This is a genomic window from Nonomuraea polychroma (assembly GCF_004011505.1).
Taxonomy (GTDB): Bacteria; Actinomycetota; Actinomycetes; order Streptosporangiales; family Streptosporangiaceae; genus Nonomuraea; species Nonomuraea polychroma.
In genome coordinates this window covers 7,008,127-7,237,517 of record NZ_SAUN01000001.1, presented here as the reverse complement: position 1 = coordinate 7,237,517, position 229,391 = coordinate 7,008,127, and the positions used below count along the sequence as shown (strand labels likewise).

Here is a 229,391-nt window from a genome sequence, read left to right as displayed (position 1 = left end):
CACGCCGGATCTTGACCGACGCCTCCTCCAGGGACAGCGCCAGCACGGCCGTGGCGGCCAGCTCCTTGCGCGACGGCGGCCTGGCGTAGTCCCACTGGCCCGGCGCGAGCTGCTCGGTCAGCGCCCGCAGCCCGGTCAGCCGCTCCTCCGGGTCCGTCACCAGCCTGGGCCGGCCGTAGATGACCGCCGAGCGGTAGTTGACGGAGTGGTGGAAGACCGAGCGCGCCAGCACGATGCCGTCCAGATGCGTGACCGTGACGCACACCTCGCCGTCGCCGGCCGCGCGCAGCGTCGTGGCGCCCGTGGAGCCGTGCAGGTAGAGGGTCTCGCCGACACGGCCGTAGCCTGTGGGCACGACCATCGGGTGGCCGTTCACGACGACGCCCAGGTGGCAGATCAGGCCGGTGTCGAGGATCTCGTACAGGTCGTTCCTGTCGGTGCTGCCGCGCTCCTTGGAGCGGCCCAGCATGGTGCGAGGAGTGGTGGAGAGCATGATTCGACCGTAGCCGCGAAGTGGACCTATCCTGTAGGGCCACTATCGACCCCTTCATAGGGACCACTTCCGTGCGTACCTCTGTTGACCTGCCCGTTTCCCTGTCGCGAGACGCGGCCGAGCCGCTGACTGCGCAGCTGGCCGACTGGCTGCGGCGCGCCATGCTGGACGGCGCGCTGGCGCCCGGTGAGCGGCTGCCGTCCACCCGGGCCCTGGCGGCCCAGCTGGAGGTGAGCAGGACCGTGGTCACGGAGGCGTACCAGCAGCTGTACGCCGAGGGCTGGCTGGACGGGCGGCACGGCTCGGGCACCTTCGTGGCGGACATGGAGGCGCCCACGCGGCCTCGTGAGAGGGCATACGTGCCCACGCCGCCGCCCGCGCCCCCGGCCGCGCAGATCATCCTCACGGCCGGCGAGCCCTGGGTGCGCGACTACGACCGGGCGGCGTGGAAGCGGGCCTGGCGCAAGGCCGCCGACCTGCCGCCCCGTGCCGCGCCCGACCCGCACGGCCTGCCGCGCCTCAGAGAGCTGCTCGCCGACCACCTGCGCCGGGCCAGGGGCATCGCCGTCGGCCCGGAGAACATCCTGGTCACCAGAGGCACCGGCAACGGCCTCGACCTGTGCGCGCTCGCCCTGCTCGGGGCCGGCGCCCGTGCCGGCGTGGAGGACCCGGGCTATCACGTGGCGCGGACCGTGTTCGCGGCCCGCGGGGCCGAGGTCGTCCCCTGCCCGGTGGACGAGGACGGTGTGATCGTGGACGGGCTGCCCGGCGACCTGCGGGTGCTCTACACGACGCCGGCCCACCAATACCCGCTGGGCGGGCGGCTGCCGATCCCGCGCAGGGAACGTCTGCTGGCGTGGGCAAGGAGCACGGGTGCGACGATCGTCGAGGACGACTACGACGCCGAGTTCCGCTACGACGTCGCCCCGCTGCCCGCGCTCTACGGCCTCGACCCCTCGCGGGTGGTGCTGCTGGGCACGCTGTCCAAGACCCTCGCGCCCGACGTCGGCGTCGGCTGGCTGGTCGGCGACCCCGAGCTGGTCACCAGGATCGCCGACCTGCGCCGCGCCGTGGCCGACCGCACCAGCGGACCCGTCCAGCAGGCCGTGGCCACCCTGCTGGAGCGCGGCGACCTCGACAGGCACCTGCGGCGCATGCGCCTGGAGTACGCCCGCCGCCGCGCCGTGGTCGTCGAGCTCCTCGCCCCCGTCTGCCGGCTGCACGGCGACACGGCCGGGATGCACGTGCTGGCGGAGCTTCCCGCGGAGGTGGTGCCCACCGTGGTCGAGCGGGCCAGGGAACGCGGCGTGCTGCTCGACTCCACCGAACGCCACCACCACGGGCGGGAGCGGCTGCACGGCCTGGTGATCGGCTACGGCTCCGCGTCGCTCGCCGACGTCCGCCGAGCCTGCCGCATCCTGGCCGACCTGATCAAGAACGCCTCCGGCTGATCCCGCCGCCCGGGAGCGCGGCGCTGGGCGGGTCAGGGAAGCGGCGGAGGCGGCTCCAGACGGCGGAGGACGGGCAGGGCACGGGTGGCGTACACCGGGTCGACGGGCAGCACGTGCCGGGCCCACCAGCGGGCGGGGACCGGGTCCGGTGACGGCTCGGTGAAGCCCGGGGCGTAGTCGTCATACGGCGGGTCGTACAGGTAACCCGTGGCGACCCCGTGCCGCTCCAGCTCGGCGATGGCCGCGTCCCTGTCGCGAACCAGCAGCGGGACCCGGAACAGCGGCTGATCGAGGTTGTCGCGCACGGCCGGTGCCACGGTGGGCAGCTCGGCCAGCCGGGCCACGCCCGCCAGCCGCCGTCCCCGATCGGCCGGGACCTTGGCCAGGCGCCGGGACTGGTACCAGCGGGCCAGGCGGCCCCGGCGCGCCCGGTAGTGGTGCAGATCGGCGCGGACCCAGGGGTCGAAGGGCGGCAGCGAAGGGGCTTCCTTGAGCGCCAGCTCCAGCCCGTCAGGGTCGAGCGCGATGCGGTAGCCCTCGCGTTCCTCCTGCATGCCGAGCAGGCGCATGAGCGTGAGCGCCGGGCGTACCAGATCCAGCTTGAGCGCCGCCTGGCGGGCCATGGAGGTGGCCACGCCGATCAGGTCCGCTCGCCACGACCCCGGGGCGAGCAGCTCGTCGCGGGCGCGTTCGAGTGCCCGCAGGTCGGACTCCCGCTCCACGGCGAGCACGCCGCCCGAGCCCGCGGCCGGGTGTTTGGAGAGGCTGAAGACCCCCGCCTGGCCGAACGTCCCCAGCGGTCGCCCGCCGATGGTCGTCTCCATGGCGTGCGCCACGTCCTCGATGAGAATCTTCCCGGCGAAGGCCTCGGCGCGGTCGGGCAGTCCGTAGAGATTGGTCGTGAGCACGGCGTCCACCGCGGCGAGATCGACCCGGTCGGCGTCGATGTTGCCGTCCCGCGGCGACAGCGGCGCGATCACCGGCCGCAGGCCGGCCGCGAGCACGAGGAAGAGGATCTCGTCGGCCGAGATGGGTGACATGAGCAGCCGCTGCCCTGGCGTGCACCAGTGGCGTAGTGCCAGGTAGAGGCCGAGGCGGTTGGAGGGCAGTGGCAGGCAGTGACGGGCCGTGCGCTCTGAGATAAGTTTCACCGCTGTACGACAGTACGCAAGCGCCCGTAGGTTTTCAACGCCTTGTCCGCGGTCTTGAGCAGAATCGGGTTGGCCATCACGGTGGCCCGGGTCTTGCGCACCGGCACCCGCATCATCCAGTGCACGCCCGCCGCCGGGCTCGCCGTGGCCACCCGTCCCTCGGCCACCTCCAGCTCGCCGTTCTTGAGCTTGTCCTTGTACTCCTTGTCGCCGCGGCCCATGTCGATCATCTGGATCCCGTCCGCGGCGGCCTGCTCGGCCATCGCCAGGTGGTGGATGAGGCCGGGGGAGTATTTGGCGAATTGCGTGTCGTAGGCGGGGAACCAGCCGGCGAGGGTCGTCCGGGTGCGCACCCCGAAATGCCCGGCCACGGGCTGGTCGTCCACGTAGATCATGTCGAGCACCCCGGCGAAGCTCTCCGATCGGGTCGCGAGCAGCCTCTCGACGAGCTCGACGATCCAGCGGTGCGCGAACCTGTCGGTACGTCCGGTGCGCCGGTATTGGTCGGTCTTCCAGCCGAGCAACGTGCGGAGCGGCCCCACATCGGTGATCGCGAAGTCGTGGCGCAACGTGCCGGCGTCCCGCTGGAGCTTGCGGGACTTGGCCAGGGTGGTCTTGTATGTCTTGCCGGAATGTTCCTTCAGCGTCGCGGTGTACCGCTCGTACCCGTCGCGCAAGTCGATGATCGGCGACGGGTAGCGCTCATGCCGATCGTTCAGCAGCGGCTGTCCGGACACCAGGTGGTCGAACTCGTAGACCGCCAGCCCGCAATCCTTGATCAGCCGACGCACGTCGATCTCGAGGTCCTTGGCGTGGACCAGGCCCTGGGCGTCGGTCAGCCCCGCGGCGACCGGTTTGCCGATGCCCAGTGGATGCCGTTCAAAGGGGAAGAATCCCACGATTTCCGGACCGTCGTAAAGCACGGCGACGCGGACCACATCTCGTAGTTCGCCCACGGTGACAGTGAATTCCGGGGACAGGAACGGGTTGTCGAAGGCGGGGTCGGACTCCTGAAGAGCCCGCCAACGACTCAGCTCTGTATTCCCCAGTTCGCGGGGGAGGGCAACGGTGACGCGCATGAGCTCCTACTGACGACATGCCTCGTTCATCACTGGGGCAGGCATGTATGGCCAGCCTAAGGGGTGTTTCTGGTGCTCAACGACGTGGCTGCGAATTCTTACAGAATTCTCAGCTGGCGTCCAGAAGCCGAGTGGCGTTCTAATGTGTGTCCATGACCGTACCTGGCATCGACCGGCCCCGCCTGGTCCAGTGGATGGGCCGGAACGTGCCCGACGCGGGCGAGCCCCTGGCCGTCTCCCTGATCTCCGGCGGCCGGTCGAACCTGACCTATTTGGTCGAGGCCCGCGAGCGCACGCTGGTGCTGCGCCGGCCGCCGCTCGGTCACGTGCTGCCCACCGCCCACGACATGCGGCGCGAGTGGCGCGTCATCTCCGCGCTCGCGCCGACCCCTGTGCCGGTGCCCGAGCCGGTCGCGTTCTGCGCCGACGAGGACGTGATCGGGGCGCCGTTCTATCTCATGGGGTACGTGGACGGCACCGCCGTACGGACCAGGGAGCAGCTCGGCGACCCGGCGCCCTCCCGGGCGAGGCAGCTGTCGGAGCGGCTGGCCGACGTGCTGGCCGCCATTCACGCCGTGGACTACCGCGAGGTGGGGCTGGGCGACTTCGGCAGGCCGGAGGGGTACATGGTCCGGCAGCTCGACCGGTGGTGCCAGCAGTGGGAGCGGTCGAAGACAGCCGACCTGCCGGAGTACGACCGGCTGGTGGACCGGCTGCGCAAGCGGCTGCCCGCCGAGTCGGCCGCGAGCTCCGGCACGCTCGTGCACGGCGACTACCGGCTGGACAACACGCTGATCCGGCCGGGCGATCTGGAGATCATGGCCGTGGTCGACTGGGAGATGTCGACGCTCGGGGACCCGCTGGCCGATCTGGGGCTGACGTTGACGTACTGGCACGATCGCGGGGACGAGGAGCGGGCCAGGATCCCCGTGGCGGGGGACGTGACGGTGGCGCCCGGCTTCATGAACGCCGCCGAGTTCGCCGGCCACTACGCGAAGGCGTCCGGACGCGACATTTCAGATCTCGGGTTCTATGTGGCCTTCGGTAACTTCAAGCTGGCGGTCATCGTGGAGGGTATCCACGCGCGGTTCCGGCAAGGTAAGACCGTGGGAGAGGGATTCGACGCGATCGGCTCCGCCGTGCCGACGCTGATCTCCCGCGCACACCGCATGCTCGACCACGCTTGACCCGGACAGGCTCTGCCGCGGCGGAACGCCGCAGAGGAAGCCCTGAGATCGCTGACCGCACCCCACGAGGAGCGAGCGCCATGAGCACAGTTGCACTGATCACCGGAGCGGCGAGCGGCATCGGGGCCGCCACGGCGCGGCGCCTGTCGGCGGGCGGCGTCAGGTGCGTCCTCGTCGACCTCGACGGCGCGGGCGTCGAGCGGCTGGCCAAAGAGCTGGACGGCACGTGGCTGGCCGCCGACGTCAGCCGCGAGGAGGCCTCACTCGAGGCGGTGGCGCTGGCCGAGCAGCGGTTCGGGCGGCTGGACCTGGTGCACCTCAACGCCGGGATCTCCGGCAGGGTGGACGTGACGGCGTTCGACGTGGAGCGCTACCGCCAGGTGATGGGGGTCAACGTCGACGGCGTGGTCTTCGGCGTACGCGCCGCCGTGCCGCTCCTGCTGCGCTCCGGCGGCGGCGCCATCGTGGTCACCTCGTCGCTGGCCGGTCTCGTGGGCTACGTCGGCGACCCGATCTACACCATGACCAAGCACGCCGTCGTCGGCCTGGTCAGGGCGCTGGCCGAGCCGCTGGCGGCGCAGAACATCCGCATCAGCGCCGTCTGCCCGGGCTTCACGGACACGCCGCTGGTGGCCGAGGCGCGAGAGATGTTCGTGAACGCCGGGTTCCCGCTGCTCACGGCCGAGAACGTGGCCGCCGCGGTCGAGTCCGCCTTCTACACCGACGTTCCTGGCACGCTTCTGATCGTCCAGCCCGGCAGGCAGCCGGTCCCGTACCGCTATGCCGGGGTCCCCGGTCCGGCCGGCGGGCAGCGCCCACCACGCGGCGATTAGCGGAGGGAGAGACGCGGACGGGCGCAGCCAACCGTAACTCTCTTGCAAGTAGGACGATTACCGTAATCAGGGCTGGGCCATGCTGTGTGCTCTGCCCTGATGACGTCCGCGACCTGTGAGGAGCGTTTCAGTGATTCCGACCGACGGCCGACACGCGCGCCGACGATCGCCATGGCCGATCGCCCTGGGAGCAGGAATCCTGGCGGTCGTCCTAGTGGCGGGCATCATGGTCTACGCGGCCACCCGATCCAAGCCCCGCACCGGGTTCGCCGGCGCCGAGGTCGCCACGAAGGTGCCCACCTCGGCCCCGCCGGAGCTCGACCAGCCGCCGGCGCTGGAGACCTGGCCGCGCTGGGGCATCACGCACACCCAGTACAGCGCGGACAACGAGCCGCAGGGGATCGTGGAAGAGGCCAGGGGTGTGCTCGGCCGGGTCCCGATGTTGCAGAACCAGCACATCATGGGCTGGGGCGTCGGCAATCCCGAGCCGAGCCCGGGGCAGTTCAACTTCCGTGATCTCGACCGGCGGCTGAAGTTCATGGCGTCCTCGCGGGCGGTGCCGGTGATCACGCTGTGCTGCGCGCCCGACTGGATGAAGGGCGGGCAGGCCGGGCGTACGGACTGGAGCAAGAACCACACGGTCGCGCCCGAGCCCGAGCACTTCGACGACTTCGCCAAGCTGGCCGTGCGGGTGGCCAAGCAGTATCCGACCGTCAAGCACTACATGGTGTGGAACGAGTTCAAGGGCTTCTGGGACCCGGCCACCAACCGGTGGGACGCCAGGGGCTACACCGAGCTCTACAACAAGGTCTACACGGCGCTGAAGAAGGTCAACAAGGACATCCAGGTCGGGGGCCCGTACATCCCGATCGAGAGCAACGCCCGCTCCCCGCAGTCCTCCGAGCTGAGCGGCCCCTGGGGCACGATCGACCAGCGCGCCCTGGACGCGATCGAATACTGGATCGACCACAAGAAGGGCGCGGACTTCATCGTCGTCGACGGCGCCTCCATGACCAACGACAAGGGAAACGTCCCCGACGACTTCGCCGCCCAGGCCAAGTTCAGCGCGATCACCAACTGGCTCCGCGGCAAGAGCGGCGACCTGCCGGTGTGGTGGGCCGAGTGGTACGTGGAGCCGGAGAACGCGGGCTGGTCGGAGGAGAAGCGGACGGCGGTCCAGGCGACGGCGCTGATCGAGTTCGCCAAGAGCGGCGTGACCACGGCCCTGTACTGGAACCCGCAGCAGAAGGACAAGGGCGAGTGCGCCGGCTGCCTGTGGGCCCCGAAGGTCGGCGGTGAAATGCCCATGGCCGGCCTGCTGAGCGGCTTCACGAAGTGGTTCCCGACGGGCGTGCAGCTGGCCGACGTACAGTCGTCGGACAAGCGGGTGAGGGTCCTCGGCCAGGAACGCCAGATCGTGATGGTGAACACCGCGGACGAGGAAGTGACGGCGACGGTGGACGGCAAACAGGTCACCCTGGCGCCCTACGAGATCAGGTGGACGGGCAGGGGCGGCGCGTAGGCCCCCGCCCGCACCCACCCCTTGCCCGATTACGTGGTTGCCTGACGGGGGCCCACCCCAAAGGTCCTCGCCAATCGCTCGGGCGTCCTTTCTAAAAGCACCCACCCGTTGCCCGATTACCAAGTGGGCTGGCTGGAGCCCACCCCGAAGGGGCCTCGCTTCGCTCGGCCTCTCGCGCATTCCGATTCACTGGCCGCCGAGCTGTATTAGGTGGTCTACCGGGGATCATGCTCGGAAGGAACCGCAGCTCCTCTGCAGTTCTATCGACACTCGTGGACGAGGAAGGAGCTGAAGCCCATTCTTGGTGAAGGTCATTGGTTGAGGGCGGTCCTGTCCCAAGGGGCCTGTAGTCGATGGTGGAGCGAGCGGCCTGCAGCTCATGGCTTGGGCATACAGATTTTTGTATATTGGTGCCGTGAGCGAGCCATGGTCCATCGAGGTTGAGCCGGAGGTGCGCCAGTGGTTGGAGCTGTTGTCGGATGCTCACTATGACAAGGTTGAGCGCGCCGCTGACATGCTCGCAGAGCAGCCGACCACTCTGGGCGAGCCCTACTCCAGGCACCTGGGCGGCAAGGTACGGGAGTTGCGGTGCAACTTGGAGGGCAGTGCGGTACGACTCACGTACTGGCTCGCGTCCGGGAGACGAATCGTGTTCTTAACGGTTTTTTCGTAAGACACGCATGCGAGAAGGTACTGAGATCGAGCGGGCAAAGCAAGTTCAGAAAGTGTGCGAAGCCGAGCATGCGGTGGCGGGTCACACCTATGTCCGGGAGGTGACAGAAGGTTGAACCATTCACAGTGGAAGACGCGGCGTACTCGTGCTTTGCTCGGCGAGGAGGTCGAGGTGTCCGAGGCGTACGTGGAAGCAGGGTATGCGTTCGCGCTCGGACAGGCCGTCTACGACCGGCGGACCGCTTTGGGCCTCTCGCAGGCGGAGCTTGCGCGGCGTGCGGGCATGACTCAGCCGCAGATCTCCAACATTGAGAGCGGTGGGACGGTGCCTACTCTCGCCCTGCTCGCGCGGCTCACCAGGGCGCTTGATGCGTCGCTGAACATCGCCTTGGACGACGATCGCTCAAGCTTCTCGTTCACCCCGCACGCTGCCGCCTAGTCTGGCTCGGGCGGTCGCGGAGCGAATCGAGGCCCCGGGTGGCCCCAATCGATGGGGTCCATCGGTCCTCTGCTGGCTGCGCCAGAGCGGGGGCGATGATGGCGGCATTGGCGGCCACCCCCCCGGTGCCTTTCGCGCGCGGCGCTGGACTCGCTCCACGATGATTGGTCCTGTTCCAGCTTGTCGAGGGCTTGGTGTCATGTGCTCATGACGGCAGTGGCTGTGTCGTCGGCAGGCCGAAATGCGGCAGGCAGGCCTCCAAACCGTGGATCTTCACCGGCACCGGGCTGGTGAAATCGTCCCGGTCCAGGCGCAGGCGCTGCTGGACCGCTCGCTGCCCCCGTATCTGCTGGACGATCATCCCATCTGGCTGGTAGCCGAGCTTGCGGGAGACGGCGAGTGACGCTGGGTTGTCCAGGAAGGCGCTGGAGACCGCCGTCTGGGCGCCGAGCCCGGCGAAGGCCAGGTGGAGTACGGCGGCGCGCATCTCGGTGCCGAGCCCCTTGCCCTGGTGAGCACGGCCCAGCCACGAGCCCGTGCGCACCTCCCGCGTGACGGAGAAGTCGGTGGCGGCCAGGTCCTGGGCGCCGATCACGCGGCCTTCATGGACGACGACGAAGTTGCAGAACCAGTTGTCGGGCTGGCAGCGCGCCATGACTCCGAGATGGAAGCGGATGACGTTGCCCGGGAGCTGGGCGGCGGGGGCATCGGTCCACGGCGCCCCGAACGGCATGCGGCCGGGATCGTGCACTCCTTCCAGCGCCCGGTCGGCGAGCTCGTCGAGGTCGTCCAGGGAGGGGATCCGCAGTTCGAGGTGGGGTGTGGTCAGGCGCAGGTTAAAGAGAGGCCAGTGGCGCATGTCGGCCTATTGTTCAGGGCCACGCCGACAAGGTCACCTCAATTACGCGCGACGGCCTGGTCTGCGTCAGCACGTCAGGCACCCGGTCTGCGACAGTACGTGAGGTATCGCAGCAACCACTCCACCGGCCCGTACCGATGCCCCTTGAGCCACCACCGGCTGTAGAGCACCTGGGCCGTGAAGATGCCGAGAGCGATCACGACCTCCACCGGCGGGCTGACCCGGTCCACCAACGCCAGCCCGTACCCCGTGAAGATCAACGCGCAGATGAGCGACTGCGCCAAGTAGTTGGACAACGCCATCCGGCCGGGCGCGGCCAGGGCGCGCCCGAGCCGCGGCACATGAGGCAGTAGCCGCAGGAACGTGGCCCCGTACGCGGCCGCCAGCAAAGGAGCCGTCACCAGGTCCACCGCCTCGCCCCAGAACTTGTGGACGGTGCCGTTCCAGGCCGCCAGGGTATAGAAGCACGCGCCCGCCAGCCCGACCGTGAAGCCCGTCCACTGGAGCCTGCGGAGCGTCCTCGTGTGGGCGGACAGGTCGCGAAGTGCGCCCAGCTTGCCGATGGCGAGACCGACCAGGCAGGCGGCCAGCACCGCCGGACCCTGGAAGAGCACGCGGAGCATGATGATCGAGGACAGTTTGCGGACGTGTTCGGCGACGATCTCCCAGAAGCCGCTGCCGAGGGCCGCGTCCGATCGGGTGGCCTCAGCGGCCCCGCCCGCGACCGTGCCCGACATGTCGTGTCCCGCCATGGCCATCAGGGCCAGCAGCACGAAGCCGAGGGCCAGGAGGGCGGTCAGGCCGGCGGCCAGCAGGATCGCGGCACGGGGCGTGATCCGGCGCAGCACCAGCAGCGCCACGCCCACGGCCGCGTACGTCGTCAGGATGTCCCCGGGGAACAACAACACGGCGTGCGCCAGCCCGAGCAGGAACAACCCGGCCAGCCGGCGCAGGAACATCGGGACGAACGGCCGGTCCAGCCGGGCGGCCGAGTCGAGCTGAAGCGTGAAGCTGTAGCCGAACAGGAAGGAGAACAGCAGGTAGAACTTGTTCTCCAGCAGCAGCGTCACGGTCCACCGCACGCCCCAGTCCAGCGGCGAGTCGAACGCGGGCTCCGCCAGCCCGGCCATCCGGTAGCCGGAGGCCAGGAAGGCGATGTTGACCACGAGGATGCCCAGGAGTGAGAAGCCTCTCAGAGCGTCCACAGAAGCGATCCTCGCGGCCGCGGATGGGGGTCGTGCGTCCGGGGTTGCGGAAAGTGTCCTCTGTGTCCTCATCGAGTGACATCATTCCGCACATGCTGAGTGTTTCCTGTGAACTCAGTTATTTTGTGCGATATAGAGGAACCGCTCGACGATCACCGCGAAGGCCACCACGAAGGCCGGAATCGCCAGGTACAGCAGCCGCCTGCGGGCCTTCCTGGCCCGGTTGGGGCCGTTGAGCCGGATGATCTCGTACCCGAAGAATGCGACCCATGTCACACCCAGCGCGCCGATGCCCACCGGCGTCCAGGGAGACGTCGGGTCGCCGCGGCCCGCGTACGGGTTCGGCTCGGGGATCTCCGTGCCGCGGACGAACTTCTTCCACGTGTAGAGCGCCGCGTCCTTGTTCGAGTAGACCCGCTTCAGGTCGGGCGAGGCGTCGAGCGCCGCGCGGAACCGCTCGCCCCAGTCCGCCGGGAACCCCTCGTTGAGCTGCAGGTAGCTCACCTGGCCGCGGCTCACCATGAGGTACGAGTTCCGTGGCGATTCCTGCAGAGTCTTGACCGCGTCCGCGATCTTCGTCGGGTCCTTGTACACGCGGGCCTGCATGTTGAAGCTGACGATCTCCACGTCCCGCTCGCCCCACGGCATGATGGGCGTGACCTCGCGACCGAGCTTCGGGACCAGATAGATCACCCGCGCGCTGGGCTTGTCGTGCTCGTAGACGTAGTGCATGGCGCCGACCTCGCCGGCGGTGACCCGCTCGAACTTCTCGTTGCCGTACCTGGCCAGCAGGAACGCGAACGCGAAGAACACCGCGAAGCAGGCCGCGAGCACGACCGAGATCTTCCTGGTGAGCTGCGGATTGAAGCGCACGTTCCGCTTGCGCAGCGGCACGGTCTCCTCGCGCACGTCCGAGCTGTCGGCCGGCAGGTTCGGGAAGAACGCGTACGCGGCCAGTAGGCAGGCGCCGGGCAGCGCGAACATGTAGATGCGCAGCCCGATCTCGCCGCCGTAGCTCTGCAGGCCGAGCGCCAGCACCGGCACGCACAGCAGGATGAGCGCCGACCGGTCGAACACGCCACGCCGCAGCCGCCGGAACAGGCCCGTCGCGGCCAGGCTGAGGATCACCACGAGGATGCCGAGGCGTGCCTGGAGCACCAGCGCGTGCGCCGGGTCGCTGCCCTCGATCCGGTCGCCGGTGTTGGTGCGGATGTTCTGCAGGATGCGGCCCAGGCCGCCGAAGATCGCGTCGATCTGGCTCGCCCAGAAACCGACCGTCATGTAACTGATCCAGGCCAGCACCACCAGCCCGAGGGCGAACGGCAGCGCCCACGTGAGCGAGGTCCGCTTGAAGATCAGCAACGCGGTCACGACGCCGAGCATCATGAACGGCGTGATCTGGTGCGAGGCCACCGACGCGAAGAACAACGCCAGCAGCATCATGAGCATGAGCAGCTTGTCGGCGCGGTAGGTGCCGGTGTTGGCCAGCTCGCCGGGCGTCATCGCGTCCAGCTTGCCCAGCAGCTTGCGCAGACCCTTGGGCGCGATCGGCTTCGTCCGCGGCTCCACCCGCCCGAACCAGCGCAGCAGGATCGCCACGAACGCCAGATACAGGGCGAACGTGAAGCCCTGCGGCGAGAAGTAGTCCTGACCGATCCACTGCACCAGCACGAACAGCAGCGCCGCGAACCACCGCGCCCGCGTGGTCGCCACGACCTGGCGCAGGATCAGCACGAACGGCAGCAGGTAGAGCAGGTTGGACAGGAGTGGCGTCCACATCAGGATCGGCGTCAGGTCGGTGATGCCCGCGGCCTTCGTCACGAAGGCGAACAACGCGAAGAAGCCCGGCCAGCCCATGCGGGCGTCGATGCTGATGGCGGTCTCGCCGGTTCTGCCGATGAACTCGACGAAACCGGCATGGATGTACGCGGTGGGGAAGCGCGGTTCGGTCGCCACCAAGGCGCCCGCGCCGTGCAGGGCGAACGTGATGGCGGCGATCTGGAACAGCAGCAGGAACTTGCGGTCGGTGCTCTGGGCGACCGTGACGAAGAACGACACGATCATGATGAGGATCGCGATGAACGCCGTCGCCGGGAGCGCCGAGATGAGGCCCAGGCCGTCGATGTCGTTGGGATCCACGCCGCGCAGGGGTCCTGGGGAGACCTTGAGGGCGAGGACGTACATGAGCAGGCCCTCGAGGACCAGCAGGACGGGCAGCCACGTGGGCGCGCTGGCGATCAGCGCGCCGATCCGGCCTCCGGCCGGGCGCGGCTTGGGGGCCGCCTGCTGCGGCATGGCCTGCTGGGGCACGGCCTGCTGGGGCATTGCCTGGTGGGGGAGCGCTTGGCGCGACGGCGTGGTCGCAGGGGCGCCTGGAGGCACCCCTGGCCCGCCCGGACCCTGCGGCGGCACCCCGACAGGCTGCACCAAACCGGCCAGCCCGCTCTTCGCCGCTCCGGCCGGTCTACCACCGGCCGGTCTACCACCGGCGGGTCCGCCACCGGCGGAGCCTCCAGGGGTCGGCCTCCCGGACGGTGCGCCGGCGGCTGGTCCACCGGCGCTCGGAGTGCCAGGCGCTGGGCTCCCCGCCGGCGAGTCGCCGCCGGCCGGTCCCTTGGCCGCAGGTCCGACGGCAGGCGACTTCGCGGTGGGAGCTCCGGCGGGTGTGCTCGGGCCGGACGCGCCTCCGCTCGCTGCGCCCTTCCCAACGGGTGCGCCCTTCGCGTCGGGCGTGCCCTTGGTGTCAGGCGTGCCGTTCGCGTCGGGCGTGCCCTTGTCTGCGGGTGAGCTCGTGGTGGCAGGCGTCGCCTCGCTGCTCTGCGTCCCCTTGGCGGGGGATGTCCCCTTCGTGGGCGAGCCGCCGGACGACGCCTCCTTGGACGCGCTGGTCTTGGCGCCCGCAGCCTCCTGCGAACCGGTGGGCTGCGGCCCGCTGGCCGGTTGCGTGCGCAGGCCGCCCGGGCTGGTAGGCGTGTCGGCCTCGTCACCAGCACGCTCGGCGCCCTCAGCGCCATCCGTTCCCGTGCCCGGCGGTTCGTCGTCAGGCGGTTGGACGGGCATGGAGACGGTCCCGGCGGCTGCCGGGTCGGCTTCCTCCACGGCCGGCGGCCGGCCGATGTGGAGGGACGGCCCGGGAATCCGGAATGTCGTGGTCTGGTCCGCGGCGGACTCGGCCTCGGGCGGAGCAGAGTCCGGAGCAGACTCCGCGGCAGGTTCGGTGGCAGAGTCCGGAGCAGATTCGGTGGCAGAGCTTTCAGCCGTGCCGTCGGCCGCCTCCGTCGGGGCCGTCTCCTTGTCGAACGTCAGCTTCGGGATCACCCCGGTAGCCTCCGGATCGAAGGGCACGTCTGACTCCTCCTTGTCCCCACGCACGTCCGAGGAGCCGGTGATCCCCGTTGTCATGCCATCGCCGTCCCGTTGCCTCACGTTGACCATCATGCGGCCCCGGACGACCCCTGGATGACAGTCGCCTTCCCAGATTCACCGAACTTGAGAATTCTACGAAGATTCCCGAAGATCAACACCGCCACGAGCAGCTCGCTGAAGAGCAACCCGTACCCCACCGCGTTCACTCCCGCGAACGGGAACAAGGCGATGGTGGACACCAGCACGAGCACGGCCAGCCCGATCTGCACGACCGCCAGCGCACGTGCCTTGCTCTGCGCGCGCAGCGCGCTCAGGTACACCTCGATCAGCACCCGCGGCAACACGGCGAGCGCCATCAGCCGCAGCAGCAGCGTGCCCTCTTCGGCGAACTCCGACCCGAAGATCGTCAGGATCAGCGGCGCCCCGAGGATCGCCACCGCGATGATCGGAGTGACGATCATGAACGCCCGCCGCAACGCCCTTCGGCAGTTGGCGGCCAGCTGAGCAGGCTCGAAAGAGCCCTCGACGGTCAGCGACACCGCCATGTTCATGGCCAGCAGCTCGATCATGCTGGCCAGCGTGTGCGCCATCGAGAACCGCCCGAACGTGGCCTCGCCCACCTGCGTGGCGATGACGACCGGCACCAGGTAGACGATCGCCAGGATCGACAACGTCCCGGGGAAGTCCCCGGCCAGGAACCTGCCGACCTCCCGCAGCCGCGGCGGCTCCTGCTCGGCGTCGGCCTGCCGCACGTGCCGGGGCACGACCACACCGAAGATCAGCCAGTTGACCGGGATCAGCGCGAGCGCCGTCGGTATCACCCACGAGACGAAGATCCCGCCTTCGGGCAGCGCGCCCGCCAGCGCCACCAGCAGCCCCATCTTGACCAGGCCGAAGACGAGGTTGTTCATGGGCACGAACGTCGCCCTGCGCAGCCCGGTCAGCACCACGTCCTGCAGCGTGAACACGGCCCACACCACCACGGACGCCAGGAAGAACAGCCCCGGCCCGAAGCCACCCAGCACCTGGTAGGTCTGACCCCACATCGGCAGCGTCAGCAGGAAGCCGAGCGCCGCGACCCCGCCCGTGGCGGCGGCCAGGCCGTATCCGCGCAGGATCAGCTCGGGCGTGCGGCGGCCCGCCACCGGGAGGTAACGGGCGAGCGCCCCCACGAACCCGAGCGCGGTCAGCGAGGCGAACAACCGCATCGCGGTGATCACGGCCTGCCCGCGGCCGAACTCCTCGGGCGAGTAGTAGTGGGCGGCCAGCAGCCAGTAGCCCATGCCGAGCACGCCGGTGACGACGGTGTTGGCCATGAGGGCATAGCCCTGCCGGAAGAGGGGGTTGCGGAGGTCGTGAAGGATCTTTCCCCAGACGCTAGACATTTCCGCGCACCCGCTGCAGCCCGTACCTCGTGCGCCGCACGACCGCGTACCCCTTGGTGAGGATGCGCTCGCGCAGGTAGATGAGAGGTACGGCGGTGCCTTCGACGGCGCGCTTGAACATGTTGATGGTCGTGCCCTTGCCGACCGTCAACCGGGGGATGGCGAGCATGTCGTGCCGGTCCGCGGCGATCGTGTTACTCACGGCGCAAGCAGCGAAATATCCGGCCTTGCGCACTTCTCTCCGGACACGGGCGCTGGAGTAACCATAGGGATACGCCATGGTGGCGACCGGCGCGCCGATCTTCTCCTCCAGCAGGCCCTTGTTCCTGCGCAGCTCCTGCCGCAGGTCCTCGGTGCGGAGCTGGTCGAGCTGGGGGTGGCTGTGGCTGTGGCCGCCGATCTCGATGCCGGTCTGCGCGGCCTCGCGGGCCTGGCCCCAGGACAACATGTCGTCCAGTGGCCGGCCCGCGGCGTCCTTGCCCGCGTCGGAGACCCAGCCGCTGGTCAGGAAGACCGTGGCGGGGAAGCTGTGCTTGTCGAGCAGCGGCAGCGCCTTGCTGTGGAAGTCGGCGTAGCCGTCGTCGAAGGTGACCACGACCGGCTTCTCCGGCACGGCGTGGCCGTCGATCTTGTTGAGCGCCGCCACCAGGTCGCCCAGCGTGAGCGGGGTGAAACCGCTCTCCTTCAGGTAGGCGAGCTGCTCGTCCAGGTCCGAGGGCCGCACCGCATGCGGGCGGGTCTCGTCATTGGGGCTGTCCGTGACGGAGTGGTACATCAGGATCGGAACGCGGATCATGATCGCGCCACCTTAAGCCGTACGGAACCCACCACATAACCCCAGGTCGTCCAGGCCAGCCCGATGACGATCGCGGCCGCCCGGCCGAGCCCGCCCAGGTCGCCGCGGAATGCCTCGCCGACCCCGCGCAGCGCGCCCAGCGGCAGTGTCTTGAGCGCGTGCGCCCGCTCGCTGGCCAGCCCGTCCTGGGTGCCCACCTCCTGCGTCACCAGGGCCTTAGACAGCCCCTCCGCGTAGCACCTCGACCTGAAGTACGCGAACCGCTCGCGCTGCCTGGACACCTTGTGCCCGATCACCGCACGCGGCTCGAACAACATGACCGAGCCCGGCTTGCGCTGGCTCAGCCGGATGCAGAACTCCGTCTCCTCGCAGCCCAGCGGGCGCGACTTGCGTCCCTGCACACTGCGCCCGATGCCGCTGTGGAACCCGCCCACCTCGGCGACCACGTCACGCAGGAACGCCGCGTTGCCGCCCATCACGTTGCGGATGGGCGCGCGCACCGACGGCATGCCGCGGTACGTGCACCCGACCGTCCAGTCGAACTCGTACGGGAACCACCGCGGCCGCACCCCCGACGCCCATACGGGATCGGTACGGCCGCCGACGCCCACCACATCCGGTTCCTGGAAGCCCTCCTCCAAAGCCTCCAGCCACCCGGGGTCGGCGACGGCGTCGTCGTCGAGGAAGGCGACGATCTCACCGTTGGCCGTGGCCACACCGGTGTTCTTGCCGCCGGACAGCCCCTGCTCGTGGCTGTTCTCCACCACGATGGCCTGCGGGTATTCAAGCTTGAGCTTGAGGTGCAGGTCGGGGTTGTGGTCGACCACCAGGATCAGCTCGTGTGCCGGGCGTGTCTGGTTCTCGACCGACTCGACTGCCTGCCTGATGTCCTCCCACCGGTCCTCGGTGTAGACGCAGATGACAACAGACGTGTTCACAACGATCCTTCTTAAGCGACGCCTCGGTCAGCGGCAGGGGTGGCGGTCGGCTCAGGCTGAGCGGGAGCGGGCTGGCGACGCCACTCCTTCAGGATGGTCTTGAGCACGCGGAAGCCATCTCGTACGGCGCGCAGGTTGCTCTCGCCGTGAATGCGGTTGCGCTCGTGGCTCGGCACCTCGTGCACCTTCAGCCCGGCCTTGGCGGCCCGCACGTTCATCAGCGTCTCCACCTCGAAGCCGTCGCAGTCGAGGTTGAGCACGTCCAGGTGGCGGGCCCAGAAAGCGTTGTAGCCGTAGCACAGGTCGGTGTACTTGGTGTTGTACATGATGTTGACGATGCCGGTGAGGACCTTGTTGCCCAGGCGCCGGTTCAGCGTCAGGTCGTCGCTGCCGCCCCCGGAGGCGTAGCGCGACCCCTTGACGAAGTCGGCGCCCGTCACCAGCGCGCCCACGAAGTTGATGATCTCGCGGCCGTCGGTGGAGCCGTCGGCGTCGATCATGACGATGATGTCGCTCGTGCACGCGGCGAAACCGGCGGCCAGGGCGTCGCCCTTGCCCTTGCCCGTCTGCGTGACGATCTTCACGTTGGGCCGCAGCCGCTTGGCAACGGCCACCGTGTCGTCGACGGAGTTGCCGTCGACGAGCACGATCTCGTCGATCCACTGCGGGATCGTGGCGAAGACGTGCGGGAGGTTCTCGGCCTCGTTCATCGCGGGCACGACCACGCTCACCGTCGGTGAAATGGCCAGGTGAGGTGTGACCGGCGTGAAGCTCGTCGGTGGCGGCATCGACCGGAGGGGCGAGGAGTGGACCTTGCCGTTGTGCTTGGTGATCTCGGGACTCATGGCGAGGAATTATCCTTCCGGGGCCCTGCGCTGCCGGCCGGACGAGGCCAGCCCCGGGTGCTGCGGGAATGGCGAAACCGGTGAACGGTGCATTGAAGGGTCCTGTGGAGTGAGGGTGTGGCTGCGGGTTTTGTGGAGCGCTCAGCGTGCTCCGGTCGGTTCCTTGACTACGGCGTTGGATGGCTCCTGCTGCTGCATCGAGGTGCGCACCCGACCGAAGCCCTTGAGGACACGGTCGGCCGCCTTATAAAGAGACGGTCGATCCATGACAATTGTTCGGGCCTTGTTGAAAGGAGTTCGGCCGACCCAGTGGACCGCCGCCGTCGCGGACGGTCGGGAGATACGGCCTTCGGCAACGTACAGGACCCCGCTCTTGAGCCAGTCTTTGTACTCCTTGCCGCCCTTGCCCATGTCCACCATGTGCAGACCGCTCTTCGCGGCGGCCTCGGCCATCTGGAGATGATGCACGATGCCAGGCGAATAGCGGGCGTACTCGGTGTCGTAGGCGGGGAACCACCCTACAAGCGTGGTGGCCGTACGGAGGCCGAAATGTCCGGCGACCGGGACGTCACCGGCATAAAGCATGGTCAGGACACCTGCGAAGTCCGATGAGTTCTCGGCATGCATCATGTCGGTCAATTCGACGATCCACGGCTGGGCGAATCTGTCCACCCGGCCAGTTCTCCGATACTGGTCCGACTTCCAGGCCAGCAGCGTGCGCATCACCTCGGGGTCGGCCGAGGCCCATTCGAAGCGCAGCTCACCCTGCTCGCGGCCGAGCTTGCGTTCCTTGTAACGCACGGTCTTGAGGTTCTTCGGCGAGTTGACCTTGACCTGCTCGATCCAGGCCTCGAAGCCGGAGGTGAAGTCCATGACCGGAGCCGGGCGCACGTCCTGCTCGTAGGGGGCGAACGTCGGCTGCCCGGCCACCAGGTGGTCGAAGTCGAACACGCTGAGCTTGCAGGCCCGCAGCAGGGCCTTCGCGTCCAGCTTCAGTTCGGGGGCCGAGATCAGGCCGTGGCAGGTGGTGAGGAAGCCGCCGAGCGGTTTGCCGATGCCGAAGCTGTGCCGCTCGTACGGGAAGAATCCCTTGATGCCGCTTCCGTCGGAGACGACCGCCACCCTCACGTAGTCGCGCAAGCGGTCCATCGCCACGGCGAACTCGACCGACAGGAACGGGTTGTCCAGACTCGGGTCGGCCTTCTGCAGCTCACGCCATCGGGCGCGCTCGGAGTCCCCGAGCTCTCCCGGCCGAACTACCTGGATGTTCACCTTGCCCTGGCCCCCTGTTCGGTCTGCATGCTCTTCCCCCGGTACAAGACGCGGAGCACGTACATGAAGCCGCCGAGCACGGCGACCGTCGCCACGCCGGCCCGAGGCGACCATGCGCCGAAGAGCAGCATGGCCTCGGCGAGAAGCACGTTCAGTACGAGACTTGCCGCGGCTCCTACGGATAGTGCGGCCAGTGGGTCACGATCACGCAACAGTCCCACGACGGCCGCACCTGGAACCACCAGAAGGAACAAGGAGATCAGGAACGGGCGCAGCGGCGTCTCGATGTCGAAGAGCGCCACTACCGCTCCCGCTATGCAGGCGAGCCCCACCAACCAGGCGAGGGCTCTGCGGTGCTGCCTGAGCATCTCCTGTATCTCTCCTGCTCCTACTGGTAAAAGCGCGGTTGATCGCCAGTTCATGGGACCAATCCGCGCCGGACACGTCAATGCCGACGCTTGGCGACGCGCTCCGGTTTACCGGCAGGCGGAGATTTCTTGTGTGACGTTCAACACACGGTAAAGCGGTCTCCGGACCCGACGCGGCCCCCAAGCACACCAGAATGCCCTATGAGGCCTGGTGTCTTCGAGTGGGGGTCCGATATATCCCTGATTGTCGTCTAAATATGAGTCTACTGTTACGTGGCGTGAGCTTTACCCGTTCATGCTCTCCACTGACGACGTCTCCATCTCGCTAGGGGATGCGGTGGGCTCCGGCGTGGGCGTCGGTTCGTCGGTCGGTGGGTCGGACGCCTGGGGCTCCCGGCCGTCCCAGGACAGCGAGCAGGTCGCGGTGCCGCCGTTCGAGGTGAAGGAGACCCGGCCCGTGCCGGCGTCGTTCGGGTCGATCACGGTCACCCAGATCGTCACCGAGCCGCCGTTCTTGATCGACCCGCTCGCCGGGAACACGTCCAGCCCTTGCGAGCCGGTCGCCACCCAGGACACCGAGGCGTTGCGCGCACTGAGCCCGATCTTGGCCGCGCCGTCGAGCGCCTCCGGGCATGAGACGCCGAGCCGGGCGCCAGGCGCCGCGGGCCTGCGGCGGGTGGCCGTGGGCGCGGCCGCGGGCCTGGTGCTCGGTCGCGAGGCGGCCGGCTGCCCTTCCGGCGTGGGCCTGGCCGACTGGCCGGCGCTGGGGGTCGGCGCCGGCGAAGGAGTCAGGTCGTCCTGGTCGGGCACGGCCTCGGGCGTCGGGCTCTCCTCGGCGGGGAGGGTGGGGGAGGGGGCGAACTGCAGGGCGGTGGTGTTCGACGCCTCCCCGCCGTTGATCACGACCATGGCGCCCGTCGCGGCCAGCACCGCCGCGCCCGCCAGCACCACCGGCGCCAGGCGGCGCGGCCGGCGCCGCCGCGTGCGCCGCTCGGCCGGCACGGGGAACCCGGCCCGGTCGAAGGTGTCCCCGCGGTCCATGATCAGCGTACGGGTCTGGCCGCGCTCCGGGCTGAGGCACGTGTCGATCACCCGGCGGCGCAGGGAGATCGGCGGGAACGCGACCGGCACCATGTCCAGGAGCCGCCCGGCCGAGACCTGCCGGTGCCGTCCTTCGGTGCACACCTCGCAGCCGCCGATGTGCCCCGACAACCGCCGCCGCAGCAGTGGCGTGAGCGGCCCCTCCCACGAGTCGACCATGGCCGACAGGTCCGGGCAATGCGCCCGGCCCGTCCTGGCCAGCACCACGGCCGCCGCGGCGATCTCCAGATGCTCGCGGGCCCGCCCCAGCTTGGCGGCCGCCTGTCGCGAGGTCAGCGCCAGCACCGCGCCGGCCTCGGACGGGGTCAGGCCATGGCGCAGCGACAGCTCCAGGACTTCGCGCTCGGTCCGGCCGAGCTCGCCCAGCGTCTCGTGAACCAGGTCCGCCAATTCGGGATCCGCCTGCTCCTCCAGGTCGGGAAGGTCGTGGGCAGGTGCGTCCCGGTGCGCCAACCTGGCGCGCACCTGAAACCTGGTCAGCGCGTACAGCCAGGCCCGCAGCCGGCCCGGCTCCTTCAGTCGCTCCATGCACCCCTGCGCGGTGACGAGGGCGTCGTGCACGGCGTCCGTCGCCAGGTCCCGCTCTCCGGCCAGGGAGAAGGCGTAGTCGTACAGCCGCTCGGCGTAGGAGTCGAAGAGCTTGGCGGGAGCGTCGGCGTCCGCGCGCCGCAGAGCCTCCACGAGCTCCTGATCATCGGCGCGATCGACGGTCGGCCATCCAGGCACGGATTCCCTCCCCGCAGGTACGACGGGCACTCAAGCCCCACGCGGAGAGGACGCGGCCTGGTTTGTCCAGGTTCGCCGTTCATGCCCATTCGGCATGAACGGCGAATCTCAGCCGTCGCAGTTGGGGGAGCAGAGGCGGCGCTCCATGCCCTGCAGGAAGAAGTCGCGGACCTGCAGGATGTTCTTGGCGATGTACGCCTCGCCCCCGGTCGCCTTGGCCAGCGCGTCCATCTGCTGCTTGCCGGGCGCGGCGTCCGGGCCGAAGGCGATGATGATGATGCTGACCGGGCGCTTGGGGTCGTAGGTGTCCTTCAGGAACTGCAGGATCGCCGGGTTCTTGATCCCGCCGTCGGGGTCGTCATTGCCCGCGCCGTCCGTGAGGATCAAGAGCGTGTTGATCTTGTCCTGCTGGTACGTCTTGGTCATCTCCGTGTACGCGGCCTTGAGCGTGTCGTTCAGCCCCGTGTCGCCCGTGGCCTTGGCCTGGATCGTGCTGAGCTGCTTGACCAGCAGGTCCTTGCGGAGAGCGCCGTTGATGCTCTCGGTGAGCGGCCCGAGGGAGACGATCTCCTTCCAGTCCTTGCCGCGGCCGTCCAGATGCGTGGAGAACGTCCACACACCCAGCTCGGAGTCGGCGGCGAACAGGCCGAGGCCCTCAGTGGCGATCTTGCTGATGGCCTGCATGCGGGTCATGCCCGTGCCCGGCACCGGCAGCGCCATCGTGCCGGAGACGTCGAGCAGGGTGAGCAGGCGTGAGCCCAGGTTCAGCCTGGACCAGGTCTGCACCATCCGTGCCACGGTCGCGCCGTCGGGGGCGGGCAGCGCCTGCGGCGTCTCCGGAGTGAACCCCTTGTCCTTCGTCAGCACGTCGCCCGCCGTGCCGTCCGCGCTGCGGAAGCCGGCGTCACGCAGGATCTTCTTGGCCGCGTCGGTGGACAGCTCCTGCTTGAAGTGGGCCGCCGCCTTCAGCGCGGCCGGGTCCTTGGTGAGGATCGTGACCGGGTAGTCGAGGCTGAGCGTGCCCTCCTTCGGGTAGAGGGCGACCACCGGGGCCTCCGGCTTCTTCGTGTTGTGCGCGTAGATGGCCTGCTCGGAGGCGACGCCTACGGGCACCTTGCTGCCGGACTTCACGGTGAGGCTGGCCAGCAGCGCGCTCGAGTCGGACGCGAGTTGTCCTGACAGCTCCTTCAGCGCGCCCACCAGCGCCTTGTCCTGCCCGGCCTCCTTGGCCGTGCCCGCCGCGGCCACCAGTGCGGCCAGGCCGGCGGAGTTCTTCTGCGGGTCGAGGGCGAGCACGCGCACCTTCTTGCCGGGGCCGTCCACATTCGCCACGTTCGCCGCGGCGATCATGCTCGTCCAGCTCGGCGTGAGAGCGCCGGACAACTTCGACGCCGCCGACTTGGCCGCCGCCAGCACGACGGGGGAGGTCGCGATCGAGCCCTCGGGCTCGGGCAGGTTCTCGCCTGCCGGGGTCCTGCGCATGCTCTCCATGAGCAGGCTGGAGTCCGCCACCCAGAAGTCGGCCGTGACCTTGCCGGCGGCCAGCGCGTTGGCCGTCCTGGCCGCCGCCTCCTTGGCCACCGTCACGTCGACGCACTTGCTGTCGATGGAGTGCATGGCCTTGTTGTAGTTGTTCGCGATCTTGCTGAGCGATGGCTCGATGTCAGGGGTCGCGACGACGCGCAGCGCGAGCTTGCCGCCTGAGCAGTCGTGGTCGCGGTTGAAGATGACGAACGCGGCCACACCGAGGAGCACGGCCAGCGCCACGGCGCCGGCCAACGGCACGAGCACCCGGCCCCGGCTGCTGCGGCGCCGGCGGGTCGGGGGTTCGCCGGCTCGGTATCCGCCGCCGTATCCGCCGCCGTATCCGCCGTCGAGCTCGTCTGTGCGGTGTCGCCCCACGATGTCCTCTTAGGTGTGTTGAGACCTTCCGGAGACCCTAGCGGGAGATGCTCCGCAATACTCCGGGAACGATACTCGGTGCGGTCTGTGGTGCAAAACAGCCCTTTTGGTGCGGCGATTACGCTCTGTGGCGGTAATCGTCAGCAAGTGTGACCAAATTTGTCCGGCAATATACGGCGGTTGGGCTTGGCGATCAATGGCCTGATCAATAAGTGGACGAGTCGCACTCAATGGGAGCAGATGTGGCCGCGCCAGGCCCGCGTGCCCTCCCGTACCGCGACCGCCGCCAGCATCAGCGCCACTGCCGGATCCACCCACCACCAGCCCAGGGTGTTGAGCCACAGTCCGGCCAGGACGCCGGCCGCCATCGCCCCGCAGATCAGGTTCTGCGTGCCTTCGCCCGACGTGGCTGCGGAGACCAGCCGACGGCCGAGCCGCCGCTTGACGATCCCCAGCGCGGGCATGCCGACCAGGCTGCACGTCGTCACCACGATGCCCAGCACGGTCGGCGTCGCCCGGTGGCCCTCGCCCAGATCGTAGGCCACATGCACGACCAGGTAGGGCGCGAGCAACCAGAAGCTCAGCGCGATCGCCTTCCTGGCGGTGCTCTCCGCACCCGGCGACAGTGTGCGCGCCCCGGTGAACCGCCACAGCACGATCAGGCTGGCCGCGGCCTCCACCAGTGCGGACAGAGCCCATCCGATCAGCGCGACCGAGTGTGCGGCCAAGCCCGCCGCCAGGCCGAGCGTGCTCTCCACGCCCAGCCAGACGAGCGTGACCACGGACAGCCTGCGCGCGACGCGGGCCGCGCGCAGCCAGTCGGCTGACGCGGCCGGACGCTCATGAATCCGCTGGTCAGGCACCATGAACCCCCGAACTCCCGGCTATCCGGCCGTCGACAGCGACCTGTTACTTACCCATCACGCAGAGTGATATCGGAAGACGCCCGGCAAAGGATGGTCAATTTCCCCACATAATGAGCGCTGATCGTTGGGGATGATTCGGGAAGTCTTCGGGGGAGGGCAAGGCTGTGCCGTTCACGCCCAGTCACATGGCCGCGGTGGTGCCACTGATCATGTCACCACGGGTACGCAGATTCGCCGATCCATGGGCGTTGGCGATGGGGGCGATGGTCCCGGACCTGCCGATCTTCCTCCCCTTCCTGCCTGACTACACCAACTGGCACTCCTGGCTCGGCGTCGTCACCCTCGACCTGGCCGCGGTGCTGGTGCTGGTGCCGCTGTTCCACTGGGTCTTCAGGGACCCGCTGATCTCCTTACTCCCGCCATCGCTGGCCGGCCGGGCCGCGCTCCTGGCCCCGGACCGGCTCCGGCCGCTTGCCATCGCCGCGGGCGCCGTCCTCGGCGCGGCCACCCATGTCCTGTGGGACTCCTTCACCCACTCCACCGCTCCGGCGGAGTGGGGTCCGTGGTTGTCCGTGTCGGTCTTCGGGGTGATCAGGTTGTTCCGCCTCCTGCAGTACACGTCGTCGGCGATCGGGCTGGCCGTGGTGGTGTGGTGGGCCTGGCGGGAGCTGTCGAGGATGGCGGTGGCGCCCGTGCCGGACCGGTTGCGGATCCCCCCGCGCACGCGCTGGACCGTCCTGGCCGCCGGCGCGGCGGGGGTCGTCGCAGGGGCACTGCTCTGGCCCCTGGTGGACGAGCCCAACCCGGCGTTCGGCCTGCCCAGCCTGATCACCAAGACCGGCGCGGGCACGGTGATCGGCCTCTGCGTGGTCCTCGCGTGCTACGTCGTGGGGTGGCAGGTCAGGCGGCGCATGACGGTGGCCGAAGGCGCCTGAGCACGTCACCGGCTGGCAGTATCGGGAGCGTGCTGGAGTACGTAACCGACGCCGACGACCCGCGCCTGTCCGACTACACCCGCCTGCGGGACGTGGAGCTGCGCAAGAGCCTGGAGGCCGAGCGCGGCCTCTTCCTCGCCGAGGGCGAGAAGGTGATCAGGCGTGCCATCGGCGCCGGCTACCCCATCCGCTCCGTGCTGACCACACCCCGGTGGCTGACCTCGCTGTCCGACGTCCTCGGCGACGCCCTCGTCTACGTGGTGAGCGACGAGATCATGTCGGGCATCGCCGGCTTCCAGGTCCACCGCGGCGCGCTCGCCTCCATGGAGCGACTCCCGCTCCCCTCCGTCGAGACCCTGCTCAAGGGCGGGGCACGGCGGCTGCTGGTGCTGGAGGACCTGGTCGACCACTCGAACGTCGGCGCGATCTTCAGATCGGCTGCCGCGCTGGGGGTGAACGGGATCATCCTGTCGCCCCGGTGCGCGGATCCGCTGTATCGGCGGGCGGTGAAGGTGTCGATGGGCGCGGTGTTCTCGATCCCGTACGCGCGGATGGACGATTGGTTCCAAGGCTTGTCGCGCTTGCGGGAGGCGGGTTTTCAGACGCTGGCCCTGACCCCGGAGCAGACGGCCACCCCGATGGACACGGTCGAGCTGGCGGATCGGGTGGCGCTGTTGCTGGGCGCCGAAGGCGATGGCCTGTCCTCGCACTGGCTGGAGGAGGCCGACGAGGCGGTGTGCATTCCGATGAGCGCGGCGGCGATGGCGGCGGGAGTGGACTCGCTGAACGTGGTGGCCGCGGCGGCCATCGCCTGTCACGGGCTGATGCGCTCCACGCGCGTCGGCTAGCCGGACCTGCCGCGATTCCACCCCTCAACAGGACAGACGGGTTGATAATTCGCATTTTGGACATTAGCGTTCGTGCAGCCCCTTGCTCCCTCCGTAAGGCCTGCCATGTCCATAAGTGCGAAAATCCCACGAGTTTGGGCGATGGTGCTGGCCATCGCCCTGGTCCTGACCACGGCCGGCCAGGCGAACGCCGCGACCGTCGTCGCCAAGCCGCAGCGGCCGAACATCATCTTCTTCCTCGTCGACGACCTGTCGGCCGAGCTGCTCCAGTACATGGACACGGTCAACGGCCTGGCCAAGGACGGCACCACGTTCACCAGCTACTACGTGGCCGACTCGCTCTGCTGTCCGTCCCGGGCCACGATGTTCACCGGCCAGTTCCCGCACAACACCGGCGTGCGCACCAACGAGGGCTGGGACAGAGGCGGTTACCAGGCCTTCGCGCCGCACGAGAGCCGGACGTACGCCGCCGCGCTGCACCAGGCCGGCTACCGCACGGGCTACTTGGGCAAGTACATCAACGAGTACCGGGCGGGCCGCGGCTACAAGGTGCCGGCCGGCTGGGACGAGTGGCACGTGGCGGCGGCCGGCGGCTACACCGAGTACCGATACCAGCTCACCCGCTACATCAAGGAGGAGACGCCCGGCGCCAGGCCGCGCGACCCCTCCGACGGCACCTACCTGGTGGACGAGCTCGGGAAGCGGGCAATCGGCTTCATCGAGCGCTCCCGCCGGTACGCGCCTGACGAGCCGTTCTTCCTCCAGGTCTCGCCCTTCTCGCCGCACGGCAGGGTCGACAGCAAGCCGGGCGACAAGGAGCCGCTTTTCCCGCCCGCGCGGCGTGACCGGCCGAAGACCAAGTGGCCCGCCGGGGAGTTCCCGCACGGGGACTGCGGCGGCCCCGACTGCGCCGGCATCGACGTGACCAAGCTGCCCTCCTTCAACGAGGACACCTCCGACAAGCCCTCCTGGGTGCGGCGCGAGCCGATCGAGCCGAAGCTCGTCGCGCAGCTGCGTAAGGACTTCCGCAACCGGATCCGCATGGTGCAGTCGGTCGACGACATGGTCAAGCGCGTGCTCGCGTCGCTGACCGAGGCCGAGCGGCGGTCCACGTACGTGGTGTTCACCAGCGACAACGGCTACCACCTCGGCCAGCATCGCCTCGTACGCGGCAAGTCCACCGCCTACGACCACGACGTCCGGGTGCCGTTGCTGGTCAAGCGCCCGGAGTCGGGGCGGCAGGGTGATCTCGTGACCGATGCCATCGCCCAGAACGTGGACCTCTTCCCGACCTTCATGGACATGGCCGGGATCGATCCGGCGGTCCGTGACAGCCGGGACGGGCGCAGCCTGCTGCCCTTCATCGAAGGTCGCCCGGTGCGGGACTGGCGGAACGCGGCGTTGATCGAGCACGTCAAGCCTCGCCGGGCCGGTTCCGACCCGGATGCGGACTCTCTCCGGACCGGCAACGCGCAGCCGCCGACGTACGACGCCGTGCGGACGGCGGGCGAGCTCTACGTCGAGTACGAGGGCGACCCGAAACCCGAGTACTACAACACCGTGACCGATCCTCTCCAGGAGACCAACGACCCGGACAACCCCCGGACGGCGGGTCTCGCCAAGGCCCTCGACGCCTTGGTGTCCTGCGGGAAGCCCGGTGCGCCCAGCTGCTGGACCGCCTCGCACCTCCGCTGAGGAGGCTCAGGGCTGGTTGGTGAGCCAGTCGGGGTAGCTGTCGACGTCGCGCGTGACCGGCCGGCTGACGATCGAGCCGCTCCCGCCACTTCCTCGGATGTGCTGTTCGAGGGCGGGAGCGAGCTGGTCCGTCGTGATGAGCGTGAGCCGCCAGGCGCTCGCGGACGGGTGCGGCACCACGTCTATGTCGATGGACGTCGCCAGGCCCGCGCGCAGGAGGTCGTGCGCTACCGCGGCGGCATTTTCCCGGCCTTCGATCGTCGCGCGCACCTCGATGAATTCCGCCATGCCACGTTCCCTCTCAAGGGCCTATCGGATTCGCCGGTAAACGTCTGATCGCTCATGTCGCGGGCGGCGCGCATTGCGTTCCTTCGGATGTTTTCTCCGCATGGCCAGTGAACCGTACCCCATGGGTCCTGTCACGGCACAGAGGGGCCGGCAGGTTCGCCGGCAGTGCGTTTAGCGGCGTGACAGGGGGAACGTGAGCAGTTCTCGTCGTGAGGAGATGTCGAGATGCAGCCCGTGGAGAAAGCCGTATCTCTGGGGATGAGCATGGCCAGCGCGGCGCTGGCGGCCGCGTTGTTCAAGCGGGTGTGGAAGCTGGCCTCGGGGCAGGATGACGCGCCGGACGCCGATGACCTGGAGCGCGGGTGGACGGAGATCCTGGTCGCCGCCACCGTGCAGGGCGCGATCTTCGGTCTGGTCAAGGCCACCGTCCATCGCGCCGGTGCGCAGACCTTCCAGCGCAGGGGGCGGCGAAAGGGTTAGCGCCCAGGCGGCGGGGCGGTGGAGGAGCGGACGATCAGCTCGTGGGGGAACAGCAGGCGCTCCGCCTCGGACGTGCCCCCTGACAGCAGCAGCCGCCCCGCCGTCTCGCCGATCTCCTGTTTGGCCTGCCTGATCGTCGTGAGCCCGGCCTCCTCGGCCGCGCTGTCGGAGAAGCCCACCACCGACAGCTCGCCGGGCACCTCCAGGCCCAGGTCGGCCGCCGCGTCCAGCACGCCCAGCGCCAGCACGTCGGTGTTGGTCAGGATCGCGGTGGGCCGCGGAGAGCGGCCGAGCAGCGCGTGCCCCGCCTTCCTCCCCGCCTCCCGCGAGTTACGCGCCACCTCGTAGAACGGCACTCCCGGCCAGTCCAGCCCGGCCTCCTCGCACGCGCTCTGATAGCCGCCGCGCCGCCGCCGCATGGCCTCGAACACCGCACCTTGCTGCCGCGCCACGTCGGCCCAGCCGGTGTAACCGTCCTCGTTCAGGCCCACCATGGCCACACCGACCCGCCGGTGTCCGAGCTCCAGCACGTGCCGCGCGGCCGCGGCCCCTGCCGCGGGCTCGTCGATGCCGAGGAACGGGTGTCCGGGCACGTAGGGCTCGTCCACGATCACGACCGGCAACTTTCTGGCCAGCACCTCCGTCAGTGCCGGATGCCCGTCCGGCAGCGACACCACGCAGAAGGAGTCCACCACCGCATCGCGCACGGTCTCGCTGCGCCGGTCGCCGTGCGGCAGCGGCAGGATGAGCAACCCCACGCCCGCGTCCTCGGCGGCCGTGGCCAGCCCCTGGAAGAACCCGATCGCGTACGGGTCGGCGAACGCGTACGCCAGCGTCTCGCTGAAGATCAGCCCGAGCGCCCCCGCCCGCCCGAGACGCAGTGACCGTGCCGTCGGGTTGGGCCCCGCGTAACCGAGCTCGTCGGCCACCTCCAGGATGCGCCGGCGCAGCTCGTCGCTGAGCTGATCCGGGCGGGAGAAGGCGTAGGACACGGTGGCCCGGGACACGCCGAGCCGGTCGGCGATCGTCTGGAGCGTGACCCTGGCCATCGTCCAACCGTACCGAAGGACCTTGCTGATCTGTTCTTAATCAATTAAGGTCTTAATTGATTAAGGAGGAAGCTCATGGACGCCATGCAAGTCCTCGCGCACCGGACGGCGATGGGATACCGGGAGTCGCTGGGCGAAGCGCTGCCGGGCGCGCCGCGAAGGCCGTCTCAGGACCGGAGTCGCGTTCGCGTGCGGCTGGCGCATTCGCTCAGATGGACGGCCGACCGCCTCGATCCGGCATGCCGCACGGCATGATGCTGCAGAATGTGACGGACCGATTACTTAGAGGAGGGGTCCGTGAACCTGGCCTGGATCATCGCCGTCGCAGCCGCGGCCGGCCCGCTGAGCGCCGATGCGGCGCACTCGCTGAGTCCGCCGTGGGCGGGTGGTCCCCGAAGTCCCGGCGCGGCCTCGCCGGCCGCTCTGGTCTGCGCCGTCTCCACACCGCCCGGCCGGCCGCTGGCCTTCGACCCGTGGGTGGGGCTCACGCCCCGGCACGTCGCGGTCCGGGGTCACCTCCAGCTCACCGGCTGCACGTCGCCGGACGGCTCGGCGCCCGGCCTGCGCTCCGGCTGGGTCGCCCTGCGGGCCACGGCGGAGCTCTCGTGCACGAGCGCGCACCGCGTCCGCGGCCGCGCCGTCATCACGTGGTTCGGCTGGGACGGCCGCCCCGTGGGCACCTCGACGCTCCGCAGCCGGGGCGATCACCTCGCCACCCAGCGTCCGGCCGACACCCTCCTCGCTGGTGCCGTCACGTCGGGACCGCTCAAGGGTGAGCAGACCCGCGGCGACATCACACCCGGCACGAGCCTGCTCAGCTGCGCCACGCAGGGCATGCAACGCCTGCCCGGCGCGGGCCACCTGACCCTCGGCTAGCTTCGCCGGCCTCAGCCCCCTCCAGCCGGGTCTCCGCCCTCTCCCCAGGACCCCGTCCTCTCTCCAACGGGGCCGACCCGTGTCCGCGTATGCCGCTTCGTCGCAGCCCGGCCGCCATGGATCACCCGACACCGGCGCCACCGCCACCCACGCCCCTCGAAGGGACCGCCGCGCCCTACGTCGCTTCATCCCTCGAAGGGGCCGCCGCGCCCTACGTCGCTTCATCCCTCGAAGGGGCCGCCGCGCCCTACGTCGCTTCATCCCTCGAAGGGGCCGCCGCGACCCACGTCCCTTTACCCCCTCGAAGGGACCGCCGCTCCCACGTCCCTTTACCCCTCGAAGGGACCGTCACCGAAGTGCGGCGGTGACGGAGTGAACACGCCGGTCGGTAACGTGCGGACACGAGCTAGCCGGCGGCGATCTGCTCCCCGGCGTAGTCCAGGAGTTGCTCGGCCGTGCTGAAGCGGCGTTCGTTCGCATCGTCCAGCAACACGCCCACCACCTGCCGGCCGCTGCGTTCGCCCGCGAACAACAGGCAGTACCCGGCCGCGTTCGTGTACCCGGTCTTCACCCCCAGCACCCCGTCCGCCCGCGACAGCAGCTTGTTGGAGTTGCGCCACGTGTGCGCCGGGTGCAGCGAGGTCTTGGCCACCGTGTGCACCTGCTTGCCGACCACGGTCCTGAACGTGCTGCTCGCCAGCGCGTGCTGCGCCAGCTTGGCCTGGTCGACCGCCGTCGAGTAGCCGCCGTTGCTGGGCGTGGGCATGCCGTCGGCGTTGGTGTAGCGGGTGTCGGTCAGGCCGAGAGCGCGGGCGGTGTCGTTCATCTTGGCGACGAAGGCCGTCTTGCCCGGGCCGTAGCGGCGGGCCAGGGCGTTGGCCGCGTCGGCGCCCGAGGGCAGCATGAGCCCGTACAGCAGGTCCCTGACCGTGAGGGTCTCGCCCTTCTTCAGCCCCGCCGTGGCGGCGCCGCCGCGGGCGGCGTACCTCACGTCGGTCGCGCTGATCGTGATCGTGTCGCTCAGCCGCGCCTCGCGGAGCACCACGTACGCGGTCATGACCTTGACGAGGCTGGCCACCGGGACGCGCCGTGTCTCCCGCTTGCCGAAGTGGATCGTTCCGGTCGAGTCGACGACGTACGCCGACGCGGCGTGCACCGGGGGCGCCTCGGCCGCGGCGGCGGGGGAGGACACCCCCAGAACCACCGCGAGCACGGCAGAGCTGATCAATCCCGCAATACGCATGCCAAACATGTTGGCAGGAGATCAACAGTTCGTTTGCGAAGTAGCGCCATAAAGCCGCATCAGCGCGGGGTAAACGAAGGTTAGATCGAACGAGGGGAGGCGGCCACCGTGGCGGGGAGGTTCGTCATCAGCGAGGACGGGCAGGGCGGCTTCCGCTTCGCGCTCGTCGCGAACAACGGGCAGACGCTGGCGGTCGGTGAGGGCTATCCGACCAAGGTCGCCTGCGTGAACGGCATCGAGACGGTACGCAGGAACGCCGTGGACGCCGTCATCGAGGACCCCAGTGGACAGGAACTATGACACCAGGAGCTGCTCGTCCGCGGTGCGCTGCTTCCTCCTGCGCCGCCGCACCATGAGCAAGGCAAGGCCCGCGACGGCCAGCACGGCGACGATGGCCGCCGTGAGGGGCGAACGCGCGGCCAGCTCCAGCCAGCCCCACACGATCGCGGTCATGCCGAACCACCACATGGGCGCCCAGGTCAGGCAGCCCAGCGCGCTGGCGACGACGTACCAGGGATAGGACACCCGCAACGCGCCCGCCACCCACGGAAGCGTGTGCCGCAGCATGGGCACCCAGAAGCACCCGTAGACGGCCAGCGCGCCCCACTTCTCGACGACGTGCTCGATCTTGGCGATCCGCTCGCGGCCCAGCTTGACCCCGATACGCGACTCGTACAGCTTCTCGCCCAGCTTGCGCCCGACCCAGTAGTAGACCTGGAACGCCCCGAACAGGGCGAGGATCAGGATGGCGCCCACCAGCCAGTAAGGCAGGCCCAGCCAGAACGGCTTGGCGAAGTCGTCCATTGGCCCGCCCTCCTGATGCCTTAGGTCAGCCTTACCTTAGTTCAAGGTGCAAGTGATTGCCATACCGGGTTGCAAGCCCTCCGTGAAAGGTGCAACCAGCCGACAACCAGCACTCAACCACCCAACTCCACTCTAGGGGTGAGCCAAAGAGGAGTGTTGACGATGTCGACGACGAGAAACGCGGCCGTCCTGGCCAGTGGCACCGCGAACACGGCCAAGCTGTTCGTGGCCGCCCTTGCTTTCACCAGCGCGTACGTCGGCTTCTCCGCCTACAGTAGCGCCAGCTCCACCCCCGAACCCGCCACGACCGTCACCCTGTCGGCCCAGGAAGTGCCCATCACGGAGCAACTGCCCGCCCAGGCCGGCAAAGTGACCGTGAGCGTCCTGGCCGACGGCGGCGCCGGGTGCGTCAAGTCCTACGTCGCCCGCAGCTTGGTGGTCAACCCCGACCCCGCCCACGGCGTGGCGTACGGCTGGCGGCTGGCCCGCTGGAGCCCCGCCACCAAGAGCTGGCGCACCTACTTCGTCGACTACGACGGCTTCGCGAGCGCCGCCCAGACCGTCGAATGGCGCCCCCGGATCACCCGCAACCCCGGCTGGTATCGAGTCGAGCTGGCCGTCGAGGGCGCCAAGAACATCACGAGCGACCGTTTCCAGGTGAGCTGCTAACCGATCGCCGCGCGGCTTCCACCCAGCGCGGCACGCCCACCCGCTCGGCCACCTCCAGGGCCTTCGTGTAGTGGTCGCGTGCCGCGTCGGGTTGTCCCAGGCGGATGGCCAGGTCCCCGAGCGTCAGCGCGACCGGCCACAGCGCCACCACGCCGGTGCCCGCGCCGGCCACCCGGTCGGCGAACGGCTTGAGCTTGTCGTAGCAGTCGACCATCCGCTCCCGGTCGTCCAGCAGCATGCCGGCCAGCGCCCGCCAGGTCATCGCCAGCTCATAGAGGAAGTCCGGGCGCACCGGCGGCCGGGTGGCGGCCACCGCCTTGGCGTCGTTGACGTGCCCGGCCGAGGCCAGGGCCAGCGCGTAGGCGTCGAGCGTCCACTTGGCGCCGCGGTGGTGGGCCTCGGCAAGCAGGTCGACCGTCTCCGCGGCCCGGCCGTCCACCAGGTGCAGGCAGAACGTCGTGATCAACGGCAGGTCCTGGCGGCCTTCGAGCATGCCCGCCCGCGCGGTCATCCTGGCCGCCTCCCGGTAGGCCCGCTCGGCGCCCGCGTAGTCGCCGGTGATCATGAGCCGCATGCCGCCGTACCAGACCACGACCGCGGCCGGGGCCGACAGGTCGTACTGCCTGGCCAGCTGGTCGGCCGCGGCCGCGTGCTCGTCGGCCACCGTGAACTCGCCCCTGGCCGCCGCGCACTCCAGCAGCACCAGGTGCGCCAGCGCCTGCGTGGCCATCTGCCCCGAGCGCTGGGCGACCTCCAGCAGCTCCCTGCCGATGCTCTCCCTCGTGTCCACGGCCGGAATGTCGTACGACTGCCGCAGCCGCCCGCTCAGCGCCGCCGCGATCAGCGCCGGGTCGCCGCTCTGCCGGGCCAGCTCCAGCGCCTCCAGCGACGCCTGCCGCCCGCGCTCCGGCGAGGAGGAGCCCTCCAGCTCCAGCGCCAGCGTGGTCAGCAGGCTGGCCCGCAGCCGCTGCTCGCCCGCCGGCAGCTCGATGAGCGCCCGCTCGGTGACGTCCACGATCTCCCACGCGGTGCGGGTGAAGTCGCGTGCCATGCCCTTGTGCGGCACGGCCAGCGACGCCGCCACCTTCGCGGTGATCTCCAGGTCGCCCAGCGGCAGCGCGGCGTCCATGGCCTGGCGGCGCAGCAACCGCGCGGCGGTCATGTCGCCGCACAACGCCAGCGCCCTGATCTGACGCAGCATGAGCCGCAGGCGCTCCTTGGCGCGTTCCGGCGTCTGCTCGCCCGATTCGTCGTTGCGGGACCGGTCGAACGCGGCGATGGCCTGCTCCCACAACGTGGCCGCCTCGCGGTGGGCGAAGCGCCGCTCGGCCTGCTCGGCCGCGAGGCCCGCGTAGTGGACCGCCTTCTCCGCCGCGTCGGCGAGGTAGTAGTGGTGCGCCAGCGCGGCAACGTCGGACGGCGCGCGCTGCTCGATCACGCCGGCCACGGCCGCGTGCAGCCTGGTGCGGCGCAGCCTGGAGGCGTCGGAGTAGATGGTGTCGCGCACCAGGTCGTGGTCGAACCTGAGCAGCCCCGGACCCGGCTCGGTCACCAGCCCGGCCAGCAGCGCCGCCTCGACCGCCTCGATCACCGCGTCCTCGTCGCCCGCCACGCCGATCAGCACGTCGAGATCGACGTCCCGGCCGATCACCGCGGCCTGCAGCAGGATCTGCTGCTGCCCGGACGGCAGCCGCGAGATGCGCCGCCGCAGCACGTCGCGCACGCCGGACGGCACCTTGGAGAGCACTTCGGTGGCGCTGGCCCGGTCGGCCGCGCCCTCGGCATCCAGCAGGCGCACGGTCTCACGGACGAAGAACGGGTTGCCGCCGGTGCGCTCGACGATCGACTCGACGGCGTCCTCGTCGATCTCGCGGACGCACGTCGCCCTGACCAGCTCGGCCACGGCCTTCGGATCGAGCCCCGACAGACCCACCCGGACCGGTCCGAGCCGGGCCAGCGCGGCCAGCACGTCCGACTGGCGGTCGTCCAGCTCGCTCTCCCTGCACGTCACCACGAGCAGCACCCGGCTGGTCGCCAGCAGGCTCGGCAACGCCCGCAGCAACGCCAGCGTCTGGTCGTCGGCCCAGTGCAGGTCCTCGAGCGTCACCAGCACCGGCGCCCGCCGCGCCACCCCGGCGAGGTAGCCGCCGACCGCGCGGTGCAGCCGGAATCCGCCGGACACCTCGTCCTCGTCGGGATCGGGCACGGCGTCGTCCAGCAGCGGCGCGAGCAGCTGCTGGTATTCGCCCGCGCCGGTCATGCCGACGAGCGTGCGCAGGATCTCCACCCATGCCCACCCCGGCGGGGTGGCACTGGAGTCGGGGCAGGCGCCGGAGGAGGTGATCCAGCCGTCGGCGGCCAGCTTGCCCTCCAGCTGGCGCAGCAGCGTGGTCTTGCCCGCGCCCGCGACCCCGGTCACGATCGCGACCTGGAACCTGCCCGTCCGCGAGGCCGCCGTGGTCAGCCTCGTCAGCTCGGCGTCGCGGCCCACGAACGGCTCCGGCTCCAGCGGCGGCGGCTCGACGGGGGTGGCGGGACGCGGCGGCCAGGTGTCGGTGGTCGCCGGCGCCGGCCTCGAGGGCCGCGCGGGCATGGCCAGCTCGAGCTCCGGCGACTGGGCCAGGATGTCGGACTCCAGCTTGCGCAGCGCCGGTCCCGGGTCGATGCCGAGCTCGTCGGCCAGGATGTTCCTGGCTCTGCGGAGCGCCGCCAGCGCGTCGCCCTGCCGGCCGCACCGGTAGAGCCCGAGCGCCAGCAGCCGCCAGCCCTCCTCGCGCAGCGGATGCTGGGTGGTGAGCGCCTCCAGGTCGGGCACGGTCTCGGCGTGCAGGCCCAGCCGCAGCCCGGTGTCGGCGTGCCGCTCGCGCGAGACCAGGCGCAGCTCGGTCAGCCGGTTGACCTCGGCCTCGGCCCACTGCTGGTCGGCGAAGTCGGAGTAGGGGGTGCCGCGCCACAGGCCCAGCGCCTTCTCCAGGCGACCGCGGGCCGACTGCGGGTCGCCCTCCTCCAGGTGCTCGCCCGCCGCCCGGACGAGCTGCTCGAACCTGAGCGCGTCGACCTGGTCGGCGGCCACGCGCAGCGCGTAGCCGGACGCGACCGTCACCAGTAAGCGGTTGGGCCCGCCGCGCGGGCGGCCGGGCTCCAGCACCCGGCGCAGGCGCGAGATGTAGACCTGCAGGCCCGACTGCGCGCCCTTGGCCGCGTCGTCGTCCCACAGATCGTAAAGAAGCGTGTCAACCGGCACGACCTGACCCCTGGCCACGAGGAGTCGGGCGAGGACGGCCCGCTGCCGCAACCCGCCGAGGTCGAGTTCGTCGTCGTGTTCGTACGCCTCGACTGGCCCCAGAACTCGGAACGCCACCATGTCAGCCGCCACGCTATGCGGGCCTACGAATCACGCACAAGGGGCGTGGTTGATTAGCACGCGATGGGTTTGGGATTGTCACTGGGGGGCCTTCGAGATCGTGGACGGGGACTCCGTGCCGGCGTTCCGGCCGTTGCGCCTGCGCAGCAGCGCCCATGCGCCCAGTGCCAGGCCGCCGAACGGGATCTCGATAGTGTAAGTCCAGAAGCCGAAAAGCAGTGCGGTCGCGGTCGCCGGAGCGGCCGGCACGGCGAAGGCGGTAGTGAGCAGGATCACCACTCCGCTCTCCATGATCCCGGCCCCGCTGGGCGTGATCACGGCGCTGGTGAGCACCCGCGACAGGGCGAAGACCGCGATCGACTGGGCCAGCCCCGGCCAGGCGCCCGTGGCGTGCATGCAGGCCGCCATGATCGCCCACTGGAAGCCGAGGAAGAAGACCATGCCGAGCGACAACCCCGGCCACCGCGTCCTGACGACCCCCGCGGTGTCGGCACGCAACCGGTGGAAGGCCTGGGAGGCGTCGATCCTCAGGCGCAGCAGCCGGGTGAGGCCGTGGAGCGCACTGCCGAGCAGGTCCGCGGCACGCTGCCAGTAGAGCGCGGCGGCCACGACCGCGCACAACACCAAGATGGAGATCGAGCCCGTCCAGCCCGCCTTGGCGACCGTCCCGTTGGGCACCTCGCCCGCGATCAGCAACGCGATGATGCCGACGGCGGGCAGGACGAATCTGAACAACGTGTTCCAGATGCCGCTGACCAGCGTCATGACCACGATCGAACGGTTGGGGAAACCCCAGCCCCTGGTCATCGCGAACGACAGCGCCACCCCCACCGCCCCGCCGAACGGCAGCAGGTTGCTCACCGCGCTGCCGGCCGCGTTGAGCGTCAGGCCCTGCAGGTTGCTGAGCCCGGGCAGCGAGTTGGTCAGCACGAACGTGTAGGACAACAGGCTGAGCAGCCACAGCGCGGTCATCAGCGCGATCTCGCCCGCGGTGAGCGTGCCGAAGACGGCGCCGATCTCCGCCCAGGAGACCGGCTTGCCGGTGAGGGCGCGCACGATCTGCGGCAAATAGACCACGAGCAGCACGGCCAGTCCGAGCGACAGCACGGACAGGGCGATCTGCAGCCACTTGTTCTTCATCGGAGTCCAGTCTGCCGGGTCACGGCGGGCGGTCTCTTCGTCCGGAAGTATTACTTGGGCCACTGCTCGAAAGGATGTCGCAGCCGGGTCCCCTCGGGAAGGCCGCGGCGAACGTACCACTCGGTGCCGAAGACGAAGCGGTAGAGCGGGCGCGGGACCTTCAGCAGGACGGCGAGCGTGCGGTCGCTGTCGCCGCCGCTGGCCTGGGAGGCGTGCGCGGCCATGGAAGCCCGCTTCTGTTTCGTGTATTTCCTGACGTTGACGCGATGGGTGATGGACTCGCCCGGCGAGTACGCGCTCTCGAACGTGCGCACGTCGAACTCGGGCGGGAACGTGTAGAACCGGCTCGCCAGCTTCAGCAGCCGCACCAGCGGATCCCGGTTGACCGTCGCCTCCAGCACGATCTCCGTGCCGGCGATCTGCGCGGCCCGCTTGCCCACCCGGTGGACCTGCACGTGGTCGGGATGCCCGTAGCCGCCGGCCGGGTCGTAGATCGCCAGCAGGTCGGCCCGCTCCTCCTGGAGGATCGCGGCCAGCGCCTTGGCCGCCTCTTCGCTGTCGGCGTCGATGAAGGCGTTGTCGGGCCGCTCGTCCGCGCTGCCGCCCTTGGGGCTCAGCCCCGAGTCGCCGTAGCCGAGGCACTCGACGCGGGCGCAGCCCAGCACCGCGGCCGACGTGTAGAGCTCCTTCATCCTGGTCTCGCCCAGCTCCTCGCCCGGCTCCATCTCGGCCAGGCCGCGCTCGCCCGCGGTGGCCACCACGAGCACCACGCGGTGCCCCTCGGCCGCGAGCATCGCCATGGTGCCTGCCGTCAGCAGGGCCTCGTCGTCGGGGTGGGCATGGAAGAACACAGCGGTACGTGGAGGCACACGCCCAGATTAGTCTGGGAGGGGTGCGGATCTTTCACGTGAGTGACTGTTACCTGCCGCGACTCGGGGGGATCGAGGTCCAGGTGGCCGATCTCGTGCGCATGCAGCGGGCGGCCGGCCACGAGGTGGCGGTGGCCACGGCGACCAAGGGCGAGCCGCTGCCCGGCGTGCGCAGGTTCGTCGCCAGGATGCCGTTCGACCTGCCGGTTCACCCGTTCGGTGTGGGTCATCTCACGCGGTGGATCACCTCGTCGCGTCCGGATGTGGTGCACGTGCACACGGGGGCGGTCTCGCCGTTCGCCTGGATGGGGGTGCGGGCCGCGGTGCGGGCGGGGACGCCGTGCGTGGTGACCGTGCACAGCATGTGGGATCCGGTCACGCGCGGGATCTACCGGCTGCTGCGGCTGGTGTTCGGCTGGCAGCGCTGGGGCCTGGTGGCCACCACGGTCAGCAACGCCGCCGCGGCGCCCATCCGCGCGGTGGCCGGGCCGGGTGTGCCGGTACGCGTGGTCTCCAACGGCCTCGACCTGTCCGGCTGGGCGCCGTCGCGGGCGAGCTCCCCGAGCTCCGTCACGCCGGACGGGCGTGACGGAGCTCGGGAGGTGCACGTCGTGGCGGTGGGCCGGCTCGCGCCACGCAAGCAGCCCGTGCGCCTGCTGAGGCTCCTGAGAGCCGCGCGGGCCGGGGTGCCTGCCCGGATCCCCATGCGGGCCACGATCGTCGGCGACGGGCCCGCTCGCGGGCAGATGGAGCGGTTCGTGGCCAGGCACGGCATGAGCGACTGGGTGTCTCTGCCGGGCCGCCACACCAGGGAGCAGATCGCGAAGGTCCTGGAGTCGGCCGACGTCTTCGTGGCGCCGGCGCCACGCGAGTCGTTCGGCATTGCCGCGCTGGAGGCCCGGGCGGCGGGGGTGCCGGTGGTGGCCAGGGCGCAGAGCGGCGTCGCCGACTTCGTCAAGGACGGCGTCGAGGGGCTGCTCGGGCGCACCCTCGGCGACCTGGCCCGCGCGGTGGCCCGGTTGTGCGTCGATGCCGGCCTGCGCGCGTCCATCGCCGAGCACAATCGGGCCACGCCGCCGGCGGCCGGCTCGTGGCCGACGGTGCTGGAGGGGTTCGACCGCGCCTACGAGCAGGCCCGCGCCCCGCACTAGACCCCGGCGCCCACCGGGGCTCGCACCGCTCGGGTCACCGCCGTGGCGCCCACCGGGGGTCGCGGCCGCCCTCACGCCAGGGCGATCTCGCCCAGCCCGGGGTCCAGGTCGATCGGCTGTCCCGTGGCCCGGGCGAGGTCCCAGGAGTGCATGGCCAGCTCGGTGATCTGCTGCCCGACCGCCCAGTGCGCGGGCACGCGACCAGCGCCCGCACGTCCCAGGACGCGCACGGCGTCGGGTCGCCCGCCTGCTCGGGCTTGATCGCGGCAATCAGGGCGCCGGCCTGCTCCAGCGCACGGGTCATCAGGTCCAGGGGTTCGCGTACGTCGTCATCGAAAGCTCCTCTCGTCTCGTCAACGCGTCGAACGAAAGGAGCGGGAATCGACACTCAGCGGCGCAGGACCACGTAACCGTCGCGCTCGAACACCTTCACGTACCCCTGCCCCTGCAGCTCGTTGACTTTGGCGAGCTGATCCTCGAGCGAGCCGAAGGGGTACTCCCAGCGGAAGGTGTCGGCCACCACCCACGGCGCGCCGCGCGGGGTGGGCGACCACAGCAGCACGGTGGCGCGCGAGGTCAGCGCCGGGCCGACCGAGTTGACGGCCTCGACGGTGACGCCCGAGGGGACCTTGCTCACCGCCTCCGCCGCGGCGGCCGCCTTGAGGTCGCCCTTGTAGAAGGCCGGATGGTAGAGCTGGTCGAAGGCGAACTTGGGGACCAGCGTGAGCGCGACCGCGCAGACAGCCGCGGACCAGGCCAGCTTGAGCGCGGTGTCGTCGGAGCGTTCGTACCACCGCAGCAGCCTGGCCGCCCCGTCCACGCCGGCGCAGAAGAGGATCACCACGGTGAAGGCGTTGTACTGGAAGTCGGCCTGCCACCACTGGACGCGGTCGGACAACATCCGTTCGAGCACGTGCGGCAGCGCCGCCAGCGACAGTGGCGAGAGCAGGCACAACATGAGCGTCGGCCACGCCAGCAGGAACAGCGCGTCGACCTTGGCCTCCTCGCTGAACGGCAGCAACAGGGCGGCGAGCGGATCACGCATGATCCCCAGCACCGCCCCGGGAATGTCGCTCCCGAGGTGCCCGTAGGCCCAGAAGTCCTTGGCGTTGCCGCCGAAGACCGAGGTCACCAGGCCGCGGACCAGCAGCACGGCTCCGATGCCGAACACCGCGCACAGGGCGCCCCGCCATCGCTCGCCCATGACGATCAGGCACAGGCCGAAGCCCGCCACCATGAGGCCCATGTCCTCCTTGACGAGGAGCAGCCCCATCATCGCCAGGAACGCCGGCAGCATGCGCCCGGCGTGGTAACGCTCGATCATGATCGCGGTGAGCAGGGGCACGAACATGACCTCGTGCACGTCGAACACGACCGCCTGCGCCACCGGCCACGACAGCGCGTACGCCACGGAGACCAGATAAGCGGGCACCACGCCCAGCACGCGCCTGGTGTAGCGCCACAGGAACGGGATCGCGGCCGCGAACAGCGCCGCCTGCGCCACGATCAGCGTCTGCGGCCCGTCGTGGATCCAGTACAGCGGCGCGAGCAGCGCGTAGATGGGGGAGAAGTGGTCGGCGAGCTGGACATAGGCCATGCCACGCCCGTGGAACATGCCGAGCACCGGGACGTACGGCGGCCGGAAGGCGGCATAGTTCCGGACCGTCTGGTCCATGATCACCAGGTCGAACGTGCTCGCCCGGAAGGACGCCAGTTTGACCAGCCCGAGCACGGCATAGGCCACCGCGGCGAGGAGCGCGATCGCGCCCACCCGCAGGCGGTGACCGGTGAGCCGGACTCTCCATGAGGCGGCAGCGGCGCCTGCCCCCGCGCGCGCCGCAAGCGTGTCACCCGTCACGGGCGACAAGACTAGAACCAATCCATACGAATGTGGCGCGGCCGCCGCACCGACCTGCCCCCCACAGGCGGAGCGGCGACCGCGGGCCCCATTATCAGGAGCAGGCCGCGGTGATCTTCTGCGCGAACCCGTTCATCTTGCCGGTGAACTCCGTGACCCCGTTCAGGTCGCCCTTCTCCATGGTCTGGAAGCCGGCGGCGAGGTCGTTCAGCGCGGCGGCGACGTCGCCGTCGTACTTGCCGGCGAGCTCCTTGGTCTTGTCCGCCGCCGTCTTGGAGGCCTCCCCGACGGCCTTGGTGTCGGTGGCGTTCTTGGTGACCTCCGAGCTCCAGTCGGTCATGATCTTGGTGGCCTCGTTGGCGGCGGTGTTGCAGTCAACGGCCTGCCCCAGAGCACCACAGCCCGTCGTGGTGAGGACGGCAAGAGTCAGCGTCGCGGCCGCGACGGCCAGGCGACGGCGAGGGGGTGTCATTTCCAGTGCCCTTCGTAGGTTTAGCGAACGAAGGGAACATTATGGGTCCGCACTTAATCCCCACTTGCACCCCAGTAACACCATCGGTATCAAGCCGATGTAAAGCGGGCAGGTCGCCATCAGTGGGCGAACCAGCGCTTGCGCGGATAGCGCACGACGAGCCCGCCGTACTTCGACCTGCCGGTGACGACCACGTGGAGGACGCCGGGGCGGGGGCGGCTCGGCACGGCGCTCTTCGGGTTGCTGTAGTCGCTGTGGAACCCGTCCACGTTCGCGACCCCGCCGTCCGGCAAGATGATCTTGGCGGATCCGTAGGTGAGGTCCAGCTCGACGTCCACGACCGGATGGGTGACGACCGCCTCCGAGAAGTCGAGCTCGACGCTGCCGTACTTGCTCGACACCCGCAGCCGCCGCGGCACCGCCCAGTCGCCGGAGCGTTTGAGGTTGCCGTGCGTGGCTTCCAGCTCGATCACGTCATCGACAGAAGGCTGCTCGTCCGGGAGATCGGTGATCAGGTCGAGCAGGTCGCCGTAGGTCTTCGCGGTCAACGCGAGCTCGAGCCGGTCCTCGAGCTCCAACTGGGTGAGACGGCCCTCGGTGAACGCGTGTTGCAAGCGGAGTGTCGTGCGCTCACGATCGTCGTCGGAGACCCGCATCTGCAATTCCGACATGCCATGAGCATAGATTCGCCACGGTCAGAACGGGAGCGGCCGGCCGGAAGGGGTGCGCAGATCGAGGTAGTGGAGATCGAGGTAGCGCAGCCGGCGTTGGGGACGGGGACGGCGGATGACCTGGACTCTCTTCACACCGTGATACGTACCCAACAGATTGCCATGAAGTCATCATCGTTGGGTAGCGTGAACCCTGATGCTGGCCGAACCATTCTCACACCCTGCGCTCTTCTACCGGAGCGACGGGGAGTACGTGGCTGCGACCACGGCTTTCGTCCGCGAAGGGCTGGCGGCGGGCGAGCCGGTCGCCATCGCGGTCCCGGGCAGGAATCTGGCCATGATCGAGGCCGAGCTGGGCCCCGACGCCGACGCCGTGAAACTGCTCGACATGACCGTCGCCGGGCGCAACCCCGGGCGGATCATCCCGGCCGTCCTGCGTGACTTCGCCGACCGGCACCGCCACGGGCATGTGCGGATCATCGGCGAGCCGATCTGGCCGGGGCGCAGCGAGACGGAATATCCCGCGTGCGCCCAGCACGAGGCGCTGATCAACATGGCGTTCACGGGCCGGCACGTGACGATCCTGTGCCCGTACGACACCGTGGGGCTGGAGCCGGAGGTCATCCGCGAGGCCGCGCGCACCCATCCCGTGCTGCGCGATGTCTCCAGGGAGTGGCACAGCGACGACTACGCGCCCGAGCAGGTGGTCGAGGGGCACAACCGGCCGCTGGAGGAGCCGGAGGAGTTCCTGTCCCTGCGTTTCGACCACACCAACCTGTCGGCCGCGCGTGCCCTGGCCGCCCAGCAGGCCGCCAAGATGGGCTTCACCGGCGACCGGCTCGACGACATCCGGCTGGCCGCGGCCGAGCTGGGCGCCAACAGTCTCGACCACGGCGGCGGCTCCGGCACCATCAGGGCCTGGGCGGAGGACGGCCGGCTGGTGTGCGAGATCAGCGACGCCGGGCACATCACCGACCCGCTGGCCGGGCGCAGGCCGGTCGATCCGCGTCAGTCGGGCTCGCGCGGCCTGCTCATCGTCAACCTGCTCAGCGATCTCGTACGCGTGCACACGCGGGCCGGCGCCACCACCATCCGCGCCTACTTCGACGCGCCCTAACGCTCCACTTCCGCCATGTTCGGGTAACGAGTGCCGCGCACGGCGTCCGCGGGCACGGCCGCGGCGAGCTCGTCGAGCTGCTCCGGCGTCAGCGTGATGTCGGCGGCGGCGGCGTTCTCCTCCAGGTACTTCAGCCGCTTGGTGCCCGGGATCGGCACGATGTCCTCGCTCTGAGCCAGCAGCCAGGCCAGCGAGAGTTGCGCCGCGGTGATGCCGGCCGCCTCGGCGATCCTCGTCACCTCCGCCACGAGCCTGGCGTTGTGCTCGGCGTTCTCACCCTGGTTCCGTGGCATGTGCCGGCGGAAGTCGTCCGCGGGCAGTTCCTCCGAACGCGGCATCGCGCCGGTCAGCAGCCCGCGGCTGATCGGCGAGTACGCCACCAGCGCCGTGCCCAGCTCCCTGGCCGCAGGCAGGATCTCCGCCTCCAGACCCCTGGTGAACAGGGAGTATTCGCTCTGCAGCGCGGCGATCGGGTGGACGGAGGCCGCCTTGCGCAGCGTCTCGGCACTCACCTCCGACAGGCCCAGGTAACGCACCTTGCCCTGCTCGACCAGCTCGGCCATGGCGCCGACCGAGTCCTCGATCGGCACCTCGGGGTTGCGCCTGTGCATGTAGTACAGATCGATGTGCTCCACCCCGAGCCGCCGCAGCGAGGCGTCGCAGGCCGCTCTGATGTACTCCGGGCTGTTCTCGATCGAACGGCTGTCACCCTCGCGCTTGACGCCGAACTTGGTGGCCAGCACCACCTCGTCCCTGCGGTCCTTGATCGCGCGGCCGACCAGGTCCTCGTTGGCGCCCCTGCCGTACATGTCGGCCGTGTCCAGGAAATCGAGGCCCAAATCCAGTGCGCGGTGGATGACCGCGATCGACTCCCCTTCGTCGGCCTGCCCGTAGAACTCCGACATGCCCATGCAACCGAGGCCGAGCGCGGAGACCTGGGGTCCGCCTGTTCCGAGCATTCGCCTTTTCATGCCAGCTCCCTGTAGAGGTCGATCTTGTAGTCCAGCACCTTCAGGTCCTGGGTGAGCTCGGCGATCCTGGCCCTGACACGCTCGCGGTGCAGCTCCAGCATCCGCCGGCGCTCGTCGGCCGTGTGCTCGCCCATGCGCCGCAACTCCGCGTACCGGCACATGTCGGCGATCGGCATGCCGGTGGTGCGCAGCTTGGTGAGGAAGTCCAGCCACCGGAGGTCCTCTTCGGCGTAGTCGCGGTGCCCGCTGTCGTTGCGCCCGACGGAGTGGATGAGCCCTATCCGCTCGTAGTAGCGCAGCGTGTGAGCGCTCAGGCCCGACCGCTGCGCGGCCTCCTGGATCGTCATGTTGTCAGGGTCGCCCTTCGAGCGCGCTCTAAGTCAAATCAAGGGGAGGCCCCGGTACCTACCCTGAGGGGGCAGGCCCTACCCAGGGTCACGTCCGCACAGGTCAGCGAGCCTGGTCCAGGGGTGCCCCGACCTAAGTATTAGGGGATGCTTCAGGGCCGCTTCGGGCCGATCTCCGATACTCGGGAATGCCGCGTTCCACGAGCTTTGAGGCATGAAGGGATTGCTTGTCAGTGGATTCGCGGCCATCGGCATCGGGACCGGCGCCATGCTCACTCTCCACGCGGAGGCCGGCCTCGACCCGTTGCACAGCGTCATCAGCGAGTACGCCTTCCAGGAGTCCGGCTGGCTCCTGCCGGCCTCGCTGACCTTGTTCGCGGTGGGCTCGGCGCTGATCGCGGAGGCCATGCGCCGGACCGGCGTGAACCGCTGGGTCGTGGGGCTGCTGCTGGCCTGGGGTGCGAGCATGTTCCTCATCGGCGCCTTTCCCACCGACCCGCCCGGCCTGCCGCTGTCCCTGTCGGGAGGCATTCACCGGTACGCCGCCTTCGCCGCCTTCCTGGTGATGCCCGTGGCCGGGTTGCTGCTGGTCAAGGCCAGGATCCGGTACGCCAAAGCGATGAAGATCCTGTGTGCGCTGGCGCTCGGCGCGCTCGTGCTGGTCGTCATCCCGTACGTGGTGCGCATGTTCGGCATCCCGCTCACCAACGACGACATCCCGGCCGGGCTGACCCAGCGGGCGGTGGTCGTGACCGAGCTCGGCGTCCTGGCGCTGGCCGGGCTGTCGATGCTCCGGCACTCGCTCGTGGGACGGCCGGCCGTCCGCCAGGCGTGAAAGCCCCAGCCGGGGATAGAGGCCCTGGGAGGTGGCTGAGATGACGATTTTGATCGCGTACGACGGGTCCGACGACGCCAAGGCGGCGATCGCCTTCGCGGGCCAGATCTTGAGAGGCGAGTCCGCCGTCGTGCTGACGGTGTGGGAGCGGCTCGCGACGACCTCGGCGAGGGCGTCGGCCGGGCTCATGATGACCATCGACGGCGACACCGCCGGCGACGAGGCGATCGGCGAGGCGATGCGGAAGCTGGCGCGGCACGGCGCCGACCTGGCCCGGGAGGCCGGGCTGGACGCCGTCCCGCGGTGCGAGGCGGACTCGGTGGCCGTGTGGGCGACGATCGTGGACGTGGCGGACGAGATCGACGCCACCCTCATCGTGACCGGGACCCGAGGCTTGGGCGGGGTGCGCTCGCTCCTGCTCGGCAGCACGTCCGACCGCGTCCTGCACCATACGCACCGGCCGGTCCTGGTGGTCCCCGCCCCGCGCACCAACGCCTGACCGGCGCCGCTGACGGTCATATCGGCTGGCTGGCGCGGCGTGGTGGTGGCTAGGATGGGGGCATGACGATCTCGTTGGTGATGATGGCCCCCTAGGGGGTTTCATCGGCGACGTCTTGTTGAGGCCCTGCGATCCGGGGCCTCACGTCGTGTTCGGGGGCCCCTCGGGAGGCATCCGATGTACATCACGACGACCATCCCCTACGTCAACGCCCGCCCGCACCTCGGGCACGCCCTGGAACTGGTCCAGGGCGACGTGCTGGCCAGACACCATCGGCGGCGCGGCGAACCCGTGCGCTTCCAGACCGGCACCGACGACAACTCGCTGAAGAACGTGCTGGCCGCGGAGGCGGAGGGCGTGCCGGTGCGGGAGTTGGTGGACAGGAACGCGGCCGCGTTCGAGGGGCTGCGCGGTCCGCTGGACCTGTCCTTCGACTCGTTCATCCGGACAAGTAGCCATCCAGGGCACCGTGCCGGGGTCGAGCGAATCTGGCGGGCCGTTCAGCACGACCTCTACCAGCGGCACTACGAAGGGCTCTACTGCGTGGGCTGCGAGCAGTTCTACGCCGAAGGACCCTGCCCCGAAGGGCACCGGGAGCCGCTGCAGCGGGTGTCGGAGGAGAACTGGTTCTTCCGGCTCTCCCGCTACCAGGACGCCCTGAGCGAGCTGATCCGCGGCGGGCGGCTCAGGATCGAGCCGATCGCGCGGCGGAACGAGGTGCTGGCCTTCGTCGAGGCGGGGTTGTCGGACATCAGCGTCTCGCGGTCGGCCGCCCGCGCCCGCGGCTGGGGCATCCCCGTGCCGGGTGATCCCGCCCAGGTCGTCTACGTGTGGTGGGACGCGCTCGCCAACTACATCACCGCGCTGGACGGCGATGGCGACTACGAGCGGTGGTGGGCCGAGGAGCGGCGCAAGGTGCACCTCATGGGCAAGGGCGTGATCAGGTTCCACGCCGTGTACTGGCCCGCGATGTTGTTGTCCGCCGGGCTGCCGCTGCCCACGGAGATCTTCGTGCACGACTACCTCACGGTGGCCGGGCAGAAGATCAGCAAGTCGTCGGGCGGCGCGGTCGATCCCGTGGCGCTCGTGGACACGTACGGCGTGGACGCCGTGCGGTGGTGGCTGCTGCGCGAGGTGCCGCGCGTGGGCGACGCCGACTTCACCGAGGAACGCCTGATCGCCAGGGCCGACGAAGACCTGGCCAACGGGCTGGGGAACCTCGTCAACCGGGTCGCCACCATGGTCTGCCGCTTCCTTGACGGCCACGTGCCCGAACCCGCCGAGAACCTGGCCGACGTATCCGGCACGGTGCACCAGGCGCTGGATGACTACGACTTCCGGCGCGCGGCCGCAGCCGTGTGGACGATCGTCGAGGAGGCCAACCGGTACGTCGAACGCACCCGCCCCTGGCAACAGGAGCGGGCCGGGCAAGAGGCGTCGCTGGGCACGCTCGTGCACGCCTGCCGGGCGCTGGCCGGACACCTGGAGCCGTTCCTGCCCACGGCGGCGGCCCGGGTGGCCGCGGCGGTGAGCGGCGCGCGCCTGGCCCGGCCCAAGCCCCTCTACCCCAGAGTCGCTGGTTGACGGCGGTCGTGCGGCAGCCTAGGTTGGCGCACACCGACCAGCCGGTATGGAGGCTTTCATGCCCACCGTCAACACCGTCCGCGGCCCGGTGGACGTCGACGACCTCGGTCAGACCCTGATGCACGAGCACATCTTCTTCATGGCCACCGAGCACCTGGACAACTACGGCAGGGGCGCCTGGTGGGACGAGGAATACCGGGTGGCGGACGCGATCGCCAAGCTCAACGCCGTGACCGCGAAGGGCGTGCGGACACTCGTCGACCCGACGGTGTGGGGCCTCGGCAGGTACATCCCGCGTATCCAGCGCATCGCGGAGCACGTGCCGGGCCTGAACATCATCGTCGCGACCGGCATCTACTCCTTCGAGGAACTGCCGCACCAGTACGAGCACCGCGGCCCCGGCCTGCTCATGGACATACCCGACCCGATGATCGACGACTTCGTCCGCGACCTCACCGACGGCATCGCCGACACCGGGGTGAAGGCGGCGTTCCTGAAGTGCGTGGTCGAGGCAAAAGGCCTGACCCCCGGCGTCGAGCGCATCTGCCGGGCGGTCGCGCAGGCCCACCTGCGCACCGGCGCGCCGATCACCGTCCACACGAACTCCTTCACCCAGAGCGGGCTGATCGCGCTGGACCTGTTCGCCAAGGAAGGAGTGGACCTGACGAAGGTGGTCGTCGGGCACGCGGGCGACAGCAACGACCTCGGCTACCTCATGCGGCTGGCCGACACCGGCGCGACGCTCGGGATGGACAGATTCGGCCTGGACGTCTACAACCCGACCGCGCAGCGCGTGGCCACGATCGCGGCGTTGTGCGAGCGTGGATACGCCGACCGCATGGTGCTCAGCCACGACGCCGCCTGCTTCATGGACTACTTCGGCGGCGCCTGGGACGAGGCCCACGCCACGCTCGCGCCCAACTGGCGCTACGATCACATTCACGACGACGTCTTGGCCGCACTGCTGGACTCGGGTGTGACCGATGAGCAGATTGAGCAGATGCTGGTGTTCAACCCGAAGCGCTACTTCTCGTAAAGTGGTTGGATCGGGAGAGCGACGCGGGTAGGTGGAGCTGGGTGACTTCGGAGCAGGCCTTGTCGATCAGCCTCGGGCTCCAGGGACCCTGCGTCATTGCGCGATTGACGGGGGACTTCGACTTCGGCTCCGCGGCGGAGGTCCGTGACCGGGTCACCAAGGCCCTCGACCTGACCCAGCCCCCGCTTCTCGTCATCGACATGCAGGCCGTCAGCGTGTGCGACTCCTCAGGGCTGTCCGTGCTGGTCTACCTGCACAAGGCCGTCACGGCTTCAGGCGGCCGGCTGCTGCTGTCCGGGCTCAACGGCAGGTGCAAGCACCTGTTCGCGATCACCGCGCTGGACAAGTTCTTCGACATCCGCAGCACAGCCGAGCTGGCCATCGCCGAACTCAACGACGACGGGAATTCGCCGCCGTTTACCGGGTAGTTCCCGGGCATGTCGTCCGAAGAGCCCGATCTGCTCGGCATGTATCTGGAGCAGATCGGAAAGACCCCCTTGCTCTCCGCCGCGGACGAAGTCGACCTCGCCCGGCGGATCGAGGCAGGCCTCTACGCGGGCCATCTGATCGAGCGCGGCGCCGGCACGCCCGAGCTCGAACTCGTCGCACTCGATGGGCAACGCGCCAAGGACCTGCTGATCAGGTCCAACCTCCGGCTGGTGGTGGCCACCGCCAGACGCTACGCCTTCCGGGGGTTGCCGCTGCTCGACGTCATCCAGGAGGGCAATCTGGGGCTGATCAGGGCGGTGGAGAAGTTCGACTACCGGCGGGGATACAAGTTCTCCACGTACGGGATGTGGTGGATCCGCCAGGCCATCGAGCGCGGCATCCACGACAAGAGCCGCATCGTCCGGCTGCCGATCCACGTGGCGGAGGAGCTGTCGCGGCTGATCAGGGTCGAGCGGCAGCTCGCCGCGGAGCTGGGGAGGGAACCGGCCGACGCCGAGCTCGCCGAGGCTGCCGATCGCTCGCCGGAGCAGGTCGCCTCGTTACGTGTGCTCGCGCAGGAGATGGTCAGTCTGGACATCCCGGTCGGCGAGCACGGGGAGGGCCGGATCGGGGACATGATCGCCGACGAGGACGGGGTGCAGGTGCAGGAGGCGACCGAGCGCCGGGCGATGAGCGACGAGCTTTACCAGGTGGTCACGATGCTGCCGCCGCGTGAGGCGTTCATCATCAGCCTCAGGTACGGCCTCAGTGGTCAGCAGGTCCAGACGTACACCGAGATCGGCGAGCAACTGGGCCTGACCAGGGAAAGGATCCGCCAGCTGGAGAAGCAGGCGCTGAAACGGCTCAGGCAGGGAGGGCCGCTGCTGGCGTGGGCCTCGTAACCCCATAAGGCCGATATAAGCGAATAACCGTTTCGTATCGGATCATCGCCCTCAAATGTGGATCAGTCCGTATTCCTGATAGTAGTCGGACCGGTACGAGTCGCTGCCGACAGGGGGGAGCGACCATCTTCTGCACAGGGGGCAGAATGATCAAGAGTCTTGCCGGCACGGTCTTAGTGGCGGCTGCCGCGACCACGCTCATGGCCGCACCGGCCGCCGCGTCCTCCTCATCGTCCGGCGTGGACGCTTCGACGTCGGCCACCGGCGCGCAGCTGATCCGCACCAAGAGCTACTGGGGTCACTGCGAGGAGACCTGCCGGATCAAGGTCCGGATCAAGAACATCTCGGGCAAGCGGCTCTTCAACGTCAAGCTCAACGTGAAGCTGCGCATCAACGGCAGGAAGGCCGGCGCCTGCTACGACTACGTCGGCTCGATCCGGCCGTACGGGGTGGGCTGGGCCAGCTGCACCGTGCGCACGCGCACGCTGGCCAACATGTGGAACGACTTCCTCGACTACCGAGGTCGTTACTACAAGTACGCCAGCACGTACGTGGCCTACAGGTATTACCGCTGAGTGAAGGCGGGCCGGGCCTTCGGCTCGGCCCGCACGGCTCACGCGGTGACGAGGAGCGCTACCCCGATCAGCACGGCGACCGGGACCAGCCACATCACGGCCTCGACAGCGAACTCCTTGTACATCGCGTAAGTCTCCTCTGGAACGCCCTCTCCGGGCACTGCCGACACGTCAATGGGCAGCATAGCCGCCGTCACACGGTGACCGCGCCGTCGGAGGCGGAGCCGACCGTCGCGACGTACTTCGCCAGCACCCCTCGCTCCACCGGCCGTTCGGGCCGCTGCCATGCGGCCCGGCGCTCGGCCAGCTCCGCCTCGGGCACCAGCAGGTCGATCGTCCCGGCAGCGCTGTCGATGACCACCGTGTCCCCGTCCCGCACCAGCGCGATCGGCCCGCCGCGGTACGCCTCCGGCGTCACGTGCCCGATCACCAGGCCGTGCGAGACGCCGCTGAAGCGCCCGTCGGTGACCAGCGCCACGGACGAGCCGAGGCCCCGGCCGACGAGCGGGCCGGTGATCGAGAGCATCTCGCGCATGCCGGGGCCGCCCGCCGGGCCCTCGTACCGGACGACGATCACGTCGCCGGCCACGATCCGGCCCTCCTGGATGGCGTCGTAACAGGAGTCCTCGGAGTCGAACACCCGGGCCGGGCCCTCATGCCGGAAGTCGCTCTTGCCGCCCAGCTTGAGCACGCAGCCGTCGGGCGCCAGCGTGCCGCGCAGGATGGCCAGCGCGCCGTGCCGCTTGAACGGCCGCTCCACGCTCGCCACGACCTCCTGCCCCGGCGTCTCGTGGGCCGCACCGGCGACGTCGACGAGCCTGCGGCCGTCCACCAGCGTGACGTTCTCGCGCAGCAGCCCGGCTGCCAGCAGCCGGCGCGCCACCAGCGACGTGCCCCCTGCCCGCCACAGGTCGAGTGCCGTGTGGTCGCCGCCGCTCGGCTTGAGGCCCGTGATGATCGGGACCTCGCGGCAGACCTCGCCGATCCTGTCGATCTCCAGCGGCAGCCCGGCCTCGCGGGCGATGGCCAGCAGGTGCAGCACCGCGTTGGTCGAGCCGCCCATGGCCGCCACCGACACGATCGCGTTGTGCAGGGCGTCCTCGGTGAGCACGCGGGACGGGCGGGCGTCGCGGGCCAGCGCGTCCATGGCGATCTCGCCCACCCGGTACGCCGCGGCGTTCTTCTCCGCGGCCACCGCCGGGATGTCGCCCACGCCGAACGGCGCGAGCCCCAGGAAGTCGGCGACGCTGCCCATGGTGTTGGCGGTGTACTGGGCGGCGCAGGTGCCCGCGCCCGGGCAGGCGTGCTTGGCCAGGTCGTCCAGCTCGGACTGGTCCAGGCGGCCGACGGCACGCTCGCCCAGCGCCTCCCACATGTCCTGGATCGTCACGTCCCGCCCGCGCCACCGGCCCGGCATCATGCTGCCGCTGTAGAGGATCACGGACGGCACGTCCAGCCGGGCCAGCGCCATGATCGCCGCGGGCACGGTCTTGTCGCAGCCCACGATCGCGACGATGGCGTCGAAACCGTGCGCCCGGCCCATCAGCTCGATCGAGTCCGCGATGACCTCGCGGCTGACCAGCGACGTGCGCATGCCCGGCGTGTGCATGGTGAGGTTGTCGGAGACCGCGATGGTGTTGAACTCCATCGGCATGCCGCCTGCCGCCCGCACCCCCTCGGCCACGTGGGCGGCCAGCTCGCGGTGGGTGAGATTGCAGGGCATGGTGCCGGTCCAGGTGGAGGCGATGCCCACCACCGGGCGGCGCATCTCCTCCTCCGACATTCCCATGGCGTAGAGGTGAGAGCGGGCGGGTGCGCGGTCAGGATCGTCGGCGATGGTGTTTCTGGTTGTCACATGTCCATGATTCCTCACTGCTCCCGTATGCCCCATGGTGAGTCGTACTGCACCAGCAGGTCCAGGAACGGGCGCGGCTCGAACGCCTCGGGACCCAGCACGCCCGTGCCCTTCCAGACCCCGCTCGCCAGCAGTTCCAGCGCGATCACCGGGTTGACGGCGGTCTGCCAGACCACGGCCTGGGAACCGTACTCGCGCATCGACCACTGGTTGTCCACCACGTGGTACAGGTACACCTCGCGCGGCCGGCCGTCCTTGAGTCCCTTCACCCAGGTGCCGGCGCAGGTCTTGCCGTGCATACGGTCGCCGAGCCCGGCCGGGTCGGGCAGGACCGCTGCGACCACGTCGCGCGGCGCCACCCGGGCCGTGCCTTGATCGGTCCTGACGGGGACCGGCTCGGTGCTGTCCACGCCGAGCGCGTGCAGGGTCTTGAGCGTGCCGATGAACTCCTCGCCGAGGCCGTACTTGAAGGTGACCTTCCGCGCCGGGATCCACCGGGGGACGAGCAGCACCTCCTCGTGCTCGACGTTCACGCACTCGACCGGGCCGATGCCTTCGGGGAAGTCGAAGACCTCCGGCTCGCTGAACGGCTCCGTCGTGTACCAGCCGCGGTCCTTTTCATAGATGACCGGCGGGTTCAGGCACTCCTCGATCGTGGTCCAGATGGAGAACGACGGGGCGAACTCGTAGCCGTCGACGGTGAGGTTGGCGCCGTCCCTGATGCCGATCTCCTCGATCTCGTCGAAGAGCTCGTCGGCGGCGTACCTGGCGAACACGTCGGCGAGCCCCGGCTCCACGCCCATGCCGACCAGCGCCAGCCTGCCTTTCCCCGTCCACTCCTTTTCCCTGGCGAACTGCTCGTCGCCCAGCTTGACGCCGACCTCCTCGTACGGGCGCTCCGGGTGCGGCTTCGACATCGACATGGCCATGTCGAGGTAGTCGACGCCGGCGGCCAGCGCCGCCTCGAACAGCGGCAACACGAAACGCGGGTCGGTGGCGTTGAGCAGCACGTCGCACGCGTGTTCATGGAGCAGTGCGGTGACGGCCGCGGCGTCGGCGGCGTCGATCCTGGCGGGGGTGAACCTGGTCGCGTGCTCGCCCAGTGCGGCGACGGCCGCCTTGGCGCGGGGGAGGTCGTAGTCGGCGACCACCATGTGGTCGAAGAACGGGCGGCGAGCGGCGATCCGCGTGATGGCGGTTCCCACCCCGCCGGCTCCTACGAGAAGGATACGCATGACAATAATCCTTTTATCCGCTTTATCCGCTTTTGAGTGGCTGTGTCCTTCATCCAACTCGACTACGCTCATCAACGTCAATGGCGTTGGCATAAGGAGGGCTTCGATGCCGAAACGGGTGGTGCCCGAGGCGGGCCGGCGGCGGCGCCGCCCCACCAAACAGGGCCAGGTCCTCACCCACCAGCTCATCGTCGAGACCGCGCTGCGCATGTTGCGTGAGCACGGCGCGGCCGGCCTGACCGCCCGGCGCCTCGGTCTCGCCCTGGGCGCCGATGCCAGCACCGTCTACCGCTACTTCCGCGGCATGGACGACCTCATCCTGGCCATCGCCGACGAGCTGATCGCCCACGCCATGGCCGGCTGGCGGTCCACCGGCGACTGGCGATCCGACCTCCGCGAGCTCGGGCTGCGCATCCATCACGCCTACCTGGCCCACCCCCAGGCCGCAGTCCTGACCGCCAGTCGCGTCACGGGACTCCCGAACGAGGTGGCGGCAGACGAGACGATCCTCGGCGTCCTGCGCGGCGCGGGCTTCCCGGACGCCGACGCGGTGCGCATCTACCACGCCTTCATCGACCAGAGCCTGGCCTTCTCCATCCTCGACGCCGCCACGCTGGCCCTGCCCGCGGCCGCGCGGGAGGCCGACGAGGAGGTGTGGCGGGACACGTACGCCCGCCTGCCCGCCGCCACCCACCCCAACATCGCCGCCACGGCACCGCTGCTGGTGGCCCGCATGAACAACAGCGTCTACCCGACGGCCCTCGACATGCTCCTGTCCAGCGCGGCAGCCCAGCTCACCAGGTGATGCGGAGCCGTACGGTCAGAGGCGGCCCTGAGCGATGCGTTTGGCGAGCCCGGCCAGGGAGTCGTCGGCCATGAGGGCAGGCAGGCGCGGCGCGTCCTCGTCGATGTGACGCAGCACGGCAGGGTGATCGCCCGAGAAGCGGCTCCAGGCGCGCACCACCTCCGGCATCGCGGCGATGGCCGCGTCCGACATGATCGCCTCCCGGGGCAACCATGACGTCAGGAACTGCGACACCCTTACCGGACTCCACCACAGCGGGCGGTCCCCGAGGAACTCCACCAGCTTCTCGAACGCCTCCCGCGCCCCTGGCAGGTCCGGCAGCTCATCGAATCGGACCGCGGTGTCGTCACCCGCCCCGCGGATGAGCCCCGGCACCGTGCGGGCTCTGGCGATCGCCAGCGGGCGGACCTCCGGCAGCGTGTCGGCGACCGCCGCACCCATGATCCGGTCACCCAGCTCGAACGCGTCCAGGATCCGGCCCGCGACCACCTGCGGCTCCGCCGCGTCCAGGTGCAGGTCGTCGAGGAACTTCGGCTCCTCCACCACCGCGTCGACCGCTATCCCGCCGTTCGGCTGATCGATCCCCACGACGAGGATGTGCGGCTCCTTGCTGTTCTCGTACCGGAAGGACAGGACCGCCAGGACCTGCTCACCGTACGGGTCGGCCTTGCCGTACCAGGCGCCCTCGCACGTCACCCGGCCCATCCGGCTGACCCATGTCGGCAGTGTGTCGATCAGCCCTTCCGCGGCCCGCGCGTACGCCTCCGAGTCATCGGCCTCGGCCGTGCCGGCGGATGGGACGGCACCGCTGGGCGAAGGGGTCGGGTTGACCGCCGCCAGAGCCACGAGCGTGAGCCGTGCCTCCGCCGTGCCGTCCTCCGCAAGCTCCCGCAGGAACGCAGGGACCAGGGCCTGATCCAGGCTCGCCGTGAGCCGCGCAGCCCATAGCTCCGTTCGCAGCGGAGAATGCCACCTGAGCAGGTCGCGGGCCTGGGCGATCGCCTTGGTAAACGCTGATGTGCTCACCATCCGACCGTATCTCTCGACGGTGGTCTGGCGACCACCGCGTTTGTCCGGCAGAGCTTTCGAAAACCGTCGCGACTCAGCGTTATTGAATGCTAACGTTCCGTGCATGCCTTCCCCCAGCATGAGGCACTCCATCGCATCTTCCGCGACAATCCGGGGCTGTTCTCTCATGCCTTCAAGATGCTCAACATCGACTTCCCGATCTCGTGCGAAGTCGCTGTCGTCGACACCGACCTCACGGAGATCACGCCGATCGAGCGGCGCTGCGACACGGTGATGCTGCTCAAGACCCCGTGGGGCGCCAAGCACGTGATCATCGGCGAGTCCCAAATGCGGCCGGACGACGACAAGATCGCCGCATGGGCCTACTACCTCAGCTACGCGCACATCAAGTTCGAGTGTCCGGTGGTGCTCCTGGTGATCTGCCAGGACGAGGCCACGGCCAAATGGGCTCGCGAACCGAAGCGCATCGGCCTGGCCGGCCACCCGTGCCTGATCGTCTACCCCATCGTGCTCGGCCCCGACAACGTGCCCCAGATCACCGATCCGGCCGAGGCGTGCACGGACGTGGTGCTCGCCATGTTCTCAGCGCTCACACACGCGCGATCTCCCAAGGTCAATGCCATACTGGAAGCCCTGGACGTCGCGCTGAACACTGTCGACACCGACACCGCCCAATACATCGCCGAGCAAACGGAAATAGGTCTCGGAGCCGGCCTGGCTCGACAGACCTGGAGGCGTCTGATGACCATGCAGAACTACCGATTCAAGTCCGAGTTCGCCGAGATCCTCCGCAGCGAGGGCGAGGCTCGCGGCGAAGCTAAGTCCGTGCTGAGGATCCTGAAGCGGCGTGGCATCCCCGTCACGAAGTCCGTCCAGGAGCGGATCCTGGGGTGCACGGACCTCGCCCTGCTCGAGACCTGGCTCGACCGGTCTCTCGAGGTCACCACTGCTGAGGAACTCTTCGACTGATCCCGGCTCAGCGATGACCATGAAGAACTACCGATTCAAGTCCGAGTTCGCGGAGATGCTGCGTGAAGAGGGACGGGCCGAGGGACGGGCCGAGGGCGAAGCCAAGGTCGTGCTGAGGATCCTGGAGCGACGCGGCATCCCTGTCATGGACTCGGTTCGGGAGCGGATCCTGAGGTGCACGGACCTCGCCCTGCTCGAGACCTGGTTCGACCGGTCTCTCGAGGTCACCACCGCCGAGGAACTCTTCGACTGATTCCGCTAGGGAGCAGCAGATGTAGGCCGTGACGCCAGGCGATCAAGGCGCCGATGAGCGGAGTGCCTGGGCGGTTGTCGCCCAGGCGCCCCCTGACTGGCTCAGCGTCCGTTGTCGCCGGTGAGGCCGGCCTTGCGGAGGGCCTCAGCCATGGCGCCCATCGGGGCCTGGCGGTCCTGGCGGCGCTGACCGCCGCGCTGGCCGTCTCCGCGCCCGCGCTGCCCGCCGTCGACGTTGCCGCGCTGGCCCGATCCGCGCTGCCCGTCACCACGGCCGCCCTGGCCCTGGCCGTCGCCACGGTCGCCTCGACCTTGGCCGCGCTGACCCTCCCCACGGCCGCCGCCCTGGCCCGCCCCGCGTGGAGCATCGCCACGGCTGCCCTGGCCGCGACCGCGTGGGCCGCCGTCGCCCCGGGCACCTTCGCCACGGCCGCCTTCGCCTCGACCGCTGTCGCCGCGCCCAGCGTCACCCCGGCCGCCGTCTACGCGGGCGCCGTCTACGCGGGCGCCGTCACCGCGGGCGCCGCCTTGACGGCCGGGTGAGCGGTGGGAGCCGTCTCCGGCGGTGGTCTCGTCCTCCAGGCGCAGGGTCAGCGAGATGCGCTTGCGGGGGATGTCCACGTCCAGCACCTTGACGCGGACGATGTCGCCCGGCTTGACCACGTCACGCGGGTCCTTGACGTAGGTGCGGGACATGGCCGACACATGGACAAGACCGTCCTGGTGCACGCCGACGTCCACGAACGCACCGAACGCGGCCACGTTGGTGACGACACCCTCCAGGATCATCCCGGACGTCAGGTCGGAGATCTTCTCGATCCCCTCCTTGAACGTGGCGGTCTTGAAGGCGGGACGCGGGTCGCGGCCCGGCTTTTCCAGCTCCCGCAGGATGTCGGTGACCGTCGGCAGGCCGAACGTCTCGTCGGTGAAGTCCTGCGGCTTGATCGACCGCAGCGCCACCGTGTTGCCGATCAACGACTTGAGGTCGGTCTGGACCGAGGTGAGGATGCGGCGGACCACCGGGTACGCCTCCGGGTGCACGCTGGAGACGTCGAGCGGGTCGTCGCCGCCCCGGATGCGCAGGAAGCCCGCGCACTGCTCGAACGCCTTGGGCCCGAGCCGCGGCACCTCCTTCAGTGCCGACCGCGTACGGAACGGGCCGTTGGCGTCGCGGTGGCGCACGATGCTCTCGGCCAGCGTGGACCCGATGCCCGACACCCGCGTGAGCAGCGGCGCCGACGCGGTGTTGACGTCGACGCCGACGGCGTTGACGCAGTCCTCGACCACCGCGTCCAGCGAACGCGACAACTTCGACTCGGCGAGGTCGTGCTGGTATTGGCCGACGCCGATCGACTTGGGATCGATCTTGACCAGCTCGGCCAGCGGGTCCTGCAGCCGGCGGGCGATGGAGACGGCGCCACGCAGCGACACGTCGAGCTCCGGCAACTCCTGCGACGCGTACGCGGACGCGGAGTAGACCGACGCCCCGGCCTCCGAGACCACGATCTTCGTCAGCCCCGGCATGAGCTTGACCAGCTCACCGGCCAGCTTGTCGGTCTCGCGGGAGGCCGTGCCGTTGCCGATGGCGATCAGCTCGACCCCGTGCCGCTGCGCCAGCGCGCCCAGCACGGCGAGCGACTGGTCCCACTGCCGCTTGGGCTCGTGCGGGTAGATGGTGGCGGTGTCGACGACCTTGCCGGTGGCGTCAACCACGGCCACCTTCACCCCGGTGCGGAGTCCCGGGTCCAGCCCCATGGTCGTGCGGCTGCCGGCCGGCGCGGCGAGCAGCAGGTCGCGCAGGTTGGCCGCGAACACCCGCACGGCCTCCTCCTCGGCCGCCTGCCACAACCGCATGCGCAGGTCGATGCCCAGATGCACGAGGATGCGGGTGCGCCAGGCCCACCGCACGGTCTCGGTCAGCCACTTGTCGGCCGGCCGTCCCTGGTCGGCGACGCCGAACCGGGAGGCGATGCGCAGCTCGTAGTCGGGGCTGTCGTCCGGCTCCAGCGTGACGGACAGCACCTCTTCCTTCTCGCCGCGGAACATCGCGAGGATCCGGTGCGAGGGCAGCTTCGTGAACGGCTCGCCGAACTCGAAGTAGTCGGAGAACTTGGCCCCCGCCTCCTCCTTGCCTTCGCGCACCTTCGACACCAGCTGCCCGCGGCTCCAGAACTGCTCCCGGAGCTCGCCGATGAGGTCGGCGTCCTCGGCGAACCGCTCGATCAGGATCGCCCTGGCCCCTTCCAGCGCCGCGCCCGCGTCCGCGACGCCCTCGGTCACGAAGCCCTCGGCGACGGCCAGCGGGCTCAGCGTCGGGTCGGCCAGCAACTGGTCGGCCAGCGGCTCCAGCCCCAGCTCGCGGGCGATCTGCGCCTTCGTGCGCCGCTTGGGCTTGTAAGGCAGGTAGATGTCCTCGAGCCTGGCCTTGGTCTCGGCCGCCATGATCTGCTCGCGCAGCTGGTCGTCGAGCTTGCCCTGGGATTCGATCGACTCCAGGATCGCCGTGCGGCGCTCCTCCAGCTCGCGAAGGTAGCGAAGCCGCTCCTCCAGCGTGCGCAGCTGCGCGTCGTCGAGCGCGCCGGTGGCCTCTTTGCGGTATCGCGCGATGAACGGCACGGTCGCGCCGCCGTCGAGCAACTCGACGGCCGCCTGCACCTGCCCGTCGCGTACGCCGAGCTCTGCCGCGATCCGCTGGTGTATAGAGAGCACTTGCCTGCCTTTCGATGGTCCCGCCGGTCAATTGTGCAGGACGACGCCGTCCTTCATGACCAGAGTGCGCGCAGGGTGAACGACGACCGCCTCCGCCGCGCTCGCGCACGGCACCACGACCAGGTCGGCCCGGTCGCCCTCGGTGAGCCCGTAGCCCTCCAGCCCCAGCACGCGGGCGCCGCCGTAGGTGGCGGCCTCCAGCGCCAGCTCGATGTCCGCGTCCCTGCGGAACGTGCTGCGGTATGCGACGTGCATGGCCCGCTCCAGCATGTCGCCACTGCCGTAAGGGCCCCACAGGTCCCTGATGCCGTCGTGACCGCACGCCACGGTGACGCCCGCGGCGCGCAGTTTCTTCACCGGCGGCACCGGAAAGCTGTAGACGGCCGCGGTCGCCAGCGCCACGCCCGCCTCGGCGAAGCCCTGGATCAGCCGGTCCTGGTAGGCGTCGTCGAGCTGGCCGAGCGCGTAAGCGTGGCTGACCGTGACCCGGCCGCCCAGTCCCAGCACCTTGGTGCGCTCGCTGATCAGCTCCAGCTCCCACCCGCCCAGCGAGCCGCCGTCGTGCAGGTGGATGTCCACATGCGCGCCGTAGCGCTCGGCCAGACCGAAGATCAGGTCGAGATGGCGCACGGGGTCACGGTCGATGCCCGCGGGATCGAGCCCGCCGACCGCCTCGACACCGCTCTTCAGCGCCTCTTCGAGCAGCTCCGCCGTGCCCGGATTGATGAGCAGGCCGTGCTGCGGGAAGGCCACCTGACGCACCTCGACGGGGGAGCGGGCGGCGGCCTCGCGCACGGCCTCCACGCCGCGCAGCCCGACCAGCGGGTCGATGTCGGTGTGGGTGCGCACATGGGTGGTGCCCGCCGCGCTCATGCGCTCCAGCAGCGCGCCGATCCGCTCCACGCTCGGAACGCCGAGCTCGGCCCGCCTGCCCAGATCGTTGCCGATGCGGCCGGCCAGCGTGTCGTCGGCCGAGTGGGGCACCCACGGCCCGCCGTAGAGGGTCTTGTCGAGGTGGCAGTGCGCCTCGACCAGGCCGGGCAGCACCAGCTGCCCCGCGATGTCCACGACCAGGGCGTCGTCCCGTGCGTCGATGCCCTGGCCGACGTGGTGGATCAGGCCGTCGCGGACGAGGATGTCAGCGGCAGCCCCGAGCCCCCAGGGGAGCCCGCCGCGCAGCAGCACGTCGGTCATGCCAAGCACCCTAGACGCCCGGGCCGACGATTTCCGTGTCTACGCCGTGACCGTTCCCGGTCAGTCGGGGCGGCGGGCGAAAAGCTCAAGGTGGTTGCAGTAATGGCAGCGATAGGCTTCGATCTCCCACTTCCGCCTGCCCATCAGCTTGGCCCCGCCGAAGACCCCGCGCTCCAGAGCGCCCTCGACCCACCGGGCGAACCCCTTGGCGCTCTCGCCCGAATCCATGAACCCGGCCTCCAGCCCCTCTTCACCACAGTGCGTGCAGTGTAAGTCGGCCATGCCGGAGAGCCTAATGCTCAGATCTCGTCCAGGTGGGACACGTTGGCGACGTCGGCGGAGTCCGTGCTCGGCCGTCCCTCCAGCCAGGCGTCGAGGATCTCGTCGAGCACCACGTCGGAGGTGAGCCGCAGGCTGAGCGCCAGCACGTTGGCGTCGTTCCACTTGCGGGCCCCGTCGGCGGTGTAGGCGTCGACGCAGAGCGCGGCCCGCACGCCGGGCACCTTGTTCGCCGCGATCGACGCGCCCGTCCCGGTCCAGCAGCACACGACCGCCTGGTCGGCCCGCCCCTCGCTCACGTCCCTGGCGGCCAGCTCCGAGGCCCACGCCCAGTCGTCGCGCTCCTCGTCGTTGAGCGCGCCGTGCGTCACCACCTCGTGCCCGCGCTTGCGCAGCTCCGTCACGACCCGCTCGGCCACGCCGTCCTTGCTGTCGGCGGCCACCGAAATCCGCATGACACCAGCGTGCCACGGCATGGGGAGACTCGTAGCGGGTGCGGGGATCGAACCCGCCTGAAACGACTTATGAAATCGCCGGGCACACCAGCGCCCCCACCCGCCTGAGCGACGGGCAGGGTCCTGGAGGTCAGGACACGCCCGTACGGTGCCGCATGCGCATTCGCCCGCTGTTCATGGCCTCGATCCTGCCGGTCGCCACCGCGACCGCGCAACGGATTTGCCGGCGCCCACACGTGCCGGACTGGCGAATTGAGGCCCCATATGGTTGGTTGAGTCGCCAAATGAGCATTGATGTGAGCGATATTCCGGCGTTAGCCCGAGGGTGCGCCGTTCTGGGCACCGGCGGCGGAGGCGACGTGCGTACCGGGTCGTTGGCCGCCGCACGGGCCATCCGCGAGTACGGCGAGGTGCCGCTGGTCCGGCTGGCCGATCTGGCGGACGACGCGCTGATCATGCCGTTGTCGGGGATCGGGGCGCCGACCGTCAGCCACGAGATGATCCACAGCGAGGACGAGCCCAAGCGCATCGCCGAGGAGGTCGAGCGCCTCTTCGGCCGCCCGCCCAGCGCGGTCATGTCGTCCGAGATCGGCGGCTCCAACGGCGTCGCCCCGGTCGCCTGGGCCGCGCAGCTCGGGTTGCCGCTGCTCGACGCCGACGGCATGGGGCGGGCCTTTCCTGAGGTCCAGATGGTGTCGATGTACGTGGCGGGGCTGCCGGCCGACCTGGTGATCATGACCGACGTCGCGGGGAACGTGGTCACGATCCGCCCGGTCGACGGCCTGTGGTCGGAGCGGCTGGCCAGGGCCGTGTGCGTGGCGGCTGGGTCGTCCGCGCTCATGGCCGACTACGTGCTCCCGGCCGCGCGGGCGCGGGGCGCGGTCATCGAGGGCACGGTCACCCGCGCGCTCGAGATCGGCCGGGCCACCGAGGGCGCCTCACCGACGGGGGCCCAGGCGGCCGGGCGCTCGCCGGCCGACCCCCTGGGCGCGCTGCGGGATCGGCTCGGCGCCGCCCGGCTGATCACCGGCAAGCTGACCGACGTCGAGCGGCGCACCATGGGCGGCTTCGTACGAGGCACGGCCACGATCGAGGGCACCGGCCACGACCGGGGCCGCACCCTCACCCTGGAACTCCAGAACGAGAACCTGGTCGCCGTCGAGAACGGCCGGGTCCTGGCCATGGTTCCCGATCTGATCACGGTGGTGGACACCGAGACCGCCGGCGCCATCCAGACCGAGGGCCTCAGGTACGGCCAGCGGGTGACGGTGCTCGCCTGGCCGTGCGACCCGCTCTGGCGTACTTCCAAGGGTCTGGAGACGGCCGGGCCGAGGGCGTTCGGGTACGAGCTGGACTACGTTCCTGTCGAGGAGCTGACGGCACATGGCTGACCTGCCGGAGCTCGGGATCGGGATCGACGTCGGAGGCACGAACACCGACGCGGTCATGCTCGACGCCCAGGGACGGGTGATCGCCAAGGCGAAGCGCCCGACGACCCCGGAGGTGACCGAGGGGCTGCGGGCCGCGCTCGACGCGGTCCTGGCGGAGCTCGGGGACGCGCAGCACCGGGTCACCCGCGTCATGCTCGGCACGACGCACGCGACCAACGCGATCCTGGAGCGCCGCAACCTGGGGCGGGTGGCCGTGCTGCGGCTCGGCGCGCCGGCCACCACCTCTGTGCCCCCGCTGTCCGGCTGGCCGGATGACCTGCGCAAGGCCGTCTCGGCGGGCGAGACGATCGTGGCCGGCGGCCATTACGTGGACGGCAGGGAGATCCGCCCGCCGGACCTCGGCGCGATCCGCCGTTTCCTGGACGGCGTCGACGCGGACGCCGTGGCCGTCACCAGCGTGTTCAGCCCGGCAGGCGGCGAGCACGAGCGCCTGGTCGAGGAGCTGGTCCGGGCCGAGTACGGCCTGCCGGTCTCGCTCAGCCACGAGATCGGCTCGCTCGGGCTGCTCGAACGCGAGAACGCCACCGTGCTCAACGCCGCCCTGTACGGTGTCGCCGCCCACGTGACCGGCGCCCTGGTCGCCGCCCTGGCCGAGCGCGACCTACGAGCCCGGCCGTACCTGGCCCAGAACGACGGCACGCTCATGACGCTGGAGCACGCCGCGCGACTGCCCGTGTCGACGATCGGATCGGGCCCGGCGAACTCGCTGCGCGGGGCCGCGTACCTGTCGGGGGTGACGGACGCGATCGTGGTCGACGTGGGTGGCACCTCCACCGACCTGGGGGTGCTGGCCGGCGGGTTCCCGAGGGAGTCGGCGGCGGCGGTCGAGATCGGCGGTGTGCTGACCAACTTCCGCATGCCGGACATCCTGGCCATCGCGCTCGGCGGCGGGACCGTGGTGAGAGAGCAGGGGATCGGCCCGGACTCGGTCGGCTACCGGATCGTCCGGGAGGCGCTGGTGTTCGGCGGGAGCACGGCGACGATGACCGACGCCGCCGTGGCGGCCGGACGTACCCCGCCCGGCGAGCCCGGCTGGCGCGCCCGCCTGGGTGACATGTCGGAAGGAATCGCCGACATGCTGGAAAGGGCGGTAGCCGTCGCGGACGAGATGGTGATCGACGCGGTGGACAGGATGGCGCTCGGCAAATCCGACAGACCGCTGGTCGCGGTGGGTGGCGGCGCGTTCGTCCTGCCGGAGCGCGTCCCCGGCGCGGGACCGGTGATCCGCCCCCAGCACGCCGAAGTGGCCAATGCCGTGGGCGCCGCGATCGCACTGGCGAGCGGCAGAGTCGATACGATCTTGCCTGCGGGAGATAGCCGGTCAGAAGCCATCGAAAAGGCCAAGGAGGAGGCCGCGGCGCGCGCCGTGGCGGCGGGGGCGGACCCCTCCGCGGTCGAGATCGTCGATCTCCTCGAGGTGCCGCTGAGCTACCTCTCCGAGCCCGCCGTGCGGGTACACGTCAAAGCAGCCGGACCCCTAGCCCGGTGAATGACCGAAAGGATCCCCCCACCATGCGCTGGCACAAGCGTCTGCTCGTGGCCGGAGTCACCGGTGTCTTGGCCCTGACCGCATCCGCGTGCGCGGGCGGCCAGGTGCGCGGCGCCGGCGGGACGCCACAGCCGCAGGCGAGCGGCAGCCAGTCGGCGGCCGCGCAGGCCAACGACAGCACGTTCGTCTACGCGCCCAATCTCGACGTGGTCACCGACTGGGACCCGGCGACCTCCTACTCCAACGAGATCGTCGCCCTGTCGAACATCTACGAGGGCCTGACCAGGTACAACTCGGAGACCCGCAAGGCCGAGCCGCGCCTGGCCACCGAGTGGACCTCGGCGAACGACGGCAAGGAGTGGACGTTCAAACTGCGGCAGGGTGTGAAGTTCCACTCCGGCGCCACGATGGACGCCGAGGCCGCGAAGAAGGCCATCGAGCGCACGATCGAGAAGAAGGGCGGCGCCGCCTACATCTGGGACGCGGTCGACACGATCGAGGCCGTGGACGCGTCCACGCTGAAGTTCACGCTCAAGTACGCCACGCCGCTCGACCTCGTCGCCTCCTCCGGCTACGCGGCCTACATCTACGACGTGAACGCCGTGGATCCCGACGGCAAGACGACGGCGGGCACCGGACCGTACACGATCGACTCCTGGCAGAAGGGCAAGGAGACCGAGCTCACGCTGAAGGCGTTCGAGGGCTATTGGGGTGGCTGGAAGCCGGAGCAGTACAAGAAGGTCGCCTTCCGCGTCACGCCGGAGATCACCACGGCCTGGCAGTTGCTGCAGAACGGCGAGGTGAACTTCGTCCAGCGGCTGAACCCGCAGCTCTTCCAGCAGGCCGGCACGACCGCGAAGGTGCAGACCGCGCAGGTGCCGTCGTTCCAGAACCTGCTCGTGTTGTTCAACACCGCATCAGGGCCGACGAAGGACGTGCGGGTACGGCAGGCGCTGCAGGCGGCGATCGACTACGACGGCCTGATCGCCGCGCTCAAGGGCTCGGGCACGAAGGCCAGCGGCCTGGTGCCGCAGGGCCTGCTCGGCCACGCCGCGGGCATGGAGCCCAAGCAGGACCTGGCCAAGGCGCAGGAGTTGCTGGCGCAGGCCGGGTACGGCCCCGACCTCCCCGAGCTCAAGCTCAGCCTCACCTACGCCCAGGGCGACGAGGACCAGAAGCTGCTGGTCACACTGCTCAGCTCGGCGCTGAAGAAGCTGAACGTGACTCTGCAGGCCAAGCCCATGAGCTGGAACGCGCAGTGGGATCTGGGCAAGAAGCAGGGGCAGGACATCTTCGTCATGTACTGGTATCCGGACTACCCGGACGCCTACTCCTGGTTCGTGAACGTCTTCAAGAGCGCAGAGAAGCCGCAGTTCAACCTTTCCTACCTGAAGAACGCCGGGATCGACGCGGCCATCGACGCGTTGCCGCAGCTCACGGCCACCGATGAGCTCAAGGCGGACATGGCGTACCAGGATCTGCAGAAGAAGATCATCCAGGAGCAGGCGGCGGTGGCGGTGCCGTACGTGCAGACCTACCAGCGCGCGCTCACGGACGACGTCCAGGGATACGTGGACAATCCCGCCTATCCCAACGTGGTGTTCTTCTACGACCTCAAGCGCGCAACCTGACTCATGGCGCGCTATCTGGCCCGCCGGCTCGGCCAGGCCCTCCTGGTCGTGGCCGGCGTGGTCATGCTCACGTTCGCCGTCATGCGGCTGGTGCCCGGCGATCCCGCGGTCGCGTTCGCCGGGCCGAAGGCCACGCCCGAGCAGCTCGCCGCGGCGCGGGAGCGGTTCGGGCTCGACGACCCGATCCCGCTGCAGTTCGTGAACTACGTGCGTGATCTGTTCACCGGCGACTGGGGGACCAGCCTGCGGACCCGGCAGCCCGTGCGCGACGACCTGTATCTCGCTTTCCCGGCCTCCCTGGAGCTCGTCGGGGCGGCGCTGGTGGTCGCGGTCGTCGTGGGCCTCCCGCTCGGGGTGCTGGCCGCCCGCTACAAGATGAGCTTTCCGGACTTCGGGGTGCGGTTCACCAGCATGCTCGCGGTCTCCGTGCCGGTCTTCTGGCTGGCCCTGACCATGCAGCTGGTGTTCGCAAGTCACCTGGGCTGGTTCCCCATCGCCGGCGAGTACGACTCCTCCCTCGACACCACCAGCCCCCTCACCCTCTGGACGAACATCACCATCGTCGACGCCCTCATCACCGGCAACTGGCCGATCTTCACGAGCACCCTCGAACACCTGGTGCTGCCCGCCCTCGTCGTGGCCGCCTATCCGACGGGCGTGATAGCACAGATGGCCAGGGCGGCCCTCATCGAGGAGTCCGGGCAGGACCACGCCAGGCTGGAGCGCGCGCTCGGCTTCGGCGAGACGTCGATCCTGACCAAGTTCGCCCTGAGACCGGCGCTGAGCCCGGTCCTGTCGCTCATCGCCCTGGTGTTCGCCTACTCGATCGTGAACGGCTTCCTGGTCGAGGCCGTCTTCAACTGGCCGGGGCTGGGCCGGTACGCCGCCGAGTCGATCAAGTCGCTGGACACCCCTGCCATCGCCGGCGTCACCCTCCTGGTCGCCCTCGTCTACACCCTGGCCAACCTGATCGTGGATCTGCTGCAGGGTCTCGTCGATCCACGGGTGAGGGCACGATGACCGCCACGGAGGCGCCGCTGCGGCGCACGCTTCCCAGGATCCCTCACCGGTTCGCGGCCTTCGGAGCGGCGCTCATCGTGGTCGTCGTGCTGGCGTCGATCCTGGCGCCGTGGCTCGCGCCGTACCCGGACGAGCCGAACCCGCTGGAATTGACGCAGCCGCCGAGCGGCGCGCACTGGTTCGGCACCGACAACGTCGGACGGGACGTGCTCACCCGGGTCCTGTACGGCGGACGCACATCGTTGTTCATCGCCGTCGCCGTGCTGGCCGTCTCGGCGGTGGCCGGGGTGACGCTCGGCGTGGTGGCCGGGTACGCGGGCGGCTGGATCAGGGACGTGATCATGCGGGTCACGGACGTGTTCCTGGCCTTCCCCGCCTTGCTGCTCTCCCTGACCCTGGCGGTCGTGCTGCAGCCCAGCGTTAACACCGTCGTGCTGGCCATCGCCGTGACCTGGTGGCCCTGGTACACACGGTTGTCCGCCTCGGTGGCCGCGTCGGTCGCCACGCGGAGCTACGTGGACGCCGCCCGGTGCCTCGGCGTGCCGGCGCCGCTGATCATCCTCAGGCACGTGGTGCCGAACTCGCTCACCCCCGTCCTGGTCCAGGTCTCGCTGGACGCGGGCGGGGTGATCCTGACCTCGGCGGCGCTGTCGTACCTGGGGCTGGGTGCGCAGGAGCCGACGGCCGAGTGGGGGCTGATGGTGCAGCAGGGCCAGTCGCTCTTCACCACGAAGTGGTGGGTCGTGACCTTCCCCGGGCTGGCGATCCTGGTGACGGCGTTCGCGTTCAACGTGCTCGGCGAGGGGCTCAGGAACGCCCTCGACCCGCGAAGGGCGGTCAAGTGATCGAGGTACGCGACCTTCGCGTCAGTTACGGGGGACGAGTCGTCGCCGACGTTCCCGAGCTGGACGTGGGGGAGGGCGAGTGCGTGGCGATCGTGGGGGAGAGCGGATCCGGCAAGTCGACCACCCTCCTGTCCCTCCTGGGCCTCACCTCGGATGCTGAAATTTCGGGACATGTCATGGTCTGCGGGGTCGACGTGCTGACCGCCCCGCCCCGCCGCCTCCGCGAGATCCGCGGGGCCAAAGCCGCCCTGGTGATGCAGTCGCCACAGGCCGCGCTGAGCCCCGCCACCCGGCTCGGCGTCCTCATGCGCCGCACGCTCAGGCTCCACGGCAGGGACGCCACGGAGCAGGTCATGGCGGAGGCCATGGAGTCCGTGCTGCTCGACCCGGACCTCCTGCGCCGCTACCCGCACGAGGTCTCCGGCGGCCAGGCCCAGCGCTTCGCCATCGCGCTGGCCATCGCCCTGGGCGCCGAGGTGATCCTCGCCGACGAGCCCACGAGCGCCCTCGACGTGACCGTGCAGGCCGAGGTGGTGGGCGTGCTGCGCAGGCTACGGGCCGAGCGGGGCCTGGCGCTGCTGCTCGTCTCCCACGATCTGGCCCTGGTGTCCACGATCGCCGACCGGGTGCTCGTCATGAAGGACGGCGCGGTGGTCGAGTCGGGGCCGGCGGCGGACGTGCTCGCCGCGCCGTCCCATCCGTACACGCGCGAGTTGCTGGAGGCGCTGCCGTGACCATGCTGAGGGCCGAGCGGGTGACGCTCGGGTACGGCAAGCGCGCGGTCGTGCACGACGTGAGCCTGGACGTCACGGAGGGCGGAGTCGGCCTGATCGGGGAGAGCGGCTCCGGCAAGACCACGCTGGCGCGGGCGTTCCTGGGCCTCCTCGCCCCTATGTCCGGGGCCATCTGGTACGGCGACCAGACCCTGAAAAATGCGGACATGCGGGCGTTCCGCAGGGACGTCCAGCCCGTCTTCCAGGCCGAGGCCCTCGACCCCCGGATGCGTATCGGCTCCTCCATAGCCGAGGCACTCCCCAGAGGAGAGCGAGCCAGAGTAGGGCAGTTGCTCGAACAGGTCGGCCTGGACGCGACCCTGGCCGCCCGGCGGCCGCACCAGCTTTCCGGTGGCCAGCGCCAGCGCGTCGTGATCGCCAGGGCCCTGGCCGTCGGCCCCCGCCTGCTCATCCTGGACGAGCCCACCAGCGCACTCGACGTGACGGTCCAGGCCAGGATCCTCGACCTGCTGGCGGGCCTGGACACCGAGCGCCTGCTCATCACCCACAACCTCGCGGTCGTGGAGCGGCTGTGCCGCACCTCCCACGTGCTGTTCGCGGGCCGCGTCGTCGAGTCCGGGCCCACGAGAGAGCTCCTGGCCGCGCCCGCCCACCCGTACACCAAGGCCCTGCGTGACGCGGTGCCCAAGCTGGGAGGCGCCCCGCCCGAGGCCAAGGGGCGGACGGAGGCCGTGCCGGCGGCGACGGGCTGCGCGTACCGGCTGCGCTGCCCGATCGCCGTGCCGGAGTGCGAGCAGGCGCCGCCGCTCAGGGACGTGGGCGGCGGCCGTCAGGCCGCCTGCCACCTCGCCGGGGACGTCACCTAGCGGCCCGGTCGCATCACAACGCCTTCAGTCCGCTGATCACCTCGAGCAGCACCTTCGCGTCCGGCGCGGGAGGCGGGTGCTCGACCTGCACGAGCTGGCGCGCGTGCAGGTCGCCCACCAGCACGCGGACCACGCCGACGGGCAGGTTGAGCTCGGCGGCCACGTCCACCAGCCTGGTGGGCTTGGTGCACTTCTGCAAGATGATGAGATGCTCGGGGCCGAGACCGGCGGGCGGCGTCAGGCCGCCGGCCGTGATGATCACCGCGATGAGGTCGATGGCCTCGCTCGCGGGCACGGTACGGCCCCTGGTCAGCAGGTAGGCGGGGACGATCGGACCGGCGTCCTCGTCCAGCCAGCGCTCGTCACTCACTTCGCACCACCCGCATGGGGCGTACGGGCTCCTGCCGCACGGGCTCTTCCGGCTCAGCCACGTGCTCTTCCGGGATCAACACGATGGCGGTGGTCCCTCCATATGGTGAACCGCGCAATGTCACGCGGATGTCGTGCCTGGCGGCCAGGCGGGAGACGACGAAAAGGCCGAGCCGGTCGCTGTCGGCCAGGTCGAACTCCGGTGGGCTGGCCAGCCGCTCGTTGAGTTCGGCCAGCTCCTCTACGCTCATCCCGAGCCCGCGGTCCTCGACCTCGAAGACGAAGCCGCGGGCCGCCGTCTCGCCGCGCACGATGACCGAGGTGTGCGCGGGGGAGTAGACGGTGGCGTTCTCGATGAGCTCGGCGATCAGGTGGATCACGTCTCCGACGACCGGCCCGGCCAGGCGGTTGGCCGGCATCGGCTCGACGGTGACCCGCTGGTAGTCCTCCACCTCGGCGGCCGCGCCGCGAGCCACGTCCAGCAGCGGCACCGGCCGGCTCCAGCCTCGGCCCGGGGTGGCGCCGGACAGGATGATCAGGCCCTCGGCGTGGCGGCGCATGCGGGTGGTGAGGTGGTCGAGCTTGAACAGGTCCTCGAGGGCGTCCGGGTCGGTGGCCCGGTGCTGCATGTCCTCCAGCTGGATGCGCTGGCGGTGCAGCAGCGTCTGGCTGCGCCTGGCCAGGTTGCGGAACACATGGCCGACGCCCTCGCTGAGCTGCGCCTGGCCGACCGCGGCCTCCACGGCGGTCTGCTGGACGGTGGAGAAGGCCTGGCCCACGTCGTCGATCTCGGCCGTCGTGCTCGCCACCGACAGCTCCGGCAGGTCGACCTTCTCGCCCTTGCGCAGCTTGGCGACCACGTGCGGCAGCCGTTCCTGGGCCACCTCCAGCGCGGCCAGCCGGAGCGAGCCCAGCTCCCGCGACAGCCGGTTCCCCATCCGCAGCGAGAACGCGATCGACAACACGATCAGCGCCAAGCACGTGCCGGCCAGCAAGAACGCCCTGTTGATCACCTCGTCGGCCACCGGCTCGGCCCGCGCGTTCAGCACCTGGCTGGCCAGCATCTGCGCCTCGCTGAACGACTTGGCCAGCCCCTCCGTCGCGCCGAGCCAGTCCTTGGGCGTGCGGCCGGCGATGATCTGCTCTTCCATCATCCGCATCCGCTGGTAGGCGGGGGAGGCGAGCAGGGCGGCGTTCGCGTCGCGCAGGGCCGGATCGAGCTCGGCGAGCGACTGGTCGATGAGGAAACGCCGGTTGCCGGCGATCTCGGTGAACAGCCTGCGCTCCGCGCCCGTGACCGGCCCCAGCGCGATGGCCTGCTCCCTGGTCAGCAGCTCCTTGGCGTAGCTCAGGTCGATGAGCACGCGGGACTGCTCGTAGATCGGGATGTCGTCGATGAGCGCGACCCGCCGGTGCAGGCCGAAGAGCGTGTCGATGATCCCGTTGTAGGCCTCCACGGTGCGCAGACGGTCGGACAGGCCCGTGTCGATCTCTCCTCTGATCGCGTCGAGCCTGTCGAGTTGCGTGTACACCGCGTCCACCTGTGTGCGGATCTCTTCCGATCGGTCTTTGGATGTGCTGGAGAGTTGCCTGAACGTGTCTCTGGCGGTGTCGGTGCGGGTGCGCTGCGCCGTGACGGCCGACGTGCCGCCCGTTCGCCGCAGGAACTGGGCTGAGACGAGACGCTCACGCTGGATCTCGGTGGTCAGTTTGTACGCGGGAAGGCGCAGATTCGTCCAGAGTGTCTTATATTCGCGCAGCTCCAAACCCTCGGTAGCGGTGACGGCGGTGATGACCCCCCACAACACCACCATGGAGGTCAGCGGCACCAGCAGTAGGCCGATGATCTTCATGCGGATCGTTCGGCTACGACGCATGGCACCTCACTCCGGTCGGTCCCCTGCTGGCAACCCCGGACGGGACAGGGTGAGGATAGCAATCCGATCACCAGAATGCCCAATTTTTCGGGACTTTTGGACACACACCCCCGGCCTCCACGATCTTGGAGTAGGTTTCCCGGGATACATCGCTGACAGAGGGAGATGCGTTGCGCCGTCGTCTCGCAGCGGCCGCCGCGCTGGCGCTCCTCGCTGCCTGCTCGCCACCCCCCGAACCAGCGCGGGTCCCGGCCGGCGAGGCGCCGTTCATCCACGTGCAGAACCTCGACGTGATCACGGAGTGGGACCCCAGCCGGTCCTACTCCAACGAGATCATCGCCTTCCAGAATCTCTACGAGACGCTCACGCTCTGGAACCCGGTCACCAAGAAGGCCATCCCCCGCCTTGCCACGTCGTGGCGCGCCTCCGCCGACGGCCGCACCTGGACGTTCAACCTGCGTCCCGGCGTGACCTTCCACACCGGCCGGCCGCTGGACGCGGCCGCGGTCAAGGCGTCGATCGAGCGCACCATGGCCTCCAGGACCGGCGCGTTCTACATCTGGGACGCCGTCTCCTCCATCCGGGTCGAGGACCCGGCGACGGTGACGTTCGCGCTGAAGTATCCCGTGCCCCTCGACCTGGTGGCCTCCGCCGGGTACGCGGCCTACATCTACGACACCAAGGCGGCGCCCGACCTCACGAGGTGGTTCAACGAGGGCAGGGACGCGGGCTCCGGGCCGTACACGGTGGCCAAGTGGCAGAAGGGCAAGGAAGAGGAGCTCACGCTCAAGGCGTACGACAAATACTGGGGCGGCTGGGACAGTCCGCACTACAACACGGTGCAGTACCGGGTCGTGCCGGACGCCGACCGGGCGTGGCGCATGTTGCTGCGCGGTGAGGTGAGTTTCGTCGAGCGGCTCAACCCGCGGCTGTTCGCCAGGGCGAAGGTCACGCCCGGCGTGCGCACGTCGGAGCGGCCGTCGTTCCAGACGGCGATGCTGTTGTTCAACACCGCGAGCGGCCCCATGAAAGACGTGCGGGTACGCCGCGCCGTGCAGAAGGCCATCGACTACCAGGGCCTCATCAAGAACCTGAAGGGCGCCGGCTCACCGGCCAGCGGCATCATCCCCGAGGGCCTGATGGGCCACGTCCCCGGTCGCGTGCCCCGGCAGGACCTGGCCGCCACGCAGCGGCTGCTGCGCCGGGCGGGCTACGGCCCGGCAGGCCGGCCGCTGCGGCTGCGCCTGACGTACGGGGAGGGCGACACCGACTGGCGCCTGCTCGCCACGCGGCTGGAGGCCACGCTGAAGCCGCTCAACGTCAGGGTCGAGACCTCGGCGATGCCCTGGACCGCCCAGTGGGAGCAGGGCAGGAAAAAGGGCCAGGACATCTTCGTCATGTACTGGTGGCCCGACTACGCCGACGGCTACTCCTACTTCGGCAACGTCTTCCACAGCGCGGAGCCGCCCGTCTTCAACCTGACCTACCTCAAGGACGCGGACCTGGACGCGCTGCTCGACACGGTGCCCGAGCTGACCGTGACCGACAAGCAGGCGGCGCAGCGGGCGTACGAGCAGGCCACCAAGCGGGTGCTGGACCAGCGGGCGGCCGCCGCGCTGCCGTGGGTGGTCAACTACCAGCGCGCCTACCAGGGGAGCATCCAGGGCTACGTGGACAACCCGGCCTACTCCGACGTCGTGTTCGTCTACGAGCTACGCCCGTCCGGCTGAGGTTGGACCCGCTCGCGCAGGCGTGTCTTGATCTCCTCGGGTGTGTAGGCGCGGCGACGGCGTTCGGCCCGCGCGATCACCACTCCCGTGGCCGCCACACCCATGATTCCGGCCAGACCGAGCATCTTCCACCACCGCATGTGCCTAGGCTAGCGGTGTGTTGACTCTCGACGAGGCCGTCAAGGTGACGAGGACCGGCGACCTGTGGGTCTTCCGCGGGCGCTCGGTGCCCGACCGCGCGATCCAGACCATGACCAACAGCCCGGTCAACCACGTCGGCATGGCCATCGTGATCGAGGACCTGCCGCCCATGATGTGGCACGCCGAGCTCGGAAGGTCGCTGCCCGACCTGTGGGCCGGCACCCACCATCGCGGGGTGCAGCTGCACGACCTGCGTGACGCGGTCACGGTGTGGGCCAACAAATACAGTCAGCGGGCCTGGCTGCGCCAGCTGGAGCCGGAGGCCACGCCGGAGATGGAGGACGCGGCCCTGCGTACCGTCGCCCGTCTCGACGGCACCCCGTTCCCCTCCACCGCCCGCCTGGCCGCCCGCTGGTTCAAAGGCCGCATCCCGCGCCGGACCCGCAAGGAGGTGGCGCTGGAGAGCGCCTACTGCGCCGAGGTCGTCGCGGTGACCTACGAGGAGATGGGGCTGCTGCCGACCGGCCGCCGCCCCAACTGGTACGACCCCGGCAGGTTCTGGAGCGGCGACGACCTCGGCCTGCTCACCGGGCGCCGGCTCGGCAACGAGATCACCGTGGGAGTGGAACGCGCACCGGCCTGACCGCGGTCAGCGGCAGCGTGACCGCCATCAGCACGGCCACCAGCGCGAAGCCGAGCGGGTATCCGGTGTGGCCGAGCACCAGCCCGAACCCCATCGCCCCCGCGCCCATCCCCGCGTCGTAGGCCAGGTTCCACAGGGCGCTGACGCGGGAGGGGTCGCCGCGCTCGAACATCACCGCCAGCGTCGCGTTCTGCAGCACCCCGAACCCGGCGCCGAACACCGCCATCCCGGCCACCACCGCGACCGGGCCGTCGACCTGGGTCTGCAGCGCGATCCCCGCGACGGCGGCGAGCAGTCCCGGCATCAGCAGGCGGGCCGAGCCGTGCCGGTCGCCGAACCTGCCGGCCAGCCAGCGGGCCACCGGCGTCGCCAGGGACTGGGTGAGCAGCGCGGCCGAGGCCAGCTCGGGCGAGCCCGCCAGCGGCAGGAACGTCACCATGACGCCCGTCGCGGTGGTCACCGCCGCGAAGACCAGCGCGGGCCCGGCCAGCCCGCGTGCCTGCCCCGAGTGCCGGACGGTGACGCGTGCGGGCCTGGTGGCCGGCAGCCCGCGCACGGTCACGAGACCGGCCAAGGACACCAGCCCGGCCGCGACCAGGACGGGCGTGAAGCCGAGCGCGTCGCCGGCCCACAGGCCGAGGGGCAGGCCGACGATCGACGGGATGCCGACCGCCACGCCGTACACGCCGAGGCCCTCGCCGCGCCGCTCCGCGGGCACGAGTTCCGCGGTGAGCGCCGTGCCCGCGACCACGATGATGCCGAGGCCCGCCCCGCGCACCAGCGAGACGGCCAGGACCAGCGGCAGTGCCGCCGACAGCGGCAGCAGCAGGGCTGGGCCGCCGAGCAGCGCGAGGCCCAGGCCCATCACGGCGCGGTAGCCGTACCTGGCCAGCAGCCACGGGACGGCCAGCTCGGCCAGGACCGTGGCCAGCATCATGGCGGCCGTGGTCATCCCCGCGCCGAGCTCGCCGGCGCCGCCCGTCGCGGCGTACAGGGGAACGGTGGCGAACAGCAGGTAGAAGCCGAGCAGACCGGCTATTGAGGCGGCCATCATCAGGTTCATCGAGCGGGTCATCATGCCCACGACGGTGCCTGAGCCGGTGCTACGACACATCGGGCAAGATGCTTAGCCGCCTCTTCATAATGAGTGATGTGTTCGTCGGACGTCAGGCGGAGCTGCGGCGGCTCGCCGCGGCGCAGGCCGCCACACCGGCCGCCGTGCTGGTCGTCGGTGAGGCGGGCATCGGCAAGTCGCGCCTGGTCCGCGAGTTCGCCGACGGGATCGACGCGCTCGTCGCCGAGGGCGGGGCCGATCCGGGCGGGACGGCGTACGCGCCGTTCGTGCCCGTGCTGCGGCGGCTGGTCAGGGAGCACGGGGCCGGCCTCGTGCCGGGCGGCGGGCGCGTCGGGCTGGCGCGCCTGCTGCCCGAGCTGGGAGAGGTGACCGAGCTGCCGGGACTCGGGCGGGCGCGCTTGTTCGAGGAGGTGCTCCTGCTGGTCGAGCGGGCCGCCGAGCGGCGTCCTGTGGTGCTCCTGCTGGAGGACCTGCACTGGGCCGACCAGGCCAGCCGTGACCTGCTCGTCTTCCTTCTGCGCAACCTGATGCGTCCGGGCGTGCTGGTGATCGCGACCTCCCGTGAGCCGCTGCGGCTGCCGGTCGCGGAGGTGATCAGGGTGCCGCCGCTCGGGCGTGAAGAGGTGGCCCGCATGCTCGGCTGCGACGGCGGGGAGCGGGGTGTCGCCGCAGGGCGGGCTGTGTGGAGCGGCGCGGAGCTGGATGCGATCGTGGCGCGGAGCGAGGGCAACCCGCTGTTCGTCGAGGCGCTGGCCGACGTCGGCGCCGCGGCCGCCACCCCGGCCTCGCTGCGGGAGCTGCTGCTCGCCGGCGCCGACCGGCTCGGCCCGGCCAGTCTCGACGTGCTCCGGATCGCCGCCGTGGCCGGGCGCAGGACCCCGCACGAGGTGCTGGCGGCTGTCGCCGGGCTGGACGACCTGGCGCTAGACGACGCGTTGCGGCCGATCGTCCACGCGCGCCTGCTGCTCGTGGACGGGGACGGTTACACCTTCAGACACGCACTGATCCGCGACGCCGTCTACGACGACCTGCTGCCGGGGGAGCGGAGACGCCTGCACGCCCGCTGCGCCGGGGCGTGGCCGGAGCTGGCCGCCGACCACTGGTACCTGGCAGGGGACCGGCGGCGCGCCTTCGACGCCGCCTGGCGGGCCGGCCGCTGGGAACGCGTGCTCGAGCTGTGGGACGACGCGTACGGCCAGGGGCGGGATCACGCGTGGGTGCTGGAGCAGGCGGCGCGGGACGCCTTGTGCGAGGGCGACGCCGAGCGGGCCGAGGAGCTGGCAACCCGGGCGCTGGAGGAGGTGGACGACCCGCTGCGGGCCGCGCACCTGCTGGAGCTGCGCGTCGCCGTTCGCGACCTGCTCGGTGAGGAGGGCCTCGACGACCTGCGCGAGGCCGTGCGCCTGGCGCCGGGCGAGGCCAGGCTGATCGGCTCCCTCGCCACCGTCCTCGCCTGGAACGGGCAGGACGTCGAGGCCCGCGCCCACGCCGAGAAGGCGCTCGCGCTCGGCGACACCCGGGCGATGGTCACGCTGGCCGCGCTCACCGCGCTCGACGGCGACCTCGGCACGGCGTCGAGCCTGTACGCCGAGTTCCGGTCCACCGCACCCGACGACGACAGCCTGCTCATGTCCTACGCCAGTGAGGCCGACGTGCTGGAGGCCGCGGGCGAGCACACCAGGGCAGAGTCCGTGGCCCACGAGGGCATGTCCAGGGCCAGACGGCTGGGCATGGCCCGCACCAGGGGCGCCCACCTGGCCGCGAACCTCGCCGAGCCGCTCGTCTCGCTCGGCCGCTGGCAGGAGGCCCGCGAGGTCATCCGGGCGGCGCTCGCCCTGGACCCGGCGCCGATCCACCGGGCCTGGATCCTCATGGTGCTCGGGACGGTCGCCGTCTGGGAAGGGGCATGGGCCGAGGCCGACGAGGTCGTCCGCCTGGCCAGGCCGTTGATGCGCGGGCGGTCGCGGGGCTACGACTCCTGTCTGGAGCCCGACCTGCTGGAGTGCCGGCTCGCGGTGGCCCGGTCGGACCTGCGGCGGGCCGGGCAGGTGGTCGACCATGTGCTGGCCGAGCACGATCTCCGGCAGAGCCGTCGTTACGCCTGGCCGTTGCTGGCCCTCGCGGCCCGCGTCGGCCGCGTGCGGGAGGCGCCCGTGGGCATCGCCACGACAGGGCCGGTGCAGGAGGCGTACCGCGCCACGTTCGAGGCCGAGCGGGGCGGGTCGTGGGCGGCGGCCGTGGCGTGCTGGCGGGCGGTCGGGCAGCCGCACGCGTTGGGGCAGGCCCTTGTCAGGGCGGCCGAGCAGGATCGGGCGGGCGCACGCGACCTGCTGCGCGAGGCGGCGGCGATCGCCGCGAGCCTGGCCGCCGAGCCGCTGCGGCGGGAGGTCGAGGCGGCGGCGGCCACGCTCCGGGTCGGTATCTCCGGCGACCTCCACCTGTCGGCCAGGGAGCTGGAGGTGCTCGCCCTGGTCGCCGAGGGGCTGAGCAACCGCCAGATCGCCGAGCGGCTGTTCATCTCGGCCAGGACCTCGGGCGTGCACGTCTCGAACATCCTCGCCAAGCTGGGCGCGACCTCCCGCGTTGAGGCTGCCGCGCTGGCCCGCCGTGCGGGGCTGATCTAATCCGGTCATGACTACCGTGAACGTGGCCGTGATCGGCGTGGGCAACTGCGTGTCGTCGCTGGTGCAGGGCGTCGAGCACTACCGGGATGGGGAAGCGCCCGGACTGCGGCACCCGGTGTGCGCCGGCTACGCCGTCTCCCAGGTGCGCTTCACCGCCGCCTTCGACGTCAACGCCGCCAAGCTGGGACGTGACCTGTCGGAGGCCATCTGGACGGCACCCAACAACGCCCGCGCCTTCGCCGCGGTGCCCCATCTCGGGGTGCCCGTCGTGGACGGGATCCTGGCCGACGGCGTCGGCCCCGGCTCGGCCGATCTCGTGGACCCGCGCGGCGGCGCGGCTCCGGAGGACGTCGCCGCGCACCTGGCAGCTACGGGCACGCACGTCGTGCTCAATTTCCTGCCGTCCGGCGCGCAACGGGCTACCGAGCTGTACGCGCAGGCCGCTCTGGACGCCGGCTGCGGGTTCGTCAACTGCATGCCCGCGGTGCTCGCCCGCTCCCCGGAGTGGCGGCGCCGGTTCGCCGAAGCCCGGCTGCCGCTGCTCGGCGACGACCTGAAGAGCTCGTTCGGCGCCACACTGCTGCACCGGGCACTGGTGGACGCGCTGACCGAGAGCGGCGTGCACCTCGACGGCGGCTACCAATTGCTCGGCGGCGGCAACATGGACTTCGTCAACCTGCAGGACGCCGAGCGGATGGCGAGCAAGAAGACCACCAAGGTCGCGGGCGCGGGCGCGTCCGCGCACGTCGGCGCGCAGTACGTGCCGTTCATGGAGGACCGCAAGGTCGCCTACATCCGGCTGAACGGCGAAGGATTCGGCGGCTCCCCGCTGGAGGTGGAGCTGCGGATGGTCGTCGAGGACTCGCCCAGCGCCGCGGGCAACGCCCTGGACGCGGTCCGCCACGCCAAGGCGGCCATGGACCAGGGCGTCGGCGGGCTGCTGGAGGAGGTGTCCGCCGCGCTGATGAAGGCGGTTTGACGCATTATGCTCGGGCGGGATGGAGATCCGCGTGCTCGGGCCGGTCGAGGTCTGCGTCGGCGGCGCCGAGATCCCGATCGAGGGGGCCCAGCAGCAATGCGTGCTCGGGCTGCTCGCGGCGCATCACGGGTGTACGTGCCGGTGGACCGGCTCATCGAGGCGCTGTGGGAGGACGACCCGCCCAAGACCGCCAAGACGATCATCCAGCTCAAGGTGTCGCAGCTCCGCAAGACACTGGGCGGGCGCATCGCCGGCACGGCCGCCGGCTACTCGCTCGCCGCGCCCGCCGACGAGGTGGACGTCGGGCGTTTCCGCCACCTGGCCGCCCAGGGGCGGGCGGCGGGCCGGCTCGAGGACGCCACCGAGGACTGGGCGCGGGCGCTGGGCCTGTGGCGCGGGGAGCCGCTCCAAGGGGTCGGCAGCGACTGGGTCGAGCGGCGCGTCCGCGGCCCGCTGCTGCGTGAGCGGTGGGACCTGGTCGAGGAGCACGCCGCCGCCCTGATCGAGCTGGGCCGCCACCGTGAGGTGCCCGCCCTGCTGCAGGAGCTGAGAGACGAGGAGCCGCTCAGGGAGACCCCGCACGCGCTCGCCATGACCGCCCTCTGGCACGACGGCCGCCCGGCCGAGGCGCTGGAGCTGTACCACGCTGTGCAGCGGATACTGGCGAGCGAGCTCGGCGTCCACCCCGGGCCGCGCCTGCGTGACCTGCACCAGCGCATCGTCGAGGGTCACCGGCCGGTGGCGCCGGTGGTGCCGCGCCAGTCGAGCATGAGCGGGTGTGCGCCCGGATCCGAAATCTGAACAAGGCGCTGGCCTGGTCGGCGGCCCGGTGGGCGGTAGATCAGGCCCTCGCGCTCGGCGCCACGGTGATCTACCTGGAGGATCTGGCCACTCTGGAGGCGCGTGGGGTCCGATCTGGCAACGCCGCGTTGTCGGGGCAGATGCGCGGCGCGGTAGTCGAGGCGATCCGGCATCTGGCCGCCAGGGACGGCATCGCGGTGGTTACTGTGCCTGCTCGAGGCACCTCGCGCTACTGCCCGCGCTGCGGCGAAGGGGGCAGCGTGCTGCGGCATGTTCCGGCGCCGGATCGGCTGGGCGAGTGCGGCTGGAAGTGGGCCTACTGCCCGGCGTGTGGGTTGTCGTGCGACCGGGATCACGCGGCGGCCGAGCGGATCGCCGCCCGCGGCCTGCTCGCCCAGCTGCACACCTGCACCGACCCGGTCACTGGCGTCCGCTCCATCCACAAGATCGTGGAGGGCAACGTGGCCCGGGCTCTCCGTAGGAAAAGGCCCACCCGGGCGGCGCGGCGGGCCCGGCGCACCCGCACCGATGCGCACCCGCGCCCGCAGGCCCGGTCCCGTAACAAGGACCGACCGACCCCCAGACGACGGCAGGCCAGCCGCCCTGCCACGACTTCTCGCAAAACGTCCAGCCGTGTGCCAGACCGGCGCACAGTGCCCGCCCCCGTTCCCGGCTCGCACGGGACGGGACAGCGTCCGGCGGGCCAGGCACCCCAGGCGCCCCGCTCACCGGCGGGACGTACAGGGCCTGTACGCGATCCTCACCACCGGACTGGCTTCCACCGCGTCGCAGCCACCCCCGTACTTTCCCTCGGAGCGTACGCAGATGGCCCGCCACGCGCCACGCCCGCCCTGATTGCCAGAAATCCATAGGCAAACACAGAGAATCGTAGACGCTAAGAAGCATGCGCCTGGCTACCTGGAACGTGAACTCCGTCAAGGCACGCCTGCCCCGGCTGCTCGACTGGCTGGCCGCGACCAAGCCCGACATCGTCTGCCTGCAGGAGACCAAGTGCCCGGCCGAGGCGTTCCCCGTCGCTGAGGTGGGCGCGCTCGGATACGCCGCCGCGGCACACGGCGACGGGCGGTGGAACGGCGTCGCGCTGCTCTCCAAGGTCGGCCTGGACGAGGTGACGCTGAGCTTCCCCGGCGAGCCGGGCTTCGCCGAGATGGACGGCGTGGGCGCGGCCCGCCCCGAGGCCCGCGCGATCGGCGCGACCTGCGCCGGCATGCGGGTGTGGTCGCTGTACGCGCCGAACGGCCGTACCGTCGACTCTCCCCACTACCTCTACAAGCTCGACTGGTTCGCCGCGCTGCGGGAGGCGCTCGCCGCGGAGATGGACATGCCGTTGGTGGCGTGCGGCGACTTCAACGTGGCGCCCACGGACGCCGACGTGTGGGATCCCGCGCTGTTCGTCGGCGCCACCCACGTGACCCCCGCCGAGCGCGCGGCCCTGGCCGCGCTGCGCGCGCTCGGCCTGCACGACGTGGTGCCGACGCCGATGAAGGGGCCGCATCCGTTCACGTACTGGGACTACCGGGCCGGGATGTTCCACCAGAACAAGGGGATGCGGATCGACCTCGTGTACGCCAGTGCGGAGGTGGCGGGACGGGTGCGGTCGGCGTACGTCGATCGTGAGGCCCGCAAGGGAAGGGGACCGTCCGATCATGCGCCGATCGTCGTCGACTTCGACCCGATAATCTAATTACAAGTCGCGGTCGTCCGAGTATCCTGTGTTCTCAAATGTTTCGGGGGCATTAAACCTCTTCAAGGCCACAGGGGGCTCTCCGTGGGACCTGACGGTCGTGTCTTCTTATTCATCCTCCTCGGCCTGGCCGTATTCTCCCTGGGCCGCCGCTTCCAGAACATGATCCTCATGCGTCAGGTGTGGAAGCAGAGCGCCAAGCAGGTCACGGCCAGGAAGGAGGTCGCGAACAACGCCGCCAAGGCGATGGTCGGAATAACGCTGATCTCGATATTCGTGATCTGGCTCGTGCTCAACCTGAACCAGGTCATGTGAAAACAGCGTTTGACTGATGACCATCACTCTGACCGATTACCGGATTCTCTGTCGGCGGCCCGCCGCCGCTCGGTTGATCAGGAACGAAGCGGCCACGGCGGCGCCGGCCGCGGCCAGGCTCACCACCCGCGTCAGACGTACGGCGCGGCGAATGTCCCCGACGCCCGGCTTGGGGCCGTCACCCATGGTGGGACGGTGCTCGGTCCGCCCCTCGTAGACATTGGCGCCGCCCAGGGTGACGCCGAGCGCGCCGGCGAACGCGGCCTCGCACCGGCCGGCGTTCGGGCTGGGATGCCGGTGCCCGTCCCGCCGCAGCACGGCGAGGGCCTGCCGCCGATCCGGCCCGGCCAGGACCGTGAGCAGCCCCGTCACCCGCGCCGGGACATAGTTCGCCACGTCGTCCAGCCGAGCCGCCGCCCACCCGAACCGCTGGTAACGCGGTGACCGGTGCCCGATCATCGCGTCCAAGGTGTTGATCGCCCGGTACGCCAGCAACCCCGGCACCCCCGCCACCGCACCCCAGAACAACGGCGCCACGACGGCGTCGGAGGTGTTCTCGGCCAGCGACTCCACCGTGGCCCGCGCCAGCTCCGCCGCCTCCAGCGCGGATGGGTCCCGCCCGCACAGATGCGGCAGCCTGCGCCTGGCCCGCTCCAGGTCGTCGCGTTCGAGCGCGTCGGCCATGAAGACGCCTTCGCGGGCGAGCGTGGTGCCTCCGAGGACGGCCCAGGTGGCGAGGGCCGTCGCGACCGTACGCGTCCCGCGTCCGGGCATGCGCTGGACGGCGAGCCCGAGCCCGGCCGCACCCGCCACGCAGATGGCCACATGCAACACGCCATGCGCCTTCGTGTCCCCGTACAGGGATTGCTCCAGCCCCGCCGCCGCCCGCCCGAACACCGCGACCGGGTGGGCGGCACTACGCGGATCTCCTACCAGCCGATCGAGCGCCACGCCGAGAGCGAGGCCGAGGGGGTCATACCAAATGGGCATGAAGCTCATCTTCGTGCACATCCAGCCAGGCCGCCGCCCGCCGGATGCGCTCACCCGCGCCCCCCGCCCACATCTTCGCCCAGTTGCCACCGGCCGCCGCGCGCCCTCGCATGACCGTGTAGGAACGTTGGAAGCGCAGCCTCGCCAGCTCGAGCAGCCGCCGCCGATCGCGTGGCGGGACGCCGTACGCGTCGCAGAAGAGCCGCAGGCGGGCGCCCACGTCGAGATTGCGCAGCAGCGGCGGCCGGTCGACCGGATCGGCGATGGGCGCCCAGTGCCTCAGCGTGGTCACGACGTCGAAAAGCCGAGTAGTGGGCCGAGCCAGATCAAAGTCGATCATCGCGTAGGGCCGCCCCGCCCGAAAGATCACGTTATCCGGCGTTAAGTCACAATGCCCAAGGACGTCCGGCGCCCTGTCATCATTCGACCCGCCTTCCCACCCGTCCAAGGTCAGCGGAAACCCGGCGGTCGCATCGTGATAGTCCCGCAACAACCGCGCTAAGCCCTCGAGCGCCTCATCCGTCACACTTTCCAGCCGTACCCCGCTGACCCCCGGCAGATAGGTCAGCACCTCGCGCCCGAGCCCATCAACCCCCAGCACCCGCGGCGCGCCCGCGAACCCCATGACCTCAAGATGCCTGAGCAGGGCATGCACGGCGGGCGTGGACGCACTGACCGGTCTCCGCACGGTGTCCCCGACCCGCACCACCCCGTCAGTCACATCCCCGCCCTCCAGGGGAATCTCATGCAGGAGCGTCGCGACCATGCCACGACAGCTTAGACCTTCCCACCCCACCACCGCCCCGAGATTTCCACCCGCCGCCATGGCGACGAGGCCCGCTGGACGGGGGGATCGGGGCCTGGCGAGCGCTGCTCGCGGGCGGCGTCACGGAGGCCGGAGGGCTGACACAGGGAAAACGAGTGCGTGACAAGTCGCCGGATCATGCACAATAAGGCGGGAGCGCCCTTAGCTCAGCTGGATAGAGCACCGGACTTCTAATCCGACGGTCGCAGGTTCGAATCCTGCAGGGCGCGCTTGCCTGGCCAGAGAAAACCCGGGCCTGACCTGCGGTAACGCCTGCCCGCCGACGCTCGGCGTGTGCCACGGTGTGCCAGTCGCGGCCCGCGAGTGCCGCCGCTCGCGGAATATGCGCGGAATGATCTCGCCGTCCGTGGCCGCCTCTTGCGCGGGTGGGGCCAAGTGACGGCGGCGGCCGGCGCCGCTTGTCAGGAAGAGGCGTCGACCGGCACAACCGGCGGTGGGGTCGCGCCTTCCTCCAGATCGTTTCCACGGGGACATGTGCAGGTTCCTCGTTCACTGCTGCGCTCGCCTTCGCATGGCGCCCTGGCGGTGGCCGCGTGGGCGATATACGAGACGTTGATGCCCCGCGCTCTGGGTGGTGGCCGAGCTCCGGCGTACGCGCGGCGCTGCTGGGTGGCTGAGACGTTGGGCGTGAGCGAGAAGACCTTGGACGGCGCGCGCCGCGGAGGGCACGGGCGGGCCCTGGCCGGCCCGATCCAGCCCGTTGGGGCCAAACGCGCGGTGCGGCATGCGGCTTTGCGGCTGCCCCGTGAGACCGGCGAGCCGTACGTGGCGGTGCCGGCCTGGACGCTGGATCTGCTGTCAAATCTCAGCATGTCCGATCGGGGTATCTCCCCGGCCGCGTGGCGGTTGTACGCGCTGGTGCTGGCCAGTCATGGTGGGGCTGTCCAGCAGCCGCTGGAGACCTCCGTCGGCCACCTGGGCGGGCTGCTGGGCGCCTCGGCTGATACCGGTCGGCGCAGGCTCCGGGAACTGGAACGCGCGGGCATGGCCGAGGTCACCCAGCGCTGCGGCGGCCGTCTCCTCGTGCGGCCGGTGCTAGACCCGGAGGAGGCCGTCACGGTTGCTGTCACATACGCCACGCGAGGCCGTCAGCACACCACCAGCCCCTCGCAGCCCAGAGCATTCACCCCTGGCAAGGCCGAGCAGTCACCCCTCGCAAAGCGGGCACTCCACATAAGGCACATGATCATAAGACATCACAGCTGGGCGCATCTCGACCTCCCGCCGCCCGGCTGATCTCCTGCTTCGCCTGGTTGAGACGCCCCTCGACGTCGACGATGTAGGTACGCAAAACCTCGATGCGGTCGTCAACTGGGTCGTCCGGCCGCCAGGCGCGGCCAGAGACAGTGACGGTCATGTTTCCGACCGCGCTGCCTTCACCGGCCACACCGAGCTGGACACTCTGCCCGGAGGGTTTCCGGGAAGCGGTCGACCTGGGCGCGAACCCACGTTGCCGAGCGGCTGAGAAGCAGACGCGTGCCGTCGGGCGCGACTATGAGCGCAGCGACGAACGCGATGATGACGCCGACCCACTTATTGACCTGGGTCAGTACGGCAGCCTCGGTCAAGAGGCTCGCATTGTTCATAAAAGTTCACGCTACTGGCCACGAAAGCCCCACCAGTCCGCCATCTAGGCCTCCCAGTACTAGTGGAACGACGAGTCGGGGTTAGCGTCACACGATTTGACACACTGTCTCTGACCAGGCCAGTCTTGCGCCGTGGCGGACTCAGAGGGTGTGGCGTTCCTGCGGTCTGACGTTGCCCGGTTCTGCAGCGACATCGCCGATCTGGCGCCTGCGGTACGGCTGGCGCGGCTGGCGGAACTCAGGGCGATGCTCGATGACGTCACCTCACAGGCGATGGCCGCGGCGATGGCGGACGCCCGCGGTGAGGGGTGGGGGCTGCGCCGGATCGGCAAGCACGCCGGGGTCTCCCATGAGCAGGTCCGCCGGATGCTCGTGCCGGCCGAGGCGCAGCCCACCACGCCGAGGTGAAGCGGGTGCGGCCCAGAAGGGGTTACTGGCCTGGCGGGGGCGTGCGCAGCGGGCGCAAGGCGCCGTCCCGGATGATCTCCGGCAGAGCGAAGCTGTAGCGGCCCAGGAAATTGAAATGCTCAAATCCCAGCGGGGACAACCGAGCGATGTCGGCGGCTATCTTCTTTCCTGCGGCGCGGATTTCGTCCAGCGCGCGAGCCGTGTAGACGGTATTCCAGAGGATGCAGACGTTGGTGATGAACCCCAGGACGAGGCGTTGGAAGCCGCCCGCCGCCTCACCCAGGCGATGGTCACCCAGCGCGGCTGGGTGGACGACGCCGAGATCGAGGCATTCCTCGCGGCTGGCTACACCCGCCGCCACGTGCTCGACATCGTCCTCGGCGTCGGCATGAGGACGCTGTCGAACTACTCCAACCACATCGGCCACCCCGCTGGACCCGGCCTGGCAGGGCCAGGAATGGACCCGCGCGTAGGCCCGTTCGCGGGAGTGTCCGTTCAGACTAGATGAAACCCATGCCGGGCTGGTTGGCCTGTGTCGCCCGCTGTCGGGTTGCGTATCGGCCGGGTAAGCGGGGAGTGGGGCCGGCGTAGCCGTCTGCTCAGCTCTCGCTGTTGCCCTTGCCGGGGCTTTGAGGACTCTGAGGTACTTCCCGCCGGGGCTGCCCGCCGGGGGGCGGGCAGCTGTCGCGGATTCACAGCTGGGCGTGCCGTCCCACGTGGGCCAGCAGCCGGACCAGCAGCGGAGAGGCGGGCAACACGGGGATCGCGTCGGCGAAATGTCCGGCGCGGCGCTGGGTGTCGTTGACGCCGGTTTCGGCGTACCGCCACACCGCCTGCACGATGTCATCGTCGGCGGGGTAGGGCAGGTGGGCGCCGGTGGCGATGTCCCAGCCGTGGATCAGCGATTCGTGCAGGCTGATCGAGGCCGACACGGCGCCGGGCACGGTGGCGCCCATGAAGGCGTACTGGCGTTCCAGCGTGCCGGGCGCGGTGAAGGCCGCCACCGACCGGTCGGCGATCGCGGCGAAGGCGGCTACCGGGTCGGTGCCGAGGTGGTCGGTGTCGGCTTGGCGCTGGGCGTCGAGCTCGGCCGGTTCTACCTGGTCGTCTTCGGCGATGCGGGCGAGCAGCAGCAGGGCGCCGGCCAGGTGGTTGGCGGTCTGGCGGACGGTCCATTTCTCGCACGTGCTGGCCGCCGCCCAGTCCTGTGCGCTGATCTGGCCCAGCACCTGGGTGACGTGGGCGTGGCTGCGTTCCAGCAGGGCCGTGATGCCCGGCTGCTGGGCGGTGGTCATCGCGCGGCGCAGGTCTTCGGCGTCGTAGATCAGCTCGCCGGAGACGATCTTTCCGTCGCGGACGTGGAGCAGTTCGGTGGCGGTCAGGGTGGCGGGGAGCGGGTCCATCTCCCAGTCGATGACCGAGCAGACCAGGTCGCCGTCGGTGAACTGGTGCCGTATCCGGAAGTCGCGTACCGCGGCGCCTGCCTGGCGGGCCATGGCGCGGTAGCCGGCGCTGTTGGTGAAGCTGGCGACGGGTCCGGTGAAGATGAAGTCGTCAGCGAACGGAACCTGACTCATGTCGCCGGCTCGATATTGCCAGGCGTGGTAGTAGGGCTCGACGACGGTGCGAGGATCCATGGGGCTTCTTCCTTGTGGGGGGTCGCGGCGCGACCGTTCGCCCTGACAGATCCCGGCTGCCGCCCGAAGTCATCGCAAGGACACAAGGAATGAATGCCAGCCGAGGTGAGCCCGCGGGTGGCGGTGCGAGGGAGCTCGTCGGGCTGAGGTGGCCAAGTACCTGTTCGACCCGGCCCACGATCTGGCGTGGACCGATCGTGCGGTCTTATCCCGCTCCTGCCTCCTGCCGCAGGTCGAACCAGCGGAACAGCTCGGGATCGGGGAACCCGATGATCTCCGCCACGCCCTGCGGGGTCGGGGACAGCACCATGATTCCGTAGCCGCGGCAGGTGTTGGTGCTGTCGGGCAGGTAGGCGGCCAGCGCGGGCTGGCCGTTCGCCGCGGTCTCGACCAGCTTGATGAGGTCCAGCCGTCCGCCGGCCGGCCGTGTGGCGAAGAACTGCGTCACCGCCGTCCGGCCGATGATCTCCACCTGTTCCGGCGGCATCCGCAGGATGACGTCCTCGCGCAGCAGGGCGGCCAGGGCGTCGAGGTCGCGCCGCTGCCAGGACTGTACGAACCGCTGTAGCAACTCCTGTTCGTAGTAGACCAGCGGACGTTGCGGCCTGGCAGTGTGGGCGCGAAGGGCCGCCCGGCCGCGCTGCAACGAGCTGTTGACGGCCGGCACGCTGAGGTCGAGCAGGGCGGCGACCTCGGCGGCGCTCCAGGACAGCACCTCGCGCAGGATGACCACGGCCCGCTGGGTGGGCGGCAGCAGCTGCAGCGCGGCGATGAAGGCCAGCGCCACCTCCTCGCGCCGCTCGACGACCAGGGCGGGGTCGAGCTCGTCGAGCAGCGCGTCGGGGTAGGGCTGCAGGTGCGCGATCTCGGCATGGACGGCGGGCAGCCGCTCGCGCCGCTCGACGGCCCTCAGGCAGGCCATGGTCGCGATCTTGTGCAGCCAGTGATGCAACGGCGCCCGGCCTTCGTAGCCGCCCAGCCCTCGCCAGGCCCGCAGCAGCGCCTCCTGCACCGCGTCCTCGGCCTGGTCGATCGAGCCCAGCATGCGATAACAGTGCAGGTGAACAGCTCGCCGATGCGGGGCGAGCAGGGCGTCGAAGGCGGCGCGATCGCCGCCCTGTGCGGCGGCCAGCAAGCGGGCCTGCTCGGCATCGGTGTCTTCGATCGTGCTCACGACAGCGAGCCTAGCGACCGGGTACGACACGAATCGATGAGGTCGATGAGTTCTTTCTCCGCCGCGGATCTGACAGGACGTCGCCACCTGAGGAGGATGAGATGTCGCCTGAAGAGCTGTTCTGGGACCTGGCCGAGCCGATGCTCACCGAACCCGCGATCACCCGCTCGACCATGATGGGACTGCCCTGCCTGCGCTATGACGGCCGTTTCTTCGCCTCCCTCGACCGCCGGAGCCAGGCGCTGATCGTCAAGCTGCCGCGCCGGCGCGTCGCCCAGCTCGTCGAGGACGGCATCGGCCGCCCCTTCGCCCCGGCCGGCAAGGTCTTCCGCGAGTGGGTCGCCCTGCCTGATCCCGGCGAGCAACTCTGGCGCGACCTCCTCGCGGAAGCCCGCGCCAACGCCTGCGTCCCGGCCGGGCGAGGAGACTAAATTTTCCAGCGCAGGTGTCGATCCGGGCGAGGCCTGTTCGTAGTCAGGTGACCGGGCGGGAAGGATCCGCCCCTGCGAGAGGAGCACCGCCATGCCGCACTACATGCTGTCCGTTCACAGCGTCGAGGGTCAGGCCCGCGAGCCGATGACCGAGGAGGAGATGCGGCGTTCCCACCAGCTGCTAAGCACCGTCGAGGAGGAGATGAAGGAGTCCGGGATGTGGGTCTTCTCCGGCCGCCTGCACGAGGCCGACACCGCCACCGTCGTACGCACCGCCGGCAGGCAGACGGTGACCACCGACGGCCCCTTCACCGAGTCCAAGGACCATCTCGGCGGCTTCTACGTCATCCGGGCCGACGATCTGGACGCCGCGCTTGCCCTGGCCGCCAAGGTCACTGCGGCCATCGACACGCCGATCGAGGTGCGCCCGTTCGCCGCCACGTCCGAAGAATGATCGAGGAAAGCCGGGACGCGATCGGCCGGATTTTCCGCCAGGAGTACGGCCGGTCGCTGGCCATGCTGATCGGCCTGTTCGGCGACATCGACGTCGCCGAGGACGCGGTGCAGGAGGCGTACGCGCTGGCGCTGGACAAGTGGCCGACCGACGGGCTGCCGCCCAATCCGGGCGGCTGGATCACCACCACCGCCCGCAACCGCGCCATCGACCGGTTGCGCCGCCGGACCCGCGAACGGTACCTGCTGGGCGAGGCCGCGCTCCTGGCCGGCGACGGCCCGCCCCAGGAAGGAGGGGACATGTCCGACGACCGGCTCAAACTGATCTTCACCTGCTGTCACCCCGCCCTGGCGGCCGAGACTCAGGTCGCGCTCACCCTGCGGCTGCTCGGCGGCCTGTCCACCGAGCAGGTCGCCCGCTCCTTCCTGGTGGCAGAACCGGCCATGGCGCAACGCCTGGTCCGCGCCAAACGCAAGATCAAAGCCGCCCGCATCCCGTACCGGACCCCCGCCGTTCACGAACTGCCCGACCGCCTGCCCCCGGTGCTGGCCGTCATCTATCTCATCTACACCACCGGCCATTCCGGCCCCGAAGAGCCAGGTCTGTGCGGCGAGGCGATCCGGCTGGCCCGCCTGCTGGCCGCGCTCATGCCCGACGAGCCCGAGGTGTCCGGCCTGCTGGCCTTGCTGCTGCTCATCGAGTCCCGCCGGGCCGCACGGACCCGGCCCGACGGCAGCCTGGCCGTGCTCGGTGAACAGGACCGCGACCGCTGGGACCGTGGCCTGATCGAGGAGGGGCATGCGATCGTGCGCCGCTGCCTGGCTCGCGACCGTCCCGGCCCCTACCAGCTACAAGCCGCCATCAACGCGGTCCACGCCGACGCCGCGGCCGCCGCCGACACCGACTGGAGCCAGATCGTCGCCCTCTACGACCACCTGTACGCCCTGACCCCCACCCCGGTCGTCGCGCTCAACCGCGCCATCGCGATCGGCGAGGCGCACGGCCCCGCCACCGCCCTGGCCCTCATCGACCGGCTGGAAGCGGAGCTGGGCCAGTACTACCCCTTCCACGCCGCCCGAGCCGACCTGCTACGGCGCCTGAACCGCTACAGCGAAGCAGCCGCCGCCTACCAGCGCGCCGCCGCCCTGGCACCCCCTGGCGCCGAGCGAGACTTCCTCCACCACGGCGGCCGCACACCGCGACCGTGAACCGTCGTCATCCGATGTGAGCTGGGGCACGCGGTTGAGATCACGGCCGGGACCGCGACCACAAGGCGGATCGGCACCGCGGAGATCAGGCGTGGGTCAGGGGCTCGTCGAGTGGACCGGTGTCGTGCGCGCTGCCGGGATTCTGGTAAGCGGCGCGGAAGAACTGCTCGGCTGTGTCGTCTTGCGGGTAGATGAGCTCGATACGCAGATCGTCGAGGGTGATCTCGACCGCCGTGTCGAACCGGGCCGTGAACGTGACGGTGCGGATCACGCTGCCGCCCGCCCGGAACCAGGGGCAGACCACCAGGCTGTGTGCGTGCGTATCGGGCGGAGCAGGCAGGCCGCAGACAGCGTCCTCGGCGCGGTTGACCAGCGCGCGCAGCCGTTCATCCAGCGGCGCCTGACGCAGCTGACGCCGCAATCGGCTCAACGCGGCCCAGGCGACCTCCGGCCAATTGACGATGGCCTGCCGCAGGGGCACGCCACGCCCTAATGAGAGAGCTCGACGGCTCGACATCCGATCAGCAGTTCGTGGCCCCAGCCCGCCGCAGGTCCGCGTTCTGCGCAAGGGCTCGAGCGCCCGGGTAGATAGGAGCGGTCTCTCCTGCGGCTGGCTCACGCCACGATCCTGGCCAAAAAAGCGACTGACGGGTGGCGGCCGAGAGAGACCGAGATGCACGGCCTTAGCAGAGGACTCCAGGTCCAGTATCGACTCAGACATTCACTCGGTCCCCGTCGACCGCCACCCGCCAGACCCTCGCCCCATTCGCACAGCCTGCGGTCAGGAGTCAAGCTCCGATTCGAATCAAGGCATCTGAGGCCAGTGCCCGAGTCGGCGAAACTCGGGGTCGTACACAGTCATTAGGTATCGTCACCCGATACACGGGCAACCCCGGCCAGTCGCCGGGGTTTTTGTCCTGTCCGGGCGAACCTTGCCACGTCCGGACTTACCTTGCCACCGGCCGCGCAACGTTCGGATTAACCCTGCATCTCCCGGCTCCATCCATCGCTTACGGGCAGCCGTCGGCCGGAGCGAGCACACCGCCGGAAACCCACGCCGTCCAGGGAGGCCGAGGCAGGGTCTCCGCCGCGAAGAAGCGGCTGCTGATCGGCGCCGCGTGGGGGACTTCCACCACACGGAAGTCGAGTAGCATCCGCGCGTATGGCTTACCCTCGGCTGCGGCACTGGCTCTCTGGTCACACCCACCATGCGATGGACAAGCTCGCCGCCCTGGATATAGAGGGCGCTCCAGGTGTCCTCGGTGCCGACCGGGCCGGGACCGTCTGGACGTGGAACCTGGTCACCGGTGAACGGCGGAAATGCTGCCTCGATCTGGACGCCGCAGGGCCTGAGGAGCAGATTCCCGACCTCGACGGTGAGATCTGGGATGAGTATCACGACCTACAGGACCCCTTTGCGGACTTTGGTGCGGATCCGGGCTACACCGTCTCTCTCCTGGCAACAGGCCACGTGAACCACAAGCCAGTGGCGGTAACCGGCGGCGGTTTCCGCGACCTCACCGCGATCCTTGGACCTGAATACGGTGGCGGAGCTGTCAGGGTCTGGGATCTGGAGACGGGCCGGAAGATCGGAAAGACCCTGACCGGCCCTTCCACGGACATCTACTCCTTGGCGACAGTCCGGGCTGAAGGATGCCTGCTGGCCATCGCCCTGTATGAGGACGAACTGCTGGCCTGGAACCTCACTTCCGGTGAGCGAATGGCGCGTTTCGGGGTAATGGCCGGAAGGGCGACTGCCGCCACGTTGAGCGGGCGGCCGGTTGCCGTCACCGTGAACGGCGACGCGGGTCTCCAGCTTTGGGATCTGCTGTCCGGGCAGATGCGGTCGGCGATCCCGGCCGCCGCCGAACGCGGAGTCACTGCCATTGCGATCACCGAAGTGAACGACCGCGCGGTGGCCCTGACAGCCAGCCAGGCCGGCTGCCTTTCGGCGTGGGATCTCCTCACCGGCGAGCGGACTTGCCCGCCCATGTCCGGGCACGAGAATGCCGTCCGTGCTCTCGCGGCTGCGGGCGTGTTCGCGGTGACCGGTGCTCAGGACGGCACGGCCCGCGTGTGGGATCTGGCAAACGGAATCCAGGTGGGAGACGCCCTGACCGTCCACCGCGACGAGGTCTGGGCCGCGGCGATCGCGGAGATCGACGGCCGTCCGGTCGCCGTTACCGGTGGCCTTGAGGGCGCTGTCGGCATATGGGAGTTGCCGACCGTCTGAACAGAAGAGCTCCCGTTCGGCGACCCGGACCCCCATCCCGGCTCGGGTCGAGGACTGATTGTTCCGGTTGCTCGCCATCGTCAGCGAGTTCGACGAGGACGACGAATACACCCTGGGTCGTGAGCAGTACCTCACCTGGCTAGCCCAACACTTCGGGCTGACACCTCCTGACGACGAGGCCATCATCACCGGTCCCGCCATGGCCGAGTATGGTCGGCGGTTCGCCGACTGGCTGCTTCAGTTCGCACCCGACCATGCCGTCGAGAGCCTGCTGAAGCAGCTCGACACCGACTGTCCACTACCGGCTAGAAGTTGGAGAGATACGCCGCATCCAGCAACTCGGGCCGAGCACCACGTTCGCCCCAATCAAGATCCACCGAAATTGAAAAGAAAGTCTGAACAAGATCGGCTGTCGCGGTCCGGACCTACCTCAAAACCCGCTGCTCAGCGCGGCGGGCGCTTGCAGCTTTCACGCGGAACGGACAGCACTTTTGTCCGGTGCGCGCGAACCTTGCCACGTCCGGACTTACCTTGCCACCGGCCGTGCGACGTCCGGAGGAACCTTGTATCTGGAGGGATGAGGAGGGACATCATGGGACGAACCGTCATCTCGTCAAGAGGTGTGGCCGTCCTGTGCATGACCTCGCGACGTTCGGACCTATCTTGCGATCGATCATGCAACGTCCGGATCAGCCCTGCGACAGGAGAGGCCTGACAGGGAAGATGACAGCTATGACTCTCTTGTTGGCCATCGAGGAATTCGCGTTGGCGAGTGACTTCGAAGTGGCGTGTGCGGCGCGGGAGCTCGACTGGGGCTGGCCGATGTGTGGGCCACGATGACGTCCCTTCACACTGACAAGTCGATCATGAGTTTTTGGGCCACATGAAGGAGGGGCGCGATGATCAATCGTGAGGATTTGGAGCGGGCCTTCGGCGCGGACGGTGTCGTCACCATGAATTGGAATGAGGCGAAGGACGCGGGCCTGTCCGACGAGAACCTGTTCCTGCTGACCAGGCTCGGCCTCCCGCGAGATGCCGGGCCACTGTTCACGACGAACGTCGTAGGCTCACCGGAGCTCTTCACGGCCCAGCCGTACCAGTCCTCCGGGCAGGACTCCGTGGCCCTGTTCCTGGGCGGCCCACGCGACGAGAAAGGGATGCGCTATTTCCTCGACGTCCGCGACGGATACGTCGTCCTTCTCACTTTGAAAGACGACGGCGTCGCCAAGTCGGAAATCGTCAACAGCTCACTTGCCGACTTCCTTGAATTCATCTTCCACTTGGGCGTCTGGTCCACCGCACCCGCGCCATCCAACGTGCGCGGCCAGAAAATCGAGACGCAGGAGTTCGTGATGAGGCTGATGGAGCGAGACGACTTCGCTTTCCGGCGCCCCGACACCTGGTGGTCGATGGCGGTAGAGCAGCTTCGCCGCTGAGGCACCGCGCGCCGCGCCGTCCAGCCCTACACGGCACCTGGACGATACACACGGAGACGGGACGGCACCTGCCGGGCGCTTCAGGACCGATGTCGACGGCCTATCTCCACCGAAAGTGCAAGGTAGGTCTGAACAAGATCGACGATCGCTGTTCGGATCTACCTTGCAACCCGCGGCTCGGCGTGTTGGCCGCTGGCAGGATTCAGTCAGAACGGACATCGGCGAGGATCCGTACGGGGTCTTGCCGGGGAATCTTCGGGACGGTGAGTCTGGGGGCGATACGACGCTCGGCGGCCCAGCCGAGGAAGTAGCGGATGGTGTAGGTGCGGGTGTTCCCGGCTGCCAGCCACCGCTCCAGCTCAGGTTGGGTCAACGTCGCGAGCTCAAGGCCGTGCTCATCGAGCCAGGCCAGTAGTTCCAGGGCGACACGGACCCTGGTGCGCAGCGGAGTGGCGGAGTCGGCAGGGTGACGCCGATGGGCGGCGCGTCGGCGGGCGCGTTTGAGCAGGAACCAGTGGACGAACCTGGTGAATCCGCGGTCTCGGCGAAGGATGCCGGGCTTGCCTGGTGCTGGTGCGCGGCATGCAGCCCTTCGCGCACCTCGTGTGCGAGGTGGGGTGCGCGCTGGGTCGAGGGCAGGTGCGTGGATTCCATCGAGAAGCCCGCTTGGCCGTTGGCCGGCCGTATCGGCGGAGCGGCTGCCGCTTGTCGTCGATGACCTTCGGTCGGCGGAACGGCGGTGGACTCCGGATTGGCGCACCATCAGCTCGCAGCGGCTGATGGAAATTCATGGTGACCCACCATGCCTCATACCGAACGCCCGCACGGGCACGCCCGGCACGTCGACCGGAATCCGGAAAAGGGCTCCGGCCGAGGGCTCAGGTGCCGAAGCATTCTCCCGCGACGTCGTCACGTACAGCCAGTCGAGGCGCGGCCCTCCGAACGTGCACGCCGTTACGCGTGCGACCGGCAGCCTCACGTCACGATCCCACGTACCACCAGGGTGGTAGCGGCGCACGCATCCTCCACCGTAGAGCGCGACCCATACACCTCCCTTCGCGTCCACGGCCAGACCGTCGGGGACGCCATCCCGCACATGAACGTGCGCGAAGGGACGGCGCCCGCCGAACCGGCCCTCAATGGGGTCGAAATCGAGTATGTCGATGCGTTGTGTGGGGCTGTCCACATAGAAGGCGCGAAGCCCGTCTTCGGACCAGTCCAGCCCGTTCGAGACGTCTATCCCACGCAGCACCACGTGATGAGTGCCGTCGGGATCAAGGCGGTGGAGCACTCCCCTCCCCAGTCCGGTGGTGTCGTAGGAACCGGCGTAGAACCGGCCTTGCGGGTCGCAGGCGCCGTCGTTCATGCGGATGCTCGGGTCCGCCCAGAGCCGCGTCACCGATCGGGTCACGAATCTGCCGGCCCGTTCCTGGAAGACGGCGAAGCCACGGTCGACGGCCGCGACGATGCCTCCGTCGGGAGCGGGACGGATCGAGGTCAGGGTGTCAGTGAGGTGGTCACGGTGAACCGTGCCGGTATCGGGGTCGAGCGACAGGAGATCACCGGCGAACATGTCGACCCATTTGAGTCCTCCCCAGCTTTCGGCCCACACTGGCCCCTCACCGTGGTAGGCGAGCGGATCGGTCACGCGTTCAGCCTGCACCCGTACCTCCGCGCGGCTGTGCCTGCCTGCCGCGGGACCCGCGGCGGAGCAGCCGAAGGGGCCCCTTGCGGTGAGGCGCCCCGATGTCGCGGTTCTGCCGCGCGGCCAGGAGCAGCTCGGCCAGGTGCATGGCCGTGATGGGTGAACCGGCGCGGGCCAGGCCGGACCGCAATTGGCGCAGGCAGCCCGGGTTGAGCGCGACCACCACGTCGACGTTCGCCTCTTCGAGCGCCTCCAGCTTCGGCGCGAGCACTGCCCGGCTGTCGGCGGGGCGCAGCAACGAGTATGTGCCCGCTGCCCCGCAGCACGTAGCGGCCCCTGGCAGTTCCACGTAGTCGGCTACGGCGGCGATGAGGTCGCGTGGCTCCCGCCACACGCCCAAGCCGTTGCGCAGGTGACAGGAGTCCTGTAGCGCTACCCTCGCCCGGCGGCCTCCGAAGAGCAAGTGGCCCGTGGGCCGCCACGCCGTTGATAGGTACTGGGAGAGTTCGAGCACCCGCTCCTCGCCCAGGACGGAGGCGAGGTGAGCGGCACAACCGCCCGCTGTCGTGACGATGAGTCCCGGCAGCTCACTCCCGAGACGCTCGGCCATGGCCGAGCCACGCTCCGGATCGGCGTTGTGCGCGTGCAGGGCGCCGCAGCACCCCTGCGGCGCGGGCACTTCCAGTTCGGGGGCGAGAGCCTGCGCCGCATCGGAGACTGCCGGGAACAGGGCCCGCTCGAAGCAGCCGAGCATCAGCTGTGCTCCGGGCCGCGTGGCGTCGCGGGCCGGTGAGCGGTCAGCCGGTTCGCCCGCGGTGGCGACTTGCCGCCCGCCTCGAGAAGTCACCAGATGGCGCAGCAGGCGGGGCACACCAAGCAGGTGGACCAGTCGCCGGTGCGTCACGATCGCCGTCAGCAGTCGGACGAGGACGGGCTTGTGGTCTCCCTGCCAGACCTCGTGGCGCCACTGTTCGAGCAAGTGACCATACTGCACGCCGGCCGGGCAGACGGGTTCGCAGGCCCGGCATCCCATGCAGAAGGAGGACTCCTCGATCATGGTGGGGTCGTCCGCGGTGAGCGTTCCCTCCTGCAGCGCCCGCATGAGGTTGATACGCCCGCGCGGCGAGGACCTCTCATCGCCGGTGAGGTTGTACGTCGGGCACGCGGGCAGGCAAAAACCGCAGGAGACGCAGGTGGACAGGAGGTCGTCCGGCAACGGACCGTTCGAGGTTCGTCTCATGCCGGGGGGGTCCCCATGAACGGTCATGAGCCCAGCTTTCCGGGATTGAGGATGCCCGCGGGGTCGAAGGCCTTCTTGATCCGGGCCATGAGCATCAGCTGGTCCGAGCCGAGGTGGCGCTCCAGGTATGGCAGCTTTGCCGCGCCCACCCCGTGTTCGCCCGTGATGCTCCCGCCCAGTTCGAGTGCCGCGGTGAAGATGTGGTCGAAGGCTGCATGGCTGCGCGCGACCGCGGTGTCGTCGTTGGGGTCGATGACGCACGTCGGGTGCAGGTTGCCGTCCCCGGCATGGCCGAAGGTGCCGATGAGCACGCCGTGTCGGGCGGCCGTCCGCTCGATGCGGGACACCATCTCCGGAAGGTGCGGGCGGGGCACCGTCACGTCTTCCAGGATCAGCAGCGAGCCCAGCCGCGCCAGCGCGGGCAGTGAGCATCGGCGGGCGGCGAGGAGCGCTTCGGCCCGGGCCGCGTCGGTAGCGACCTCCGCGCGCCGGGCACCGGCGTGCCGGCACACGTCCCGCATGACGGCGAGGTGTTCGGCCACCACCTGTGGTGGTCCGTCGTCACCGAAAAGCAGCAGGGCTCCCGCATCCACGTCCAGGCCGAGGTCGGCGTAGGACTCGACGGCGCGGATACAGGTGCGGTCCAGGAACTCCAGCGTCGAGGGGACGATTCCCTGTTCAAGGATCGCCCCGACTGCGGCGGACGCCTCTGCGAGCGTTGGCGGTCGGCACGCCCGGCTGTACGCGGGCAAGCAACTCGGCCTTGCTGACCTCGAGGATGTCGGTCATCCGGGTCAGGGCGAGGACGATGCCGCCGCGCAGGGGGACGGTCCCGGCACACAGGTTGCTGCCGGCTCCGCGGGGCGTGACAGGGACCCGGTTGGCGGTCGCCGTCGCGAGGACGCGGGCCACCTGCTCCGCGGTTCTGGTGAAGACCACGATGTCCGGGGAGCCTTTGAACAGCGGTGTGGCGTCGCGGGCGTACGGGATGAGATCAGCGGGTGCCGTGCGCACGTGCTCGCTGCCGACGATCTCCCTCAGCGCGTCAACGAGCATGGGCGACACGACGTTCGCAGGTGCTCCGGCGTTGGGCGTGTTGGGCGTGGTCACGATGCCCCCGCCGTCTCCGGCGCGGCCGATGGCCCGTGTCCCGTGAAGTCGATGACCGTCTTGATGTCTTCCGGCTCCTTGTCGAAGGCAGCCATGGCGTGGCGGACCGGGAGGCGCCGGGTGATCATGCGATCCAGCCATTCCGGTGGTGCGTTCTGGAGGGCCCGAATCGCGAGGTCGTAGTGGGTCCGGCTGGCGCTGACGCTGCCGAAGAGCAGCTTGTTGCTGTGCACCAGGACGTTGTTCATCAGCCCCACGTCCCAGGATGCCTCAGCCGATGAGGCGCAGACGCCCAGGAGGCAGACGACGGCGTTGGGCGCCGCGGCGTGCACGACGGAACGCACGATGCTGCCGGACCCGGTGGCCTCGACGACGACGGCCGGGGAGATGTCGAGGTCGTCGACGCTCCCGACCACGAGGTGCGCGCCGACGGCCGCGGCGAGGTGCTGCCGGTGTTCCCCACCTGTGCGGTCGAGAAGGTAGGTCTCGTGGCCGCGCTGGGTGGACAACAGTGCCGCGAGGAGCCCGATCGGCCCTGCGCCGGTCACCAGCACGGCACCTGTCGCCGCGGGCACGCGCCGGGTCAGGTGGTCGATGTGCTGCCAGGCCTTCGCCACCACGCTGGCGGGCTCGACGAGCACGCCGCACATCCCCAGATCCGCTGGCACCGGGACGACCGCGTCGGGCTCGATGCGGAACTGGCGGCGCCCGAATCCGTGGCGGCCGAAGATGCCGTGCTCGGTGAAGTGACCGTCCATGCAGAGGTCCCAGTTCCCGGCCGCACAGTTACGGCACGGCGTGCCGACCGGTCTTCGTACGATCACGGTCACGAGCTGGCCCGCTGTCAGTTCGGAGCTTTCGGGAGCCTCCGCGATCCGGCCGACGACCTCGTGGCCGAGCACCAGGTCGTCCTCTCCGGTGGGGGGACGCCCCAGAGCGCCAGCCGCGATCTCCCGGTCCGTTCCGCAGATCCCTAGCCACAAGGTGTCGACCAGGACGGCCCCTTCGGCGGGGTCGGGGGCAGAGGTCGGTGTCAGGCGCAACGTCCCTGCCCGTCCCGGTCGGACGGACAAGGACGAGACCTCGTCACGCTCGCGCGGGTGAGGCCGGGAGAAATGGCTAGACATGAAGAGCAGGTGCCGTCGAGGGGGTGACCGCACGTTGTCCGCGGTGGCTCTCCAGTGCCGCGGCGAAGATGGCATGGCTGCTGACCGCTTCCTGCATGGTCACGCAGCCGAACCGGTCGCCGAGAGCACCGGCCCTCTCCGCGAGGTACACGGCCCACATCTGCAGAATCGCGTCGGAGAACCCGGTCTCGAAGATGCCTCCGGTCACCGTCGGCCAGACCGACTGACTGCCCATCTGCACCTCCTGCCATACCTGCTCGCCCCGGCGGGACTCCATGACGCGCAGTGTGCGGGGCTCTCGGGTGCTGAAGGAGACTCCGCCCTGCATGCCGGTGACGTGCAGGGACCAGGTATTCTTCTGGCCTGGGTCGATGCGCTTGGTTGTCAGGGTGAGCGGGAACCCGCCTGTTGCGTTCGGTCGCGGCGCCTGGCAGACGAGCGTGGCGTTCTCGAAGGTGTCACAGTCAACGAGCCGGCCGGAAGCGTCGTGGCGCCGTGGGACAAGGTCCTGCAGTATCGCGAACACGGAGGTCGGATGCCAGCCGAGGCGCAGAGGGACGTGCAGCACGTGCATGCCCAGGTCGTTCATCACGCCCGCCTCGCCGCAGTACTGCCGCTGGCGCTTCCAGTTGATCGGTTTGCTGAGGTCGAGGTCGCTGGAGTGGCTGAAGCCGCAGGATGCCTCGATCAGATCGCCAAGCGTGTCCGACCGGATGTGGTCGATCGCCGCCTGGGCACCGGGATAGAACGGCATCTCGCTGGAGCAGCGGACGAAGACGTCAGGAGCCTCGGCCGTCGCCGCAGCGATGGCGGATGCCGCGTCCAGGTCGATGCCGAAGGGCTTCTCGCCGAGCAGGTCCTTGCCTGCTCTGATGGCGTCGATGTACATCTGCTCGTGAAGGTCGTGCCGTACTGCGATGTAGACCACATCGATCTTGTCGTCCGCGAGCAGGTCACGGTAGTCGGCGACCTTGGTCGTGACGCTCTCGATCTGGTCGAACCACGCCAGTGCCGCCGGATTCGTATCGCAGACCGCGGTCAGCCGCGGACTGACCGGGTGGTCGACGAGGGCGTGCCAGCGCCCCAGTGCGGTGGCGATCTCGCGACCCATGAGGCCCCCGCCTATGATGCCGATGTTGACCCGCTGCCGGTTCATCGGCGTCCCTCCGCACTGGCGGCGAGTTGCTCTGCGGCCTGCTCCGCGCCCGTTCCCTCGTGAAGGACGGACATCAGGGCGCGGACGATCGCAGCGGGGTTCGCATGCTGGATGATGTTCCGGCCGTAGACGATGCCCCGTGCCCCTTGCCGCAGGACGGCCTCGGTTCGGTTGAGCAGTTCGCGGTCGTCCACCTTGCCACCCCCGCGGACGAGGACGGGCACGTCTCCGGCCGCCTGCACAACGCGGTGGTATTCGAGCACGTCGTCGGTAGGGTCCGCTTTGATCAGGTCGGCCCCAAGCTCGCGGGCCTGCCTCACCAGTGCCGTGATCTTGAGCACGTCGCCGTCGACCATGTAGCCGCCACCGATGCTGTTGTCGCGCATGACGAGCGGCTCGATCATCAGTGGCATTCCCGCGGCGGTGCAGTCCCGTCTGAGCGCCATGATGCTGCGGATGCAAGCTTCCCTCACCTCGGGGCGGCCGGGCAGGTGCAGCAGATTGGCGACCACGCAGGCGGCGTCCAGCCTCACCGCCTGCTCGACGGCGTCCGGGAAGTGCACGCTGAACAGGTACGGATCCAAGGGGTTGCCGTACACGTTCGCGATGTCGGTGCGCAGCACCAGCGCCGGCTTGTCGCGGCCGGGCCGCTCTTGCAACAGCGCTGCTTGCCCGGGTGTCAGCTGGATCGCGTCCGGTGCCGCGCCGACAAGGGCGTCGACGACGCCGGTCATGTCCTCGATCCCGGTGAGGAACGAGGGCTCCCCGAAGAAGCCGTGGTCGACGGCGACGTCGAGACAGCGCCCGGTCCGGGGATGGAGCAGACGGTTGAGACGGTGAAATGACATGACTTCTCGTTTCCTTGTGGGTGACTTCTCTGGACGAAGTCTCTGGATGGTGTCTCTCGGATGACGGCGGGGCGGTCAGCCACGTCTGGTGGCGCCCCGAGGTCACACGCCGCCCGCGCGGTTCAGTCAGGCATACGGAACGGTCCAGTCGCGGTGAGATAGGCCGTGCCATCCCCGTAAGGGGGCAACCTCTCGGCATCTCCGACGCGGTGCGCGGCCGCGGCGGCGGCGGTCATCAGGCTGCGCGCGGGACCCCGACCAGTGAGTAGTCCGTACAGTAGGCCGGCCGATGCCGCGTCTCCCGCTCCGGTGGTGCCGGTCGCGGACACCGGCGGTGCCGGCATCCACCATGTCTGGCCCGCCCACTCGGCCGCGTTGGCGAGCATGACGCGGCTCTTGGCCAACCGGTGCCGTTCGGCCACCGCCAGTGCCAGCCCGACAGTACCGCCGCTGACCATGGCAACGGCGACGCCCCTGTCCAGCAACGCCCGCGCGGCATCCACCAGCCCACGCTGGGACGCCGGTATCGCCCATCCGAGCGCGGAGATCAAGTCGTCCCGGCTCGGACTGATCACGTCGCACAACGGCAGGACGCGCGCCAGTACAGAGGGCCAGTCCACGGTCGCGGCCGCGGATCTCGAGTCCACCACGGCAAGATCGAGGGAGGTGGTCACGCCCGCCGCCCGTGCCTCACTGAACAAGTCCAGCCAGCCGACCGCACCATCGGCGGTCAACCCCGCAAGCAGCGGCGGGTATCCCAGATGCAGCAGGTCGGAGGCACGGGGGTTCACGTCGCTCACCGCGAAGGAGTTATTGGCGCCCGGGTGGTGCCAGAACGTGCGATCAGAGCCGGGCGACTGGACGACAATGGAGTACGACGTTCCGGCCTGATGCTCGGTAAGAAGGGTGTGGACAGCGCTGTCCCGTGCGGTGAGCAGCCGCGCCAGGATGTGTCCGGCCTCGTCCGAGCCGATGCGGCTCACTGTGGTGACGCGGGATCCGAGCGCGTGCAGGTCGCCGCCGGTGTTGGCGACGCAGCCGCCGGGGCGAGCCTGGAGCGGCCCCACGTCGTGCAGAGCGCCGGGCAACGTGGAAGGGGCTGACGACAGCGTGGGAATGAGGTCGAGGCAGACATGGCCGCAGACCTGGGCTGAGAACACGGAGGATCCTCTTGATCGACGAACGGACGGGCACGTCCTGCTCAGAATCCGCTGATGACCGATTTGACGTTGGTGCCGTTCTCCATCGCCTCGAACGCCTCGTTCCAGTCGGGAAGGTCGTACACGCCGCCGACGAGGGGAGCCATGCGAACGGCACCAGTGGACATGAGTCTCAGCACGCGTTCCCACGTTTCGTAGGTGTGGCTGAACGAGCCGGCCAGCGTCACCGCCTTGGCCACCAGGGGGTCGAGGCTGAAATCCAACGGCTGCGGCCCCCATCCGATCTTGGCGATGGTGCCGAGCGGGCGGACGAACTGCATGGACTGCAGCAGCGCGCGGCTGACACCGGTGCAGTCGACAACCAGGTCCGCGCCCCGCCCGTCTCCGAGATCGCGGACCACTTCGCCGGGGTCGCACGTTGTGATGTCCACGGCGTGGTCCGCGCCAACGGCCAGTGCGACGGGAAGCCGCTTCGCGTCGACGGCTGTCCCGAGCATCACGACCGTTCCGGCTCCGGCGAGCCGGGCGACCTGCGCCGCCATGATGCCGATGGCTCCGGCACCCTGGATGACAACGACATCGCCGGGAACGATCCGGGTCCGTTCGACGAGCGCGTTGTAGGCGACGCAGACCGGCTCGCTCAGCGCGGCGTGTTCGGTCGGCACGCCGTCCGGGACCACGTGGACGATGTCCGGACGGACGGAGAGCAGCCGAGTGAAGGCGCCGTCGGCCAGTGCTCCGTAACCGCGGCGCTCTGGGCACATGTTGTAGGCGCCTGTCCGGCAGTAGGTGCAGGAGCCGCACACCGACGCCGCCGTCTCGCAGGTGATCCGCTGGCCGGGGACGATCCCGCGTATTCCACCGGCGTCGACTACCCGCCCGGCCATCTCGTGGCCGAGGACGACGGGCTGGCTGACCGGCCAGCTGTGGGTGTTGCGCCACATGTGGAGGTCGCTGCCGCACACACCGACGGCTTCGACCTCGACCAGGATGCGGCCGGGAGTCGCTTCGGGCTCCGGCAGTTCGCGGATCTCGACGTCACCGTCCGCGGCCCCGTACTTCACCAGGGCCTTCATGACCGGTCCTCGCCGTCGGCGAGGGCCGTGGGCGCGGCGGCGGACACGAAGTCGGAGGCACCCTCCGGTGGCGCGGGGTACTGGGAGATCTTTGCTCGGAGGAACCGGACGCTTTCGGCCATCTCCTCCAGCCCGTTGAGGCCGTCTTCGATGCTGATCCACCCGTCATACCCGACCGCGCGCAGGATGCGGAAGATCTCGTCGTAGTCGTTGAGCCCCCGACCGACGACTCCGTGCTTGAGGTGAGGGGAGTATCCCAGGGTGCCGTCGGCTTCACGCATCTCCGCAAGCGAGTGACCCTCCTCCAGGTATCGGTCGGATGCCTGCATGCTGACGATCCGGTCGGCCACGGTGCGAAGGAAGTCCACAGGGTCGGCCCCTGCGACGATGGCGTTCGAGGGATCGAACTGGACACCGAAATGGTCGCGGTCCTGCACCGCGTCCACGATGTGGCGAAAGATCTCGGGACGCTGCGCGAACTCTGGATAACGCCAGTTGCCGTCCTTGTAGTGGTTCTCCATCGCCAGGACGACGTCGTGCTGCCGAGCCACGGGCAGCAGCCGGTCGAGCGCCTCAAGGACCCAGGCGATCCCTTGCTCGTCGGTGACGCCGGGGTGCCGCTGGCCGGACAGCACCCGGCAGGTCACGCCCGGCCCGCCCAGGTGACGCGCAACGGCGATCATTTCCATCTCGCGGTCCACGGCGCGCTGACGCTCACCCGCATCGGGATGGGTGAAGTCGGGTGAACAACACAGCATGGGCATTTCGAAACCGTGCCTCTGCAATGCGTCACCGACCTGGTCGAGGAAGGTCACGTCCGTCGACGGCAGGAATCGCTCGTAAAGCTCCAGCCCGTCGACGTCAAGGGTCTGTGCCTGCTCGATCCATTCGAACAGCGACATCTGCCCATGGGAGATCTCGTCGATGTAGCACTTCGGGAACGCGGCGACGCGCATGTTTCTCCTCGGCTTCGTTGATCAGCGTGGGGATACGGCGCCCGCGCCCGGGGCGGGGGGCACCAGGTGGCCGCGGCCGGTGAGGGGTCGCACGTCGACGACACTGACGCCGGCGCGCAGCGCCGCTTCAACGCCTTCGTCACTGTCCTCGTACACCAGAGCGCGGGCGACCGGCACCTTGAGCCGATGGAGTGCCTCGAGGAAGAGATCGGGTGCGGGCTTGCCTCGCTGGGCGTCCTCACGGGTCACGATCGTGTCGAACAGAAGCCGGAGGCCGAGGGCGTCGATCGTCGGATGCAGGGTGTGGGCGCCACTGCCTGACGCGACGGCCGTCCGCCGCCGGCCGTGTTCCCGGCGAGCCAAGGCGGCCAGCGGCCGCACGGCACGCACCTCCGAGAGAAGGCCCAGATAGGCGCGGTCGCGCAGGGCGACGACGGAGTCGGTATCCAGGTCGAGACGCTGCTCGGCGGCGATGATGGACACCATCTCCCGGGTGGACAGGCCGGTGCGCCGGTCGAACCAGTCACGGGTGAGCGCCGCACCGGTCCCCGTCAGGGCTCGGTGGAGGCTCGCGTAGTTGGCCGACGTGCTGTCCGCGAGCGTCCCGTCCCAGTCGAACAGGAGCGCCTCGCACGTCTTCGGTGGCGTGAGGTCGCCCTCGCGGTGCGCGAGCAGGCGGTCTGGTGACACACGGACACGGGTCATGTTCTGCTTTCTGATACTCGTCAAGTTTATGTCCTCGACAAGGACATACTACAATGGTGCCGTGAACAACACAACCGCCTCCCTCCGGCAGAGCAATCTGTCGCGCGCCCTCCTCCTGCTCCACGAGCGGGCGGAGGTGACCAGAGCCGAACTGACCTCCGCGCTGGCCGTCTCCCGCAACACGACCGCGCAGGTCGTCGGCGACCTCGTGGCCTACGGCCTGGTGGAGGAACTCGACGCACCCCGCACCGGGCGCCGCGGGCGCCCCACGACCACGCTGCGGCCGGGGCCAGTCAGCCCTGTCACGGTCGCCTGCGAAGTGGCTCCGCACCAGGTGCGCATCGGCGTGGTGAGGATCGGACGCCGCCTGACAGACCTCCAGGTCCACAGGCTGCCAGACGACAGCCCGCAGAGCGTGATCAAGCTGCTTCGTGACCTGCTTCCCGCCGTTGTAGCGCGCTTCGCGAACCGCTGCGTCGGCGTCTCCGTGGCGATCTACGGTCTGGTCGACCCGTCTGGAAGGGTCGACATCGCGGCCAACCTCGGCTGGAACGGAGTGCCCCTGCAGGAGGAACTCTCAGCCACCGGGTCCCTTGGCGTGCCCGTCGTCGTCGGCAACGACGCATCACTGGCGGCACTGTACGAGGCCCGGCACGGGGCAGGCCGGCACGCGGGGACGTGCCTGTACCTCTACGGCGCGACGGGAGTCGGTGGCGGCCTGACCGTCGACGGCCGGCTGATGTCAGGGCGCCACGGCTACACCGGCGAGGTGGGACACATGTTGATCAACCCGCAGGGCCGCACGTGCCGCTGCGGCCGCGTCGGCTGCTGGGAGACCGAAGTCGACTGGTGGGCTTTGCGTCGCCGCTGGAAGCCCATCGAAGACCGTGGCGCCGACGATGAAGCGGCGGCCAGAGAGGTCTACGAGGCAGCCGAAAGGGGCGACGAACGGGCGATCCAGTCCGTCCGCGACACGGCAGCCTGGCTGGGCGAGGGGCTGGGCAGCCTGCTGAACGTCATAGATCCCGATGTCATCGTGCTGGCCGGAGGGCTGTCGTCCCTCTACTCCGCGGATCCCGCCACTGTGCTGAGCCATGCTCTGGCCCGCCGCATCGGGCGGCCCGTCGACCTCCGCGAGATCCTCGTCGTCTCATCCGACCAACGGGACGCCGCCCTGCTGGGGGCCGCTGAGCGCCTGCTGCAGCCCGTCCTGGAACAACCGCCTCTGCCGGAGTAGCAGCACGGCCGCGTCCTCGTGGCGCCTCTCCCAAGCGGGCGGAGGTGCAGGGGCGGAGCCGAGCGGTTCAGCCCTGTCCGTGCGCGGTACGGGAGCGCCGAGAGAGGGAGTCCACGATGACGGCGAGCAGCAGGACCGCGCCGGTAATCATGAACCGCACAGAGGAGTCGAAGTTCAGCAGCGTGAGCCCGCTCGAGATCGACTGGATCACCACGATGCCCAGCAGTGCCGAGTACGCGCTTCCCCGACCGCCGAACAGGCTCGTGCCACCGATGACCGCGGCTGCGATCGCGTTGAGGTTGATGTCACCGGCGCCACTGCCCTGGTTGGCCGCGGCGAGCCGTCCGGCCACCATCAGGCCACCGAGGACGGCGTAGGTCGAACAGAGCGTGAAGACAGTGATGTAGATCCGGCGGACGGGCAGACCGGCTCGCCTTGCAGCCTCGACGTTGCCGCCCACGGCGAAGACCGAGCGCCCCCATCGCGTACGGCGGAGCAAGAAGTCCATGACAACCACGATCGCCACGAAGAGCACGAACATGGAGCCCACGCCGCGACTCGTGTTGAGATACCACACCGGAACGGCCAGCACGGCCGTGAGCAGGACCGCCTTGACCACGATGCCGTTCACCGGAGCCGCCGACAGGCCGGCGGAGGCGCGGCGCCGCCTCCGCGCGAAGGACGAGGCGGCATAGAGCCCAACCGTGAGGGCCACCGCGATGTAAGACGTCGTGGGTGAAAGGAACTGCCGCTGGGAGAACTGGACGATCCAGGAGTCGAAAGGCAGGTTGATGGACCCCTGGTCACCCAGGATCCACAATTGCAGGCCCAGGAAGCCCAGCAGCCCGGCGAGCGTGATGACGAAGCTGGGCACGCCGAAGCGGGTGTAGAGCAGACCGTAGGCGCAGCCGATCAGCGTACCCGCCGCCAGGGCCGCCAGGATGGCCACCAGCAGTGGCCATCCGTTGCCTACGAACCCGGCCGCGAGGATCGCCGCCGACAGACCGCTCACCGATCCCACGGACAGGTCGATCTCGCCGAGCAGGAGCACGAGAACGATGCCGACAGAGATCGTCCCAATGGCCGCGCAGTCCAGCAGGAGGTTGGAAAGGTTGCGGCTGGACAGGAAATGGTCGTTGAGTGAGCCGAACGCGATCCAGATGATGACCAGCCCGATGACCACGGGTATCGCACCCAGATCACCGTTGCTCGCCCGCATCCTGAAGGCGTCGAGGCGGCCGCGCAGCCCCTGTTCGTGGATGAGCCGCTCGTCGAGGAGGTCTGCGGGAACAGCGGACTCCGGAGTCGAGACATCGACCTTCATGACTTCTCAGCTTTCTTGGTTATGCCGCGCACGGGGCGCCGGCGCCTCGGCGGTGGCACCGATGATCGCTGCGATGATGTCCTCGTGGCTCACGTCGCGGATCCGGAAGGTCCCGTTGTTCCGACCGAGGCGCAGGACGGCCACCCGGTCCGCCACAGCCTTGACATCCGCCATGTTGTGGCTGATGAGCACGATCCCGAGCCCGGACTCGCGCAGCCGTCCGATGAGGTTGAGCACCTCAGCGGTCTGCGCCACGCCCAACGCCGCGGTCGGCTCGTCCAGCATGACGACCTTGGGGTCGCCGAGCAGGGAGCGGGCGATCGCGACGGTCTGACGCTGCCCACCCGACAGCGAGACGACGGGGATGCGAACGGACGGGATCTTGGCCGAGAGCTGTCGCAGCAGCTCCCACGACCGCCGCTCCATGCCGACTTCGTCGAGCGTACGGCCACGCAGCAGTTCCTTGCCCAGGAAGAGGTTGGCCACGACGTCGAGGTTGTCGCTCAGGGCAAGGTCCTGAAACACGGTCGCGATCCCCAGCTCGCGCGCAGCGGTCGGGCTGGAGATAGCGACCTTCCGGCCCCCGAACAGGACGTGGCCCTCGTCGGGGGAGTGGACCCCCGCTATCACCTTGACCAGGGTCGACTTGCCGGCGCCGTTGTCCCCCACCAGCGCGACCACCTCGCCCGGGTGAACGTCGAAGTCGACGTCCTGCAGCGCCTGAACGGCCCCGAATCTCTTGGTGATTCCGCGCAGCGACAGAACCGGCTCGCGACCCGCTTCGCGGGGGGCAGCTTCGGGGGCCCTTGAGGGCGCGTGCGTCTCTTCGGCGGCCTTCAGCCGAGCCCGCTCGGCAAGGTATCTGGGCTCCTTCACCACCATCACCCGCCGGCTCAGGAAAGACCGGCGGCCGTGCACGCCTTGGCATACTCGGCGGTGCAGATGTCGGAGACCTTGTGGAAACCGTCCTTGATCACGGTGTCCGCCACGTTGTCCTTCGTCACGACGAGGGGCTCCAGGAGCGTGGCGGCCACACCGTCGACTTTGGTCGCCCCCTGAGGTTTGTCGCCCTTGATCAGCGCGACGGCCACCTGGGCCGCCAACTCGGCCTCGGGTCTGATCGCTTTGTACACGGTGATGAACTGTTCGCCTGTGATGACCCGCTGGATGGCCGCCAGCTCGGCGTCCTGCCCAGTGACCGGTAGGAGGGGATCGACACCCTCGGCTTTCATGGCAGCGATGGCGCCACCTCCCGTGCCGTCGTTCGCTGCGTATATCCCGGCGAGCCTGCCAGTGTGCTGTGTCAACTGGCCTGCCACCCATTGCCGTGCCTTGTCGGGGTTCCAGTCGGGCGTGTCGTACTCTGCAAGGACCTTGACTCCGCTGGAGTCGATGACGCTGTGAGCTCCCTTCTTGAACAGGGTCGCGTTGTTGTCGGTCGGCGAGCCGTTGACCATGAGGATGCCGCCCGTTGCCCCGCCTGACTTGAGCTTGTCGACGAGCGCCTGTCCCTGGATCCGGCCGACCTTCTCGTTGTCGAAGGAGATGTAGTAGTCGATCGGGGCGTTCTTGATGAACCGGTCGTACGCCACGACCGGCACCTTCTCCTGCTTGGCCGAGTCGACAACGCTCGCCGCCGCAGCGGAGTCCACGGGATCAAGTACGAGCGCCTTCACCCCTTGCGTCAGCGCCGATTCCGCCTGTTGCTGCTGCTTGGCGGCATCGTTGTCAGCGTTGGCGTAGACGACCTCACAGCCTGCACACAGCGACTTGACCTTTGCCTCGAAGTAGGGCCGGTCGAATGACTCGTACCGTGTCGTGTTCGCGTCGGGAAGGAGAAGGGCGATCTTGCCAGACATCGCTGCGGATCCCCCGGCGCCGACGGCGTCCGGTGATGCGCATGCACTCGCGAGCAAGGCAACCGCTGCCCCAATCCCGGCCAAGACCGATCGGTTACACACGATGATCACTCCTTGCCTTCCGTAGTATTTTGTTAACGTCGAGGACGAAATCACAGTATGTCTGAGTATGCTCTGGCGTCAAGTGCCTGTTTCTTGGTTGTTTCCGTACGGTCACCACGCGACCTGCGAGGGGGTCTTGCCGGGGAATCTTCGGGACGGTGAGTCTGGGGGCGATACGACGCTCGGCGGCCCAGCCGAGGAAGTAGCGGATGGTGTAGGTGCGGGTGTTCCCGGCTGCCAGCCACCGCTTCAGCTCAGGTTGGGTCAACGTCGCGAGCTCAAGGCCGTGCTCATCGAGCCAGGCCAGTAGTTCCAGGGCGACACGGACCCTGGTGCGCAGCGGAGTGGCGGAGTCGGCAGGGTGACGCCGATGGGCGGCGCGTCGGCGGGCGCGTTTGAGCAGGAACCAGTGGACGAACGGGCGGATGAGGCGGACGTGGCCGGCGCGCTTGTCGGCTAGGAGGTGGTCGAGCCAGACGGGGATGCGGTCGAGCTCCTCGTTGCGTTCGGGCAACACTCCGGTGTGCACGAGGGCTTGGCGGACATAGTGCTCGTAGCGGCTGGGCGGCAGCTCGTCGAGTAGGTCGTGGCTGAGCGGCCGCCCGTCGGCGGCCAGATGGGCCAGCAGAGCGGCGTTGGGGCTGCGCTTGAGCCATACCAGAACACTGCGGGCGTCCTCGGCCGCGGACAGGGACTCGGCGAGGGGTCGGAGCTGCGTCGAGACCTGCCCGTCGGGCCCGGCGAGGTGGTCTTCGAGGCGGACCGCTAGCGATCTTTGGTCGCGGGTTTCTGTAGGTTTGTGTCAAGTTTCACGACACCCGGGGAAGTCGAGCTTGGGCGGCGTAGTCGTCGACGTGCCGGGTGATGGTCTTGAGCGCTGCCCGGAGCTCGGGCGGCGCCGCACCGAGGATCTCTCCGTGCTTCACGTTCAAATTGAGGCTGCGAACGCCCACACTTGTGGTCTTACGGTGGAAGAGACTGCGATGGCACCCAAAAGTCCCCGCGGCTGCTGGTAGAAATCGACATCCGGCCAGCGCCCCTGCTGGACGCGGTCGCCACGGACCTCAGCGGCGACCTGGAGGCCGCCAAGGTCGGCAGAGCTGCCGTCACCCTGGACGGCTCGGACCTGGTCTACAGCCCGGACCCGGCGTTCCTCGCCGATCCGGCGACGACGTACCCGGTGACCATGGCCGCCGTCGATGACGACTGGTACGAGTGCGAGATCGACACGCCGTCCAGCACGTACTGCCCCGACGGGGTGAGCGCGCCGTACGACGGCGAGCCGATGGACACCTTCGTCAACAACGCGGACTACCCCGACAGCTGGTCCAACTTCAACCTCGACCGGATCCTGGTCGGCAAGTCCAACAGCGGCAGCGTGCGCTGGCGCAGCTACATCCAGTTCCCGCTGCCCGCGAAGAGCGACCCGTTCTGGGGCTCGACGATCCAGAACGCGGACCTGACGCTGTGGAACCACCTGTCCAGCGACTGCGGGCTCTATGTCGGGTCGGGCATCACCGCCCGGCGCGTCACCTCCGACTGGGACGAGCTGGAACTCACATGGTCCAACCAGCCGTCGGTCACCAGCGTGGGCGCGAACACCGAGTACGGCGCTTACAACAGCGCCAACTGCACCGGGTCGTTCAACTACGAGTGGGATCTCATCCATTCGGTCAACGGAATCGTGCAGGCGTGGGCGGACGGCGAGCCGAACTACGGCATCCAGTTTACGGCGGGTAGCGAGTCCGACATCACGAACTGGCGGCGCTACCGCACCAGGGAAAGCACCTACCCTTACCCCGCTCACGCCCCCAGGCTCAGCGTTGACTTCGAGCCCCCGGTTGTCACGCGCACCATGCTCCACTGGGCCGAGAGCGGGCCCGCGCGGACGGTCGAGCCTACTCCGGATGAAGCTCTTGCGCTGGCGCAGCAGACCGACCCGGCTGTCGTAAACTTTCCGGAGCTGACCGACGCTGAGGTTGACGAGCTGTCGGCCTCACGCGGTCAACCGGATGTGATCAGTTCTGACAGCCTGCAGCCATTCGATGGCGAGGACTGGAGCGGAGTCGATCCGCTCAACGACACGATAGATCCGGCGATTAGCTCGGTCAGTCCTGCCGATGGTGCCACCGACGTAGAAGCCTCAACAGAGGTGAAGGCTACCTTCAGCGAACCCGTCGTGGGGGCGGTGATCTCCCTCAAGGATGCTACGGGCGCAGTCGTCGAAGGCACGGCGCAGATGGACGAAGCGGGGACCACGGTGACGTTCACGCCGAGCAAGCCGCTGTCGTCGGGTGTCACCTATTCGGCAGACGTACGAGGAGGGCGCGACACCTCGGGCAACAGTATGGATTCCTATCCCTGGACCTTCACGGTTGCCGGTACGGCGGGACACTGGAATTTCGATGAAGGCCAAGGCAACACTGCTGCTGACTCTTCAGGCAAGGGCCATACCGCAACCCTGTATGACACTGCTGACTGGGTGAGTGGCAAGAACGGCAATGCCGTCTCCAATGCCTCCGGGGAAGCGGCACGCCGTGCTGCATCCGCTCTCGCGCTCCGCCAGGGCAAGCGAGTAGAGGTTGCCGGCGAGACGACCGCGACCAGCATCACCTACGCCCAGCCCGATGGGAAGACGTTCACGACCGAGGTCATGGCGGGTCCGGTGCGGACTAGGCAGGGCAGCGGATGGGGGCCGATCGACACCACCCTGGCAGAGCAGGGCGGCAAGCTGCGGCCCAAGGCCCTCGCAGAGGGCGCGGCCGTGGAGCTCTCCGCCGGCGGCACGGATCCGTTCGTAGGAGCCCACGAGCGTGGTCAAGTTGGCGCGCAGATCGGCTTCAGACGTGGTGAACCCGTCCTCCTGGTAGAAGTCCACAGCGAGGGAGAGAAGCGACGGCACATCATCTGGGATGGCGGTTCTGATCGACATGCGAGACATGATGGCCGAGAGCCGCCACCACCCGCGCCTGCCGTCATGGAAACGCGTTGTCCCGGCCCGCGCGCCGGCCCCGGAAGGTACGCCGATAGGTGTGGGGAGTGGTGCCGAGACGCTGGGCGAAATGGTGGCGCAGCGTGGCGGCCGAGCCGAATCCGGCCCGCTCGGCGATCGTGGTGATGGACTCGTCGGTGTTCTCAAGATGCTGCTGAGCGAGCACGATGCGCTGGTTGGTGAGCCACTGGAGCGGTGTGATTCCCATTTCCTGCTGGAAGCGCCGGGCGAAGGTGCGTGGCGACATGTGCACCTGGCGTGCCATGCTCTCGACGGTCAGTTCCTCGTGAAGGTTGGCCTGCAACCAGGCCTGCAGGGACGCGAAGGGTCCGGCGCCGAGGTCGACATTCGGGCGTTTGATGTACTGGGCCTGATTTCCGTCCCGGTGCGGAGGCGCCACCATGCGCCGGGCGATGTCGTTGGCGACGGTACTGCCCTGTTCCTTGCGTACCAGGTGCAGGCAGGTGTCGATGCCGGCGGCGGTCCCGGCGCCGGTGATGACCGGGTCCTCGTCGACGAAGAGCACGTCCACCTCTACCCGGGTCTTCGGGTAGCGGCGGGCGAGTTCCTCGCCGTAACGCCAGTGGGTGGTGCAACGGCGGCCGTCCAGCAGGCCGGCCTCGCCGAGCAGGAAGGCGCCGGAGCAGATGCTCAGCACGCGCGCGCCGCGTGCTACCGCGGCCCGAAGCGCCTCGTACAGGTCCTCCGAGTGCCGCACGTTCGGATCCGAAGCCGGAATGCCGATGAGATCCGCTGACTCCAGCCGTTCCAGCCCATGGGGGGTCTCGACGCGGAATCCGTGCCTCGTCCGCACGCTCGTTCCCGTGGGCGAGACGACCGCGAAGTCGTAGACGGGCAGGCCGTCGTCACCGCGGTCGATTCCGAAGATCTCACAGAACACTCCGAGTTCGAAGGCGTGGCCGCCGTCGAGGGCGAGCACCGCGACGTCGCGCAGCATCCGGGTTCTCCTTGAGCGGTGCGGGAGCGCACAGGGGTGGCAGGAATTTCAGCTTATTCGGCATTCCTGCCACTCTCGCACCAGAGCGGCATCTGGAAGGTTGATAGTGCAGGGCCGTAGGTCCAGGAGGACCGGGCGGCTGCATTCCTTACTTCACCTTCACAGGCAGGCGCACAATGACGAACAAGTCCACCCCCGGTATCGAGGAGAGATCCGACAAGGCTGCCCAAGTCCTGCGCAGGCTCGCGCTGGACGAGGATCTCAAATGGCGGGTGCCCGCAGACCCGGTGCTCGGCGAGATCGCCCGCAGGGTGGCGCGGCGCTATGTGGCCGGCGAGAGCCTCACGGAGTCGCTGGACCGCATCAAGGAGATCCTCGCGACTGGACACCGTGCGAGTGCCGAGTACATGGGGGAGAGCTGCCGAGACCCGAAGCGCGCCGCGACGGAGACCGACGTGTTCGTCGAGGCCGCCCGCCTGCTCCCGCCGAGCTGCATGATCTCTCTCGACCTGTCCCACATCGGCCTGGCGATCGACGAAGATCTCGCCTTGGAAAACGCCACGCGCATCGCACGCGCCACCGCGGATACCGGGCGAGAGATGATGATCTCGGCGGAGGGCTCGGACCGTACGGACGCGGTCTTGTCGGTGTACCGCAAGCTGGCCGAACACTTCGACAACGTCGGGATCACCGTCCAGGCGCGGCTGCACCGCACGGCCGATGACCTGCCGGCTCTGCTCCACTTGCCGGGACGGATCCGCCTGGTCAAGGGTGCCTTCCTGGAGCCGGAGAGCGTCGCTTACGCGCGCGGCGACCAGGCCCTGCCCGTGGCGTATCTGCGTTACGCCAAGCTGCTGGCCGCGTCGGGACATCTGTGCTCGTTCGCCACCCACGACTGGGACCTGATCAACGAGATCGACCAGTTCCTTGGCGCGACTGGTCCCGATGCGCCCTGGGAGTTCGAGACCCTGCTCGGCCTCGGGCCCGACCAGCTTGCCGCGATGGCCGAACGAGGGCACCCCACTCGCGAGTACACCGTCTTCGGCACCGAATGGTGGCTGTATGTGTGCAACCGGCTCGCCGAGGACCCCCAGCGTCTGCTGCAGGCCCTCATCGACGCCGCCGCCTGAGGCGAGGCCAGGATGAAACAGTCCCGCGTGACCCTCGACCATTCGCATGAGAAACAGTGACCATGGTGAACCTTGATGTGATCATGTGGCCCGACTCGCCGTGGCGGGAGATGCGGCAGGAGTGGCGCAGAGCTGAGGAGCTCGGCCTTGGCCGGGGCTGGCTCTACGACCACTTGAATCTGTACGGCCGGCCGGTATGGCACGAGGCCTACACCACGCTCGCAGCCGTCGCGGAGGCCACCTCAAGCATCGGCGTGGGGACCATGGTGACCGCGCCGAACTTCCGCCATCCCGTCACCTCGGCCAAGGCCGCGCTGAGCCTCGACGCCCTCTCCGAAGGCCGTTTCGTGATGGGCCTCGGCGCTGGAGGGCCCGGCGGAGACTCCGACGCGTTCGGCGGCGGCCCGCTCAGCCGCGCCGAGCGCACGGCACGGTTCACCGAATGGGTCGAGCTCACCGATCTGCTGCTGACCCAGGCCGACACCGACTACACCGGTCGCTATTTCGCCGCCCATCAGGTCGCCGTCGGCGGTGGACAGCCGCGCAGGCCGCCGCTTGCGGTCGCCGCCACCGCCCGGCGCGGCATGGAGCTGGCTGTGCGCTTTGCCGACCTGTGGATCACTCAGGACGTCGGCCAGAATCCGGCCACCTACGCCGGCACCCCCCATGCCGAGGTACGGCGGCAGATCGCCCTCCTGGACGAGATCTGCGCCGAACAGGGGCGCTACCCCGACACGCTGCCCCGCCTGGCGGTGTTGGGGTACGGTGGCGAGCGCCCGCTGGCCTCGATCGAGGCGTTCCGCGACTGCCTGGGCCGATACGAGGAGCTCGGCATCACGACGCTGGCGGTCCTGTGGCCCCGCGGCGATCAGGCCTCCGCTCAACTCGCGGTGCTGGAACAGGCCGCCGCCGAATGCACGCGGTCCTGATCAGGTACCCGACGTCTCATTCCGCCGAGCCATCGCGGACAAGGTCGAGAAAGCTCGCGGCCAACGGCGGGAGATGACCGGGATTCCAGACCGCGCCGATGCGCCATTCCGCCGCCGGATGCCGGAGCGGCGTGATCGTGATCGGCGGGGGAGCGATGCGGGCGGCGCTCGCCGGGACGAACGCGGCGTCGGTCCCGGCCGCCACGAGCGCCAGCACGGTTTGCAGGTCATGCGCCTCCTGGACGATGCCGGGCCGGACCTCGACGGCGGTGCAGAAGTGGTTGATCTGACCTGCCAGTCCTGGGCCTCTGGCTGTCACCAACTGGACGAAATCATGGCGATCCACCCAGCGTGAGATATCTGCCGGGTCCGGCGGAGGCGGGTCTCCATGATCGGCCGAGGCGAGCGCGAGGCGGTCGGTCCCCAGGATCAGCCGCCCCCAGCCGTCCTCATCGGGAAGGCGGACGAAGCCGACGTCCAGTTCGCCCGCGCGAAGCCTGTCGAGCTGCTCCCGGGAGGACATGTCCTCCAGCGTGACGTACGCGTCGGGATGGCTGCGCCGGAAGGCCGCTATCAAGCGCGGAGCCAGGTCGATGCTGGAGAGCCCGAAGCCGACCGACAGCCTGCCGATCTCGCCGCCGGCCATCCTGGCCATCCGCACGGCCAGGGCGTCGGCCCGTCGCACCAGATCCTGCGCCTCGGGCACCAGGGCCGCGCCCAGCTCGGTCGGCGTGGCGCCGTGGCGCCCGCGGTGGAACAGCCGACCCCCGACCTGCGCCTCCAAGGACTGGATCTGCTTCGTCAGCGTGGGCTGCGTCACCAGGAGCAGCCGGGCGGCGCGGCCGTAGTTGCGCTGCTCGGCCACGGTGAGGAAGGCGCGGAGCAGACCGATATCCATTCCTTCATCCTATGGAACGCCATAAAACATTCATTGGACGCATCGATCCCTTGTGCGATGTCCTGGTGCCCGGAACGTGTGACGGGAGGCCACGATGGAGCAGCAAGACAAGGCGAATGGCGACGTGTTGCGATGCGCGACCGTGCAGTTCGAGCACCGGCCGGATGACAAGGCCTACAACCTGGGCAGGGTCGAACACCACGTGCGGGAGGCCGCCGCCGGTGGGGCGCACATCGTCGCCTTCCCGGAGATGTGCTTGCTGGGCTACTGGCACCTGCGCCGGCATCCGGCCGAGCGGCTGCGCGAGCTGGCCGAGCCGTTGACGGGGCCATCCGTCGCGCGCGTACGCGATCTGGCGCTGGAGCACGGGATCGCCGTCGGGCTGGGGTTCCTGGAAGCCGACGAGGAGGGGCGGCTGTTCAACAGCTACGCCGTTTGCCTGCCTGACGGCCGGGTCCACCGGCACCGCAAGCTGCACGCCTTCGAACACGAGGCGATCGGCAGCGGCGACGACTACACCGTCTTCGACACTCCGTGGGGCGTGCGCGTGGGCATCCTCATCTGCTGGGACAACAACCTGGTCGAGAACGTACGGGCGACCGCACTGATGGGCGCCTCCGTGCTCATCGCACCGCACCAGACCGGCGGCACCGCCTCCCGCAGCCCTCACGGGATGCGGCCGATCCCCGCGGAGCTCTGGCACCGCAGACACCACGCCCCCGAAGCGATCGAAGCGGAGTTGCGCGGACCGAACGGACGCGAGTGGCTGATGCGCTGGCTGCCCGCCCGGGCCCACGACAACGGCCTGTTCGTCGTGTTCAGCAATGGTGTCGGGAAGGACGACGACGAGATCCGTACCGGCAACGCGATGATCCTCGACCCCTACGGCCGCATCCTCGCCGAGACCTGGGCCGCCGCTGATGCCATGGTCGCTGCCGACCTCGACCTTAGCCTGCTGCCCTTGTCCACCGGGCGACGCTGGCTGCAGGGCCGGCGTCCCGAACTGTACGAGATCCTCACCCGCCGGTTCGGCGACGAGCGCGATCCGCGCACCGCCCGCTTCGCCAGCGATCCCGTGCCCATCCTCCGCGTCCCGCCATCCGGCCGGAGCTGATCCGCCACCGCCCCTCGCACTCAACGAAGCCCGCGACGGCGACCCGGACTCGCTATCGGGCGCGCGGCCCGCCGAGGGGCCTGGTCATGTCATCGGTGAGGTACGTCGCCTCTCTGACTTCTCCATGAGTCCCGACTCGGTCACTCCCGTTTAGGGGCGGGCGGTGGAGGCCGTTGCGGGAGGCGTTCTCCAGCTCCGCCGGACTCATCGGCGCGGTGCCGTTCTTCTCGGAGGCGTAGTGCTTGAACGCCTTCGGAGGCAGGGCGGCGCTGACTGTGGTGCTCTCGCCGAGCACGCTGTTGACGCTGAGGCGGCCGCCCAGGGTGGCGACGTCGGAACCGTCTATCGGGGCCAGGTGGGCTGGGTGACGTCGGAGACGCGGGTCGCGGTCAGGTACTGCCGGTGGAAGGCCACTCGATGCCGCTGGTCCCGTATCTCTTCGTCGACGCGTAACACTTCAAGGACACCGAAGTCGTGCTGCTCAGGGTGACCGTTCTGGTGAAGCTCATGGACCACCGCTGGCCTGCGGACACTTCGGCCCGGTCCCAGTGCTGAATCTTCCCGGTGGGCGTCTCCAGGCCGCATCCCGCGTCGAACGGCTCAGGGTCTCCCGGCTGCTGCCTGATCCGCAGGTCTACGTTGAGAACGTAGGAGCCCGCGGGCAAGTCGTTGAGCACCGCCGTCGTCTGAGGTGTGGGCGTGGCCTGATCGCTGGTGACGTACCCGAGCCCTGCTAGCGGAACGGACTGGTGTCTCACCGGGCCCAGGTCCGGGCGGATCTGCCTGCCCCTGCGGCCCGACGGCGTTCCAGGAGAGGATTGCATTGGATTCGTCCGTCAACCCTGCCCCAGGGGCTTGTGACGCGCATGAGAGAACTGGGCGGCCGCTGTCTCGGAAGGGGTCTGGCGGGCGCGGAGGCCACAAGCGAGTCAACGCGGGCGGCATCATTCCGATCTCCCGCCACGCAAGGCCGCCCCTGAACCAGGAGCTTCCCTCTGCCCACGAGGTCGGCCAACGGCGCTGATCCGGTCAGCAACTCATGGAGCACGCGGGCGTCGAGCGCGACCCGGCTGGCGCTACGGGACGATAAGATGAATCTCTCGGAAAGAACAAGGAGAAACGTGCATGCTGGCCGCCCAACGCCGTGACTTGCTCCTGGAGCGTCTCAACCGGGACGGCCGGATCATCGCCAAAGATCTCGCCGCCGAACTCGGTATCTCCGAGGACAGTATTCGCCGCGATCTGCGCGAGCTCGCCGCGGCGGGTTTGTGCCAGCGGGTGTACGGCGGCGCGCTGCCCGTCTCTCCCGCGATCGCCGACTACGCAACCCGCCAGCACGTCGAGGTCTCCGGCAAGCAGCGCGTGGCCGCCGCCGCAGCGGCGCTGATCGAACCTGGCAGCACCGCGATCCTCGACGGTGGCACCACCACCCTCGCAGTCGTCCGCGCGCTCTCCCTCGACCTGCGCGCCACCGTGGTCACTCACAGCCCTACCGTGGCCAGCGCGCTGGCCGGCCATCACGACGTGGAGGTGTACCTGATCGGCGGAAGACTGTTCAAGCATTCGATGGTCGCCTGTGGTGCCGCCGCAGTTGAAGCCGCCCGCGGTCTGCACGCCGACCTCTTCCTGCTGGGCGTGACGGGCGTGCATCCGGAGGCGGGGCTGACCACGGACGACGCCGACGAGGCCGCGATGAAGCGTGCGCTGGCCCGCCAGGCCGCCGACACCTACGTGCTGGCCAGCTCGGAGAAGATCGGCGCGGCCTCCCGTTTCACCGTTCTGCCATTGGCGGACGTCGCTGGGGTCGTCACCGACGCCGGCAGCGAGAACGCCACCGTACGGGCGCTCAGCACGCCCATCATCCACGCCACCTAGCGTGCGAGTTCTCCGTCGTCTCCGTCTACGGTGCCGAAGGACTGCATGAGCCATCGCAGGGCGGAAACGTCGCCGAGGACGACGGCATCTCCCGCTCGCACGGCGTCGTCGAGATCACGCTTGGCGAACACCAGGTCTTGCAGGGTGACCACATCACAGGCGATGGTGGCCATCGCGTCGTGGATCTCCCCTCGCTCGATGCGCAGCTGCCCGTCGGTGACCTCCGCGTGAAAGGCGTCATGCCCCAGACGTAGCTGGTAGCGATGCCGGCCACGCAGGTGGTCTGTAGCGGCGGGGGCGAAGGTGGTCTTGAGCGCGAAGGCCAGCGCATCGGTGCTCAACTGCGTCGCCGACGTGCTGGCGGGCGGGATGGGGCTACCCCACCTGCCGAGGGCGAGCAGGACCGGTTCAAGGTCGCGGCCGCGCCGGGTCAGCTCGTAGACCCGGGCTCCGGCAGGTGGTCCCAGGACACGGCGATTGATCACGCCGGCGTCCTCGAGTTCACGCAGGCGCTGCGACAGCACATTCTGGCTCACCCCGGTCAGCCCGCGATGCAGATCCACGAAGCGCTTGGGGCCGAACATCAGCTCGCGCACCACCAGCAGCGCCCACCGCTCGCCCACGACGTCGAGGGCGCGGGCGATGCCACACAGATCTCCATAGCTACGCGAACCCGACACGATAGCCCTTCTCCTAATATAGGAGTAACCTCACCTTCATTAGGAGTATAGCCCCGGGTCGAGGAGAAGCTGTGGCGCAGGTGATCTCGCGGGACGGTACGTCGATCATCTACGAGCGGGTCGGCAGCGGTCCGGTCGTCGTGTTGGTAGGCGGTGGGCTGGACGACGGGACGGAAAACGAGCCGCTGGCCCAGGAGCTGGCCGAACACTTCACCGCCGTCAACTACGCCCGGCGTGGCCGTGCCGGGAGTGGCGACGTGCAGCCATTCGCACTGGAACGTGAGATCGAGGATCTCATGGCGTTGGTCGACGTGCCCTACGCGGTCGGTGACACCGCCGTCCAGACGTGGCAGGCCTACGTCGGACAGCTGCGCGCCGTGCTCGCCAGCGAGCAGCGTGGGGAGGCATTGAAGCTGTTCATGCGGCTGGCGGGCGCCTCTGACCAGGACATCGCCGGAGCGGAGAGCTCGCCGATGTGGCCACCGCTGCTGGAACTCGCGCACACGCTGGCCTACGACGCCGCATGCCTGGGTGACGGGCCTCCGCCCGCCACCCGGCTCGCGACGATCACCCAGCCGACGCTGGTGCTCACGGGATCGGGCATGGACCCGCTCATGACAGGGCTGCAGAGCGACTTCTTCAGCCAGGCGGCCGATGCGATTGCCGCGTGTATCAGCCATGCCGAACGCCGCATCGTCGACGTGCGCGAGCACACAGTCAACGCCAAGGCCCTCGCTCCCGTACTCACTGCCTTCTTCGGGTCTTCACCTCCACCAAAGCAAGGCGAGTCCTCTGGGAAACTGACCTTCACCACCGGGGGCGGCACGCCTCCCCGCACCCGGGCACCGTGGTGACGGTCATGGACGGCGGGGAAATGCCGTCAACGCGTGAGCCGTCCTGTCTCGATGGCGCCGCCTATCCGACGGTCAGGTGCAGGCGCAGGAGGGCAGGACGGCGCAGGGCCTCGGTGGCACGGTCGTGCCACCAGGCGTCCGCAGCACCGCCCAGTGGCATGACAGTACCCCCACCTCGCGGATCCGTACGCGTGGGTTCCCGGTGAGGTCCCATCCGGCGCGGTCCAGGCCGGTACGGCCGCGAGCGTCCGGGATATCGATGCCCGCGGTCATGACCGGACCAGTTCCGGACGGGTGGCCACCAGTGGCCACCAGCGCATGACGCCGTGCCAGCGGGCTGCGAAGGCGAGCTTCACGCTGATCGCCGCCATGCCGAGCATGGACAGCGGCCAGCACAGGCCCAGCACCATCAGCCACGTCTCGTCCTTGATGCCGTCTGGGAGGATGCCGTGCAGCAGCGACCAGAAGCTGGCCAGTCCCAGCAGCACCGCCTCGATCCCGAGCGCGATCGACGCGGCGCGCGAGATCCCGATGGCTCGTGTGCGTGCCGGTATCCACAGCAGGCAGAACACGCTGAGCTGGAACAGCAGACCGGTACGGTCGACGATTCGCTCGGTGACTCCGACACCGGTCGGGCCGAGAAGGAAGATGGCCATCGCCCACGTCAGCGTGCCGGCGGCCAGCCCGAGCCCGGCCCAGCGCACAGCGCCGGCACTGATCGACTCGGGGTCGCCGGCGGGTGTGTCGTCGATCGCACGAGGTCTGGACGGTCGGTTGGTGATGAATGAGCTCATGACAGTTTCCTCTTCGTTGCCGGCCTCCGATCCGTGATCGCCTTCAGGCGTGGTGTCGAAGCGGAACAGGGCTGGTGCGTTGCTCACGAGATATGCCTAGCTGTCAAAGTGAACAGAGCGCTATTGCAGCCATGTCGGCCCGCTGGGCGGTCGGCGGCATCAGCGTTTCAGAGATCCGCACGCCCGTAAAAGCAGCAGGAACGACTGAAAAGCTGAAATTCCTGCCATCACCATCGCCATGGTTGAGCGCGCATGCCGGCCTCCCAGAGGAGGTCCTCCAGGTTCGGTGACATGACGGTCCTGGCCCTCAGCAGCGGATACGCGTTCAAGCTCGGAGTGCTCTGGGAGGTGTTCGGAATCGACCCGCAGGTGAACGCCTGACCGTCTACGACTTCCCGGCGGTATCGTCCGGTTTGCGCAGGTACCTGCCTCATTGGGCGAGCACTCGGGCGGACGCCGCGAAGTTCCGCTGTGTTGTTCTGAGATGCGGCAAGAACGACACTTCTTCGTCGTCCGCTGGCTGAAATCCGCCTGCTGTGCCGTATCGACGGTGAGCGTCTGGCCTCAGGCGGCCCGGTAGCCCGGGATGTCCTCGACGCGATGGTAGACGGGCAGACCGCGTTCGGTCGCGATCCGTACGTCCTCATCGGCGCCGGTGGACTCGCCCGGCAGCCGAAGAACCGCGTCACAGTGCCGGAGCAGCCGCTCCGCGGTGGGATACATGATCTGCTCGGCCACAGGATCGGCCGGCCCGGTGCCACCCGCGCCACGCAGCACGGGCAGAGCCACCCACTCCCCGATCATCGGGACGTGGCCGCTGCGGAAGATCGGCCATGCCGCCTCCTCCAGCCGGGCCAGGTTGTTTGCCATCAGTTCCGGATCATCGTTTGTGCCGGAACGGTAGGGCCCGGCGATCAGAATCATCATGATGCCGAACTATACTAGGGACTAGTCGGAAGAAACAAGGAAAAACGTGCAGATCGCCGTCTGAGGCCGTGCCGCTGCCACAGCGCCCGTCTCCGGGGCGGTCATTGACGGACTCGGCCCTGAGTGGGCGTTCACGGTGGCCGGGCTGGGAGGCATGGCCATGGTGCTGGCCGTACTGCCGCTCTGGCGCCGCCGTGCAGCAAGGACTATCAGCGTGCCGGCCGCGGAGCTCGAGGAGGCGAAGTGAGCGACAGGCTCCTCGATGGCAGCTCCCGTCCGGTGACCGAGACGCTCCTCTGTTTGCACATTAATACATGTTTCTGCGTGTTCCTGTATGATCTCGCTCGTGTCTATTTGCACACTCTTGCGTGTGGCGCCTGGCGTTGACGGCGCCGTTCGACCTCGTCACGGCCGCTCATGCAGAGGTCTTCAACATGGTCGAATGACTTCGGCGGACGTCGCCGACGAACTTCCCGAGCCCGGCTTCAGCCTCCAAAGAGACGCTTGGCGGCCCGCGATGCCGGCGGAGGCACGGTCTGTTGGCCGTGGGGCCGGAGACAAGGCCGCAGCACTCACGTGCACGTTGAAGTGATCGCCCGGCCGAGCAGTCGCGAGGAGCGATGATCGAGTGGACCCGCGAGATCATGCGGGCTCCAACACGTGACGCCGTTACGCTCGACGCCTGCGACCACAGCTGTCGGATTGGGACAGCCTGTCGAGGACGAGCAGGCCTTCAACGAAGTTGTCGCCCGGCACGGCCCAGTTCACGCCCCTGAACTGGCTGGTGTCGGCGCTGGCCGGTGGGGCGCCCACGAGGGCGACCGCCGGTACCAGGGCAGCGTGCTGAGAACGCTGAGCAGAATTCGGCGGAGCGGACGAGAGTAATTTGTCATGGTATTGACCTATCTCGTATTGACTAGAGGCTTGCGAGCGTCGGCCGCGCCGGAACTCCTTCCAAGATCATTGCGGTTAAGCAGCTGTGCTCGTGGATGCAGCTGCGTCCGCGGTCTCGGCCGCAGCCGCCGGGAGCGACCTTGCGGCGTTCGAAGCGGCCGAGGAACTCCTCCCAGTCCTCGTCGAGGGTGCCCGGTATTCGTCGCTGGGGCGCATGCTCGGCGGCGGGCGATGAAGGCGCGGTGGCCGTTGATCGCTACAGCGTGCTGCATTGTCCTGACTTCGGGCCCGTCACGGCGTTGGTGAATCCGTTGTTCACGGGCGGTACGGCGTTGTTGCTGCACGACAACGGGCCGTTGACCGCGTTCCCGGCGATCACGTTCCACCATTGCGTCCCGGTCACCGCCAACCGACCGATGATCGTGTTCCGGGCACAACCCAGCCGTGGGTTGCCGAAGGTCACCGACGAACCCCCGGATACGCTCACCGGGCCGAAGATCTGGGTGCCGCAGACCACGACGGTACCAGCGCCTTCCGCGTTCACCCGGCCACTGATCACCGCGTCGTTCACCTGCAGTGAGGCTCCGGCCTGCACCGACACCGGACCCGACATCGTCGCTCCGTCCAGGCACGTCACGCCGCCGGTCACCTTCAGCTGCCCGGAGTACTGGCCGGTGATCGTCCGGTCGCAGTGAAGGCCGGCGTACGCATCGACCACGTCGACCACCGCCGTCACCGATCCGAACGTAGTGGAACCGCGGATCGTGAGCCGGCCGGCCGCACTGGTTCCGCCGTCCGGTACCGCGTCCCACACCACCGGGGCCGGCTTGGTCGAACCATCCGCCGTGGTCAGCACCCGCACCGAATCCGGTAGAGCGATTTCGTCGCCGACCAGTACGGCCGAGTACACGGTGTCCTCCACCACGTGCGATGCGTGACTCTTGGTGAAGACATCGATCGACGCGTTCGGCTCATACGTACGCGTCATTCCGGGAACAGCGCGGAACAAGGATTCCCATCTCGCCGGCTCCCACGCCAGCACGCCCAGTCCCTGGTTGTTCGGGATGTCGTTGGCGATCTGGAACACGCGCTGCAGGGCGTCCGCCTGCCCCTGGACGGTTCGCGGATACGGCGAGTTGGGAAGCGGGGTTCCTCCGCCACCCGAGGCCGGGTACGACGTCTCGGCAACCTCGATCTTGTACTTGGGGTGCGCTGCCGCCACGGCGTTGATGATGGACTCGTAGTACTCCGGTGACCCGTGCCATTGCGGGTAGTACGAGTGGGCGATGACGTCCGTGTCGGCGCCCTTGGCCTTGATCCGGGTCAGGTACTGGTTCCAGAACTCGAGCGTCTTGCCCTCGATGCCGCTGGTGACGATGTGCGTCTCGACCTTGATGTCCTTGCCGTGGGCGGCCGACACGTCCCGGACCGCGCGGATACCCGCTGCGGAGAGCGTGGCAAAGCGGTCCCACGCCTCGTCGTACAGCCGCTGCTGGTCCGGGTCGGTGGAGCGCCAGTAGTTCCAGAGCAGGCCGCCGCCGGGTTGCGACTGGTAGATCTCTGGCTGGTTCCGGAAGTACGCCGGGTTGGTCACGCCGGCCAGCGCGGCCTCGCTGCCGAACATGAAGCCGTTCGCGATCTCGTTGCCGACGGCCACCTTGTCGGGTGTCGTGCCCTGCTCGATCAGCCGCTCGATGTAGGCGTAGGTGTAGTCGTACACCGCTTTGGTCAGATCACCGAACTCGAGCTGGGCCCAGGCCCGCGGCTTGGGTTGCTTCGAGGGATCGGCCCACGAGTCGGCGTAGTGGAAGTCGATGCCCAGGCCCATGTTCCGTGCCTTGACCCACTTGGCCACCTCAGCCGATCGCTCCGGGCCCTGGTACGGCGTGGCCAGCAGATCGCCCGTGCCCTCGCTGCGGGGTTCGTTGAAGATGCGCAGCCGGGTGTATTCGAAGCCACGATCCTTGAGCACGTCGAGCAGGTGCGGCCCCGCGCCTCGATCCGCCTCCAAGGGGTTCACCCAGTAGTTGCGCCCTTCGGCGACGTCGTTGTCGACCCAGGAGGCGTCGGAGCCGAGCACCAACTCCTCGCGCAGGTAGTTGTAAACGCTGAGTTCACTGATCCCCACGGTCGCGCCGGGCGACGTTCCCGTGATCCTCACCCGTACGTACCTTGTCCCCGACTGGGTCAAGAGGTCGACCGAGCCGCGGCCTGGTCGGTGGTTGGCCGAATGGTCGGCGATGACGTGCCAGCCGGCGCCGTTCGCTGACGACTCGATCACGTACTGGTAGACCGCCCCCGGGTCCGGGAAGACGACCCGGACTTTCCTCACGTTGTCGTACGCCCCGCCGAGATCAAGCGTCAGCCATTGGCTCGAAGGTGTGCCCTCGGCGATCCACGCCGTCTGGTCGTCCTGGTCGATCGCCAGGTCGGCGGTGGACGCCCCGCTGCTGACCTTGACGCCGGCCCATGATTTGGCGCTGATGTTGCTCTCGATCGGCTTGATCTGCACATCGCCGTAGAGTGCGGAGGCCGGGAGGGCCGGCCCGAATACTGCTGCGCCGCAAGCCAGAGAGATTGCGGTGGTGATGCCTAATATCCTGCGGATGGGATGCGTCATTCCTTGTTTCTCATCTCTGTCCCCGAGTGGCTTGTGACCGGCGAACACGGCGAACACGGCGACCTGGGCGGCCGCGCGTGGGGGAAGAAGTCTCCGTACCTCTTCGAATCCGGAGCAGTCCCACATTCGAGCGCCCCGGGTTGCCCCTCGTCTCAGCAGCGGATCATCGGATCTTCGGTACCGGGACCTTGGCCCAGTCGAGGTCGGAGGCCAGCTAGAAGCTGGGGCAGGCGGGCTGGTTGTAGCCCGTCTGCTGCCTGGCCATCTCGACCCGGTACTGCGGATCGTGCATCAGGGTGTACAGCTTGCGGTTCGTCAGCCGATGTCGGCGATCAGGCCGGGGTTGCCCTTGGTCGAAGACCGACAGGTATCTGGGGCCGGTGATGACGAAGCCGGCGAACTCCCGCAGGCGGTTGTTGCCGGTGCGGGCGGGTGCGTAGATGTCGACGAAGCGGGTGGCGAGCTGGGTGGCCGACCTGGCGGGAGAGTGGGTAGCTGTGCCTCGGGGTGATGCCGAAGGCTTGCTCCAGGATGGCGGGCCGGCGACCGGCGACCACCTCGGGATGCTCGTGCCACTTCATGAACACCTCCACAACATGGTCGAAGTAGCCCGCGGCACTCAGCCGGTAGTCGTCGGTGTGCGCGTAGCCCGGCTGCGGCATGGTGGACGAACCGCTCCTGGTTCGGGTTTCCGGCGGCGTCATAGCGGATGACCCTGGTGCCCGGAGCGGTCTTCAGCATCACCTCCGAGCGGCCGTCACCGTTTGCGTCGCCGACGCTCATGTCGTTGGCGGCGTAGGTGTAGGCCTCGCCCGCCGGGGTGAGGCCGTCGGCCGGTTTGTGCAGAGGGACGTCGTAAAACGATTCACGAAAAGCGCTGGTGGGAGCGCTCCTACGGCCCCAGGGCGGCGCGACGCTGTACTGGAAGGTGGGCGTGCCGACGGGGTCGAGGTAGTTCGTGCTGTCGGTGACCGTGGCGATCGGGCGGCCGTCGCGGTAGACGCGGAAGTCGGCGCCGAGTCTCCCGCCCGGACCTGCTCCGGTCACCTCCGTCCCGAGCAAACACCAGCTCAGAAAGACGCCTCTCGGTGTCGTCGTGGCGACAAGGCCACGGTCGAGGCGCTCCATCTTGATGTGGGGTACGGCGGCTGCGGGCGGGGCCGGTAGAGCGCACACGAGGGCGGCCGCGACTGTATGGGCTAAGCGGGCGGGGCGCACGGGAAGCTCCTAGGGGGGTCGGAGCCAATTGAATCGATATAACGACTGTGAGCGTAGGAGCGTTAACATCGGTGCGTCAAGACTTCGCGTGGCGTTCGCGGGTACGGCGTCCGCCGCTGATGCGCTTGCAGCACTCGCGTCATTGCCGCGACGTCGGTCCCGGCGCGTGAAACTTTCAGGCCGATCCGGGGTGTGCCGGGAACGCTCTGGGAGCGTTCACAGTGCAGATTGCGACGTCTTTACCGCCAATCGAGACGGCGTGTTTGCTAGCGGCGCATGTACCTCGGATTTCGAACGGGCCCTTTCAGCAAGGCATGCTGTACGTTACTGTGCACGTTCACAGAGCATCGTCGAGCCTGTGAGGAGGACGCGTGGCCTCGCCCCCCACCCTGCCTGCGGCTTCGCACCCGATCCCCGTCACCCCCCGTCGCCGCAGAACATGCGGCGACACGACATCCGCCTGACTGCGACTGCCGACGCCGGCTCCCGGCGCAGCGACATCAGGACGGCGCAAGCGGACTGACCACCCACTCGTGCCCCGGGCCCGGGCGCCAGCCGGTCTGTCCGTCATGCCCGTCAACCAATGGCCGGCCGGCGGCGCCGAACCCTGTGCATGATCAGCCGCGCCGCCCGCCTCGGCAGCTGCTTTGATCCCCGTTTTCTGAGCTCTGTCCTGACCATCGGAGGGTCCCATGAAAAGGATCTTGGTGGCGTTGGCGTTATGCGCCGCCGCGACCGTCCCCGTTGGGCAACCAGCCCACGCTGCCGCCGCATCGCTCAGCATGCTCGGCGCAGACGTCTCCTCCTTGCAACGAGCGCTGGACCTGGGCGCGAAGTACTACGACGCCGGTGGCGTGCAGCGAGATCCGCTGGACATCCTCAAGGGGGTAGGCGTCAACTACGCCCGCCTGCGGATCTGGAACAACCCGATCAGCGGCTACAACAACAAGGCCAAGGTGCTGCAGCAGGCCAGGGCGGTCAAGGCCAAAGGGTTGAAGCTGATGGTCGACTTCCACTACTCCGACACCTGGGCCGACCCCGGCAAGCAGTACAAGCCGGCCGCCTGGGCCGGCCACGGCATCAGCCAGCTGCAGACCGACGTCTACGACTACACCTACGACGTGTGCACCAGCCTCAAGGCGCAGGGCACCGTCCCGGACAGCGTCCAGATCGGCAACGAGATCAACACCGGCATGCTGTGGAACGACGGCAGGGTGACCAACAACGACTTCACGAACCTGAGCCTCCTGCTCAAGGCCGGTTACAACGCGACCAAGGCGTGCAACCCCGGCACCCAGGTGATCATCCACACGGCATTGGCGGAGAGCCTGTCCTCTGCCCGCAGGTTCTACGACGGGATCCGGGCCAAGGGCGTGTCCTGGGACATCACCGCCCTGTCGTACTACTGCATGTGGCACGGCACGACGTCCAACCTGTCCACGGTCATCGCCGACATGCGGGCCCGGTACGGCAAGGACGTGGTGATCGCCGAGACCGCCTACCCCTTCACCGCCGACAACGCCGACTCCACGCGCAACGTGGTGACCTCGGGCTGCTCGGGGTACCGGATGACCTGGCAGGGGCAGGGCGCGCAGTTCGCGGCGGTGCAGAGCACCGCTCGTAACGCGGGTGCGATCGGGGTCTTCTACTGGGAGCCGACCTGGTACGCCGTGCCCGGCAACGGCTGGGACCCGGCGAACATCGCGAGCAGCGGTAACGAGTGGGACAACATGGCCGTCTTCAACTGGACCGGTCACATCAACCCCCACGTCCGGTGGACACCGTAGGCCGGAGCGAAGCAGCTCCTGCCCGGCACCCGCCGTCCGTCTCCACCGCCCTCACGAGAAAGCAGGAATCAGCATGGGCTCATCTCGGTCAGGTCGCCGCGTGCCCGGACCGCCGGGTTCTTCGAGACTCGTCGTTCTCGCCTTCCTCACCCTCGTGATGGGCCTGATGGCCGTACCGCTCGCGACCCCGGCCGGAGCGGTGACGGATCTGGCGCTGGGCAAGGCCGCGACTGCCGACTCCAGCCAGTCCGGTCGCGGACCGTCCCTGGCCAACGACGGCGACACCGCCACCCGCTGGTGCGCCGCCGACGGCAGGACCGGCCACTGGTGGCAGGTCGACCTCGGAAGCGCGGTGACGCTGAGTGGCACCGAGGTGCGCTGGGAGTTCGCCCGCACCTACAGGTACCACGTCTCGGTCTCCACCGACGGCACGGCCTGGACGCGGGTGGCCGACCGGACGGCCAGCACGACCGCCGCCCAGGTGCAGAGCGACGCCTTCACCGCGACCGCGCGGTACGTGCGGATCACGGTGACCGGGCTCGCCGCGTCGACGTGGGCGAGTATCACCGACTTCAAGGTCTTCGGCACCGACACCGGCACCCCGCCGGGGCCGGAGCCGGATCCGGCACTGCGTTCCAGGTGCACCGGCACCTCGCCGATCACCTGCCACTTCGACGTCCAGCCGGGCAACTACGACGTGACCGTGGTCTTGGGTGACCCGGCCGGCCCGGGCGTGACCAGCGTGCAGGCGGAGGCCCGCCGTACGGTGTTGCCTGCTGTATCGACTGCGGCGGGCTCGTATGCGCGGTATTCGTTCACGCTGAACGTGCGCCAGCCGGAAGGGCAGCCGACCGGGCAGGGCGGCACCGGGAGGCCCGGGCTTGACCTGGTCTTTTCCGGGCAGACGCCGAAGCTGAACGGGATCGGGCTGGCCCCGGCGAGCGGGCCGGTGCTGTATCTCGCGGGCGACTCGACCGTCTGCGACCAGCCGGCCTCGCCGTACACCGGGTGGGGGCAGCAGCTCCCGCAGTACTTCAAGCTGGGCCTGTCGGTGGCCAACTACGGCGACTCGGGCGAGAGCTCGGGCAGCTTCCTGTCCAACGCGGCGCTGTTCCCCGCGATGAAGCCGCTGATCCGGAGCGGCGACATGGTGCTGATCCAGTTCGGGCACAACGACAAGTCGACGACGGCCTCGGCGTTCGCCTCGAACCTGACCAGCCTGGTGACCCAGGTGCGGTCGCAGGGTGGGACGCCGGTGCTGGTCACGCCTCCGGTGCGTCGGCTGTTCGCCGCCGACGGCACGCTGACGTCGACGGCGCTGCACGTCAACGGTGTGGGCGCCAATCTCCCGGCGACGATGCGGCAGGTGGCGGCCGCGCAGAACACGTCGCTCATCGACCTGACCGCTGCGAGCGAGGCGCTGGTGGAGGGGCTCGGCCCGAACGCCTCGGCCGCGCTCTACCTGACCGAGCTGAATGACAACACGCACTTCTCCGCGCACGGCGCCAACGAGATGGCCAAGCTCGTCCTGCAGCGCATGCGCGAGCTGAACCTGTCGCCGGTGCCGTACCTGCGATAACCACCCCCGACCTACCTGTTGGAGTTCCCTCATGTCCTTACGTAGACCACGCACCGCGCTGCTGTCCGCCGGCGTCGCGCTGACGATGGCCGCCGCAGGCCTCGTCATGGCCGCGGAAGCCTCCGCGGCGGTGACCCGCTACGAGGCGGAAAACGCACCGGCCACGTGCGACGGCTTCATCGAGTCGAACCACGCCGGCTTCTCCGGCAGCGGATTCTGCAACGGCAACAACGCGGCCGGCGCGGCGGCACAGTTCACCGTGACCGCGGCCGCGGCCGGCGATGCCACCATCGCGATCCGGTACGCCAACGGCGGGACCGCGAGCCGTCCCGCGGACGTGCTGGTCAACGGCGCGGTCGCACATGCCGCCAGCGCGTTCGACCCCACCGGCGCCTGGACGACCTGGGTCACCAAGACGCTGACCGTCACGCTGAACGCCGGCGACAACACCATCCGGTTGAGCCCGACCGCCGCCGACGGCCTGGCCAACATCGACTACTTGGAGACGGACCAGGGCGGCGGCCCAACCCCGACCGGCCGCCAGATGGAGGATCTCAACCGCGGCCTGGTCAGCGTGCGTTCCGGGACGGGCAACCTGGTGTCCTGGCGGCTGCTGGGCACCGAGAGCGCCAGCACCGGGTTCAACCTCTACCGGGGCTCGACCAAGCTGAACTCCTCGCCTCTCACCGGCGCCACCAACTACCTGGACAACGGCGCGCCAGGGGACGCCTCCTATACCGTCCGAGCGGTCGTGAACGGGGTGGAGCAGGCCGCGTCCGAGCCGTCGCTGCGCTTTGCCGGCGGCAACTACCTGGACGTGCCGATCTCCCGGCCGGGAAGCAACTACACCGCCGGGGACGCGAGCGTCGGCGACGCGGACGGCGATGGCCAGTACGAGATCTTCCTCAAGTGGGACCCCAGCGACCAGAAGGACAATTCCCAGTCCGGCATCACCAGCAATGTCTACATCGATGCGTACCGGCTCAACGGCCAGCGGCTGTGGCGCATCGACCTGGGCCGCAACATCCGGGCCGGCGCGCACTACACGCAGTTCCAGGTCTACGACTACGACGGCGACGGCCGGGCCGAGCTGGCGGTCAAGACCGGTGACGGCACCGTCTCCGGCACCGGACAGGTGATCGGCAACGGCAGCGCCCTGCACCGCAACTCCTCCGGCTACATCATCACCGGTCCCGAATACCTGACCATGTTCAACGGGCTCACCGGCGCGGCCATGTCCACGGTGAACTTCGAGCCGGCCCGCGGCAACATCAACGACTGGGGCGACAACTACGGCAACCGCGGCGACCGGTTCCTGGCCGGTACGGCGTACCTGGACGGGCAGCGCCCCAGCCTCATCATGGGCCGCGGCTACTACGCCAAGAGCGCGATCGCCGCCTGGGACTTCCGCGACGGCCAGCTCACCCGGCGCTGGAAGTTCGACTCCAGCAGCGCCGGCAGCCAGTGGACCGGCCGCGGCGCGCACTCGCTGTCCATCGCCGACGTCGACGGCAACGGCACCGACGAGATCATCTACGGCGGCATGACCATCAACGCCAACGGCACCGGCCGCTACACCACCAGCTTCTACGCCCACGGCGACGCCCTGCACGTCGGAGACTTCGTGCCCAGCCGTGCCGGCAAGGAGATCTGGATGATCCACGAGCAGAGCTCCGGCGCCTCCGCCACGCTGCGCGATGCCAACACCGGCTCGATCATCATGCAGAAGAACAACACCTGCGGCTGCGAAGGCCCGGCTCGCGGCGTGGCCGCGGACATCCACGCCGGCAACGCCGGCGGCGAGTTCTGGGGGTCCGGCACCGGCCTGGGCAGCCTCTTCAACGCCTCCGGCGGCAGTGTCGGGCGCAACCCCAGCAGCTATAACTTCCTGGCCTGGTGGGACGCCGACCCGGTACGGGAACTGCTGGACGGCAACCACGTCGACAAATACGGCACCAGCGGCGACACGCGCCTGCTCACCGCCTCCGGCGCGCACTCCATCAACGGCACCAAGGCCACGCCGTCACTGTCCGGCGACCTGTTCGGCGACTGGCGCGAGGAGATCATCCTGCCCCGGGACGACAACGCCGCGCTGCGCATCTACGCCACCACCAGCCAGACCGACCGGCGCATCTACACCCTGATGCACGACGCCCAATACCGCGTCGCCATCGCCTGGCAGAACACCGCCTACAACCAGCCGCCACACCCCAGCTTCTTCCTCGGCAACGGCATGAGCACCCCGCCGAGGCCCGACATCTACGTCCGCTGAACACCCGACGGTCTGGCGGCCCGGCACCACCGGGCCGCCAGACCGTGACCTGCGCCGATGGCGGGTTGTTCTCAGCCGGCCTCACCCCCAGGAGCCTCGATGAAATGGCTGCCGAAGATCTCCTTACTCACGGCGATGACGACGGCACTGGCCGGCGCTCCCATCGCGTTCGCGACAGGCGCGCACGCCGCGACGACCCGGTACGAGGTGGAGTCCGCACCCGCCGTGTGCAGCGGCGCCATAGCCTCCAACCACTCCGGCTACTCCGGTAGCGGTTTCTGCGATACCGCCAACGCCGTCGGCAGCGCTGTGCAGTTCACCGTCAGCACGCCGACCGCGGGCACCGCCACCCTGGCCATCCGCTACGCCAACGGCACCACGACGAACCGTCCGGCGGACATCAGCGTCAACGGAACGACGGTGCAGTCCGGGCTCGGCTTCGAGGGCACCGGCGCGTGGAACGTCTGGGCGACCAAGAGCCTGCCCGTGCAGCTGAATGCGGGAACCACCACCGTACGGCTCGCCGCGACCACCGCCGGCGGACTCGGGAACATCGATTATGTCGAGGTCACGAGCACACCGGGCGCCGGGGACGGCTCGCCCACCGATCCGAACATCCGATTCGTCGGCCGCTGGGACACCCGCAACAGCACCGCCTACGTCCCGGGCTGGGCCGGCGCCTACCTCAAGACCGCCTTCACCGGCACCACTGTCAAGCTGAAGCAGCGCAACACCATCGACCTCTACTACAGCATCGACGGCGGCCCCGACGTCTACCTGCAAAACGTGTCGGGCACGGTGAACCTGACCCCGAGACCACTGGCGGCGGGCAACCACAGCCTGCGCGTGTCCTACCGCGTGGTGGCCGGCTCCTACCGTGGAGACGCGGTCTTCCAGGGGCTGGTGCTCGACCCGGGCGCGCGCACCCTGCCCGCCGAGCCGGCGCGCGGCATGGTGGAGTTCGTCGGGGACTCCATCACTGTCGGCACCACCAGCTCGAAGAACGCGCTCACGGCGTACGGCTGGCTGGTGGGGGAGCAGCTCGGCCTGGACCACATGCAGGTCGCCCAGGGCGGCGCCTGTCTGGTGAGCACCGCCGACGGCTGTGTCGGCCTGGACCGGCGCTTCGTGAAGGTGAGCGCCGTCGACGGGGCGGTCGACCACGACTTCACCCGGTACCAGGCGGACGTGGTCGTGATCAACCTGGGCACCAACGACGTCGGTCACGGGGTGTCCACGACCCAGTTCCAGAGCTCCTATGTCGGGCTGCTGCGCACTATCCGCAGCAAGTATCCGAGTGCCGCGATCCTGGCCCTGAAGACCTTCCGCGGGCGGTATGTCCCGCAGACCGAGGCCGCGGTGCAGACCGTCAACAACGCCGGTGATCGCAACGTCTTCTTCGTCAACACCGATGGTTGGGTGCCTCCGGACGGCCTGACCGACGCCGTCCATCCCAACGACATCGGGCACCGCGCGATCGCGGCGAAGCTGGCGCCGATCGTGGCCGGCCACCTGGCCCCACCACTCCCGTAGCCACCTCCAGCGCCACGCCGGACGCCGGCGCCGTGCAGTACAAGATCATCAACCAGTGGAACGGCGGCTTCCAGGGCGAGGTGCAGGTCACCAACACTGTGGGCTTCACCGGCGTCTGGAACGGCGTCAACACCGCCCCGGCATCCCTCACCCTCGACGACGCCGGATGCGCACTCAGCTGACCCGCCTGTTCCCAGTGCCGTACCTGCGATGACCAGACCCGGCTCACCTTTTGGAGTTCCCCATGTCCTTACGGAGAAGGCTGTCCGCCGCTGTCGCGCTGACGGTGGCCGCCGCGGGTGTCGTCATGGCCGCGGGAACCGCCGCGGCGGCGACCCGCCATGAGGCGGAAAGCGCGCCGGCCACATGCGACGGTCTCATCGAGTCCAACCACGCCGGCTTCTCCGGCAGCGGATTCTGCAACGCCAACAACGCGGCAGGCGCGGCGGCGCAGTTCACCGTGACCGCGCCCGCCGCCGGCGCGGCCACCGTCAACATCCGATACGCCAACGGCGGGACCTCAAGCCGTCCCGCCGACGTGCTGGTCAACGGCGCGGTCGCACATGCGGGCAGCGCGTTCGACCCCACCGGGGCCTGGACGAGCTGGGTCACCAAGACGCTGACCGTGTCGCTGAACGCGGGCGACAACACCATCCGGCTGAACCCGACCACCGCCGGCGGTCTGCCCAACCTCGACTACCTGGAGGTCGACGCGCCCACCTCCGGCAAGACCACGGTCTGGCTGGCCGGAGACTCCACCGTCGCCAACAGCTCCGGCAGCAACGTCGTCGGCTGGGGCAGGGAGCTCAGCAACTACCTCACCACCGACGCCACCGTGGTCAACAGCGCCGTAGGCGGCCGCAGCGTCCAGACCTGGCTGTACGAGTCCGCCGTCACCAGCACCAAGAACTCCGCCGGGGAATGCGTGCTCAGCTCCACCGCCTACGCCGCCCGCTGGCAGGCGATGCTCAACGCCTCCACCGGGATGAAGGCCGGCGACCACCTGTTCATCCAGTTCGGCATCAACGACGGCTCGTCCACCTGTCCCCGCCACGTCGGCTCCGCCCGGTACCGCGAACTGCTCACCACCATGGTCCGCGCCGCCCAGCAGCGCGGCGCGCACCCCGTGCTGGTGACCCCAGTGTCCGCCCTGAGGTGCAGCGGCAGTACGGCCACGCCCACCCGCGGATTCCTGACCGAGACCTTCGACGTCGGCAGGGCCACCGGCGCCCCGGTCATCGACCTCCACAAACTGAGCTACACCCTCTACAACAGCCTGCGCTTCTGCCCGTTCAACGGCGACTACTCCTCCGGCCCCGTCGGCGCGTTCTTCGCCAACGACCACACCCACTTCGAGGCGGCGGGTGCACGCCAGATCGCGGGCCTGGTCACCAAGGCGGTACGCGACCAGCAACTCGCCCTCTCCGCGTACCTGAGGTAACACTCGACTCACCCCCCAGGAGTCTCGATGAAATGGTTGTCGAAGATCTCAGTTGTCACGGCGATGGCGACTGCCCTGTCCAGCGCGCCCCTCGCGTTCGCGACCGGCGCGCATGCCGCCACGACCCGGTACGAGGTGGAGTCCGCACCCGCCGAATGCAGTGGCGTCGTCGCTTCGAACCACTCCGGCTACTCCGGTAGCGGTTTCTGCGACACGCCCAACGCCGTCAGCAGCGCTGTCCAGTTCACGGTGAACATGCCGGTCGCCGGCACCGCCACCTTGGGCATCCGGTACGCCAACGGCACCACCGCGAACCGGCCTGCGGACGTCAGCGTCAACGGGTCGGTGGTGCAGCCCGGGTTCGGTTTCGAGGGCACCGGCGCGTGGAACGCCTGGGCGACCAAGAGCCTGCCGGTGCAGCTGAACGCGGGGACCAACACCGTGCGGCTCGCCGCGACCACCGCCGGCGGGCTCGCGAACATCGATTACCTCGACGTCACGACGGACGACGGGAACAGCACGATCATGCAGGGCGCTGACGTGTCGACGCTGCAGCGGGCCGCTGACCTGGGCGCCAGGTACTCCTACGCCAACGGCACCCAGGGTGACCCGCTGGACATCCTCAAGAGTGCCGGCGTCAACTACGTCCGGCTGCGGATCTGGAACAACCCGCGCAGCGGCTACAACAACAAGGACAAGGTCCTGCAGTACGCGCGCACGGTGAAGGCCAAGGGCCTGAAGCTGATGATCGACTTCCACTACTCCGACACCTGGGCCGACCCCGGCGTCCAGACCAAACCCGCGGCGTGGGCGAACCACGGGATCAGCCAGCTGCAGACGGACGTCTACAACTACACCTACGAGGTGTGCACCAGCCTGAAGGCGCAGGGCACCACGCCGGACAGCGTGCAGATCGGCAACGAGATCAACACCGGCATGCTGTGGCCCGACGGCCAGGTGACCAACAACAACTTCACGAACCTGGGCCTGTTACTCAAGGCCGGTTACAACGCGACCAAGGACTGCAACAGCAGCACGCAGGTGATCATCCACACGGCGCGAGTGGAGAGCGGCGCCCGCTGGTTCTACGACGGCATCCGGGCCCAGGGCGTGCAGTGGGACATCACCGCGCTGTCCTACTACTGCTACTGGCACGGCAGCCTGTCGAACATGGCCGCCGTGGTCTCCGACATGCGGTCACGGTACGGCAAGCCGGTCATCCTCGCCGAGACCGCCTACCCGTTCACCACGGCCAACTTCGACCACAGCGGGAACATCATCACCTCCTCCCAGCCGTGTTCCGGCTACCCGGCGACGCCCGCCGGACAGCAGGCCAACTTCGCCGCCGTGCAGAACACCGCCCGGAACGCCGGTGCGAGCGGGATCTTCTACTGGGAGCCCACCTGGTACGCCGTGCCCGGCAACGGCTGGAACCCGGCCGACATCAACAACTCCGGCAACGCCTGGGAGAACCAGGCCGTCTTCGACCAGAACGGCCGCCTCAACCCCAACATCCGCTGGCTCCCCTGACAACGCGCACAACGCTCCTGCCGCCCCTCGCGGGTGGCAGGAGCACCCACGCCCGCTTTCGCGCCGCGCGTCCAGCCGACCCGCCGCCGACTGGACGCACCCGGCAACGGACCCAACCGAACTCAATCGCCACAGCCATCCCTGCACCCAAGGAGTCATCCATGACCATGCAACGGCGGACATTCCTCAGCGTGAGCGCGGCAGGAGCGGCGGGCCTCGGCCTGTCCCTGCTTGGCGCGGGGCAGGCGCTCGCCGGCGTCGGGCCGCTGGACACGGCGCCGACCACGCCGTTCGCGGTGGGCGTGCGCCGGTACGACTGGTGGCGGGGCAGCCGTCCATGCACCACGTACGTTTACTATCCCGCCACCGGCACCCCCGGCGGTAACCCCGTCACGAACGCCCCGGTCGCCAACGGTGTCTTCCCCGTCTACAACTTCACCCACGGCTACGGCAGCAGCCCGCAGAACTCCCTGTTCATCATCCGGGCCCTGGCAGCGGCGGGCTTCATCGTCCCCGCCCCGCACTTCAACCACAACTTCACCGACGTCAACAACGGCAACACCTCCAAGGACGTCTCGCAGATCCTCACCCAGACCCTCGCCCTCAACACGAGCGGAGCACTCGCCGGGCACATCAACACCAGCATCGGCGTAGGAGTCTCGGGCCACTCCCTGGGCGGCATGACCACCCACGGCCTGCTGACCGCCTGGCCCGACAGCCGGATCATCTCCGCCAACCCGCAGTCCTGCATAGACATGGGCAATCCCGCCAGCTCGGTCTCGGCCAAGGTCCTGTTCGTCCACGGTGACCGCGACTCGACCACGTCGTACTCCTCGGCCCGGCAGGCGTACACGGAGATGACCTGGCCCAAGGCGTTCCTCACCTTCGTCGGCGGCAGCCACACCAGCTTCTGGAGCGACAACCGCTTCCCGAACACCGTCGTCGACTGGGCCCGCTGGACCATGTACGGCGACACCGCCGCCCGCGACCGCCTCCCGGCCGACGCCGCCGGGCCCAACACCAGGTGGGAAGCCCAGCTGGGTGACTCGCCCGGCGGCCCGGCCGCTTACACCCTGGTGGCCCAGCACAGCGGCAAGGCCGCCGACATCAACGAGGCCTCCACCGCCGTCGGCGCACGGCTCATCCAATACACCGCCAACAGCCGCCCCAACCAGCAGTTCGAGTTCGTGGACTCGGGCGACGGCCACGTCCGCCTCAAGGCCCGGCACAGCGGCCTGTTCCTCCAGCCCACGGGCACCGCGACCGGCGCGGACATCGTCCAACAGGCCGACACCGGCGCCACCGGCCAGCAGTGGCGCGTGGTCGACCACGGCGGTGACGCGATCAGCCTCGTCAACCGGGAGTCCGGCCTGGCCATGGACGTCTGGCAGTACTCCACCGCCGACGGCGCCCGCATCTCCCAATACACCTACAACAGCAACCCCAACCAGCGCTTCACCCGCCGCCGCGTCTGACACGAGACCTGACGGGGCACCGCACGGGCAGCAGGGCGGGCGGTGCCCCGGCATGGCGCGGACAACCCTTCACCACCACACTGGACGGGTTCAATGACACAGCCATTCCACGATCCGACCTCACCGCGACGTCCGCACAGACGTCGCACCACATTCGTCCTCGTCGGCGCACTGATCGCGAGCTGCGCCGCCGCGCTGCTCACGGGACCGCCGGCGAACGCAGCCATGATCGACCCGGCTGCGTACTACCAGATCGTCTCGCGGCACAGCGGCAAAGCGGTCGACATCGCCGACCAGTCGACCGCCGACGGTGCTGTCGTCCAGCAACGGACCCGCACCGACCAGGCCAGTCAGCAGTTCCAGTTCGTCGACGCCGGCAGCGGCTACTACAAGCTCCGAGCCCGGCACAGCGGCAAGGTGGTGGACGTCGCCTCGGCATCCACGGCGAACGGTGCGAACGTCGTCCAGTGGACCGATAACGGCGGCACCAACCAGCAATTCCGAGTCGTGGATACCGACAGCGGATATGTCAAGCTCATCAACCGCAACAGCGGCAAGGCCCTCGACGTCTGGGAGCAGTCCACTGCTGACGGCGCGCGGATCTCCCAGTACACCGACACGGGCGCCGCCAACCAGCAGTGGCAACTAGTACGGGCCGACGCGCCACCGGCCCCGAAGTACGCCGGCTATCTGTTCACTTACTTCACCGGCGAGAACACCTCCGCCGGCGAGCAGGTCTACTTCGCGCTCAGCCAGGGCAACGACCCCACCCGGTGGCGCCAGCTCAACGGTGGGCGGCCCGTGTTGACCTCGACCGTGGGTACCCGCGGCGTGCGCGACCCGTTCATCATCCGTTCCCCGCAGGGCGACAAGTTCTACCAGATCGCCACCGACCTGCGGATGTACGGCAACGGCAACTGGGACCAGGTCCAGCGGACGGGCAGCAAGTCCATAGTGGTCTGGGAGTCGACCGACCTGGTGAACTGGAGCGCGCCGCGCCTGGCACGCGTCTCACCGGACACGGCCGGCAACACGTGGGCCCCGGAGGCGTACTACGACGAGGGACTCGGCCAGTACGTCGTGTTCTGGGCGTCGAAGCTGTACTCCGCCGGCGACCCGAACCACACCGGCAACACCTACAACCGGATGATGTACGCCACGACATCCGACTTCCGGACCTTCAGCGCCGCGCAGGTCTGGGTCGACAAGGGCTACTCGACGATCGATTCGACGCTCATCAAGCACAACGGTACCTACTACCGCTTCACGAAGGACGAGCGGAGCTCGTCGCAGACCGCGTGCGGCAAGTTCATCCTCGCGGAGAAGTCGACGACCATGCTCAACCGCAACTACTCGTTCGTCGCAGACTGCCTCGGGAACAACGCGATCAGCCAAGGCGAAGGTCCGTTGGTCTTCAAATCGAACACCGACGAGCGCTGGTACATGTTCATCGACGAGTACGGAGGTCGGGGCTACGTACCGTTCACGACCACTGACCTGAACACCCGGCAATGGTCGCCCGTCTCCAGCTACACCATGCCCGGCCGGCCGCGCCACGGCACCGTCCTGCCGATCAACCAGGCCGAGTACGACCGGCTACTGCGACACTGGGGCTGAGCCGCCCTGTGGTGGAGCCGCCAGCCGCTCGACACGCCGAGCGCCCCACCCGTGTGATCCCGTCAACGGCTCGAGCAGTGCGGCGGCGGTCGCCGATCCCTGTGACGGGAAGAGCCTTCACTGCCAGGGTGCCGCGCGCCCTGTACGTCATGCGGGGACTGGTGAACGCCATACTGCGCGCGGGATTTTGACGTCAACATCGCTCTTCAATCCCCTTGTCAACACGGCACCACGAAATGGGTCAATACCATGACAAATCATTCCCGTACCCTCCGCCGAATCTTGCTCAGCGTTCTCAGCACGCTGGCCCTGGTACCGGTAGCCGCCCTCGTGGGCGCCCCACCGGCCAGCGCCGACACCAGCCAGTTCAGGGGTGTGAACTGGGTCGTACCGGGCGACAACTTCGTCAGAGGCCTGCTGGTCCTCGACGGACTGGCCCAATCCGACAGCTACGCGACCGTCCGGGCCAAGGCGGACGCCATCTACAACGGATTCGAGAGCCAACTCGGCGCCAACACCGTCCGGTTACCGGTCAACACCCACACCGTAGGTTCGTCCTGGTGGAACGCGTACCGCGGCACGATCGATGCCGCTACCGCCAGGGGGTTCAAAGTAATCCTCGCCTACTGGGAGGACGCAGCGGCCTCCAGCGGCCGGATCACCAACACGGCCGCCTTCACCTCCATGTGGAATACCGTGACCGCCCAGTAGGCTCCAACGACCTGGTCTACTTCGAGCCGATGAATGAACCCCACGGCTACAGCGCCTCCGAGTGGACGAACTTCGCCGCCTCATGGATCAACGCCCGCTCGTCGATTCCGAGGGGCCGGATCCTTGTGGGCGGCACCGGTTACAGCCAGGACCTCAGGCCAGTCTGTGCCGACAGCCGCCTCAACGGAACGCTGCTGTCCTATCACCACTACACCTTCTTCTACGGCGAGAAGGACTATGCCGGCTGGGTCCAGAGCTTCCGCGAGCGGCTGGGCGCCTGCGCCTCGCGCGCGGTCACGACCGAGTTCGGCGCTCAGATGGACTTCGGCCTGAACTACAACGACGCGGGCAGCACCAACAACTTCGTCCGGTACTTCCGGGCCGTCACAGACTCCCTGCGTGACCTCCGCATGGGTTCGGTCTACTGGCCCGCGCTCGGGGGGAAGATCAGCGAGTACGGCTATGACCGGTACTCCATGTTCGCGCTCCAAGGAAGCGGCACCAACTTGACCTTGAGCATCCGCAACTCCACCGGCGCCGCTCGCCTCAAGCACGGCTGGGGCGACGGTGGGGGTGGCAGCCCCGAAATGGTCACACTCACGGCAGCGCACTCGGGCAAGTGCGTCGACGTGGTCAGCGCGTCCACGGCGGACGGGGCCGAGATCGCCCAGTACGGCTGCAACGGCGGCAGCAACCAGCGCTGGGAATTCCGGGACCTCGGCACAGGCTACTACCAGATCGTCGCCGCACACTCCGGCAAATGCCTCGATGTGGATGCGGCCTCGACCGCCAACAACGCCAGGATCATCCAGTGGACCTGCAACGGCGGACAGAACCAGCAATGGCAGGCACAGGACGCCGGGAGCGGCCGGGTGCGACTGGTCGCACGCCACTCCGGCAAATGCCTTGACGTCCCGAGCAGTTCCACCGCCGACGGCACCCGCCTGATCCAGTACACCTGCAGCAGCGGGCAGAACCAGCAGTTCACGCGAAATGCGAGCCCGGCGACCCGGTCGTCGTGATCCTGCTGGCCGGCCTGCCGGCGTCATCCAGTTGCGGCACAGCCTCGCGTCCGCCCGGGGCGAACGCCCGACGGGATGGCGTGCTGCGGGAGCCGGGCAGGACGGTTCCGGCTGTCGGTCGAGGTCCCCGAGGAGGTGCCGTCAGCCCGCTCCGGCTCCCCGTGGCGCCGGGGCGCCACCTGCGCCGTAGTGTGCACGCACTCGCTCCGCTCCGCTCGCGTGACCGGCAGGACGCTGCCGTGCCGGGTGCCCTGCGGCAGTACGAATCCCTCGGCAGGGCGCCACACTCGGCCGGTTGGATCGGAGTTCTCGAACGGCACGTAGCCGCGGCCGCGGTACTCGTCAATGAGCAGGTACCACTTCTGCTCGGTGGTGGAGCGGAAGATGGTCGGCCCCTCGCCTTCGGTGACGCCCGGGCGCTTGGTGTCACCCCGTCCGACGCACTTGGCGACCAGCTCCCATTCGGCGCCGATGAGCCGTGCGGACTTCTCCTGCGTGATGAACCGGCCGCAGGGGTCCGACCAGCCGGGGGCTCGCGCGTCCTTGGTGAACCGGTAGTAGGTCTCGCCGTGGCGGAACACCGTGGCGTCGAGGACGGGGTGCCCCGGGTCGCGCCAGATCTGCGGGGCGCTGAAGGTGCGGAAGTCGCGGGTCGTGGCGTAGAGCATGCGCTCGTGGGTCTCTGTGGAGCGGTCCGTGTCGCCCTCGGCGTACAGCCGCGACGCCCAGTACACGACGTAGGCGCCTCGTTCTGGGTCGTAGTGCGCCTCCGGTGCCCAGGTGCAGCCGGCGGTGTCGGGGGAGACCCGGATGTGGCGTTGCGGCGACCAGTGCACCAGGTCGGCCGACTCCCATACCTCGATGTACAGGCTGCCGACCCTTTTCGCGGCGTACCAGTCTCCGCTCCCGAAGATCCGCAAGTCCGTGGCGAGCAGGAAGAACCGGTCGCCGGCGGGTGAACGCACAAGGAACGGGTCGCGCACCCCCTTCCCGCCGTGCGTCGAGGTGAGGACCGGTTGTCCCCCATTCAGCTCGTCCCACAATCGGGGGTCGTTGCCGCGGCTGGCCGCGAAGTAGATCTGCTCGCCGCGGGGTTTGTCCTCTCCCGTGAAGTAGGCGAACAGGTAGCCCTCGAATGGTTCGGCTCCGGCGGACTTGGGGGCCGGCGGGGACTGACAGGGTGATGCGTGCGCGGTCCCGGCGGCGGATGCCGCGCCGGCGTGCGTGGTGAGGGCGGCTGTTCCGCCGAGGGCGAGCGCTTCGGTCACGACGGTGCGGCGGTTCGGGTCGCGGCTGCTCATCGTGCCCCTCCCGGCGTCTGCGTGCCCGCTGGTCCCACCACGCCGGCCGATCTCGCGCCCGTCGCCCCGCCAGTGCAGTCGCGGACGATGAGCTCCGTGCCGCTGTCGTGCACCGTGAGCCCTGCCCCGGTGCCCGGGCGGGTGGCGCGGTCATGCGGCCTCCTTGACGCGCGGCCACGGCACGGCGCCACCGTCCATGGCGCGCACGAAAGGATCGTCGTCGGCGAGTTCGCCTGCGGCGACGGGGCGGCGGCGGAACGCGGAGGCGTAGGTGGCGGCGGCGAACTCCAGGGTGCGGCGCGCTTCGGCGAGGCTCACCGCGGGTTCGGTGCCGTGCCGCAGCGCGTCCAGGACCGCCGCGATCTGCAGCAGGTGCCCGCTCTCGACGTCGTCCGCGTCGTCGCTGCGCCACAGGTCTGCCAGGTGCTCGTGGCCGGGGGCGGGAGTGAATCGCCAGTGCTTCTCCCGGTAGCCGTAGAGGTGCTCCAGCTCGACGGTGGCGTGCTCGAAATCGAAGCGGAGCCGTGAAGTTTCGCGCGGGGCAAGCAGTGAATTGACGACGCTGGCCATCGCCCCGTTCTGGAACCGGGCGAGGGCCATCGAGACGTCCTCGGTGTCAGTGGGCCGGGCGAGCCGGCCGGCCACGGCGGTGACCTCGCTCCACGGGCCGAGGACGGAGAGTAACAGGTCGAACTGGTGGATGCCGTGGCCCATGGTCGGCCCGCCGCCCTCCACCTCCCAGCGCCCGCGCCACGGCACGGCGAAGTACGCGTCGGTGCGGTACCACAGGGTCTCGCAGACCGCGGTGAGCGGTCGGCCTAGCGCTCCGGAGGAGGCCAGCCGGCGCAGCCGGACGGCGGCGGGGCCAAAGCGGTGCTGGAAGACGGTGAGGACGGGTGTGCCGGTGGCCTGCTGCACCGCGGCGAGCTCGTCCAGCTCGGCGAGGCTCAGCGCGGTCGGCTTCTCGACCAGTACCGGCACCCCGGCGCGCAGGGCGGCGATGGCCAGCGGCGTGTGGCTGTGCGGCGGGGTGCAGATGTGCACCAGGTCGAGACGCTCCTCTGCGAGGAGCTTCTCCGCGCTGGTGTACACGCCCGACACGGAGAAGCGCCGGGCGAAGGTCTCGGCGCGGTCGCGGTCGGTGTCGGCGACCGCTACCAGGCTCGCTCGGTCGGATAGTTCGGCCAGGGCACCCGCGTGGGCGTGGGCGATGCCGCCCGCGCCAACGATGGCGACGCGGGCGGACGGGGACGGGTCCGGCATGGACGGTCTCCCTCTATGGCAGAATAGTGAACGTTCACTTTCGCTTCGAGGAAAACCGTAGTGAACTTTCTCCAGCAGGGCAATAGGGTGCGCTCAGCACGAGGGGGTCCATCCATGACCGAACACTCCGCACCGGCCAGGCGGCCCACCATCAAAGAGGTGGCACGCCTGGCGGGCGTCTCGCACCAGACCGTCTCGCGATACCTGAAGTCCCGTCAGGGCCTGCTCCCGGCCACACTCGAGCGCATCGATGGCGCGGTCGAAGAACTCGGTTACCGCCCCAACCTCATGGCCCGCTCTATGCGCACCCGGCGCACCGGCCGGCTCGCCGTCGTCATGCCCGTCACCACCTTCAACCACGCGCGCCTGCTCTCCGGCGCTCTGGCCGCAGCCCACGAGGCGGGACACGTGGTCGAGGTCGTCAGCGTCGAGGGCTCCACCGCGACCCGGACCGAGCGCGTCCTCGAACTCGCCCAGTCGGGACAGGTGGACGGTGTGCTGTCGCTGACGCCCATGGCGGCCAGCATCGAGCACGGCTTGCCGGGGGGAGCGGCCGTCGTCGTCTCCCCGGACTTCGACGACGCCATGCGCAGCATCGGTGAACTCACCGACGCTTCGCCCGTCACTGAGCTGATGGAACGCCTCGCCGCCCTCGGCCACCGGCGGTTCCTGCACGTCGCCGGGGATCAGGACTGGGCCTCGGCACGGGCGCGCAAGGCCGCCTACCTGGAGGCGGTCGAGCGGCTCGGACTCGAGTCGGTCGGGGTGGCAGAGGGCGACTGGTCGGGCGAGTCGGGGGTGAAAGCCGTCCGGCAGCTGGACTCCGACCGGCTGCCCACCGCCGTGATCGCCGCCAACGACGTGGTCGCCTCCGGGGTGGTGCGCGGTGCCCATGAACGCGGCCTGGACGTGCCCGGTGACCTGAGCGTCACCGGGTGGGACGACAACGAGCTGTGCCGGTTCCTCCCCCCGTCGCTCACTACCGTCCGCGTCAACCTGGAAGGAGCCGGGCGCAACGCGGTGCTGCGGCTGATCAAGGCGGTCGGCGGGCCCGAGCTCGAACCGTGGAGCGGCCCGGTGGCGCAGGTCATCTGGCGCGAGTCGACGGCCCCGCCGCGCCGTCGCCCCGCGTCCGCACCCGCCGGGACGCGCTGACACCGGCAGGCTGCCGCGTGCCCCGCCACGGCGCCGCGCGGCGGGGCGGCGTTCCAGCCCGGGCTTACGCCACGTGACCCGGTACACCCGGCGCCGCGGCCGTATGGGGTGCACCGGGCGCTGCCCGGCCCAGTTCCGGATCCGCGCCGTACCAGATCTCTTCGGCGAGCTGGAGCGTGGCCCAGCAGTAGTTGCCCATCGGAAGCCAGTACGCGTACGCTCCCCGCGTCGCACCTTGATACACGAAGACCAGCTGGGTCCGGCCCGCGTACAGCGTCCGGATGGAGCGCTGCCGGATGTGTTCCCCCTCGCGGAAGGTGACGGTGCGCTCCACCTCCACCGCCCCGCCCACCGTGTCCTCGCGCGCCTCCAGAACGTCCCGTTCCGGCAGTGTGGCCAGGCCGGCGTCGAAGCCGTCGCGCAGCTCGGGCAGGTCGCCGACGGTCACGTCGGCCGGGAGCGTGCTCACCCAGGCCGCGACATAGGTGTCCGGATCATCCGCGTCGGGCCTGAGCATCACCCCCTCGCGGTCCTGGTCGAGGCGGTCGGTGTGCCAGTCCCAGGGGTAGCGGAACGAGAACCGGCCCCGCGGGTCGCGGTAGCGGGTGATGCCGGTGAACTGCGGTACGTCGTCGGTCATGGCACTCCTGTCGTACGCCCGGTGACGCGCGGGGCCGGGGGAGGACTGGCTGAGCTTCACGAGGTGGCCTGCGCGGGTGGCACTGCCGCGGCGGCGCCCGCGAGCGGAAGCGCGCCGGCGAAGTGGCAGGCCGAGCGGTGGCCCTCGCCGACCTGACGCACCGGCGGGGTCTCCGCGGCGCAGACCGGCTGGGCGTAGGGGCAGCGCGGGTGGAAGTAGCAGCCGCTGGGCGGGTTCGCGGGGCTCGGCACGTCGCCGGTGAGCAGCTTCGGACGGATTCGCACCCGCGGGTCAGGCTGCGGTACGGCGGCCAGCAGCGCCTCGGTGTACGGGTGCTTCGGCGCGGTGTAGAGCTGCTCGACCGGTCCGCTCTCGACGATCCGTCCCACGTACATCACCACCACCCGGTCGGCGATGTGCTCGACGGCGGCCAGGTCGTGGCTGATGAAGAGATAGGCGAGGCCCAGCCGACGCTGCAGCTCCTCCAGCAGGTTGAGGATCTGCGCCTGCACGGACACGTCCAGGGCGGAGACCGCCTCGTCGCACACGATCAGGTCCGGGTTGAGGGCGATCGCCCGCGCGATGCCGATGCGCTGGCGCTGGCCGCCGGAGAAGGCGTGCGGGTAGCGGTTCGCGTGCTCGGGGCGCAGGCCGACCAGGGTGAGCAGTTCCGCGACGCGGTCCTTCAGCGCCCGCCCGGCCGCCGCCTTGTTGATGACGAGCGGTTCCTCGATGATGCTGCCGACGGTCATCCGGGAGTCCAGGGAGGCGAACGGATCCTGGAAGATCATCTGGAGGTGGGGGCGGACCGCGCGCAGAGTGCGAGCGTCGGCCGTCTCCAGGTGGACGGGGCCGCGTCCGGGGTGGTGGAAGACGACCTCGCCGGCGGTCGGCTCTTCCAGCCTTACGATCGTGCGCCCGGTCGTGGACTTGCCGCAGCCGGACTCGCCGACCAGAGCGACGGTCTCGCCCCGGCGGACCGTCAGATCGACCCCGTCCACCGCCTTGATCTCCCCGACGCGGCGGCGCAGGAAGCCGCCGCGGATGGGGAAGTGCTTGCGCAGACCGGTTACTTCGAGCAGTGGTTCGTTCATGCGTCTTTCCCCGGCTCGGACTGGCTGGCCTCGTCGTCGCCCGGGTAGAGATGGCAGTGCACGGTGTGTCCCGGTCCCGCGGTGCTCAGGTCCGGGACGGTGGTGTCGCAGCGGCCCGGGATCGCCTCCGGGCACCGGGGGTGGAACGGGCAGCCGGCCACCCGTGCGTGCGGATCGGGCACAGAGCCCTCGATCACCTCCAGGGGCGCCTTGCGGTTGGCGCCGATGCGGGGTATCGAGCGGAGCAGCGCCCGGGTGTAGGGGTGCTTGGGGTCGTAGAAGAGGTCGTCGACGCTGCCGCGCTCCACGATCCGGCCCAGATACATCACGATCACCTCGTCGCAGAGCTGGGCGACCACGCCCATGCTGTGGGTGATGAACATGATCGACATGCCGGCCCGGTCGCGCACGTTCCGGATCAGTTCGAGGATCTGTGCCTCGGTGGTGACGTCCAGCGCGGTGGTGGGCTCGTCGGCGATGAGGACCGTCGGGTTGCAGGAGAGTGCCATGGCGATCATGGCGCGCTGCCGCATGCCGCCGGAGAGCTGGTGCGGATATGACGCGGCGGCCGCCTCCGGGTGTGGCATGCCCACCTGGCGCAGCATCTCCACCGCGCGCTTGTGCGCCTCCTCTCGGTTCCGCGTCTGATGGATGAGGACCGCTTCGGCGATCTGGGCGCCGATGGTGTACACCGGGTTGAGCGAGCTCATCGGCTCTTGGAAGATCATCGCGATCTCCCTGCCACGCAGCTCGCGCATCGGCGCACTGTCCGGGTTGAGCCCGGTGATCTCGGTCTCCCCGCCCACACCGCGCAGCGTGATGCTGCCGCCGGTGATGCGCCCCGGCTTCTCGACGATCTGCAGGATCGCCCGGGCCGTCACGCTCTTGCCGCAGCCGGACTCGCCGACGATCCCCAGCACCTTGCCCCGCGGAACGTCGAACGTCACGCCGTTCAGCGCGCGTACCACGCCCAGCGGGGTGGGGAACTCCACCTCCAGGTCACGGATGGACAGCACAGGGTCTCCGGCGCCGTGCGGCGCCTCCACCGGGACGGCAGCAGGTGCTCCTTCCTCTGCCGCGTATGACTGGCTCATGGTGCGGTTCTCCGGCTCGGTCGGGGGTCGGTCGGGTCCTGTCACGCGGGTTGCCACGGCGCCCCTCATCCGTAGGGGTCGACGGCGTCGCGCAGCCCGTCGCCGATCAACTGGAAGCAGGTCACCGCGAGCACCACCAAGGCCGCCGGGATCAGCAGCCACGGGTACTGCTGCACGGTCGCGACGTTCTGCGCGTCCGAGAGCAGGACCCCCCAGCTCACGGCCGGCGGCAGCATGCCGACGCCGAGGAACGACAGCGACGTCTCGGCGATGATCGTGGCCGGCACCGCCAACATCGCCGTGGCGACGATGTGGCTGGAGGCGTTCGGTATCAGGTGCCTGAAGACGATGCGAGCGCTGGAGGAGCCGGCGATTCGCGCGGCGGCGACATAGTCGCTGGCCGCGTACGACATCACCTTGCCGCGGATCTGCCGCGCGAGGCTCGCCCAGCCGACCAGTGACAGGATGAGGGTGATCAGGAAGTAACGGCTGGCGACGGACATGTCCTGGGGCAGGATCGCGGCCAGCGCCAGCCACAGCGGCAGTGTGGGCAGCGACATCAACAGTTCGATGAACCGCTGCAGCAGCGTGTCGACGGCTCCCCGGAAGTACCCCGATATCGTGCCGATAGTCGCGCCGAGGAAGGTGCCGACGGCCACGCCGAGCAGGCCGATGGTGAGCGACACCCGCGCGCCCTGCATGGAGCGGGCGAACACGTCGCGGCCGGCGCTGTCGGCGCCCCAGAACAGCAGTGTGTGCGGCTTGTCCACCGTCACCAGGTGCCGGTCGGTCGAGATCAGGCCGAACAGCTTGTACTCGTGCCCCTTGCCGAAGAACCGCAGCGGTACGGGCTTGCCGCAGTCGCTGCTGTACTCGTAGGTGAAGGTCTCGGTGTCGAGCTGCTGTTCGCGGCTGCAGATCGCCGGTCCCCCGGACCAGATGACGGCCGTCGGGGGTGCGTTCTTCAGGTCGGCGTCCTGCCGGTCGTAGGGGTTGGGGGAGAGGAAAGGCGCCAGGATCGCGCACACGTAGAGCACCGCGAGCACGACCGAACTGGCCACCGCGAGGCGACTCTTGAGGAAGCGGCGCAGCATGAGCCGCCACTGCGGCAGGGTGGCCGTCCCGTTGCCGGCCTCGGCGGGCGCGGAGAGGGTGTTCGGCTCCGTGACGGGAGCTGGTGGCGTTGTCGTCATCTCCGATCACTCTCCGAGCCGGATGCGGGGGTCGATCACGGTGAGCAGGAAGTCTGCGACGAAATTGCCGATCACCAGCAACGCCGAGAGCATGAGCAAGATGGTGCCCGCGACGTACATGTCCTTGTTGAGCAGTGAGTTGACCAGCAGTGGCCCGATGGTCGGCAGGTTGAGGACGATCGACACGATCGCCTCGCCGGAGATCAGCACGGGGAAGGTGGTGCCGAAGGTCATCACCAGCGGATGCAGCGAGTTGCGCACCGCGTGCTTCCAGATCACCTTGCGCTCCGACACCCCCTTGGCCCGCGCGGTCTGCACGTACTGGTTGTTGAGAACGTCGAGCAGATTGGCACGCATGACGCGGGTCAGCCAGGCGGTCGAGCCGGCCGCGATCACGACCAGCGGGATCCAGAGATGTTCGAGCAGATCGGTGAACTTCGCCCAGCTCCACGGGGCGTTCTCGTACTGGCTGGAGAAGAGCCCGCCGACGTCCGCGCCGAGGTGGTTGGCGGCCAGCGTCATGACCACGAGCGCGAACAGGAATTCCGGGATGGCGACCCCGATGAACTGGATCACCGTGATGACGTTGTCGGGCAGCGAGCGCCGGTGGGTGGCGGAGTAGACCCCGAGCGGGATCGACAAGCCCCAGGCGATGAGGAGGGCCCCGATGCTGAGCAGCAGCGAGAGTCCGAGTCGGCTCCAGATGAGGGAGCCGACGGGTTCATTGAGAGTGAAGGAGAACCCGAAGTCGCCGTGCCAGAAGCCGGATATCCACTTCCCGTACTGGGTGAACCAGGATTCGTCGACGCCGTACTGCTGCTTCAGCGCGGCGATCTGCGCCTCGGTCACCTCTCCGCCCTGCGACTGCAGCTGGGAGATCTTCTGCGAGAGAGCGCTGCCGGGAGGGGCGGCGATGATGGCGAAACTGAGCACGGACACGACGGCGAGCGTCACAATCATGTAGACGACGCGGCGGGCGACCACGATCAGCATGCGGCTCTCCCAGAGGTGATGGCCGGCCCGTCCGCGCTGGACGCGCTCACGAGTGCTTCTCCGGGTTCGTCCAGTACCAGCACTCGGGGTCGTAGGTGGCCGGGGCGGGGATGTGCCAGGGGCCGGTGATGCCGCCGAGGGCGAGGTTCTTCGGGCCGGGGACGTTGGCGAGGTCCCGGTTCTTGACGATCGGTTCGGGGAAGTTGGCCGTGGAGCCCATGAAGAACGGCCCGTCCTCAATGTGAATCTTGAACATCTGCCAGACCAGCTGGTTGCGCTTGACCGGATCTGCTTCGGTCTTGGCCTGTGCGTACAGACTGGTGAGCTTCTCCACCGGGTCGCCCGGCTCGGGCTCCATACGCGGGGGATGCCGCTTGAGCGGCGCGAGGTCCAGCTCCTCCTTGTTCTTGCCGCTCGCGCTGTTGGCGTACCAGGCGGCCTCCAGCGGTGCCCAGTACGCGGTGTTCACCGGGACCAGCCAGTTCGGCACCACCATGATCGAGGTGCCGTTGGCGTTGCCCCAGTTGGTGTGGGACATCAGCTGCCCGGCCGTCCACTGCTCGCCGAAGGCGGCCGGCGACATCGGGACGCGCTTCATGTGCAGCCCGATCTTCTTCATGTCGGCGACGAGCTGCTCGTCCTTGTCGGCCTCCGGCTTGGAGATGTCGGCGGAGTAGGGGACCTGAATCGTCAGGGGCGCGCCGTCGGGGAACTCCACGTAGCCGTCGCCGTCGGTGTCCTTCAGACCGATCTCCGCCAGCAGTGCCTTGGCCTTCTCGGGGTCGGGACCGAGGTAGGAGTCGCGCCACTGCTGGTACAGCTTCGGGCCGTCAGGCTCTGCATGGAACTCGGCCGTGCCGGGCCCGATGGTCCCGGTGGTGAGCTCGCCCTGGTTGAAGTACAGGCTCTTGCGGGTGGCCTTGCGGTCCCAGCCGAGCGAGACAGCCTGGCGGAAGCGCTTGTCGCGGATGAGCTTGCCGTACTTCTCGTCTTTGGCGATGTAGTCGTAGTTGAAGAAGAAGATCGAGCCGGTGCCGTCCCCGCTGTTCCATAGCAGGATGTCGTAGTGGCCGCTGTCCTTGTTCCGGGAGAGGGTGGACACGTCGGCGAGGCTGACCTGATTGAAGAAGCCCTGGCAGTAGTCGACCGCACCCTGCTGGATCTTGAGCTTGAGCGCCTCGGCGTTGGTCTGCATCGAGAAGCTGATCTCGTCGATGTAGGGCAGCTGGTCGCCGTTGGTGTTGACGACCCAGTAGTACGGGTTGCGCTCGAGGACGATGCCGGTGTTGTTGTCGAAGGACTTGCACCGGTAGCCGGTGAGCGTGGGGCAGTCGGGGTTGCGCTTCCAGTCGGCCTTCTGCTCCCACAGACCGCCCGGCGTGTCCCAGTCCTTGGGGACCTTGGTGTTGTACTTCGGGTGGTACTGCTTCAGGTAGTGCTTCGGCAGCACCCAGGTCGGGCCGTTCCTGCCCAGGCCTCCGTTGACATAGGTGGCCAGTTGCTCGGGGAAGAGCGGCTGCGGGGTGTCCCAGGTGAACTTCAGCGTATGGTCGTCCACCTTGGTCATCTTCACCGCGGTGCCCTTGCCGGAGATGTTCGACGGCGGCGGCGTCTGCGCGTTGTGGCCGGGCAGGACCAGGTCCTCCCACCAGAACAGGATGTCCTCCACGGTGAAGGGTTCGCCGTCGGACCACTTGAGGCCCTCACGGAAGTGGACGGTCCACTCGGACGCGTCGTCGTTGGAGCTCCACTGGTCGGCGAGACCGGGGCCGACGTCCAGGCCGTCGTTGAGGAAGCGCAGGGGCGAGTTGCCGTAGAAGAATTCGGCGATTGAATTGGCGTTGGCAGCGCCCGTGGCGCCGAAGGCGAGCATCTTCAGCTTCCCTCCGTACTTCCCCTCACCCGTCCAGCGGTGCGGGATGACGTAGGGGTTCACGGGGATGCGCTGCTCGACGGGCGGCAGACCCTTGCCCTTCAGCGCGGGCGACTCCTGGATCTTCGCCGGACGCTTCAGCGCCTCGGTCACGTCGCCCTTTTTGTCCGAGCCCCCGCCCGGGGACGTCGCGTCGGGCTTGTCAGAGCGACCGTCGGTGCACGCGGCGAGCATCACGCCGCCCGCGGCGGCCGCGGCGGTGCGCAGCAAGTGGCGTCGGCTGATCTGGCTCATGGTCCAACTCCCTGGACTTGGAGGCGTCGGGACGAGGAGAAGTAGCGGCAGCGTGCGCGTGCCGGTGCGGTTGAGCTGCAGAAAGCGGCCCGCTCACCGCTTGTGGCGACGCGGTTGCGTTGAGGGTAGTGAACGTTCACCTATGGGTCAATATGCGTAATGTGATCGATCACTTTTTGATGGGCGAGGAGTGAGGGCCGTGCGCAGCGGTTGTGGCGGTGCTCAGGACCCGATGGTCCGGGCCTGGGCCGGCCTCAGCAGGCCCACGCCGTGGGGCGGCAGGTGAAGGGCTTGTCGCCGGTCGTTGCCGCTCCGGGCGTCAGAAGATCCACTGCTCAGCGGACACGGCGCCGACGCGTTCGGATGCGCTTCGCAGGTGGCGATGAGGTCCCAGACCGGGCAGTGGTCGCCTAGGCAAGCGGGCTTTTCACGATCACGACGCCGGCCGGCTCCAGAACGAGTTCGTGACCGACATCGACAACCTGTCCCGTCAGCAGCTCGACCCCGCGCCTGTCGAGGCGCACGGTCGCCTTGTCCTGGCCGTGGTTGAGCAGGAACAGGAATCTGCGGTCGGCGGTGCGACGTTCTGTGACTTCCACTCCGGCGGGCGCCGCGTGGACGGGGCGGATGCCCGCACGGTCGAGGACGGCCCGTATGAGAGAGTCGAGAGCGGGCTGATCGAGGCGCGCACCGAGATAGACGGCGTGCCCCGCGCCGAGAGCGTTGTCGACGACGGCCGGCTGACCGGCGAGTTCGCCGGCCGTGTACACGGCGACGGCACGCGCTGATTCGGTGATCAGATCGTCCTGCCATCGGGTTGCGGTGGCGGCGAAGGCGTCGTCGACGAGCGACTGCTCAGCGACGGCGCGGACGGCCACCGAGTCCTCCGGCGCCAACGGGGAGAACTCTCGGATGTGCGCTCCGATGACCTCCCGCAGCCCGCCAGGATAACCGTTGGGAATGATCTGGTCGTCCTGGTCGACGATGCCCGAGAAGTACGAGATGAGCGCGTGTCCTCCGTTCTCGACGAAGCGTCGCACGGCGGCTTGCTGGGCCTCGCTCATCATGTATTGGTTGGGCACGATGAGTACGCGGTAGGGCGACAGATCCGCCGACAGGGTCACGACGTCCACCGCCACTTGCGCGTTCCACAGGGCCTGATGGTGGCTGCTCACGACGTCGGCGTAGTTGTAGGTGTTGTCCGGGTGCGCGCAGCCCTCGACCGCCCACCAGTTCTCCCAGTCCCAGACGATGGCGACCTCGGCGTGGGTGCGGGCGGTCGCCACGTCCGCGATGCGGGTCAGTTCGTCGCCGAGCGCGAGCACTTCCTGCCAGGTGCGGGTGTTCTGGCCCCCGTGCGGAAGCATGGCGGAGTGGAACTTCTCCTGGCCGAAGCGCGATGCGCGCCATTGGAAGAACATGACCGCGTCGGCGCCGTGCGCCACCGCCTGATATGACCCGAGCCGCATTCGTCCGGGCTGCTTGACCAGGTTGATCGGCCACTGGCTGACGGCTCCGGCGGCCTGTTCCATCAGCATCCACGGTTGTCCGGCACGCAGGGATCGCATCAGGTCGTACTGCAGGGCGGCCTTCGCCAGTCCCGCCGGGTCGGCTGGATTCGGATAGATGTCGAGGGCGACGACGTCGAGTTCCTCCGCCCATCGGCGGTAGTCGTTCAGCCGGAAGAACTGCATGAAGTTGGTCGTCGTCGGCACGTGCGGCGTGATGGACTTGAGCAGGTCGCGTTCGCGCGTGAAGAGTTCGAGCTGGATGTCGGAGTTGAAGCGGGCGAAGTCCAGCTCGCGCGCGGGATTCACCCAGCCTCGGACCGGTTTCGGCAGGTGGACCTGCGCCCAGTCGCTGTAGCGCTGGCTCCACATCGAGGTTCCCCAGCGCCGGTTGAGCTCCTCGAGCGACTGGTACTTGTCCTGAAGCCAGCGCCGGAACCGGTCATCGCACAGGTCGCAGAAGCAGTGCGAGTGGTACTCGTTGCCGATGTGCCACATGGCGAGTGCCGGATGGTCGCGATAGCGCTCGGCGAGCATGCGCGCCATGCGCCGGCTCCGGTCTCGGTACACCTCGGAGGATGGGCAAAAGTGTCCGCGGCTGCCCACCCCGACACGGACACCGTTGCGCTCGACCATCAGCGTCTCGGGGAAATCCTCCGCCAGCCACGGCGGTGGCGAAGCGTTGGGCGTCGCCAGGTTGACGGCGACGCCGTTCGACCAGAGAAGGTCCATGATCTCGTCGAGCCAGCCGAACTCGAAGGTGCCGTCGGCGGGTTCGAGCGCCGACCAGGAGAAGATGCCGAGGCTCACGAGCCGTACGTTTGCGGCGCGCATCAGCTCGACGTCCTCGTGCCACACACTCCTCGGCCACTGCTCAGGGTTGTAGTCCCCGCCATAGACGATGCCGGACAGTCGGTCACGAAAGGTGTTCATTGGGGGGTGGGACACAGGTCGTCTCCTTTGTCGGGTCCGCGAGGAGCGACGTCGCGGGGAGATCGGCGGTCGGGAGGGCCTTGGCGACCTTCTTCACGTCCAGCAGCTGTCCATTGCCGATGTACGAGTACATGAACGGGTCGGCGACCTGCGTGACGTCGGGAAGCGGACGCGGCGCTCGTCGACAGCTTGTCGAAGTAGTCGTGGTACGCGGAGTCCTCCGGCTGAACGGTGATTTCGGATGCTTCTGTCCGAACAGATCGATGATCTTCTTGGGCATCGTATGGCGCGAGTCGGACCCCACCAGGTGAACGCTGAAAGTTGATGTCAGGGTAAGGCGAACAACACCTAGTGAACGTTCACTCGGACAAAATAGTGAACGATCACCTTCGGGTCAAGGTCCTGTGGTTTGGAGTCGGCTGGACTGCCTGCACCGGGCCGACCGATACCGCGGGGAAGCGGGCGGGAACGGCCATAAGCGTGGCTGCCTGTTGACAGTCAGGTATGACCGTGAAACGGTTCGCGCATGGCGTCGGGTGTACGGGCCGCGCAGCGTGAGGCAACACGGCAGCGGATCGTTCAGGTCGCGGTGGAGTTGTTGATCGAGCGCGGACTGGCGGCGACGACAACCGTCGAGGTGCAGCGCGCTGGTGGGTTCAGCCGGGGCGCGTTGCTGCATCACTTCCCGACGCGCGAGGCGATGCTGGGTGCCACGATCCGGGCGCTGATGGAGCGCAATGAGGCGGCGGTGCGGCAGGCCGAGGCCGATACGCCGGCCGACCTTGATCGTGTGGAGCGCGCGATCCGGGTGCTGTGCGCGTCGATGGTGCGTCCGGCGTTCGTCGCCGAGTTGGAGTTGTGGGCGGCCGCGCGTACGGATCCCGCGTTGCGGGAGGTGCTGCGCCGTGAGGAGAAGCGGGCGCGTGTGGATCTTTACCGGGTGGTCGGAGAGGTGTTCGGCGAGGATCTGTCGTCCAGCGAGCGTTACCCCATGGTGGCGTCGCTGACTGTGCAGTTCCTGCGTGGCCTGGCGATTTCCGATGTGCTGCGCGGTGAGCGGCGCACTACCGAGCGGCTGATCGCCGATTGGGGCGCGGTCGCCCGGGCCATCCTGGAGGGGAATAACCCGTGAGTGATGTCATCGGCTATGAGGTGCGGGACCGCAAGGCCTATCTGACGTTGAACCGGCCCGATCGGCTGAACGCGATCACGGCGGAAGTGGCGCGCAGGCTGAAGGAGCTGGTCGATCGGGCCAACGACGATCCGGCGGTGCATGTGATCGTGCTCCAGGGCGCGGGGCGTGCGTTCAGCGCGGGTTACGACCTCAAGCAGTACGCCGAGCACGGCGATCTGACGCAGCCGCCGGTGTGGGATCCGATCAAGGATTACCAGCACATGAAGCGCAACACCGACGACTTCTTCAGTCTGTGGCGTTCACTGAAGCCGACCATCGCGAAGGTGCACGGCTACGCGGTGGCCGGGGGCAGCGATATCGCGTTGTCCTGCGATCTGGTGGTGATGGCCGAGGACGCCCGGGTCGGTTACATGCCCGCGCGAGTGTGGGGCTGTCCGACCACCGCGATGTGGGTCTACCGGCTCGGTGCCGAGCGGGCCAAGCGGATGCTGCTGACGGGGGACACCATCGACGGGACCACCGCCGCCGCATGGGGTCTGGTGCTGCAGGCGGTCCCGGCCGCCGAGCTCGACACCGCGGTGGAGGCGTTGGCCGACCGCATCGCCGGAGTCCCGGTCAACCAGCTGGTCATGCAGAAACTGATGATCAACCAGGCCTACGACAACATGGGCCTGCACGGCACACAGATCCTGGCCACCCTGTTCGACGGGATCACCCGGCACTCCCCTGAGGGCCGCTGGTTCCAGGAATTCGCCGCACAGCACGGATTCCCCGCCGCGGTGCGATGGCGCGACTCCGGCAGGCCGATCCCCGACGGCGGCGGCCCCATCCCCACCACAGCCGAAATCGACGAGGAGTGAACCCATGGCCCTGGCGTACTGGCCGGCCGACACCAGCCGTCCCGTCCTGGAACTGTCCACAGGCGACCTGCTGCGCGAAGCCGCCAGGGACGCCGGGGACCAGACCGCCCTCATCGAAGCGGCACCACCAGGCACTCCGTCGCCGGCCCGTGCCGAACGCACTGACCGCCGATGGACCTACCGGCAACTGCCGGCCGACGCCGAGCAATGCGCACACTGGCTGCTGACCCGGTTCGCACCGGGCGAGCGGATCACCGTCTGGGCACCCAACATCCCCGAGTGGATCATCCTGCAATACGGCGCGGCGTTGGCCGGTGTGGTCGTCGTGACCGCCAACCCGGCGCTGCGGGCGCCAGAGCTGCGCTACGTCCTTGAGCAGTCCCGCTCAGCGGGGCTGTTTCACACCGCCGAGTTTCGCGGTAGCGACATGACCGCGATCGCGCGGGAAGCGACACCGGGACTGCCGGAGTTACGCGCCACGTTCTGCTTCGAGGACTGGCAGGACACCGTACGCACCCACCAGACGGACGGCTCGCTGCCGACCGTGCGGCCCAGCGACCCCGCCCAGATCCAGTACACGTCCGGCACCACCGGATTCCCCAAGGGTGCGTTGCTGCACCACCGGGGGCTGGTCACCAACGCCCGGTTCATGATCGAGCGAACGAGCGCGGATGCAGCGGGCGGTGGGCGGCGCCCAGGCCGCTTTGGCCGGCAGGTACGGGCGTGACGCCGTTTCATCAGATCGCGGTGCCAGCGCAGGACGGTGTCAGGGTGGACGAGGAGCCGTATCCGGCGCAGGACCTTGCGGGGTAGCGAGGTTAGGAGGGCGCCTAGAAAGGCCCGGTCCTCGGGTCTGAATCTCGCTCTGTGTCGGCGCCGAGTTGGCGTTCAGGGACGGTGATCTGGTTGCGTAGGGCGAGAAATCTCCACTCCTTGTCCCGATCGCCCATGGGCAGCAATCGCAGCGTGTCTAGCATTCCCATAGATCAGACGCGGTGACTGAATATTCGAGCCCCACAAGTTCTACGCGGCCGAGGACGATCTTTTGCGTGGCGGTTGCCGAACATCCGTGAAGTTCTAGCTTCCTTGCGCTCGGTGTGTGCTCGAGTGCACCAAACCCAGTCCTGGTCCGGGCATGTGACGTTCACAAACGTAATGCCGGCGAGCTTGAGATTGACCGGTTTATCTGACTTTCGCGGCTCAGCTCCGATCTCGCCCTGCTCGTCGCGCTGCAGCACCTGCCTGGCTCGTGCCGTACCCACCGCGCCCGCCAGATCGGGAGAGAGTCTGACCGGCCGCCGTGTGCGGCATATCATGAAAGAACTCGGTGGTGGAGCCCGCCGAGGCCGCTTCCACCGAGTGGCGGCTCCGCCGCACCGGCCAATGGGTCCTGCCTCGTGATGAGAGGAATGCCCTGTGTGCGCGATGTTCCAGCCGAGCGAGCAATGTTTTGATCGCCCCTATTGGCTGCCCTTGCATGGGCACGGCAACGGCCATCCGCGGACGCCTGGAGCGAACCGGTCGACGTACTCGAGAACAAGGTGGATGAGCTGGCGGCACTCCTCGATGCGGAATCGCAGCCTGGGCGGCATACCGCCGGCACCTGGCCGCGTGCGGTTGCGTCCTCATACGCCTGCGCCCTATCGGGTGTAGGCCACTCTGGATGCACGCCCTGCCGAGGATGCGGCCGCTGGAAGCTGCGGCACGGGAGGTTGTGATGCGCTTCGACGTGATCGTGGAGACACCGCGGGGATCGCGCAACAAGTACGAGATGGACCAGGCCAAACGGCGGATCAAGCTCGACCGGCTGCTGTTCACCGCCACCGCCTATCCCTACGACTACGGGTTCGTGCCCGGGACACTGGCCGAGGACGACGATCCGCTGGATGCGCTGGTGCTGGGCGAGGTGCCGACCTTTCCCGGATGCGTGATCAGAGTGCGTCCGGTGGCGGTGTTCTGGATGCATGACGAGCACGGACCCGACGCGAAGATTCTCTGCGTGCCTGCCAACGATAGCCGCTACGCCCACATCCAGGATCTGCTGGACGTGGATGTCCACGTACTCGGTGAGATCAGTCACTTCTTCGACGTCTACATGGACCTCGAGCCGGGCAAAAGCACCGACACCCGTGGCTGGGAATCATGCGCACAGGCAGAGGACGTGATCAAGCGCGCCGCCCGTCAGGCCGCACGAGGTTCCGCCCGACAAGGCGGTCCATGACTGCCGGCGTCCTTCGACGCCGTGCTGGTCGATGCCGGAATCCGCCTCGTCAAAAGTCACGCCCGGATGCCGCGGATGAGGCCGGCGGACGTGATCTTGCCGAGGGTGCGTTGGCGCAGCTGTACGAGTTGCGGCGAGTTCACGACGCCGGGCAACGTGCGCTGGACGACTCCAGGTGACGTTCAGTGAGCAGATCGCCGGACCGAAGATCTCGGTGAAGAGCGCCGACGGCGCCGACATTCAGGGTTCCACCGCCATCGACAGCACCGAAAAGGTGGCAACCTTTACTCCCAAACAGTCGCTTCGCCCCGGCACGAAATACACCGTTGACGTGTCGGAAGCGATCGACTCGTGGGAAAACGTGATGAAGCCCTATAGCTGGTCCTTCACCACGCTGAAGCAGGCTTCGGGCCAGTGGACGTTCGACGAGGGGAACGGCCGCACGGCTGCCGACTCGTCAGGCAATGACCACCACGCGAGTCTGAACGGCACTGCGGCATGGTGCTGGGAAGGACGGGAACGCGATCTCCAACATGCCGGCGCGGGCCGCTGCCTCTCAAGCGGCGGTCAAGCAGGGCAAAGCCATCGAGGTTGCCGACGAGACGACCGCGACCAGCATCACCTACGCCCAGCCTGACGGGAAGACGTTCAAGACCGAGGTCACAACGGGCCCGGTGCGGACGAAGCAGGGCAGCATCTGGGTGCCGATCGACACCACCCTCGTCGAGGTCGATCTGTTCGAATTCCCCGGTTCTTGGCGAGACGCTGTTTGGCCACGTTATAGGACCAGGCGTGGGTTGCTACTTTTTTTTCTATTCCGAAGTGCTTCCCTGTTGCTACTTCTAGCACGCGAAGCCGGGGATCAGCGTCTTCCAGGTGAGGCGCCGCGCCCGCTTGAGATCGTCCCTTATCGCACGCGCACCACGTCGCCGAGCTTGACCCGGGCGCCCGTCCGCAGCACCGCCCGCTGGTACACCTTGGCGCCGAAGGCCAGCGCCGCGAGCACCGCCACGATCATTCCGGCCATGGAGGCCCCCACCTGCCACAGCGGCACCTCGGTGGCGGCCATCCGCACCGGCATGACCATCGCCGAGAACGGCGGCACGTACGACACCACCGTCGCCAGCGTGCCGGTGGGCTCGTTGGTGGCGTAGAAGGCCACAAAGTACGTGACCATGACGGTCATGATCAGCGGCGTCAGCACGGTGTTCACCTCCTCCTGGCGCGAGACCAGCGAGGCGAACGCGGCCGACAGGGTGGCGAAGAAGGCGTACCCGAGGACGAACCAGACCAGCACTCCGGCCACCAGCCCCGGCATGCCGGGCGGGAATTCGGAGGCGGTCCCGGAGGCCACGGCCGCGCCGAGGCCGACGGCCAGGATCGTGACCAGGTTGATCAGGCCGAGCACGCCCAGCCCGAGGATCTTGCCGCCGAGCAGTTGCCACGGCCGCAGCGTGGAGAGCAGGATCTCCACGATCCTGCTGCCCTTCTCCTCCACCACGCCCATGGCCACCATCGAGATCTGGCTGATGACCAGCATGAAGAGCACGACCACGAGCACCACCGCGATCCCGGTACGCGCGGAGTCGTAGCGGGCGTCGGCGCGCACGGACTCCGTCTGCAGCGGCGGGATGGACACGCCGACCGCGCCGAGCCTGACCTCCCGGTTGACGCTCTGCAGGAGCACCCCGAGCTCGTCGTTGATATCGCCGTCCGTGAGCACCTTCGTGCCGTTGACCAGCACCGCGTCCACGTCGCCGTCGAGCACGGCCTGCGTGGCCGCCGTCTCGTCGGGGAACGATCGCCACTCGAACGTCGCCTCCGGTGCGGCCGCCTGCAGCGGCAACTGCTGGGAGTTGACGGTGCCGAGAGTGTAGGAGTCGGGGCTGTCCAGCACCTTCGGCGCGAAGGACACCGCCGCCACCAGCACGGCCGTGATGATGAGGCCGATGACGAACGCCTTCGTGCGGATCTGCGTCACGATCTCGCGGCGGGCGACCAGCATCAATCCGTTCACGCGACGGCCTCCTTGAAGATCTCGGTGAGAGTCGGCTGCTCGATGCCGAAGTGCTCGACGTGCCCGGCCTTCATGGCGCGGCGCAGGATCTCCTGGTCGTCGCCGTCCGCCGTACGCAGGACGTGCCGGTCGCCGTTCACGGTGACCGTGCCCGGCAGGCCGTCCGCCCAGCCGGGAGCGGGATCGCGGACGACGACCCGCAGGATGGTGCCCTCCTCCGCCCGGAGGTCGCCCACCGTGCCCGCGGCCACCATCCGGCCGGCGGAGACGATGCCGACCGAGTCGCACAACCGCTCGACCAGCTCCAGCTGGTGGCTGGAGAAGATCACCGGCACCCCGCCCCTGCACCGCTCCTGCAACGCCGCGGCCAGCGCGTCCACCGCGATCGGGTCGAGCCCGGAGAACGGCTCGTCCAGCACCAGCACCTCGGGATCGTGCACCAGCGCCACCGCAAGCTGCACCCGCTGCTGGTTGCCCAGCGAGAGCGCCTGCACCGGGTCGTTCCTGCGCTCGGCCACCCCGAGCCGCTCCAGCAGGTCGCCGGTGGCCTTCTTGGCGGCCGTCGCGCTCATCCCGTGCAGGCGACCGAAGTACTCGATCTGCTCGGCGACCCGCATCTTCTGGTAAAGACCGCGCTCTTCCGGCATGTAGCCGAAGCGCCGCCGCACGTCGTAGTCGAGCGGCTTGCCCTGCCAGCTCACCGTGCCGGAGTCGGCCTGCAGCACGCCCATGACGATGCGCATCGTCGTCGTCTTGCCGGCGCCGTTCGCGCCGACGAACCCGAACATCTCCCCCGGCCGCACGGCGAAGCTGATCCCATCCAGGGCGACCTTGCCGCCGGGGGCGTCGGGGCCGCCCGCGAAGCGCTTGCGTAACTCGCTGATCTCGAGCATCAGGTCCTCTCCTTCATCATGGGTCAATCGTGGCTTCCGAGCCGTTCGCCCTGCCAGTCGCGGAAATCAGGTGCTCGATGGCGCGGGGCCGGGCCGGTGCTTCGAATGGCGTGGTCAAGTGATCTCCTCCGAGAGCCGGTGGTGGGAGCCGCCGTGATTCGTCGTGTCAGCCGGCTCCGTACGACGACCTGGCCGCCTCGACGCTCTTGCGCAATGCGGTCGCGATCGGCTCGACGGGCGCGGACAGCTGCTGGATCCGGTCCCGGCGCAGACGCGTCTCCCGCCAGGAGGGAACCACCGTCTTGAGCCGGTACGCCGTGGCCAGCGCCGCCAGGACGCGGACGTCCTCGTCCAGGTGCCCGACCGGCTGGCCGCCGCGGATGGCCCGGCCGACGCGCTCGGCCAGTCTGCGTGACAAGTACGCCTTGCGCAGCGTGATCCGCTCGACCGGGAACAGCAGGATCCGGCGCCGCTCCACACGGATCACCCGGGCGGCCGCCAGCTCGTCGCGTACCACGCGGACCGCCTTTCCGCTGTCCTTCTGCACCCACCGCCGCCACGAGCGGGGCGGCGAGTTCGAGATCTGCTCCCAGACCACGGCCCGCAGGGAATCCGGCTCGGCGGCCGGGGCGGTGAGAGCTCGCGCCTTGCCCGACTCGTCCGCCAGGTTGCCCGCCAGCAGCAGCTCGGCGAGGGTGGCCGCGCGCAGCAGGTAGCCCAGCTCGCCCTGCTGGGTCAGCTTCCCCTTCCGCAGGTCGAAGGCCAGCAGGAAAGCCGATCGGGTCAGTGACTCACTCTGCTTCACTTGCGTCTCCATCCGCCCGCTCCCCTTCTTCTTCCTGATCTGTGTCGTCCTCTGGCGTCTTCCTCGGCCGTCCGCGCGGGCGCATCCGCCCTACCCCGTCGGGCAGGCGTCCGGCCTCGGAGAGGGCCCTGCGCAGCAGGAACTCGATCTGGGAGTTCGTGCTGCGCAGCTCGTCGGACGCCCACCTGGCCAGCGCGTCGTGAACCACCGGGTCAAGCCGCAGCAGGATCTTCTTCCGCTCCACGGTGATTACTGGTAGAGCGTGCCCGTGTTGACCACGGGCTGGGTGTCGCGGTCACCGACCAGCACCACGAGCAGGTTGCTCACCATGGCCGCCTTGCGCTCCTCGTCCAGCTCGACCACGTTGTGCTCGGCGAGCTTGGCCAGGGCCATCTCCACCATGCCGACCGCCCCGTCGACGATCCGCTGCCGGGCCGCCACCACTGCGCCCGCCTGCTGGCGGCGCAGCATGGCGTGGGCGATCTCGGGCGCGTACGCCAGGTGGATGATGCGGGACTCGATGACCTTCACCCCGGCGGACGACACCCTGGCCGCAAGCTCCGTGGACAGCCGCTCGTTGATCTCGTCGGCGTTGTCCCGCAGGGACAGCCTGGGCTCGCCGTGCGCGTCGTACGGATAGCTGCCCGCGATGTGCCGCACGGCCGTCTCCGCCTGGATGGCCACGAACTCCACGAAGTCGTCCACCTCGAAGACCGCCTGCGCAGTGTCCTCCACCTGCCAGACCACCACGGTCGCGATCTGGATCGGGTTGCCGTCCGCGTCGTTGACCTTCGTCACGTCCGTCTCGTGGTTGCGGATCCTTGTGGACACCCGCCGGCGCACCGTGATCGGGTTGACCCACTGGAAGCCGGGGGTGCGCAGGGTGCCGACGTACCGGCCGAGCAGCTGCACCACCCTGGCCTCGCCCGGCGCCACCGCGGTGAGGCCGAAGTACGTGAAGAACCCGAGCAGGATCATCAGGCTGCTCACGATGACCACCCACATGCCGCCCTGCCCGGCCCCCGAGGCGAGCATGACGATTCCCACGACGAGCAGCGCGATCCCGGCCAGGTCCAGCGCCGTCGCCACCCCCAGCATCACGAACCCGTTGGCCGCCCGCACCGGGTGCTCGCTCGTGCGCGGTGCGGGCATGTCCACGACGGCGGCCTCAAGTGCGGCCCCGCCCGATGTGTTGGCCATCGTCCGTCCCTTCTCCGTGGCTTCATCTTGATAGCAAAGTGATATCACTTTTTCGGCGACTGTGGAAGGCCGGTTCTCAGGGCCCTCCGCTGCGCGGCACGACAACAGTGCCTCCTCCAGGACGGCGCCTTGGCTGGCGAGGACGGTCCGTTGTCCAACGCCGACTGGGCCGGACCAAACGCGGCGGTGCCGGCCCTGGTCATGCCGGCGGCAAATTCGGGTGCGGAGGGTCGGTGGGGTGGTGTGTGATCGAGGGATGGCGATCGAGATGGGCAGGCCGGGGGTCGACGGGCTCGGTGACGTGGTGCGGGTGCTGGGGGAGTGGCAGTACGACGGAGGGCCCGTGCAATTGCATCCGGGGGATGTGGGGTGGTTCTGGCGGTTCGGTGCGGAGCGGACGGCGGAGGCTACGCGGACCTGGAGTCGGGCTGGGGAGGTTCTGGCGGCCGGGCTGCTGGATGGTGCGGAGTTGCTGCGGCTGGCGTTCGCGCCGGAGGCGTTGCGGGACGAGGAGTTGGCGAAGCAGGTGGTCGAGGACGTGTCGGCGCCTGAGCGTGGTGTGCTGCTCGAGGGCAAGGCGTACGTCGAGGCGCCGATGGGTGCGCTGGTCCAGGACCTGTTGTTCAAGGACGGCTGGGAGAGCGGCGAGCCGTGGACACCACTTCGGCGTGACCTCGGCGCGCCTGTGCCGGATCCCGGCGTTCGCGTCGAGGTGATCGGGCCGGAACAGGCGCACGAGTGGGCCGCGGTCCTGCGGGCGTCGTTCGACGGGTCGACGTTCACCGACGAGCGCTGGCACGCGATGGCGGCAGGTGCGCCGTATGTCGACGCGCGGTGCCTGGTCGTTCGCAATGAGCCGGGCGAGGCGGTGGCGGCCGTGACGGTGTGGTCGGCGGGTGAAGGCAAGCCCGGGCTGATCGAGCCGATGGGGGTGCACCGGGCACACCGCCGTCACGGTTACGGCAAAGCGATCACGGTCGCCGCGGCGCGCGCACTTCAGGAGCTGGGTTCGTCCAGCGTGGACGTGTGCACGCCGAGCTCCAATGTCGGCGCCGTCGCCACCTACCAGTCGGCCGGCCTCGAGCAGTTGCCCGAGAGACGGGACCTGTACCGCAACGCTTCCTGAGGCTTTCGGTGTGGGGTCGGGGTGTGGCGTCCGCGCCCTGCTCGCCCGGCATGCGGAGAAAGCCGGTCTCACCCACAACATGCCGCCCCACCGGCTGCGGCACTTCCTGTTCACCTGGCTCGAGGAACAAGGCAGCGCCGACGCCCTCATCCCGCCCTACTCCGGCCATGCCAGCCGCGCCAACTGGGAGATCTCCTCCCAGGTCTCCCTGGGGGCGGACGATGAAGGACGGCGACGAGCCCGTGCAGTTCACCCCGTGCGTGGAGTGCGCCACTTTGTCATGGCTCCGCCGATCCCGATAGAAGGCGTCCGCCTGCCGCCCGCCCGCCTGGCGCGACGACCGCAGGTCCGCCGCGACCTCAGTTGCGCGTGCGGATCAGCATGACCAGCCCGGCGATGAACGACCCGAGCAGGACCGGTGACAGGACCGCGAGGGCGCCCCACACAACGACCCCGAGATAGCCGAGCGCGGACGAACCGTACGTCGGGTCGGCGTCAGCGGCCGCGAACAGCCCCAGGCCGAGGACGACACCGGCCACCGTGAGCGCGATCGGCGTCCACAGGAGCACGTGGGCCCATGCGCGGTACCTCCGACTGTAGACACGCCGGGCCGACGGCACGTTCGGCCGCGAGGGATACCCGACGGGTTCGCGCATGCCCCATTTGTACCAGTCCGCATGGGCCCCGCACCCTCAGGGACGGCCGTGGCGGGGGATCTCCTGTGGATGACCCAAGCTGGTCAAGACCGGGCACAGACGTAACGACTTGCCGCTGGCCATCCGTTCTGAGCTCCGAACGGCTTCTGCGGTTGCTCGCGGGTGGCGGTCAGACAGGTGGCGCGGTGCTCCAGGCCGGCCGGTGCGGGCGCCGTCTCCTTCCTGGGGATCCGTTCGCCGCCGCGGTATCTTCCGGCGGCCTGATGCTACGTTTGGCTCTCGAATACGCACATAAGGGGACGTATGTTCGGCATTGTCCGCCCGTGTCGGCACGCCATGTGCAAGGGGCTCTACGCGGACTGGATGGGCCACCTGTGCGGGCTCTGCCTGGCGCTCCGCGACGAGCACGGACACCTGTCCCGCCTGGTGACCAACTACGACGGCCTGCTCGTGTCCGTCCTCACCGAGGCCCAGTCGCCCGCGTCCGCGTCGCGCCGGCGGGCGGGCCCGTGTGCGTTGCGCGGCTTCAAAAGCGCTGACGTGGTGGAGTCCGAGGGGGTACGGCTGGCGGCCTCGGTGTCGCTGCTCCTGGCGGCCGGCAAGGTGCGCGACCACGTGGCGGACGGGGACGGCGTGTACGCCCGCCGCCCGGTGGCCGCCGGCGCCACCCGCCTGGCGGGCCGCTGGTCCTCGGCCGGCACGGCCATGGCCGGCACGCTGGGGTTCGACCCCACCCCGCTGACGGCGGCGGCCGACCGCCAGGCCCTCCTGGAACGCGCCCCCGCCCAGGCGCCCCCCGGGAGCAGCGCGGCGCCCGGGTTACGAGAGTTGACGGGGCCTACCGAGGACGCCGTGGCCGCCGCGTTCGCGCACACCGCGGTGCTCACGGGGAAGCCGCACAACCGGGAGGCTCTGGAGGCGGCCGGTCGCGGATTCGGGAAGCTGGCACATCTGATCGACGCGGTGGAGGACCTGGCCGACGACCGTGCGTCCGGAGCGTACAACCCGCTGGCCGCCACCGGCACCGGCCTGGAGGAGGCGCGCCGCCACTGCGACGCCGCGCAGGCCGAGCTGCGCGCCGCCGTGGACGGGCTGGACCTGCCCCGCCCCGGCCTGACCCGCGCCCTGCTCGTGCGGGAGACCGGCAGCGCCGTCTCCCGAGCCTTCGCCGCCGCCGGGATGCACGGCACCGGCCACTCGCCCGGACCCGTGCCCGGAGCCCCTCCCGGCGATCCCGGCGCGCCGCCGGGAGGACGGCCGCCGAAGCGGGACCCCGGCGGACTGCTGTCGCTGGCGTGCACCGCGCTGACCTGCTGCACGTGCGGCCTGTATCGGCCCCCTTGGGACGAGGACCGCGAGGGCTCCTTCTGCGAGCGCTTCGACTGCTCCGGCTACGACTGCTGCGGGAACTGCAGTAACTGCGGGAACTGTTGCTCATGCTGCTCGGGCGAGGACGGCTGTTGCTGCGACGGCTGCGCCTGCGACTGACCGCCGTGGGAGTCACGTCAGCAGGGTCTGGGCGATGAGCCCGGTGACCGCGGCCGAGGCGCCGAGCGAACTCACAGCAACCGGGGGGTCTCCCAGCCCCTTGATCTTGGACACCGGGTGCGCGTAGAAACTCCAGCCCACCCGGTACGGAAAGCCGCGGTCGTACATGTACGTCCACCCCAGTCCCGACATCGGACGTCCCGCGGCCTCCCGGAAGCTCGCAAAAGGTAGGCCAGGAGGTGGGGGCGGGTGAAGCCGTCGGCCATGCGGTGAGTGCCAGTTTGTCAGTCTTGCGCGCAATACTCGGCGCTGGCGATCACGAGGATGAGGCATCGGCGATGGCGCGGTTACTCCGTCGCTTGAACGACGAGCTCTCCATCGAATACAGCGTGGAGGTATCGGCATGAGCGCAGATCGGATGCTGACCTATGTCGGCGGCGATTCGGCGAAGTTCTGGGAAGTGCGTCAGGACGGCACGGATCTGAACATTCGGTATGGGCGGCTGGGCGCAGCCGGTCAGGCGCAGGTCAAGTCGTTCGACTCGGCTGCCGCCGCCGCGGCGGCGGCCGACAAGCTGGTGGCAGAGAAGTTACGCAAGGGCTACACGGAGGACGAAGCGGTCGCCGTGCCGGCGACCTCCCCTGCGGCGACCGACGGCGGCGTCGGGGACGAGGACCGGCTGACGATGCCGACCGCCTGGCTGCGCGTTCTTCATCCGCGGCGGGGTGGAGCGAAGGTCGCCGTGAAGCGGCTGGACGCGGGCGCGCCCAGGGAGCTCGCGGCAATGTTGGACGAGCGCAGGCAGGCGATCCTCGACTCGCTGGCGAGGTGTCCCGACCCGGAGATGGCCTCCGCGGGCGCGGCGTACCTGGCGGGGGAGCCCACTGCCACGCCGCTGGGCGCCGCGGTGGTCGCCGAGGTGGTGACTCCGTCGCTGCCTTGGGACGATCGGGCGTTGCTGTCCCTGTTCGCCGAGGCCTGGCTGGTCGAACGTGGTCTGGTGTTCGCGGCGGCGGCCGTGACCGAACTGGCCTCGCTGGACTGGGATGCCGACGGGCAGACATTCCGAGTCCGGCGGATGGCTGCCCGTGAAACCCCTCACCATTGGTACGGCTGGAATCGGATCGAGCTCGCCACGCGGGTGCGTGCTGTCGTCTCGGCCGCATCGGATGCCGAGTACGCCGAGGTCGTCGCGGCGCTGGCGGTGAGCCGTGAAGGCGGGCTCCACCATCGGGTGGCGGCTTCCTACCTGGCGCCGACCGAGGCCGACTGGGTCGCGGCCGACTGCGCCGAAGTGAATCGCGTCAATCCGGGGCTCGCCGCCGGCCTGGTCGCTTCGATCAGCACGCCGGAGCAGGCGGCGCTCATCGCGGGCCACGTCCAGGGTTACTCCGTGATGCACTCGCTCGCTCTGCCCGCCACGGTCGTCGACGGCATGGGCGAGGCGGCCGTGCCGGTGCTGGCCGGCTGGTTCGACGACCTCTACGACGCGGAAAGCCTGCGGCGGCTGCTGGGCATGCTCGCCGAACTGCCGACCGACGCGGCGATGCGGGCGCTCCTCGACCGGATCGACGACAAGTACACCCAGCCGGCCTTCCTGCGCGCGGCGGCCCGCTTCCCGCGCCGGGCGATGCGGATGCTGGCCGCCTCCAGCGGCAAGGCTGTGGACCTGCTGCTGCGCGCCCACGTGCTGGCCCATCCCGACCTGGTGGACGAGGTGCTGGCGAGCGTCGATGCCGCCGCCGCGCGGATCAACAAGGTCGCGACCGCCGTGACCGTCCCCACCGCTCCGCCTGAGGCCCTGCCCGAGGTGCTGGTCAGCCCGCCGTGGACGCGTCCGCGTACGGTCCGCAAGCCGGTCGTGGTGAGCGGCCTGGTGTGCACCGACGAGCCGACCGTGGTGTGGGGGCCGGGTGAGCGGGACAATTGGCGTTCCGTCCGGCCGGGGCACGGCTCATGGGATCGGGCCTATGGCCACAGCTGGGAAGAGATCGCCGGCCAGATCGCCGCGGGCCGGCACGGCTACTGGAGCCACGAAATATCCCTGTTCGTCGCCGGGCCCGAAAAGCTGGCCGGGCCGCTCATCGAGAAGTGGCGCCCATCCGATCTGTGGGGAGCCTCCGAATGGATGCCGAGGGTGGTCGCCAGGTTCGAGCTGGCAGCGCTGCCCGCGGTGGTGGACAGCGCCCGGCGCAGCCCGAGCACGATCGCTCCGGTGTTGCTCCCGTTCGCGGCCCCTGAGGTCGCCGCGCTGATGGCCGAGTGGCTGACCCGGCTGAAGTCGGTGCGCGCCACCGCGCTGGCGTGGCTGGCGCGCCACCCCGAGGCGGCTGCCAGGGCGCTGATCCCGCCGGCTCTGGGCAAGCCCGGCCCGGCCCGGCGTCAGGCCGAGCAAGCGCTGGCGGCGCTGGCCGCGGGCGGCAGCCGTGACGCCGTGGCGGAGGCCGCCGCCGGCTATGGCCCCGTCGCCGAGGCCGCGGTCGCCGACATGCTCTCGGCCGACCCGCTCGACGCGCTGCCCGCCAAGATGCCCGTGCTGCCCGAGTGGGCGGACGTCGCGCTGGTGACCCCGATCCACCTGCGCGGCGACGCGGGCGCGCTGCCGGCCGAGGCGGCCCGCCACGTGATCACGATGCTGGCGATCTCCCAGCCCGGAAATGCGTACGCCGGTCTCGCCCTGGTCAAGGAGGCCTGCGACGGCCGCAGCCTCGCGGAGTTCGCCTGGGCGCTGTTCCAGCGCTGGCAGGCGGCCGGCTACCCGTCCAAAGAGAGCTGGGTGATGGACGCGCTGGCGCTGCTCGGCGACGACGAGACCGTCCGGCGGCTGACGCCGTTGATCAGGACCTGGCCCGGCGAGGGCGGGCATGCGCGGGCGGTCGCCGGCCTGGACCTGCTGGCCGCCATCGGCTCCGAGGTCGCGCTGATGCACCTGCACGGCATCGCCGAGAAGGTCAAGTTCAGCGGGCTGAAGAACCGGGCCAGGCAGAAGATGGACGAGGTCGCCGCGGAGCTCGGCCTGACGCCGCAGGAGCTGGCCGACCGGCTGGTGCCGGACTTCGGACTGTCCGCCGACGGCAGCCTGACCCTCGACTACGGCCGCAGGCAGTTCGTGGTCGGCTTCGACGAGCAGCTCAAGCCGTATGTGACCGACGCCGCGGGGAAGCGGCTCAAGAACCTTCCCAAGCCGGGGGCGAACGACGACCCGGAGCTCGCACCCGCCGCCTACCAGCGGTTCGCCGGCCTGAAGAAGGACGTGCGCGCCGTGGCCGCGGACAACATCCACCGGCTGGAGCAGGCCATGGTGAACCGGCGCCGCTGGAGCGGTGAGGAGTTCAAGCGGCTGCTCGTCGGCCACCCGCTGCTCTGGCACATCGTGCGGCGGCTGGTGTGGGGGCTCTATGACCCCTCGGGCCGGCTCACGGGCGCCCTGCGAGTGGCCGAGGACCGCAGTTTCGCCGACGTCGAGGACGACACGCTGACGTTGCCCGACGACGCCGTCGTAGGAGTGCCTCACCCGCTGGAGCTGGGGGAGGAGCTGGCCGCCTGGGCCGAGGTGTTCGCCGACTACGAGATCCTGCAGCCGTTCCCGCAACTGGGCCGGGAGACGTATGGACCGGACGAGGCGCTGCTGGCCGAGATCGGCGCCGCCAGAATCCCCACCGGCGCGGTGATCGGCCTGGAACGGCGTGGCTGGCGGCGAGGCGTGCCGCAGGACGCCGGGTGGCAGGGCTGGATCGAGCGGGACGTGCCCGACGGCAGGACCGTCACGATCGGTCTCGATCCGGGCATCGCGATCGGCTACCTCGACTTCGCCGACGAGCAGACCCTGGTAGGGGTGGAGCTCGGCGGCCTCGATCCGATCACCGTCTCCGAGATCCTGCGAGACCTGCGGGAGATCACCCGATGAACGAACACGTCCAGCGGCCCCCGGCCGAGATCCGCCACGCCGACGAGCTGGCCCGGCTGCGGGAGAACGACACCGACGACCGGCCGCCCGGCTGGGCGTTGAGCCTGCGAGCCGCCCGGCGCTTCGTCCTCGGGGACGAGAAGCTGGGCATCAGCCGCAAGTTCGTGGGCGATCCTTCACTGATCGACCGGTCCCTGGTGACGCTCGCGACCAACCGCGGGCTGATGCTGGTGGGTGAGCCGGGCACAGCGAAGTCGCTGCTGTCCGAGCTGCTCGCTGCGGCGGTGAGCGGAACCTCGACGCTCACCATCCAGGGCGGAGCGGCCACCACTGAAGACCAGATCAAATATTCGTGGAACTACGCGCTGCTGGTCGCCGAGGGCCCGTCCACCCGGTCGCTGGTGGCCGCTCCGCTGCTGCGCGGCATGGCCGAGGGCAAGGTGGTGCGCTTCGAGGAGATCACCCGGTGCCCGCTGGAGGTGCAGGACTGCCTGCTGTCACCGCTGTCGGACCGGGTGCTCGCCGTACCGGAGCTGACCGGTCCGGACGCGATGGTGTTCGCCCAGGAGGGGTTCACCGTCATCGCCACCGCCAACACCCGCGACCGCGGCGTCAACGAGATGAGCGCCGCTCTCAAGCGCCGGTTCAACTTCGAGACCGTCTTCCCGATCGCCGACTTCGACACCGAGCTGCGGCTGGTGGAGGCGGAGGCCACCGCTCTCCTGAAGCGCTCAGGCGTCGGCGCGCCGCCACGGCGCGACGTGCTGGAGGTCCTGGTCACCGCGTTCCGGGAGCTGCGCGAGGGGCAGACCGCGCGCGGTGACGCCACCGACCGGCTGTCGGGGGTGATGAGCACCGCCGAGGCCGTCTCGGTCGCGCATGCCGTCGGGCTGCGCGGCTGGTTCCTGCGCGGCGAGCCCGGCACCGCCGCTGACCTGGTCTCCTGCCTGGCCGGCACGGCGGCCAAGGACAATCCGGAGGACCTGGCGAAACTCCGCAGATACCTGGAACAGAGGTGGCGGCACGGCGACCAGTGGAAGGCCCTGTACGAGGCCCGCCACCTGCTGCCGGGCTGACGATGGCGGTCACGTTTCTCGGCGTGCGGCACCACAGCCCCGCCTGTGCCCGGCTGGTCGCCGACACCATTCATTCCGTACGGCCTGCGTACGTGCTGGTCGAGGGCCCAGCGGACATGAACCACAGGATGGATGAGCTCCTGCTGGGTCATGAGCTGCCGATCGCGGTCTACACCAGCTACCGAGATCCGTATCGACGGCACGGTTCATGGACGCCCCTGTGCGACTACTCCCCGGAGTGGGCGGCGCTGACCGCAGGCCGTGACGTCGGCTCCGAGCTGCGTTTCATCGACCTGCCGGCGTGGCATCCGGCGCTGGCCGAGGTCCGCAACCGTTACGCCGACGCCGAGGCCCGCTACAGCGAGGTGACCGGACGGCTGTGCCGTGCCTTCGCCGTGGACAACGTGGACGCGCTGTGGGACCACCTGTTCGAGATCGAGCCGGCCGACGGGCTGGCCGAACGGCTGGCCACCTACTTCGACCTGGTGCGCGGCGACACGCAGGCCGGGTCGGACGACATGGCACGCGAGGCGTACATGGCGCAGTGGATCCGAGCCGCGGTCGCCGACGCGGGCGACAGGCCGGTGGTCGTGGTCACGGGCGGCTTCCACCGCCCCGCGTTGATCCGGCTGGCAGAGGAGGGTGACCGGAGCTGGCCGGAGATGCCGGAGCCGCCCGTGGACGCGGCCGTCGGCAGTTACCTGGTGCCGTACTCGTTCCGGCGGCTGGACGCCTTCGACGGCTACCAGTCGGGTATGCCGTCGCCGGGCTACTACCAGCACCTGTGGGAGTCCGGCCCCGCCGACGCCGCCCGCAGGCTCACCGAAGTGGTGACGGCCCGGCTGCGGGCCCGGCGTCAGCCGGTGTCCACCGCGGACCTGATCGCCGCTCGGGCCACCGCGGACGGGCTCGCGTTGTTGCGTGGTCATCCGCATCCGGCCCGGGTCGATGTGCTGGACGGCCTGGCCGGCGCGCTGGTCAGCGAGGCGATCGAGGCCCCGCTGCCCTGGGCGGTCCGTGGCCCGCTGCAGGCCGGCAACCATCCGGTGATCGTGGAGATGATCGCGGCCCTCAGTGGTGACCGGCTGGGCCGCCTGCATCACTCGACCCCGTTGCCACCCCTGGTCCGCGCGGTTCTCGCGGTATTGGGCGGTCCGGGTGAGGAACGGCTCGACCTTGGCAGGGAAGCCGACCGCGAGCGCAGCCGGTTGCTGCACCGGCTGCGGGTGCTGCAGATCCCCGGCGTGATGCGCACCTCGGGACCCCGCCCGGCAGGCGGTACGGAGCTGGTCGAACGATGGGTGCTGACCGAGTCCGACGATCGGCTGCCCGCACTGATCGAGGCCGGTGGGTATGGCGTGGACCCGCAGGAGGCGGCGGCCGCCGCCCTCGCCGAACGGATCACGGGCGCGGACCTGGACCAGTTGGCCGACGTCCTGTTCGACACGGCGCTGTGCGGCATCGGCGACCTGACCGGACAGGTGCTGGACGACCTGGCGCGGGCTGTCGGCGCGGCGGCCGATCTGGGTTCGTTGGGCCGCACCCTCACCGTCGCCCTGGCGATGTGGCGCCACGACGACCTGTTCCGCACCAGTGGCAGCACCACCTTGGGCACGGTCGTCGAGGCCGCCACCCGCCGGGCGCTGTGGCTGGCCGAAGGTGTGCGCGGTGGCCCCGCACCGGCCGACCTCCAGCGCATCCACGCCGTGACCGCCGTCCGCGACGCCCTCAGACACGCCGGCCCGTCGCTCGGCCTGGACACGCACGCGGCGCTCGGCGTTGCGGACCGGCTCGCCGCCTGCCCGGACGCGCCACCCGACCTGCGTGGAGCGTCGTTGGGGCTGGGCTGGTCACTGCGTGGTACGGCTGCCGCGGACCCGGCCCGGGCGGTACGCGGCGCGTTCGTCCCGGCGTCGGCCGGGGACTGGCTGGCCGGGTTGTTCGCGCTCGCCCGCGAGGAGGTGCTGCACACCGCCGGCATGCTGGAGCTGCTCGATGAGCTGGTCGGAAGGATGACCGATGACGACTTCCTGCTGGCCTTGCCCGCGCTGCGCCAGGCGTTCGGCTTCTTTCCACCCCGCGAACGGCACCTCATCGCCACTCGTCTGGTCGAGCGGCGCGCCGGCGGCGCATCCGGATGGGACCTGATGCGGCTGGACGCGGCACCGGAGCTGGTGGCCGCCGGTATGGCACTGGACGAGCGGGTCGAGGCGGCACTGCGCCGGGAAGGACTGATCACACCATGACCGACCCCACCCTTGAACGGTGGCGCCTGCTGCTCGGCGAGCCGGGCAGCGCCTGCCTCGGCGGAGGGCAGCTCGGTGCACGGGCCGCCGCCCGTGACGCGGCCATGGACTGGCTCTACGGCCGCGACGAGGACCTGCGCCGACGTGGTGTACGGCAAGGCGGGACAGGCGAATCAGTGCTGACCACCGTTGACTGGCTCGACGACATCACCCGGCTGTTCCCCAAGGAGACCGTCGAACGACTGCAACGTGACGCGGTCGAACGTTACGAGATCCATGACGTGGTGACCGACCCGGCCGTGCTGGCGCGCATCGAACCGAATCCCGCGCTGCTCAAGGCGGTGCTGCGGACGAAGCACCTGATGAACCCGCAGGTGCTGCGGCTGGCCAGGCGGATCGTGGAGCAGGTCGTCCGGCAGCTGATGGAGAAACTCGCCACCGAGGTTCGGAGCGCGTTCTCCGGCACCAAGGTGCGACGGCCCGGCCGGATGCGGCTGGCCCGCAATTTCGACATGGTCAGGACCCTGCGCGCCAACCTCGGCCGCTACCAGCCCGACACCGGCAAGGTGGTGATCGAGACCCCGTTCTTCTTCTCCCGCACCCGCCGCCACCTCGAGCAGTGGCAGGTGATCCTGCTCGTCGACCAGTCCGGGTCGATGGTCGACTCAGTGATCCACTCGGCGGTCACGGCGGCCTGCCTGTGGGGGTTGCCGGGGGTGCGCACCCACCTGATCGCCTTCGATACCGAAGTGGTGGACCTGACCGCCGACGTCGACGATCCGGTGGAGTTGCTGATGAAGGCCCAGCTCGGCGGCGGCACCGACATCGCGCGGGCGGCGGCGTACGGCGCGGGCCTGGTGGATCAGCCGCGCCGGGCGATCGTCGTGCTGATCTCCGACTTCTACGAGGGCGGTGATCCGCACCGGTTGGTGCGCGTCGTGCGCGACCTGGTGGCGCAGGGCAGCAAGGTGCTGGGCCTGGCCGCCCTCGACGAGCAGGCCAATCCCGCCTACGACCGGGGGCTGGCGCAGCGCCTGGCCGATGCCGGAGCCTACGTGGGTGCGATGACACCCGGCGAACTGGCGTCCTTCGTGGCGGAGCACGTGGGCCGATGAGGACAGATCTGCTCGGGCTGACGGCGGACTCCCTCGCCGCGCTCACCAACCGCGGTCTGGTCAAACGTGCCGGCAAGGAAGCCGCGCCGGAGCTTCGGACCGACGCTGACGGCACCGTGCACGGCAGCTTCTCCGACGGCCCGACCGCGAGCCTGCCTCCCGGCGGCCTCGACGTGGCCCGCTGCACCTGCGGTGCGACCGGCGTCTGCCGGCACGTCATCGGGGTGATCCTCGCCTACCAACGCCTGCCCGCTGAGACTGACCCGGGGCCTCTGTCGGCTGAGTCTGACTCGGAGCCCCTGCCGGCTGAGGCCGGCCCGGAGCCCCTGCCCTGGTCGCCGGGGCAGGTGACCGACGACGAACTCACCGCCAAGATCGGTGCCCGCCTGATGGCCGCCGCTCGCCGTACGGAAAGAACCGGATTCACCGCGCGGGTCCGCCGCGCGACCTCCACCGATCCGGTGCCGCTGGTCGAGCTGGCCACCGCGACCGTGCGCTTCCTGATCCCCGGCGACCTCGGATTCGTCCACACCGACACCGTCGCCGGTAGTCGCGATGACGTCATCGCCCTGGCGGTGTGGGCGTTCCGGGTCGCCGACGAGCTGCACCCCGGCGTCCCCGAGGTGCGGGTCGACGTCGGTGGCGAGGCCGAAGCCGGTACCGGATCCGGGTTGGGGCGGGCCCTGGGACTGGCCGGCACGGTCCTGCGCGAGGGGGCGGCGCATCTCGGTCACGGCCTCGAGGCCACCATCGCCGACGTGCAGCGCCACCTGGACGCCGCCGGGTTGCGCTGGCCGCTGCTGGCCGTCGGCGACCTCGCCGAGCAACTGGCTTCTTACCGCGACCGTAGCGCCCACTACCGTCCCGAGCTGCTCGCCGGCCACGTCGCCGAGTTGCACGCCCGGCACCGGGCGGTGACGCGGCCGGACGCCACCCTGCGCAGCAGCGTGCTCGGCACCGCCGAGGCCGCAGAGACCCCCTTGCGCCGGGCCCGGCTCGAGAGCCTCGGCTGCCGGATCCGTAGTCTCGGCGACCAGCGGATCGCCGAGGTCTACCTGGCCCACAGCGACAGTGCCATGGTGCTGGTCCTCCGCCGTCAGTGGGACGGCGACGACGACGGGGCGGCGCTGGCGCGGCGGCGGATCGCCACGTCCACGCTGGCCGCTCTGGCCACCGGCAACCTGGTCACGGAGTCCGCCGTTCGCAGCGCCAGCCGTACGGTGCGGCTGGCCACCGGGCGGATCTCCAAGACGACGGTCAGCCCGTCACGGGGAGACTGGGGTGAACTGTCGCCGTCTCTGGTGGTGACCGACTTCGCCGCGCTCAGCCGTGAACTCGACGCCCTCACGCTCCGGCCCATCCGCCCACGGGTCGAAGCGGAACTGGTCCGGGTCGTCGCCGTCGCCGGGGTGGAGGCCGTCACCTACGCCCCTGGAGACCAGCGTCTCGACGCTGTCATCGTCGACCGGGCGGGTAACACCGCCACCGTCAGGGCCGCCCACACCGGCGCCGCCCCCGGACGCCTCGACTCGCTGGCCGCCGTGCTCGCCGGTGAGGAGGGTGACCTGCGTTTCGTCAGCGGCGTGGTCGAGCGGACCGCAGGCGGTGTCGTCATCGAACCGGTCGGCCTGGCGGTCGGCGGCCGTGTCGTCGTACCCGACCTACAGCCTGCCGGGAGAAGCGGCAGGCTCATGGTCGCCGAGGACCACCGGCACGAACCACTGACCGCGGCTCTGATCGACACCCGGGGACTGCTCGCCGAAGTGGCCCATCACGGCCTGTCTCACCTGCCGCCGACCTACGACGTCCGGCTCGCCGCCGCGGCTCAGCGGTTGACCGTGCTCGGGCTGCACCGCGTCGCGCAGGCCGTCACGGCCTTCGCGGCGGCGCGGACCCACGACTCTGACGAGGTGGTGGAGCAGGCCTGGATCGATGCTTACCTGCGCCTGGACATTGCTCTGGACCTGACCTGACACCGCGGCAGCCGCCGCACCACAACCACGGAGAGCGTCATGCCTGAGAGAGAGCATCACCGCGCTCCCACCGAGTAGTGCAAATGGTTTATAGATCCCTTTCCGCTGCGGCCAGGACGCGTGCGGCTTCCCGTACCGCGGCGAGGTTCTTCTTGCCCTGCCGTGATCCGGCCAGCTTGGCCTTGATGTGGTCCCGGACCGTGATCGGTTCGTAGGCCAGCCCGGAGGCGTCATGGTGACTGGCCAGCGTCTCGATGACAGCGTCGGGGTTGCCGTCGTGGAAGAAGGCGGCTGAGCGGCGGCGCTTGATCGTGCCGTCCACGATGGGGGGCTTGACGCGGTGCAGGGTCGACATCCACCGGTCGTTGGTGAGCCGGGCCGTGAGGTCGCCGAGGTTGACCAGCAGGGCGCCGTCGGCCGGCGCGACATCGTGCCAGCGTTCGTCCCGGCCGAGGACCTGGAGGCCGGCGACCTGGTCGGCCCACAGGACGGTGACGATCCCGAAGTCGGTGTGCTCCCCATCCCGACGAGGTCGCCGTCGAGGGTGATCGTTCCTTCGGGCAGGGCGTAGTTGTTCATGCGCAGCACGTCGATGGAGTGGTCGGTGAGCCGGGCGAAGAACTCGGGATCCAGGCGGAGAGCGTCGGCGAAGATCCGGGTGAGCGTGCGTGCGACCCGGCCGGCGTGGTCGAAGTAGGCCTGGACGGCCTCGGTGAAACCGCCGATCTCGGGCCACACGTTGATCCCGTAGTCCTCCTCGGACAGGTCCAGCGAGGTGAAGGAGCGTGCCTCCACGCCGATGTTGAAGGCCTCGAAGAAGTCGTTCATGCGGCTGGCCGACTCGACGCCGAGGCTCAGGCTCAGGGACTCGCTCTTGGGTGGGCTGTAGCCGCGGTTGGCGCCCGTGACGCAGTAGGTCCGCTTTGTCGCAAGAGGCAGGGTGAAGAAGGCGTCCATCGCCGAGGCCAGGCCGGCGATCGCCGAGTCGGGGATCGCGTGGCCCAGGATCTGGATGAAGCCCACGCTGGAGCAGGCATCGTCGATCTCCTGTGCGACCCTGCGGCGTTCCGCCTCCGGTCCTCCCTGGACGTAGGGAGATATGTCGACCGCCGGGACGGTGAAGTGCTCAGGCGCTCGTGCGGACATGGGATTCCTTTCGGCCGGCCTCGGAGATGACCGCGAGGCGCTGCAACATGGCGGTGAAGTCGATCACGCCCGGGCCTCTCGCACCACTGCCGTCCCCGCCCGGAGCGCGGCGACGGGATCAGCCGCCTCGTCCAGCTCGATGAGCACGATGCCGGCGCCGGGCGTGCGGGACATCGCGTCGGCCCACGCTCGCCAGTCCACGATGCCCGTGCCCAGTTCGGTCATGTAGGGCTGCTGCTGAGCGAAGACCGTTTCGTCGATGGTGAGCTCGACGTCGATGGGCTTGACCGCGTCCTTCCAGTGGGCCAGTGCGATGCGCTGCGCGTGGCGGCGCGCGACGGCGACGGGGTCGCCTCCCCCGAGTGCGATGTGGCAGGAGTCGGGGCACAGCCACACGTAGCGGGGATCGGTCAACGCCATGAACAGGTCGATGTCCCTCTCGTACCAGAGGGTGCTGTTGGACTCCGTGTGGAAGGCCAGCTTCACGCCGTGCTGAGCGACGGCCTCGCCGGCCACGTGCGCGATGTCGGCCATCCGGGTCATGTACGCCGCGTCGACGAAGAAGGGCGGGCGCGTCCCGAACGTCGTCCGCATGGGCAGTCCGGCGACGAGGAGTTCCGCGCCCACGTCGGCGAGGAAGGCGGCGTGTCGCTCGGCCTCGGCGACGATCGCGGGCAGGTTCTCGCTGTGCCGCCAGTCGGGTGCGGCGCTCGCGGCCATGAAGGCGCTCACCACCGACAGGCCTCGGGCCTGGAGTTCGCGGCGGAACGACGGCGCGTCGCCGAAGGCCCGCAGGGCCGAGTCGATGTCGCCGGGCGCGAAGGTCAGCTCGATGCCGCTGACGCCGGCCTCGGCCAGCGCGTCCAGCACCCGCTCCCAGAAACGGTCGGGGTTCTTGACGGCCCAGTCGCGGAAGGCGTCGGCGGAGTCGAGTCCCCAGAATCCCGGGTGATAGAAGGTGACGATGTCGGTCGCGAAGCGCGGTTCGGTGGTGTCGTCCTGCGTCATTCGGCACCTCCGCGGGAGTTGTAGACGGTGACGGCGTCGGCGTCGACGGCCTTGCGGTAGTCGCGGAACACGGCGAGCGCCTCGTCCCGGAGCACGTCCCGGGTGACCTGGATGCCGCGTGCTTCGAACTGCTCGGCCCAATCCGCGCCGAGCGGGCCCTCGTCGAACGTGGTGATCTCCTCCAGCTCCGGGCCCTCGCCGGCGACCACGAGGCCGCGTATCCCGGACCACATGGCCGCGCCGTAACACTGAATGCACGGACGCCAGTTCACGACCAGCTCGTGTACGGGCGACCCGTCGCCGCCGAGGTCCCAGCCGCCGGTCGCCGTCTGGGCGAGTCCGAGCGCGACGACCTCGGCGTGCGCGCTGGAGACGCCGGAGGCGAGCACGACGTTCACGCCGACCGAGACGATCCGGCCGGAGTCCCGCTCGGCGACGAGTGCGGCGAACGGGCCGCCGTCGCCCTCGCGCCAGTTGCGGTCGGCGAGGCGGTGCACGAGGCGCATCCGGTCGTCGCGGCCGGGGATGAGGGCGGGCACGGTGGCCAGCTCGTCGTCGATCCACGCGGGCAGCGCCACGCGGTATTCCTTGGCGATGTCGATCACGATCGTGCTTCCTCTCGATGTGTGGCGGGTGCCGCGTGTCGTCCGGCGACGGACTGTACGGGCGCCCCGTGTCGTCCGGCGACCGCGCGGGCGGCCCGTACGGCGGTCACCGCGCCGGTCAGGGTGACATTGGCGGCCATCGCGGTGGGGATCACACCGTTGCCGGCGACGTACAGGTTGTCGAAGCCCCACACCCGGCCGTCCGGGTCGCACACGCTGGTGCCGTCGTCGGCCAGGCCGGTCCGGACGGTGCCGGTCTGGTGCAGCGACGAACCGGGCGGCAGCAGCGCACACTCGGTCGTGGGATCGAACGAGCCGCACTCCTCGGCGATCGACCGGACTTCGTCGAGCGCGCGGCCGATCAGCGTGCGGTCGGCGTCGGAGTAGCCGAACTCGACGGTGATCCGCGGCATCCCGGCGAGGTCGGTCTCTGCTTCCGAGAACACGAGCCGGTTCTCGGGGCGTGACTCGACGGGGGCGTACAGCGACAGGCCCACGGAGTGCGCGAGGGGGTGGCCGTCTTCATCCACGTACGTACGGTTCATGATCTGGCCGTGGAACGGCTGTGCCGCTCCGTTCTGAGGGAGCCAGAGCACGTCCGTGCTGAACTCGCCGGGGCGCGGCAGGGGCAGGGCATCGAGGCCGATGCCGAACCGGTCGAGGTCGAGGAGCACCCGGGCGGTGATGAACGCGTGCTCGTTGAGGTAGCGGCCCAGTGCCGCGGGCCGGATGCCCGAGGCGAACAGCAGCTGCGGGGTGCGCAGCGCGTCGGCGCACACCACCACGGCGTCGGCCAGGAGTTCCCACTCGGCTCCGTCGGCGATGCGGCGCAGCCGGGCCCCGGCGACCCGGCCGTCGGAGACGATGAGCGTCGTGGCGAGCGTGCCGGTCATCAGGCTGAACCCCGGGTCCCCGCCTGTCGCGATCGCGGGGAAGATCGTCCCGGGGGCCGTTCGCGGCATGGGACCCGATGCCGTCGCGGTGACGGCCATGGGCATCGGCTGCGGTCGCCGGTCGCCGGATCCGACGCCGTCGAAGCGCCGGCGCAGGACGTCGAGCACCATCCGGCCGACCTGGGTCGGGCCGATCGCGGACGGCGTGACCGCGAGCAACCGGCGGGCGGTGTCCAGGTCCGCCGCCCAGCCGTCCGGGTCACCGAAGTCGAACACCTCGTCTCCGGCTGGCCACGGCGTCGCGGCGGTCCAGTGCACGCCCATGCCGCCCGCGTTCCACGCAAGCGCGGTCGCCGGCATCGCCTCGGCGTCCTCGCCGAAGGCGAGCGCGTGGAACATGCCGGGCGTCAGGTCGGTGAGGCTGTCGGCGACCTCACGCACCACTTCGGCGCCCGTGTACATGCCCTGGATGCCGGTGGCGACCTGTTCGTTGTAGCGCGACCAGAGGACCGGGTCATCGAGGTCGTGCAGGTGCAGGCCGGGGGCCTCGCCGATCGCGTTGCCGCCGTCGACCATCGTGATGTCCAGCGCCGGATCGGCCTCTCGCAGCAGTCGGGCCACGACAGATCCCATGATGCCGCTGCCCACGATGAGGACATCGGTGCGGGAGGTGTCGGTCACAGTGAGACTCCATGTCTTGTGCCACAGGTGATGGGAGGCGCGGGTGTTCGGTGCCCGCTCATGTGCTCGGGGTGAGCGGGCCGAACAGTTCGGTGTCCATGCGGTCGAGGGCCAGCTTGACGGCGCCGATGAGCGCGGCGTCGCGGCCCAGGCTGGTGGCACGCAACTCGACCGCAGGGGTGCGAGCGTCGCGTAACGCCGTGCGCACCCGGGGCAGCAGCACATCGGCCGCGTCTTCCAGGCCGCCGCCGAGCACGATGAGCGACGGTGCGATGGTCCACGACAAGGTGGTGAGGATCGACGCGATGTTCTCCACGAATTCGTCGACCTCCGCGAGCGCGGTCGCCTCTCCGGACCGGGCCGCGGCGAAGCGGCCGAGCGCGACGCTCCGTTCGGCCGGTTCCGGTGAGGTCAGCCAGGCCACCGGGCGGTGCTCGATCGAGCCGGTCGGTATCGACCGCGCTTCGACGATCTCACCCGCGGAGCCGTCCAGACCGCGGTGTACGGCTCCGCGGATGAGGATGCCGAGGCCCGTCCGGTTTCCGAGGATCGCCCATACGACGTTGTCGTGGTCTCCGGCCACGCCCCGCCAGCGCTCGGCGAGCGCACCGAGGTTGGTGTCGTTGTCCGCGAACCAGGGCACCCGGATCCGTCGCTTGAGTTCTGCGGGCAGGTGCACGCCTTCCCAACGCGTCGTGTGCACCAGGCGGCGGACGACCCCGTGGTCGTCGATCGCGCCACCGCTGGCGACCGCACCGGCGCGCAGCCGGTCCGTCGACCCGCCCGCGTCGTCGAGCGCCTCCAGCACCAGCGCCGCCGCGTCGTCGAGCGTGACTTGCGGATCCTGGTAGGCACGCAGCAGCCGGTGCGCCCGGCCGAGGATGCGGCCGCGCACATCGGCGATGACCGCGGACACGTCCGAGGTGGTGATGCAAACGGCTGCCAACAGCGCGTGTTCGGCCCGCAGTTCATAACGGCGGGCGGGGCGCCCGGCGTTGCCGCTGGTCGGCACGCGGTCCAGCTCGGTCACCCAGCCCGCCTCCACGAGCGAGTCCATGATGAGCTCGATGGTGCGGCGGGACAGGCCGGTGTGCTCGGCGAGCGCGGCCAGCGTCATCGGCCCGGCCGACACGGCGAGTGCCCGGAGGGCGACCGAGGTGTTGACGCGTCGGACGGCGCTCTGGTTCATCCCGGGCATCAGCACGGCTCCGCCGCCTGGGACATCGCGGGTACCACGGGGTCGTACACGCCCGTGGTGTCGGCCGCGAGCGCCGCTCCTGGCCGGCCGTATTCGCGCGCCGGATCGCCGAGCGCGCCGGTCGCCCGCCCCCAGGCCGGCTCCTGGCCCCGTACGAACCCGACCAGATCGGCATGCATCAACGTGGCCAGGTCGGCGGGCGGGTTCGGTCCGAGCGCCTGAGGGACTCCAGGTGCGTCGAGCACGTCGAAGAAGAACGGGATGTCAATGCAGTGCGCGGCGCCGCCGAACACGGGGGAGGGCCATTCGAAGGAATACAGCCAGGTGCCGGCGATGGCTTGGCGGCGGGCGGCCGCAGTGCGCGCGCAGGCGGAGCGGAACAGCGTGTCCGTCACGCGGGTGCCCGCCGCGCGGGCGGCGGCTGTGACGTCCGGCCGGGCGCCGCCGTCGAACTCGTCGCCCGTCGCGCCGAGCAGCACGGGGATGTCGTGACCATGGACGGTGAGCCCGTCGGCGATGGGCACCGGCAGGATGTCGTCGCCGACGCACGGTACGAGCACGAGCGGGTCGTCGTCGCCCTGCTCGTTCCGCAGGCTGATGACACCCTGCTGGATCTGTTCGACGGTGCGGCTGCCGAATCCGGCGCGCGTCGGCGGCACGCCGAGCCGGTGCCCGAGCCGTTCGAGGACGTCGCGTGCGGCGTCCGCGCCTACGTCGAAGATGCCGCCGGACAGGCTGACCGCGCGGTGGAAACGGCCGCTGCCCGCGGGTGAGGAGAGCAGCGCGAGCACCGCCGCGCCCCCGGCCGACTGGCCGGCGACGGTGACCCGGTCAGGATCGCCGCCGAAAGCGGCGATGTTCTCCTGTACCCAGTCCAGGGCGAGCAGCAGGTCGCGCAGCCCGAGATTCGGGAGGACGTCGTCCAGCGGGGCGAATCCGTCGACGCCCAGCCGGTAGCCGACGGTGACGCAGACGACGCCGTCGCGGGCGAAGGCGCGGCCGTCGTACCACGGGCTGGCCGGGCTGCCGGCGAGGAAACCGCCGCCGTGAATCCATACCAGGACGGGCAAGGGCATGTCGTCGTCCGCGGCCGGGGCGACGATGCCGAGGTTGAGCACGTCGTCGCCCGGTATCGACGGCTCCGGAATGGTCGTCGTGGCGTACAGCGGCACCCGCTGCGCGGTGGCACCGTGCCGGGACGCGTCGAACGGCTCCGGGAGCCGGCCACGTGGGACCGGCGGGGCGAACCGCCGGGCACCGATGGGTGCTGCGGCGTAGGGGATGCCGAGGAAGCGCCGCACCCGGCCGGTGCGACGGCCGATGATCGTGCCTGCGGGAGCATGAACGCTGACCTGCTCGCCGGGGGAGTCGAGTGAGTCCATCCGATCATCCAACACCGGTCACCTCATTCCCGTTCCGGCGATGCCCTGAACGAAGTAGCGCTGCAGGAACAGGAAGAGCACCAGCACGGGCAGCATCACGACGATCGCACCCGCGAGCTGCAGTCCGTAGTCGGTGACGTGCGACGCGGCCTGACTGGTGGCGGCGAGACCCACCGGGAGCGTGTAGCTGGACATGCTCTGAGCGACGATGAGCGGCCAGATGAAGTTGTTCCACGAGGTGAGAAACGACATGATCGTGATCGTCGCGACGGCGGGGCCGGCCAGCGGCAGGAAGATCCGGAAGAAGATCCGGAACTCGCCGGCACCGTCGATGCGGGCCGCTTCGAGCAGGTCGCCGGGGATCGACATCGCGTACTGCCGCATGATGAAGACCGACATCGGCATCGCCACGCCGGGCAGGGCGATACCGGTGAGAGTGTCCGCCAGACCCAGGTCGACAGTGATCACGAACTGCGTGACGAACACCGCGGTGAACGGCACCATCATCGCGGCCATGACGGCGCCGAACGCGAGCCGCTTGCCCGCGAAGTCGAGCTTGGCGAGCGCGTAGCCGGCGGCGGACGCCGCCACGATGTTGCCGGCCACCACGATGATCGCGACCACGATGCTGTTGGCCATGAACCCGCCGAAGCCCTCGGTGGCGAACAGCCGGGTGAAATTGTCGAGGGTGATGTGGTGCGGAAGCCAGGCGCCGGGGTCGGAGCGGATCTCGTCGAGGCTGCGCAGCGACCCGCTGATCACCCAGACGAACGGAAGCATGGTGAGCAGCGCGCACAGCACCAGCGCGCCGTACAGCAGAGACGGGGTGACGGACCGGTGGCGTACGGCGACCTGGTCGTCGATCATTTCGGTGTCCCGCACCGTGGCGACCGTGGTCATGCGCGGGGCCTCAGCAGCCGGAACTGGACGATGCTCACCAGCATCACGAGCACGAGCATCACGAAGGACGCGGCCGAGGACATCCCGAACTCACCGGATCCGAACTGGTGGTAGGTGTACAGCGCCACCGATTCCGTGGAGCCCAGCGGGCCGCCGTTCGTCAGCAGGTACGGCTCGTCGAACACCTGGAGGTAGAAGACGGTCAGCAGCACCGACACCATGAGCGTGGTGGGCAGCAGCAGCGGCAGGGTGATGTGCCTCAGCTGCCGCCACCGGCCGGCCCCGTCGATGGAGGCGGCCTCGTACACGTCCTCAGGAATCGCCTGCAGACCGGCGAGGAACAGCACCATCGCAGTGCCGAAGTTGCGCCAGACGCCGAGCAGGATGACCACCGGCATGGCCAGGTTCGGGTCGTCCAGCCAGTTCGGTCCGGCGAAGCCGACGGTGCCGAGCACCTTGTTGACCGTGCCGTTGGCGTTGAAGGCGTACTGCCAGATCAGCGCGACCGCCACGACGTTCGTGACGACCGGTGCGAAGAAGACGACGCGGAACATGCCGCGCAGCCGCCGGATGCCTGCGTTCAGCACGAGGGCCAGGGCGAATCCGATCCCCATGGTCAGCGGCACACCGACCGCCACGAAGAGGGCGGTGTTGAGGATGTCCCGCAGGAAGATTTCGTCCTGGAACAGACGGAGATAGTTCTCCAGGCCGGTGAAGTCGACGGCGAACGGATTGCGCAGATCCGTGCCCCGCAGGTCGGTGAGGCTGAACCCGAGCGCGGCGACGGTGGGGATCGCCGTGTAGAGCAGGAACACGAGGGCGAACGGTGCGAGGAACAACCAGGCGACAGCCGTTCGACGGGAGCCCCGGGACCGACGCGCCGTGCGCGCCGCCCTCGGGACGACGGTGGTGGTCATGCGGAGATCACCCCGTGCCCGTGCCGAGGCTCTCGGCGTACGCCTGGACGCTCGCGGCGGCCTTTTCCGCGGTCTGCTTGCCCTTGGCCACCGCTTCCATCTCCTTGCCCAGCCGGGTCGCGACCTGCTGCCAGGTGCTCACCTGCGGGAACGTCCGGGTGTTCTTCAGCTGGGTCAAGAAGGCCTCGAGGAGCGGCTGGCCCTTGATGGCCGGGTCGTCCCAGGCGGACACGACGGCCGGCAGCGAGCTGTACGCCTTGTACTGCGCGACCTGGGTGCTCGGCTGCGAGATGTACCGGATGAGCTTCCACGACGCGCTCGTGTTGCCGCTGCCGGCGAGCACGCCCCAACTGCCGCCCGCCGAGAAGGAGACGCTGCCCGACGGCCCGGCCGGCAGCGGTGCGGTCGCGACGTGAGACGCCGTCCAGCCGGTCTTCTTCGCGGCGGTGTCGAGCTGACCGACGACCCACGGGCCCGTGATCATGGAGGCGGTCTTGCCGGCGACGAAGTACGGCTGCGCGTCCAGGAACGTGGGCCCGCTGGTGTCGGCGACGCCCGAGGTGAAGAACGACGCGTTGAACTTCAGCGCCTCGACCATCTCCGGCGTGTCGAGTGTCCACTTGCCGTCGGAGGAGAGCAGTGAGCCGCCCGCCTGCCAGGCGTACATCGCGACGTCCTGGCCGTTGAAGATGTCCCAGCCGATGTCGGCCCCGAGGCCGCGCCCCGCGCCGGCGCCCTGGAGCGCCTTGAGGAACGGCACCATCTCGTCCCACGAGGCCGGCGCCTTGACACCCGCCTTCTCCGCCAGGTCGGAGCGGTAGACGAGCGCATAGGTGTAGGCGTACCAGGGCACCGTGTAGGCGACGCCCTTGACCATGCCCGCCTCCCAGAGGCTCTTGAAGAAAGCACCCGGGTCGACGAGGCCGTCCGGAACGGGCTGAAGGATCGACGGATCGAGGAACTGCGCCTGCGACTCGGGGAAGAGCTGGGCGACATCGGGTCCCTTGCCCGCCGCGATCGCCGACTGGAGCTTGGTGTAGTACTCGGCGTTGGGGATCAGCGTCAACTTCACGGTGATGTCCGGGTTCGCGGCCTTGAAGGGCGCGATGACCTTGTCGAGCACGTCGGCATCGCCCTGGGCGGCCCAGACATTGATGGTGCCGGTGGCCGGGGACGCGTCGATGGGCTTGACGGTGCCTGTCGCGGCAGTGTCATCACTGCGCCCACAGCTTGCCAGGGAAAGGGTGCAGCTGAGAGCTATGCAGGCGGTCAGCCGTAGGGCACCGCGTCGGGAGAGATTGGACACTCGGGGGCTCCTGTCACATGAAGGCGCTGATCATGGTGGGGGATTTCCGGCGAAAGTAGCTTTTTTGAGCAAAATGAGCCGGATGGCGCCTATGCAGCCGATATGGACGGTATGTATGGCGTGTTTCGGCGGTGCAGCGGACCCGTCACGGAACAATTTCGGAACTTGTAGCAAAATTGGTTCGTCACACTCTGTGGCAGCAGCCGTCTACGCGCCGGCCCTGGTCGCTCCGGGGTTGTGGGTGATTGGGTGGGTGGTGGCGAGCGCTGAAATCACGAAGAGTGACGATCGGTCGGGCGTAGCCCGATGGGCTCGGCCAGGACCTGTCGCGGCTACCGCTCGTGCGACGTCGAGCCGTCGTGCGAGGGCCGGGCGCGGATCTGCAGCAGGGAGCCCACGTGGTCCAGTTCCAAATGGATGATCTCGTTGGTGCCCGTTTCGAGCAGGGGTGCCGGGATGTACAGGGTCTGCTGAGGTCCTCGCTTCCAGTAGCGGCCCAGCAGGACGCCGTTGATCCAGACGTACCCCTTGCCCCAGCCGGGCAGAGCCAGGAACGCGTCCGCGGGCTCGGCCACCTCCAGTGTGGTGCGGAAGAACGAGAGCGGCTCGCTCGTCGTTCCCGGCTGAAATCTCAGTCGAGACATGTCCTCCAGCGGGATCGGCCGCGCTGTGTATCCGTGCACGAATTGGTGGTGGTGCAGGACACCGCCGAGGATGCCCTTGCGCTCGCCGAGCAGCGGACCGTAGTTGGTCCGTCCCATCGATTCCACGAGGATCTCCAGGGCCGCGTGCCCGGCCGCGAGCAGTACGGGGTGATCGGCGTCCCGCTCGACGACACCTGCGAGGCGGCCGTCGACGAAGACGTGCGCGCGGTCGTGCACGCCGCGCAAGACGATCGGGTACGGCCCGCGCGGTCCAGGAACGGTCGCCTGGTACAGGACCAGGCCGTGGTCCAGCCCCAGATCCTCGAACGTCGGCGGCACCGGCGCGGTGGTCTCCGGCCACGCGATGGCGTCCAGTGCCTCGTGCAGCCGCACCGAATGCGCAGGGCGTAGCGTGGCGGGAGACAGTGTGGCGGGCATGGCGGGCACGCCGGGGGGTTCGCCGCCGTAGCGGGAGAGCACGTCCCGGAATCGCCAGTACTTCTCGGTGGGCGCGCCGCCCTCGTCGATGGGCGCGTCGTAGTCATAAGAGGTCACCGTGGGCCGCCATGGGCCGGCGCTGTCGTCCCCGGTGCGATTGGCGCCCGCCCACGTGCCGAACGTGGTGCCGCCGTGTGCCATGTACAGGTTCACCGACGCCCCCGCGGCCAGGATCCGCTCCAGGGTGTCCGCGGCGTCCTGCGGGTCGCGGGTGACGTGCTCGTGCCCCCAGTGGTCGAACCAGCCGCACCAGAACTCCATGCAGAACAGCGGGTCGTCCGGCCGGTGGGCACGCAGCGCGGCGAAGGCCTGCTCAGGCTCGGAGCCGAAGTTCACCGTCGCCAGCACGCCGTCGATCGTGCCACCGGTCAGGCAGTGGTCGGCCGGCCCGTCGGAGGTGAACAGGGGCACCTCGATGCCGCGGCTGATCAGGCCGTCCGCCAGGTGACGCAGGTAGGCGTGGTCGCTGCCGTAGGAGCCGTACTCGTTCTCCACCTGGACCATGATCACGTTGCCGCCGCGGCTGACCTGGCGCTCGGCCACCTGGGGGATCAGCCGGTCGAAGTAGCGGTCGACGTGGGCCAGGTAGCCGGGGTCGCCGGCCCGGACGGTGCCGGTCAACCAGGCGGGCAGCCCGCCGTTGTCCCATTCGGCGCAGATGTACGGCCCGGGCCGTACGATCGCCAGAAGTCCTTCGGCCGCTGCCGCGTCGAGAAACGCGCCCAGGTCGTCGAGGCGGCGATAGTCTCCCGGTCGCGGCTCGTGCAGGTTCCACGGCACGTACGTCTCGACCGTGTTGAGGCCCATCGCGCGCACCATGGCGAGCCGGTGCTTCCATTGCTCGGGGTGCACGCGGAAGTAGTGCAGAGCGCCCGACAGCACCCTGAAGTCGGCGCCGTCCAGCCGGAATGAGCCGTCATCGACGGAGAAGACACGCACGGGCGGGTCACCTGCTGATTCCGGCGGTCATGCCGTCGACGATCCGGCGGCCCAGCCAGATGTAGAGCACGATCATGGGATAGACCAGGATCACGATGCCCGCGAACATGCCGCCCCAGTCGGAGCTGTACTGCATGCTGCTGTACAGACCGAGGAGCGCGGCAGGCAGGTTGCGTTCCTCAGGGAGTGGGGCGATCAGCAGGGCGAGCAGGGTCTCGTTCCACAGACCCATGACGTTGAGCACGAACACAGTGGTCAGACCCGGCCTGGCCACGGGCATGATGACCTGAACGAACGCGCGGAGCGGGCCGGCGCCGTCGATCTCGGCCGCCTCCTCGATCTCGTGCGGCAGCGAGCGCATGTAGCCGGTGAGCACGAACACCGCGAAGGGCACCGACAGCGCCACCTGGAAGACCAGCAAGGTGATGCGGTTGTCCCACCAGCCGGTGACCCAGTCCTCCATGAATGTGTAGACCGACAGCTTGACCACCACGATCGGCACCAGGATCGTCTGAATCGGGATGCTCAGCCCCATCGCGAAATAGCTGATCGTGGGGGCGGCGACGCGCCGGCTCGAGCGTGCCAGCACATACGCGGCGGGGGCGGAGATCGCCACGATCAGCACGGCGCCGAACGCGGTCAGCACCACACTGTTCAAGGCCGCGGACGAGAATTCGGCCGCCTGCCACGCCGAGCTGAAGTTGTCCCATCGCGGGGTCGTCGGCAGCGCGAACGGATGCAGCCACACGTCCCGCGAGTCCTTCAGCGACTGGATGCCCACCCACGCGATCAGGGCGAGGTTGAAGGCCACCCAGGCCCACAGCGCGACAGCCGTGGCCCTGGGCAGCAGGATGTCCCCGATCAGACGTCTCATGACAGCTCCACTCGATCACGCCGGGTGATGCGCCGGGTCAGCACGATGAGTACGGCCGTCACAAGGAGCGTCATCACGCCCATGGCCGCCGCGCTTCCGAGCTCCGGCAGGCCGGCGCCCTTCACCACGATGTACTGCTGCACCGCGATCGTGCGGGCGGGGATCGGCGGTGCGGCAGCGGTGCCCGCGGTGGTGAAGGCCAGCACGATGTCGAAGATCTTCAGGCTGCCGACCACCCAGAGTACGGCGGAGACCGCGAAGACGTCCCAGGTCAACGGGAGCGTGATGTGCCGGAACTGCTCCCATTTGGTGGCCCCGATGAGCTGGGCGTCCTCGTACACGTGCGCCGGGATGGCGTCGGCGGCCGACATCATCAGCGCGACGTAGAAGCCGGTGCTCGACCAGATCAGCCCGCCCACGATGCAGCGGAACACCATCTCGGGGCCGAGCCAGGGCTGCGGATCGAGGCCGAACCAGCCGAGCACGGTGTTGACCGCGCCCTCGGGGTTGAGCAGGAAGCCGACCGCCGCGCCGATCGCGATGATCGAGATGACCATCGGCAGGAAGACGACGGCCCGGATGAAGGCCCGCCCCTTGAGCTGCCTGAGCACGACCATGGCGAGGAAGGTGATGGCGAAGATCAGGCCGCCGCCGACGATCGCCATCACGAACGTGTTGGTGAAGGCCGTGGCGAAGACCTCGTTGTGCAGCAGCGCCACGTAGTTGTCCAGCCCCCGCCAGGTCATCTCCGAGCCGGGTCCCGACCATCTGGTGAGACTGACCCAGATCCCGAACAGGGAGGGCGCGACGAACAGCAGGGTGTAGACCAGGAGCGCGGGCAGCAGGAAGGGCCAGAAGGCCCGTTCATAGGTTTTCATCCGTTCGCCAGGTGCTCCGCCGTCCGCTTCTTGCCCTCCCGGACGAACGTGGTCGCGTCGATCTTGCCGGAGAGCAGCTTGTCGCTCAGAGGCAGGAACATATCGCCCCACCAGGTCTTGTCGGCACCCGCGTAGTCGTAGCTCAGGTGCGTCTCCTTGGCCTCCAGCACCGCCTTCTGCACGTCCGCCATGTGCGCGGGCGCGGGCACGTCACCGCGTGAGGGGATGTTCAGCGCCACGGTGGAGAACTGCTCCATGTACTTCTTCTGCAGCGCGAAAGCCAGGAACTTCTTGGCCGTGGCGACGTTCTTGCCCTTGGCGTTCACGCCCCATCCGAGGGTTCCCACCTCGATGGACCTCTTACCGCCGGCGGGGACCTGGAACGAGGCGACCTTGAAGCCGGGAGCCAGCTGGGGCTGGACCTCGCTGGCCAGCCAGGTGCCGTTGAGGTTCAGGTCGTATGTGCCCTGCGCCCAGGCGTTCTGTGCGGCGGGGAACTTGGTCGCCATGAAGTCCCGCTGGAAGTAGCCGCCCTGGGCGAGTTGCTCGACCTTCTTGGCCGCGTCGAGCACCTGGGGCTTGTCCCAGTTGGCGGCGTCCTTGGCCAGCTCGGCGAGGCTCCCCGCGCCGTTGGCGCCCACCAGCAGGCTGTAGAACCAGTAGACGTTGTAGAAGGCGATGGTGCCGTCCTGGCCGATCGGGGTACGGCCGGCCTTCTTGGACTCATCGAGGAAGGCGATGAACTCCTCCCAGGTCTGCGGGTTCAGCCCGGGGTGCTTGGCCGCGTTGTACCAGACGGCGGTGGAGATGATCGTGTGCGGAAGGTAGGCCAGGCCGTTCTTGCCGGAGGAGGCCCGCCGTACCGGCTCGGGGAGCACCTCCTTGACCGTCTTGCCCTCGCCGGGGACCTGCGCGTTCTCCACGTCGTCCAGCGGGCCGATGATGTGCTGGGCGGTCAGGGTGTCGATGTCGCCGGTGGTGGTGTCGAACAGGTCGGGGCCCTGGCCGGAGGCCATCTCGGCGTTGAGGTTCTCGTTGCCGGTGCGGCCGACGAACTTCAGGTCGACCTTGGTGCCGGTCTCCTTGGCGAAATCGTCGAGAATCGTCTTAATGATCTTCGCCTGGGGCTCCGCCGCGCCCCAGGACGAGCGGTAGGACAGGGACTGCTGGGCGGGTTCACCGCTGTTCTTCTTGCCGCACGCGGCCAGGCCGAGGGCACCGATCAGGAGGAGAGCCGTCATTTTACGCATGGTGGGGGGCCTTTCCTATCGAGATGACGGTTCGGGTGTGCCTGGCCTGTTCCGCGGCCCAGACCACCCGGTGCGTGGCGAGGCTGGCTTGTGCGTTGGTCGGGACCAGGGCCGGGTCGTTGTCGCGGACGGCGGCGACGAACGCCTCCATCAGAGCTCCGTCACCACCTCCGTGCCCGGAGGCGGCCGAGGCGTCCGCTCCGGCGAGGGCATCGATCACCGACACCTCATTGGTGAGGAAGTCGTGGACACGGAGCGTCTCGCCGTCGCACTCGATCGAGCCGTGCGTGCCGAAGATCCTGGTCTTCCTGTGCTCGAGCGCACCGAACGCGGTCATGGTACAGGTGGCGCTCGTGCCGTCGGCGAACTCCATGATCACCACCTGGCTGTCGACCACGTCGTTGTCGCAGGCGTAGACGCATCTGCCGTACGGGCCCTCGCGCAGGGCCGTGAGCACGCCCTTCTCGGTGAAGTCACGGGTGATCGCGCCCAGCGGCCAGACGTGCCGGTCCCTATCGGCGAGGCACTCCATGTACAACTGCCTGGCCGAGTAGGGGCAGGTGGGTTCTATCGAGCAGTCCAGGCATCGGTCGGCAGCCCCCGCGGGCCTGCTCTCTTTGGTGAAGTGGACGAGCTTGCCAAAGGAGGAGACCCGCTCGGGCACCGCACCCTTGATGTGCACGATCCAATCGAGATCATGGCAGGCCTTGGCGAGTAGCATCGGGGCCGACTCGGCCTCGTTTCGCCAGTTCCCCCGCACGAAGGAGTGTGCCTGGTGCCACCAGCCGACCTGCTCCAGGTGCTGGATGTTCATGATCTGGCCGATCCGGCCCTCGTCCAGGAGCTCCTTGAGCCTGGTGGTGTAGGGCGCGTAGCGCAGCACATGGCAGACCGCCAGGATCACGCCGTTGCGGTCGGCGGCCTCGGCGATGGCCGTGGCGTCCTCCTCCGTCGGCGCCATCGGCTTCTCCAGCAGGATGTGGTAACCCAGCTCGGCCGCGCGTACGGCGGGTTGGAGGTGCAGGCGGTCCTGCGTGGCCACGATCACCGCGTCGGCCAGCCGCCCGCCGGCCAGCAGGTCCCGCCAGTCGGCGAAGACGCGCTCGGCCGGGATGCCGTGCTCGGCCGCGAAGTCCGCGCGCCTGCCCTCGTCGGGCTCGGCGACGGCCACGACCTCGGCCAACCCGCCTTCGCGCGCCAGCCTGGCGTAACCGCTGCCGCGCAGGCCCGCCCCAATCACGGCAAGAGTGACCATCCGCATCCCCCACAGGTTGTACATTATTAATGAAAGATGTTTTTATTTCTAGGACGCAGCATCTGTCAAGGGGGGCAAGTGTGACAATTCGCGGCGGCGACACCTCGCGGCTTCGCCGGATCAATCTGGTGACGACGCTCCGGACGGTCCGGTCGCGGGGGCCGCTGGGACTGACCGACCTCGCCAAGGGGGCCGCACTCTCCAGACCGACCGTCGAGGGCCTGGTCGAGGAGTTGCTGGCGGCGGGCTGGCTCAGGGAGTTGCCGCCGGAGAGCGGCCAGATGGGCCGGCCGGCCAGGTTGTTCGCCTTCCACGCGACGGGTGGCCACGTGCTCGGGATCGACATCGGCTCCTACACGCTCAGGGCCAGCGTGGCCGATCTGGACGGCACGGTCGTGGCCGCGCACGATGAGCAGATCGCCCCCACTGCCGGCCGCGCCGAGCGACTGGCGGGCCTCAGGACAGCGATCGGGGCCGCCCTGGAGGCCGGCGGGCTCACCGCGGACCGCATTGCCGCCGTTTGCGCCGGCACCACCGGCGTGGTGACCGCCGAGGGCGTGGTGAAGCTGTCGGTCGGCCTTCCTGAGTGGACCGGCCTCGATCTGGCGGGCGAGCTACGCGCGAGCTTCGGCTGCCCCGTGCTGGTGGAGAACGACTGCAACCTCGCCGCGCTCGCCGAGCGTTGGCGGGGCCAGGCCCGCAGCGTCGACGACCTGGTGTTCGTGCTGTCCGGCGTGCGCACGGGCGCGGGCATCCTGGTGGGCGGCAAGCTGCTCAAAGGCGCCAGGGGCGGTGCGGGCGAGATCGGCGCGCTGCCGCTGGTGGGCTGGCACCGCGCGCCCGTCCATCTGACGGGTTTCCAGGGCCTGCCGCCCGGCACGGCGCCACAGGACGCCGCGGCCCAGGTCTTCGCCGCGGCCAGGTCCGGCGATCCGGGCGCGCAGTGGGCGGTCGAGCAGTACGCGCGCGACCTGGCAGAAGGCATCGCCGCGTTGGTGCTGACCGTGGACCCCGAGCTGGTGGTACTCGGCGGCGGCGTCTCGCGCTCGGGCGACGTGCTGCTTGCGCCGGTGCGCCGGCATCTGGACCCGTTCTGCCTCGAACCTCCCGCGGTGGCGATCTCCGATCTGGGGGAGCAGGCCGTGGTCCTGGGTGCGATACGGCGCGCGCTCGATCACGTCGACGCCCGCCTCTACGACTTCGACGCTCCCCTCCCGAAGCCCTCCTCTTGACGATCAACGCGAGTCTCACCGCGGCAGCCGCCGCCGACCGCGTTCGTTGCTCCTGCAGCGCCGCAGACAGGGCCCGTCGCCTGACCAAGGCGACGGGCCCCGAATCTGCTTCCCTCACCGAAGTCCTCGGTGGCGGCTACCTCGTCGGGCTGCTCGTCACCGAACGAAGAGCCGGCAGGTTGTAGAGCTCCAGCTCATAGACGGCATACATGCTCCAACGGGTGTAGTTCGCATCGTTGATCTTCAGACGCAGTTTCCTGACGCCCTGCAGGTCAGGAAGATCGGCGACCGAGTACTCCATGATTCCGTCGTCGTCGTCGTGCGTCCACCGGAAGGCGACGCCCTGAGCGGCGGTCGTCCAGTCGGTGCCGTTGGCCGAGACCTCGACGTCGACGTCGGTCAGGCCCTGCGGAATGCCACCACGGGTCGCGACCACGAGCGTGTTGAACGCCTTCGGCTCGTTCCAGCCCAGCACGATCTCGTGCGGGAACGGGTTCGCGTCGGTGTAGCCCTGCTTGGCGGCGAACATCGTGCCGTATTCGCCGTCGACCATCTTCTGCGGGCCGTATTGCACGCCGCCATCGCCGTCACGGGCCGCCGAAGCCGACACCGCCGAATAGCTGCGGGCGATGTTGGCGTCCGCCGTGTTGACCGCGCCCTTCACGAGGGTGAGCTCATAGGCCTTCGCGGTCTTGCCATCGCTTGCCAGCGTGCGGATCTCGACCTTGTTCTTGCCGTTCGCCACGTTGACGTTGACGGTCGCACCATTGGCCACGGCGCTGCCATCGACGGTGATCGTGCCGCCGGCGTCGGTCAGCGTCGGTGTCAGGCCGACGGTGCTCGCCGCCTGGTCGACGAGCAGCGCATAGTCACCGCGATGCCCCTCGAACCTGAATTCCGCGACATTGGTGAGCTTCAAGTCCTTCAACGTCGCGTCGAAGTGCTGCTGCCCAGGTGCGAGATGCACGCGGAATCCGTCGAACCGCACCTCTCTGTTTTCGAGGTTGGTGATCTCGATGCGGTGCTTGCCCGGTGGCAACCCGGTCTTTCGATATGCGGTGACGCGGTCGTACGGGACCGCCTCATAGAGATCGATCACCGTGGCCGGCCCACCGTCGACCGACACGGACGCCTTTCCGGTCGTCGTGTTCTTCTCGAAGAACGCGTCGATACCGGTGCCGTCGAACTCGTAGGTCGCCTTGTCGCCGGCGGTCTTGCTGAGGTGGACGCTGCCGAGGTAGGCGGACTGCCGCTGCCTCGGCGCCCAGCCGGCGGAGTAGCTGATGTTGTCATCGGTGCTGTCGAGCAGGAACGTACGCGGGACAGCCTGCCCCTCATAGGGGCTTGTCGGCTGGGGAATCGCGCCGACGGTCTCGCCCGCCGCCGCCCGCACGATGTAGCCGTGCAGAGTATCGAGATATGCCGGGTCGAGTGTGTAGCGCCGCGGGTCCTCCGGGCTGATCGCACTGTCGACGATCTGCTCCGCCAGGGCCGGGTTGCGCTTCCTCAGGATGTTGAGGAGCTCGTAGTCCTCAAGACCATCGCGATGTGCCTCGAGACGCAGGCTACTCTTCACCGTCAAGTTGGCCTTGTCGGGATAGACGATGTAGGAGTCGCCCTTCCAGGGGCCCACGTACCACGCATTCCACGCCCAGTGCAGATGCCCCTGTACGCCCTCGCGCTCCAGGTCCCAGAACAGCATGCGGCCGGTCATCGTGGGCTGCGTCCAGAACCGGTTGAGCCACGGGGGAGTGTTGACCTCACACGTGTAGACCCACAGGGCCTGACCCGCGGCCTGCTGTGCCTTGTAACCCGCCTTCTTGTGCTCGAATGCCGGCGTCAGCGGAACCCAGGTGTCGACATAGGGCTTGGTCTTGTCGTCGAGCAGGATGCCCTCGGGATCGGCGTCCATGGTGCGGAAATCGGCGCCGATGTCGGCGTTAATCTGCTGAATCTTGCGTGCGACATAGGTCCAGAGGTTGCGCTGGTCGGCCGTGATGGGCTCGTCACGAATGTGCTGATACCACGTCAGGCCGTTCGTCCAGCCCTTGCTCTTCAGATGCTGGTGCAGCGCGGTCAGGTAGTTCGTCAGGAAGGCGTCGGTGACAGGCAGGCTGTCCGGCAGCTTGGCGTTCCAGCTGTCGTCGGGCTTTTCGCTGTCCGGCATCTTGTTCAGCGCGTGAATGAGATGCTGGTTCGCGAAGTTGGTGATCCCGTGCCGCTTGAACGCCTCGACGTAGCGGTCGAAGTTCGTCCAGTCGATGTCGCTCGGGATTCCCCGGACGAATTCCGAAAGCTCAGTGCCGGTGGACTGCAGGAACAGGTCGGTGCGGAGCCAGACCATGTTGGTGCGATATTCGGCAAGCTTGCGTGCGAACTCGTCCATGAGGTCGAACCACGCGTCGCTGTAGGTCTCGACGCCGTAGTAATACTTGCCGACGTCGTAGGCCTGGCCGGCCTCACCGTTCCAGCTGAAGCCGTCCCAGGTGAAACCGTTCGTCATCGTCCAGTGGTAATTGGTGAACGGTGACTTGTCGATCGTGGGGATCTCGACGTTGTGCACGCTGAGCTGGATCGGGACGGAGTAGTCGCCGCGAGTCGTCTCGACCGTCGCCGTGCCGCGATAGGTGCCGGGCGCCGTGCCGCGTGGCACGAAGCCGGTCACGAAGACGGGCTGAGTCTGGCCGGCTTCGACCCAGGTCGCCCGGTCGTTGGACAGCGGGTCCGGCATGGCCGACTCGGGATAGAGCAGGTTGCCCTCACGGTCGGGGAAGAACGGGTTCGCCGCGACCTTGCTGTCGTCCTTGTAGGCGACGAAGTGGTAACTCAGGTTGGCTCCCGGAATCGGCCGTTTGCCGCCGGCGGTCAGGTTGCCGAATCGGACGCGCTCGATGCGCAGCCGTTCTTTCGCGCGCACGGCGATCTGCGCGCTCTCGTATTCACCGCGGGCGGCTACGAGCTTGATGGAGGTGCTGGGACTCTGCGGGACCGTCGTCGTGCGATAGACGGTCTTTTGTGGACTCTCGACCCACAGCTGCGCAGCGTTCGGGCCGGCCATGGCAGCGGGCGCGAATGGTGCGAAGGATGCGAGGAGCAAGGTAGCGGACAGTAAGGGGATGACTCGATGGCGCATGGCCACTTATGATGGATTCTTGTTTAAGTCTGGTCAAGGGGTGTGCAGCGGTCAGCGGGCCACGGCCAGGCGATAGTCCCCGTCCGTGGTGAGGAGGTTCCTGTGCGTGTCCTCCGCGGTGATGACGCCGTCGTCCAGGACGAGGACCCGGTCGGCGGCGTCCAGGAGGGCCGGGCTGCTGGTGATCACGACGGTGGTGCGGCCCCGGCGCAGCTCGGCGACGTTGCGCGCGATGAGCTGTTCGGTGACCGCGTCGACGGCTGTCGTCGGGTCGTGCAGGACGAGGATGTCAGCGTCGGTGGCGAGGGCGCGGGCCAGGGACAGCCGTTGGCGCTGCCCACCGGAAAGGTTCGCGCCGCGGTCGCGGACACCGTAGTCGAGTCCTTCGCGGTGGAGGGCGACCACGTCGGTCAGCATGGACGCCTCGACGGCCTCGGCGAGCATCCGGCTGGTGCCCGACGGGTCGATGTTCGTCCGGAGGGTGCCCGCGAAGATCTCCCCGTCGTACGGGTTCACCAGCATGTGCTCGCGGACCGCCTCGATCGACAGGTCCGCGATCTCCTGCCCGCTGACCCGCACCACACCCTCATACGCCCCGGGCGGGACGTTCACGGCCAGGACCGCCGCGAGGTCGGCCGCCGCGCGCGGCTGGTAGGCGGCGATCGCCACGAACTCGCCGGCGGACACCTGGAACGACAGCTTGCGCAGGGACCCGTAGTGGACGCAGTCGACCTCGAGGTCTCCGCCCGCGGACGGGCGGTCCCGCCCCGGGGTCATCACCGGCGGCGCGGCCAGCACCAGCGCCATCCGGTCGGCCGACGCGCGCGCCATCATCACGTACTTCGGCATCTCGGAGAACAGCTTGAGCGGTTCGATGATGAACTGCGCCAGCCCCACGGCCATGACGAGCTGCCCGATGGTGATCTGGCCCTGGAACGCGAGCCAGCCCGCCGCCAGCGTCACGGCGGCGGCGAGGACCGCGTTGAGGGCCAGTGCGGTGCCCGCGTACGCGCCGTTCACCCGGGCGACGGTGATCGCCTGGCGCTTCGCCTCCGTGCTGACCCTCCGGTAGGACAGGAACGCCGCGTGGTTGCCGCCGAAGCCGTGCAGCGGGCGCAGGCCGGTGATCAGGTCGGCGACCTTCGCGCCCGCCCGCGCCACCCGGGCCTGCTGTTCGCGGGTGCTGACGCCGATCCGCTTGGACATCACGCTCAGGATCGACAGGATCGCGACGGTTCCCACGATCACCAGCAGGCCGAGCTGGATGCTGGCCATGCCCAGCGCCACCGCCGTGATCAGCACCGCGACCAGCGAACTGACCAGCAGCGGCACCACCTCGATGATGTCGGCGGTCTGGTCGGCGTCCTCGGTGGCGATGGTCAGGACCTCGCCGGACTTGAGGTCGACGTCCCTGGCCACCGGCTGGAGTCCACAGGCCGCGACCCGCACCCGCCAGCGGTGCGCCTCGGTCGTGTTGGCCTTCTGCAGGATGCGCATCCCGAACCGCCACGACAGCGACACGGTCGTGATGATCACGGCCAGCGCGGCGATCGACAGGGCGAGCGAGCCGAGGCTGCGCTCCCGCATCGTGTGCTCGACGATCAGGCCGAGCGCGATGGGGAAGGCGGTCTCACCCGCCTGGTACATGCCCATGAGGACGGTGCCCCAGGTCATGGCGCCGAGGTTGCGACGCAGCGCGGTCCAGAGGATGTCGGACCCCGGGCGGGGCCGCCGCGTGTCAGGAGTCGTCATCGAGGCTAACTACCTTCTCGCCAGGCCTGCCACAGCCGCGCATACCGGCCGCCCCGAGCCACCAGCTCCTCGTGAGTTCCTTGCTCCACAACACGTCCCATGTCCAAAACCGCGATCCGGTCGGCGGCCATCGCCTGGGTCAGCCGGTGCGCCACGAACAACGTGGTCCGGCCCGAACACGCGGCCAACACGGCCCGCTCCAGCTCGGCGGCGCCCGCGCTGCCCGCCTCCGCGGTCGACTCGTCCAGCACCACCACCGGCGACCGGCCCAGCACCAGCCGGGCCAAGGCGATCTGGGCGGCCTTGGTGACGTCCAGGCGCTCGCCCCCCTCGCCGACCATGGTGTTCAGCCCCTCGGGCAGCGCGTCGACCCACCCGTCGGCCCCGGCCGTGCGCAACGCGTCCATCAGCTCGGCGTCGGTCGCTTCCGGCGCGGCCAGCCGCAGGTCGTCGGCGAGCGAACCGGAGAACACGTGCGTCTCCTGCGTCAGGATGCTCACCAAGGCCCGAGCCCCCGCCTCGTCCAGGTCCGCGAGGTCGGTCGACCCGATGCGCACCGATCCGGCCTGCGGGGCGCCGATGCCCGCGATCAGCGCGGCCAGGGTGGTCTTGCCCGCGCCCGTCGCGCCCACCAGCGCGAGCGAACCGCCGGCCGGGATCGTCAGGTCGACGTCCCGGAGGACCGGCTCCTCGGAATCGGGGTAGCTGAACGTCAGTCCCTTGACCGTCACCGGGTACGGCGTGACGTCCGCGGACCCGGCGCCGGCACTGCCCACCAGCCGGTCCTCCGCGGCCTCGCCCAGCACCCCGACCAGCCGGGTCAGGCTCGCGCCCGACTTCTGCGCCTCGTCGAAGGTGAACATGATGGAGCCCAGTGGGTTGAACAGCCGATGGAACACCAGCGGGGCCGCCGACACCTCGCCCAGGGTGGCGGCATCGGCCTCCAGCAGGGCGTACCCCACCACGACGATCAGGACCAGCCCGATGAACTCGGCGCGGTTCTCTCTGCCGACGAACCGGCCGAAGAGCCGGAACACCTCGATACCGAGATCGCGCACCCGCCACGACTCGCTGGTGACCTTCTCACGGAAGGCGTCCTCAAGGCGGTACACCCGGACCGTGTCGATCCCGTTCAGACCACTGATCAACGCTTGCGCACGATCGGCCTGGGCCGCCCGCTGCCTCCGATAGAGCGGGGCGGACCGGGGGAGATACCAGCGCAGGGCCAGCGCGTACGCGGGCAGCGCGCCGGCGCCCGCCAGGCCGAGTCGCCAGTCCAGCCCGAACATGCCGGCCGTGGCGATGACGACCAGCACTCCCGCCGAGAACACCGTGGGGATGGCCGTGCGGATGCCCTTGGAAATGACGGCCACATCGTCGCCGACCCTGGACAGCACGTCCCCCCGGCCGACCTGCTCGATCCGCGCGCTCGGCATTCCCAGCACCGCCCGGACGGCGCCCTCCCGCAGCCGCGCGAGCAGATCCGCGCCCAGCCGTCCGATCAGGTACGTCGACGCCGCGGTGGCCACGGCGCCGAGCAGCGCGGCGGCCACCATGAGCGCGCCGATCGTGACGAGGATCGACGGTGGTTCGCCGGCGATCACCCCGTCGACCACCCGGCCGAGCAGGAGCACCGGCAGCACGGCAAGCGCCGCCCCGGCCACCGTGGTGAGCACGGCGGCGACCGTCAGCCATGGCACTGCGCGGCAGTGCGCCACGACCCAACGGGTGGCCTCGCGTCCGGTCGCCGTGCGCAGGGTGGCCGGGGCGACGCGGGTGTCGGGGGTACTCATGCCCGGACCAACACCTCGCGGTCCGCCCATAGCGGGAACCGTCGTTGCTTCACCTGCTCTGCACTGGCTTCCTGGCGGTTGCAGGCGCCATCAGGACGGCACCACCATCGGTGTGCCGGCGACCGGGTCGGGCACCACCACGCAGGCGAGGCCGAAGACTTTCTCGACCAACTCGGCGGTGACCACCTCGGTCGGCGCGCCTTCGGCGACGATGGCGCCTTCCGCCATCGCGATGACGTGGTCGCTGAAGCGGCAGGCGAGGTTGAGGTCGTGGAGGACGACCACGATGGTCTTCCCGGACTCCGCGTTCAGCTTCCGCAGCAGCCGCAGCAGCTCCACCTGGTGGTTGATGTCCAGGTAGGTCGTGGGTTCGTCGAGCAGCAGCAGGTCGGTGTCCTGGGCGAGCGCCATCGCCACCCAGACGCGCTGCCGCTGGCCGCCGGAGAGCTGCCGGAGCGGGCGGTTGACCAGGTCGGCGGTGCCGGTGGCGTCGAGGGCCCGGGTGACGGCGTCGTCGTCGCGTTCGGTCCACCGGCGGAACCACCCTTGGTGCGGGTAGCGGCCGCGGGCGACCAGGTCGGCGACGGTGATGCCGTCGGGCGCGAGGGGGGTCTGCGGCAGCAGCCCGAGCACTTTGGCCACCTCGTGGGTGCTCATCTCGGTCAACGCCTTGCCGTCGAGGTAGACGGCGCCGTGGCGGGGCTTGAGCAGCCGGGCCAGGCCGCGCAGCAGTGTGGACTTGCCGCACGCATTGGCGCCCACGATCATGGTGATCTTGCCGTCCAGGACCTGGACGTCGAGGTTGGTCACGATCGCCTGGTCGTCGTAGCCGAGGGTCAGGCCCTCGGCGTGTAGCCGGGTCATCCGCCCGCTCCTTGCCGGTTCGTGGTGGCCAGCAGCCACAGCAGGTAGGGTGCGCCGACCGCGCCGGTCACCACGCCGGTGGGCAGCGCCGTCGGCAGCAGGTGGACGGCGATGAGGTCGGCGGTGAGCAGCAGCGCGGCTCCGACCAGCGCGGCTGGGATGATCCCGCCCGTGGCGGGGCCGAGCAGCCGGTTGGCGATCGGGCCGGCGACGAGTGCGACGAAGACGATGGGGCCGGCCACGGCGACGGCCAGGGCCGTCAGCACCACTGCCGTGGCAAGCAGGCCGGCGCGGCTGAGCTCGGTACGGATGCCCAGCGCCCGAGCGGTGTCGTCGCCGAGCTCCAGCGCCCGCAGCTGCCGCTGCAGGAGGACCGCGGTGGGCAGGAGGAGCAGCACGGCGCCGAGGAGGAGCCGAAGTTCACCGGGCTCGGCCTGCCCGACGGAGCCGGTCAGCCAATGCATCGCCTGCCGGGCGTCGGACAGCTGGGCTCGGGTCAGCATGTAGCCGATCAGGCCGTCGAAGAAGAGCGTGGCTCCGATGCCGATGAGGATGAACCGGTAGCCGGCGACGCCGTCGCGCCAGGCGAGGACGTACATCAGCAATGCGGCGACGACGGCTCCGGCGAGCGCGAGCGCGCTCACGGCCAGTCCGCCGACCTGCAACAGCACGATCCCGGTGATGGCGGCGAACCCGGCGCCGGCGTTGATGCCGACGAAATCGGGGGACGCGAGAGGGTTGCGCAGCAGCTGCTGGAAGATCGTCCCGGCGGCGCCGAGGGCGAGACCGACGGCCAGCGCGGACGCCGCGGTGGGCAGCCGCAACCCCCGGACGACGAAGTCGACGCTGGGGTCGTCACGCAGTTGGAGCACCGAGGCGATGACCTCGCCCGCGCTGAGCTGGAAGCTGCCCACCATCATGGTGAGCACGAACAGCGCGGTGACGGCCACGGCCAGCGAGCACGTCACCACAACCGAACGGGTGGCCCGGCGGCGCCGGGTGGTTCGGAACGCGCCGGCGGTCGCGGCGGCCGGCGGCGCGGCAGGTGTGGTCGCTGTCATGATCACACCTCCGACATCCGGCCGTAGCGGACGATGCCGATGAACGCCGGCGCCCCGAGCACCCCGAGGACCACACCGACCTGCAGTTCGTCGGGGGTGACCACCACCCGGCCGAGGACGTCGGCCAGCAGCAGCACGATCGGGGCCAGCAGCATGGAGTACGGCAGGATCCACCGGTAGTCCGGGCCGCAGATGAACCGCGCGACGTGCGGCACGACCAGCCCGACGAAGACGATCGGTCCGCAGGCGGCCGTGGCGGCCCCGGCGAGCACCGCGACGACGGCGAACGCCGCTGTCCGGGTGCGGGTGACCTGCTGGCCGAGGCCGCGGGCCATGTCCTCGCCGAGCGCGAGCCCGTTGAGCGCCCGCCCGAAACCCAGCGAGGCGATCAGGGCGATGATGAGGAACGGCGCGACCCCGGTCAGGATCGGGGCGTACCGCCCGGCCAGCGACCCCACCTGCCAGAACCGCAGCTCGTTGAGCGCGTCCACGTTGGTCATCACGATCCCGGTGGTCACCGAAGCCAGTCCTGCGGTGACGGCCACGCCGGACAGGGCCAGCTTGACGGGGGTGGCGCCCTCCCGGCCGAGCGAGGCGATCGCGTACACCAGCACGAGGGCCGCGATCGCCCCGGCGAAGGCGAACCAGACGTAGACGCCCGCGCCGCGCACGCCGAGCACCGTGATGGCGAAGACCACGAAGGCGGCCGCGCCGGAGTTGATGCCCATGACGCCCGCATCGGCCAGCGGGTTGCGGGTGACGCCCTGCAGGATGGCGCCGGCCACGCCGAGGGCGGCGCCCACCAGGACGCCGAGCAGCGTGCGGGGCACCCGCAGCTCCAGCGTCACCGTGCTGTTGATCGACCCGTCGGTGTCCAGGCTGCCCAGGGCACGCAGCACCTCAGGCAGGCCGATCGAGCGCGAGCCCAGGGTGATGCTGAGAAAGGCGACCAGGGCCAGTAATACGCACAGCAGGGCGAGCCCCGGCCCGAGGGCCGTGGCTCTGCGTGCGACATGTGTCGAACTGCTCATCAGCGCTGATCAGTCGCCGATGTTCGGGTCCGCGGTCTTCACCGCGGCCGTCAGCTTGTCAAGCTCGGTGGCGAAGTCCCCGTAGGTGTGCAGCCAGTACGCCGGCCACGCCACGACCGCCCCCGCCTTGGCCGCCTTGATCTTGAACCACGTGGGCTGCTTCTTACCCCACTCGGCGTTGGAGGTGGGCTTGTAGCTGCGGCCGTCGAAGAGGATCAGGTCGGGCTGGTACTTGTCGGCGTTCTCCCAGCTCAGGTTCTCCCAGTACGGGAAGCCGGGGTCCGGGCTCTCCGGGTTGATCACCTTCATGCCCCAGCTCTGGAAGTCCAGCAGTTCAGGGGCGTACTCCGGGTTGGCGAAGTAGAGCTTGTCGTCCGCTGGCGACATCGCGGCAACGGTGAGGTCCGGCTTGGCCGCGACCGCCTCCTTGAACGTGGCCACCGCGTCCTCGAAGCGCTTCTTGTTCGCGGCGATCTCCGGGGCGTCGACCTTGGCGCCCAGGCTCTTGGCGAGCTCCTCGTACCCCTTGGCCAGGTCGACGATCGACTTGCCCTGGGAGACACCCACCACCGGAGCCAGCTCGGCGAGCTTCTTGCTCTTCTCGTCGACGCCTTCCTCCAGGCCGCTGTGCGCCTTCTCCGCCGGCCACCAGTCGCCGACGATCAGGTCCGGCCGCAGGGCCGCGGCCTTCTCCACATCGATCTTGCCCCACTCCTGGCCAAGGATCTCGATGCCGGTCAGGTCGAGATCCTTCAGGTTCGCGTCGGTCTTGACCGACTCGTCGGCGTAGATGCCGACCGGCTTGATGCCGAAGGACATCAACGCGGCCGCCTCGCCCGCGTGCGCGATGATCCGTGTCGGGGTCTTGTCCGCTTTGACAACCTTGCCGGACCCATCCGTGAACGACCAAGGGCCGGAGGGTGCGGCAGAGGCTGCAGTGGTGGTGCTACTGCCGGAGGTGTCTGCGGAGCCGCAACCGGCGAGCGCAATGCTCAAAGCGGTGACTACCAGGACCGGACGCCATGCGCGCATGGTGGAGCTTCCATTCTCGTGTCGGGTGAGCCACCAAAAAGTTTCAACAGTTAGGAAAGGCTAACCATAGTTGGGTCTTTTGGCTAGAAGAGTGTGATCGGACTCACCGGGCCCGAGAGCTGAGCTCCTTGGGGATGTCACTGCACGCTTCAGTCGCGTGCGCGCTTTCCCCGAGCAGCAGAAGAGAGCCCCTGACCCGCAGGAACGCAGGTCAGGGGCTCTCTTCGTGGCGGGACTGGATCGAACGGCTACCGGCTCATTCACTCGCCGCCGGTGCCAGGGAAATGTTCCAGAAATCGGCGTAGCGGCCACCGCGGCGCAGCAGGTCCTCGTGGCTGCCCTCTTCCACGATCCGGCCGCCGTCCAGGAACACGATGCGATCGGCGCGCTGGACGGTGCGCAGCCGATGCGCCACCATCACCACCGTCCGGCCCGCCATCAGGCGCTCGATGCCCTCGTGAACCGCCGCCTCGTTCACCGGGTCCAGTGCGGAGGTCACCTCGTCCAGCAGGACGATGGGCGCATTCTTCAGCAGCGCTCGAGCGATCGAGACACGCTGGCGCTCACCCCCCGACAGCAGTGCGCCGCCCTCGCCGACATTCGCCGCCCATCCGCCGGGCAGTCGCTCGATCACCTCGTCCAAGCGCGCCGCGGTCGCTGCCGCCCGCACCTCGGCAACGCCTGCGTCGGGACGGCCGAGACGGACGTTCTCCTCGATCGTGCCGTCGAAGAGATAGACATCCTGGAAGACGATGGCGATCCTCTCCATCAGCACCTCAGTGCTGATCGCGCGTACGTCCACACCTCCCACACGCACCACGCCGGAGTCCACGTCGTAGAACCGGGCGAGCAACTGAAGCAAGGTGCTCTTGCCCGCACCCGACGGTCCGACCACGGCGAGCCGCTGTCCCTCGGGCACGGACAATGACACGTCGTCGATCACCGTGCGGTCGCCATGCTGGAAGGTGACGGACTCGAACTCCAGGTCATGGCGTTCCGGCTGGATCGGTTGGCGAGCTTCCGGCAGCGGCTCGGTGCGCAACACCGTGTCGAGTCTGGCCAGCTCGGAACGTGCGCCGCGCAGTTTGCCCCCGATATCAGACAGCGACAGCAGCGGATCGGCGCAGCGAGCGGCGAGCACCAGGATCGCCAGAACCTCTGCCGCGCCGATATCGCCGCCGAGCGCGAGATAGGCGCCCAGGGCCAACAGCGCGGTGAACACCACCTGCACCGTGAGCGTCAAGCCCACGACGCCGGGCAGCGCCGACAAGACAGTACGGCGGGAGGCGCGCTGGACTTCCCGCAGCGAGTCGTCGAGCAACAGGAAACGTTCGAGGGTCCGGCCGCCGGCTCGCAGCACCGGCTGGGCCTGGAGATACTCGATGACGCGCCCGGTGGCCTCGTGGTCGCGTTCGTGGCGCTCCGCATCGGTGGCGGCCATCGAGCGCCCCGTCCAGATCTGGATCGCCGCCACGACGGGTGCGGCGACCAACGCGGCCAGCCCCATGCGCCAATCGAAGGCCAGCATCACGACAACGATCGTCAGGGGAGTCACACAGGCGGAGATGAACGGTGCCAGCAGATGCGCGATCACGCCCATCGCCTGCAGGACCCCCTGGCTGGCCAGGACGGACACCTCCCCGACGCGGCCTTTGCCGTACCAGCCGAGGGGCAATCGGGCCAGGTGATCGCCGAGACGGTGATACATGCCGCGCAACAGCGTGGTCCCGACGCGGAAACCGGACAAGTCGCTGCTGTAGCGCAGCGCCGCGTAGACCGCGACCGCGGCTCCGAAGGCGATCAGCCAGGTCCAGGCATCGCCGGGCGTGCTCCCGAACAGCGCCCGCAGCACGGGAACCAGCAGTGCGTAGGACAAACCCTCGGCTACCGCGGTCGTCGTCATCAGGGCCACGGTGCGACGCACCGGCGGGGCGTACTCGCGTCCCAGCACGCGCAGCAGCATTCGAATCATCGCAGCTCGTCTCCTTGCGGTACGCCACCATGGGTTCCGGTGATCGCGGACGGGTGGGATCGCCAGAACGCGGCGAACTTCCCGTTCTGTGCCAGCAGCTCGGCGGGCCTGCCGCGCTCGACGATCGACCCGTTCTCCAGCATCACGACGGTGTCGGCGTCGGCGACCGTCTCCAGACGATGGGCGATGACCAGAATCGTCCGATCGCCCTCCAGCGTCGCCAGGGCCCGGCGCACCGCCTGCTCGGTCTGCGGGTCGACGAAGGCGGTCGCCTCGTCGAGCACCAGAACGGGGGCGGCGGCGAGCAGTGCGCGGGCGATCGAGATCCGCTGGGCCTCGCCACCCGACAGCCCGGCGTCTTCCCCGATCACCGACTCGTATCCGCGCGGCAGCTCGAGAATCCGATCATGAATGTTCGCCAGCCGGGCGGCGCGGACCACGTCATCGAGAGAGGCATGCGGTACCGCCAGCGCGATGTTGTCCGCGACCGAGGCGCGCAGCAGGCGAACGTCCTGGAAGACGAAGGAGACCATCCGGTAGAGCTCCTGGCTGCCGATCTCGCGCAGATCGACACCGCCAAGGACGACCGAGCCGTGGGTCGGGTCGAAGAACCGCGGCAACAGCTGAACCAGCGTGGACTTCCCGCTCCCCGACGGCCCGACGACCGCGGTGACCGTCCCCGGCTCCAGCACCAGGTCGATCCCGCGCAGCACCTCGTGATCGGCTTTATATCCGAATCGAACATCACGCAGTTCCACCCGGTGCCCCTGTGGCGCGACCGGACGCGCAGGCTCCGGCAGCGGCCGCACCTGGAGCACGTCCCGGATCCGGCCGACCGCGCGCCGGGCGGCCTGCATGTCGTCGAAGCCGTGGCCGAGGGCCGCCACCGGAGCGGTCAGGCCCAGTCCCAGGAGCAGGAAGGGCAGCAGGTCCGCCGGGGCCATGCCACCGGAGGCGATCAGAGCCGCACCGCCGATCAGCACGACCAGCAGCACGAACGGCGGCGCCAGCGCCAGCTGCATCCCGGCGGCGACCACGGACATGCCACGCACCCACCGGAAGAAGGTGCCGACGAAATCGTCTGTGGCCGTGAGGAACTTGCGGTGAGCGCGCCCGGATCCGCCGAACGCCTTCACCACCGAGATCCCTTGGACGAACTCGACGGCGGAACTCGCGATCCGTCCCATGGCCGCGTCGAACTCCTTCTGCTCGCGTGTCCGAGCCGGAGTCATCATCAAGGGGACAAGTGCCACTGCCAGCACCACCGGTATCAGCGTGATCAGCGTGAGCCGCCAGTCAATGGTGAACAAGTAGATCAGCGAAACCAGCGGCACCACGAACGCGGCGACGAGCTCGCCGGGGGTGTGGGCGATGAACGGGTGCACGGCACTCACGTCCTCGCCCACCACCTTTGCCAGCTCGCCGGTCCGGCGCCGGGAGAACCAGCCGATCGGTACGCGCCCCAGTCGCGCGGCCAGTTGCCGGCGAAACGTCAGTTGCACCTGGCCGTCGAGAACATGTCCGATTCCGGATGACGCGGCCGCGAACAGCAGCCGGACGAACAAGCCGGCCGCACCCGCGATCACGACGGTCCAGACATGACCGTGATCGATCGGGCCGGGCGACAACAGAGCACGGCCCAGTTCGACGACCGCCAGCAGCGGCGCCAGACCCGCGACAGCGCCGATCACCTGCAGGATCACAACGCCGGCGAAACTCCATCCGTAAGGGCGCAGCAGCTTTGCCAGGCTCTGCCCCGCAGCGGAATCGGCAGCCGGTGGTGGTACGGACTGCTCCCTCGCCTGGGCAAGGTCGGTGGTGGTCATCGCTCTCCGTCTTCGTCGATCGCGTCGCGACGAGGCCCGTGATTCTCGTCGCGACCAGGCCCGTGGCCGGGCCGATGGTGGATGGGGACAGGGTTCGAGGGGGTCCGGCCTAGGCTTCGGCCCGCTTCTCCAGCCGGCTGCCACGCGGCAGAGTGACGGCCATGATGTTGCTGGGGATGTCCAACTCGATGCGGTGCCATCGCCCGCGCGGGACGATGGCAGCGGTTCCGGCCACCAGCCTGATCTCTTCCTCCTCTTGTCCCGGATGTTCGGGACGGAGGTAGAGGCGTATCTTCCCGATGAGGCAGGACACGATCTCCTCGGCGTCGGGGTGGACCTCCCAATGTCCGGCGTGGACGTCGGCGTCGGTCTTCGCGTGGAAGGCCGTCAGCTGCCAGCCGTCCTGGTCGGTGTCCCCTGTTCTTTTCCCGGCGTGAATCCTGCCGCCCTGGTGAAGGCGGATAGAGGACGCGAAGAGATCGATCGGGGTGACAGTCATCCCGCGACGACCTCAGTCGGCCAGGGCACGGCGCAGGGCGGCGCCGAGTTCGGCGATCTGCCGCTGGGACACCTCGGCGGACAGCAGCGCCTGCGACCCATGGAAGGTGCCGGGCCACTGGTGCAGTTCGACGGACACGCCTGCCTGCAGCAGGCGCAGCGCGTAGTGGATGTCTTCGTCGCGGTTCGGGCAGAACTCCGCGGTGCCGATGTACGCGGGGGGCAGACCGGACAGGTCGGCGGCCCGCGCCGGGGCGGCGTACGGCGTGGCGGGCTGCGAGCCCAGATAGTGCCGCCACCCTGCGGTGACGATGTCGCGATTTATCCAGGGCGTATCGGTGAAGTGCCGCGCCGACCACGTCTCCTGCCGGTCGTCGAGCGCGGGCTGGTTGAGCAACTGGAAGCGGATCGGCGGCCCTTGCTCATCGCGCGCCCGCAACGCCACCCCGGCCGCGAGCTGCCCACCGGCACTGTGGCCTCCGACCGCGATCCGCTCCGGGTCGATGCCGAGCTCGGCGGCGTGCTCGGCTGCCCAGGTCAGCACGGCGTAGACGTCGTCCAGGGCGGCGGGGAACGGCTGCTCGGGGGCCAGACGGTAGCCCACCGAGATCACCACCGCGCCGGAGCCGTCCGCCAGCCGGGCGGCCCACGGGTGCTCGGTGTCCCGGTCGCCCATGACCCATCCGCCGCCGTGCATCCAGACGATGGCGCCCTGCGCCTGGTGCGGGCGATAGATCCGCACCGCCACGTCCGGATCGGCGGGCACCATGCGGTCCTCGATCTCCATGTTCGAGGTGTCCGGTGCCGGCAACGCGGCGGCCAGGTCGGCGAAGTGCTTACGCTCGGTGACCGGGTCGCTTAGCTCGGCCCGGGGGACCAACGGGATGAATGCTTCCAGCTCGGGATCCATGTCGGCCATCCTCACGGCCGCCGCCCCCGAGATCATCCGCCACGCGTCGGGCATCCCGCCTGGATCGCGCGCCGATCGTCGCATACCTTTTTGCCATGGAGGCACTGGCCGTACGGCTGTCGCACCTGGATTCGCAGGTGGAAGGGGCGATCCGGGTCGTCATGTTCTACGACACGCTGATGCGCCGGCGGGTGGATCTGCCGGCGCTCGCCCGGGCCTCGGCGGGCCTGGCCGAGTGCGTGGCCGGGATCCGGCTCCATGGCACGGGGCGGGTGATCCGCTTCTCACCCGACGGCAGGGAGGTGTCCGCCCCGCCGGCACCGGCGTCCACCACGGCGCCGATCACTCTCGATGAGGAGGAGATCGGCACGGTGTGGCTGGAACGCCCTGGCACGCCGAGTCCGCTCGACGAAGTGGTGCTGGACCGGCTCGCCATCGCCGCCGCGGCGGTCGTCGAGCGGTACGGCCCGGCCCGCACCACCATGGCCGACCCCGCCCTCGTCGAACTGGTGATCAGCTCCGACAGCGACGAGGCGGCCAGAGCCCGGGCGTTACGGCTGCTGGGTTTCGCCGCCGACCTCCCGGTCCACGTCGTCGCCGTACGGTCGCAGCTTCCCCTCGACCAGGTCGGCGGCCTGATCTGCCCGGCCCGCCCGGTGAAGGCGGCACCGGTCGCCGACGTGGGCGTCATCCTGGCCACCACCGTGGACCCGGCCCGGTTTCCGGCAAGCGTCTGCGCGGGCATCGGCGCCGCCGAAAGCCCCGACCGATCCTGGCGGGAAGCCCGCACCGCCCTCCGCTTCACCACCCCACGCCGGCCGGTCGTCCACTACGACGACCTGGGCTCGCTGGCGCTGCTCGCCGAGATACCTCAGGACGCCTCGCGCGACAACACCGACGTGGCCGCGATCGCCCGCATGGCCGGCACCCCAGAAGATCTGGAGACTTTGGACGCCTACTGCGAGACCGGCTCCCTACGCCGGGCCGCTGACCTTCTCCACCTGCACCACAGCAGCGTCGCCCGCCGACTCGAACAGCTCGGAAAGACCCTGGGCATCGACCTCACCCAGCCCACCGGACTGATCCGGGCCAGGCTCGCCCTCACCGCATGGCGGCTGCTCAATGCCTGAAAGGCTGTCGTGCATTCCGCGCGGCGCGTGCCATGACGGCGGTGTCGAGTTTGGTGTCGAGCGCCAGCGGAGGGTTGACGCCGGCGTGCGCGCAGGCGTCGGCGACCCCGAGCAGCCGCTCATCGGCGATACTACGCCGAGCGCTACCGCAACCTCCGCCGCTTCTACGCGGACACCTTCACCGCGCTTGCCGAGCGCCACGGACTGCGCGCATCGATCGACCCCGGGACCCTGGCAACCATGACCATCTCCCTCATCAACGGGCTGCAGGCGCAGTGGCTCTTCGACCGCGACTCCGTGAAGGTCGAGTACGCGATCCGCCAGTTCTTCCTCTCGGTCATCCCGGGGCTACCGGGCGAGGCCTTCTCGTAGGCCCCCCACAACGTCCTACGGCTTGCGGTCGGCGAACGCATCGCCCAGCCGGAGCAGATGGCCGACCGGCAACCGGGACTGGCGAAGCCCAAGGGCTTTCGACTCACCTGTCACATGACTACTATCGGGCACCAATCGCCTACTTTGGCGACTTTCGTCATGGACTCACCGATCGGCGGAGGAGAGTGTCCTGCACGTGGCTGGATTGGGCGGAGTCGGGCGACGACGGACAGGGAGCATGGGCGACGGGGATGGGTCAACGGGGTCGACCGGCGGCAGGCCGCGCCGACTGACCGGTGCCCGCCGACTTCCGTTGCGTACCGTGTTGCTCATTGTCGTGTTCGTGCCGAGCCTGACTTTCACCCCACTGCTGGCTTCGGGCATGTTCCAGCTGTCCGGTCAGTGGCGGGCGGAAAAGGCCCAGATGGATCTGGCCACCGATACCGCCGGCAGACCCGCGGCCAACCTGTTCTTCAGCCTTGACAAGGAGCGACGGCTCACCGCGGAGGTGCAGGCCAACCCCAGTGGCACGGCCCGTGACAAGCTTGCCAAGCAGCGCGCGGCGACCGACCAGGCCGTGAAGGCCTTCCGTCCCCTGGCAGCCCTGAACCCCGCCAACGGGCAGGAGGGGCTGGTCGACGCCATCGCCGGGACTGTAAACGATCTCGGCCGCCTCGGCGAGCAGCGCCGGGCGGTGGACGCCGGTTGGTCCAGCGCGCAGAAGGCGTTCGACTACTACAGCGAAGTCCTCGCGTCAGACCTCAGCGTGTTGACCGCCCTCAGCAACACCGACGAGGGCCAGGTGAACAACCAGGCGCAGACACTGGTCGACCTTTATTGGGTCGTCGAAACGATCGGCCGCGAAGACGCCGTTCTGGCCCGCGGCTGGGCGGCGGGGCGCCTGACGAGGGACGAGTACGGCCTGGTCGCCGACGCCATCGGCACCAGGAAACATCTCATGCAGTCCCGCGTGCTTCCTGCTCTCACGGGCAACGAGTCCCAGTACGGAAAGGTGACCGCCGGCAAGGCGTGGGAAACCATGACCGCGCTGGAAGGGCGGGTGATCACCTCAGGGAGCGGCTCCGAGGGCAACCAGGTGCCACTCCGCGACGACAGCGCGGAGTGGCGCTCCGCGGTGGACGCGGTCACCGGCGAGCTGCGGGAACTCATCAACGTGCGATTCGAGAATGTTCGCACGATCGGCTACGACCACGCCGACATGCTCTTCACGGTCTTCATCAGCGTCTCCACCGTGGGCCTGCTCGCCTTGTGCCTGGTGTTCTTCACCAGCTGGCGCCTCACCGCCACGCTCCGCCGGCGCATCCTCCACCTGCGCCAGGCCGCCCACGAACTCCAGGAGCGGCTGCCCAACGTCGTCGCCCGGCTGGAGCGGGGCGAGGACGTCAACGTGGACGCGGAAGTACGCATGCTCCGGCCCACCCCTGACGAGCTCGGCGAGCTCGGGCAGGCCCTGAACATGGCCAGCCGCAGCGCTGTCCTCACCGCCGTGCGGCAGGCCGAACAGCACCGTGGCTTCCAGCGCATGCTCCAGCGCATCGCCCGCCGTACCCAGATCCTCATCGGCCTTCAGCTGAAGAAGCTGGACGAGCTGGAGCGTCAGCACGAGGACCCCGAGGTGCTGGAGGGCCTGTTCGACCTGGACCACCTCACCGCGCGGCTGCGCCGCTACGAGGAGAACCTGGTGATCCTCGGCGGCGGGCAGCCTCAGCGCCGCTGGCGCAAGCCCGTACACCTGCTCGATGTCCTGCGTGCCGCGCAGGGCGAGGTCCAGGACTACCGCCGGATCTCGATCGATGTCGAGGGCGAACCCTGGATAGCCGAGCGCGCGGTGGGACCGCTGGTCCATGTCCTGGCGGAGCTCATGGAGAACGCGACCACCTTCTCCAAGCCGCCCACCCCTGTCGAGGTGCGGGCCGCGCCGGTCAGCCGGGGCGTCGCCGTGGAGATCGAGGACCGCGGCCTCGGCATGGAACCCGAGCAGTACGCCGCCGCCAACGCCCTGCTGCAGTCGCCGCCGCAGCTCGATGTGATGACCCACGCCGACGATGTGCGTCTCGGCCTGTACGTGGTCGCTCGGCTTTCCGCGAGCCTGGGCCTCCGGATCGAACTGCGGTCGTCGGCCTTCGGCGGCACCCGTGTCATCGTGCTGCTCCCGGAAGCGCTGGTGGTGGACCGCCCTCGCGCCGTGCCCAAGCCGGCGGCGCCCCCCGAGGGGGAGGTCCCCCAGGATGCCCCCGCTTCGCCGCCCCGCTCGCAGGAAGCCACGGCCGGTCCCCGCCCGCCTCAGAAGGACGGCCAGTTGCCGACCCGGTCCAGGGGACGCGCGATGGCGTACGCGGCAGCACCCGCCGACTCGCCGGATCCGGACGACGCACCGCCGTCGTCCGAACGCCCCCCGCTGCCCCAGCGGGTGCGCCAGGCCAGCCTGGCCGCCGAGCTCAAAGTCCCGGCGGACAGGGATGAACGGACCGACCAGGAGACCTGGGCCGTACGCGACCTGCCCAGCCGATCCAGCGCTACGATCGGCGCGTTCCAGAGGCAGTCTCGCCGGCGCCGGGCCGGTGAGGACGCCTCCCAGCCGGAGCTGAGCGGATCCCCTGAGCCCAGTTCCCCTACGACGGAAGAGCGATGATGACGCAGCGAACCACCGCCACCAACATTGACCTGGACTGGCTTCTGGACGGCCTGGTCGATCGGGTCGCGGGCACCCGGCACGCCATCCTGCTGTCCGACGACGGCCTGGTGATCAGCCGCTCCCGGACCATCGAGCGATCGGATGCCGAACGCCTCGCCGCGATCGCCACCGGCCAGCAGAGCCTGGCTCGAGGTGTCGGGCAGCTCTTCAGCGGCGGGCCGGTCCACCAGGTCATCATCGAGATGGCAGACCTGTGGCTCTTCGTCACGGCCGCGGGGCGGGGCACCCACCTGGCCGTGGTCGCGTCCCAGGAGGTCGACGCCGAGCTGATGAGCGTCGCGATGCACACCCTGATCCAGCAGGTCGGCCAGAAGCTGGGCACCGACACGCGTACCCCTGAGGGCCGTGACGTGGGGGGACACGGATGAAGCACTGGACGGAGGGTTTCGACGACGATGACGCCGACGAGAACCTTGTCCGTCCTTACACGATCACCGGCGGACGAACCGCCCCTGAGCGGGACGATTTAGCGCTGATCACCCTGGTGACGGCGATTTCCGAGGTCTCCGCGGAAGCCCGGCGCGGCCTGAGGAGAATGCAGCCGGAGCACCGCACCATTTTCGCTCTGTGCAAGCGGCCTCTGGCGGTGGCCGAGGTCGCCTCCGCGCTGAACCTTCCGGTGTCCGTGACCAAGATTCTCATCGGCGATCTGATCGAGACCGGCCAGCTGCGCGCCCGGCCGCCACTGGCATTCGCACAAGCAGGCGGCTTCCCCGATATTGCAATCCTTGAGGCGGTGAGGGATGGGTTACGCAAACTCTGACCACGGGGACGCCGCGCCCCTGGCAGTGAAGATCCTTATCGCCGGTGGTTTCGGCGTCGGGAAGACGACCCTGGTCGGCGCGGTGAGCGAAGTCGCCCCACTGCGTACGGAGGAGTACCTGACCCATGCCAGCGTCGGCGTCGACGATCTGGAAGGGGTGGGCGGCAAGTCCACGACGACCGTCGCACTGGACTTCGGACGCATCACCATCAACAGCGGACTCGTCCTCTACCTGTTCGGCACCCCCGGGCAGGAACGCTTCTGGTTCATGTGGAACGACCTTGTCAACGGAGCGATGGGCGCGGTCGTCCTGGTCGACACCCGCCGGCTGGAGGTGAGCTTCGCGTCGATCGACTTCTTCGAGAGCCGCGGCATCCCCTTCGTCGTCGGCGTCAACTGCTTCCATGGTGTCCGGGACCGGACACCGGAGGAGATCCGGAAGGCACTCGATCTCGATCCGCAGGTGCCACTGGTGCTCTGTGACGCCCGCGACCGGACGGCAGGACGCGATGTGCTGCTGGCGCTCATCGACCACCTGATGGCCGCTCCGTCCCGCACCACACCGCACCCCGTGGCCTGAATCCGCCACGAGGGCGGTGGTCCGGCCGGACCGAGCGGCCGCTCGGTCCGGCCGGATACGTTTACGGGCGGCCGTTGGCGGCGCACCAGCCCGCCCAGGTGGTGGCTCCCTTGCCCAGCTGCTTGTTGTAGAAGGACGTCCAGGAGTTCTCGCTCGGCCCCGGCGCGCTGGGGGCGGCCTTGTACAGCGGGTGGTTCGCCTCGACCTCGGCCCGCAGCCACGGCTCGATCTCGGCGTACGAGTCCAGCGACCAACTGCGGGCGTGGTAGGTGAGCTGGCCGCGCACGTCGGTCTCCGGCAAGCACATGAACGGCGTCCACGGGCTGGTCCGGGCCCAGCTGATCTTCGTCTTCATCGCGCCGACCGGGACGCCGTACCCCGTGCGGGCCGCCACCTCGCGGTCGTCGACGGAGAAGTCGAACATCTCCTGCGCGGCGTACACGCCGCCCGTCAGGCCGAACTGCTCACCGAGCGTGGTGCCGAAGTTCGCGCGTACGGGGATGTCGCTGGTCCACACGGTCTCGTCGTGCAGTTGCTGCAGCGGCGGGCCCGTGAAGGAGGAGGTGATCGGGAACGGTCCGAAGTTGACCGTGTCGTTGTTGATCGGGATGACCGGGTACGTCTTTCCGTCGATCGGGTTCTTCCACTCGCGCACGATGCGCTGCGGATCCGCCGGGTCGGTGTAGAAGACGATTTCCCGGGAGAGCTGATAGAGCTGGTTCGTGTCGGGGACCCGGTAGAGCCGCCGGATGTTGTAGCCCTCGATGTTGAAGATTTTCTGGCCGTGCCGCATCGCCGGATCCAGGCTGTTGCCCTCGATGTTCGCGTACACCGATCCGGAGATCCGGAACACCATGTCCTTCCCGTCCGGACGCCCGAACGTCTGGAGGGACAGTTTGCCGCTCTTGTCGGTGACCGTCGCGTAGACCGGCCCGGGATGCGTGGGATTGACGGGTCTGTCATCCGCCGCCGCCCCCGGCATGCCGGTACTGATGAATAGGACGGTAAGGGCTAACAACCCCGTAATGCCGCGTTTGATCACGTATGCCCTCCGTGCGAAGAAGGAAGCGAAAAGCCCCATATTGTGATCATGCCGAGCGAAGGGTTGTCCAGCCCGCCGATCAGCTGCCCACCGCGCGCAGCCTCGCCCGGTACACCTCGCGGGCCTGCTCGTGCAGATCCCGGTGGGCGGCGCGCTGCGCGGCCGAGGTGAACTTGCCGTCCGCCTCCAGCAACGCCTCCAGGAGGTCCAGCCAGCGCAGGCACCACTCGACGTCGGCCCGCCTGACCACGTGATCCCCGATGTAGACCGGGCTGGTGTGCGCGTAGGCGCCCCCGGGGTGCATCGACCGGGGATGCGGTCCGCCGCCCGCCACGGCCACCACGTAGGTCGGTTCACGCACGGTGAGCTCAGCGGTGAGCAGCCCCGGTCCGCCCTCCGCGACGACGCCGTCGGCGGTCCTGAGCTGGAGCCACTCCACCTCGGGGCCGATAGTCCGCGCGGTGATCGTGACGGTGTCGCCCTCGGCCGGCCGCATGGTGTCGCCTGGCCGGTGACCATCGACGTCGAGCTCGAGCCAGGGTCCCGTGGTGGCGAAGGTGCGGCCTCGCCGTACGGCTTCGGCGAAGGAAGAGGCGGTCAGCGGCCCGTCGACCCGGGCGTACACCCGCTCCCAGCCGGGCGGGCTCGACGCGGTGCCGCGTCGTGTGATGGACAGGACAGCGTCGGTGCCGGCGGTCGCCGCGAGCCGGTTGCCGGCCCCGATGAGCCGGCGGTAGATCACGGCGGTCGCCTGGACGGAGGAGTGGTTCAGCACGTCCAGGCTGTCGATCAGGCCGAGCGCCGCGTCCACCACGATCTCCCTGGCCGAGCAGTTGCGCCCGGCGGCGACGGCCCGCTCCGGCGGGTCGGTGTCGCTCAGATCGGTGTGGAAGGGGTGGCCGTAGCCGGTGACCGCGCCAAGGTCGCGCAGCTCCGCCAGCGGAGCGCTGTTGGGATATGCGTCCGGGTCGTCACCGAAGCCGCTGTGGAAGCGCGTGGGCACGCCCGTGAGGCCGAAGGCGCTGAAGTGTCCGAGCAGGTCATTGCGGTATTCCACGCCGAACCGGGCGACGTGGCTCGCGTCCGACCACGGCAGGTCGCGCCCGGCCCACTCCTCCAGCAGCTCCCGGTCGTAGACCCGCTCACCCGCCACGTTGCCGGCGACCAGGTTCAGGACGTGCAGGTCCTCGCCGAGCTGCGCGGCGGCGGCCCGCTCCGGGGTCGCCGGCTCGTCGCCCATCCAGTTGAGGTGGACGTGCAGGTCGCCGCCGTACCAGCCGCGGGCGGCCGCGTCGTAGAGGCGTTCGGGCGTCAGCTCGACGGTCAGCTCCTCTCCCGGCGCGGGAGTCACCTCGACCGTGGCCGAGTCGTACTCCATTCCGCGCGTCACGGACACCGTGAGCCGCTCCGCTGGGACGTCGATCTCCAGGTCGTCGCCGTGGAAATAGGGCCGAAGGTGGGCATCCAGAGCGCGGACCGCGCCCTGCGGATACCACCCCTGCCCGCCGGCACTGGTGACGGACCACCTGCACGGGAACCCGGCCCGCAGCCGCACCCGTGCTGCGGGCGCTCGCCTGGCGAGCACGCCGAGATCGATCCGCTCTCCGGCGATCACCGTGCTGGCGCTGGTGATCGCCACCAGTTCGGCGCCTCCCGGCCGCACGACGTGCGCGACGCCGTCGACCGTCACGGTGGCCTCCTCCGCCAGGCCGGAGTCCAGCAGCAGCGTGGTCCTGAGCGGCGCGTCGTCCAGCACGGCCAGCGTGCGGGCTTCCAGCCGGTATCCGCCGGGGGTGAGCCGCAGCGCCGCCAGGTTGTCCAGGACTGCGCCGCCCAGCGCGTCCCGCACCACACGGTCCAGGTCGAGCTCGCCCATCCGCGCGTCCATGTCGCGGCGGGTCCCGCCGAGCTGCCGGAAACAGGCGCTCCAATAGTCGTGACCGTTCATCAGGTAGGCGCTCGTGCGCACCTCCCCGACGTAGGGGATCAGCTCCTCGCCCCACGTCACCCCATGGCGGTCGAGCAGCCGGCGGTACTCGTGCACGGATCCTCCCTCAGAGCGTGGAAAGCTGTCCGGATCGTACGTCGGCCACGCTGCGATCGCTGGTCAGCTCGGCGGCTCCCGCGATGGCTGAGCCGAAGCCGCCTGGCCTGCAAAGACAAGGGAAGGATCAGTGTCGCCCGGGCTACAGGGCGGGGCGCCCGGGGTAGGCCCACACGGGCCGGGCCTGCCACCGACGAGCGGGCGCGCATGCTCGCTCGACGGGGGAGTGGCCGATGAAAGTCGTCGTCGACCTGACGCGCTGCCAGGGATACGGGCAGTGCGCCTTCCTCGCGCCCGACGTCTTCACCATGAAGGAGGAAGCGCTCCAGTACGACCTGGACCCCGGCGACGAGCAGCGCGAGCACGTGCTGCGAGCGGCCGCCGCCTGCCCGGTCCAGGCCATCCATCTCGACTGGACGGCGACGCGGCACCTCGTTGAGCAGCGCATGGCGGCCCCGAGGATGACAGACGGCCGCATCGTCATCGTCGGGGCCTCACTGGCCGGGGCACGTGCCGCCGGTGTGCTCAGAAGGGACGGCTTCGCCGGATCGCTGACCGTGATCGGCGACGAGCCCGACGAGCCGTACGACCGGCCTCCCCTGTCCAAACAGGTCCTCACCGGGCAGGTGCCGCCCGACCACACCCGGCTGCCCCGCCTGCGCGAGGTCGAGGCCGAGTGGCTGTGGGGGACGCCGGCGACGGCGCTGGACGTGGCGGGCAAGCAGGTGCGGCTGGCCGACGGCCGCGAGATCGGCTTCGACCGGGTCCTGCTGGCCACCGGCACCCGCGCCCGGCCCTGGCCGAACGAGGCCGAGGCGGCGCTGGAGGGCGTGCACACGCTGCGCACCGTCGCGGACGCCGCCCGGTTGCGGCAGGCGCTGGCCGCCCGCCCGCGCCGGGTGCTCATCCTCGGCGCCGGGTTCACCGGCTCCGAGATCGCCTCCGCCTGCCGCGAGCTGGATCTGCCTGTCACGGTCGTCGAACGCGGCTCCGCACCGCTCGTCAGCGCGCTGGGCGGCGTGATCGGCGACGTGGCGGCGCAGCTGCACCGCGAGCACGGCGTGGACCTGCGGTGCGACACGACGGTCACGGCCCTGGAAGGCGACGGAGACGGGCGGCTGCGCGGAGCCCGCCTCTCGGACGGCAGCACGGTGGAGGCCGACGTGGCCGTCGTCGCCCTGGGCTCCATCCGCAACGTGGAGTGGCTGCACGACTCCGGGCTGGCCGCCGGCGTGTGGGGCGTGGCCTGCGACGCGGGCTGCCGCGCCGTGGACACCAACGGCCTGGTCACCGACGACATCTTCGTCGCCGGCGACATCGCGCGCTTCCCGCACCCGCTCTACCAGTACCAGTTCATGACGCTGGAGCACTGGGGCAACGCGGTCGCCCAGGCCGAGATCGCCGCCCACAACATGGTCAGCGACCAGGCGCACCGCTGGCCGCACCTGTCGGTGCCGGTGTTCTGGTCCAGCCAGTTCGGCGTCAACATCAAGTCGGTCGGCGTGCCGACCTTCGCCGACGAGATCGTCATCACCCAGGGCTCGACGGCCGAGCGCCGCTTCGTCGCCGTCTACGGATACCAGGGGCGCGTCACCGCGGCGGTGGCCTTCGACCAGGGGCTGTGGTTGGAGTTCTACCAAGGGCTGATCGAGCGGGCCGCGCCGTTCCCGCCCGAGTTCCGCCATGTCGACCGGCGCGAGCCCGCGAGGCCCGTACCCGCACGGGTCCCCGAACGGCTGGTCGCCACGGCGGAGGCGACCGTCGTGGTGACCGGTCACGATCCGGCGGAACGCCGTGCCTCGCTGCTGCACACGCCGCACAGCTGACCGCCCGGCACGAGAGCCCAGACAGGAGTGCAGGCCATGACATCGCACAGCGCCTTCGAGCGGATCCTCGAGCCGTCGGGCCGCGCCGATCCGTATCCGCTCTTCGCCGAGCTCCGCAAGACCCCGGTGGCGCGGCAGGAGGACGGCACGTACGTCGTCAGCACGTACCGCGAGATCGTCGAACTGCTGCACGACCCGCGCGTCAGCTCCGACCGCCGCAACCGCCTCTCCACGGACGAGGCGCCGGACATGACACCCTCGTTCATCGGGCTCGACCCGCCGGAGCACGACCGGCTGCGCCGCCTGGCCATGCGCCACTTCGGACCGCCACACTCACCCGGCATGGTCGACGGGCTCCGCCCGGCATGCTTGCACCTCACCACCGAGCTGATCGACGGCATCGCCGGCAAACGCCAGGCCGACCTCGTCGACGAGGTCGCCTACCCGCTGCCGGTCGCGATGATCTGCCGGCTGCTCGGTGTCCCTGAGGAGGACGAGCCGCAGTTCCACGCCTGGGCGGACCAGATCATCGAGACGCTCGGACCGGGGGAGGAGGACCGGGCTGAGAGGGAACGGGAGCGCCAGGCCGTGGGACTGAAGCTGGAAGGCTACCTCGCCGGACTCGCCGAGGACCGCCGGCGGCAGCCAGGGGAGGACATGCTGTCCGGGTTCATGACCTATCGCGGCCCCGAGGGCGGGATGACGCCGCAGGAGGTCGTCTCCACCGCCGTGCTGCTGCTGATCGCCGGCCACGAGACCACCATCAACCTCATCGCCAACGGCATGCTCACCCTGCTGCGCCACCCTGACCAGCTGGAACGCCTCCGCGCCGAGTCAGGCCTCATCGTGCCCGCCGTCGAGGAACTGCTGCGCTACGAGCCGCCCGTACAACTCGTGTCCTCGAGAGTCGCCCTCGACGACATCAGCATCGCCGGCACCACCATCCCGGCCGGATCGCCCATCGTCCTCGCCCTGGCCGCGGGCAGCCGCGACCCCGCTCACGTGCCCGATCCCGACCGCTTCGACCCCTGCCGTGCCCGCAACGAGCACCTGGGCTTCGGCGGCGGCGTCCACTACTGCTTCGGCGCGCCGCTGGCCAGGATCGAGGCCCAGATCGTGCTGGCCGAGCTCGTCCGCAGGCTGCGCGGTCCCCGGCTCGTCGCCGACCCGCCTCCCTACCGGCCGAGCCCTGTCCTGCGCGGGCCGCGCCACCTGCTGATCGAATACGACGGCGTCGACCCCGCGTGAGCCCTGCTCAGGGGAGCGATTCGTCCGCCAGGATGCGTTCCACGGTGCGGTGCCCCATCCGGCTCATGCTCGGGTTGCTTTCGGCGTAATACCAGACCGCCCCCATCGCCTGTTGGAAGGCCCACGCCTTGCCTCGCTGCCATTCGAGGTCGTCGCAGCCGAGGTCGTCGCGGAGCACCTGCCGCGGCCCCGCATCGAGGAGATGCCACGCACTCACGAGATCCAGAGCAGGGTCGGCGGGGCCGAAGCCGCCCACGTCGAGGACGCCGGCCAGCCGGCCCGCCGACACGAGCACGTTGCCGGGAATGAGATCACCGTGCGTCATGACGTCCCCGGCCGGGCTGCGCGGCAGACTTCGCATGCGTGCCCACAGCCGGCGAAGGCGCGGCACATCCAGGAGATGCTCGCTCTGCCTGAAACAGGTTTCCATCCACGTGTCATGGGAGCGCAGGTCACCTCCTCGGCCGTTGCCGGCGAAGGTGCGGCCACGCGTGTCGACCGCGCGCAGGTCGCGGATGAGTTCAGCCAGATCGTGGGCGAAGGCGACCGATTGGGCGGGGTCCTTGTCGGTGGCCACGACGCCGGGCAGCCAGGTCTGCACCGACCACGGCAGCGGATAGCCCGCCCCGGGGCGGCCGAAGGCGACGGGTTCGGGTGTGGGAAACCGCGTACGACCCAGCAACTCGCGCGCTGCTTCCGCTTCGGACTCCAGCCGGCCCCGCATCGAGTCGATGTCTCCGGGCTGCAGCGGGAACCGAGCCGCGAACTGGTCGCCGATGCGGAAGATGGCGTTGACCGTCCCCTGGGCGGAGGCGCTCCTGACAGGCAGGCTCCGCCACTGGGGAAACTGCTCTGCCACCAACGTGCGCACCATCTCCAGCGACACCGTCAGCTGATCGGCATGCATTTTCACACGGGGAGCGTGCCGTGTTCCGACCTTGACCCGCAACCTGTTTCTGGGAGGGAGGCCTGATGTGACAAACCGGACGTTCCCGCGCCGGTACACCGTGGGCGATGTGTGGGGGACCACCTACCGCTGATCACGTGGAGGGATCTGCCTGATCGTCCCAACGCTGGGCGTTGTCGTCATTGAGCGTGCCGGGAGGATCCGGTATCACGCAGAACGGCAGGCCCGCCGGGTCCTGCATGACCCACCAGCGGTCGTGGACGTGTTGCACGCGCTTGGCGCCCAGTCTCTCCAGCCGGGCGACCTCCGCCTCCAGGTCGTCGGTGTGGATGTCGAGGTGCACCCGGCTCGATCCCTCCCCGAGCCGCTGGACCAGCAGCCCGAACTCTCCGCTGCCCAGGTCGGCGCCGTGGTACTCGGGAAAGCTGGCGTAGTGCGTCAGCGTCTGACCGGTCGCGGACTGCCAGAAGGCGACCTCCTCGGCATGGTCGGCCTCGCTGACATCGATCACGATCTTGCAGAGCCTGCTGTAGTGCGGCACGCGGGTCCCTCTCAGCCTCGTCGAGTCCGGGGAACGTGGTCACGCGGGCACGGATCCGCTCCCCGCCGTACCGTATGGGCAACTCGCAGCACGGGCAATCCGTGTGGAATTTTCATGGTCAGGCGGGCCCGGGGGAGCTGCCACGGAGACTATTGCCGCTGTGTTTTGCGAAGGTTTGGCCAGCTCGGCAGGTGCTTAACGGTTAAGTGGCCGGGTTCGGCGTTTATGGGCCGTAGTGGGGCGGTCTGGTAGTCGCTGTACGGGTGTGGCGGCTCTGCGTACATTCTGCGGTGCGTTTCCGTGGTCCTTCAGCTGCCGGCGTCGTTGCCGACCGTTGCGAAACCAGCGAGGAGATTCGAGATGAGATCCATGCCGTGGCTTGCCGCAGTCGGTGCGGCGCTCGTCGCCTTAGCCGTAGCGGTGGGCGCCGTCATGTTCACCGGCATCCCGCCCGCACATGCGGCCGTGGGGCTCCACGTCAGCGGCACGGACATCGTCGAGGCCAACGGCCAGAAGTTCGTCATGCGCGGGGTCAACCATCCACACGTCTGGTTCACGAGCCAGACCAAGTCGTTCGCCGACATCAAGGCGCTCGGGGCCAACACCGTGCGCGTGGTCCTGGGCAGCGGCAAGCGCTGGGGGCCGTCCACCGACGTCGCCAATGTGATCTCCCTGTGCAAGCAGAACCGGCTGATCTGCGTCCTGGAGGTGCACGACACCACCGGATACGGCGAGGAGGGCGCGGCCGCCTCGCTCGACGAGGCGGCCGACTACTGGATCAGCCAGAAGAGCGCGCTGGTCGGCCAGGAGAACCACGTCGTCATCAACATCGGCAACGAGCCGATCGGCAACAACAACGCCGCCCAGTGGACCAGCGCGACCACCGCCGCCATCCAGAAGATGCGCAGCAACGGCTTCGAGCACCTGCTCATGGTCGACGCGCCGAACTGGGGCCAGGACTGGCAGTACGTCATGCGCGACAACGCCCAGACGATCCTGAACGCGGACAGCAAGCGCAACACCGTGCTGTCCATCCACATGTACGCCGTGTTCAACAGCGCCGCGGCGATCACCGACTACCTCAACCGGTTCCGGGACAACGGGTGGCCGCTGGTCATCGGCGAGTTCGGCTGGCGGTTCGGCGCCAACGAGGTGGATCACGAAACGCTGCTGTCCGAGGCGGTGTCGCGCGGCCTCGGCTACCTCGGCTGGTCCTGGAGCGGCAACACCGATCCGATCCTGGACATGGCGGCCGGCTTCGACCCCAACCAGCTCACCACCTGGGGCCAGCGGATCTTCAACGGCGCCAACGGCATCAAGGCCACGGCAAAGGAGGCCACCATCTACAGCGGTGGCGCCACCCCGACGGTGACCTCGACCACTCCGACGAGCACGCCCACGTCATCGGGCTCGTGCCGGGTGGCGTACGTGATGAACACCTGGAACACCGGCTTCACGACCAACATCACGGTCACGAACACCGGCAGCTCGACGATCAACGGCTGGCGGCTGGTCTTCACCCTGCCCGGCGGGCAGACCATCACCAACGGCTGGAGCGCGTCGTACGCGCCGACCAGCGGTCAGGTCACCGCGACCAACGCCGGCTGGAACGGCAACCTCGCGCCAGGCGGCTCCACCACCGTCGGCTTCCAGGCCACCCACACCGGCAACACGACCGAACCCGCCTCCTTCACCCTCAACGGAGCCCCCTGCCAGGTGGCGTGACCCGCTGATGCATCCGTGGCGTGCCACCGCCGCATCGCGAGCGGTGGCACGTGCGCAGGCCGCTTCCGCGCGCGGCGCCAAGGGAGCGGCGCCTCACGCGAGCGCGCCCGTGCCGGCGGCTGCGCCGAGCAGCACGCTACGCGACTGCGGGAGGACAGTGGCCCCTGCCGCCTCATCTGCGCAGTGAAACTTTCACGCTTTCTGTACACGCACCGGAAACCGGCCAAACATGGATCACTGCGCTCCCATAGGGCGCTCCTTCCACGGAGGCTTGAAGGTGAAGACATTACGTTTGTGGGCTCTGTCCGCAGTGGCCGCGCTTCTGGCGGCGATCGGCGTGGCCGTCGCCTCGCCCGCTGCCCACGCGGTGGTCGCCTGTTCCGTGACCTACGCCAAGGCCTGGGACAACGGCAGCGGGTTCGGCGCCAACATCACGATCAAAAACCTCGGCGACCCGGTCAGCCCGTGGACGCTGCGCTACACCTGGCCCGGCAATCAGCAGGTCACCCAGGGCTGGGGCGGGACCTGGACGCAATCCGGCCAGACCGTGACCGTGACCGCGCCGTCGTACGCCCAGAGCCTGGGAACGGGGGCCAGCGTCACCATCGGCTTCAACGGCAGCTACAGCGGCACCAACACCAACCCCGCCGCTTTCACCGTCAACGGCGTGGCCTGCGGCGGCACCGGCGGTACCCCGACGCCCACCCCGACTCCTACGCCCACGACGACTCCGACGTCGACGCCCGGCAACGCACAGGCTGTCGTGGCCGCGATGCAGCCTGGCTGGAACCTGGGCAACTCCCTCGACGCGACCGGCGCGGACGAGACCTCGTGGGGCAACCCGCGGATCACGCAGGCGCTGCTCCACAACGTCAGGGCACAGGGCTTCAACAGCATCCGGATCCCGGTGACCTGGGGTCAGCACCAGGGTGGAGCGCCCAGCTACACCATCGACGCGACGTACATGAACCGGGTGAAAGAGGTCGTCGACTGGGCTCTCGCCGAGGGCTTCTACGTGATGATCAATATCCATCACGATTCGTGGCAGTGGATCCAGAACATGCCGGGCGACCGGACGAACGTCCTGGCTCGGTACAACGCGATCTGGACCCAGATCGCGAGCACGTTCCGGAGCTCCTCTCCCAAGCTGTTGTTCGAGAGCGTCAACGAGCCGACGTTCACCGGCAGTTCCGGAGACGCCCAGAACGCGACGCTGCTCAATGAGCTCAACACGTCCTTCCGCACTATCGTGCGCCAGTCGGGCGGCAACAACGCGACTCGGTTGCTCGTCATGCCGACCCTGCACACGTCGGCCGACCAGGCCAGAGTCGACGAGCTGGTCAGCACGTTCAACGCGATGAACGACCCCAACCTGATCGCGACGGTGCACTTCTACGGGTACTGGCCGTTCAGCGTCAACGTCGCCGGCGGCACCCGCTTCGACGCCACCGTTCAGCAGGACCTGACCGGCGCCTTCGACCGGGTGCACAACGCCTTCACGGCGCGCGGTATCCCCGTGATCATCGGTGAGTACGGCCTGCTGGGCTTCGACCGGCACACCGGCACGATCCAGCAGGGCGAGAAACTGAAGTTCTTCGAGTTCCTCGGCTACTACGCACGTACCAAGCAGATCACCACCATGCTGTGGGACAACGGCCAGCACTTCAACCGGACCTCGTTCCAGTGGTCCGATCCCGAGCTGTTCGCGCAGATCAAGTCCAGCTGGACGACGCGCTCGGGTACGGCTTCGTCGGATCAGGTGTACAACGCGAGGTCGACCGCCATCACGAGCAAGACGCTCACGCTGAACCTGAACGGCACCTCGTTCGTGGGCATCCGCCACGGAAGCACAGACCTGGTGCGCGGTACCGACTACACCGTCTCCGGCGACCAGCTCACGTTCACGGCATCCGCGCTCACCCGCCTGACGGGTTCTCGGGCC

Annotated in this window: 204 protein-coding genes, 2 tRNA genes and 3 pseudogenes (2 of these 209 only partly in view); 90 read left to right on the top strand and 119 right to left on the bottom strand. The window is 69.2% G+C overall.

Annotated elements, in window-relative coordinates:
* A protein-coding gene (locus EDD27_RS32945; RefSeq protein WP_127935857.1) for a pyridoxamine 5'-phosphate oxidase family protein crosses the window boundary here: on the bottom strand, positions 1-493 show its 5' portion. Its footprint begins 146 nt before the window's first position; the window shows 493 of its 639 coding nt (coding positions 1-493); its start codon is at positions 491-493; its stop codon lies beyond the left edge, outside the window.
* A 71-nt stretch (positions 494-564) separates the two neighbouring features.
* Here EDD27_RS32945 and pdxR point away from each other — a divergent pair, with 71 nt between their 5' ends.
* A complete protein-coding gene (gene pdxR / locus EDD27_RS32940) occupies positions 565-1,944 on the top strand; it encodes a MocR-like pyridoxine biosynthesis transcription factor PdxR (RefSeq protein WP_127935856.1) in 1,380 nt (459 codons plus the stop codon).
* 32 nt (positions 1,945-1,976) lie between these two features.
* Here the strand turns inward: pdxR and EDD27_RS32935 are convergent, their stop codons facing one another.
* Both EDD27_RS32935 and EDD27_RS32930 read right to left on the bottom strand, forming a co-directional pair.
* Positions 1,977-3,095 carry a DegT/DnrJ/EryC1/StrS family aminotransferase gene (locus tag EDD27_RS32935; RefSeq protein ID WP_206641768.1) on the bottom strand — a complete coding sequence of 373 codons (1,119 nt, stop codon included), beginning with the start codon at positions 3,093-3,095 and terminating at the stop codon, positions 1,977-1,979.
* A complete protein-coding gene (locus EDD27_RS32930) occupies positions 3,092-4,174 on the bottom strand; it encodes a GNAT family N-acetyltransferase (protein WP_164903893.1) in 1,083 nt (360 codons plus the stop codon). Before EDD27_RS32930 ends, EDD27_RS32935 begins: the two co-directional genes overlap by 4 nt.
* 152 nt (positions 4,175-4,326) lie before the next feature.
* On the opposite strand from EDD27_RS32930, the gene EDD27_RS32925 reads away from it, so the two are divergent.
* The 5 genes from EDD27_RS32925 (at position 4,327) to EDD27_RS32905 (ending at position 8,827) form a co-directional block, all read left to right on the top strand.
* Complete coding sequence (locus EDD27_RS32925; RefSeq protein WP_127935855.1) at positions 4,327-5,361, top strand: phosphotransferase family protein; 1,035 nt, start codon at positions 4,327-4,329, stop codon at positions 5,359-5,361.
* An 80-nt stretch (positions 5,362-5,441) separates the two neighbouring features.
* Complete coding sequence (locus tag EDD27_RS32920; protein WP_127935854.1) at positions 5,442-6,194, top strand: SDR family oxidoreductase; 753 nt, start codon at positions 5,442-5,444, stop codon at positions 6,192-6,194.
* A 130-nt stretch (positions 6,195-6,324) separates the two neighbouring features.
* The gene (locus EDD27_RS32915) at positions 6,325-7,716 is read left to right on the top strand and encodes a GH39 family glycosyl hydrolase (protein ID WP_241564382.1); all 1,392 of its coding nucleotides are present in this window, start codon (positions 6,325-6,327) and stop codon (positions 7,714-7,716) included.
* Between the two features lie 379 nt (positions 7,717-8,095).
* Positions 8,096-8,389: a type II toxin-antitoxin system RelE/ParE family toxin gene (locus tag EDD27_RS58415; RefSeq protein WP_338324675.1), complete on the top strand. Its 294-nt coding sequence runs from the start codon at positions 8,096-8,098 to the stop codon at positions 8,387-8,389.
* Positions 8,390-8,560: 171 nt separating this feature from the next.
* Complete coding sequence (locus EDD27_RS32905) at positions 8,561-8,827, top strand: helix-turn-helix domain-containing protein (protein WP_241564381.1); 267 nt, start codon at positions 8,561-8,563, stop codon at positions 8,825-8,827.
* Positions 8,828-9,032: 205 nt separating this feature from the next.
* Here the strand turns inward: EDD27_RS32905 and EDD27_RS32900 are convergent, their stop codons facing one another.
* From EDD27_RS32900 to EDD27_RS32845, 12 genes are all read right to left on the bottom strand, one after another.
* Entirely contained in the window at positions 9,033-9,686 is a 654-nt protein-coding gene (locus tag EDD27_RS32900; protein ID WP_127935852.1) for a GNAT family N-acetyltransferase, read from the bottom strand.
* A 74-nt stretch (positions 9,687-9,760) separates the two neighbouring features.
* Entirely contained in the window at positions 9,761-10,891 is a 1,131-nt protein-coding gene (locus EDD27_RS32895) for a DUF418 domain-containing protein (RefSeq protein WP_241564380.1), read from the bottom strand.
* Between the two features lie 114 nt (positions 10,892-11,005).
* A complete protein-coding gene (locus EDD27_RS32890; protein WP_127935850.1) occupies positions 11,006-14,293 on the bottom strand; it encodes a hypothetical protein in 3,288 nt (1,095 codons plus the stop codon).
* Positions 14,294-14,325: 32 nt separating this feature from the next.
* Positions 14,326-15,642 (bottom strand): lipopolysaccharide biosynthesis protein, encoded by a 1,317-nt coding sequence (locus EDD27_RS32885; protein ID WP_127935849.1) that lies wholly within the window; start codon positions 15,640-15,642, stop codon positions 14,326-14,328.
* Entirely contained in the window at positions 15,635-16,438 is an 804-nt protein-coding gene (locus EDD27_RS32880; protein ID WP_127935848.1) for a polysaccharide deacetylase family protein, read from the bottom strand. Before EDD27_RS32880 ends, EDD27_RS32885 begins: the two co-directional genes overlap by 8 nt.
* Entirely contained in the window at positions 16,435-17,376 is a 942-nt protein-coding gene (locus tag EDD27_RS32875) for a glycosyltransferase family 2 protein (protein WP_127935847.1), read from the bottom strand. The genes EDD27_RS32880 and EDD27_RS32875 overlap by 4 nt, the downstream gene beginning before the upstream one ends.
* Before the next feature lie 11 nt (positions 17,377-17,387).
* A complete protein-coding gene (locus EDD27_RS32870; protein WP_127935846.1) occupies positions 17,388-18,221 on the bottom strand; it encodes a glycosyltransferase family 2 protein in 834 nt (277 codons plus the stop codon).
* 141 nt (positions 18,222-18,362) lie between these two features.
* Positions 18,363-19,493 carry a GNAT family N-acetyltransferase gene (locus tag EDD27_RS32865; protein WP_127935845.1) on the bottom strand — a complete coding sequence of 377 codons (1,131 nt, stop codon included), beginning with the start codon at positions 19,491-19,493 and terminating at the stop codon, positions 18,363-18,365.
* Positions 19,490-19,861: a hypothetical protein gene (locus tag EDD27_RS32860; RefSeq protein WP_127935844.1), complete on the bottom strand. Its 372-nt coding sequence runs from the start codon at positions 19,859-19,861 to the stop codon at positions 19,490-19,492. Before EDD27_RS32860 ends, EDD27_RS32865 begins: the two co-directional genes overlap by 4 nt.
* Before the next feature lie 285 nt (positions 19,862-20,146).
* Positions 20,147-21,688, bottom strand: a complete 1,542-nt coding sequence (locus EDD27_RS32855; protein ID WP_164903892.1) for an RNA polymerase sigma factor — start codon at positions 21,686-21,688, stop codon at positions 20,147-20,149.
* A gap of 108 nt (positions 21,689-21,796) precedes the next feature.
* The gene (locus EDD27_RS32850; protein WP_241564379.1) at positions 21,797-23,590 is read right to left on the bottom strand and encodes a substrate-binding domain-containing protein; all 1,794 of its coding nucleotides are present in this window, start codon (positions 23,588-23,590) and stop codon (positions 21,797-21,799) included.
* Positions 23,591-23,817: 227 nt separating this feature from the next.
* Positions 23,818-24,456: a cation diffusion facilitator family transporter gene (locus EDD27_RS32845; protein WP_127935842.1), complete on the bottom strand. Its 639-nt coding sequence runs from the start codon at positions 24,454-24,456 to the stop codon at positions 23,818-23,820.
* Between the two features lie 164 nt (positions 24,457-24,620).
* Between EDD27_RS32845 and EDD27_RS32840 the strand changes: the two genes are divergently transcribed.
* The 3 genes from EDD27_RS32840 to EDD27_RS32830 all read left to right on the top strand — a co-directional run bounded on the left by EDD27_RS32840 (position 24,621) and on the right by EDD27_RS32830 (position 27,934).
* On the top strand, positions 24,621-25,391 hold the full coding sequence (locus EDD27_RS32840) for a DUF4184 family protein (RefSeq protein WP_127935841.1): 771 nt from the start codon (positions 24,621-24,623) through the stop codon (positions 25,389-25,391).
* 29 nt (positions 25,392-25,420) lie between these two features.
* Positions 25,421-26,239, top strand: coding sequence for a TrmH family RNA methyltransferase (locus EDD27_RS32835; RefSeq protein ID WP_127935840.1), 819 nt, complete (start codon positions 25,421-25,423; stop codon positions 26,237-26,239).
* A 141-nt stretch (positions 26,240-26,380) separates the two neighbouring features.
* Positions 26,381-27,934 (top strand): sulfatase family protein, encoded by a 1,554-nt coding sequence (locus tag EDD27_RS32830; protein WP_164903891.1) that lies wholly within the window; start codon positions 26,381-26,383, stop codon positions 27,932-27,934.
* 6 nt (positions 27,935-27,940) lie between these two features.
* Here EDD27_RS32830 and EDD27_RS32825 read toward each other — a convergent pair whose 3' ends face one another.
* Positions 27,941-28,222, bottom strand: coding sequence for a hypothetical protein (locus EDD27_RS32825; RefSeq protein ID WP_127935838.1), 282 nt, complete (start codon positions 28,220-28,222; stop codon positions 27,941-27,943).
* 225 nt (positions 28,223-28,447) lie between these two features.
* Here EDD27_RS32825 and EDD27_RS32820 point away from each other — a divergent pair, with 225 nt between their 5' ends.
* The gene (locus tag EDD27_RS32820; protein WP_127935837.1) at positions 28,448-28,702 is read left to right on the top strand and encodes a DUF4235 domain-containing protein; all 255 of its coding nucleotides are present in this window, start codon (positions 28,448-28,450) and stop codon (positions 28,700-28,702) included.
* Here EDD27_RS32820 and EDD27_RS32815 read toward each other — a convergent pair.
* Positions 28,699-29,751 (bottom strand): LacI family DNA-binding transcriptional regulator, encoded by a 1,053-nt coding sequence (locus EDD27_RS32815; protein ID WP_127935836.1) that lies wholly within the window; start codon positions 29,749-29,751, stop codon positions 28,699-28,701. The two genes, EDD27_RS32820 and EDD27_RS32815, sit on opposite strands and share 4 nt — an antisense overlap.
* A gap of 297 nt (positions 29,752-30,048) precedes the next feature.
* On the opposite strand from EDD27_RS32815, the gene EDD27_RS32810 reads away from it, so the two are divergent.
* Positions 30,049-30,627: a hypothetical protein gene (locus EDD27_RS32810; RefSeq protein WP_127935835.1), complete on the top strand. Its 579-nt coding sequence runs from the start codon at positions 30,049-30,051 to the stop codon at positions 30,625-30,627.
* A 406-nt stretch (positions 30,628-31,033) separates the two neighbouring features.
* Here the strand turns inward: EDD27_RS32810 and EDD27_RS32805 are convergent, their stop codons facing one another.
* On the bottom strand, positions 31,034-31,870 hold the full coding sequence (locus EDD27_RS32805; protein ID WP_241564378.1) for a D-alanyl-D-alanine carboxypeptidase family protein: 837 nt from the start codon (positions 31,868-31,870) through the stop codon (positions 31,034-31,036).
* A gap of 108 nt (positions 31,871-31,978) precedes the next feature.
* Here EDD27_RS32805 and EDD27_RS32800 point away from each other — a divergent pair, with 108 nt between their 5' ends.
* On the top strand, positions 31,979-32,170 hold the full coding sequence (locus tag EDD27_RS32800) for a YegP family protein (RefSeq protein WP_127935834.1): 192 nt from the start codon (positions 31,979-31,981) through the stop codon (positions 32,168-32,170).
* Here EDD27_RS32800 and EDD27_RS32795 read toward each other — a convergent pair.
* On the bottom strand, positions 32,165-32,674 hold the full coding sequence (locus EDD27_RS32795) for a DedA family protein (RefSeq protein ID WP_127935833.1): 510 nt from the start codon (positions 32,672-32,674) through the stop codon (positions 32,165-32,167). The genes EDD27_RS32800 and EDD27_RS32795 overlap by 6 nt on opposite strands.
* A 162-nt stretch (positions 32,675-32,836) precedes the next feature.
* Between EDD27_RS32795 and EDD27_RS32790 the strand changes: the two genes are divergently transcribed.
* A complete protein-coding gene (locus tag EDD27_RS32790; protein WP_127935832.1) occupies positions 32,837-33,343 on the top strand; it encodes a hypothetical protein in 507 nt (168 codons plus the stop codon).
* Here EDD27_RS32790 and EDD27_RS32785 read toward each other — a convergent pair.
* The 3 genes from EDD27_RS32785 to EDD27_RS32775 all read right to left on the bottom strand — a co-directional run bounded on the left by EDD27_RS32785 (position 33,312) and on the right by EDD27_RS32775 (position 38,716).
* Positions 33,312-36,707, bottom strand: a complete 3,396-nt coding sequence (locus EDD27_RS32785) for an ATP-binding protein (protein WP_127935831.1) — start codon at positions 36,705-36,707, stop codon at positions 33,312-33,314. The genes EDD27_RS32790 and EDD27_RS32785 overlap by 32 nt on opposite strands.
* 78 nt (positions 36,708-36,785) lie before the next feature.
* Positions 36,786-37,847, bottom strand: coding sequence for a lysylphosphatidylglycerol synthase domain-containing protein (locus EDD27_RS32780; RefSeq protein WP_127935830.1), 1,062 nt, complete (start codon positions 37,845-37,847; stop codon positions 36,786-36,788).
* Positions 37,848-37,897: 50 nt separating this feature from the next.
* Positions 37,898-38,716, bottom strand: coding sequence for a PIG-L deacetylase family protein (locus EDD27_RS32775; protein ID WP_241564377.1), 819 nt, complete (start codon positions 38,714-38,716; stop codon positions 37,898-37,900).
* 38 nt (positions 38,717-38,754) lie between these two features.
* Here EDD27_RS32775 and EDD27_RS32770 point away from each other — a divergent pair, with 38 nt between their 5' ends.
* On the top strand, positions 38,755-39,867 hold the full coding sequence (locus EDD27_RS32770; protein WP_127935829.1) for a glycosyltransferase: 1,113 nt from the start codon (positions 38,755-38,757) through the stop codon (positions 39,865-39,867).
* Between the two features lie 71 nt (positions 39,868-39,938).
* On the opposite strand, the gene EDD27_RS57980 is transcribed toward EDD27_RS32770, so the two are convergent.
* The 4 genes from EDD27_RS57980 to EDD27_RS32755 all read right to left on the bottom strand — a co-directional run bounded on the left by EDD27_RS57980 (position 39,939) and on the right by EDD27_RS32755 (position 42,868).
* Positions 39,939-40,064, bottom strand: coding sequence for a DinB family protein (locus EDD27_RS57980; protein WP_277750768.1), 126 nt, complete (start codon positions 40,062-40,064; stop codon positions 39,939-39,941).
* 191 nt (positions 40,065-40,255) lie between these two features.
* Entirely contained in the window at positions 40,256-41,725 is a 1,470-nt protein-coding gene (locus EDD27_RS32765) for a DUF2079 domain-containing protein (RefSeq protein WP_241564376.1), read from the bottom strand.
* 94 nt (positions 41,726-41,819) lie between these two features.
* Positions 41,820-42,197 carry a hypothetical protein gene (locus tag EDD27_RS32760; protein ID WP_127935828.1) on the bottom strand — a complete coding sequence of 126 codons (378 nt, stop codon included), beginning with the start codon at positions 42,195-42,197 and terminating at the stop codon, positions 41,820-41,822.
* A 119-nt stretch (positions 42,198-42,316) separates the two neighbouring features.
* Positions 42,317-42,868, bottom strand: coding sequence for a DUF1707 SHOCT-like domain-containing protein (locus EDD27_RS32755; protein WP_241564375.1), 552 nt, complete (start codon positions 42,866-42,868; stop codon positions 42,317-42,319).
* Positions 42,869-43,064: 196 nt separating this feature from the next.
* On the opposite strand from EDD27_RS32755, the gene EDD27_RS32750 reads away from it, so the two are divergent.
* Positions 43,065-43,985, top strand: a complete 921-nt coding sequence (locus EDD27_RS32750; protein WP_127935827.1) for an anti-sigma factor RsbA family regulatory protein — start codon at positions 43,065-43,067, stop codon at positions 43,983-43,985.
* Here EDD27_RS32750 and EDD27_RS32745 read toward each other — a convergent pair.
* Together EDD27_RS32745 and EDD27_RS32740 are read right to left on the bottom strand one after the other, a co-directional pair.
* On the bottom strand, positions 43,982-44,956 hold the full coding sequence (locus EDD27_RS32745) for an aldo/keto reductase (protein WP_127935826.1): 975 nt from the start codon (positions 44,954-44,956) through the stop codon (positions 43,982-43,984). The genes EDD27_RS32750 and EDD27_RS32745 overlap by 4 nt on opposite strands.
* On the bottom strand, positions 44,953-45,303 hold the full coding sequence (locus EDD27_RS32740; protein WP_127935825.1) for a MerR family transcriptional regulator: 351 nt from the start codon (positions 45,301-45,303) through the stop codon (positions 44,953-44,955). Before EDD27_RS32740 ends, EDD27_RS32745 begins: the two co-directional genes overlap by 4 nt.
* A 214-nt stretch (positions 45,304-45,517) precedes the next feature.
* Here EDD27_RS32740 and EDD27_RS32735 point away from each other — a divergent pair, with 214 nt between their 5' ends.
* The 7 genes from EDD27_RS32735 to EDD27_RS32705 all read left to right on the top strand — a co-directional run bounded on the left by EDD27_RS32735 (position 45,518) and on the right by EDD27_RS32705 (position 51,163).
* Complete coding sequence (locus EDD27_RS32735; RefSeq protein ID WP_127935824.1) at positions 45,518-46,138, top strand: DUF998 domain-containing protein; 621 nt, start codon at positions 45,518-45,520, stop codon at positions 46,136-46,138.
* Positions 46,139-46,178: 40 nt separating this feature from the next.
* Positions 46,179-46,637: a universal stress protein gene (locus EDD27_RS32730; protein ID WP_127935823.1), complete on the top strand. Its 459-nt coding sequence runs from the start codon at positions 46,179-46,181 to the stop codon at positions 46,635-46,637.
* Between the two features lie 177 nt (positions 46,638-46,814).
* A complete protein-coding gene (locus tag EDD27_RS32725; RefSeq protein ID WP_127935822.1) occupies positions 46,815-48,221 on the top strand; it encodes a methionine--tRNA ligase in 1,407 nt (468 codons plus the stop codon).
* 58 nt (positions 48,222-48,279) lie between these two features.
* Positions 48,280-49,257 (top strand): phosphotriesterase family protein, encoded by a 978-nt coding sequence (locus EDD27_RS32720; protein WP_127935821.1) that lies wholly within the window; start codon positions 48,280-48,282, stop codon positions 49,255-49,257.
* A 41-nt stretch (positions 49,258-49,298) separates the two neighbouring features.
* Positions 49,299-49,685, top strand: coding sequence for an STAS domain-containing protein (locus tag EDD27_RS32715; protein ID WP_164903888.1), 387 nt, complete (start codon positions 49,299-49,301; stop codon positions 49,683-49,685).
* A gap of 9 nt (positions 49,686-49,694) precedes the next feature.
* Complete coding sequence (locus EDD27_RS32710) at positions 49,695-50,588, top strand: sigma-70 family RNA polymerase sigma factor (protein WP_127935819.1); 894 nt, start codon at positions 49,695-49,697, stop codon at positions 50,586-50,588.
* A 146-nt stretch (positions 50,589-50,734) separates the two neighbouring features.
* Positions 50,735-51,163, top strand: coding sequence for a hypothetical protein (locus EDD27_RS32705; RefSeq protein ID WP_127935818.1), 429 nt, complete (start codon positions 50,735-50,737; stop codon positions 51,161-51,163).
* Between the two features lie 38 nt (positions 51,164-51,201).
* Here the strand turns inward: EDD27_RS32705 and EDD27_RS57975 are convergent, their stop codons facing one another.
* The 3 genes from EDD27_RS57975 to EDD27_RS32695 are packed head-to-tail and all read right to left on the bottom strand — an operon-like array spanning position 51,202 to position 54,253.
* Positions 51,202-51,333 carry a hypothetical protein gene (locus EDD27_RS57975; RefSeq protein ID WP_277750767.1) on the bottom strand — a complete coding sequence of 44 codons (132 nt, stop codon included), beginning with the start codon at positions 51,331-51,333 and terminating at the stop codon, positions 51,202-51,204.
* Positions 51,334-51,356: 23 nt separating this feature from the next.
* Positions 51,357-53,018, bottom strand: coding sequence for a dihydroxy-acid dehydratase (ilvD, locus tag EDD27_RS32700; RefSeq protein ID WP_127935817.1), 1,662 nt, complete (start codon positions 53,016-53,018; stop codon positions 51,357-51,359).
* 14 nt (positions 53,019-53,032) lie between these two features.
* Entirely contained in the window at positions 53,033-54,253 is a 1,221-nt protein-coding gene (locus EDD27_RS32695; protein WP_127935816.1) for a saccharopine dehydrogenase family protein, read from the bottom strand.
* A 106-nt stretch (positions 54,254-54,359) separates the two neighbouring features.
* Here EDD27_RS32695 and EDD27_RS32690 point away from each other — a divergent pair, with 106 nt between their 5' ends.
* Positions 54,360-55,058, top strand: a complete 699-nt coding sequence (locus EDD27_RS32690) for a TetR/AcrR family transcriptional regulator (protein ID WP_127935815.1) — start codon at positions 54,360-54,362, stop codon at positions 55,056-55,058.
* 15 nt (positions 55,059-55,073) lie between these two features.
* Here the strand turns inward: EDD27_RS32690 and EDD27_RS32685 are convergent, their stop codons facing one another.
* Complete coding sequence (locus EDD27_RS32685) at positions 55,074-56,084, bottom strand: hypothetical protein (RefSeq protein WP_127935814.1); 1,011 nt, start codon at positions 56,082-56,084, stop codon at positions 55,074-55,076.
* Positions 56,085-56,186: 102 nt separating this feature from the next.
* Here EDD27_RS32685 and EDD27_RS32680 point away from each other — a divergent pair, with 102 nt between their 5' ends.
* Both EDD27_RS32680 and EDD27_RS32675 read left to right on the top strand, forming a co-directional pair.
* The gene (locus EDD27_RS32680; protein ID WP_127935813.1) at positions 56,187-57,056 is read left to right on the top strand and encodes a hypothetical protein; all 870 of its coding nucleotides are present in this window, start codon (positions 56,187-56,189) and stop codon (positions 57,054-57,056) included.
* A 19-nt stretch (positions 57,057-57,075) separates the two neighbouring features.
* On the top strand, positions 57,076-57,309 hold the full coding sequence (locus EDD27_RS32675; RefSeq protein WP_206641765.1) for a hypothetical protein: 234 nt from the start codon (positions 57,076-57,078) through the stop codon (positions 57,307-57,309).
* Between the two features lie 101 nt (positions 57,310-57,410).
* Here the strand turns inward: EDD27_RS32675 and EDD27_RS32670 are convergent, their stop codons facing one another.
* From EDD27_RS32670 to EDD27_RS54700, 5 genes are all read right to left on the bottom strand, one after another.
* Positions 57,411-60,017: a Tex family protein gene (locus tag EDD27_RS32670; RefSeq protein WP_127935811.1), complete on the bottom strand. Its 2,607-nt coding sequence runs from the start codon at positions 60,015-60,017 to the stop codon at positions 57,411-57,413.
* Positions 60,018-60,044: 27 nt separating this feature from the next.
* Entirely contained in the window at positions 60,045-61,211 is a 1,167-nt protein-coding gene (locus EDD27_RS32665; protein ID WP_127935810.1) for an amidohydrolase, read from the bottom strand.
* 60 nt (positions 61,212-61,271) lie between these two features.
* Positions 61,272-61,493: a hypothetical protein gene (locus EDD27_RS32660; RefSeq protein WP_127935809.1), complete on the bottom strand. Its 222-nt coding sequence runs from the start codon at positions 61,491-61,493 to the stop codon at positions 61,272-61,274.
* Positions 61,494-61,510: 17 nt separating this feature from the next.
* The gene (locus EDD27_RS32655; protein ID WP_127935808.1) at positions 61,511-61,945 is read right to left on the bottom strand and encodes an RpiB/LacA/LacB family sugar-phosphate isomerase; all 435 of its coding nucleotides are present in this window, start codon (positions 61,943-61,945) and stop codon (positions 61,511-61,513) included.
* Positions 61,946-61,977: 32 nt separating this feature from the next.
* Positions 61,978-62,050, bottom strand: a tRNA-Met gene (locus EDD27_RS54700).
* Positions 62,051-62,241: 191 nt separating this feature from the next.
* Between EDD27_RS54700 and EDD27_RS32650 the strand changes: the two genes are divergently transcribed.
* From EDD27_RS32650 to EDD27_RS32620, 7 genes are read left to right on the top strand one after another with little or no spacing between them, the layout of a single operon-like run.
* Positions 62,242-63,336, top strand: a complete 1,095-nt coding sequence (locus tag EDD27_RS32650) for a DUF917 domain-containing protein (protein WP_127935807.1) — start codon at positions 62,242-62,244, stop codon at positions 63,334-63,336.
* Positions 63,329-64,885, top strand: coding sequence for a hydantoinase/oxoprolinase N-terminal domain-containing protein (locus tag EDD27_RS32645; protein ID WP_127935806.1), 1,557 nt, complete (start codon positions 63,329-63,331; stop codon positions 64,883-64,885). The genes EDD27_RS32650 and EDD27_RS32645 overlap by 8 nt, the downstream gene beginning before the upstream one ends.
* A 23-nt stretch (positions 64,886-64,908) precedes the next feature.
* Positions 64,909-66,516 carry an ABC transporter substrate-binding protein gene (locus EDD27_RS32640; protein WP_127935805.1) on the top strand — a complete coding sequence of 536 codons (1,608 nt, stop codon included), beginning with the start codon at positions 64,909-64,911 and terminating at the stop codon, positions 66,514-66,516.
* 3 nt (positions 66,517-66,519) lie between these two features.
* Positions 66,520-67,536 (top strand): ABC transporter permease, encoded by a 1,017-nt coding sequence (locus tag EDD27_RS32635; RefSeq protein WP_127935804.1) that lies wholly within the window; start codon positions 66,520-66,522, stop codon positions 67,534-67,536.
* The gene (locus EDD27_RS32630) at positions 67,533-68,381 is read left to right on the top strand and encodes an ABC transporter permease (RefSeq protein WP_241564374.1); all 849 of its coding nucleotides are present in this window, start codon (positions 67,533-67,535) and stop codon (positions 68,379-68,381) included. The genes EDD27_RS32635 and EDD27_RS32630 overlap by 4 nt, the downstream gene beginning before the upstream one ends.
* Entirely contained in the window at positions 68,378-69,115 is a 738-nt protein-coding gene (locus tag EDD27_RS32625) for an ATP-binding cassette domain-containing protein (RefSeq protein WP_127935803.1), read from the top strand. The genes EDD27_RS32630 and EDD27_RS32625 overlap by 4 nt, the downstream gene beginning before the upstream one ends.
* Before the next feature lie 2 nt (positions 69,116-69,117).
* Entirely contained in the window at positions 69,118-69,981 is an 864-nt protein-coding gene (locus EDD27_RS32620) for an ABC transporter ATP-binding protein (RefSeq protein WP_241564870.1), read from the top strand.
* 13 nt (positions 69,982-69,994) lie between these two features.
* Here EDD27_RS32620 and EDD27_RS32615 read toward each other — a convergent pair whose 3' ends face one another.
* On the bottom strand, positions 69,995-70,351 hold the full coding sequence (locus EDD27_RS32615; RefSeq protein ID WP_127935801.1) for a DUF742 domain-containing protein: 357 nt from the start codon (positions 70,349-70,351) through the stop codon (positions 69,995-69,997).
* Complete coding sequence (locus EDD27_RS32610; protein ID WP_241564373.1) at positions 70,344-72,227, bottom strand: sensor histidine kinase; 1,884 nt, start codon at positions 72,225-72,227, stop codon at positions 70,344-70,346. The genes EDD27_RS32615 and EDD27_RS32610 overlap by 8 nt, the downstream gene beginning before the upstream one ends.
* Before the next feature lie 170 nt (positions 72,228-72,397).
* Between EDD27_RS32610 and EDD27_RS32605 the strand changes: the two genes are divergently transcribed.
* A complete protein-coding gene (locus tag EDD27_RS32605; RefSeq protein WP_127935800.1) occupies positions 72,398-73,957 on the top strand; it encodes an ABC transporter substrate-binding protein in 1,560 nt (519 codons plus the stop codon).
* On the opposite strand, the gene EDD27_RS54695 is transcribed toward EDD27_RS32605, so the two are convergent.
* Complete coding sequence (locus tag EDD27_RS54695) at positions 73,933-74,097, bottom strand: hypothetical protein (RefSeq protein ID WP_164903886.1); 165 nt, start codon at positions 74,095-74,097, stop codon at positions 73,933-73,935. The genes EDD27_RS32605 and EDD27_RS54695 overlap by 25 nt on opposite strands.
* Before the next feature lie 17 nt (positions 74,098-74,114).
* Between EDD27_RS54695 and EDD27_RS32600 the strand changes: the two genes are divergently transcribed.
* Positions 74,115-74,741 carry a hypothetical protein gene (locus tag EDD27_RS32600; protein ID WP_127935799.1) on the top strand — a complete coding sequence of 209 codons (627 nt, stop codon included), beginning with the start codon at positions 74,115-74,117 and terminating at the stop codon, positions 74,739-74,741.
* On the opposite strand, the gene EDD27_RS32595 is transcribed toward EDD27_RS32600, so the two are convergent.
* A complete protein-coding gene (locus EDD27_RS32595) occupies positions 74,710-75,819 on the bottom strand; it encodes an MFS transporter (RefSeq protein ID WP_206641764.1) in 1,110 nt (369 codons plus the stop codon). The two genes, EDD27_RS32600 and EDD27_RS32595, sit on opposite strands and share 32 nt — an antisense overlap.
* A gap of 74 nt (positions 75,820-75,893) precedes the next feature.
* On the opposite strand from EDD27_RS32595, the gene EDD27_RS32590 reads away from it, so the two are divergent.
* The 6 genes from EDD27_RS32590 (at position 75,894) to EDD27_RS32565 (ending at position 82,240) form a co-directional block, all read left to right on the top strand.
* The gene (locus EDD27_RS32590) at positions 75,894-78,440 is read left to right on the top strand and encodes an ATP-binding protein (RefSeq protein ID WP_164903885.1); all 2,547 of its coding nucleotides are present in this window, start codon (positions 75,894-75,896) and stop codon (positions 78,438-78,440) included.
* A 7-nt stretch (positions 78,441-78,447) separates the two neighbouring features.
* A complete protein-coding gene (locus EDD27_RS32585; RefSeq protein WP_127935796.1) occupies positions 78,448-79,419 on the top strand; it encodes an inositol-3-phosphate synthase in 972 nt (323 codons plus the stop codon).
* A 96-nt stretch (positions 79,420-79,515) separates the two neighbouring features.
* Positions 79,516-80,220, top strand: a complete 705-nt coding sequence (locus tag EDD27_RS32580; RefSeq protein ID WP_164903884.1) for an AfsR/SARP family transcriptional regulator — start codon at positions 79,516-79,518, stop codon at positions 80,218-80,220.
* Positions 80,221-80,360: 140 nt separating this feature from the next.
* Positions 80,361-81,092 carry a zinc ribbon domain-containing protein gene (locus EDD27_RS32575; protein ID WP_241564869.1) on the top strand — a complete coding sequence of 244 codons (732 nt, stop codon included), beginning with the start codon at positions 80,361-80,363 and terminating at the stop codon, positions 81,090-81,092.
* A 32-nt stretch (positions 81,093-81,124) separates the two neighbouring features.
* Positions 81,125-81,925, top strand: coding sequence for an exodeoxyribonuclease III (locus EDD27_RS32570; protein ID WP_127935793.1), 801 nt, complete (start codon positions 81,125-81,127; stop codon positions 81,923-81,925).
* 84 nt (positions 81,926-82,009) lie between these two features.
* Positions 82,010-82,240: a hypothetical protein gene (locus tag EDD27_RS32565; protein ID WP_127935792.1), complete on the top strand. Its 231-nt coding sequence runs from the start codon at positions 82,010-82,012 to the stop codon at positions 82,238-82,240.
* A 36-nt stretch (positions 82,241-82,276) separates the two neighbouring features.
* Here the strand turns inward: EDD27_RS32565 and EDD27_RS32560 are convergent, their stop codons facing one another.
* The gene (locus tag EDD27_RS32560; RefSeq protein ID WP_127935791.1) at positions 82,277-83,230 is read right to left on the bottom strand and encodes a cobalamin biosynthesis protein; all 954 of its coding nucleotides are present in this window, start codon (positions 83,228-83,230) and stop codon (positions 82,277-82,279) included.
* Positions 83,214-83,996, bottom strand: coding sequence for a phosphotransferase (locus tag EDD27_RS32555; RefSeq protein WP_127935790.1), 783 nt, complete (start codon positions 83,994-83,996; stop codon positions 83,214-83,216). Before EDD27_RS32555 ends, EDD27_RS32560 begins: the two co-directional genes overlap by 17 nt.
* A 195-nt stretch (positions 83,997-84,191) precedes the next feature.
* Here EDD27_RS32555 and EDD27_RS32550 point away from each other — a divergent pair.
* The 3 genes from EDD27_RS32550 to EDD27_RS32540 all read left to right on the top strand — a co-directional run bounded on the left by EDD27_RS32550 (position 84,192) and on the right by EDD27_RS32540 (position 86,050).
* Positions 84,192-84,265 (top strand) — tRNA-Arg (locus EDD27_RS32550).
* Between the two features lie 400 nt (positions 84,266-84,665).
* Positions 84,666-85,292 (top strand): hypothetical protein, encoded by a 627-nt coding sequence (locus EDD27_RS32545; protein ID WP_127935789.1) that lies wholly within the window; start codon positions 84,666-84,668, stop codon positions 85,290-85,292.
* A 482-nt stretch (positions 85,293-85,774) separates the two neighbouring features.
* The gene (locus tag EDD27_RS32540) at positions 85,775-86,050 is read left to right on the top strand and encodes a hypothetical protein (RefSeq protein ID WP_127935788.1); all 276 of its coding nucleotides are present in this window, start codon (positions 85,775-85,777) and stop codon (positions 86,048-86,050) included.
* A gap of 22 nt (positions 86,051-86,072) precedes the next feature.
* Here the strand turns inward: EDD27_RS32540 and EDD27_RS32535 are convergent, their stop codons facing one another.
* The 3 genes from EDD27_RS32535 to EDD27_RS32525 all read right to left on the bottom strand — a co-directional run bounded on the left by EDD27_RS32535 (position 86,073) and on the right by EDD27_RS32525 (position 88,861).
* A complete protein-coding gene (locus tag EDD27_RS32535) occupies positions 86,073-86,477 on the bottom strand; it encodes a Tn3 family transposase (protein ID WP_127935787.1) in 405 nt (134 codons plus the stop codon).
* A gap of 265 nt (positions 86,478-86,742) precedes the next feature.
* Positions 86,743-87,687: a TIGR03086 family metal-binding protein gene (locus tag EDD27_RS32530; protein ID WP_127935786.1), complete on the bottom strand. Its 945-nt coding sequence runs from the start codon at positions 87,685-87,687 to the stop codon at positions 86,743-86,745.
* A gap of 205 nt (positions 87,688-87,892) precedes the next feature.
* Complete coding sequence (locus EDD27_RS32525) at positions 87,893-88,861, bottom strand: RNA polymerase subunit sigma-70 (protein WP_164903883.1); 969 nt, start codon at positions 88,859-88,861, stop codon at positions 87,893-87,895.
* Positions 88,862-88,962: 101 nt separating this feature from the next.
* Here EDD27_RS32525 and EDD27_RS32520 point away from each other — a divergent pair, with 101 nt between their 5' ends.
* From EDD27_RS32520 to EDD27_RS32510, 3 genes are all read left to right on the top strand, one after another.
* Positions 88,963-89,292: a hypothetical protein gene (locus tag EDD27_RS32520; RefSeq protein ID WP_127935784.1), complete on the top strand. Its 330-nt coding sequence runs from the start codon at positions 88,963-88,965 to the stop codon at positions 89,290-89,292.
* A gap of 91 nt (positions 89,293-89,383) precedes the next feature.
* Positions 89,384-89,746 (top strand): YciI family protein, encoded by a 363-nt coding sequence (locus EDD27_RS32515; protein ID WP_127935783.1) that lies wholly within the window; start codon positions 89,384-89,386, stop codon positions 89,744-89,746.
* The gene (locus EDD27_RS32510; protein ID WP_127935782.1) at positions 89,743-90,954 is read left to right on the top strand and encodes an RNA polymerase sigma factor; all 1,212 of its coding nucleotides are present in this window, start codon (positions 89,743-89,745) and stop codon (positions 90,952-90,954) included. Before EDD27_RS32515 ends, EDD27_RS32510 begins: the two co-directional genes overlap by 4 nt.
* A gap of 85 nt (positions 90,955-91,039) precedes the next feature.
* Here the strand turns inward: EDD27_RS32510 and EDD27_RS32505 are convergent, their stop codons facing one another.
* A complete protein-coding gene (locus EDD27_RS32505) occupies positions 91,040-91,435 on the bottom strand; it encodes an MmyB family transcriptional regulator (protein WP_127935781.1) in 396 nt (131 codons plus the stop codon).
* 732 nt (positions 91,436-92,167) lie between these two features.
* Between EDD27_RS32505 and EDD27_RS32500 the strand changes: the two genes are divergently transcribed.
* Complete coding sequence (locus EDD27_RS32500) at positions 92,168-93,187, top strand: WD40 repeat domain-containing protein (protein ID WP_127935780.1); 1,020 nt, start codon at positions 92,168-92,170, stop codon at positions 93,185-93,187.
* 899 nt (positions 93,188-94,086) lie between these two features.
* On the top strand, positions 94,087-94,623 hold the full coding sequence (locus tag EDD27_RS32495) for an SUKH-4 family immunity protein (protein WP_127935779.1): 537 nt from the start codon (positions 94,087-94,089) through the stop codon (positions 94,621-94,623).
* Positions 94,624-94,825: 202 nt separating this feature from the next.
* On the opposite strand, the gene EDD27_RS54690 is transcribed toward EDD27_RS32495, so the two are convergent.
* The 12 genes from EDD27_RS54690 to EDD27_RS32445 all read right to left on the bottom strand — a co-directional run bounded on the left by EDD27_RS54690 (position 94,826) and on the right by EDD27_RS32445 (position 105,646).
* On the bottom strand, positions 94,826-94,996 hold the full coding sequence (locus EDD27_RS54690; protein WP_164903882.1) for a hypothetical protein: 171 nt from the start codon (positions 94,994-94,996) through the stop codon (positions 94,826-94,828).
* Between the two features lie 414 nt (positions 94,997-95,410).
* Positions 95,411-96,271: an SMP-30/gluconolactonase/LRE family protein gene (locus EDD27_RS32490; RefSeq protein WP_241564372.1), complete on the bottom strand. Its 861-nt coding sequence runs from the start codon at positions 96,269-96,271 to the stop codon at positions 95,411-95,413.
* A 4-nt stretch (positions 96,272-96,275) separates the two neighbouring features.
* On the bottom strand, positions 96,276-97,508 hold the full coding sequence (locus EDD27_RS32485) for a (Fe-S)-binding protein (RefSeq protein ID WP_127935777.1): 1,233 nt from the start codon (positions 97,506-97,508) through the stop codon (positions 96,276-96,278).
* 23 nt (positions 97,509-97,531) lie between these two features.
* Positions 97,532-98,260 carry an FAD-linked oxidase C-terminal domain-containing protein gene (locus EDD27_RS32480; RefSeq protein ID WP_206641763.1) on the bottom strand — a complete coding sequence of 243 codons (729 nt, stop codon included), beginning with the start codon at positions 98,258-98,260 and terminating at the stop codon, positions 97,532-97,534.
* On the bottom strand, positions 98,187-98,618 hold the full coding sequence (locus EDD27_RS55890; RefSeq protein WP_206641762.1) for an FAD-binding oxidoreductase: 432 nt from the start codon (positions 98,616-98,618) through the stop codon (positions 98,187-98,189). Before EDD27_RS55890 ends, EDD27_RS32480 begins: the two co-directional genes overlap by 74 nt.
* Positions 98,615-99,691 carry an alcohol dehydrogenase catalytic domain-containing protein gene (locus tag EDD27_RS32475; protein WP_164903881.1) on the bottom strand — a complete coding sequence of 359 codons (1,077 nt, stop codon included), beginning with the start codon at positions 99,689-99,691 and terminating at the stop codon, positions 98,615-98,617. Before EDD27_RS32475 ends, EDD27_RS55890 begins: the two co-directional genes overlap by 4 nt.
* Positions 99,692-99,737: 46 nt before the next feature.
* Positions 99,738-100,901, bottom strand: a complete 1,164-nt coding sequence (locus tag EDD27_RS32470) for a Gfo/Idh/MocA family protein (RefSeq protein ID WP_127935775.1) — start codon at positions 100,899-100,901, stop codon at positions 99,738-99,740.
* Positions 100,898-101,749, bottom strand: a complete 852-nt coding sequence (locus tag EDD27_RS32465; protein WP_127935774.1) for a class I fructose-bisphosphate aldolase — start codon at positions 101,747-101,749, stop codon at positions 100,898-100,900. Before EDD27_RS32465 ends, EDD27_RS32470 begins: the two co-directional genes overlap by 4 nt.
* A gap of 122 nt (positions 101,750-101,871) precedes the next feature.
* On the bottom strand, positions 101,872-102,909 hold the full coding sequence (locus tag EDD27_RS32460; RefSeq protein WP_164903880.1) for a carbohydrate kinase family protein: 1,038 nt from the start codon (positions 102,907-102,909) through the stop codon (positions 101,872-101,874).
* 41 nt (positions 102,910-102,950) lie between these two features.
* Entirely contained in the window at positions 102,951-103,985 is a 1,035-nt protein-coding gene (locus tag EDD27_RS32455; protein ID WP_127935772.1) for a zinc-binding dehydrogenase, read from the bottom strand.
* The gene (locus EDD27_RS32450) at positions 103,982-104,941 is read right to left on the bottom strand and encodes a sugar phosphate isomerase/epimerase family protein (RefSeq protein WP_127935771.1); all 960 of its coding nucleotides are present in this window, start codon (positions 104,939-104,941) and stop codon (positions 103,982-103,984) included. Before EDD27_RS32450 ends, EDD27_RS32455 begins: the two co-directional genes overlap by 4 nt.
* Before the next feature lie 21 nt (positions 104,942-104,962).
* Positions 104,963-105,646: an HAD family hydrolase gene (locus tag EDD27_RS32445; protein WP_127935770.1), complete on the bottom strand. Its 684-nt coding sequence runs from the start codon at positions 105,644-105,646 to the stop codon at positions 104,963-104,965.
* A gap of 61 nt (positions 105,647-105,707) precedes the next feature.
* Between EDD27_RS32445 and EDD27_RS32440 the strand changes: the two genes are divergently transcribed.
* Positions 105,708-106,883 (top strand): ROK family transcriptional regulator, encoded by a 1,176-nt coding sequence (locus EDD27_RS32440; RefSeq protein ID WP_164903879.1) that lies wholly within the window; start codon positions 105,708-105,710, stop codon positions 106,881-106,883.
* A gap of 67 nt (positions 106,884-106,950) precedes the next feature.
* Here EDD27_RS32440 and EDD27_RS32435 read toward each other — a convergent pair whose 3' ends face one another.
* From EDD27_RS32435 to EDD27_RS32420, 4 genes are all read right to left on the bottom strand, one after another.
* A complete protein-coding gene (locus EDD27_RS32435) occupies positions 106,951-108,207 on the bottom strand; it encodes a sugar ABC transporter permease (protein ID WP_127935768.1) in 1,257 nt (418 codons plus the stop codon).
* A gap of 6 nt (positions 108,208-108,213) precedes the next feature.
* Positions 108,214-108,969, bottom strand: a complete 756-nt coding sequence (locus EDD27_RS32430; protein ID WP_241564868.1) for an ATP-binding cassette domain-containing protein — start codon at positions 108,967-108,969, stop codon at positions 108,214-108,216.
* A 131-nt stretch (positions 108,970-109,100) separates the two neighbouring features.
* Positions 109,101-110,168: a sugar ABC transporter substrate-binding protein gene (locus EDD27_RS32425; RefSeq protein WP_206641761.1), complete on the bottom strand. Its 1,068-nt coding sequence runs from the start codon at positions 110,166-110,168 to the stop codon at positions 109,101-109,103.
* Positions 110,161-110,682 carry a hypothetical protein gene (locus EDD27_RS32420; protein WP_127935766.1) on the bottom strand — a complete coding sequence of 174 codons (522 nt, stop codon included), beginning with the start codon at positions 110,680-110,682 and terminating at the stop codon, positions 110,161-110,163. Before EDD27_RS32420 ends, EDD27_RS32425 begins: the two co-directional genes overlap by 8 nt.
* A 672-nt stretch (positions 110,683-111,354) precedes the next feature.
* Between EDD27_RS32420 and EDD27_RS57060 the strand changes: the two are divergent.
* Positions 111,355-112,530 (top strand): annotated as a pseudogene (locus EDD27_RS57060) (DNRLRE domain-containing protein); the annotation flags it as partial.
* 613 nt (positions 112,531-113,143) lie between these two features.
* Here EDD27_RS57060 and EDD27_RS57055 read toward each other — a convergent pair.
* Positions 113,144-114,118: a GlxA family transcriptional regulator gene (locus tag EDD27_RS57055; protein WP_127935764.1), complete on the bottom strand. Its 975-nt coding sequence runs from the start codon at positions 114,116-114,118 to the stop codon at positions 113,144-113,146.
* 176 nt (positions 114,119-114,294) lie between these two features.
* Between EDD27_RS57055 and EDD27_RS32405 the strand changes: the two genes are divergently transcribed.
* Both EDD27_RS32405 and EDD27_RS32400 read left to right on the top strand, forming a co-directional pair.
* Positions 114,295-115,248, top strand: a complete 954-nt coding sequence (locus EDD27_RS32405; protein WP_127935763.1) for a proline dehydrogenase family protein — start codon at positions 114,295-114,297, stop codon at positions 115,246-115,248.
* A 62-nt stretch (positions 115,249-115,310) separates the two neighbouring features.
* Entirely contained in the window at positions 115,311-116,177 is an 867-nt protein-coding gene (locus EDD27_RS32400) for an LLM class flavin-dependent oxidoreductase (protein WP_127935762.1), read from the top strand.
* Positions 116,178-116,193: 16 nt separating this feature from the next.
* Here the strand turns inward: EDD27_RS32400 and EDD27_RS32395 are convergent, their stop codons facing one another.
* The gene (locus EDD27_RS32395; protein WP_127935761.1) at positions 116,194-117,075 is read right to left on the bottom strand and encodes a LysR family transcriptional regulator; all 882 of its coding nucleotides are present in this window, start codon (positions 117,073-117,075) and stop codon (positions 116,194-116,196) included.
* A 94-nt stretch (positions 117,076-117,169) separates the two neighbouring features.
* Here EDD27_RS32395 and EDD27_RS32390 point away from each other — a divergent pair, with 94 nt between their 5' ends.
* Positions 117,170-118,189, top strand: a complete 1,020-nt coding sequence (locus EDD27_RS32390; protein ID WP_127935760.1) for a nitrilase family protein — start codon at positions 117,170-117,172, stop codon at positions 118,187-118,189.
* A gap of 389 nt (positions 118,190-118,578) precedes the next feature.
* Here the strand turns inward: EDD27_RS32390 and EDD27_RS32385 are convergent, their stop codons facing one another.
* Complete coding sequence (locus EDD27_RS32385; protein WP_164903878.1) at positions 118,579-119,013, bottom strand: hypothetical protein; 435 nt, start codon at positions 119,011-119,013, stop codon at positions 118,579-118,581.
* A 301-nt stretch (positions 119,014-119,314) separates the two neighbouring features.
* On the opposite strand from EDD27_RS32385, the gene EDD27_RS32380 reads away from it, so the two are divergent.
* Positions 119,315-120,064, top strand: a complete 750-nt coding sequence (locus tag EDD27_RS32380) for a DeoR/GlpR family DNA-binding transcription regulator (RefSeq protein ID WP_127935758.1) — start codon at positions 119,315-119,317, stop codon at positions 120,062-120,064.
* On the opposite strand, the gene EDD27_RS32375 is transcribed toward EDD27_RS32380, so the two are convergent.
* Positions 120,061-120,744 (bottom strand): winged helix-turn-helix transcriptional regulator, encoded by a 684-nt coding sequence (locus tag EDD27_RS32375; RefSeq protein WP_206641760.1) that lies wholly within the window; start codon positions 120,742-120,744, stop codon positions 120,061-120,063. The two genes, EDD27_RS32380 and EDD27_RS32375, sit on opposite strands and share 4 nt — an antisense overlap.
* A 71-nt stretch (positions 120,745-120,815) precedes the next feature.
* Here EDD27_RS32375 and EDD27_RS32370 point away from each other — a divergent pair, with 71 nt between their 5' ends.
* Entirely contained in the window at positions 120,816-121,598 is a 783-nt protein-coding gene (locus EDD27_RS32370; RefSeq protein WP_206641759.1) for an alpha/beta hydrolase, read from the top strand.
* Between the two features lie 269 nt (positions 121,599-121,867).
* On the opposite strand, the gene EDD27_RS32360 is transcribed toward EDD27_RS32370, so the two are convergent.
* The 5 genes from EDD27_RS32360 to EDD27_RS54685 all read right to left on the bottom strand — a co-directional run bounded on the left by EDD27_RS32360 (position 121,868) and on the right by EDD27_RS54685 (position 127,961).
* On the bottom strand, positions 121,868-122,392 hold the full coding sequence (locus EDD27_RS32360) for a hypothetical protein (protein ID WP_127935757.1): 525 nt from the start codon (positions 122,390-122,392) through the stop codon (positions 121,868-121,870).
* A gap of 564 nt (positions 122,393-122,956) precedes the next feature.
* Entirely contained in the window at positions 122,957-123,319 is a 363-nt protein-coding gene (locus EDD27_RS32355) for a DUF4406 domain-containing protein (RefSeq protein WP_206641758.1), read from the bottom strand.
* A 1,150-nt stretch (positions 123,320-124,469) separates the two neighbouring features.
* Positions 124,470-126,833: a glycosyl hydrolase 53 family protein gene (locus EDD27_RS32340; RefSeq protein ID WP_164903877.1), complete on the bottom strand. Its 2,364-nt coding sequence runs from the start codon at positions 126,831-126,833 to the stop codon at positions 124,470-124,472.
* Positions 126,834-127,047: 214 nt separating this feature from the next.
* Positions 127,048-127,152: a rhamnogalacturonan lyase family protein gene (locus EDD27_RS58930; RefSeq protein ID WP_421917338.1), complete on the bottom strand. Its 105-nt coding sequence runs from the start codon at positions 127,150-127,152 to the stop codon at positions 127,048-127,050.
* Positions 127,149-127,961 (bottom strand): rhamnogalacturonan endolyase family protein, encoded by an 813-nt coding sequence (locus EDD27_RS54685; RefSeq protein ID WP_206641757.1) that lies wholly within the window; start codon positions 127,959-127,961, stop codon positions 127,149-127,151. The genes EDD27_RS58930 and EDD27_RS54685 overlap by 4 nt, the downstream gene beginning before the upstream one ends.
* 782 nt (positions 127,962-128,743) lie before the next feature.
* On the opposite strand from EDD27_RS54685, the gene EDD27_RS32335 reads away from it, so the two are divergent.
* The 11 genes from EDD27_RS32335 (at position 128,744) to EDD27_RS32295 (ending at position 143,018) form a co-directional block, all read left to right on the top strand.
* On the top strand, positions 128,744-129,838 hold the full coding sequence (locus EDD27_RS32335; protein WP_127935755.1) for a glycoside hydrolase family 53 protein: 1,095 nt from the start codon (positions 128,744-128,746) through the stop codon (positions 129,836-129,838).
* Positions 129,839-129,938: 100 nt separating this feature from the next.
* Positions 129,939-131,417 carry a galactose-binding domain-containing protein gene (locus EDD27_RS32330; protein ID WP_164903876.1) on the top strand — a complete coding sequence of 493 codons (1,479 nt, stop codon included), beginning with the start codon at positions 129,939-129,941 and terminating at the stop codon, positions 131,415-131,417.
* A gap of 31 nt (positions 131,418-131,448) precedes the next feature.
* Positions 131,449-133,689 (top strand): rhamnogalacturonan lyase family protein, encoded by a 2,241-nt coding sequence (locus EDD27_RS32325; protein ID WP_127935753.1) that lies wholly within the window; start codon positions 131,449-131,451, stop codon positions 133,687-133,689.
* Positions 133,690-133,788: 99 nt separating this feature from the next.
* Entirely contained in the window at positions 133,789-135,222 is a 1,434-nt protein-coding gene (locus EDD27_RS32320; RefSeq protein WP_127935752.1) for a GDSL-type esterase/lipase family protein, read from the top strand.
* Positions 135,223-135,254: 32 nt separating this feature from the next.
* Positions 135,255-135,404, top strand: a complete 150-nt coding sequence (locus EDD27_RS54680; protein ID WP_206641756.1) for a hypothetical protein — start codon at positions 135,255-135,257, stop codon at positions 135,402-135,404.
* A 62-nt stretch (positions 135,405-135,466) separates the two neighbouring features.
* Entirely contained in the window at positions 135,467-136,663 is a 1,197-nt protein-coding gene (locus EDD27_RS32315; protein ID WP_164903875.1) for an SGNH/GDSL hydrolase family protein, read from the top strand.
* Between the two features lie 27 nt (positions 136,664-136,690).
* Positions 136,691-138,193: a glycosyl hydrolase 53 family protein gene (locus EDD27_RS32310; RefSeq protein ID WP_206641755.1), complete on the top strand. Its 1,503-nt coding sequence runs from the start codon at positions 136,691-136,693 to the stop codon at positions 138,191-138,193.
* 161 nt (positions 138,194-138,354) lie between these two features.
* Positions 138,355-139,668, top strand: coding sequence for an RICIN domain-containing protein (locus EDD27_RS32305; protein WP_127935751.1), 1,314 nt, complete (start codon positions 138,355-138,357; stop codon positions 139,666-139,668).
* Between the two features lie 225 nt (positions 139,669-139,893).
* Positions 139,894-141,285 (top strand): RICIN domain-containing protein, encoded by a 1,392-nt coding sequence (locus EDD27_RS32300; protein WP_164903874.1) that lies wholly within the window; start codon positions 139,894-139,896, stop codon positions 141,283-141,285.
* Positions 141,286-141,567: 282 nt separating this feature from the next.
* Positions 141,568-141,996 (top strand): glycoside hydrolase family 5 protein, encoded by a 429-nt coding sequence (locus EDD27_RS55885; protein ID WP_206641754.1) that lies wholly within the window; start codon positions 141,568-141,570, stop codon positions 141,994-141,996.
* 29 nt (positions 141,997-142,025) lie between these two features.
* Positions 142,026-143,018 (top strand): RICIN domain-containing protein, encoded by a 993-nt coding sequence (locus EDD27_RS32295; protein WP_206641753.1) that lies wholly within the window; start codon positions 142,026-142,028, stop codon positions 143,016-143,018.
* 23 nt (positions 143,019-143,041) lie between these two features.
* On the opposite strand, the gene EDD27_RS32290 is transcribed toward EDD27_RS32295, so the two are convergent.
* Both EDD27_RS32290 and EDD27_RS32285 read right to left on the bottom strand, forming a co-directional pair.
* Positions 143,042-144,319 (bottom strand): glycoside hydrolase family 43 protein, encoded by a 1,278-nt coding sequence (locus EDD27_RS32290; RefSeq protein WP_127935749.1) that lies wholly within the window; start codon positions 144,317-144,319, stop codon positions 143,042-143,044.
* Between the two features lie 150 nt (positions 144,320-144,469).
* Positions 144,470-145,582 (bottom strand): Gfo/Idh/MocA family protein, encoded by a 1,113-nt coding sequence (locus EDD27_RS32285; protein ID WP_127935748.1) that lies wholly within the window; start codon positions 145,580-145,582, stop codon positions 144,470-144,472.
* A 114-nt stretch (positions 145,583-145,696) separates the two neighbouring features.
* On the opposite strand from EDD27_RS32285, the gene EDD27_RS32280 reads away from it, so the two are divergent.
* Complete coding sequence (locus EDD27_RS32280; protein ID WP_127935747.1) at positions 145,697-146,737, top strand: LacI family DNA-binding transcriptional regulator; 1,041 nt, start codon at positions 145,697-145,699, stop codon at positions 146,735-146,737.
* A gap of 64 nt (positions 146,738-146,801) precedes the next feature.
* On the opposite strand, the gene EDD27_RS32275 is transcribed toward EDD27_RS32280, so the two are convergent.
* The 8 genes from EDD27_RS32275 to EDD27_RS32240 form a co-directional block, all read right to left on the bottom strand.
* Positions 146,802-147,377, bottom strand: coding sequence for a hypothetical protein (locus EDD27_RS32275; protein WP_127935746.1), 576 nt, complete (start codon positions 147,375-147,377; stop codon positions 146,802-146,804).
* Between the two features lie 56 nt (positions 147,378-147,433).
* Entirely contained in the window at positions 147,434-148,471 is a 1,038-nt protein-coding gene (locus EDD27_RS32270) for an ABC transporter ATP-binding protein (RefSeq protein ID WP_127935745.1), read from the bottom strand.
* The gene (locus EDD27_RS32265; RefSeq protein WP_127935744.1) at positions 148,468-149,565 is read right to left on the bottom strand and encodes an ABC transporter ATP-binding protein; all 1,098 of its coding nucleotides are present in this window, start codon (positions 149,563-149,565) and stop codon (positions 148,468-148,470) included. Before EDD27_RS32265 ends, EDD27_RS32270 begins: the two co-directional genes overlap by 4 nt.
* A gap of 65 nt (positions 149,566-149,630) precedes the next feature.
* A complete protein-coding gene (locus EDD27_RS32260; protein WP_127935743.1) occupies positions 149,631-150,758 on the bottom strand; it encodes an ABC transporter permease in 1,128 nt (375 codons plus the stop codon).
* Between the two features lie 6 nt (positions 150,759-150,764).
* Positions 150,765-151,751, bottom strand: coding sequence for an ABC transporter permease (locus EDD27_RS32255; RefSeq protein ID WP_127935742.1), 987 nt, complete (start codon positions 151,749-151,751; stop codon positions 150,765-150,767).
* A gap of 46 nt (positions 151,752-151,797) precedes the next feature.
* Complete coding sequence (locus tag EDD27_RS32250) at positions 151,798-153,918, bottom strand: ABC transporter substrate-binding protein (RefSeq protein WP_127941101.1); 2,121 nt, start codon at positions 153,916-153,918, stop codon at positions 151,798-151,800.
* 410 nt (positions 153,919-154,328) lie between these two features.
* Entirely contained in the window at positions 154,329-156,359 is a 2,031-nt protein-coding gene (locus EDD27_RS32245) for a beta-galactosidase (protein WP_164903873.1), read from the bottom strand.
* Positions 156,343-156,639: a hypothetical protein gene (locus EDD27_RS32240; RefSeq protein ID WP_127935740.1), complete on the bottom strand. Its 297-nt coding sequence runs from the start codon at positions 156,637-156,639 to the stop codon at positions 156,343-156,345. The genes EDD27_RS32245 and EDD27_RS32240 overlap by 17 nt, the downstream gene beginning before the upstream one ends.
* Before the next feature lie 246 nt (positions 156,640-156,885).
* On the opposite strand from EDD27_RS32240, the gene EDD27_RS32235 reads away from it, so the two are divergent.
* The 5 genes from EDD27_RS32235 (at position 156,886) to EDD27_RS32210 (ending at position 161,212) form a co-directional block, all read left to right on the top strand.
* Positions 156,886-157,491 carry a TetR/AcrR family transcriptional regulator gene (locus EDD27_RS32235; protein WP_127935739.1) on the top strand — a complete coding sequence of 202 codons (606 nt, stop codon included), beginning with the start codon at positions 156,886-156,888 and terminating at the stop codon, positions 157,489-157,491.
* On the top strand, positions 157,488-158,354 hold the full coding sequence (locus EDD27_RS32230; RefSeq protein ID WP_127935738.1) for a crotonase/enoyl-CoA hydratase family protein: 867 nt from the start codon (positions 157,488-157,490) through the stop codon (positions 158,352-158,354). The genes EDD27_RS32235 and EDD27_RS32230 overlap by 4 nt, the downstream gene beginning before the upstream one ends.
* Positions 158,355-158,358: 4 nt before the next feature.
* Positions 158,359-159,081 carry an AMP-binding protein gene (locus EDD27_RS32225; protein WP_127935737.1) on the top strand — a complete coding sequence of 241 codons (723 nt, stop codon included), beginning with the start codon at positions 158,359-158,361 and terminating at the stop codon, positions 159,079-159,081.
* A 990-nt stretch (positions 159,082-160,071) separates the two neighbouring features.
* On the top strand, positions 160,072-160,575 hold the full coding sequence (locus EDD27_RS32215; RefSeq protein WP_127935736.1) for an inorganic diphosphatase: 504 nt from the start codon (positions 160,072-160,074) through the stop codon (positions 160,573-160,575).
* A 175-nt stretch (positions 160,576-160,750) separates the two neighbouring features.
* A complete protein-coding gene (locus EDD27_RS32210; RefSeq protein WP_127935735.1) occupies positions 160,751-161,212 on the top strand; it encodes an Ig-like domain-containing domain in 462 nt (153 codons plus the stop codon).
* Between the two features lie 270 nt (positions 161,213-161,482).
* Here the strand turns inward: EDD27_RS32210 and EDD27_RS32205 are convergent, their stop codons facing one another.
* The 5 genes from EDD27_RS32205 to EDD27_RS32185 all read right to left on the bottom strand — a co-directional run bounded on the left by EDD27_RS32205 (position 161,483) and on the right by EDD27_RS32185 (position 165,490).
* On the bottom strand, positions 161,483-162,592 hold the full coding sequence (locus EDD27_RS32205) for an ABC transporter permease (RefSeq protein WP_127935734.1): 1,110 nt from the start codon (positions 162,590-162,592) through the stop codon (positions 161,483-161,485).
* Entirely contained in the window at positions 162,589-163,485 is an 897-nt protein-coding gene (locus tag EDD27_RS32200) for an ABC transporter ATP-binding protein (protein ID WP_127935733.1), read from the bottom strand. Before EDD27_RS32200 ends, EDD27_RS32205 begins: the two co-directional genes overlap by 4 nt.
* Positions 163,486-163,651: 166 nt before the next feature.
* Positions 163,652-164,290: a GPP34 family phosphoprotein gene (locus EDD27_RS32195; protein ID WP_164903872.1), complete on the bottom strand. Its 639-nt coding sequence runs from the start codon at positions 164,288-164,290 to the stop codon at positions 163,652-163,654.
* A complete protein-coding gene (locus EDD27_RS32190; RefSeq protein ID WP_421916122.1) occupies positions 164,277-164,534 on the bottom strand; it encodes a type II toxin-antitoxin system antitoxin in 258 nt (85 codons plus the stop codon). Before EDD27_RS32190 ends, EDD27_RS32195 begins: the two co-directional genes overlap by 14 nt.
* 5 nt (positions 164,535-164,539) lie before the next feature.
* The gene (locus tag EDD27_RS32185; protein WP_127935730.1) at positions 164,540-165,490 is read right to left on the bottom strand and encodes an SPFH domain-containing protein; all 951 of its coding nucleotides are present in this window, start codon (positions 165,488-165,490) and stop codon (positions 164,540-164,542) included.
* A gap of 256 nt (positions 165,491-165,746) precedes the next feature.
* Here EDD27_RS32185 and EDD27_RS32180 point away from each other — a divergent pair, with 256 nt between their 5' ends.
* Complete coding sequence (locus tag EDD27_RS32180; RefSeq protein WP_127935729.1) at positions 165,747-166,616, top strand: GNAT family N-acetyltransferase; 870 nt, start codon at positions 165,747-165,749, stop codon at positions 166,614-166,616.
* Between the two features lie 359 nt (positions 166,617-166,975).
* Here the strand turns inward: EDD27_RS32180 and EDD27_RS32175 are convergent, their stop codons facing one another.
* Positions 166,976-167,272, bottom strand: a complete 297-nt coding sequence (locus EDD27_RS32175) for a hypothetical protein (RefSeq protein WP_127935728.1) — start codon at positions 167,270-167,272, stop codon at positions 166,976-166,978.
* Between the two features lie 303 nt (positions 167,273-167,575).
* Here EDD27_RS32175 and EDD27_RS32170 point away from each other — a divergent pair, with 303 nt between their 5' ends.
* A complete protein-coding gene (locus EDD27_RS32170) occupies positions 167,576-168,760 on the top strand; it encodes a DUF5685 family protein (RefSeq protein WP_127935727.1) in 1,185 nt (394 codons plus the stop codon).
* Positions 168,761-168,772: 12 nt separating this feature from the next.
* Here EDD27_RS32170 and EDD27_RS32165 read toward each other — a convergent pair whose 3' ends face one another.
* On the bottom strand, positions 168,773-168,952 hold the full coding sequence (locus EDD27_RS32165; RefSeq protein WP_127935726.1) for a hypothetical protein: 180 nt from the start codon (positions 168,950-168,952) through the stop codon (positions 168,773-168,775).
* Between the two features lie 211 nt (positions 168,953-169,163).
* Here EDD27_RS32165 and EDD27_RS32160 point away from each other — a divergent pair, with 211 nt between their 5' ends.
* From EDD27_RS32160 to EDD27_RS32140, 5 genes are read left to right on the top strand one after another with little or no spacing between them, the layout of a single operon-like run.
* On the top strand, positions 169,164-172,667 hold the full coding sequence (locus EDD27_RS32160; RefSeq protein WP_127935725.1) for a WGR and DUF4132 domain-containing protein: 3,504 nt from the start codon (positions 169,164-169,166) through the stop codon (positions 172,665-172,667).
* Positions 172,664-173,743, top strand: a complete 1,080-nt coding sequence (locus tag EDD27_RS32155) for an ATP-binding protein (RefSeq protein WP_127935724.1) — start codon at positions 172,664-172,666, stop codon at positions 173,741-173,743. Before EDD27_RS32160 ends, EDD27_RS32155 begins: the two co-directional genes overlap by 4 nt.
* A gap of 2 nt (positions 173,744-173,745) precedes the next feature.
* A complete protein-coding gene (locus tag EDD27_RS32150; RefSeq protein ID WP_127935723.1) occupies positions 173,746-175,989 on the top strand; it encodes a DUF5682 family protein in 2,244 nt (747 codons plus the stop codon).
* Positions 175,986-177,104, top strand: a complete 1,119-nt coding sequence (locus EDD27_RS32145) for a VWA domain-containing protein (protein WP_127935722.1) — start codon at positions 175,986-175,988, stop codon at positions 177,102-177,104. Before EDD27_RS32150 ends, EDD27_RS32145 begins: the two co-directional genes overlap by 4 nt.
* A complete protein-coding gene (locus EDD27_RS32140; protein WP_127935721.1) occupies positions 177,101-179,077 on the top strand; it encodes a hypothetical protein in 1,977 nt (658 codons plus the stop codon). The genes EDD27_RS32145 and EDD27_RS32140 overlap by 4 nt, the downstream gene beginning before the upstream one ends.
* An 88-nt stretch (positions 179,078-179,165) precedes the next feature.
* Here EDD27_RS32140 and EDD27_RS57050 read toward each other — a convergent pair whose 3' ends face one another.
* The 15 genes and pseudogenes from EDD27_RS57050 to EDD27_RS32070 form a co-directional block, all read right to left on the bottom strand.
* Positions 179,166-179,813, bottom strand: coding sequence for a 2OG-Fe(II) oxygenase family protein (locus EDD27_RS57050; protein WP_241564371.1), 648 nt, complete (start codon positions 179,811-179,813; stop codon positions 179,166-179,168).
* Between the two features lie 50 nt (positions 179,814-179,863).
* Positions 179,864-180,223, bottom strand: a pseudogene (locus EDD27_RS57045) (2-oxoglutarate and iron-dependent oxygenase domain-containing protein); the annotation flags it as partial.
* 63 nt (positions 180,224-180,286) lie between these two features.
* The gene (locus EDD27_RS32130) at positions 180,287-181,231 is read right to left on the bottom strand and encodes a sugar phosphate isomerase/epimerase family protein (RefSeq protein ID WP_127935720.1); all 945 of its coding nucleotides are present in this window, start codon (positions 181,229-181,231) and stop codon (positions 180,287-180,289) included.
* Positions 181,228-181,836 (bottom strand): nucleoside deaminase, encoded by a 609-nt coding sequence (locus EDD27_RS32125; protein WP_127935719.1) that lies wholly within the window; start codon positions 181,834-181,836, stop codon positions 181,228-181,230. The genes EDD27_RS32130 and EDD27_RS32125 overlap by 4 nt, the downstream gene beginning before the upstream one ends.
* Positions 181,833-183,410: a GMC oxidoreductase gene (locus EDD27_RS32120; protein ID WP_127935718.1), complete on the bottom strand. Its 1,578-nt coding sequence runs from the start codon at positions 183,408-183,410 to the stop codon at positions 181,833-181,835. The genes EDD27_RS32125 and EDD27_RS32120 overlap by 4 nt, the downstream gene beginning before the upstream one ends.
* Before the next feature lie 58 nt (positions 183,411-183,468).
* The gene (locus EDD27_RS32115) at positions 183,469-184,608 is read right to left on the bottom strand and encodes an ROK family transcriptional regulator (RefSeq protein WP_206641752.1); all 1,140 of its coding nucleotides are present in this window, start codon (positions 184,606-184,608) and stop codon (positions 183,469-183,471) included.
* Entirely contained in the window at positions 184,608-185,990 is a 1,383-nt protein-coding gene (locus EDD27_RS32110) for a carboxylesterase family protein (RefSeq protein WP_127935716.1), read from the bottom strand. Before EDD27_RS32110 ends, EDD27_RS32115 begins: the two co-directional genes overlap by 1 nt.
* A gap of 18 nt (positions 185,991-186,008) precedes the next feature.
* A complete protein-coding gene (locus EDD27_RS32105; RefSeq protein ID WP_127935715.1) occupies positions 186,009-186,890 on the bottom strand; it encodes a carbohydrate ABC transporter permease in 882 nt (293 codons plus the stop codon).
* On the bottom strand, positions 186,887-187,807 hold the full coding sequence (locus EDD27_RS57970; RefSeq protein ID WP_127935714.1) for a carbohydrate ABC transporter permease: 921 nt from the start codon (positions 187,805-187,807) through the stop codon (positions 186,887-186,889). Before EDD27_RS57970 ends, EDD27_RS32105 begins: the two co-directional genes overlap by 4 nt.
* Positions 187,808-187,814: 7 nt before the next feature.
* Positions 187,815-189,113, bottom strand: a complete 1,299-nt coding sequence (locus tag EDD27_RS32095; protein ID WP_127935713.1) for an extracellular solute-binding protein — start codon at positions 189,111-189,113, stop codon at positions 187,815-187,817.
* A gap of 332 nt (positions 189,114-189,445) precedes the next feature.
* On the bottom strand, positions 189,446-191,194 hold the full coding sequence (locus tag EDD27_RS32090; protein WP_127935712.1) for a glycoside hydrolase family 35 protein: 1,749 nt from the start codon (positions 191,192-191,194) through the stop codon (positions 189,446-189,448).
* A gap of 7 nt (positions 191,195-191,201) precedes the next feature.
* Positions 191,202-192,068 (bottom strand): carbohydrate ABC transporter permease, encoded by an 867-nt coding sequence (locus tag EDD27_RS32085; protein ID WP_127935711.1) that lies wholly within the window; start codon positions 192,066-192,068, stop codon positions 191,202-191,204.
* On the bottom strand, positions 192,065-192,946 hold the full coding sequence (locus tag EDD27_RS32080; RefSeq protein WP_127935710.1) for a carbohydrate ABC transporter permease: 882 nt from the start codon (positions 192,944-192,946) through the stop codon (positions 192,065-192,067). The genes EDD27_RS32085 and EDD27_RS32080 overlap by 4 nt, the downstream gene beginning before the upstream one ends.
* On the bottom strand, positions 192,943-194,187 hold the full coding sequence (locus EDD27_RS32075) for an ABC transporter substrate-binding protein (RefSeq protein WP_164903871.1): 1,245 nt from the start codon (positions 194,185-194,187) through the stop codon (positions 192,943-192,945). Before EDD27_RS32075 ends, EDD27_RS32080 begins: the two co-directional genes overlap by 4 nt.
* A gap of 1 nt (position 194,188) precedes the next feature.
* Positions 194,189-195,457, bottom strand: a complete 1,269-nt coding sequence (locus tag EDD27_RS32070) for a Gfo/Idh/MocA family protein (protein WP_127935708.1) — start codon at positions 195,455-195,457, stop codon at positions 194,189-194,191.
* 74 nt (positions 195,458-195,531) lie between these two features.
* On the opposite strand from EDD27_RS32070, the gene EDD27_RS32065 reads away from it, so the two are divergent.
* The gene (locus tag EDD27_RS32065; protein WP_206641751.1) at positions 195,532-196,683 is read left to right on the top strand and encodes an ROK family protein; all 1,152 of its coding nucleotides are present in this window, start codon (positions 195,532-195,534) and stop codon (positions 196,681-196,683) included.
* A gap of 136 nt (positions 196,684-196,819) precedes the next feature.
* Here the strand turns inward: EDD27_RS32065 and EDD27_RS32060 are convergent, their stop codons facing one another.
* The 11 genes from EDD27_RS32060 to EDD27_RS32010 all read right to left on the bottom strand — a co-directional run bounded on the left by EDD27_RS32060 (position 196,820) and on the right by EDD27_RS32010 (position 212,609).
* Positions 196,820-199,816: a glycoside hydrolase domain-containing protein gene (locus tag EDD27_RS32060; RefSeq protein WP_127935706.1), complete on the bottom strand. Its 2,997-nt coding sequence runs from the start codon at positions 199,814-199,816 to the stop codon at positions 196,820-196,822.
* A 51-nt stretch (positions 199,817-199,867) separates the two neighbouring features.
* Positions 199,868-201,568: an ABC transporter ATP-binding protein gene (locus EDD27_RS32055; protein ID WP_127935705.1), complete on the bottom strand. Its 1,701-nt coding sequence runs from the start codon at positions 201,566-201,568 to the stop codon at positions 199,868-199,870.
* 5 nt (positions 201,569-201,573) lie between these two features.
* On the bottom strand, positions 201,574-203,361 hold the full coding sequence (locus EDD27_RS32050; RefSeq protein WP_127935704.1) for an ABC transporter ATP-binding protein: 1,788 nt from the start codon (positions 203,359-203,361) through the stop codon (positions 201,574-201,576).
* Between the two features lie 90 nt (positions 203,362-203,451).
* Positions 203,452-204,225: an ABC transporter ATP-binding protein gene (locus EDD27_RS32045; RefSeq protein WP_127935703.1), complete on the bottom strand. Its 774-nt coding sequence runs from the start codon at positions 204,223-204,225 to the stop codon at positions 203,452-203,454.
* The gene (locus EDD27_RS32040; protein WP_127935702.1) at positions 204,222-205,286 is read right to left on the bottom strand and encodes a FecCD family ABC transporter permease; all 1,065 of its coding nucleotides are present in this window, start codon (positions 205,284-205,286) and stop codon (positions 204,222-204,224) included. The genes EDD27_RS32045 and EDD27_RS32040 overlap by 4 nt, the downstream gene beginning before the upstream one ends.
* 2 nt (positions 205,287-205,288) lie before the next feature.
* Positions 205,289-206,317, bottom strand: a complete 1,029-nt coding sequence (locus EDD27_RS32035) for a FecCD family ABC transporter permease (protein WP_127935701.1) — start codon at positions 206,315-206,317, stop codon at positions 205,289-205,291.
* Positions 206,318-206,326: 9 nt separating this feature from the next.
* Entirely contained in the window at positions 206,327-207,136 is an 810-nt protein-coding gene (locus tag EDD27_RS32030) for an ABC transporter substrate-binding protein (RefSeq protein WP_164903870.1), read from the bottom strand.
* A gap of 469 nt (positions 207,137-207,605) precedes the next feature.
* Positions 207,606-209,321, bottom strand: coding sequence for an ABC transporter ATP-binding protein (locus tag EDD27_RS32025; protein ID WP_127935699.1), 1,716 nt, complete (start codon positions 209,319-209,321; stop codon positions 207,606-207,608).
* Positions 209,318-211,147, bottom strand: coding sequence for an ABC transporter ATP-binding protein (locus EDD27_RS32020; RefSeq protein ID WP_127935698.1), 1,830 nt, complete (start codon positions 211,145-211,147; stop codon positions 209,318-209,320). The genes EDD27_RS32025 and EDD27_RS32020 overlap by 4 nt, the downstream gene beginning before the upstream one ends.
* 109 nt (positions 211,148-211,256) lie before the next feature.
* Positions 211,257-211,646: a cupin gene (locus EDD27_RS32015; protein WP_127935697.1), complete on the bottom strand. Its 390-nt coding sequence runs from the start codon at positions 211,644-211,646 to the stop codon at positions 211,257-211,259.
* A gap of 12 nt (positions 211,647-211,658) precedes the next feature.
* On the bottom strand, positions 211,659-212,609 hold the full coding sequence (locus EDD27_RS32010) for an alpha/beta hydrolase (RefSeq protein WP_206641750.1): 951 nt from the start codon (positions 212,607-212,609) through the stop codon (positions 211,659-211,661).
* A 41-nt stretch (positions 212,610-212,650) separates the two neighbouring features.
* Between EDD27_RS32010 and EDD27_RS32005 the strand changes: the two genes are divergently transcribed.
* The 6 genes and pseudogenes from EDD27_RS32005 to EDD27_RS31980 all read left to right on the top strand — a co-directional run bounded on the left by EDD27_RS32005 (position 212,651) and on the right by EDD27_RS31980 (position 218,116).
* Complete coding sequence (locus tag EDD27_RS32005; RefSeq protein ID WP_127935696.1) at positions 212,651-213,685, top strand: PucR family transcriptional regulator; 1,035 nt, start codon at positions 212,651-212,653, stop codon at positions 213,683-213,685.
* A gap of 120 nt (positions 213,686-213,805) precedes the next feature.
* Positions 213,806-214,057, top strand: a pseudogene (locus EDD27_RS54675) (TetR family transcriptional regulator C-terminal domain-containing protein); the annotation flags it as partial.
* Positions 214,058-214,379: 322 nt separating this feature from the next.
* A complete protein-coding gene (locus EDD27_RS57965) occupies positions 214,380-216,710 on the top strand; it encodes a sensor histidine kinase (protein ID WP_277750766.1) in 2,331 nt (776 codons plus the stop codon).
* On the top strand, positions 216,710-217,141 hold the full coding sequence (locus EDD27_RS31990) for a roadblock/LC7 domain-containing protein (RefSeq protein ID WP_127935693.1): 432 nt from the start codon (positions 216,710-216,712) through the stop codon (positions 217,139-217,141). The genes EDD27_RS57965 and EDD27_RS31990 overlap by 1 nt, the downstream gene beginning before the upstream one ends.
* Complete coding sequence (locus EDD27_RS31985; RefSeq protein WP_127935692.1) at positions 217,138-217,536, top strand: DUF742 domain-containing protein; 399 nt, start codon at positions 217,138-217,140, stop codon at positions 217,534-217,536. Before EDD27_RS31990 ends, EDD27_RS31985 begins: the two co-directional genes overlap by 4 nt.
* Positions 217,517-218,116, top strand: coding sequence for a GTP-binding protein (locus tag EDD27_RS31980; RefSeq protein ID WP_127935691.1), 600 nt, complete (start codon positions 217,517-217,519; stop codon positions 218,114-218,116). The genes EDD27_RS31985 and EDD27_RS31980 overlap by 20 nt, the downstream gene beginning before the upstream one ends.
* 61 nt (positions 218,117-218,177) lie before the next feature.
* Here EDD27_RS31980 and EDD27_RS31975 read toward each other — a convergent pair whose 3' ends face one another.
* Both EDD27_RS31975 and EDD27_RS31970 read right to left on the bottom strand, forming a co-directional pair.
* Entirely contained in the window at positions 218,178-219,098 is a 921-nt protein-coding gene (locus EDD27_RS31975) for a DUF1838 family protein (protein WP_241564370.1), read from the bottom strand.
* 139 nt (positions 219,099-219,237) lie between these two features.
* The gene (locus EDD27_RS31970) at positions 219,238-221,202 is read right to left on the bottom strand and encodes a CehA/McbA family metallohydrolase (protein WP_241564369.1); all 1,965 of its coding nucleotides are present in this window, start codon (positions 221,200-221,202) and stop codon (positions 219,238-219,240) included.
* Between the two features lie 233 nt (positions 221,203-221,435).
* Between EDD27_RS31970 and EDD27_RS31965 the strand changes: the two genes are divergently transcribed.
* Together EDD27_RS31965 and EDD27_RS31960 are read left to right on the top strand one after the other, a co-directional pair.
* Entirely contained in the window at positions 221,436-223,028 is a 1,593-nt protein-coding gene (locus EDD27_RS31965) for an FAD-dependent oxidoreductase (RefSeq protein WP_127935688.1), read from the top strand.
* Between the two features lie 36 nt (positions 223,029-223,064).
* On the top strand, positions 223,065-224,276 hold the full coding sequence (locus tag EDD27_RS31960; RefSeq protein ID WP_127935687.1) for a cytochrome P450: 1,212 nt from the start codon (positions 223,065-223,067) through the stop codon (positions 224,274-224,276).
* A gap of 7 nt (positions 224,277-224,283) precedes the next feature.
* Here the strand turns inward: EDD27_RS31960 and EDD27_RS31955 are convergent, their stop codons facing one another.
* Both EDD27_RS31955 and EDD27_RS31950 read right to left on the bottom strand, forming a co-directional pair.
* Positions 224,284-225,183 (bottom strand): aminoglycoside phosphotransferase family protein, encoded by a 900-nt coding sequence (locus EDD27_RS31955; RefSeq protein ID WP_127941099.1) that lies wholly within the window; start codon positions 225,181-225,183, stop codon positions 224,284-224,286.
* Between the two features lie 133 nt (positions 225,184-225,316).
* The gene (locus EDD27_RS31950; protein ID WP_127935686.1) at positions 225,317-225,724 is read right to left on the bottom strand and encodes a VOC family protein; all 408 of its coding nucleotides are present in this window, start codon (positions 225,722-225,724) and stop codon (positions 225,317-225,319) included.
* A 360-nt stretch (positions 225,725-226,084) separates the two neighbouring features.
* Here EDD27_RS31950 and EDD27_RS31945 point away from each other — a divergent pair, with 360 nt between their 5' ends.
* Positions 226,085-227,449 (top strand): cellulase family glycosylhydrolase, encoded by a 1,365-nt coding sequence (locus EDD27_RS31945; protein WP_241564368.1) that lies wholly within the window; start codon positions 226,085-226,087, stop codon positions 227,447-227,449.
* A gap of 277 nt (positions 227,450-227,726) precedes the next feature.
* Positions 227,727-229,391 carry the 5' portion of a cellulase family glycosylhydrolase gene (locus EDD27_RS31940; RefSeq protein ID WP_206641749.1) on the top strand. The gene runs 396 nt beyond the window's last position, so only the first 1,665 of its 2,061 coding nucleotides appear in the window; the start codon lies at positions 227,727-227,729; the stop codon falls past the right edge of the window.

Bases quoted from the DNA above. Each gene is read 5' to 3' on its own strand.
- EDD27_RS32930 (WP_164903893.1), bottom strand. From the start codon at position 4,174: ATGCGCGTCACCGTTGCCCTCCCCCGCGAACTGGGGAATACAGAGCTG.
- EDD27_RS32925 (WP_127935855.1), top strand. From the start codon at position 4,327: ATGACCGTACCTGGCATCGACCGGCCCCGCCTGGTCCAGTGGATGGGC.
- EDD27_RS32920 (WP_127935854.1), top strand. From the start codon at position 5,442: ATGAGCACAGTTGCACTGATCACCGGAGCGGCGAGCGGCATCGGGGCC.
- EDD27_RS58415 (WP_338324675.1), top strand. From the start codon at position 8,096: ATGGCTTGGGCATACAGATTTTTGTATATTGGTGCCGTGAGCGAGCCA.
- EDD27_RS32900 (WP_127935852.1), bottom strand. From the start codon at position 9,686: ATGCGCCACTGGCCTCTCTTTAACCTGCGCCTGACCACACCCCACCTC.
- EDD27_RS32890 (WP_127935850.1), bottom strand. From the start codon at position 14,293: ATGACAACGGGGATCACCGGCTCCTCGGACGTGCGTGGGGACAAGGAG.
- EDD27_RS32885 (WP_127935849.1), bottom strand. From the start codon at position 15,642: ATGTCTAGCGTCTGGGGAAAGATCCTTCACGACCTCCGCAACCCCCTC.
- EDD27_RS32880 (WP_127935848.1), bottom strand. From the start codon at position 16,438: ATGATCCGCGTTCCGATCCTGATGTACCACTCCGTCACGGACAGCCCC.
- EDD27_RS32870 (WP_127935846.1), bottom strand. From the start codon at position 18,221: ATGAGTCCCGAGATCACCAAGCACAACGGCAAGGTCCACTCCTCGCCC.
- EDD27_RS32860 (WP_127935844.1), bottom strand. From the start codon at position 19,861: ATGCTCAGGCAGCACCGCAGAGCCCTCGCCTGGTTGGTGGGGCTCGCC.
- EDD27_RS32845 (WP_127935842.1), bottom strand. From the start codon at position 24,456: ATGGTGCCTGACCAGCGGATTCATGAGCGTCCGGCCGCGTCAGCCGAC.
- EDD27_RS32830 (WP_164903891.1), top strand. From the start codon at position 26,381: ATGGTGCTGGCCATCGCCCTGGTCCTGACCACGGCCGGCCAGGCGAAC.
- EDD27_RS32825 (WP_127935838.1), bottom strand. From the start codon at position 28,222: ATGGCGGAATTCATCGAGGTGCGCGCGACGATCGAAGGCCGGGAAAAT.
- EDD27_RS32820 (WP_127935837.1), top strand. From the start codon at position 28,448: ATGCAGCCCGTGGAGAAAGCCGTATCTCTGGGGATGAGCATGGCCAGC.
- EDD27_RS32815 (WP_127935836.1), bottom strand. From the start codon at position 29,751: ATGGCCAGGGTCACGCTCCAGACGATCGCCGACCGGCTCGGCGTGTCC.
- EDD27_RS32805 (WP_241564378.1), bottom strand. From the start codon at position 31,870: ATGCGTATTGCGGGATTGATCAGCTCTGCCGTGCTCGCGGTGGTTCTG.
- EDD27_RS32795 (WP_127935833.1), bottom strand. From the start codon at position 32,674: ATGGACGACTTCGCCAAGCCGTTCTGGCTGGGCCTGCCTTACTGGCTG.
- EDD27_RS32790 (WP_127935832.1), top strand. From the start codon at position 32,837: ATGTCGACGACGAGAAACGCGGCCGTCCTGGCCAGTGGCACCGCGAAC.
- EDD27_RS32785 (WP_127935831.1), bottom strand. From the start codon at position 36,707: ATGGTGGCGTTCCGAGTTCTGGGGCCAGTCGAGGCGTACGAACACGAC.
- EDD27_RS32780 (WP_127935830.1), bottom strand. From the start codon at position 37,847: ATGAAGAACAAGTGGCTGCAGATCGCCCTGTCCGTGCTGTCGCTCGGA.
- EDD27_RS32760 (WP_127935828.1), bottom strand. From the start codon at position 42,197: ATGACACCCCCTCGCCGTCGCCTGGCCGTCGCGGCCGCGACGCTGACT.
- EDD27_RS32755 (WP_241564375.1), bottom strand. From the start codon at position 42,868: ATGTCGGAATTGCAGATGCGGGTCTCCGACGACGATCGTGAGCGCACG.
- EDD27_RS32750 (WP_127935827.1), top strand. From the start codon at position 43,065: ATGCTGGCCGAACCATTCTCACACCCTGCGCTCTTCTACCGGAGCGAC.
- EDD27_RS32745 (WP_127935826.1), bottom strand. From the start codon at position 44,956: ATGAAAAGGCGAATGCTCGGAACAGGCGGACCCCAGGTCTCCGCGCTC.
- EDD27_RS32740 (WP_127935825.1), bottom strand. From the start codon at position 45,303: ATGACGATCCAGGAGGCCGCGCAGCGGTCGGGCCTGAGCGCTCACACG.
- EDD27_RS32735 (WP_127935824.1), top strand. From the start codon at position 45,518: ATGAAGGGATTGCTTGTCAGTGGATTCGCGGCCATCGGCATCGGGACC.
- EDD27_RS32730 (WP_127935823.1), top strand. From the start codon at position 46,179: ATGACGATTTTGATCGCGTACGACGGGTCCGACGACGCCAAGGCGGCG.
- EDD27_RS32725 (WP_127935822.1), top strand. From the start codon at position 46,815: ATGTACATCACGACGACCATCCCCTACGTCAACGCCCGCCCGCACCTC.
- EDD27_RS32720 (WP_127935821.1), top strand. From the start codon at position 48,280: ATGCCCACCGTCAACACCGTCCGCGGCCCGGTGGACGTCGACGACCTC.
- EDD27_RS32710 (WP_127935819.1), top strand. From the start codon at position 49,695: ATGTCGTCCGAAGAGCCCGATCTGCTCGGCATGTATCTGGAGCAGATC.
- EDD27_RS32705 (WP_127935818.1), top strand. From the start codon at position 50,735: ATGATCAAGAGTCTTGCCGGCACGGTCTTAGTGGCGGCTGCCGCGACC.
- EDD27_RS32695 (WP_127935816.1), bottom strand. From the start codon at position 54,253: ATGCGTATCCTTCTCGTAGGAGCCGGCGGGGTGGGAACCGCCATCACG.
- EDD27_RS32690 (WP_127935815.1), top strand. From the start codon at position 54,360: ATGCCGAAACGGGTGGTGCCCGAGGCGGGCCGGCGGCGGCGCCGCCCC.
- EDD27_RS32675 (WP_206641765.1), top strand. From the start codon at position 57,076: ATGAAGAACTACCGATTCAAGTCCGAGTTCGCGGAGATGCTGCGTGAA.
- EDD27_RS32665 (WP_127935810.1), bottom strand. From the start codon at position 61,211: ATGACCGACGTGCTGCTGCGCGGCGGGCTCCCCTGGGGGCTCGGGGCT.
- EDD27_RS32660 (WP_127935809.1), bottom strand. From the start codon at position 61,493: ATGGCCGACTTACACTGCACGCACTGTGGTGAAGAGGGGCTGGAGGCC.
- EDD27_RS32655 (WP_127935808.1), bottom strand. From the start codon at position 61,945: ATGCGGATTTCGGTGGCCGCCGACAGCAAGGACGGCGTGGCCGAGCGG.
- EDD27_RS32645 (WP_127935806.1), top strand. From the start codon at position 63,329: ATGGCTGACCTGCCGGAGCTCGGGATCGGGATCGACGTCGGAGGCACG.
- EDD27_RS32640 (WP_127935805.1), top strand. From the start codon at position 64,909: ATGCGCTGGCACAAGCGTCTGCTCGTGGCCGGAGTCACCGGTGTCTTG.
- EDD27_RS32635 (WP_127935804.1), top strand. From the start codon at position 66,520: ATGGCGCGCTATCTGGCCCGCCGGCTCGGCCAGGCCCTCCTGGTCGTG.
- EDD27_RS32630 (WP_241564374.1), top strand. From the start codon at position 67,533: ATGACCGCCACGGAGGCGCCGCTGCGGCGCACGCTTCCCAGGATCCCT.
- EDD27_RS32620 (WP_241564870.1), top strand. From the start codon at position 69,118: ATGCTGAGGGCCGAGCGGGTGACGCTCGGGTACGGCAAGCGCGCGGTC.
- EDD27_RS32610 (WP_241564373.1), bottom strand. From the start codon at position 72,227: ATGCGTCGTAGCCGAACGATCCGCATGAAGATCATCGGCCTACTGCTG.
- EDD27_RS54695 (WP_164903886.1), bottom strand. From the start codon at position 74,097: ATGCGGTGGTGGAAGATGCTCGGTCTGGCCGGAATCATGGGTGTGGCG.
- EDD27_RS32595 (WP_206641764.1), bottom strand. From the start codon at position 75,819: ATGATGACCCGCTCGATGAACCTGATGATGGCCGCCTCAATAGCCGGT.
- EDD27_RS32585 (WP_127935796.1), top strand. From the start codon at position 78,448: ATGACTACCGTGAACGTGGCCGTGATCGGCGTGGGCAACTGCGTGTCG.
- EDD27_RS32580 (WP_164903884.1), top strand. From the start codon at position 79,516: ATGCGTGCTCGGGCTGCTCGCGGCGCATCACGGGTGTACGTGCCGGTG.
- EDD27_RS32575 (WP_241564869.1), top strand. From the start codon at position 80,361: ATGCGCGGCGCGGTAGTCGAGGCGATCCGGCATCTGGCCGCCAGGGAC.
- EDD27_RS32570 (WP_127935793.1), top strand. From the start codon at position 81,125: ATGCGCCTGGCTACCTGGAACGTGAACTCCGTCAAGGCACGCCTGCCC.
- EDD27_RS32560 (WP_127935791.1), bottom strand. From the start codon at position 83,230: ATGCCCATTTGGTATGACCCCCTCGGCCTCGCTCTCGGCGTGGCGCTC.
- EDD27_RS32555 (WP_127935790.1), bottom strand. From the start codon at position 83,996: ATGGTCGCGACGCTCCTGCATGAGATTCCCCTGGAGGGCGGGGATGTG.
- EDD27_RS32530 (WP_127935786.1), bottom strand. From the start codon at position 87,687: ATGGATCCTCGCACCGTCGTCGAGCCCTACTACCACGCCTGGCAATAT.
- EDD27_RS32520 (WP_127935784.1), top strand. From the start codon at position 88,963: ATGTCGCCTGAAGAGCTGTTCTGGGACCTGGCCGAGCCGATGCTCACC.
- EDD27_RS32515 (WP_127935783.1), top strand. From the start codon at position 89,384: ATGCCGCACTACATGCTGTCCGTTCACAGCGTCGAGGGTCAGGCCCGC.
- EDD27_RS32510 (WP_127935782.1), top strand. From the start codon at position 89,743: ATGATCGAGGAAAGCCGGGACGCGATCGGCCGGATTTTCCGCCAGGAG.
- EDD27_RS32500 (WP_127935780.1), top strand. From the start codon at position 92,168: ATGGACAAGCTCGCCGCCCTGGATATAGAGGGCGCTCCAGGTGTCCTC.
- EDD27_RS32495 (WP_127935779.1), top strand. From the start codon at position 94,087: ATGATCAATCGTGAGGATTTGGAGCGGGCCTTCGGCGCGGACGGTGTC.
- EDD27_RS32485 (WP_127935777.1), bottom strand. From the start codon at position 97,508: ATGAGACGAACCTCGAACGGTCCGTTGCCGGACGACCTCCTGTCCACC.
- EDD27_RS32470 (WP_127935775.1), bottom strand. From the start codon at position 100,901: ATGAACCGGCAGCGGGTCAACATCGGCATCATAGGCGGGGGCCTCATG.
- EDD27_RS32465 (WP_127935774.1), bottom strand. From the start codon at position 101,749: ATGTCATTTCACCGTCTCAACCGTCTGCTCCATCCCCGGACCGGGCGC.
- EDD27_RS32455 (WP_127935772.1), bottom strand. From the start codon at position 103,985: ATGAAGGCCCTGGTGAAGTACGGGGCCGCGGACGGTGACGTCGAGATC.
- EDD27_RS32450 (WP_127935771.1), bottom strand. From the start codon at position 104,941: ATGCGCGTCGCCGCGTTCCCGAAGTGCTACATCGACGAGATCTCCCAT.
- EDD27_RS32445 (WP_127935770.1), bottom strand. From the start codon at position 105,646: ATGACCCGTGTCCGTGTGTCACCAGACCGCCTGCTCGCGCACCGCGAG.
- EDD27_RS32435 (WP_127935768.1), bottom strand. From the start codon at position 108,207: ATGAAGGTCGATGTCTCGACTCCGGAGTCCGCTGTTCCCGCAGACCTC.
- EDD27_RS57055 (WP_127935764.1), bottom strand. From the start codon at position 114,118: ATGCTGCGCGACGTCGCGGTGCTCGCCCTCGACGGCGGCCACGCCTTC.
- EDD27_RS32405 (WP_127935763.1), top strand. From the start codon at position 114,295: ATGACGAACAAGTCCACCCCCGGTATCGAGGAGAGATCCGACAAGGCT.
- EDD27_RS32400 (WP_127935762.1), top strand. From the start codon at position 115,311: ATGGTGAACCTTGATGTGATCATGTGGCCCGACTCGCCGTGGCGGGAG.
- EDD27_RS32395 (WP_127935761.1), bottom strand. From the start codon at position 117,075: ATGGATATCGGTCTGCTCCGCGCCTTCCTCACCGTGGCCGAGCAGCGC.
- EDD27_RS32390 (WP_127935760.1), top strand. From the start codon at position 117,170: ATGGAGCAGCAAGACAAGGCGAATGGCGACGTGTTGCGATGCGCGACC.
- EDD27_RS32385 (WP_164903878.1), bottom strand. From the start codon at position 119,013: ATGCAATCCTCTCCTGGAACGCCGTCGGGCCGCAGGGGCAGGCAGATC.
- EDD27_RS32380 (WP_127935758.1), top strand. From the start codon at position 119,315: ATGCTGGCCGCCCAACGCCGTGACTTGCTCCTGGAGCGTCTCAACCGG.
- EDD27_RS32360 (WP_127935757.1), bottom strand. From the start codon at position 122,392: ATGAGCTCATTCATCACCAACCGACCGTCCAGACCTCGTGCGATCGAC.
- EDD27_RS32355 (WP_206641758.1), bottom strand. From the start codon at position 123,319: ATGATGATTCTGATCGCCGGGCCCTACCGTTCCGGCACAAACGATGAT.
- EDD27_RS32340 (WP_164903877.1), bottom strand. From the start codon at position 126,833: ATGACGCATCCCATCCGCAGGATATTAGGCATCACCACCGCAATCTCT.
- EDD27_RS54685 (WP_206641757.1), bottom strand. From the start codon at position 127,961: ATGGAGCGCCTCGACCGTGGCCTTGTCGCCACGACGACACCGAGAGGC.
- EDD27_RS32335 (WP_127935755.1), top strand. From the start codon at position 128,744: ATGAAAAGGATCTTGGTGGCGTTGGCGTTATGCGCCGCCGCGACCGTC.
- EDD27_RS32325 (WP_127935753.1), top strand. From the start codon at position 131,449: ATGTCCTTACGTAGACCACGCACCGCGCTGCTGTCCGCCGGCGTCGCG.
- EDD27_RS32320 (WP_127935752.1), top strand. From the start codon at position 133,789: ATGAAATGGCTGCCGAAGATCTCCTTACTCACGGCGATGACGACGGCA.
- EDD27_RS32315 (WP_164903875.1), top strand. From the start codon at position 135,467: ATGTCCTTACGGAGAAGGCTGTCCGCCGCTGTCGCGCTGACGGTGGCC.
- EDD27_RS32310 (WP_206641755.1), top strand. From the start codon at position 136,691: ATGAAATGGTTGTCGAAGATCTCAGTTGTCACGGCGATGGCGACTGCC.
- EDD27_RS32305 (WP_127935751.1), top strand. From the start codon at position 138,355: ATGACCATGCAACGGCGGACATTCCTCAGCGTGAGCGCGGCAGGAGCG.
- EDD27_RS32300 (WP_164903874.1), top strand. From the start codon at position 139,894: ATGATCGACCCGGCTGCGTACTACCAGATCGTCTCGCGGCACAGCGGC.
- EDD27_RS32295 (WP_206641753.1), top strand. From the start codon at position 142,026: ATGAATGAACCCCACGGCTACAGCGCCTCCGAGTGGACGAACTTCGCC.
- EDD27_RS32290 (WP_127935749.1), bottom strand. From the start codon at position 144,319: ATGAGCAGCCGCGACCCGAACCGCCGCACCGTCGTGACCGAAGCGCTC.
- EDD27_RS32285 (WP_127935748.1), bottom strand. From the start codon at position 145,582: ATGCCGGACCCGTCCCCGTCCGCCCGCGTCGCCATCGTTGGCGCGGGC.
- EDD27_RS32280 (WP_127935747.1), top strand. From the start codon at position 145,697: ATGACCGAACACTCCGCACCGGCCAGGCGGCCCACCATCAAAGAGGTG.
- EDD27_RS32275 (WP_127935746.1), bottom strand. From the start codon at position 147,377: ATGACCGACGACGTACCGCAGTTCACCGGCATCACCCGCTACCGCGAC.
- EDD27_RS32270 (WP_127935745.1), bottom strand. From the start codon at position 148,471: ATGAACGAACCACTGCTCGAAGTAACCGGTCTGCGCAAGCACTTCCCC.
- EDD27_RS32265 (WP_127935744.1), bottom strand. From the start codon at position 149,565: ATGAGCCAGTCATACGCGGCAGAGGAAGGAGCACCTGCTGCCGTCCCG.
- EDD27_RS32260 (WP_127935743.1), bottom strand. From the start codon at position 150,758: ATGACGACAACGCCACCAGCTCCCGTCACGGAGCCGAACACCCTCTCC.
- EDD27_RS32255 (WP_127935742.1), bottom strand. From the start codon at position 151,751: ATGCTGATCGTGGTCGCCCGCCGCGTCGTCTACATGATTGTGACGCTC.
- EDD27_RS32250 (WP_127941101.1), bottom strand. From the start codon at position 153,918: ATGAGCCAGATCAGCCGACGCCACTTGCTGCGCACCGCCGCGGCCGCC.
- EDD27_RS32245 (WP_164903873.1), bottom strand. From the start codon at position 156,359: ATGAACACCTTTCGTGACCGACTGTCCGGCATCGTCTATGGCGGGGAC.
- EDD27_RS32240 (WP_127935740.1), bottom strand. From the start codon at position 156,639: ATGCCCAAGAAGATCATCGATCTGTTCGGACAGAAGCATCCGAAATCA.
- EDD27_RS32235 (WP_127935739.1), top strand. From the start codon at position 156,886: ATGGCGTCGGGTGTACGGGCCGCGCAGCGTGAGGCAACACGGCAGCGG.
- EDD27_RS32225 (WP_127935737.1), top strand. From the start codon at position 158,359: ATGGCCCTGGCGTACTGGCCGGCCGACACCAGCCGTCCCGTCCTGGAA.
- EDD27_RS32215 (WP_127935736.1), top strand. From the start codon at position 160,072: ATGCGCTTCGACGTGATCGTGGAGACACCGCGGGGATCGCGCAACAAG.
- EDD27_RS32200 (WP_127935733.1), bottom strand. From the start codon at position 163,485: ATGCTCGAGATCAGCGAGTTACGCAAGCGCTTCGCGGGCGGCCCCGAC.
- EDD27_RS32185 (WP_127935730.1), bottom strand. From the start codon at position 165,490: ATGGCCAACACATCGGGCGGGGCCGCACTTGAGGCCGCCGTCGTGGAC.
- EDD27_RS32180 (WP_127935729.1), top strand. From the start codon at position 165,747: ATGGCGATCGAGATGGGCAGGCCGGGGGTCGACGGGCTCGGTGACGTG.
- EDD27_RS32175 (WP_127935728.1), bottom strand. From the start codon at position 167,272: ATGCGCGAACCCGTCGGGTATCCCTCGCGGCCGAACGTGCCGTCGGCC.
- EDD27_RS32170 (WP_127935727.1), top strand. From the start codon at position 167,576: ATGTTCGGCATTGTCCGCCCGTGTCGGCACGCCATGTGCAAGGGGCTC.
- EDD27_RS32165 (WP_127935726.1), bottom strand. From the start codon at position 168,952: ATGTCGGGACTGGGGTGGACGTACATGTACGACCGCGGCTTTCCGTAC.
- EDD27_RS32160 (WP_127935725.1), top strand. From the start codon at position 169,164: ATGAGCGCAGATCGGATGCTGACCTATGTCGGCGGCGATTCGGCGAAG.
- EDD27_RS32155 (WP_127935724.1), top strand. From the start codon at position 172,664: ATGAACGAACACGTCCAGCGGCCCCCGGCCGAGATCCGCCACGCCGAC.
- EDD27_RS32150 (WP_127935723.1), top strand. From the start codon at position 173,746: ATGGCGGTCACGTTTCTCGGCGTGCGGCACCACAGCCCCGCCTGTGCC.
- EDD27_RS32145 (WP_127935722.1), top strand. From the start codon at position 175,986: ATGACCGACCCCACCCTTGAACGGTGGCGCCTGCTGCTCGGCGAGCCG.
- EDD27_RS32140 (WP_127935721.1), top strand. From the start codon at position 177,101: ATGAGGACAGATCTGCTCGGGCTGACGGCGGACTCCCTCGCCGCGCTC.
- EDD27_RS32130 (WP_127935720.1), bottom strand. From the start codon at position 181,231: ATGACGCAGGACGACACCACCGAACCGCGCTTCGCGACCGACATCGTC.
- EDD27_RS32115 (WP_206641752.1), bottom strand. From the start codon at position 184,608: ATGCCCGGGATGAACCAGAGCGCCGTCCGACGCGTCAACACCTCGGTC.
- EDD27_RS32110 (WP_127935716.1), bottom strand. From the start codon at position 185,990: ATGGACTCACTCGACTCCCCCGGCGAGCAGGTCAGCGTTCATGCTCCC.
- EDD27_RS32105 (WP_127935715.1), bottom strand. From the start codon at position 186,890: ATGACCACGGTCGCCACGGTGCGGGACACCGAAATGATCGACGACCAG.
- EDD27_RS57970 (WP_127935714.1), bottom strand. From the start codon at position 187,807: ATGACCACCACCGTCGTCCCGAGGGCGGCGCGCACGGCGCGTCGGTCC.
- EDD27_RS32085 (WP_127935711.1), bottom strand. From the start codon at position 192,068: ATGAGACGTCTGATCGGGGACATCCTGCTGCCCAGGGCCACGGCTGTC.
- EDD27_RS32080 (WP_127935710.1), bottom strand. From the start codon at position 192,946: ATGAAAACCTATGAACGGGCCTTCTGGCCCTTCCTGCTGCCCGCGCTC.
- EDD27_RS32075 (WP_164903871.1), bottom strand. From the start codon at position 194,187: ATGACGGCTCTCCTCCTGATCGGTGCCCTCGGCCTGGCCGCGTGCGGC.
- EDD27_RS32070 (WP_127935708.1), bottom strand. From the start codon at position 195,457: ATGCGGATGGTCACTCTTGCCGTGATTGGGGCGGGCCTGCGCGGCAGC.
- EDD27_RS32060 (WP_127935706.1), bottom strand. From the start codon at position 199,816: ATGCGCCATCGAGTCATCCCCTTACTGTCCGCTACCTTGCTCCTCGCA.
- EDD27_RS32055 (WP_127935705.1), bottom strand. From the start codon at position 201,568: ATGACGACTCCTGACACGCGGCGGCCCCGCCCGGGGTCCGACATCCTC.
- EDD27_RS32050 (WP_127935704.1), bottom strand. From the start codon at position 203,361: ATGAGTACCCCCGACACCCGCGTCGCCCCGGCCACCCTGCGCACGGCG.
- EDD27_RS32045 (WP_127935703.1), bottom strand. From the start codon at position 204,225: ATGACCCGGCTACACGCCGAGGGCCTGACCCTCGGCTACGACGACCAG.
- EDD27_RS32040 (WP_127935702.1), bottom strand. From the start codon at position 205,286: ATGACAGCGACCACACCTGCCGCGCCGCCGGCCGCCGCGACCGCCGGC.
- EDD27_RS32035 (WP_127935701.1), bottom strand. From the start codon at position 206,317: ATGAGCAGTTCGACACATGTCGCACGCAGAGCCACGGCCCTCGGGCCG.
- EDD27_RS32030 (WP_164903870.1), bottom strand. From the start codon at position 207,136: ATGTCCTTCGGCATCAAGCCGGTCGGCATCTACGCCGACGAGTCGGTC.
- EDD27_RS32025 (WP_127935699.1), bottom strand. From the start codon at position 209,321: ATGATTCGAATGCTGCTGCGCGTGCTGGGACGCGAGTACGCCCCGCCG.
- EDD27_RS32020 (WP_127935698.1), bottom strand. From the start codon at position 211,147: ATGACCACCACCGACCTTGCCCAGGCGAGGGAGCAGTCCGTACCACCA.
- EDD27_RS32015 (WP_127935697.1), bottom strand. From the start codon at position 211,646: ATGACTGTCACCCCGATCGATCTCTTCGCGTCCTCTATCCGCCTTCAC.
- EDD27_RS32010 (WP_206641750.1), bottom strand. From the start codon at position 212,609: ATGCCCGACGCGTGGCGGATGATCTCGGGGGCGGCGGCCGTGAGGATG.
- EDD27_RS32005 (WP_127935696.1), top strand. From the start codon at position 212,651: ATGGAGGCACTGGCCGTACGGCTGTCGCACCTGGATTCGCAGGTGGAA.
- EDD27_RS31990 (WP_127935693.1), top strand. From the start codon at position 216,710: ATGACGCAGCGAACCACCGCCACCAACATTGACCTGGACTGGCTTCTG.
- EDD27_RS31985 (WP_127935692.1), top strand. From the start codon at position 217,138: ATGAAGCACTGGACGGAGGGTTTCGACGACGATGACGCCGACGAGAAC.
- EDD27_RS31980 (WP_127935691.1), top strand. From the start codon at position 217,517: ATGGGTTACGCAAACTCTGACCACGGGGACGCCGCGCCCCTGGCAGTG.
- EDD27_RS31975 (WP_241564370.1), bottom strand. From the start codon at position 219,098: ATGCCGGGGGCGGCGGCGGATGACAGACCCGTCAATCCCACGCATCCC.
- EDD27_RS31965 (WP_127935688.1), top strand. From the start codon at position 221,436: ATGAAAGTCGTCGTCGACCTGACGCGCTGCCAGGGATACGGGCAGTGC.
- EDD27_RS31960 (WP_127935687.1), top strand. From the start codon at position 223,065: ATGACATCGCACAGCGCCTTCGAGCGGATCCTCGAGCCGTCGGGCCGC.
- EDD27_RS31955 (WP_127941099.1), bottom strand. From the start codon at position 225,183: ATGCATGCCGATCAGCTGACGGTGTCGCTGGAGATGGTGCGCACGTTG.
- EDD27_RS31945 (WP_241564368.1), top strand. From the start codon at position 226,085: ATGAGATCCATGCCGTGGCTTGCCGCAGTCGGTGCGGCGCTCGTCGCC.